Origin of the sequence: Staphylococcus sp. GDY8P198P (assembly GCF_017891615.1) — a bacterium.
Lineage (GTDB): Bacteria > Bacillota > Bacilli > Staphylococcales > Staphylococcaceae > Staphylococcus > Staphylococcus cohnii.
Map to the genome: position 1 here is coordinate 58,822 of NZ_JAESJQ010000001.1, position 230,686 is coordinate 289,507.

A 230,686-nucleotide genomic window follows, 5' to 3' on the forward strand; every position below is an offset into this window, starting at 1 on the left:
ATTTTCTCCGTTGCCTGGATTTTCTCCCGTAGTACTTACTATAACAATATTTGGTTTAGATACATTACCATTTTTATCTTTTGCTGTGACTTGTAATTCTTCGCCACCTTTTAAATCTATGCTAGATGGAATTTCAATTGTATAGTTGCCTTGGTCATCAGTTTTGCCTGTTGCTGTTGTTCCGTCTGGGAACGTTACTGTGACTGTTGATCCTGGCTCTGCCGTGCCACTAATTGTTGTATCTTCGCTTGTTACACCTTTCACCGTCGGTGCTTCTGGTGCTGTTGTGTCTACTACTGTTGTTGTTGCTTCTGACGATGTGTTGCCATCTTTATCTGTCGCTACCACTTTGATGTCTTCTCCACCGTCTAAGTCCACATCTGATGGAATTTCGATTGTATAGTTACCTTGGTCATCAGTTGTGACCGTTGCTGTTGTTCCGTCTGGGAACGTTACTGTGACTGTTGATCCTGGTTCTGCTGTTCCACCAATTGTTGTGTCGTCACTTGTTACACCGTTCACCGTTGGTGCTGATGGAGCTGTTGTATCTACTACTGTTGTCTTCGCTTCTTCTGATGTATTGCCATCTTTATCTTTAGCAGTAACTATAATATCTTCTCCGCCATCTAATTTGACATTTGATGGAATATCAATTGTGTAGTTGCCTTCACTGTCTGCAGTACCTGTTGCCGTTGTCCCATCTGGGAACGTTACTGTGACCGTTGATCCTGGCTCTGCTGTGCCACCAATTGTTGTATCTTCGCTTGTTACGCCTTTCACCGTCGGTGCTTCTGGTGCTGTTGTATCTACTACTGTTGTTGTTGCTTCTGACGATGTGTTGCCATCTTTATCTGTTGCTACAACTTTGATTGGCTCCCCATCGTCTAAGTCCACATCTGATGGGATTTCAATTGTATAGTTGCCTTCACTGTCTGCAGTACCTGTTGCCGTTGTCCCATCTGGGAACGTTACTGTGACTGTTGATCCTGGTTCTGCTGTTCCACCAATTGTTGTGTCGTCACTTGTTACACCGTTCACCGTTGGTGCTGATGGAGCTGTTGTATCTACTACTGTTGTCGTAGTTTCTTCTGATTTGTTGCCATCTTTATCTGTTGCTACAACTTTGATCTCTTCTCCACCGTCTAAGTCTACATCTGATGGAATTTCAATTGTGTAGTTGCCTTGGTCATCAGTTTTGCCTGTTGCTGTTGTTCCGTCTGGGAACGTTACTGTGACTGTTGATCCTGGCTCTGCCGTGCCACTAATTGTTGTATCTTCGCTTGTTACACCTTTCACCGTCGGTGCTTCTGGTGCTGTTGTGTCTACTACTGTTGTTGTTGCTTCTGACGATGTGTTGCCATCTTTATCTGTCGCTACAACTTTGATGTCTTCTCCACCGTCTAAGTCTACATCTGATGGAATTTCAATTGTGTAGTTTCCTTCACTGTCTGCAGTACCTGTTGCCGTTGTCCCATCTGGGAACGTTACTGTGACCGTTGATCCTGGTTCTGCTGTGCCACCAATTGTTGTGTCGTCACTTGTTACGTCTTTCACCGTTGGTGCTGATGGAGCTGTCGTGTCTACTACTGTTGTCGTTGCTTCTGACGATGTATTGCCATCTTTATCTGTTGCTGTTACGACAATGTCTTCTCCACCGTCTAAGTCTACATCTGATGGAATTTCGATTGTATAGTTACCTTGGTCATCAGCTGTGCCCGTTGCTGTTGTGCCATCTGGGAACGTTACTGTGACTGTTGATCCTGGCTCTGCCGTGCCACTAATTGTTGTATCTTCGCTTGTTACACCTTTCACCGTCGGTGCTTCTGGTGCTGTTGTATCTACTACTGTTGTTGTTGCTTCTGACGATGTGTTGCCATCTTTATCTGTTGCTACCACTTTGATGTCTTCTCCGCCATCTAATTTGACATTTGATGGAATTTCGATTGTATAGTTGCCCTTGTCATCAGCTGTTCCTGTTGCCGTTGTGCCATCTGGGAACGTTACTGTAACTGTTGATCCTGGCTCTGCTGTGCCACCAATTGTTGTATCTTCACTTGTTATGTCTTTCACCGTTGGTGCTGATGGAGCTGTCGTGTCTACTACTGTTGTCGTTGCTTCTGACGATGTATTGCCATCTTTATCTGTTGCTGTTACGACAATGTCTTCTCCACCGTCTAAGTCCACATCTGATGGAATTTCGATTGTATAGTTACCTTGGTCATCAGTTGTGCCCGTTGCCGTTGTCCCATCTGGGAACGTTACTGTGACCGTTGATCCTGGCTCTGCTGTGCCATCAATTGTTGTATCTTCACTTGTTACGTCTTTCACCGTCGGTGCTTCTGGTGCTGTTGTGTCTTTAACGGTTGTTGTTAAAGAATCTGAGATATTTCCATTACTATCCATCGCTGATATTAATAGTTCTTCGTCACCTTTTAAATCTATTTTTTCAGGTATAGTAATTGTATATTCACCTTGGTCATTTGCTTTACTTTCTGCTGTAGTACCATCTGGGAATGTCACTGTGACTGTTGATCCTGGTTCTGCTGTGCCACCAATTGTTGTATCTTCACTTGTTACATCTTTCACTGTTGGTGCGTTTGGCGCTGTTGCATCAACTACTATTGTTGAAGCTTCTATTGATTTATTATTAGATTTATCTTGTGCTATTGCTTGAATCTCTTCGCCACCAATTAAATCAACCGTATTTGGAATATCTACGATAAAGTTACCGTGTTCATCCGCTTCTACATCAACCGTGATATTACCAGGGAATGTGATTGTAACTGTTGAATTAGGTTCTGAACTTCCCGCAATTTGTACGTCTTCACTTGATACTCTATTTACTTTAGGCGCATCCGGTGCTGTCTTATCTATAACAGTCGTTGAAGTTGGTTTTGAAATATTTCCTGTTTTATCTGTTGCTGTTACTTGTAGTTCTTCACTACCTTCTAACTTAGTACCGGACGTAATATCTATTGTGTAATTACCTTGGTCATCAGCTGTGCCTATCGCTGTAGTATTGTCTGGGAATGTCACTGTGACTGTTGATCCTGGTTCAGCTTTACCGATAATTTGTGTATCTTCACTTGTTACATCGTTTATTGTTGGCGCATCTGGTGCTGTTGTATCTTTAACCGTTGTTTTAACTGGTTCTGTTTCATTACCAGTATCGTCTGTGGATATAACCTGTAATTCTTCGCCACCTTCTAAATCAACTTCATTCGGAATTGCTATTATATATTTTCCTGTTTCATCTGTTTCACCAGTAGCAACTTCACCATTTGGGAATGTTATTGTGACTGTTGACCCTGGCTCTGCTGTTCCACTAATATTTGTATCTTGACTAGTTACACTGTTAACCGTTGGTGGTGCTGGTGCTGTTGCATCTGTTACTGTTGTTGATCCAGCATGAGAAACATTACCTGCACTGTCTTTTGATGTAGCACTGATCGTTTCTTTACCTTGTAACTCTTCGTTTTCTGGGATAGATACAGTGAAATTTCCATCTTGATCAGCCTTGGTTTCCACAACTTCACCACTTGGGAAGGTCACACTAACTGTCGAATTTGCTTCTGCTGTGCCTTTAACCTCTGTACTTACACTTGTCACATGGCTTATTTGTGGTGCATCTGGCGCTGTTGCATCTATGACTTGAGTGCTACCTTTTTGAGAAATGTTACCTGCTTTGTCCTTCGACGTAGCTACTATCGTTTCTCCACCTTGTAATCCTTCGTTTTCTGGAATGTCTACTGTGAAATTTCCATCTTGATCTGCTACTGTATCTACAACTTCGCCACTTGGGAAAGTCACACTAACTGTTGAATTTGCTTCTGCTTGCCCATTCAATTGCTTACTATTACTATTGACATCATTTAATGTAGGAGCATCTGGTGCTGTTACGTCTGTTACTATACGTGTCGCAACAGATGATTCATTACCTGCTTTATCTGTTGCTATTGCTTTAAATACTTCTCCACCTTGCAGAGTAACACCACTTGGTATATCTACTGTATATCTACCTTGACTGTCAGTAGTTACTGAAACTTTACCACCACCTGAGAAAGCAACAGTTACTGTTGAATTAGGTTCTGCTGTACCAGTTACTTGTGTGGCTTTACTTGTTATTGGATTTATCACTGGTGCATCTGGTGCTGTCGCATCTGTTACTGTAATTTGATCTGAAACTTCACTTGTTTTTCCACCTTTGCTAGCTGTTGCAGTTAAAATAGTCCCAGCTTTCAATGGTTGATTCAATGTTAAAGAGGCTGCTGAACCATCATTAGGAATTTGAACTTTTCCAATCTCAACATTGTTATTATCTTTAACCGTAACAGTTGCACCTGCTGAACCATTAACTTTAATTACTGTATCATTGTCATCAACTGGATTAATTGATGGTGTTGGTACCTTGGAAATATCAATAACTTCAAATGTATTTACTTCATCATTTTCATAATTAGGTGAATCGATTGCGATAGTATAGGTACACTCAGGTGATTGCGGAATAGATACCGAAAATGTACCATCAGGATTAACTATTGATGTACCAATGACTTTTCCAGTTGCATCTAACACTTTTGCAGTTTGAGTTGCTGCACCTTCTTTTAATGGAACTGACCCAGTTACAACTCTATCCTCATTTGTAATATCGGCCGCATCAGGTTTACCTACTAATGGTGAAGTTTTATAGTTGATGACTTCATCACCATCGTTTTTACCATCTCCATCTGTATCTTCGTTTTCAGGATCTGAAAGTGATACTTGTCGTTCATATCGGTCTAGTAAACCATCTTTATCATAATCTTGTAGTGCTAAAGTTGAAGTCCCTAACGTATTATTTATTAAAAGATTATTACTATCAGTTAAATAACCTGCAAAGGTAAAATCTTCTTTTTGTTTTGTTGTTTCTCGAATAAGATTACCTTCAGAATCATATTCCGCATCTTTAGTTAATATATTATTTACACTTTGATTTAACTTAATTACAATACGAACGCCTACTGTTTCAGGTAAAGTATTGTTAAACTCGATTAATTTATTTAAGTCATTACTAGTAATTGTGCCATTACCGATACTATCAAGCTGTAAATCAGCTACTTTATCTTCAGCGTGATACGTCTTGTCAAAGCCTGAAAGGCCTTTGTAGTCATACGTATGTAATTCTACTCCTTCAATATACGGCAATAAATCTTTATCTATTTGATAATTATATGACCATTGTTTTGATTTAATTTTAGAATATGAGAAGATACCATTTTTCATTATTTGTTGATCAATCAGTAACCCTCCATGTGTTCCTACAGAACCATCATATGTTGCAGAGCCACTACTTGCTTTAAATGCATTACTATTTTCTGGAGAAAGGTTATTTTCTAATTGACTTAAATCTTTGTCAGATGTAGTTAAGAAATAACCACTACTTTCAGAAGTTTTAACTATTTTATTAGAAAGTGAATCTCTAATAAACATTTGATAATTCAACTTATTATTACTTAAATCTCCAGATGCATTCAAAATGTTACCTATCGTATCATCTAACTCTATCTTACCGTTGGCCGCTGTATACTGTGATAATATTTCAGCGCCTCCAAACAAGCCATCATTTGCTCTAATGAAATTTATTTCCCAAGTATTAGTGAAATTACCGTCTTCATCTTTTAATCTTATAAATTCAACAGGGGTATTTCTACCACTAGGATTGGCAGATATTTTTGTGACATGACTCGCTATTTTCGGATCCAATTTCAAATCAATTTTATAGCGATCACCTGAATTTGAACCTGACATGTAACTATGAATATCAAAAGGTATGATATTGCTGTCTAAAGTCTTTTGTGAATCTAACTTGCCTGGATCAAAAATCAATGATGCAAATGTATAGTTGTCCATATAGCCAAGTGATTTTTCAACTTTTTCATTTTGTTCTACTGCTGCTCGTAATGCAGTTGGCGTAGCCATAGAACGCAACAAGGTACGTTTTGGAGTGGCTAACGTTTTCGTTTTATCCTGTTCATTCGAAAGTTGAATAATTGAAGCCTTTAAAATTTCAATATTTATTGCTTCATCAGTTGTATTTTTATAATCAATATCAGCGTTTTCTAAAATTGCTTTAGTGTCTTCTGTTGAAAGCTGACTATTTAAATAGTCTTCAACAGCCTTTTGTTTATTCTCTGTTTCTGACAATTGTTTTGTTAATTTTGACTGTATATGATTATTTGTTTCAGGATTTCTCGTCACTTTCGTAGTTCTTTCTTCTTCAGAGGATGGTTCACTTAATGGTTGATTATCATTTTGTCCATCTAAATTTTCTGTTCTAGTGTCTTCTTTTGTCTTATTAGAAGTGTCAGGATTTTTTTCTAATGCTTTTTCAGTTGGCGTTTCGTTACTAGATATATCTGTATCCTTTGTTGTTTCTGTTGACGTCTCAGTTGATGTTTCATCTGTTGTATCTTCAGCTTTATTTTTATCATTTGTTTGTTCATTACTTTTAGTCGTTGTTTTTTGATCCGTATTATCTTTATTCGTACTATCTTCAGCTGAACTAGAAGTATCATTGTTTACATCTTGTTTTGTTTCAGATATATCTGATGCTTCTGTTGGTTGCTTATTCAAAACCTCATTTGTAGATTCATTAGTGTTATTATATTCTTCTGTATTACCTAATGCTGCACCATTATTATCTAACTCTTTTTGATCCGGATTAAGGTCATTATCAGTTTCTTCTGTTTGCAATTCATTATTAGAATTTTCTGTCTTTTCTTCAGTAACCGAATTTTCACTACGACTTGACGTTGTGTTATTATCTTCTACACTTTTTATATCTTGCACATCAAGTGCTTCACCTTTATCTGAATCATTAGCCTTATTATCATTAGTAATTGAGTCTAATTCATCAGCTTTTACTTCGCTACTAACACCAAATACAAGTGTTGCCCCAATTAATAATGATGCTGTTCCAACTGTAAACTTTCTAATAGAGTACTTGTTTAACCTATTAGGTAAAAATCCTTGTTTGTTTTTCATCTTTTCCCACCTCAAAATAATCTTTACCACAATTTAATTCTACTCAATTAATTTGAAAAATCAAGTTTTTTTTTAAAGGTAAGTTATTAATTAAAAACAATGTCACAAATCACAGTTGTTCGCAATTTTAAATATATAGTTTTTAGCATACCGCAATTAATAATTTTTCAATATTGTTAAATTTCTAAATTTAGAGGTTCTGTATTGCAATAAATTATTCCATTAAGCACGATAAAATAAATTACTTTGAATTGTAAAGTTGATTAAGTAATGGAAAGTTTTGAAGAACAAATACTACATAAGTACTTAATACCATACAAAAATAAGAAAATTTTTTAATCGTTCATATAGAGTTCATAATCTTACTTTATATTAAAATTAAACATTCATTACAGGAGGTCGTTAAAATGAAAAAATTAATGTTCAGTTCAGCATTTTATACTTTATTAGGCATGCTCAGTGGTCTATTTTATAGAGAGATGTCAAAAACAGAAAATTTTAGTGGTTATTCGCAATTAAATGTAACGCATACACATCTACTCGTATTAGGTACAATCATGTTTTTAATATTTATGGTGATAGAACACCAATTAAAACTTACTCAGCATCATACTTTATTTAATTATTTCTTTTATGTTTATCATATCGGGGTATTATTAACGGTTGCTATGCAATTTGTTAATGGTATAGCAACTATGAAAGGTTTTGAAGTGAGCCCTGCTATTGCTGGCATTTCGGGATTAGGTCATATTGCTATTTCCATTGCTTTCATTTTATTCTTCGTATTATTGAATAAAAGTATTAATGTCAATTCCAAATAATAGTAAATATAGTTAAAGGTCGAATCACGTTTCTAAAAATAGAACGCAATTCGACCTTTTGATTTTATATTAACAATAGTAAAAATCCTAAAATTGTAATAAATAAGTATATCCATTTTTCAAAATTATGATAAGTCGTGTGATTTATTAGATACTTTCCAATAATGACTGAAATAATCAAACAAGGTATGCTCAACAAAAATAAGGATACCGTTTGGCCAGTCCATATCCCTCCAGATGCTTGTCCAATCACTACAAATATCGCTGTAATTAAAAAATGTGCTTGTACCGTACTTCTAAAATCTTTAATATGCCAAGGTGACATTGTGCCATAAATTACAACTGGTACACCGTGTGAATTATACAAACTTCCTAATATACCTGAAATCATACCTGTTAGGCTCGCCCAAATATTAGATTTCAATATGATATTATATCTATTTTTAAAAAAGGTAATTTTTCCAAACGCATATACACCATAAAGTATTAAAAATAGTCCTAGCATCAATTGTATATAAGAGGTTGTAATATGCTGTAAAATCAATATGCCAATTGGAACACCTAATAAGCTCCCTAACAACATCAATAATAATACTTTAATTTTTATATTCCTATAATCTAAAAATATATTTAAACTTGCTACCATTAGTCCAGCTAAGCCTACCAGTGAAATAGATGTATGTAAGTTTAGCCCTATCAATGTTAAAAGTGGCATGCTCACGAGTGCTTCCCCAAAACCAAAATATGTTCTGACTAAACCACCTAAAAATATAGCAATTAAAATGTAAACTAAAAATAAATCCATACTTTAACTCCTGATTTAGTTCGTCATCAATACGTGTCATATTTCTTTCACAATATTATGTTATTTATTAATATTTTTAATTAATGCTTACTGATAATAAATTTTCAGACACTATTAAAATAATTATACCAAACTTTAATTCAGATATTTAAAAATCAGACCATTCTTCATAGTTCTATCATTCATAAACTTTCAAACTTGCTTTTTTTGTAAAAAGGAAATATATTATACAAAACTAGTATATTTTTTATACCAAAGGTGTTTAATCTATACGATAATGGTTATGAGTATTGAGAAGTTTTATTGCTATTATACTGATAACACGAGCAACTGAAAAGTTTATTACGAGGAGGTATATATATGAATATCGTTGGTCACCATCACATTTCAATGTATACAAAAAATGCTCAAAAAAATAAAGACTTTTATACTCAAGTATTAGGACTAAGGTTGGTTGAAAAATCAGTTAACCAAGATAATCCTAAAATGTATCATTTATTCTTTGGAGATGAAATTGGTTCTGCTGGCACGTTATTAAGTTTTTTTGAAATACCACTTTTAGGGAAAAATCGTCCTGGAACTGATTCTATCTATCGCTTATCATTACTTGTCCCTGATGAAAATGCTCTGAATTTTTTTAAAGAAAGACTAAATCAATTCAAAATTACATGGACATCATTAGATTATTTAAATCAGCCTGCTATTACTTTTAATGATATAGATGGTTTGGAGATTATTTTATTAGTTAATGGCAATTATCATACACCGAATGCTTGGAGAAAAAATCCGTATAGTGAGATTCCCGAGCAATACCAAATTTTAGGTATGGGCCCTGTAGAACTAAGAGTTAAAAATGCTCAAGCCACGCTCGATTTCTTAAAAAATAGCTTGTCATATACACTTAAAGAAGATGTAAACGATACTGTTATGACTTTAGATCAAAATGGATTATATACTGATTTTGTTATTGTAGAACAACAAGGTGAACGTGCTAGACCTGGTCAAGGTTATGTGCATCATATTGCTGTTAATACACCAAAAGATAGTGATTTAAATTCAATTCATAAAATAATAGAGCAACAACCTGAAAATAATTCAGGAATTATAGACAGATACTTTTTCAAATCTTTATATTATAGACAAAATCGTATTTTATACGAATTTGCTACGAATGAACCTGGATTTACGGTAGACACAAAAATAGAAGATTTGGGTAAACATTTAAATTTACCAGACTTTATGGAAGCACAACGAACAGAAATTGAAAATAATCTACATGAATTATAGAAAGGTGATTATATGGCACATTTAAAAATGAATGAAAATACTCCATTGGAATTTGGGCTCTACTCATTAGGTGATCATTTATTAAATCCGCATAATGGAGAAAAAGTGAGTTATGAGCAAAGAATTAATGAACTTATAGAAGCTAGTCAATTAGCTGAACAGGCTGGTATTGATGTATTTGGTGTCGGTGAAAGCCACCAAGAACATTTTACAACACAAGCACACACAGTAGTTTTAGGTGCCATAGCGCAAGCCACTAAAACAATAAAAATTTCCAGTTCTTCTAGTATTATAAGTGCTGCAGATCCTGTAAGAGTATTTGAAGATTTTGCTACTTTAGACTTAATTTCACATGGCCGAGCTGAAATTGTAGCAGGTCGCGCTTCACGTACAGGTATATTTGATTTATTTGGATTAGACTTGAATAATTATGACGAACTTTATGAAGAAAAACTTAATTTATTAATGGAATTAAATAAAACCGATAAAATTACTTGGTCAGGTAAATTTAGACCTGATTTAAATAACATGAAGATTTTCCCACGTCCAATTGATGACACATTACCTATTTGGCGCGCAGTTGGAGGCCCTCCCGCAAGTGCTATCAAAGCAGGTAGACAAGGTATACCAATGATGATTACAACACTCGGCGGTCCAGCAATGACCTTTAAAGAGTCCATTGAACAGTACAGACTCACTGCACAAGAAAATGGTTTTGATCATTCACCGGAATCTTTACCAGTATCAACAGCAAGTTTATTTTATACTGCTGACACAACTCAAGATGCTTTGAAAGAGTTCTACCCACATCTAAATGTTGGAATGTCATTTATTAGAGGTACAGGTTATCCAAAACAACAATTTGCAAAAGCTCCTGATTATAGAGATGCTTTAATGGTTGGTAGTCCACAACAAATCATCGAAAAAATTCTGTATCAACATGAATTATACAATCACCAACGATTTATGGCTCAAATTGATTTTGGCGGTGTTCCGTTTAATAAAATTATGAAGAATATAGAACTTATAGGTAATGAAATTATTCCAGCTGTAAAAAAACATTTAAGAAAGTAGGTCAATGATACTATGAATATTGTATTACTATCTGGCTCTAGCGTTGGTTCAAAAACACGTACTGCCATGACTTATTTGAATCAAGCACTTAATAATCAAGATGATACGCATCATGTTAATTTTATAGATTTAAAAGAGTTAGAATTGGTGTTTAGTGATGGAAGAAATTATTTAGATTACAGTGGCGATACGTTATATCTTACTCAAACTTTGATGAATGCTGATGTCATTTTCATCGGATTTCCTATCTTCCAAGCTTCCATTCCAGGTACATTGAAAAATGTATTTGACTTACTACCAGTTAATGCATTTAAAGATAAAATCGTAAGTATAGTTGCAACTGCTGGATCACCAAAACATTATCTCATCCCTGAAACACAACTAAAACCGATATTAGGTTATATGAAGGCACATATTATGCAAGCTTATGTATTTATAGAAGAACGTGACTTTTCAAATGGTGAGATTGTAAATGATGACATTTTATTTAGATTAGATGACTTAGTTTTATCTACATTACGCACTTCAAAAGCATATACACAAGTTTTGAAGGAAGAAGAAAATCAATATGACTTCTAAATCGTTACTATCAATATATTAAATTTCATTAAAAAAAGCACTTTGGATATTAGACTTTTAATCTAATCATTCCAAAGTGCTTATAAATTCAATGAAACTTTTAAAGTTTCAAACTTAATGTTCTATGTTTTTATCACTTGTTAAATATCTTCTATAAACGATCATTAATCCTAAAATTCCAAATAGAATTTCGAATGCATAAGGGTTCTTTTTGTCTAATCCAGTATACGGTAAATTCATATTGAAGTTATTTTCTTTATTTGGATTTTCAAATGATTTTTTATTTAATACTTCAAGGTTGTGACGATTATTTTGAACATTAAATTGACTTAAATCTATGCCTAGCGATTTGCTATTTATAGTCGCTTGTTCGTCATTATCAAAATGACTTGTATTATGCTTATCTTTTACTTGCTCCGTGTCCAATGCCTGTTTCTTACCTAATATACTATTATTATCTTTATCATTTACTTTTGTTACTGATGTGATGTTATCTAATTTAGTCTGTAATCCATCAATATTTGCTGTACCGCTTGGTAAGTTACTTATTTTTTCTTTTGCAATTCGTCTTATTGAATCCAATTTTTCTATGAGTTTGTCTAAATCAGCTTGCTCACTAGGAGTAATCAGACCATCTTTTCTAATCTCTTTTATCTTATTAATGATTTTTGTTTGTGCTGCTTTAGCGTCTGCAATTGCTTTTTTGGCCTCTGAAACTTGTTTTGTATCTAAGACACCATTACTATCTGCGTCGTTCACTTTTGGTGATGTTACAGATGTAATTTGTTCTAGTTTTCTTTGTAACTCTGCTTTTCCTGCTGTGCCATTCGGTACTTGGGCTAGATTACTTTTCGCTGCTTGTTTTTCTTTATCTAATTTTTGAATCAACTTATCGATTTCTGCTTTCTCTTTTGGATTTACTAAGCCATCTGATGTAATATCGGCCAGTTTATTATCTACTGCTGCTTTTGTTGATTCTACTGCTTTGATTGCTTTGCTTATTTTTGAGACTTGTTTTGTATCTTGTACACCATTACTATCTGCGTCGTTCACTTCTGGCGATGTTACAGATACGATTTCGTCTAATCTTCTTTGTAATTCTGCTTTATCTGCTGTGCCATTCGGTACTTGGGCTAGCTTATCTTTCGCTGCTTGTTTTTCATTATCTAATTTTTGAATCAACTTATCGATTTCTGCCTTTTCTTTTGGATTTACTAAGCCATCTGATGTAATATCGGCCAACTTAGTATCCACTGCTGTTTTTGCTGATTCTGCTGCTTTGATTGCTTTATTTACCTCTGAGACTTGTTTTGTATCTTGTACACCATTACTATCTGCGTCGTTCACTTTTGGTGATGTTACAGATGTAATTTGGTCTAGTTTTCTTTGTAACTCTGCTTTTCCTGCTGTGCCGTTCGGTACTTGGGCTAGCTTATCTTTCGCTGCTTGTTTTTCTTTATCTAATTTTTGAATCAACTTATCGATTTCTGCCTTTTCTTTTGGATTTACTAAGCCATCTGATGTAATATCGGCCAACTTAGTATCCACTGCTGTTTTTGTTGATTCGGCTGCTTTGATTACTTTTTCTGCCTCTGATAATTGTTGTGTATCTAACACACCGTTACTATCTACATCGTTCACTTCTGGCGATGTTACAGATGTAATTTGATTCAATCTTGCTTGTAACTCTGCTTTACCTGCTATGATATTCGGTACACTATCTAGTTTCTCTTTCGCTGTTTGTTTTGCAGTTTCTAATGATTGAACTAACGCGTCTACTTCAGCTTTTTCATGCGGTGTCACTAATCCATCAGATGTAATTTCAGTCAGTTTAGTATCTACTGCAGTTTTTGCTTGCTCGGCATTTATCACTGCTTCAGTCGCTTCGGATAATTGTTCTGTATCTAACACACCATTACTATCCGCATCATTTATCTCTGGTGACGTTACGGAAGTGATATTGTCTAATCTTCGTTGTAACGCATCTTTACCTGTTGTGCTGTCCGGTACAGTATTCAGTTTATCTTTTGCTGCTTGTTTTATTACTTTCAGTCCCAAGATTAGTCTATCGATTTCCGCTTTTTCACCCGGAGTCACTAAACCATCGGATGTGATTTCAGAAAGCTTTGTATCCAATGTTCCTTTTACTTGTTCCACATTCTCTATTATATGAGATGCTATTAATAATTGCTCAGTATCTAATACTCCATTACTATCCACATCATTTACTTCCGGTGATATTACGGATGAGATGCTATCTAGTCTTGTTTGTAAAGTAGCTTTTCCTTCAGTGCCATCCGGTACACTATCTAATTTTTCTTTCGCTGTTTGTTTTGCAGTCTCTAAAGTTTGAATTAACGCATCTACTGCGGATTTTTCATCCGGTGTTACCAAACCATCAGCTGTAACTTCAGTCAGTTTATTATCTACTGCTGTTTTCGCTTGCTCGGCATTTATCACTGCTTGAGTTGCTTCTGACAATTGTACTGTATCTAAGACTCCGTTACTATCTGCATCATTTACTTCTGGTGATACTACGGATGGTATTTGGTCTAATCTTCTTTGCAACACATCTTTATCTGCTGTTCCGTCTTGTACCTTATCTAATTTTTCTTTTGCTACTTGTTTTGCAGTATCTAATGTTTGAATTAACGCATCTACTGCGGCTTTTTCATCTGGAGTCACTAAGCCATCTGATGTTACATCCGCTAATTTATTATCAACTGTTGTTTTTGTTTGTTCCGCGTTCGACACTGCTGCAGATACTTCTGACAATTGTTCTGTATCTAAGACTCCGTTACTATCAGCATCGTTCACTTCCGGTGATGTTACGGATGTGATGTTATCCAATCTTCTTTGTAGCTCATCTTTACCTGTGGTACTAGACGGTACGCTATCTAACTTCTCTTTTGCTGTTTGTTTCGCAGCTACTAATGTTTGAATTAACGCGTCTACCGCTGCTTTTTCATCTGGAGTTACTAAACCATCCGCTGTAATTTCTGTCACTTTTGTATCCACTGCTGTTTTTGCCTGTTCCGCATTCGCTACTGCTTGTGATGCTTCAGATAACTTATCTATATCCAAGACTCCATTACTATCTGCATCATTTACTTCTGGAGATGTTACTGGTGCAATATTGTCCAATCTTGTTTGTAACGCGTCTTTTCCTACAGTGCCCCTTGGTACACTATCTAGCTTTTCTTTCGCTGCTTGTTTTGCAGTTTCTAATGCTTGAATTAATTGGTCCACTGCCGATTTTTCATCTGGAGTTACTAGACCATCGGATGTTACATCTGCTAATTTATTATCTACCGCTGTTTTCGCTTGTTCAGCATTCACTACTGCTTGACTTGCTTCGGACAATTGGTCAGTATCTAAGACCCCATTACCATCTACATCATTCACCTCTGGGGAAGTTACAGATGCAATATTATCCAATCTTGTTTTCAGCTCAGTTTTACCTACTGTGCCATTTGGTACATTATCTAACTTCTCTTTCGCTGTTTGTTTTGCAGTTTCTAATGTTTGAATTAACGCGTCTACTTCGGATTTTTCATTCGGAGTTACTAGACCATCCGCTGTGATTTCTGCCAGTTTCGTATCTACTGCGCTTTTTGTCTGTTCAGCATTTGTCACTGATTTTTCTGCTTCAGATAATTGTTCAGTATCTAACACTCCGTTACTATCTGCATCATTTACTTCTGGAGATGTTACTGGTGCGATATTATCCAGTCTTGTTTGTAACGCGTCTTTTCCTGCGGTACTAGACGGTACACTATCTAACTTCTCTTTTGCTGTTTGTTTCGCAGTTTCTAACGCTTGGATTAACGCATCTACTTCGGCTTTTTCATCTGCTGTTATTAATCCGTCAGTTGTTACATTTGCTAACTTGGTATCTACTGTTCTTTTTGCTTGTTCCGCATTTGACACTGCTTGCTCTGCCTCTGACAATTGTTCTGTATCTAAGACACCGTTACTATCTGCATCATTCACCTCTGGCGATACAACTGATGCGATGTTATTGAATCTCGTTTGTAAGTCAGTCTTACCTACGGTACTATTTGGTACACTATCTAGTTTTTCTTGCGCTGCTTGTTTCGCAGTGTCTAATGCTTGGATTAACACATCTACTTCGGATTTTTCATCAGGAGTCACTAGGCCATCTGATGTTACATCCGCTAATTTATTATCTACTGCGACTTTTGCTTGCTCAACATTTGTCACTGCTTGCTCTGCCTCTGACAATTGATCAGTATCTAACATACCATTACTATCTGCATCGTTCACTTCCGGTGATGTTACGGATGTGATGTTATCCAATCTTATTTGCAAATCACCTTTACCCGCGGTGCCGTTTGGTACACTATCTAATTTCTCTTTCGCTGTTTGTTTTGCTGTCTCTAATGCTTGTGTTAATTGATCCACTGCCACTTTTTCTTCCGGTGTTACTAATCCATCCGCTATTATTTCAGTTAATTTTGTGTCTACTGCCGTTTTCGCTTGCTCAGCGTTTGTCACTGCTTGCTCTGCCTCTGACAATTGTTCTGTATCTAATACACCATTACTATCTGCATCATTCACCTCTGGTGATACAACTGATGCGATATTACCCGATCTTGTTTGTAACTCGTCTTTTCCTGCTGTACCATTTGGTACACTATCTAATTTTTCTTTCGCTTCTTGTTTAGCAGTTACTAATGCTTGAATCAATTGGTCTACTTCAGATTTTTCATCCGGTGTCACTAAACCATCTGATGTTACATCTGCTAATTTATTATCTACCGCTGTTTTTGCTTGTTCAGCATTCACTACTGCTTGCTCTGCCTCGGACAATTGCTCGGTATCTAACACACCGTTACTATCCGCGTCGTTCACTTCTGGTGATGTTACAGATGTAATATTATCTAGTCTCGTTTGTAACTCTGTCTTGCCTGCGGTACTAGACGGTACACTATCTAACATCTCTTTTGCTGTTTGTTTCGCAGTTTCTAAAGTTTGAATTAACGCATCTACTGCTGTTTTTTCATCTGGAGTAACTAAGCCATCCGCTGTAATTTCTGTCACTTTTGTATCTACTGCTGTTTTTGCTTGTTCAGCGTTCGACACTGCTGCAGATGCTTCTGACAATTGTTCTGTATCTAACACACCGTTACTATCCACGTCGTTCACTTCTGGTGACGTTACAGATGTGATATTATTTAACCTTGTTTGTAAATCAGTCTTACCTGCTATAATATCTGCTACATTATCTAATTTTTCTTTCGCTGTTTGTTTCGCAGCTTCTAATGTTTGAATCAACTTATCTACTGCTGCTTTTTCGTTCGGTGTCACTAAACTGTCTGAATTAACCTCAGTAAGTTTTGTATCAACTGCAGCTTTGGCTTGCTCGGCATTCGCTACTGCTTGAGATGCTTCTGATAATTGTTCTGCATCTAAGACTCCGTTACTATCTGCATCGTTCACTTCTGGTGATGTTACTGGTGTAATATCATTTATTCTTTTCCGTAATACATCTTTATTTGTGATTCCGTCCGGTAGAGCGTTTAACATTTGCATTGCTGATGATTTGGCTTTTTCAATATCTACATTCATTTTATCAATCTCAGCTTTTTCAGTTGATGTCACTAATTGATCTCGAGTTACCTCGACTAGTTTTGTTTCAGCTTGTTGTTTTAATTGTGTTGCTGCTTCTATAGCATCTTCTACTTTTCTTATTTTTGCTTTTTTTAAAGCTTCATTTATTGTATCTGCTACTTCTTGAATATTAACAGCTTTGTTAGTAATATTTACGCCCCTTAACACATTTGGATCTAAAGTATCACTTAGAATATAACCAAATAATTTGTCTTTATTTACATCAATATATTGGTTGGCATCAAATGAAATGTAAAATTTAACTGTGCCTCCTGAACCGCCACCTCTATCTGGATCTCCATTTCTACCACTGTCTGGACGTGTATATGAATAATAACCTAAATGATCTTGTTGCAGAATAATTCTTTGTCTGCCTTCATAAACTGCTATAACTTTTTTTATTTTTTTATTGAGACTATCATTAGGTCTTATTGCATAATTTTCAAATCTGTATGTCCCTCTACCTTTTTCTTTTGACAATTCCATTGTTGCAATTAACGCGTCGCCATCATGTAACACTTCGTCTTTTACGATACCAAAATCATTTTTAGTTACATCATTTTGATTTGTAAACGTATAAATACCTTGATAATTCGGATTATCACGATTAACAGTTAAGTTTTTCATTTTATATAGTAGTTCGTTTATATTTTTAGCTTGGTTCGCTGTAAGTTTTCTATTTCCAGCTACAGAATAATCTCTATTAAAAATTCTGTCATAAGCAGATTTATTATTTTTTAATGAAGTTTGTCTAATAATATTTCTCAGAAATAGTTTTCTTTCTTCTTCGGTTAATTCTGTTCTATTTTTTTCTACTTCATTAAATGCTGTTGTAATATTATCTCCCGCTCTTAGAGAATTATAAGATAATCTAGGCCCAAAATAATGATAATTATTGTGTGTTCCATTATAGTATCGATTTCTATCGATACTTCTGACTACTCTAGTTTTTGGAATATATTGCTTTTCTGGTTGTCTGTCATTTTTGAGATTTTTTTCATTCGTACTCAAACTTTTTTCTGCTTCGTTTTTCTCTAAATTATTGTTTAACTCTTCAACTTTCACTTCAGTAACTCTATTTTCCATAGAAGTCAAATTTTGATTGATTTGTCTTTCGTTTTCGTTTAATTTTGATTCACTTTTTATTGCAGTATCCGTTTTTCTGAGCTTTTCGGTACCCGTTGGTATTATATCTGTATCTGTTTTTTCAGTATCTAATGATTTTATTTCTTCATCATTTTTAATAGTTTCAGGTGTTTTTTCTTGTTTATCTTTTTGTTTGTCTGATTCTTTTACATCTGAATGCTCTGGTTGTTCTTTATTTTCAACAATAGCATTGGCATTGGATTCTGATTGTTGCTGAGTTATATTAGTGCTATCCTGAATTAATTTTGTATCTTTCGAAATACTTTCTTTTTCTATTTCTTTATTTTCAATTTCAGCTTGAGTTGGTTGCTGTATCGTGTCATTATTTTTTTCTTTTTCTAGTATATTATCAAAATTTGAATCATTTTTTGTATTCTCTATATCTACTTTAGGAGGTATTTCTTTTACTTCTTGTTGTTCTTTTTGTAAAGTATCAGCTTGGGCTTCTTCGCTGTGGTTAAAAACTAAAAAACTACCTAAAAGCACTGAAGCAGTTCCAACCGTAAATTTACGTATGGAATATCGATTGTTTTTCCTAGCCATATACTCTTTAAATATCCTCATTGTTATCTAACTCTCCTTTTCGATAGTAAAATCATTTTTGATATTATTAAATTTAATGCAATTTATCCTTCTTTAATCATTATAATTTTAAATTTAATACCCAACACTACTTATAATGCGTCAGTAAAAAATTTGAATTTTTAAGTAAAATAGTGAGATTAATACGTTTTACCATCAAAAATGATTGTTAATAAACATAAAAAAGACACATAAAAACAGCAGTTTTTATGTGTCTTTTATTAGTTATTTATTATTTAAAGTTCATTCGATACATGTACTCGGTTTGAATTTAAATTCAAACGAGTTATTGCTAATCCTTCAGTTGGCTCAAAAATCGTCATTTCTTTTTTATTTAGTAAGTCTTCTGATAAATGTAATTCAGTAATTTTATTAGAATTATACCATTTAATATAAAATGTGCGTGTCGTTAAATTTAATACGGTTTGATACAACGTATAATGTAACTCATTTTCTTCATCTCTAACTGCACCTTTAGGTATACTCATGATTTCCAATAATTTAAATGCATTAAGTATGTCTTGTTCTGGACTATTTGTTGCTTCTTCTAAATAATTTTTCAAGTAAGCAATGCGAATAAATCTCTCTGCTGAAGTATATCCACCTGGTAAGCCATACGTGCCGCCTTCATTTCCCAACGATTTCAAATTAATATTAGCAAACTTTTTTTCTTTTGGCTTTTGGGGTGTAATGTTTATGTAATTCTTTAAATTTTCATAATGCCAATTTAAATCAGGGTTGTTAGTCAAAACGGCAACTGGATTGTCATTAACCACTATTTGACCTTTATTAAAAGTAAGCTCTACTGTTCTACCCGTATCATCAGAAATATGATAATGTAACGGTGGAACTTCAGAGAGGTCATTCAGAGTATGCGCCACAACATTGACAGATTGGGCATTTTTTATTAAATCAGCTATGTTTTTGTTATAACCTAGTATCCAATTTATCACTTCATTTTGAGCAATATTCATATAGCCTGCTTTAGTTTCATTTGCGTAAGAAGCGTAGCCTCTGAAATATTGTACTGAAACGCCAATGCCATGCTCATTAACACCGTCCCCAAATAAAAAACCTTCCATATCACTGCCTGAACCTACGAAACCATATAATGTTTCACCTTTATACTCTACACGTGATTCCCAGTAATAGTGACGTGGTTGAACTGCTGGGTTGCCTTTTAATTGATAAACAAAATCCATTGTTCGACCTAATATAGCTTGATGATTCTCAGACATAAATGAAAAACCTGTACACATTGCTTATACGCTCCTTTAATAGCACTTTACTAAATCTATTTTTGTCTTCATTATGATTGTAATTAACTTTATATCATAATAATAGCAATTCGCTTAAATTTCAGGAAATAGTTATGGAATCACAACATTAAATTATATATTCATGAATTCTACCGCTAGCTAGTGATTTTTGCACATCGATGACACGCTGATTTAATGAACCTTTATAAGGTAAATTGGGTTTGTATAAGTGATGAATGAAAGGACCGTCCACGAGTACATCTATATTTTTTAATAATTCATTTCTTTGATATTGATCATTCCTTAAGTATTCAAATAAAAATCCTGTCCATACCCATAAAGTTTTTTCATGACCAAAACGTTGTCTAAATGCATGAGCACATTTGAGTGTTATGTCTAAGTTGCAAAATGGCTCCCCACCTAAAATGCTTAAACCTTCTATATAATCCGGATCACAATTTTCTATTATTTCTTTCAAAATTTCATCATTAAATTTTTCACCATATTTAAAATTTTGTGCTACTTTATTATAGCAATTTAAACATGCAAATGGACATCCTGAAACATATAAACTACATCTCACACCTTCGCCATCTACGAAACTTTGTGACTCTATTTTGGCAATATAACCTTGTCCATTTATGATATTTAATATTGTCATATCGATTGATCTTTCATATGTTTTACTCTTGCACAAATTTCTTTATGTCTACCTTCGATTGTAGGACGTTGCACTGGATTTCCTAAATAACCACATGTGCGTTTTACTACATCTACGGTTTTAGGATCACTATTTCCACATTCCGGACACTGATATCCTGTTGGGGTTGTTTTAAAATCACCTTTAAAATCACATAAACGACAATGATCTATAGGGATATTTGTTCCTAGATAACTGATTTTGTCATATGAATAATCCCAAACCGCTTCTAATGCTTTAATATTATGATCTAATTTTGGATATTCACAATAATGTATGTAACCACCGCTAGCATAAAATGGATAATCTTTTTCAAAATCTATCTTTTCAAACGGTGTAATATCTTTTCGCACATCGTAGTGGAACGAATTTTGATAATATCCCTTGCTCGTAATATCTAATATATCTCCGAACTTTTCTTTATCTAATCTGCAAAAACGATCTGTTAAAGACTCACTTGGTGTACTATAGATACTAAACCAAATATCGTAGCGTTCTGTCCATTCCAATTGATAAACTTTCATAGCTTTTAATATTTGAAGCGTAAATGCTTTACCTCTTGCTGTTTTTTCCCATTCAGGGCCATAAAACACTGTAGCTGCCTCATACAAACCTATATAACCGATCGACAGCGTGGCACGTTTATTTTTAAATAGTGACATTACACTATCTTCATCACTTAAATAATGTTTAAAAGCACCATTTTTATATAAAATAGGGGCGTTATCAGGCGTAGCTTGTTCCATACGTTTAATGCGATAAACTAATGCATCGTGCATAATTTGCATTCTCTCATGAAATATTTCCCAGAACTTTTCCATATCACCATTTGATTCTATAGCTATCCTAGGTACATTAAGCGTAACTACCCCTAAATTACATCTTCCATTATTTTCTGCTTCACCTTGCTTATTTTTCCATTCTGGTAAAAAAGAACGACAACCCATTGGCGCTTTAAAATCACCTAAAATTTCTACTGTTTTATCATAATTTAATATATCTGGGTACATTCTTTTTGTAGAACACTCTAACGCTAATTTTTTAATATCATAATTAGGGTCATCTTGACTAAAATTCACCCCTTTTTTAATGGAAAAAACAAGTTTAGGAAAGATGGCTGTAATACGATCTTTTCCGAGTCCTTTTATTCGTGTTTTCAATATAGCTTGTTGAATTTTTCTACTATATTCATCTATACCTAGGCCAAAACCAAGAGTGACAAATGGCGTTTGTCCATTTGAAGTATAAAGTGTATTTATTTCATATTCTAGACTTTCAATTGCGTCATTAATGTCTTGTGTAATTTGATGATCAACATAAGCATCAATATGTGTATCTTCAACAAATTGTTGCGCTAATTTTCGATGTTTTGCTTCATTATATTTTACGTAGTCACTTAATAATTCATCTACTCTATCAATGGTACAACCCCTATACTGACTACTAGAAACGTTAGCGATAATTTGAACTAGCTGAGCTGAAGCTGTTTGAATTGATTTTGGAGATGTTACAGATGCATTGCCAATTCGAAAGCCATGTTTCAACATATTTTTAGCATCGATCAAACAACAGTTAGTGAGTGGTTGGAAAGGGTGATAATCTAAATCATGGAAATGTATATCACCACTTTTATGTGCCTCTGCTATATGTTTAGGCAATAAGTAATCTAAAGCATATGATTTAGATACAACACCTGCTGTTAAATCTCTCATCGTAGAAAAAGTGGCACTATCTTTATTCGCATTTTCGTTAATAACTGTAGGATCTTTTGTAATAAGTTTCGTCAAATCTTGTTCTAATTTATTCATTTTACCCCTTCTTTTCTATATATTGTATATAAACATAATTTATACCACAATATATAGTGTTTCAATGTTAAGAAGGGCTGTTAACAAATATGTCATAAACTTGTTACGATTTAAGAAACATTAATTTTTATTCTAAAATTTTTGCTTTTGAGAAATGTAAACGTCCTATTTTATGCTTTTAGCAAAATGCGTATATAATGCATGCGCTTGTGCTTCATCTTCTAATCCATAAACATTCATACGGCCATCTTTAAATAAAGTAATATCGGTGTCGTTATAAGAAAGTAATTTAGCAAAACTATTTGCTTTTTTAATTTTTGCAGGTAGATAATGCGCATATTCAAACATTTTTTCATCGAAACGAAGCAAAAATGTATCGCCACATTGAGACTCTACGTTTGTACGCTGAGGTTGATTAAGTAAATCATATTGCTGATGTACACAAATACTACAATTGCTATTTTTAAGTTGGTTGATATTCACTGTATGATACTGAATTGAAAAAGTATCTATCGTTATTAATTTTTGAGAGAATCCAGCTGATGTTAGCCAACGCAATAATTCTGAGACTTCCATACTAGCTACTTGGTATATGACTGTAGGCAACACACCATTAATAGAACAACTTTCTGCAGATTCAGGTATTTTATCGAGCACACATTTTAAACATGGTCCTTTATAATCAATGCCATAAATGGTGCCTTGACTTCCAATTGCAGCCCCATAAATCCAAGGTATCGAAAATTTGTGGCATGCTTCGTTAATCAAGTACCTAATTTTAAAATGATCCATTCCATCCATGACGATAGCAGGATTAGAGTTTCTTAAAATGTGTTCAATGTTGGTGCAAGTTATTTCTTGGTATAATGCGTTGATTTTAATATTAGAATTTATATCTAATAAATGCTTTTTTAATGCTTCTACTTTGGGTACCATCATTTGTGCATCATTTTCAGTATAAGTGGCTTGCCTATGTAAATTTGATATTTCTACAATATCCATATCAATTATTGTAAGTTCGCCAACTCCCATACGTGATAATATTTCTGCACAATGACTTCCTAATGCTCCGGCTCCTACGATCATCACGTGTGTTTGTTCTAGTTTACGCTGACCATTTCTTCCAAAATTTTTATAACGTATTTGACGAGAATACCTTTCCATCATAAAAATCCGATTCCTTCTGTTGGACTTGAAGCTTGAGCTGTATACTTAACTGGTATTCTTCCTGCCTGATAACTCATTCTTCCTGCTTGAATGCCCAACTTCATAGCTTCTGCCATCTTCCCTGGATCTTTCGCACTTGAAATTGCTGTGTTTAATAGAATGGCATCTGCACCTAATTCCATAGCATGGCATGCATCTTTTGGTGATCCTACACCTGCATCGACTATTACAGGTACATTGGCGCGTTCAATAATATAACGTAGATTTAAAGGATTATTTATTCCTCTTCCAGTACCAATAGGTGAAGCTAGTGGCATAATTGCATGCACACCTAATTCTTCTAGACGTTTGGCAAGTACAACATCATTTGAAATGTAAGGACACACTGTATAACCTTTTTCTAGCAAAACTTTGCATGCCTCATATGTTTCTAAAGGATCGGGTAGTAAGGTTTCCTGATCACCTATCACTTCTACTTTAATCATGTCACAAAGATGGGCGTGGTTAGCAATTTCTGCAATTCTTATCGCTTCCTCAGCTGATGTTGCACCAGCAGTATTAGGAAAAGTAACAAAGTTTGATAAGTCAACTTTTGCTAAAGGATTAGGTAATTTCTCATCATATAAGTTCATTCGACGCACTGCAAAAGTTAAAACCTCTGTTTCAGACGCGTTTATAGCTTCCTTTTGAATGGCTTCTGTTTCAAATTTACCAGTACCTAATAACAATCTTGAATTAAATTCAAATTTACCTATTTTAAACATCCTATCCGCCTCCTACAAATTCTAGTAATTCTAAACAATCTTTATCATTAACGATATAATCTTGAAATTGGTTTTGTTTAATTAATTTTTTATTATGTTCAACAATCACTCTCTTTTCTTCTAACCCGAGTGTTTGCAATATTTCTTGTATATTCAAAGGGTTTTCAAATGTGAAATTATCACCATTAATAACACAATGCATCACGATTCATTCCTTTCTCACTTATTGATAAGTAAATAATTAACCTTAGGTTACTTCATAATTTAACCATGCTCTGTGTAAGGCTTGTACTGTTTTTATCGAGTGATTAAATATTGATATACCTGCGATACCTTGAAATCCTTTAGGTAAATGAGACACCGTTTTTAAATTAATACCACCTAATGCGACTACAGGAATATCACTTTTCAATGCATCATTAACCTCAGTTAATGATTTAGGTGCTAATCCTTTTTTAGACTTTGTTTCAAATACGTGCCCATAAAGTACAAAATCCAAATTTAAATCCTCTGCACATTGGATCGCCTGGCGATTGTGTGTAGACATACTTATTTTTATGTTTGAACAATGTTGTTTTAAAGCACGAATTTGCTCATCATTTTCTCTAAAATGTATACGTGACAAGTCGCAAGATTGGAGTACATGATAATCACTGTGAATAATAATTTTATCTTTCGGAAAATGCCGTTGCTTTAGTTGGTTTATCCATTCTATTGTCTCAGAAGTACACATCGGTGATCTGACGATTAGGTAATCTATATAAGGTTCAATTTCGCAATAATTAATGCTATCTTGCTTAGTTAATTTATGATAACTGGTAATCGCAATAATCACTATAATCACTCCTAAAATAAAAAAACGTTATTTTTCCAAATAGGAAAAATAACGTTAATGTGAACGGACAAATATGGTTTATAACGCCACTTTTCCTACGCCAGTACAAACTGGATCAGGTTCAAGGAATTCTAGCGTATCACGCTAGTCTCAGCCTTTTTATCATAAAGGCACTTCCAGTGGTTAAACTTAGCTCTATTTAATTAATGTGAATTTTACAATTAATTCATGTTTAATTTAACGTAAAAACTGTATTTTTTCAACCTTATATATTTTCAGCTTATTATTTTCTAGGAAATATCATGACCAATCATGCATGATTGTTGCTATAAAATAATTTTAGTGAGAGATTTTTAATAATTCCTTTGTTATTTCTTTAGTCTCATCGTAAATTTTTTGGTATATTGCAAAATATTTCATATATTGCATATGACGTTCTACACTGGGTTCAAATACTTTATCATATTGAATAAATTGTTGAACCATCTCAGCGACATCATTAAACCACCCTACACCTTTTGCTGCTATCATCGCTGCACCCATACTTGGTCCTTCTTCATGCTTTAATTTATATACTTTAGCGTTAAAGATATCTGCTTGTAACTGAAGCCAAAAATCACTTTTAGCCCCACCACCGATAGAAATCATTTCTTTAATTTTTTTATCATTTTTACGTAAATAATAGATAGATTCATATAATGCAAAAGTGATGCCTTCAATCACAGCACGAGCCATATCTTTATTATTATGCATATGACTTAAGCCAATAAAACTTCCTCTAATTTGACTATCACCGTGGGGTGTACGTTCTCCTGATAAATATGGTGCATATATTAAACCATTACTCCCTAGAGAAGATTGTTTAGCTTCATCCAAAATTTGGCTATAAGTTAAGCTTGGCGTAATGTTTTTTTGAAACCATTTTAAACTATCACCTGCAGCTAATATGACACCCATTGCATAAGAATTTTGAGGGAGCACATGATTAAAGTGATGTATATTGTGACCATAAGTCGCTGTATTCTCAGAATCACACGCTAATATGACACCCGAAGTACCAATACTACATAGTGTGTCGCCCTCACTAATAACGCCTGCTCCTAATGCGCCACAGGCATTGTCTCCGCCCCCAGCATATACTGCGACATCTTTATCTAAACCTAATTCCTCTGCAATTGAAGTATTAAGGTACCCTACAAAATCTTGGGATTCAATTAAATTTGGACAAAGTTGGTATACACCATAATAGTCACAAATATTTTTATTCCAGCACTTATTTGCTATATCCATTAACAATGTGCTTGATCCATCAGAATATTCCATATTTATCGTATCTGTGAATTTAAATCTCACATAATCTTTAGGCAGTAAAAAGACATTTGCTTTGGACCAAATCAACGGTTCATTTTCTTTAACCCATAACAACTTCGTTAATGTAAAACCTTCTAAAACAGGATTATCCATTACATATTCACCAAATTGCTGTTTTATTTGTTCACACTGAAAAGTGGATCTTGTATCATTCCATAAAATGGCATTTCTAAGTGGTTGAAATTGATGGTCAAGTAACACTAAACTATGCATTTGACCAGAAAATGATATACCTTTAACCTTCATACCTGCTAACTTTTCCGAATTCAATAAGTACTTTATACAATCTTTAGAGGCTTCGTACCAATCTTCTGGATTTTGTTCACTAAAACCTGTTTGTTGATTAATAACATGAATTGGTTCACTAGTAACATCTAAAACGTCACCTTTTTTATTAATAGCAATGGCTTTAACAGAACTTGTACCGATATCTATGCCTAATACAATCTCTTTCACATATACCATCCTTTTATTTATAGTTATTTTTAAACTATTTATTTTCAATGTCATTCACGTTATATTTATAGCACAATATATTTGAAAATAAAAATTGTTTTTATAAAGAAAATATTTTCAATTCAATTTTTATACATCAAACAAGTAACAACAGTGAATGATATAACATTTTATGTTAAGAAATGTAATGATACTGTTTTCAATGTTTTAAAATACATTAGCTATTTTTAAGTTCATTCAAATTTATTAAAACTAAAACAAAAAAGCACTGAGATATTTTTTCTCAGTGCATAAAAGTATAAGTAATGATAATGCATGTAACTTTTTAAGTATCTAAAATAGTAATTTAGAAGCGTAAATAACAACCACCACAGTAATTGAACTTAATAAAGTAGATAAAAAGACAAGCTCTGCTGCAAGTTCTGGGTGATTGTCATACTCCTGAGCAATCACAGAACTATTTACTGACGTCGGCATTGCTGAAGCGATAAACAATGTTTGCGCAATCACGCCTTCAATACCCATGATTTTTATAATTATTAATGCGATGACTGGTCCAATCACTAAGCGTACAAATATAAAAATATATGATAATGACCACTTAAAAGTAAAGTTTATATTGGCAATTTGTGCGCCTAACATAATTAAAGCAATTGCAATCATCGCATCCGCTACATAGTTAGCTGGCGTCCAAATAAATTCCGGTATAGGGATATCAGCATAATTTAAAATAATTGCAAACAACAAAGCGTATAATACTGGCATTTTAAAATACCCTAACATCGCTTTCAATTTTCCAATTTGTGCAGACTGTATTGCGAAAATACCATATGAAAAAGTGAAAATATTTTGTAATGATAAAACGATGACTTGTACTGACATCGCTAGTGGATCACCCTTGAACACTAGGTCATTGACTGGCACACCATAGTTTCCAGAATTAAAAAATAATACACTATTGGTTAGCGTTGTAGCCTCGCCCTTATCCCTCTTGTTTATTATAGTTAAAACTTTCCCCACTATATATAAAAAAATGATGTATATTATGAAAAACAATACAATATACAATAATAAACGCAGTTCAAAATTTGTTTTATAAAATTTTACAAAAATAAATCCTGGAACAAACACATAGATGTTTAATTTAGCTAAAGTCTTTAAATCTAGAGTGAACTTTTTCTGTAAGATAAATCCCAATGCTATCATTATAAAAATAGGTAATAACACACTCTGTAATATATAAACCATTTCACTCATCCTAGAACACTCCCTCGTAAGAAACTTTAACACTAGACATATTCATTTGTATTTAAGCTAAATTTAGATATCTGATTTTTAAAACTATGTTGTTTGTATACTTTAAAAATATAAAAATTAGGAGTGAAATAAAAATTGATAAATTAGAAATCAATTTCATATTTCAACTCCTATATCGTATCAATAAAAATTCTAAACTTTACTAAGATTACACTATTTTAATTTGTACATCATTTAATGGATTTGCTTTATTATTTAAAAGGGATTTATAACAATAAGATAATATATCATTCGTCTTTTCGGTTGACTTCATCGCTATTAGTAGTATTATTAATCTGCTTTTGTTCATCGCTATTATTTTCTTGCTTTCTTTTGTTTCGTTTTTTTTCTTCCAAAATTGACATAACTATAAAACCAACAACTAATAACGGTGTAAGTATACCAATCATCATCATCATTTAGCTCACCTCATTCGTTCATTTCAATTTAATGTCTAAATTAACCTTTACTATCAATTTACATGTTTTTGTTACCTTCCTCAATAGAACAACCTATTTTATTATATTTTAATAATTATCTCTATTCATTTTTCACTTGATATTACACCAATTCGTGTTCGACATTCTACTTTTTGCTCGCTTATCTGTCAGAAATGTTACTTTAGTTGCTCACATTGCATCTTTTATAAAAGCTAATAGTCTTAGATATATTGCTAAATCATAACGATAGTTACCAAAATAATTGTCATAATGAAAAGCTGAACATATTTTCAATTATTTAACACTTCAATATTATTCACGAATTGTTCGGATTTATTACTATTTTAGTGTACCATCATAGAATATATTATAAACAGATGCAAAAATTATCCATTTTTTTAGTTTTAGAATTTTATTTTATTATAATTACGCAACATTAATTGACTTATTAAATTTAAAAAGAGTACTATTTAAATAAATGAAATTAAATTTAAGTATATCTACATTTCCTGAACGAATTTATTGTGTACGCTCTCAAAACCTTAATACTTAATCTGATTCTCATTTTACTATAAATCATTGCCAATTTTACTAGCTAACATTTAAGGAAAGGAGGGGTTTAATGAATTATAACCAAATCATTTATGATGAAGGCGATAAATTAGAACATTTAAATACACCTAACTTTTCCAATATATATTTAGTCATTTCAGGTATGATTCATTTCCAAAAAGTAAAATCAAATTTTATATTTCATCGAGGAGATGTATTTGTAGTATATGATTTTGAAGAAAACCTCATTATTCATCGAGAAGGTATGCTTGCTTGTATTTCAGTAAATAATTTAAGTTATCATCGGTTCACCTTAATAAATCAGGAAAACCTTCTAGAAAAATATAAATTAAGTAAATTGATTACTGAAACCTATATTACAACTTTAAAAAATATTTTAGAAAACAATTCATTTAATGGAGATATCGGAGTTATTAAATTAATCAATTACCTCAATTCATCTCAAGCAAATATATATGGACAGTTGACTTACTCAAATAAATTAATTAAAAATGTTGTAGAATATATTAACCAACATTACAAACAACCATTAACGCTGAATTTAATTGCCAAAAATTTTTACGTAAACAGTAGCTATTTGTCTAGAGAATTTTCAAAAAAAATGAATATTTCATTAATCAAATATATTAAAAAAGTTAAAATCTATAGTTTATCTAGAGAGTTATTAACAAATGGCAATAGTGAATCAATTTGGGTAGACTATGGGTTCCGTTCATACAATACTTATTTGAGAGATTTCAAAAATGTGATGCAAATGACACCTAAAGATTTTATAAAACAACATTATTCTAAAAGTACAAATACAAAGATAGAACCACATCAATTATATAACCAGCTCCAATTAATTTTGGATACGATTAAATCTGAATAAAATACAAAAAATCCAAGTTTACCTATCAAAGGCAAACTTGGATTACGAATTAATATTTATATTTATTATCCTCATCATCATCGGAATAATTTTCTTTGATTTTTTGTTGTTCGTTCTCTTTTTGATCTTCGGATAATACAAATGAGTTATTATGTTCATTTACTTGTGATCCATCTTTGATATAGGGATTTGCATCATCTTCTTCATCTCTACTATAAATTGCTTTTTGTGGCTTTCTCACAAGTAACATAATACCTGCTACTAACCACAATATTGCGGTAATCCAATTACCAATTAATGAAATAACACCAACAATGATTAATAGAATACCAGCAGCTTTTGCTTTTTTACCAATTAACACTGCACCGATGATTGCTACTATAAGTAGCACAATAGACAATATAAGACCTGCAGTTACCAATCCACTTAACATATTAATAACCGCTTCTCCATTTTCATATGTGATCGAACTATCGTCTTCCATCATTGCTTGTATCATTGCATTTTTATTGTCACCATTTCCAACTAATGGTAAGAATATCGCAAGTACAATTACACCTAGTAGTTGTATACCAATACCAATCCAGGCAAGTATACGTTCAGCTGTTCTTTTCATTATGTTTCACCCCTAATCAAAAATTTATGTTTTTTAGTTAATATCTGTTTAGAATTATATCATTTAGTATACGCATCCTGTTGCTACAAGTCCATGTATAACACATTTAATTTCCTAGGTAATTATTTACTTTTTCTAAAAGCTTCATCTATTCGTTCCAATTGATTTACAAAATCTTCTATTTCTTCAAGTGAAAATTGGTCACCTAAGCGATTTTTTACTGATTCTGTCATTGCAGAAGTCGCTTGCTTTAAAAATGTTTCACCTTCTAAGCTTAATTGAACTAATTTTATTCTTTTATTATTTGAGTATGCTCTTTGCACATAGCCCATTTCTTCAAGTTTACCTATTCTTTTTGAAGCAGCTGTTTTAAATATATTTTGCAGCCCAGCCAACTCATTAATCGTAACTTGACCTTTTGTTTGAATAATTCTCATCGCTTCAATTTGTTCTCTTGAAAGTAAGTTTGTGAGAGACGATTCGTTCACCATTTCAATAATTTCTTTGTTTAAATACAACATCACTATTTGAAATTTGGTTATCGCTTTTTCAATCGATGCATCTACATCATTCATAATCTTATCCCCCTTTATAAATTACTTAAATTCGATAGAAAGTGGTAACTTATCGCGCTTATTGAACCATAGTAGAACTAAATATTGTAAAATCATCATTACGACTATGATACCGATAAGTAACGCTACAACAAATCCAAAGTCAAAGTGACCTGCATTAGTAAATATCGCTTCTCTGTATCCTTGAATAGCGTAAGACATTGGTGAAAATGGATGTATCCATCTATAGAACGTTGCAGAAAGTTCTATTGGGAACATACCTTCACTTGCACTTAATTGTAAGATTAAAAGAATCATTGATATAAATAGTCCTATTCTGTCTAAGAATAATGTTAGGAACGATGTAATTGTAATTGCTGCAATAGCCCATAATAAACCTACTAATATAAATTTCCATACATTACCAACTGACATGTTAAACACAAATAATACCCAACTACTCATAAATAACGCAGACAACGCACCTTGAACAATATATAATGCAAATTTTCCTAAAGCTTGTCTCACTGAAGTTGTAGATTTATCAATAGTTTTTCTCAATGGATAAATAGCACTAAACGATAGCGCACCAACAAATAAACTAACACTTGCCATATAAGGAACAATCGTTGCACCGTATTCATCAGCATTCGTTGGATTATTTTCTTTTACTTTTGTAACATCATTGAGTGCTTTTTCATTTTCGGATTCAAATGAAACATTATTTTGTTGACTAACTGCATCATCAATTTTTGATTTTAATTCGTCATTATTTGCTTGAAGTTCTTTCAGCCCATCTGTTACCTGTTGATTTCCCGATAATAATTTTTGAGCTGGTTGACCTACCATTGGTGCCATTTGTTGAATACCATCTGTTACTTGTTGATTACCATCAATGAGTTCTGTTTCTGCATCAGACATTTGTCCTAATGCTTCTGATGTATCTTGATAACCTGATTGTGATTTTTTAGCACTAGCGAATAATTCACTCAAATAGTTAGATCTTATATTATCTTTTATAGATTCAGTCACTGTATTAATAGCTGAATTTGCAGATTGACTTCCTGTATAACTAGAACCAGGATTTACCTTAGTTTCTAGATTTATTTTTTTAGGGTTTTCATCTAAAATTGTCGTTGCATTTGATGAGGCATTTTTGGGAACAATAATAGTTCCTACACTTTCACCTCTATTCAATTGTTTATTCGCTTCTTTTTCAGAAACGACTTGAAAATCAAACTTATCATTATCTTTTAATTTATCTACTAAATCATCGCCAATAGTAATATCTTTATTATTAAGCGTTGCTTTTTCATCGTGGTTTACAACAGATATTTTTAGATTTTCTGTCTTATCGTATGGATCCCACATTGAACCAACGAACAAAGCTACGTATAGCAACGAAATAAGTGATATTGCAATTAAAGATACCACTAACATTTTATTTTTAAATATAAATTTAAATTCATTCAACATTTTTCCAACTACCTTCCTTTAATTGTACATCCCATGTACTATAAGTTAAAAAAAGACTAAAACAAAAATATTTGCCTTAGCTTAACACGCATGACCAGCTATTTATAAGGGTGAAATCACTTCAGTACACCCCGTGTACTTTTTATATATTACGCTTCTTAAATTTAAATGTCAAACCTATTTTCCAAAAAATTTCATGGTGATTTTGAACAAAAATATATTCTGAAAATTCTGTATTTACTGTTAATTTTATCCTTTATTAATGCTATGATACTTACTATCACTTTAAATTAGGGAGGGAAATTATCATGTGGAGTGAACCTATTATTTCAGCAACTGCTTTATTTGCTTTAATTGCTTTGGGGGAAGTTATTTCAACATTGACAAAAGCACGAGTACCAATGCTTTTGACTGCAATGGTCAGTTTTTTATTACTTAAATGGGCAGGTATATTTCCTGAAAATATTCTTGATTCAGCTATTTTACCTTCACTAGGTGCACTAGCTATAGCACCTGCCATTATGCATATGGGAACGATGATGCCTTTATCAACGCTAAAAACACAGTGGAAGGCAGTGATTATTTCACTTTTCGGCATTATAGGTTCAACGACTATGATTTTAATCATCGTATCTTTAGTTTATGATTTTCGTATCGCCGCTTCTGGTGTTGGTCCTATCTCAGGTGGTATTGTTGCATTACTAATTACAATTGATAAGTTAAAGGAATTAGATTTAAGTTATTTAATTGTTTTACCAGCACTTGTGCAAGGTCTACAAGGTGTTATCGGGTTACCATTAAGTTCAGTAATCATGAAACGTTACGGTAAACACTTTTTGCAACAAGAATCTAAAAATTTACAAACTGATACCCGTGAAGAAGCATCAACGACTCGAACATCAACAACACATACTTTACATGATAAATATCCTATTTTACAAAATAATACTTTAAGACTATTTATTATGTTTGTATTAGCTAGTTTAGCTTTTTTAATTGGAGAAGTGACCCCAATTCATTTTACACTTATCAGTTTATTCTTTGGGATTGTCGGGCTAAAACTAGGATTATTTGAACAAGCAGAATTAGAAAAAAACAAGTCGTTCACTTTAATTCTTGTTATTATCATGCTGATTGTCATCGGTTCTATGGGAGATATCACACCACAAGATTTATGGCATCACCTACCAGCTATCTTACTTATTTTATTAATAGGTACGATAGGTATTTTAATCGGAGGAGCAGTTGCTGCAAAATTGATTGGTTGGCGTTATACAAAGGCACTTCCAGTTGCGTTAACTGCATTGTATGGTTTCCCTGGAGATTACATGCTATGTGAAGAAGTGAGTCGTAGTTTAACCAAAAACAAAAAAGAACATGATGCACTTTTCAAAGAATTACTTAGTCCTATGTTGATAGGTGGATTTACTTCCGTTACGGTAGCTTCCGTGATTTTAACAGGTATTATTATGAATTTTATTAATTAGGAGGAATTTTAAATGCTTATAAAAAATATAAACCTTATAGATGGTACTGGTAGCGCTATACAACAAAACGTTGATGTGATTATTCAAGATCATCGCTTTAAGACTATTGGACAGAATTTAAACCATGAAAATCATGAAATCATCGATGGTACCGATAAATATTTATTACCGGGCATGATAGATAGCCATGTTCATATCATGGAAGAAATGAGACCATTGACAGATAAATTAGCTACGCCATTTTCTTATACATTCTATCGCGCTATAGATCATCTTAAACGTACAGTAAATTGCGGTATCACTACCGTGCGTGATGCACTTGGTGCTGACCAAGGGATTAAAGAAGCTGTACAAAATGGTTTGATACTCGGACCACGCATGCAAATTAGTGTCAATGCATTAACGATTACTGGTGGCCATGGTGATAAATTAACGAAATCTGGTATAACTATGCCAAGTTTTATTGAAGATTATCCAGGTTTACCTACAGGAATTTGTGATGGCGTTGAAGAAGTACGTAAAAAAGTAAGAGAGATGTTACGTGCTGGTGCAGATGTAATCAAAGTTCATGCAACTGGAGGTGTAACAAGTCCAACAGATCATCCAGACTTCACACAATTTTCTATTGAAGAACTTAAAGTTATGGTTGAAGAAGCACAATTCAGAGGTAATAGAAAAGTAATGGCACATGCACAAGGTCTACAAGGCGTTAAAAATTGTATCGCAGCAGGCATTCATTCTATAGAGCATGGCATTTACCTAGATGATGAAGCAATAGAAAAAATGAAGGCACAAGGTACCTTTCTCGTACCGACTTTACTAGCACCTGTTTCAGTTATTGAATTTGCAGATGAACTTGGTATGTCTGAAGGTTCTGTTGAAAAGTCAAAAGAAGTTTTAGAGGCACATACAACAAGTTTTACTAAAGCTGTAAACGCAGGTGTAAAAATCGCCATGGGTACAGATGCTGGTGTCTTTAAACACGGTACCAACTTACGTGAATTAGAGTTAATGGTTGAACATGGTATGACACCAATGCAAGCTATAGTAGCATCCACTAAAACTGCAGCAGAATGTCTAGGTTATGACAATGAAATAGGCACAATTGAAACAGACAAAAAAGCTGACTTTATTATCGTAGATGATAATCCATTAGATCGTATTGGGATATTAAAAAACCCTGATAATATTAAAATTGTAGGTATTGATGGTGAAATTGTGAAAAGATAATGCTATCTACTATTTATAAAAACAAAGCCTCATTGTATATCTACAGAATGATTGAAGATATACAACGAGGTTTTAATTTTGAATTCACTTTGCTTTATCATTATTTATATTTATTAACCAGTGCTTTAGGTAAATGACAGTAATCATTTGGAAATCTTGATAATCTGTCTTGATGTGTTTCTGCGCTTTTAACATAATTAGTCAATGGTAATACCTCTGTGGCAATAAGGTGATGGTCTTCAATTGCATCTATGTATGCTTGTGCTTCTTTTAAATGTTTTACGTCTTCACTATATAATCCTGTTCTATATTTCAAACCAATATCTTGGCCCTGTTGGTTTACACTATAAGGGTCAATAATTTCAAAAAGATACCCCATTAAATCAGTAACAGACACTTTTTCAGGATCAAAAGTTGTTTTAATTACTTCTACATAGCCGTCGTATTCTCCATCAAGGGTATGCGTAATACCATTTGCCCTACCACCTTCTGTTTGAATGACACCTGGTAATGTCTTAACAAATGCCTGAACACCCCAGAGACAACCTCCTGCTAAATATACAGTTTCCATTCTATCCCCTCCTGATTTAATACATTATTTAATAAAAGTATAGACACCACAACCATATGATGCAAATGCTCATATATTTATGATTTATTTTTTGTTAATAGGGAAAATTTATATTAGAGAATAAGGAGGTATTATATGCCTAAAGTTAAAGAAAGATTATTAGAAGATATTGAAGAAAAGCCTTCAAGAACCGACAGTGATTTTAATTCTGAGAAAGAAATGCAACAAAATGCTTTTGAACGATTAGGCAAAGATGTAGTGATTATAGAAACACTTTCGATCATGAATATTGTCTTTGCAATCAGTACAATTAGTTTAGTAGTTGCACTTATCTTTACAAATAAAAATAAATAAATTTATATACATGCTCTTTTCATTGATAATAACAAACTTGAAAAGAGCATGTTTTTTATTAATAACCTAATATTCTTCAAAAAAATTTTGACAATATTTAGTTTTACAAAATTTTTAAATTGAATATTGTACCTTTTTTGTTACAATATAGTGAGGAGAATTTCGTCCTTTTATAAAAGCATATAACAAATACACATTCATCATATCATTATGGATTGTAGACGCACGATACTATCAAACTATTAATTTTATATAAAACTATTATAAACAGAAAAAAATTTAGAGGAGAATTGAATTATGGATTACAGAGTACTATTGTATTATAAATATACAAATATTGAAGACCCCGAAACATTTGCTACAGAACACTTAGATTTTTGTAAAGATTTAGAGCTTAAAGGACGTATCTTAGTATCAACTGAAGGTATTAATGGTACTGTTTCCGGAACAGTTGAAGCAACAGACAAATATATGAATGCATTACAATCAGATGAAAGGTTCAAAGGAATTACTTTCAAAATTGATGAAGCAGATGGTCACGCATTTAAAAAAATGCACGTTCGTCCTAGAAAAGAAATTGTGGCATTAGATTTAGAACAAGATGTTAATCCTAAAGAACTTACTGGTAATTATTTATCACCTAAAGAGTTTAAAGAAGCATTATTTGACGACGACACAATTGTTATCGATGCGCGTAATGATTATGAATATGATTTAGGACATTTCCGTGGTGCTATACGACCTAATATTACTCGCTTTAGAGATTTACCAGACTGGATTAAAGAAAATAAAGATCAATTTATGGACAAAAAAATCGTTACTTATTGTACTGGTGGTATTCGCTGTGAGAAATTCTCCGGTTATCTATTAAGAGAAGGTTTTGAAGACGTAAGCCAGCTTGAAGGTGGTATCGCCACTTATGGAAAAGATCCAGAAACAAAAGGTCAGTATTGGGACGGTAAAATGTATGTATTTGACGAACGTATCAGTGTAGACGTCAATCAAGTTGAAAAAACAGTTGTAGGTAAAGAATGGTTTGACGGTACGCCTTGTGAACGTTACATCAACTGTTCAAACCCTGAATGTAACCGTCAAATTTTAGTATCTGAAGAAAATGAAGCACGTTATTTAGGTGCTTGTTGTCATGAATGTGCTGAACATGAAAGTAATCGTTATGTTAAAAAACATGACATTAGTGATGAAGAAAAGGCAAAACGCCTTGAAAATTTTAAACAACTTGAATAATACAAATATGCGTTGAAATTATGTGTAAATATTTTATAATTTTAATATGTATCAAGCTAACTAAAAAATGGCAATTTCTAAATAAAATTAGAAATTGCCATTTTTCTTTTATTAGGTGCACAACTTACCAGAATTACGCGCAAAAATTGTGTTATTTTCTACATTGTTCAGTGTTTTCACAGTGGCCATTGTCATCTTTTTATCCCGCATCTTATTTTAAAATTTGATAATAGAAACACATTTTCCCTATAACAAACTAGAATAAAAAAATACCAGCCTCTTATTTATAAATGAATGACTATTATTACCAAACTTTTGTAGTTAATTTGCATTTATTTTCTTATTTATGCTTATTGTAATTTCATAAATCCATTTCCCAGGACATCTCGCACATCATGGATAGCTAAAAAGGCATTTTCATCATGACGGTTTACAATCTTTTTAATCCTAGCTAACTGATTTTGAGGGACGACGACGTAAAGTACATTAGTTTCTTTTTGTTGATATCCTCCTACACCATTTAACAGTGTAGAACCACGCCCCGTTTCTTCATTAATTTGTTTACTAATGTTCGCGTTAAAATCTGAAATAATAGTAATTGCTTTTTTAGGATTAAATCCTTCTATTACAAAAGACATACTTTTTTCAACGATAAATAACATAACAATTGTATAAAGTACATTTTGAATAGGTAAGACAAGCAAGAAAGATAAAACAATCAATGAATCAAGAATAAATAATGCTTGTGACGTTTTAATTTCACTATATTTGTTTATGATTTTTGCAATAACTGAAGTACCACCCAACGTACTACGGGCAGATATAACAAAGCCTGTACCAATACCAATTAACACTCCTGAAAAAATAGTATTGATAAAATCTGACTCTAAATTCAAATTAAAAGATTCAGTAATCCCTAAGAAAAATGAACTCGCAACCACAGTAATCAACGTATAAAGTGCAGTTGTTTTACTTAAATATTTCCATCCTACACCAATTAATATGATATTAATAATAAGCGTCGTCAATGCTGGAGAAAGGCCTAAAGTATATTTCAGATTTAAGGAGACACCGACTGTGCCGCCTTCTCCTAAATTTGAAGCTAAAACGAATGAATTAACACCTATTGCAATTAAAAAAGTACCTATAAGACAAAAACAAATATTTTTTAGATGAATTTTATATTCCATTAAACTCACACCCTCTCTATAAATGATTTAAATTTTTGAACACCATTTTCTTAACTATACTTCGTTCATTTTCTTTCAACACAAAAAGAAACTTCTTAGCAATGCTAAAAAGTTTCAGAATTACAATTTTAAACTATAATTTTTTTAATACAGAAGACATAATAATAAAAATACTTAAGTTTTTCAACGTAGGCGGGTTATGATTATTTATTGATATATAATATTTACTTCAATTTATCAAAAGTTATTTTATATTATGTCCTTATTTAATCATTACACATATTTTTTAAAAAATTAAAATCCCTAGATTCTATAAAAGAACCTAGGGATTGATGATTCAATATTTTAAAATTGAATATTATCTTATTACGCAGTAACCCATTGTGAAGCACCTTCAGATTCATATAAATCCATTGCTGCTTGGTCTTGTACTGATTCTGGTGCTTCTGTTGGAGATACACCTTTATATTCAGCTGGTGCTACTGAATCCCAAGTGCTTTGTAGGAATTGGTATTTACCTGCTGCACCTGATGATGGGTTAACAGCGTTAAGGTCACCACCTGATTCACGTTGCGCGATTTGTTTCAAGTGATCATTTACATCTACAGATGAACCACTTGATGCTTCACTTGAACTATCTGTTGATTGTTGTGATGAAGCTGATTCTTGTTGTGGTTGTTGTGTTTGCTCAGTTTGTGGTGCTTGTTCTTGTGCTGGTTGTTCTGATGAAGCTTGTTGTGGTTGTGGTTGTGTTTGTTCTTGAGTTTGTGGTGCTTGTTCTTGTTGTCCTGCATCACTTGTTGATTGTGCTGATGCTTCACTTGATCCGTTTGAACCTTCACCATAGCTCCATGACCAATTTGTGCCATCAGATTCAAAATTATAATTTGTGCCATTTTGGCTGAAATTATAATTATATGAACCGTCATGTAATGCTTGTGCATTCAATTGTTGCGGATTGTTTTGTGCTTGTTGAGCTAATTGTGCTTGATCGATACCTTGTTCAGACGCATCTGCTGAATTTCCTGCTGCGATTCCTGTTACGCCAAGTCCTACTGCTAATGTTGAAGCTAATACTGTTTTTTTCATTATTAATAAATCCTCCCAAGAGATTATACTTTTAAATTTATGTTTTAATTTGTGTTTTCGTTTTTTGCAAAATTACCTTTATCAAATTTGCTAGTTCCCACTGTAACATCCAAAAAGTGCTTGTGGGTTACAGTGAAGTTAAAAAAGCAGCTAGGTTTTTTACGTCCTCATGACATAAAAGTTTATTATTACACTGTTCAAAAAACATTAGAATGCTATCACCATCGTCTTAAGGCTCATTATTTTTTATATTTTATTGTAATGATGTTGTAATATAAACACTTTTTATTCAAGTATTGTAATATTTGATTCATCATTTAATAAATTGATAATTTTTGTAAAAGTTATATTTTTAATTGCTTATTTAAATAGTTTTTCACTATCAATTCAATTCCTTCTATTCATTTTTTCTAAAATTATCTCTATTGCTTTTGAAAGTATATGCTTTTTCTCAATATAAAAAGGACTAACCCATGTTCTTCACGGATTAGTCCTTTAATTAAAGAATGAGCTTTAAATCTCACACTTTCTATGCGTATATATTAATGTTTTAAAATTAAACTTTTAATAAATTAAGCAGTAACCCACTGTGAAGCACCTTCAGATTCATATAAATCCATTGCTGCTTGGTCTTGAACTGATTCTGGTGCTTCTGTTGGTGATTGACCTTTATACTCATCTGGTGCTACTGAATCCCAAGTGCTTTGTAAGAATTGGTATTTACCTGCTGCACCTGATGATGGGTTAACAGCGTTAAGGTCGCCACCAGATTCACGTTCTGCAATTTGTTTCAAGTGATCGTTTACTTCTACTGATGAACCACTTGATGCTTCACTTGAGCTATCTGTTGATTGTTGTGATGAAGCTGATTCTTGTTGTGGTTGTTGTGTTTGCTCAGTTTGTGGTGCTTGTTCTTGTGCTGGTTGTTCTGATGAAGCTTGTTGTGGTTGTGTTTGTTCTTGAGTTTGTGGTGCTTGTTCTTGAGTTTGTGGTGCTTGTTCTTGTTGTCCTGCATCACTTGTTGATTGTGCTGATGCATCATTAGATCCGTTTGAACCTTCACCATAACTCCATGACCAATATGTGCCATCAGATTCAAAGTTATAATTTAAATTATCTTGATTAAAGTTATAGTTATAAGCGCCTTCATGTATTGGCTCAGCATTCAATTGTTGCGGATTGTTTTGTGCTTGTTGAGCTAATTGTGCTTGATCGATACCTTGTTCAGACGCATCTGCTGAATTTCCTGCTGCGATTCCTGTTACGCCAAGTCCTACTGCTAATGTTGAAGCTAATACTGTTTTTTTCATTATTAATAAATCCTCCTAAGAGATTATACTTTTAAATATTTAAATTTGTGTTTTCTGTTTTGCAAAATTACTTTTATCAAATTTGCTAATCCCTACTGTAACATCTTAAAAAAGCTTGTGGGTTACAGTGAAGTTAAAAAATATCTAGAATTTTTACGCCCTAATTACATTAAATACTTAATTCAATTCCATTCAAAAAACCATCACATCAACCATGAAATATAATATTGCTTTTACAAATATGTAATAATTATGTAATTAGTGTGAAAATAATATTCACTTATATCATTATAACTGGTTACATTTTATGACTTTTAAATATAAGAAAGATTGAATTTATATCTAACTGCTGATAATATCTTAATTTGGTTTAATTTTAATAATTTTATTTTAAAATTTATGAAAACCTATCAATATATAAAATGTTGGAGGAATTAAATGTTCGACAATATTCTTTATGAAGATAACCATTTATTAATGGTAGAGAAACCAATTAATGTTCCTGTACAAGAAGATAACTCAAGAGATCAAGATTTATTGTCCATTTTAAAAAATTACATAAAAGTCCAATACAATAAACCGGGTAATGTATACCTTGGACTCGTACATCGTCTTGATAGGCCCGTTGGAGGCACAATTGTTTTCGCTAAAACATCCAAAGCAGCCTCTAGGTTATCTAATGAACTTAGAAAACAAAAATTATATAGAACATATCTAGCAATTATCCATGGTATACCTTCAAAAAAAGAAGGTGAACTTCGCGACTATTTATGGAAAGATAGAAATAAAAATATTGTTTATGCAGTTGATTCCAAGAAAAAAGATGCTAAAGAGGCAATTTTGAATTATAAAGTTATCAAAACAATTAACAATAAAACCTTGGTTCAAATCCAATTGAAAACAGGTCGTTCACATCAAATTAGAGTACAATTCGCAAATCAAAACTTACCATTATATGGTGATCAAAAATATGGCCAGAAATTTAATAATCCCGGACAACAAATTGCACTTTGGGCATCAAAACTCAGCGTCAAACACCCCATTAAAGATGAAATCATTTCTGTAACTTCTACTCCAAATAAAGGTATTTGGAATGACTTTATATAACATACTTCTTAAATAACCGTAAATTCATCCAATATATTAATATAAAAAAGCTATGAAAGAATCTCTACTAAGAGATTCCTTCATAGCTTTTATTAGTGTTTTATACTTATATTTTTAATTAAAATTATACTTCAGATTATGCAGTAACCCATTGTGAAGCGCCAACTTCGTTATAAAGTTTTACAGCTGCAGCATCTTGTACTGATTCTGGTGCTTCTGTTGGAGATACACCTTTATATTCAGCTGGTGCTACTGAGTCCCAAGTACTTTGTAAGAATTGATATTTACCTGCTGCACCTGATGATGGGTTAACAGCTTTTAAGTCGCCGCCTGATTCACGTTGAGCGATTGCTTGTAAATGTGAATTAACATTTACTGAAGAACCACTTGAAGCTTCATTTGAGCTTGATGATTGAGTTGAAGCTTTTGTAGTTGCTTCTTGTTGTGGTTGTTGTGTTTGTTCAGTTTGTGGTGCAGTTTGTTGTGGTTGTTCAACTGTTGAAGCGTTAGCGCTTGAACCTTCACCATAACTCCAAGACCAAGTTTGTCCATTTGATTCAAAGTTATAGTTTAAACCATTATAATTAAAGTTATAACTATATGAACCTTCTTGTACTGGTGCTGCATTTAATTGTTCTGGGTTAGATTGTGCTAAATTTGCTAATTCTGCTTTATCTACACCTTGTTCTGCTGCGTCAGCTGAGTTACCTGTTGCGAATCCTGTTACACCTAATCCTACTGCTAATGTTGAAGCTAATACTGTTTTTTTCATTTTTGATTAAATCCTCCTACAAGTTTGTTTTTTATATTTTTAAGATTTATTTTTACTGTGATATTGAAACCAACTATTTTTTGTAAAATCCAATGCTGTTTCAACCAATTTCCAGTAAATACTATAACATCCATAAAAACCTTGTAGGTTACAGCGAAATTAAAAAACCCCCGTGCATTTTACATAATAATTACATAAAATTGAATGAAAATTAAAAGATATTTTGTAAAAAAACCTATTGCTAAAGTGAATAAAGTGCTTTTTAAACTTATTTTTTCTGTAACATAATTGTAATTAGTGTGACAATTATTCTAGTTAGTCAATTTGCTATTTTATATATTTAAAAAACCGTTCAATGATTAAAATTGAACGGCCTCGCCATTATATTCATTATGATAATGCTATTTTAATATGCGCTAAATGATGTTCTTCGTGCCAAGCTAATTTAGCAACTTTAGTTGCAACAGATATTTCTCCGCTTCCTCTTAATGTAAATGTACGATTCAAATCACTTTCTGTTAAATGATTGCCAATAGCTATAATACGTTCATTTATACCCTCTAACATTTTAAGGGAACTTTCTATAGGCAGTTGACTATCAGCAAGTTTTGCCCACTCATCTTGAATAAAAGGATCAACAACTGGATTCGTATCTGTTAGCGCTAATTTTAAGCGTTGAAACATATTTAATTGGGAATCTGCTATATGATGAACGAGTTGTCGCACAGTCCAACTTTTGTCTCGATATTGCTTGTTTAATGCTTCATCATTTAAATGAGCTACAGTTTGCCTCAGTCTATATGCATACGACTCAATTTCACTAAGCCATTTTTGGATATCTTCTAATGTTACTTTATTTGGCACTTCTAATTCACCAATTGGAAATCTAACATCCATATTAATCACCTTTTTTATTTATTAAATGTTTAATAGCATCTTTAATTTTTCCATTAGTAATGCTATTGCCTATTTATGACTATTTAAACTTTCATACTATTTATTGTAGAATTTAGGAATGCATCTACTCATATTCATAACAAAAGTATTCTCCCTAGTTATTAGCATAAAATTTATAAAATTAATGATATGACAAATACATAATTAGTAAATTTTTATGAACTTTCCTAAATTATAATGATACAACTTAATAAAATTTGTAATATTATTGTGAAGGATTTAACAAGGGAGTGGAAATTTATGAGTAAAGATTCATCTACCAAGTCTACATCTAATTTCAAGCCATTTTGGTTAATCACAAGTATGATTATCTTAATCACGATTTTGATATTACCTACACCAGAAAGTTTACCCCTTATGGCTAAAAGCGCATTAGCAATATTGCTATTTGCAGTCATATTATGGGTAACTGAAGCAGTGACTTATCCAGTTTCTGCGGTCATGATTGTTGGACTCATTATTCTATTAATAGGTTTCAGTCCGGTACAAAATTTATCTGAATCGCTAGGCTATCCTCAGTCAAATGGTGAAATATTGAAGGGAGATTCACTTTTCGGAACAGGTAATGCTTTAAAACTTGCTTTTAGTGGGTTTTCTACCAGTGCATTAGCTTTAGTTGCAGCTGCTCTTTTTTTAGCAACAGCTATGCAAATTACACAACTTCATAAAAGACTTGCACTAATTGTACTTTCCGTAGCAGGCAATAAGACAAATCGTATCGTTATTGGAACGATATTAGTGGCAATATTTTTAGCATTTTTCGTTCCCTCTGCTACTGCACGAGCAGGTGCTGTTATTCCTATATTATTAGGAATGATAACAGCATTCGGCGTTGCTAAACAAAGTAAATTAGCTGGACTTTTAGTTATCACAGCTGTACAAGCAGTTTCTATATGGAATATTGGTATTAAAACTGCAGCTGCACAAAACATTGTCGCAATTAACTTTATCAATGATCAGTTAAATGCTGATATATCGTGGGGACAGTGGTTCTTATATGCTGGGCCATGGTCCATGTTAATGTCAATTGCGCTTTATTTTATCATGCTTAAAGTCATGCCCCCAGAAGAAAAAGAACTTTCGGGAGGCAAATCATTAATTCAGCAACAGTTAAAAGCTATGGGACCTGTAACTTCTAAAGAATGGCGTTTAATTAGCATATCCATCATTTTATTAATACTTTGGTCTACCGAAAAGATATTACATCCTATTGATTCATCTTCAATCATTTTATTAGCATTGGCTATTATGTTAACTCCTAAAATTGGTGTTATGTCCTGGAAAGAAGCTGAAAGTCGTATACCTTGGGGAACAATTATTGTATTTGGCGTCGGCATATCTTTAGGAAATGTACTATTAAAAACTACAGCCGCCCAATGGTTGAGTGATCAAACCTTTGGTATCATGGGTTTAAATCACTATCCCCTTTTAGTAACAATTGCATTAATTGCACTATTCAATATTTTAATACATTTAGGTTTTGCAAGTGCAACAAGCTTAGCATCAGCACTAATACCTGTATTTATTTCACTAACTACTACGTTAGATTTAGGAAATCAGTCTATTGGATTTGTACTCATACAGCAATTCGTTATCAGCTTTGGTTTCTTATTACCCGTAAGCTCACCACAATCAATGTTGGCCTATGGTACAGAAACATTTACTGTTAAAGATTTTTTAAAAACAGGGATACCTATAACCGTTATTGGCTATTTACTTATTATTTTATTTAGTGCCACTTATTGGCATTGGCTCGGATTAATTTAATGTAAAAAATTATTCTCTATAATAAACTCGACATTGCTAACATTAGCGAGTGATTGAACCATTATAATGAATAACAGGCTGGGACGATTAATTTGTCACAGCCTGTTAATATTAATGAAAGCTATATAAAATGTTACAAACACTCTATTATGTTAAAACGCGTTTTGATTAAGCCATTGACCGCCGTCCATTGTCATACAAGCACCATTAATGTAATTCGCTTCTTCCGAAAATAAAAACTTAGCTAATCCTGCAATTTCTTCTGGCTGACCCATGCGGCCTAATGGTACACTATCCAATGTTTGTTGGCGTGCGTCTTCTGATAAACTAAGTTTTCCAGAGCCTCCTGTATTATCTATAGGACCTGGAGCAATAGCATTTACGGTAATGCCATACTTTGAACCCCACTCTACAGCGAGCGTTCTTGTCATAGCTAACACACCCGCTTTTGCACTAGCAGAATGTACAACACCCGGCCCTGAACGCCATGCATATGTTGCCACCATATTGATAATACGTCCATGATACCCTTGTTCAATCCATTTTTTTCCAACAGCCTGTGTGCAATGCCAAGTTCCATTTAACACAATATCTACGACAGAATTCCAACCATTCGTCGATAGTTCTTCCGCAGCACATATAAAGTTGCCAGCTGCGTTATTCACCAAACCATCTATCTTTCCAAAAGTATTAATGGCTTCATCCACTGTATACTGCACGCGTTCAACATCACGAACATCCATATCAATACATAAAATCTGTCCTTCTCGGTGTTCGATTTCTTTTTTAGTTGCTTCTAAACGTTCTAACGATCTACCTGTTATAATAACGTTCGCACCTTCTTCAGCAAAACGTTTCGCCATTGCTTTCCCCATACCACTACTTCCACCTGTCACCATTATTACTTTATCTTTCATTATAGAGTCTCCTTTATCAAACAATTTAGTAAGCGCTTACATTTTATTGATAAGTATAACAAAGTTTCACTGATTTTTCTTATAAAATGATAAAGACCTATGATTGATAAACATGATTTTATATCTATGTTTCATATGAAACATTTTACTGATTAAATAATTGAAATGTTAAAAGTAAGTGCAAAAACACAAATTAAGACCTCTAATTTTTATTTCTAATCTATTTATATTTTATTAAGGCATATTTGATTGAAATTTATAGAAATTATAATGTAATATTACTATATAACAATTATTATCACTTACTTTTAATGATTTATACTTGAAATATAGGGTAAATTATTAAAAGTATGCTCACATATTCCAAATAGGAATGTGTTATATGATTAATATGTATTTTTACATGTGAGAGTCGCGTAATATAATAGTAAATAAAGACATAAGATGAGTGACAATGTATGACAAATTGTTACTGATGTTATTAAGAATGAAAGGTGAGGAACTATGGCTAAAACTGAGTCAAAAGACGTCATTCTTATTGGCGCCGGTGTATTAAGTACTACTTTTGGTTCTATGCTTAATGAGCTTGAACCAAATTGGAACATTAAACTGTACGAACGTTTAGATCGTCCTGGTGACGAAAGTTCAAACGAACGTCATAACGCAGGTACAGGACATGCTGCACTTTGCGAATTGAACTATACAGTTCAGCAACCTGATGGTTCAATTGATATTGAAAAAGCAAAAGAGATTAATGAACAATTTGAAATCTCTAAACAATTCTGGGGCTATTTAGTTAAAAATAACTATATCGAAAACCCTAGAGAATTCATTCATCCATTACCACACATTAGTTTTGTAAGAGGTAAAAATAACGTTAAATTTTTAAAAGACCGTTATGAAGCAATGAAAAACTTCCCTATGTTTGATGATATCGAATATACCGAAGACATTGAAGAAATGAGAAAATGGATTCCATTAATGATGCAAGGTCATAGCGCAAGCGATATTATGGCTGCCAGCAAAATTAATGAAGGTACTGACGTAAACTTTGGTGAATTAACTCGTAAAATGGCGAGAAACCTTGAAAAAAATCCAAAAGTAGAAGTTCAATACCATCATGAAGTACTTGATTTCAATAGACGTAACGATGGTAAATGGGAAGTTCAAATCCGTAACGCAAATACTGGCGAAACACAAACACAGTTAGCTGATTATGTATTTATCGGTGCTGGTGGTGCTGCTATCCCATTACTACAAAAAACAGGTATCCCTGAAAGTAAAAACTTAGGCGGATTCCCTATCACAGGTCAATTCTTAACATGTACAAATCCAAATGTGATTGAAGAACATGGTGCCAAAGTGTATGGTAAAGAACCACCAGGCACACCACCAATGACTGTGCCACATTTAGACACACGTTTCATTAATGGCCAAAAAACATTATTATTTGGACCGTTCGCAAGTATTGGTCCTAAATTCTTAAAATATGGTTCAAACTTAGATTTATTTAAATCTGTTAAACCAAGTAACATCACAACATTATTAGCAGCGGCAGCGAAAAACTTACCGCTACTTAAATATTCATTTGACCAAATTTTAATGACAAAAGAAGGTTGCATGAACCACTTACGTACTTTCTATCCAGAAGCACGCGATGAAGATTGGCAATTATATACTGCTGGTAAACGTGTTCAAGTGATTAAAGATACTGAAGAATATGGTAAAGGCTTCATCCAATTCGGAACAGAAGTTGTAAACTCTGAAGATCATTCCGTAATTGCATTACTTGGTGAATCACCAGGAGCATCAACTTCTGTATCTGTTGCATTAGAAGTATTAGAGAAAAACTTCTCTGAATATAAAAATGATTGGGAACCTAAGATCAAAAAAATGATTCCTTCTTATGGTAAATCATTAATTGAAGATGTTGATTTAATGAGAAAAACACGTCAACAAACTTCAAAAGATCTTGAATTAAATTATTACGAATAAACTTTTGATTGCTTAAGTGTAAAAACTAAAATGAACTGAGATTAAGATGGTGTTAAACACCTATTTATGAACCTACAATAACAGTTTATTTTCAAAACACATCTTTCAAGATGTGTTTTGAAAAATTTTATCATCACTAAATGTTTATTGGTTCTTTAATCTTTGTTTCATTGGTATTTTTTAGAAATACTTTGTTATCATTGATTCACTTAAAGGAGCGAAATGTATGAAAAAATTATTAATTGTTGTGGCTGTAGGCGCATTAGCATTTGCAGGTCTTAAACGTTACCAACAACATGTAAACAAAGCACCAAATATTGAATATTAATAAATCATGTAAGCCATCATAGGTAAAAGTTACCTATGATGGCTTTTTTGTTATTGTTATATAAAAAAAACGGTTATAAATGTTTTTGATTATTTTCCGCGTTATATATTCCCCTTGTTAAACCCACTTCTACACATTTTCACAATCACATTACTATATTTCCCTTTTGTAATATCTAACGATCCAATTCGATTTCCACCTATTAGTTTTATCGTTAATCGATAAAAAAGTATTGATTTTCGATATGTTTTAGTTATAATGAAGTTAACAAATTAAAAGGAGCGCCAATATGTCTACAATTAAAAGCAAACATTTTAGTATTTTAGTCAAAACGTTAACTATTTTAGCAACTATCGCTTTGGTCTTAACATCTCTTAGTATGTTACCAATTATTATCGCAATTATAGCGCTATTAATCATTCCTTCCTCGTTTATTAACTCACAATTAGATAAAGCAAATAAACCTTTTTGGGTAGATTCATTAGGACTAAATTCACATGAAATTACAAAACATGACCTAAATAGTATTACTTTTCCCAAACCATCTGTTATATTAATGCTATTATTAATAATTGTATTAATTGCAATCTATATTCTGGTGATTACATATGTCAGAAAATGGCTTAAAAATGTTAGCAGAGGACAAATTTTTACAGATAAAAATGCAAACATCATTATTTTAATTTCTTATTGTTTTATTGTATTAGGTGTATTTGAGGCATTTATTGAATTGGCAAGTAATTTTATGGTTTATAATTTTTTAGGGCAAAATGCTAAATTGTATGCACTGATAGATAAAGATATCGAAACCTTTGCAGATTTCTTTTTTAATTTTAATTTCACACTTATTTTAGCGGGTATCGTTATTTGGATTATAGGAAATGTTTTTAAATATTGTGCATTCTTACAAGATGAGTTTGATTATACCGTTTAGGAGATAAGATAAATGATTGTAGTTAGATTAGATCGAATATTAGCTGATAGAAAAAAGAAACTCAGTGAATTAGCAAATGAAATTGATATTACTGTAGCAAATTTATCGAATTTGAAAACAGGCAAAGCAAAAGCAATACGTTTTTCAACATTAGATGCCATATGTAAAGCGCTCGATTGCCAGCCTGCAGACATTATAGAATACACAGAGTCTGAGGAGTAAACCAAAATTTATTTAAATTCACAAGTCATCTTATATTTATCACAGTTAAACCTTTGGCTTAATCCACATAGCAGTTAGGCTCCCGCTTGTATTAGTTCAGACTAACCGGGTGTCTAAGATTATATTGAAACAGAAAACAGGAGTGGAACATACTTATTACTTGTTCCACCCCTGTTTTTTAATGTGTTTTAATATTTAATCCTCTATAGCGATTGAGTGCACCACAGAATTCTTGTTTTCTCGGCAATGCTAAATTACCAGGATGTCCTTGATGCGGTGAAATGATATCTAACCCTTTTTCACTAATCAAATCAAAAATTTTATCAGCTGCTTGAGATATCGTATCTTGTTCATTCAACAAATTACTTTGATAATAATCTATCATGGTTGCTATGCAATTCGTTTGGCTAGCATCGATAAGTTGTTCTAATCCTGAAATATTAATTCGTTCTTTACCATATAAAATCGTATGCATACCTTTTACTTTAAAACGTCGATCTTTACCTTTATTTGAAAAACTAGATTTCAGTGGTATTCTTTGCGAAGTTTGTCCGAATTGGCATAGTGACGCTTCATCTTTTGAGTGACTATCTTCGCTAGCAATTGCTTTAGCTTTACGAGTAACGTCTTTTAATACATATTCATCCATCATTAATACTTGATCAGCCACATCGAAGTAATCGCCAGAACCTCCTACAATTAGAATTGTTGAAACATGATAATCATGGTATAGAGATTTTACTTTCATAGCGAAAGGCGTGATGGGCTCTTTTTCAGGTGCGATTAATTTTTGCATTCTGCTATCTCTAATCATAAAATTTGTTGCAGACGTATCTTCATCTATTAATAATAACGAAGTTTGAGATTCTAAGGCTTCTATAACATTTGCTGCTTGTGATGTACTACCGCTCGCATTTTCAGTAGAAAATTGAGTAGTATCTTTTTTACCTGGTAAATTATTTATAAAAGGCTCAATATTTACTTTTTCGATACTTCTTCCATCTTCAGCACGGATTTTCATCGCATCGTTACACGTAATAATGAGTTCACGTCCATCACCTGGAATATGGTGATATACACCACGCTCTAAAGCTTCTAGTAGTGTTGATTTACCATGAAATCCACCACCAACAATGAGTGTAATGCCTTTAGGTATGCCCATACCGCTAACTGTCTTTCCACTAGGTAAATTCAATTGAATTTCAAATTCTTGTGGACTTTGGAATTTTACAGCACCGGGTAAAGGTGTGTCAGACACGCCACTTTTCCTGGGTAATATAGAATCATTCGCTACAAATGCAACTAAATTCTGTCGTGACAGTGCATCGCGTATAAATACTTGATCTATCATCGTAGTCACTTGATCATTTAATGCAGCACGATTGATATGTTTATACAATAATGCTTTTTCTACTATTTCAGGTAGTAAATCTATGAAAATATGATGGGCAACTTTTCCTAAAATTTTTCTTCCTGCTGCTGGTAACCCTACTTCAAAACGAACTTCAATTTCGCTATGAGTAATGACTACAGAAGTACGTTGTAATATTTCTTGGCCACAGTGATCTATAAAAATATCCGGTCTCTTTTTAGAGACTTGATCAGATTTAAGCACTTTGCTAATACTTTTGCTAAACGCCCTTGTTAAAAAATCAGATACAGCAATTTTTTTATTTTTTGAATCTAATAATTCATCGGGGATATTGGCAATATGACGTTGCATTTTGGCACGCACTTTAGATGGCGGTGCATAAGGATCTGCTTGTATATGATCTATAATTAAATGGAATTTATCAAAAGCATATTCACCTTTAAGTCGTTTATATGCACCATATTTTTGTCCGTCTAATGATTTTAATAACTTTCCGAATTCCAATGTATTTTTCAAAAGGAACACTCCTTCAACATAGGTTAATACTCTTTTATATCATACCCAGACTACCGAAGCAGTGAAACTAACACTAGTAATAAATGTTAGTTTTCTTTTTTTAATAAAGTGAATACTTTTTAAATTAAAGACTCTCGTTTTTTCCTTTTCACCATCTTGTATATCGTCATTAATATTAAATTTCATGAAAATTGCCCACAAAAAGTTAGCTTTTAATCACTACTTTTTGTGGGCATTTTAAAATTTAGGAAGGAATTTCTGTACGTTTTGTACTGTGCTTTCTAATAATAGCTGCAATCAGTGCAGAAACAGCACCGAAAATCATAAATCCGATAAACATCCACATCGTTGTATCTAATTGAATACTTCCATGTAAATATAAAATTTCTCTTAATGAGTTTGCATAATGTGCAAATGGATTCCAATCGACAATATATTTTTGATAAAAATCAGGCAACATTTGTTTTGGCAATGTTACTAATTGCATACTGAAAAACATTAATAAGAAAAAGATTGGTACAGATTTCAAACCTAACCAAGTCATCGTACCTAGAATTAATCCGACAAATCCCATGATTGCTAATGCAATAAATGTAGCTGTTGTATTAGGCGCATTGAAATTAAAATCTAATACTATTTTCATAAAGTACACATATGTGAAAGCTCCTACAAATGCCGTAACAATGGTCATAGCAATTTGCCCTAGTGATGCAATAATGCGGTGTTGTATCGCTATGTTATTACTTGTTCTAAATGCAAAGAATAGTAATACCGAAACAATAATTGATCCCATCCAAACAGGCATAAACATTAAGAACGGACCATTTCCACCTGCTTGATGACTATTTACTTTATTTACTTTTTCATTATCTACTTTAACTGGGTGCGTTAAACTTTGAATATCTGATGGTTTCAAATCAATGTTTTGCTTTTCTAAAATATCCAAGCTTTGTTTGGTAATTTGTTGGTTCATGTTATCACCCATGCCTTTTAAAACTTGAGAAGACATTTGTGAAACTTGTGTTCCTGCACCATCATTGATAAATGTTTTAAAACTTGCTTTTTGAGGCTTTATTTGTTGATTCTCGCCAGATTGTGACATCTTTTCTTGCATCTTTTTGGCTTGTGCTGCTGGTATTTCTCCAGATTGAACTTTATCTTTCATTTCTTCTTTTTTAGCATCCATCACGACTTTTTGTGTTTTGCTTAGCGCATTTTTTGAAAAATCATTTTCTATAACAGCTGCTCCAAAATATTTTTGTTCTTTCATACCTTGTTTTAAATCTTTTTCATTATCAACTTGAATCCATTTAATCGTATTGGAATTACTATCTAGCAATTTATCTTCTAAATTTTTACCTATATTAATCTTGTTACCTTGCATATCAACACCTTTATCGTTGTTAACAATTGCAATTGGAATATCTTTGGGTTTAGGGTTAAATGCTGGATAAAAAGCGACTGAAAATATTACAAATATTAGAATAGCTGCAATCGGTGCAAGCCATAATAACTTATTTTTAAAAATATTCATTTATGATTCCCTCCTATTTAATAAACAAAGTGTTGAATATTTATCACATTGTCCATTATAATAATTACTAAATGATATACAATATGCAATGATGTTCAATACGTTCTTTAATGAACACTTTTGATATAAATGTCTATTAAATACAAAGGAGATTCAACATATGGCGGAAGACAGACGTGTTAGAAAAACACAAAATGCTATTAAACATGCTTTTATACAATTATTAAATGAAAAAGATTTAGATAAAATAACGATTAGTGATATTACACACAAAGCTGATATTAATCGCGGCACTTTTTATCTCCATTACGAAGATAAATATATGTTATTAAATAAAATGGAGAATGATTACATTGAAGAATTGTCTAAAACATTAAACACGAAAGATAAATTTTATGTAGGTATGGATGCAGAAGCGTTTGCACGTATTTTTACTGAAGAAAAGTTAAAAAGAATTATCCTTCATATCAATACAAATTTTGAATTCTATAAAACCATATTTATGTTAGAAAGAAGAAGTCAGTTAGAAACAAAAATAAGCCAGGTAATGTATGAAAATATGAAAAAACATTTAGTAACAAAAGATACAGTTGATGGCATTCCATTAGACTATTTTCATAGTTATGTAGCAGGTGCATCTATTTCTTTCATTAAATATTGGGTGAAAGATAATCGGAAAATTGATCCACAAACTTTAGTAGATAGCCTATTTAAAATTGTTTTTTATGGCCCGTTACGATTAATAGCAAAAGAACAATACAATATAAGTGAACAATAATAGATATAATCTTGCAGCGTGGATAAGAATAACATTTATCAAACGGTTTAATGACCACTACTTCAAAATGAGTTGAATGCCTATATTTCATAATATCAAACAAAACGCAGCCGCTTAAAAATAAGAAATATATTCGATTCAACTCTTTTTTTACATATTTCTTTTTTGGTCATAGTATATTAGCACATGAATATTGAACCCTCTTCAAAACATAGCTGTAATTTAATTCATTTTTATCTAACACCTACAATTATTTATACCTTTCACTTGCCCCCTCTAAAATCCAACAAATTTATATCATTTTTTTATTTTTAACGATAGTCTCTTCCATAACATATTAGGTAATGCTAATATGTTATATATTAAGTTTTACTAATATGAGGTGTTCAAAATGAATAGTAATGATTTTACATTACAGGCACGTTTTTTACATGGACTTTCTAATAAAGTGAGATTAACTATTTTAGAATTATTAAAGGTATCCGAAATGACTGTTAATGAAATTGTTTCAAGCTCAAAAATGAGCCAATCTAGCATTTCTCAACACTTAGCTTGTTTAAAAGAATGTGGTTTAGTAACCGCTAGACAAGATGGTAAATATATTTATTACCAAATTAAAAATCCATATATTTTAGAATTATTGAGCCTGGTAGATCATATCGTAGAAGAAACAAAAGATGATATTATCACTTGCAAATACCATAATAACTTAAGAATGGATGATGCTAATGAATAAATCGTCTGATGTTTGTTGCACTAACACTTGTCAAAATACGAACAATGAAAAAGTGTCGGAAAATATAACAAACGAATCCGATACATTACAGAAATTTACTTTTCAAGTTAATGGTATCGATTGTAGTTCTTGTGCCACAACGATAGAAAAAGCACTCTTACCATTAGATGATGTTTATAATCCAAAAGTTAACTTCTCTACTGGCAAATTAACAGCAGAAGTGAGTACTACAGATACGACTAACCAAATTGTAAAAACAGTCGAAAAACTAGGTTATGGGATTCAAAACACTCAATCACAATCAACACAAACCACTTTTATTATCAAAGGAATGGACTGTGGGAACTGTGCTAAAACCGTTGAAAAGCATGTGTTGAACCTCCCGTATGTTAAAGATGCACAAGTTAACTTTTCTACAGGAAAACTACAAGCCAGTATGGATGGACAAAATGAAAAAAATATAATAAAAGAAGTAGCGAAAATTGGTTATACTGCAATTTTACAAAATAATAAAAAAGATAATGATCAGAAGTTAAGATTATTTATCAAACCCATCATTTCTGCCGCATTCATTTTACTTGGACTATTAATGTCAATAACATCACTACCAATTGAAATTTCTAATATTTTATATACAGTTGCCATATTGGTTAGCGGACTTAAACCATTTAAAAGTGCATTTTATTCACTAAAATCTAAAAGTTTGGATATGAACGTTTTAATGACTGTCGCAGTTATTGGTGCTATGCTGATAGGTGAATTTTTCGAAGGTGCTATTGTTATTTTCCTATTCACAATTGGTACTTTATTACAAACAATTTCGATAGATAAAACAAGAAACTCCATTCAATCACTCATGGAATTAACACCTAATACTGCCAACTTATATACCCAAAAAGGTATTATCTCTAAAGACTTACATGAGATTCACGTTGGCGATATTATTCTTGTGAAACCTGGAGAACGCATACCATTAGACGGCACCATTACTGAAGGAACGTCTAGCTTAAATCAATCACCTATTACCGGAGAATCTATACCTGTTGATAAAACGACGAATGATGATGTTTATGCTGGTTCTATTAATGAAAATGGTACATTAAAAATTAAAGTTGCTACATTAGTAGAAGATACAACACTTTCAAAAATCATTGAGATGGTAGAAGCAGCACAAGAAAATAAAGCACCTGCACAAGCGTTTATTGACAAGTTTTCAGAAATTTACACACCTGTTGCTTTTGTATTAGCACTATTAGTAATGCTCATACCACCTATGCTTACATTAGGCTCCTGGGGTGAATGGTTCTATAAAGGACTAGAGTTACTTGTCATCGCTTGTCCATGTGCGTTAGTCATTTCAACGCCTGTTGCTATAGTGACGGCAATCGGTAACGCGGCAAAAAATGGTGTACTTATTAAAGGTGGTAATTATTTAGAAGCATTAGGTTCTTTAAATGCAATAGCATTTGATAAAACAGGAACACTCACTGAAGGAAAACCTAAGGTAACAGCTGTTAAGCATATGGAAAGTGACGAACAAACACTATTACAGCTTGCACTTAGCTTGGAAGCTTATTCAACACATCCTATCAGTAAAGCTATTGTTGACTACACCTCTAAATTAAATATTACACCAAAACATGTTAGTGATTTTGAAAATATAACTGGCAAAGGTATAAAAGGTAAAATAGATAATCAAACCGTTTACGCCGGAAATCAAAGCTTAATTGAGACTATCAATCCTAAAATCAAAACGCATGCATCAATGTTTAGTGATTATGAAAAACAAGGTTACACCATCATTATCATATCCTCTACGACGACCTTTTATGGTTTGATCACTATAGAAGATCCATTAAGAGAAAACATAAAAGCAACTATTCATCAGTTGCAAAAATACAACATTAAAAATACCGTTATGTTAACTGGTGATAATCAAGAGACCGCAAACAAAATTGCAGCTCTTGCAGGCATTCGCGAAACTTATGCAAAATTAATGCCTAAAGATAAATTATCAGCAATTGAAGATTTACAAAAACGTGGTTATCAAGTTGGTATGGTTGGCGATGGTATCAATGATGCACCTGCACTTGCTCAAAGTGATGTAGGAATTGCTATGGGAGGCGTTGGTTCTGATACCGCAATGCAAACAGCAAATATTGTTTTAATGTCAGATAACTTACAACAACTTCCAAAATCTATCTCAATTAGTAAAAAAGCTAAAACAATTATTAAGCAAAATATTTACTTTTCAGTAATTATCAAATTGATTGCTTTTATATTGGTATTTCCTGGGTTATTAACTTTATGGTTAGCTGTTCTAAGTGACACTGGAGCTGCTATCCTAGTTATTTTAAATTCATTGAGATTATTAAAATTTAAAAAAGATAAGCAAAAAGCGAGCACTTAAACTGTGCTCGCTTTTTATAATTTTTATATTAATACAAACTTTTTTCCTACTAAAATAAAATTTCATAATAAGATTAAAGAATAAATTTTGACTATTGAACACCTTCTCAACTATATTTAATATGTAAGCATTCGAAATCATATAACTAAGGGAATGTTTTATTATGAAAATTACTAAAATATTAAATAATAACGTTGTGCTATCTAAAATTAATGGGAATGAGCGCATCGTCATGGGAAACGGCTTAGCATTTGGTAAGAAAAACGGCCAACAATTAGAACGTGATAAAATTGAAAAAGTGTTTCGCTTAACAAGTCAAGATCAAGAACGCATGTTAACTTTATTAGATGAAATCAATCAAGATGTCCTTTTAGTCAGCGAACAAATCATTAAAGAAGCTAATAAACTTTATGATTCACCTATTTCAGAATCGATATATATCGCATTAACTGACCATATAAATTATGCCATCGAACGCACACATGAAGGTTTTGATATCAAAAATCCATTACTTTATGAAATACGCACGCTTTACCCCAAAGAATATGACGTAGCCCGTGATGGATTACACAAAATCAATCAATATTTCAATGTAACGTTGCCAAAAGATGAAATTGGATTTATTGCTATGCATATTGTGAATGCTAGTTTAGATGAAAATATTGCAAATATTTATGAAATTACTAAAATCACTAAAAGTATTGTTGATATTGTTCGTTATCATTTCAATCTCTCTATCAACGAAGATGAACTCAATTATTCTAGATTTATGACACACCTTAAGTTTTTTAGCCAAAGGCTAATTAATCAACAATCTTTAAGTGAAGTTACAGATGAAAACTTACTTGATGTTTTAAGACAAAAGTATGCTAAATCCGATGTTTGTGTCGATAAAATAGCAGATTTTTTATTCAAACATTATAACCACAAAATATCTAACGATGAACGTGTTTATTTAATCTTGCATATCGCAAGACTGTTAAAATAGTAAATGTAAGCGTTGACATTTATTTTTATAGAGACTATACTGTGTTTAAACTTATATATTGTTACTTTTGACGTTGCTATCAACGTTTGGGGTTGTAACTTTAAGTAGGCAAAACCCAGAGTAATGCATTACGAACCTTTTGTGTAGGGACGTATGTGTATTATTCTGGGTTTTTTTATTTTTTAGCTTATTACTTGTTTTCAAACTGCTTTAATTTCATTGAGTGGCCACTCAAAATAACATTCAAAAACATGATGTAGCTAGGAAACTAATTAAAAATTGAGGTGAATGAACCAATGAAATATGAAAATTTAGCACAAGAAATTGTTGAAAAAGTTGGTGGTGAAGAAAACATCAACTCGCTTACACATTGTATTACACGCTTACGCTTCAAACTAAAAGATGAGAGCAAAGCCGATACAGAATTTTAAAAAAATCATGATGAAATTGTAACAGTTATGCAATCTAGCGGACAATACCAGGTTGTGATTGGTAACCATGTTCCCGATGTTTACGATGCAATTACTAAAGTGACTCATCTTGATTCAGCTAGTGATGATCAATCACAAGAGAAAGGATCAGGTAACATATTAAATCGATTTATTGATTTAATTTCAGGTATCTTCCAACCGATTCTTGGTATTCTTGCAGCTGCTGGGATGATTAAAGGTTTTGCTGCATTATTCTTAGCACTTGGCTGGTTAACAGAATCATCTGGAACATATCAAATATTATTTGCATTAGGTGACGCGTTATTCTATTTCTTCCCAGTATTTTTAGGTTTTACTGCTGCCAAAAAGTTTGGTTCCAATCATTTTATTGGCATGGCTATCGGGGCAGCAATTGTGTATCCAACTTTAGTTTCTGCAATGGAGTTTGGAGCAAAAGGCGCGCATACACTTTTCGGTGGTACAATTTTTGAAGTCGAATCAAATTTATCTTTTTTAGGAATTCCAGTAATTTCTATGAATTATACATCTAGTGTTATTCCTATTATAGTAGCTATCTATTTTGCGAGTATTTGGGAAAGAAAATTAAAACGTATTATTCCTGATGTTGTCAAAACATTCTTTGTCCCATTTTTCACCTTGCTAATCATTGTTCCGATAACATTTATCGTAATCGGACCAATATCTTCATGGGTTGCTAATTGGATTGGTTCAGGAGCAATAAACATCTATGGCTTAAGTCCTATATTAGCCGGTTTGCTATTAGGTGCATTTTGGCAAGTCTTTGTCATATTTGGTATTCATTGGGGTCTAGTTGCATTTATGATCAATAATGTTTCTACGTCTGGTTACGATATCATTAACCCCTTAATATTCGCCGCTTCATTTGCTCAAACTGGAATCGTTATTGGGCTTTTCTTAAAAACTAAAAATACTAAACTAAAATCGATATCTTTACCAGCAGCTATATCTGGCATTTTTGGTGTAACAGAGCCTGCAATTTACGGTGTTACTTTACCAAGAAAAAAACTCTTTATTTATAGCTGTATCATTAGTGGATTGTTTAGTGGTTTCATAGGTTTCGCAGGTACCAAAATGTATTTTATGGGAGGCCTTGGTATCTTTGGTTATACTACGTTTATCGGAGAAAGTGGATGGAACTTTGCATTCTGGGCAACTATTATCGCTTCATTGTTAGCCGTATTAGTGGGTAGTATCGTTGGGTATCTTGTGCACTCTGATAAAAATGAACAAGAAGTCCAAGCTACTGCACCAGAATCAGAACAACAAAAGGATGATGCCAAAAATAATGCATCAAGCGCTTCAGTTGATGAAGCTATTACTGAACCAAAAGATGATTTTATTGTATCTCCTGTCTCTGGTGAAATGAAAAACCTTGAACTTGTAGATGACCCTGTATTCTCATCTCTTGCAATGGGCAAAGGGATTGCTATTAAACCATCATCTGATACGATTATTGCACCATTTGAGGCAACAGTAGAAAGTTTATTCCCTACTGGTCATGCAATCGGCTTAAAATCCAAAAATGGTACAGAATTGCTTATCCATATCGGCATCGATACCGTGAAACTAGACGGCTTAGGTTTTAAGCCACTCGTAAGCCAAGGAGATACAGTTACAGTCAACCAGCCACTTATACAGTTTGACTCACAAAAAATACAAGAAAATGCATATGATGACACTGTAATGATAGTAGTAACAAACACAAACGCAACCAAAGACGTTGTGATAGAAGAACAACAAACAGTTAAAGAAAGAGATTCATTAATTTCTGTCATTTATTAAATATAAGGAGGCAATATCATGTCAGTATTAGGCAAAGATTTTTTATGGGGTGGCGCTATCGCCGCGAACCAAGTTGAAGGTGCGTACGATAAAAATGGTAAAGGGCTTAGTTTGGTAGACCTACTACCAGCAGGAGAAGCGCGTAAAGAACCACTATTCAACCCAGCTAAAGGACTGAATAACACTTTTGATTTTTATCCTAGTCATCAATCAATCGACTTTTATCACCATTATGAAGAAGATATCAAATTATTCGCCGAAATGGGTTTTAAAGCATTACGCTTTTCAATCTCTTGGCCAAGAATTTTTCCAAATGGTGATGAAACAGAACCAAACCAAAAAGGCTTGGCTTTTTATGATAAAATCTTCGAAACTTTAGAAAAATATGGTATTGAGCCCATTGTTACAATCAATCATTTTGATACACCATATTATTTAGCTAAAAATTATGGTGGATGGTATAACCGTAAAACCGTAGATTTCTTTTTAAATTATGCAACTGTCCTATTTAAGCGATATAGTAACCAAGTTAAGTATTGGATTACGCATAATGAAATTAACATGATTTTACACATTCCTTATATTGGTGGTGGCTTAATTATTCCAGATAATGAAAATAAAAATCAGGTTATGTACCAAGCCGCACATCATCAACTTATCGCATCAAGCTTAGCCACGAAAATCGCTAAAGAAATTGACGATACAAATCAAATAGGTTGTATGTTGGCTGCTGGTGATGTATATCCAAATACGTCTCATCCAAATGATGTGATGGCTGCACTTTCTAAAAATCGAGAACAATATATCTTTATAGATGTTCAAACTCGTGGTGAATACCCTAACTATAGTAAACGTATGTTTGAAGATTTAGATGTTTCCATCGATAAACAAACTGGTGATGATGAAATTTTAAAACAATACACAGTGGACTATATTTCATTTTCTTATTATTCAAGCCGACTTGAAAGCGGTGATGATGAAATCAACCAAAACAAAGAAGCTGGTAATGCTTTTGCTTCTCTTAAAAATCCATACTTAGAAGCATCAAATTGGGGCTGGCAAATTGATCCCGTAGGATTACGCGTGACAATGAATCAAATATATGACCGCTATCAAAAACCTTTATTCATCGTAGAAAATGGCTTAGGTGAAATTGATAGACTTGAAGATGATGGCAGTATTCATGATACTTATAGAATTAAATATTTAAGTGACCACTTAAATCAAATGATCGAAGCGGTAAAAGATGGCGTCCCACTCCTTGGATATACTTCATGGGGTTGTATAGATTTAGTTTCAGCAGGTAGTGGAGAAATGAAAAAGCGTTATGGTTTTATTTATGTTGATAGAGACAATCAAGGAAATGGTTCATTAAATAGATACCGTAAAGATTCATTCTATTGGTATCAAAAGGTTATTCAAAGTAATGGCGAAAATTTATCATACTAATTCAAAAAAAGTGAGTGAGGTATTTAACATGGAAAATATTAAAGGTTTTAAAAAGAATTTTTTATGGGGTGGCGCAACCGCAGCTAACCAAATAGAAGGCGCATTTAACATTGATGGTAAAGGTTTGTCGAGTGCTGACTTTTCAGAATATGTTCCTAAAAGTCAACGCACAGGTGATAATCATATGGAAGTAACATCAGATTTCATTGATAAAGTTAAATCAGGTCAGTACCAAGGCCACTTCCCTAAACGTGTTGGTATAGATTTTTATCATAACTATAAAGAAGATATTAAGTTGTTTGCTGAAATGGGATTTAAAGCATTTAGAATGTCTATCAATTGGTCACGTATTTTTCCAAAGGGATACGAAAATGAGCCAAACGAAGCGGGGCTTGCATTTTATGATGATGTGTTTAAAACATTAAAATCATATAATATTGAACCTGTTGTAACTTTAAGCCATTATGAGACACCTTTTGGTTTAACTGAAAAATATAATGGTTGGATTAATCGTAAGGTCGTTGATCATTTTGTTCACTATGCCGAAACGGTCTTCAATCGTTATAAAAATGATGTAAAATATTGGATAACATTTAACGAAATCAATGTGATTAATATCTCACCTTTTACAGGAGCTGGTATCATTTCAGATAAATTAGATCATCCTATTGCAGCTTCGTATCAAGCACTTCATCATCAGTTTGTAGCATCAGCGTTAGCTACTCAAAAATTAAAAGAGATTGACCCAAGTGCACAAATGGGTTGTATGATCGCAAGGATGAAACATTATCCATATACTTGTAATCCACAAGATGTATTAAAAGCACAACAAGAAGACCAAATGAATTTAATGTATACTGACGTACAGGTTAGAGGGGAATATCCTAATTTTTACAAACAATTTTTAACAGATAACGGCATTGAATTAGATATTCAAGATAATGATTTAGATATCATTAAACAACATACAGTTGACTATCTATCATTTAGCTATTATATGTCGATGTTGTCATCTGTAGCTCCAGAAGGACAAACAACTCAGGGCAACTTGATGAACAGTTTAAAAAACCCTTACTTAGAAGCTTCTGATTGGGGTTGGCAAATTGATCCAATCGGCTTAAGAATTGTTTTAAATGAATTGTGGGATCGCTATAGAGTGCCATTATTTATAGTTGAAAACGGCTTAGGTGCAGTTGATGAAGTTGTTGATGGAAAAATTCACGATGACTATCGCATAGACTATCTAAGTAAACATATGGCTGAAGCAAAAAAGCTGTCGAAGATGGTGTGGACTTAATAGGCTATCTCTCTTGGGCGCCTATCGATCTGATTTCAATGTCTACAAGCGAGATGTCAAAACGTTATGGCTACATTTATGTTGATCAAGATAACTATGGTAACGGAAGTATGAAACGTATGAAAAAAGATTCTTTTGAATGGTACAAAAATATTATCTCAACGAATGGAGCGTCATTATAGTTTCATAAAATACGCATTTCAATGCAATCAATATGAATACAGATAAAAATGCTGAGACTTTCTATCGTCTCAGCATTTTATCGTATATGATGCAATTACAAGTATTGTTTTGTTTGGCGATCAATATCTAATGCAGTTGTATATTTCGGCTTTTCTTTTCTAAATAGATATGCACCATTACGTATCGAAGCAAGACAGTCAACACGTCGACGTTGCGCTTCAAATACATTTGGTGCATCCAACACGATAAAGTTTGCTGGCTTGCCTTCTGATAAACCGTAAACTTCATCTAAATGCATTAATTTTGCACCGTTATAAGTAATTAAATCGAAATTACGTGGAAAATCTTCTTCTCGCATTAATTGTGTGGCATGCAAGCCATTGTCTAAAATATTCATTAAATTACCTGATCCCGCTGGGTACCATAAATCAACAATTGAATCTTGACCAAAAGCCACATTAATAGCATTATCTACAAACTCTTTGACACGTGTTAATCCTCTTCTTTTTGGATAACTATCTTGTCTGCCTTGTAAATATAAATTTTCAGTTGGGCAAGAGACAAAGTTTAAACCTGATTGGCGAAATAGCCCCATCATTCGAAATGCATAAGCATCATCAGCTGAACCAAATGAACAAGTATGTGAAGCTGTCGTAGCATTTCCATAACCTTGTTTCATCACTTCTGCATTTAATATTTCTAAGAAACGCGCTTGTACGTCATCTGTTTCATCACAGTGTACATCAATTAATTTATCATATTGGATAGCGAGTCTAACGATTTCTTTAATTGATTTCGCTCCTGCTTCTGGACTCCATTCATTGTGTGGAATACCACCGACACAATCTGCACCTAATTTTAAGGCTTCTTCAATTAAATCACGGCCTGTTTTACCTTGCTCTTCAAAAGCATACATACCATTTTGAGGAAATGCCACAACCTGAATCGTAATATTATCTTTCAATTCATCCCTTACTTCAAGCGCTGCTTTGATACCTGTTAAATCAGGATCTGTACAATCCGTTTGAGCACGAATATATTGTGTTCCGTAGCTCGCTACGTCGTTGACTGCTTGACGCATACGCGATTTCATTTCTTCTTTTGTAGTGCCTTTTTTATAATCATTCCATAAATCAATAGCCTCAAACAATGTTCCAGATGTGTTTTTAATTTGAGGATTTTGTCCTGTAAAATAATAATCTAGATGAAGATGAGCATCAACATATGGTGGCAAAACTAAAGCACCTTCTAAATCAATCACTTCATCCGCTTCATCAAGATTCTTGCCAAATGCTTTAAACTTACCGTTTTCAACTAAAATTTCTGAAGCTTCATCATACTTATAAATTGATGCATTAATGAATTTTTTACGCATTCATAAAACCCCCTATACCCTTCTACCATAAGTCTTAATACGTTTTTAAGCAATTATTACCCAGTGAATATGGTTGAAATGAACACCAATTTATTAGATTTAGCAGACTTTATGACAAAAAATCTGCTGACACATGCCACAATTAAGTCGTGGTATCAGCAGATAAATTGAACGATTTGTTTATAATTCATAGATTATATTGGGAAATTTTATGCGCATCTTTACTGAACAAATTTTTGAAAAATGCAGTAAATTTATTGTCGTCTTTTTTAACTGTGGCATCTACTTGAGGCGCATGTGTACCTTTAATAAATTGACGCTTATAGGCTACATATACTTTGCCTTCTTTATTCACATTAAACTTTAACTGATCCATTTTTTTAGGAACTACATCATATAAATCTTGCTTAACTTGGTACGTTTTTCCGTTAATTTCGTGTTCTCCTTCACTTAACACTTTTCGATATTCATATTTGTTAAATTGTTTATTCATAATGGCATTAGCAATTTTATGGCGTGCATTTTTAGCTTTCATACTAGGAAATGGTTTCACATTGAGTATCGCTTCATTGAGACGTAAACCATTACGTTTACTTGTTAACGCTAAACTATAACCTTTATCGCTTGTTCCTGTTTTCAATCCATCTGCACCTTTTAATTCAAATCGTTGTCCCTTTAAAGAAATATTTTTTGTTTTTAATTCTGTTCCAAATTGTTTATCCGTTGTTTTAGAACTATATTTTAAAATCTTAGGATGATCTTTTAATATATTTTGCATTAGAATGGTCATATCATCTGCAGTAGTTTGTGTTTTGCGCTCTTTTTGATATTGCTTTGGAGCATATTGCTGTAAAAGATGATTATCTGCACCTGTAGGATTCACAAAATGCGTATGGTTCATACCGAGTTTTTTCGCTTTATGGTTCATTTCATCTGTGAATTTTGATGTTGAACCACTCACCTTCTCACCCAAAATAAGTGTAGCTGCATTGCTTGATTCTAAAGTGATTTGTCTAAGAAATTGATTAATAGAGTAAGACTTTCCTCTCTCTAAAGGTACACTAGCTAAATCAGGTAATACAGACATATTTGCATAATCTGAAGTGATTTTTATTTTGTCTGTACCTTTTATATCACCGTTTTCTATCGCATCTAATGTCAAATACATCGTCATCATTTTGGTCAACGAAGCTGGATCAGTTACTTTTTCCGCTTTATCTTGATATAAAATTTGACCTGTTTGAGCTGTCACGCTAACACTTTCTGGTTTGTATTTAACACTTTGCTTAGGACTCGCTGATTTTTCTGTTTCAGCAGTTATTGTAGCTATTGGTGCAATAGCAGTTAACGTAAGCAACCAACTTAGCATCACCACACTTAATTTCTTAAACAATGATGACCATTCCTCTCTAAAAATTTATATTAAATAATCAAGCACACTTCAAGTTTAATCTTATTTTTTTTGGATATAGGTTTAAGTACTCTTCTAATGTTTCATTACTTTTATATAATTTTTTAGCTGTATCTTTCCCAACATATCTGATATGCCACGGTTCATATTGGTAACCTGTAATATGCGTTTTATTCTTCGGATATCTGATGATAAAACCGTACTTGTAAGCATTATCTTTGAGCCACTGCCCTTCCTTAGTCTTACCAAAAGAAGTTTTAAAGTTGGTATCTGTGTTCTCAGAAACGATATCGTATGTCAGTCCAGTTTGATGTTCTGAATGGCCTGGCTTCGCACTGTATTTATTGGCTGCTTCTTCTCCATCTCTTTGAACATATTGATCAAATAACTGTTCTTGGCTTTGGTAACTTCTGAAACCACTGGCATTTGATAATTGAAATCCTTGATTATTACCATCATTTAAAAGTTTGTGTAATGCATCACGCGCTTCTTTATTTTCTCCAGGATTAAAATGTTCTGGTAACGAAATATCTTTGTTCACAATTAAAATATCATCAATATACGTTACACCATGCTTCACTTCTTTATGATGCTTATTTTCACTATTGTTACTTTGCTGTTTTTCATGATTTTTTACTGTCTTTATGCTCAGATTCATTGTCTTGGGCAGAACATCCAACTAAGACTAAACACAACATGATAATCAATAATTTAAATTTATTCATTGTTACTCCTTTTTAAAAAGTATAATCAAAACAAATATTGACGGACAATAAAATAGTTTTAAAAACAATTGCAATTAACATTAATATAACACGCTGTATATAAGAGACAAGTATTTTATTGAATTTATTAATATTTCAAAACACAACTATCAACCTTCAAAATGAAAAACAACATTATAAAAACAGTTACCCTGCTGTGGTTAAGCAATGACAACTGTTTTATCGTACATTCTGTATTTTATAAAATATGCTTATTACTAAATATGTTAGAGAGTCACGGGTAAAAATTATATTATTTAGTATGCCCGATGTCTTGAAATAACTTTTTATAATTTTCTACAGCTTTATCATGACTAAGCTCTGATCTCGTCTGTACGCAATTAAATGGTTCATCTATTATTTTAGCCATACAATCAGCAAATGCTTTAATATTATCCGGCTCAACGAGATATCCATTCGTACCATGATTTATAATCTCTGACGGACCATACCTAACATCATAAGCAATGACTGGACAACCGACTTCGATACTCTCCATTACTGTTAAGCCAAATCCTTCAAATTTACTTGTTAAAAGTGAAGCTTTTGATTGTTGAAATTCTTTCAAAGGATTATTCGTAAAATCATTGATGTCTACTTTATCTTGAATACCAAATTGATCAATTAAATCCAACAACACCTTTTTCTGTCCATCTTCATCCATACCAAATATGGATAATTTCGTATCATACCCATAATCTAAAAATTGTTTATACGCTTTAATTAAATGGTCTACTTGTTTTTGAAGACCTAATCTACCTATAAAAATAAATCGGTCTAATTTATTTTCGTTTGCATGTGATTTATATGTTTTAATCGAATGTGGGATTACTGATAATTGTCTTTCATCTAATGTAACTTGGCTAATAATATCTTCTTTTTGCTTTTCAGTTAATATTAAATATTTTTCTACTTTTTCAGAATGATTTAACGCAAATTTATATGAACCTTTCATTTGTTGTCCATTCAAATGACTATTATGAAAAACCAAAATATTTTTAGTTGCATGTGTTTGATTTAATAATGGTTCATCTAAAAGTCTGGCATCATTAAATATCACATCACCATCACTGAAGCGATGGTCAAAATAATATTTAAATAAGGCTTTTTCACTACTGAAGGATAAATAAGGTCTATCATTTTTATAAAGTTGTATATAATCTAAACTTTCTTGTTCTGTATTAAAAAACTTTTTACAATATATAACGCCTTGTGTATCAAAGTAGAGCTCACATAATTTTGAAAAAGGGTTATGTGTGTAAAAAATCTTTCTATGCAATTGACCAAATTTATTGTATTCCCAACGTTCTAATCGTTTTTTACTAATAGATGACATAAAATCTTCAAATTGAACTATATTACTATTGTTATAATATTTTCTGTACAATACGTAATCACCATTTTTATAATATCTCATAACATTGCCACCATTAAAACTTTTACTTTCCAATCCTTTGAGTTCACGGTTCATCGTTTGATATTTAGGTTGTTTTTTAAATTTAGTCTTCGGTATTTCTAATAGTTTGAAGCCACTTAACCAATCGTATATATTTTCAAATTCTGTATGCTCTGTCACTTTTTCCTCGTTTATAAACTTTTCATAAACAGATGGGTAATTGGCATTATAATTCGTTGTTACAATTTTACTTTTGATCCCTAATTCACTATCTATTAATTTTATTCGACTTAGCAATGCCTTAGTTCTACCTCCATGTACTGGTGGTAATGTGCTTGTTATTGTATATATCATGATTTCCCCTCATTTTCATACCTATAGTGTAGTATTTATATCGTTTGCCTTAATAAATTTAAAAACTAATCATTTATATTGTACATTTCATTTATTATTTACTAGTTATTATAAACTAATATGTATTACACACCTAATATTATTTGTAATTGTAACCTCTTTTTTCTCGTATGAAACTTTTTAATTTATTTATCTAGTATAAAAAGATGTATTAAATTACTAAATTAATTTTATTTTTCGAATACATTCGTTACTATATGATTAAATATAAAAATATTTAGACAACGGAGTTGAGTATAATTGTTAACATTAAAGCATTTAATAGATATGAAACAGCATGCTAATAAAATTTCAATGGTTACAGCTTATGATTACCCTAGTGCAAAACAAGCAGAAACTGCACAAATCGATACTCTTTTAGTTGGAGATTCTTTGGGTATGACGGTGTTAGGTTATGAAAGTACGGTTCAAGTAACGATGTCAGATATGATCCATCATGCGAAAGCAGTGCGTCGCGGTGCCCCTAATACCTTTATGATTGTTGATGTTCCTTTTGGTGCTGTTGGTATTAGTGAACACTCTGATTTAGAAAATGCTATAAATTTATACAAGCAAACAAATGCAAATGCAATTAAAGTCGAAGGCGCACATTTAATTGATTTTATAAACAATTGCCAGAACATCGGTATACCAGTCGTTTCACATTTAGGACTTACCCCACAAAGTGTTGGTATCACTGGATATAAGATGCAAGCCAATACAAAAGAAACCGCACAACAACTCATAAACGATGCTTACGCTGTACAACAAGCTGGCGCTATCATGCTCGTTTTAGAAGCTGTTCCGAGTGATTTAGCTGCACAAATCACCAAAAATTTAGACATCCCAGTGATTGGTATAGGTGCAGGTAAAGATACTGATGGACAAGTATTGGTCTATCATGATGTACTCAATTATGAAGTTCCTCATCAAGCCAAATTCGTAAAGCAATATGGAGATTTTTCCAGTGGCATAACCGCTTTAATGCAGTATCATAAAGAAGTCAAAAACGAAATATTTCCTGATGTTTCACACACTTATAAAAAACAAATTATGGATGAGGTATCAGAATGACAACATTAATTACATCTATCAAAGAAATGAGTAAAATAAGTACAAATTTAATAAAAAACAATCACTCCCTCGGCTTTGTTCCAACGATGGGGGCTTTACACGAAGGTCATTTAGAAATGATGTCACAATCAGTAAAGGAAAATGACATTACAATCATCAGTATTTTTGTAAATCCATTACAATTTGGACCAAATGAAGATTTTGATGCGTACCCTAGAAATATAGACCAAGATAAAATTAAGGCAGCGTCTGTTGGTGTAGACTATATCTTTTATCCTACAGTAGAAGAGATGTACCCAGAAAAACCCACGATAACGTTAAATGCTGGTAGACTCGCCACTGTTTTAGAAGGTGCACAACGCCCTGGCCATTTCAATGGTGTCATCACAGTTGTTAACAAATTATTTAATATTATTCGACCACATCGTGCGTATTTCGGCAAAAAAGATGCGCAGCAACTAGCTATCGTTGAAAAAATGGCCGTAGATTTTAATCACCCAATAGATATCATTGGTGTTAATACAGTACGTGAATCAGACGGTCTCGCTAAAAGTTCACGCAATGTTTATTTGGCGCCTACAGAACGACAAGAAGCGCCAGCACTATATAAAAGTTTACAGTTAGCCAATGAACAATACCTTCAAGGAGAACGTAATTGTGCCAAATTAATAGACATAGCCAAAACTTATATTAAACAGCATACATCCGGTAATATAGAAACAGTAGCTATATATAGTTATCCAGAATTAGAAGCAATCACTCACATTAATGGAAAAATTTTCATTTCCCTTGCAGTAAAATTCAACAAAGCACGTTTAATAGATAATATGATTATCGGAGATTAATTAACTGGATAATAAAACTAATACTCGTATATACACAAAAAAACCTCTTATTTGCACTATATTGTGAATTAAGAGGTTTTATATATATTATAATTTAATTAACACTTCTCCTATGTCGACTGCACCGTCATGTGTTGTTTTAATCTCGTGTTCTCCTGAATTAGTTACGATAATAGGCGTAATGTCACTTTTCGCATGCGTTTTAATATAGTCTAAATCTACAGTCATAAGTGATTGACCTTTTACAATCGTCTCTCCAGAATCTACATGTACTGTAAAACCTTCCCCTTGCAATCCAACAGTCTCTAAACCAAAGTGAATTAACACTTCTACACCTGATTCAGATTTTAAACCTATCGCATGTTTGGTAGGGAAGACTAACTCCACTGTACCATCAAATGGTGCCACAACCTCTCCATTATCCGGATAAATCGCAAGACCATCACCCATTAATTTATCACTAAATACTTGGTCTGGCACTTCATTTAACGGTACTGTACGTCCTTTAAGTGGTGCATAAATCGTTTCACTTTCGACTGTAACTGATTCATTCATAGCTTCACTTTCAGTCGTTGTCTCCTCTGGTTTTGTAATATTACCAGCGATAATTTGTGCCATATCATGTTTAATTTGATCTGATTTTGGTCCAAAAATTGCCTGCATATTATTGCCTACTTCTAGTACGCCTGAAGCACCTAGCTGTTTCAAACCTTCAACATCTACTTGAGCTTTTTCATTAACTTCTACTCTCAAACGTGTAATACATGCATCAAGGTGTTTAATATTGTCTTTCCCACCCATCGCATCTAAAACTTTAAACGGTAGCTCACTCACTGATACAGAATTATTTTGCATTTCTTTATCTTCTCTACCAGGCGTTTTATAATTTAATTTTTTGATAATAAATCTAAATATAAAGTAATAAAGCACTGCATAAACTAAGCCTACTGGAATAACAAGCCACCAAGCTGTCTTATTAGGTAAGATGTTCAACAGTAAGAAATCAATAAATCCACCTGAGAAGGTATAGCCTAAATGTACATTCAATAAGTACATAATTAAGAAGCCAAATCCATCTAGCACTGCATGAATAAAGAACAAGAGCGGCGCTACAAATAAGAATGAAAATTCCAACGGTTCTGTAATACCCGTAAGGAATGATGTTAAGGCACCTGATAACATCAGACCACCAACCACTTTACGATTTTCTTTCTTCGCTGAATGATAAATTGCTAGAGCAGCAGCAGGTAGTCCAAACATCATTACTGGGAACTCTCCACCCATGAATTTACCAGCTGTCAGTGGTACATTTTCAGTGATTTGAGCAATAAAAATTCGCTGATCTCCATGAATAATTTGTCCAGCCGCATTTTTAAAACTCCCAAACTCAAACCAAAAAGGTGCATGAAAAATATGATGTAAACCAAATGGTATTAACAAACGTTTAATAAAACCAAATAAAAATACTGCTATTCCTGTATTTGATTCTAAGAGACCTTCACTGAATGCATTTAAACCATATTGAATGGTTGGCCAAATCCATGCCATTGGAAATGCAAGAATGAAAGAACACGTTGCCATCATAATTGGCACAAAACGTTTACCAGCAAAAAAACCTAAATAACTTGGCAATGAAATATTATAGAATTTGTTATAACACCATGCAGCAAGTGCACCAATGATAATCCCACCAAACACACCTGTCTGTAAGGTAGGAATACCTAATACATTTGCATAACCACTAGCAGCATCACTGACATTATCTGCTGTAATACCTAAAAATGCTCCCATGGTTTTATTCATAATCATAAATCCTACAAATGCAGCAATCGCAGCTACACCATCTCCGCCAGCTAAACCAATAGCCACACCTAATGCAAAAATCATTGGTAAATTATCGAAAATGACAACCCCTGCACCTTCCATCATTTGTGCAACATGTTGAAATCCATCTGCTTTAATAAATGGAAGGTAAGATTGTAAAACTTCTCCTTGCAAAACTGTTCCAAAAGCCAACAATAAACCCGCCGCTGGTAAGATGGCCACAGGTAACATTAAAGCCTTACCAATACGTTGAAGCTGACCAAAAAATTTCTTCCACATCATATAGTATCCTCCATTTTCAAGAAACTATATAACGTTTATGTACAAAAACATAATACATTATAAGTTCCTATATATTGCGTCAAAACAAGGTTAAAGACACAAAAAAAGGCATGAGTAAATAAACTGAGCTTTTGCTCTGTCTAAGTACTCATGCCTGATCGAATCAGTTACACGTGCTTATTTATTGTTGTGTTAAGTGGCTGATATGTAACGTTAAATAAATAACTTCTGCTTCATATACTGTGACACCTAACTGTTTTTGCATCATTTTCATTATCTTGACAGCAACATTATAGCACAGCGGATAATGCGCTTTCAACATCTTTTCAAATTCGATTTGCGACTTAATCGTTTCGCCTATGCTCAGTCTTCTAATTAAAAATTGAATATGTCTAATAAATCTTTGATATTGTACAGATGTCGTATCAATAGGTTGATGTAAATCATGCTCCACAATTTGAATACATTTACTGATTAAATCATTAATTTTAGTCATTTCGCTCATTGTTAGTTTTTCCATATTAGATGCAATATGTAGTGCTATAAAACCAACCTCATCTTCTGGAAATTGGAGTGACAATACCGAATTGAGTTTATAGATAACCGAAGCAGCTATTTTATAAGCTTCAGGGTATAGATGTCTCGTTTCGATTGCAAAAGGGTTGTTAATGTATTGATTTTGCTTTAATCGTTTATATGCAAATATAATGTGGTCGGTTAATGCTACAATTAAACGATTATCATCAATTTCTAAATCTGTGCTAGTAATCATATTAATTACCTCAATAATCGCTTGAATGACAGAATCATCAGCTTGTTCAATAAGAGCTTTATAATGTTCTTGTTGCTTTTTCTGTTCTAACGCATAAACTTTTTCTATCATTGTCTCATCATCAACAACCATCCCTGGTTTCTTATTGAACCCAATCCCTTTGCCGATAAGGACCACTTCACGTTTTTGATGCATACAAATAATAACATTATTGTTTAATGGTTTCGTAATTTGATATTGACCCATCATATACACCTTTCTTAGTTATTGCTTAAAATTATATAGTATATTTTAACAAATTAAAACTAAGAAGATGTATGGGCCTTCAAAATAATCATATTTTATAAAAAGACTTAGTACGTTTCTATAGCGCGATACGAAAGCTTGTTTAAACGTTGTACTTTTTTCTGTCTATATAAACAAACATTCAATAAATTAAGTTTCTGCAAACACTCAATATTTATGATTTCAAATTTTCATAATACGTCTTAGAGTGATTATTGATGCTAAGGTTTTCAATTTGTAATGTTGTGTGCTTGATATTGTGTTTATTTTCCAATAATTTAGAAACATTATTTATTACTTCATACGATTCAATCTCTGATTGACTACTCAGTACAACATGTGCACTCAAGGAAAAATGTTCTGTGGTTATGCTCCACAAATGAAATTCATGAACATCATCAATCCCTTTTATACTTTTCATGTCAGCAATCACTTTATCTGTATCGAACTTTTCAGGTACAGCTTCCATTAATACAAACCAAGCATTTCTAGCAATTTTCCATCCACCGCGTAATATAATTAAGGAAATAACGATACTGATGAGTGGGTCTATCATCTGCCATCCTGTTATGTGAATTAACACAACGGCAACGATAACACCGATTGAGTTTAATAAATCTCCCATGAAATGCCATAATGCGCTTTGAACATTAATATTGTCTTCCTGTTTTAAAGAACGTACAAGAATGATTGTCAATACGATATTAACGAATAAACCAATCGTGGCTATGATAACCATAACACCACTTTCAATTGGTTGCTGATAAATCATACGTTTAACTGCTTCATACAGGATCCATAATGAAATAATCATTAACGCTAAACCATTTAAAAAAGCAGCTAATATTTCTAGCCTCAGATAGCCAAATGTAAAACGTGACGTAGGTTTTTTCGTTGCAAAATATATCGCAACCATTGACAAACTTAATGCGATAACATCACTTAACATATGAAACGAATCAGATAACAATGCTAAAGAATTTGAAAGTACGCCACCAACAAACTCTACTATGGTAAATATCAGTGTAATAAAGAAAGTTATCCACAGTGTTAATTTAGAGTTTTGTTGCTTTTTCCGATGATCAACATGATGAAAATATTCTCTTCTACTCAATAACTTTAGCCTCCCATTTACTTTAGCTACTCTAAATTATACCCTCTCCCCCAAATAATTTATACTATTATTTTTAATTAAAATATATTTATTATTGAATTGTCTTGGTTTTATATAACCAAATTTTCCATAAACAATAGCTATAGCGCAATTAAACCATTCATTTTACTTATCCATTGAACAAATGTAAGCTAATTATGATATGCAAAAGGGAGGCAAATATATGTTAAAAGACAAAATTACAATCATTTCAGGTGCAGCGAGTGGCATTGGATTGGAAATTGCTAAGGTATTTTTAAATGAAGGTGCAAAAGTTGTATTTACCGATATTAATCAAGAAGCATTAAATCATGCAGTTGAATCATTTAAAGCAAATGGCTTTGATTGTATGGGTTTTACTGCTGATGTTTCTAATGAAAAAGATGTAGAAGCATTAGTAGATGAAACCGTAAAACAGTATGGCCAGATTGATATTTTAATTAACAACGCAGGTTTGCAAAACGTGGCAAATATTGAAGATTTTCCAACTGATAAATTCAAACAAATGATAGATATTATGCTAGTTGGTACATTTATTATGACAAAGCATGTACTTCCAATAATGAAGAAACAACAATATGGACGAATTTTAAATATGTCTTCGATCAACGGGCTCGTTGGTTTTTCTGGCAAATCTGCCTATAACAGTGCCAAACATGGCATCATTGGTCTAACAAAAGTTACAGCTTTAGAGGCAGCTGAAGATGGTGTGACAGTCAATGCAATCTGTCCTGGATATATCGATACACCACTTGTTCGAGGCCAAATGAACGACCTTGCCAAAACAAGAAATGTGAGTGTTGAACAAGTATTAGAAGAAGTATTATTCCCACTCATTCCACAAAAACAACTTGTGAATATTCAAGAAGTTGCTGACTATGCTGTGTTCATCGCTAGTGATAAAGCTCAAAGTGTCACTGGACAATCAATCGTAATTGATGGCGGCTATACAGCACAATAATTTTTAACAATAACAAAGACGATGACTTTACAAATTTTAAGTAAAGTAATCGTCTTTTTATACTATAAATCCAAATCAGTTTTGCAACGGTACAACTATATATTAGAGCATGCGCGAACATTACGCGCAGACAAACCGAAGACTAACCGTATGTGTTAAAGCTTGTGTTATCTATCTCGCCACTGTCAATTTTTATATAGGTTCATGAATTGAATACTGTTTTAACTAATCTAAGGTTACTTGACTCATTTAATTGTCAAAATGAGTCCCAACCATGTCATTATTTATAACCTTGTTACCTATTATATTTGAATCATTAATTAAGACATTTTAATAATAATTCTACCGGCATCGCCATTTGCTAATTGATCAAAACCTTTATTAATCTGATCTAATGAGATGACATCACTGATTAATGGATCAATATTAAGCCTGTTTTGACGATATAAGCTCACAAATCTTGGTATATCACGATCAGGAACACAACTTCCCACATATGAACCTTTAACCGTTCTCTCTTCAGCAGCTAAAGTTACTTGTGGAAATGAAAATTCTGCTTTTGGATCAGGTAAACCTGTGGTCACTGTTGAACCACCACGTTTTGTTATCGCATATGCTACTTGCATCGCAGGTACCACACCTGCTGTTTCAAACACGTATTCAGCACCACCTGTTACATATGCTTTAACATCATCAATCACATTTTCATCACTTGAGTTAAACACTGCTGTTGCACCTAAAGTTTTAGCAATTTCAAATTTGTCCTCGTTAATGTCTAAAGCAATAATTTCATTAGCACCAGCCAGTCTTGCACCTATTATGGCATTTAGTCCAATGCCTCCAAGCCCCACTACCGCTACGTTACTACCCGGCCTAATCTGAGCTGTATTTATAACAGCACCTATACCTGTAATGACAGCACAACCAAACACTGCTGCCCGTTCATAAGGAATTTCTGGATCTATTTTCACTATTGAATTTTCTGAGACAACAGCATATTCTGAAAATCCTGAAACACCTAAATGATGGTGTATGACATCTTTTTCTTTAGATAAGCGGAACCCACCTTCTATCATTTCACCCGTCTCATTGGAAGCTGCACCATTTTCACATAATGCAGGTCTTCCTTCACGACATGGTATACATTTACCGCAGCTAGGGATAAAAGTACAAACAACGTGGTCTCCAATTTCAAAATCACTAACGCCTTCACCTAATTCTATAATTTCACCTGCTGCTTCATGGCCAAGCGCCATAGGCATTGGTCTTGGACGGCTCCCATTAATCACTGACAAATCAGAATGACATAAACCCGCGGCATGAATTTTAATGAGCACTTCATTCTGTTTTGGGGCATCGAGGTTTAAAGTTTCTATTTTTAAAGGCTCCGTTTTTTCATAAGGCCCTTCAACTCCCATTTCATATAATACTGCTGCTTTTGTTTTCATTGCTTCACACATCCTTTATTCATAATAACCATCCGTAGATTTTCTAAAAGATTCAAATTGGTTACCATCATGTCCAAACCAAATTTCTGCATTCTTTTCTTGAGCAAGGCGCTTAATATATTCCACAGAATTTGCCCATCCAACTGAATCATAAAGAATACCAGGTGGTTGTAATTTAGGTTCCATACTTTCTTGTGTGTAAATGGCATCAGAAGCTAATATGAGTGTCCCTAACTCTTCAGTTTCAATTTCCAGTCCAATCATTCCCCAGGCATGTCCACTACCAAAGTTGAGTACTTTCACACCATCTACAAGGTTTAGATGTGCTTGATCTCGCGCTATAGTTTGCCAAGTCAAATCACTTTTAATCCAAGCGTCGATATCTGTCACTTTACCTGAAATCTGAGAATGATTTTACCTAGTAAATGAGAAAATGAAGTATTTATTTAGCTATATCATTTTGATAACAATACAAGCTTTCTAGACGCTGCAAGAAGCCTTCATTTGCATCGAGTAGTATTGAATCAAGGTTATTTATACGTTAATGATATATAAAAATATTTAGTATATTTATTTTCGTAAAATTGATTAGTTATTCTACTTGTGTTTATTCTATTGTCCCTCTAATTTATTGAGATAACGATAAATTGTTGTACGTGAAACTTGCCACTGCTCTGCAATTGTTTTAATGGGTGTCCCATTATCATAAAGTGTCTTAAGTAATTTCAAATCTTTTTTGTTTAACTTTTCTGGTCTACCTCCATATCTTCCTCTCGCACGTGCTGCAATTCGACCAGCTGAAGAACGTTCTAAAATTAAGTTGCGTTCAAATTCTGCAAATGCTGCGAATAAATGAAATAATAATTGTCCTGTAGAACTAGATTTATCCATCGTTATATTTTCTTCTAAACTATGAAAACTCACACCTCGTTCGTTAAGTTCATTAACTAATGTGATTAAATCCTCCATATTACGTCCTAATCTGTCCAATCTCCAAACAACAATCGTATCTCCAGATCTCGCAAATTCAATTGCTTTATCTAAGCCGGGTCTTTTACTTTTTGAACCACTTATATGGTCGTTAAATATCTTTTCACAACCGTATGCATTTAAGTGATCTTCCTGTAAATTCAAATTTTGTAATCCGGTTGAAACTCTTGCATAACCTATTTTCAAAATACACACCTCCTATATACGTATTCAGTGTACCATAACTTAATTTGAAGGTCTTTTGTGAACATAGATTTATTGTTGGGTTTTTGAACACACAAATCTATATAATCCTTACTTATTTAGACATAAAAACAGAGTGTCCAAAAAATGGTTATTTTCTGGACACTCTGTTTCATTTTCTCATTTACTAGGTAAAATCATTCTCATATATCAAGTAAAATGACATGTAAAATAACACTTATTGAAATGTTGCTTACTGTGAGCTGAATATTTAATCATTTATTATCACCTTTCTTCTTTCAATATATCGAAAGTTCTAAGGATTCTTGCAAGTTAGATATACTCACTATCCTGAATTTGCTAAAATCAATACTTCATTTTAAAATTGATTTGAATATAATATTGGAAATTTCAAAATTTCTTTAGGTGTTAAATTTTTTAACGGAGTGATTTCATGAAACGTAACATTGAATTATTAAAAAATATCATTGATACTTCTAATAGCATTACATTTTTCACAGGAGCAGGTATATCTGTTGCAAGTGGTATTCCTGACTTTCGTTCTATTGGTGGTTTATATGAGGAAATTTCAAAAAATGGTTACTCTCCTGAGTATTTATTAAGTGAAGCGTATTTCCAAAATGATCCAGAAGGCTTTATTAATTTTTGTCATGATTATTTACTCTTTGCTGACAAAAAGCCAAATATCGTTCATCAGTGGATTGCTCAACTTGAACAGCATCAACAATCACTGGGTGTCATCACTCAAAACATTGACGGCCTACATTCAGATGCCGGGAGTTCACACACAGATGAACTACATGGTACACTAAACCGATTTTATTGTATTAACTGTGTGCAAAAATATTCTAAACAATACGTTATTCATCATAACCTACGTCATTGTGAAACTTGTGGCAGTGCAATCAGACCAGATATCGTACTTTATGGAGAAATGCTAAATCAAGACACGATATTTGATGCTCTACATAAAATCAAATCAGCTGACACCCTAGTTGTTTTAGGTTCTTCACTGGTCGTTCAGCCTGCCGCCGGTCTTATATCAAACTTTGAGGGTCAAAACTTAGTTATTATTAACAGGGACCCTACACCTTATGATAGTGATGCAAATTTAGTAATACACGATGACATGGTTTCAGTCATTAATGAACTGTATGCAACATTGTAAATTTCCAAATAAATGAGTATGCGCGTATCGTTTAAAAAATAAAAAGCGTATCTACATGCATTATGCATGTAGATACGCTTTCTCTTTTTATAATTTCAATATTATTCAATTACTGGTTCTTCAAATTTAGCCAGCGTTGGTTTTGGCATAGAAATACCTTCTTTATTAAGGTAATGTAAAACTTCTTTACGCAATAATCTCTGACCTGGAAAATGCATACCTGGCTTTACATGTACTAATAATTTAATAATCATTTGATTGCCGTCGATACTGTCTAACCCTAATAAATCAGGTGCTGCAACAAACATATCATATTTATCTTTGAGTGTTGGTAAAAAGTCTAATAATTTTTTCTCTATCATTTCATAATCTTCTGATGGTGAAACGGGTATCATCACTAGTGGTGATACATCTGTTGCAGAGTAGTTTACAATTTCACTTATTGTTCCATTGGGTAAAGTATATATTTCACCTGTATCTGATTGTATGCGTGTTGATCTTAAACCAATTGTTTTAACTGTACCCTCTGCAATCGTCACACCAGACGCATTAATTTGCACATAATCACTCACGTCAAATTGTCCTTCAAATATAATAAAGAAACCGGTTATGATATCTTTGACAATTGTTTGTGCACCGAAGCCGACCGCTAGACCGACCACACCAGCACCGGCTAAAATTGCCGATACGCTTATCCCAAAGCGTGAAAGTATAGATGTGAGTACGATAAACCATACAACATAACTAATTAGATTTTGAACAAGTGTAGATAACGTCTCACTTCGTTTAATTTTATAATGTGTTTTTTTCTTTGCATTTGCTTTGAAAAATTTAGTCACTAATTTCTTCGCAATGGTAATCACAATAATACCTATCAAAATATATGCCACAATAATTAATATATTAACTAAAAGTGATTGATAAAATTCAACCTGTGTTAGTGGTTCAATCAACTTCATAAAAAATTGCTTCAATTGATTCATATTGTATTTCCCCCATTCTTAGCTCGCTATACGATTGCGTTACAATACATCAAATAGTAGTGATTTATTAAGAAATTGCTTTTCCCATTACAAAAGTTATCATACTTTAAATGTTATCTAAACCCTTGAAGGTTTTGAACAACTCACTTTAACTTAAAGTGACACTTTTATTTCAATATGCAGTCTAAAAGCAGGATAGACATCCGCTATCCTGCTTTATTTTGTGTGTATATAAATTATAGAAAACCTTTATTTTTAACATAGTTATAATTTCCATGAAACTTTTCAAAATTTTTATTTTTCAACAAATAAGTGACGCTAAATAGCTTATTAAGAAAGTATCTATCATGTGACACAGTAATGATGGTACCTTCATAATCCAATAAAGCTTCTTCAATTGTTTCTTTTGCATCTATATCTAAATGGTTCGTTGGTTCATCTAAAACTAGTAAATTATAATCACTATTTACTAGTTGCGCCCATCTAAGCCTGATTCTTTCTCCACCACTTAAATCATTAACTTTTTTAAAAACGTCTTTGCCATAAAACATAAAGTTAGCTAACATATGTCTAGCCTGACCTTCTGTTACATCCACCTTTTCTCGAAAAATATTTAATATAGTATCATTTTCAACTTCCTCAAACTCATGCTGAGAAAGATATCCAATTTTTAAATTGTTTGCAGTTTTAATTGAACCTTCATCTACAGAAACTTGTCCTAAAATCATTTTTAAAAGGGTTGATTTACCTGTTCCATTGTCACCAATAATAGCAACATGCTCACCTCTTCTAATCAACATATCCACATTTTCAAATAATAAAGAATCATATGCTTTAGCCACATTTTCCATTTCAATGACTTTGTTTGAAACACGTTTACCTTCTTCAAGCACTATGTTCATTTTTTGTGAATCTATCGTTGGCTTTTCCAAACGCTTGATACGATTTAAGGCTTTTTCCATACTTTTAGCCCGACGGTACATTGCAGCGTTGGGTGGTTTTGCTTGGCTCGCCCATAATTTTAATTGCTTAATGGATTCTTTCATTTTTTTAATTTTCTTTTGTTGTGTTTTATAAGCTTCAAATTCAACTAGTAACCTTTTTTCTCTCTCTTCAACAAAATATGAATAATTGCCATTATAACTATAAAGTTGCTTCTGATTTATTTCTATAATTTGCTGTACTGTTTCATCTAAAAAATAGCGATCATGCGAAACAATTACTGTAGCGCCTTCGTAATTCTCAATATAGTTAGCTAACCATTCGATAGAACTAAAATCAAGGTGATTCGTCGGCTCATCTAAAAGTAATAAATCTGTGGGTTTAATCAATATTTGCGCAATACCTACTTTTGTACGTTCTCCACCAGATAAATCTCCCCATTTTGATTCGAGCAAATGTTCTATATTTAAACCATTAGCTACTCTACGTATTTTAGCATCTATTTCATAACCATCATGCGCTTCATAATATGACTGTAATTCGCCATACCGAGACATTAAATTATCTATATTTTCCGTTTCATGACTCATTTTTTCTTCAATCACTTCAAGTTGGTCTGATATACGATTTAAAGTTTGAAACACAGATTGCAAACATTGATAAATGTTTTGATGTGATTCGTATTCAGGTATTTGGTTTAAATAACCAATCTTTAAATTTTTCTTCCAACTGATTACGCCTGATGATGGTTTTTCTATACCAGATAATAAATTCAATAAGGTAGTCTTACCTTCTCCATTTCTACCTACTAAACCAATAGTATCTCCAGCGTTAAGAGTAATTTTAATATCATCGAATAAAGTTTCTTCAATAAATCTTTTAGAAATGTTAGATGCGTTTAATATATTCATTTTACTTCCTCCATATCGTCTATAAGGAAGCAAAATTCAGGTGTCAGTTCCTTATAGACTGTTGATTAATTTCAAAAAAGACAGACTTCACCAATTTTGAAGTTAATCCTGAAAATTTGTTGCGAACGATTTGTAAAAATCTGCAACTTTGCGCTATAAGAAACATTACGACACCTCCTTTTATATAATCAATAAACATTTTACAATATTTTGTTTATTTTTTAAAGATTCATTTATATCACTTATTAATATGAATGCTCAATCGTAATAGAAATATCATTAATATTAATCATTTAATATTAAATTTTCACTATTTTTACTTCTAGATTAAACAAACAGTATGCTATATAATAAATGGATGTGTGTAATTTCAATCTTTTGGGGGGAGTATTTTGAAGAAATACCTATTATTAGGTCTATTGCAACGCTATTTATTGTATGTGTTCATCTATCTGTTTCATACATAAATAACGAAAACAGTCTTAGTATGACAATTATTGCAGGGTATCTTAGCCAGATTGGTCGGCTCGGCACTCCTGTTTTTGCAGTTATTAGTGCCTTTTTATTAACACATTCTGTCTTGAAACGCGGTTTTGATTTAAACTATTTTGTAAAATCACGATTTACTAAAATATTTGTACCATACATAATTTGGACAACTGTCTATTTATACTACTTAGGCGTTGTTGAGGTAAACCTAGATAGTAATAAAAACTTTATAGGATATTATTTATTTGGAACTGGAAATTACCATTTATATTTTATATTAACCGTTCTTCAGTTTTATATTTTATTTCCAGTCTTACAAAAAATTAAAAAAGGCTTACCATTACTGCTAACATACGTTTTCTCTACAATACTCACTATATTCTGGCAATTGAACTACGAACAATTTTCAATTGATATACCGGTCATAGGTACTTTTGTTATGAGTAGAGCGTTTATTTTCAATTGGATTTCTTATTTTATTTTAGGGATTGTATTCGCAAGATATTACGAGGAGATAAACATGGGTATTAGAAAATATAAAACCTTATTATTACCTTCTATTGTAGTCGTTTTTATTTCATTTTTAATATTTATTGATTTAGATCATTTCGTAACATCATCCCATCCAATGTTTTTACTATATACACCGTTTTTCTTAGCATTTTTAATTTATTTTTACCTTCTTATCAGAAAAAGTAAATCAATCATGAAAATACTAACTTTAATCGGTAATTACTCTATGGGAATTTATTTAGTACATCCTTTAGTAAAATGGATTGTAATGAAAATAGCAATTTTTGATAATAGGGATAGCTTTTTATTATACGGTATTTTATTTATTATTATAGTTACTATATCTGTAATAATCATTAATTTGCTTATTAAAATTCCGAATGGAAACTATATCGTTCCAGTGCCTAAAAAGTCCAAAATCGTAAGTAATCAAACTAAATATTTTATTCGTGAGGCAACGCATTAACTTAACTAATTCCAATAATTTTTTATAACAAAGAGGCTACTATAAACCAATACTTTCGGTTATTTAGTAGCCTCTTAAATATATTCATTACTTCAATATTACGATATTACTTCAATAAAATCTTTGTTTGCTGTTAAGTAATTTCCTTCTTGTGTGACTAATCGTGGTGTTGATTTATTAGTATAGACAATATTAGCTATGTTAATCGTATCTCCAACTTTAAGTGTTTCTAGTGGTTCATTTTTAAATGTTCTAGAGTTATACAACTTACAAACTTTTTTAATTTTAACCTCACTAGGAACCTCTGTAATATATTTGTGATGGTCATCCATGTTAATCTGTGTTACAAAATCTTTATTAGCAGTGATCACACTACCGTCTTCAAGAATTAATCTAGGTGTACCATTCGATGTGAACTGAACGTCTGTCGGCACCACTTTCGTACCTGGATTTAAGCTCACGAGCTGTTCTTTAAATTCAATGTCACGATATACATTTGTTTTTTTAAGCGTCATCAATGGTTCTGAAGCCGTTAAGAAATATTTCCCTTTGTATTTTTCTCTCAATTTATTGACGAACTCTAACTTAAAGCTTTGTCGTTTCATTTTATAAATTTCATTATTACTTGGGTAAGAAGCGTAAACCAAGGCGATATCATTCATTTCACCAAATTCGACACCGAGGTTAACATCTATCTCTTTCGCTTGCTTAAATTGTTGCTGATGAATATAAATGTTTTTATCTTTATACACATAATCGACATGATACGCGTTCGCTGAGTTATTAATTTCAACTAATTTCACACCATTGATTTGTATATTTTCCGGTTTCAATACTTTAATCACTTCATATAATTCACCATTTAGCATTTGCGTCCCTTCATAAACTGGATAACAACGCACAGGTGTGGGTTCTAAAACATCATAATTACCATCAATTTCCATGTAAATCGCATCTTTATTTATATAATAATGCCAATAACCATAAACAAGTGCTTCTGTAAGGTTTAAAAAGGGTTCTTTATCTTCTTGATGGTATAAAGTATACATAGCTATGAATTTTTTATTGTTAATAAATTCCTTCATATGATAACCAGATTCATTTAGTATATGTTCTACTTCGTCAAAAATAGCATAGAACGTTTGCTTATCATCAGATTTTAAAAACGTTTTTGTATGCAACAACCTTCTAAAAAAGTCTACTTCCACCATTCTAGATAACATCATCTTTTTCAGAGATTCAGATATATCCATATTACAAATGCGCTTGGTTATATTCACATTCAAATAAGCTTTATCTACCACTGAAGTCTCTTTCACAAGTGATTGATTCTCATCGTATCTATTCACATGATAAGCAGGTATCGTAGACATTGTAATATTTTGAATCTTAGAAATAAGATCAATGAAAAATAATTTGTCCTCACCAAATTTCATATGTTCAAATTGAATCTGATTATTAATTACAATATCGCGTTTGAATACTTTGCCCGGTGGCCCTACTGCTCGAAAAATTTTTTCAATATCTTGTGGCATCAGATTTGATGCATCTTTATATGCTGTGAATCTAGCATGATATGTAATGCTTTTATTTGTATGTTTGAAAGTTTGTCCTAAGCCTAACTCTGCATCATCTGCATTTACTTTCTCCATAAATCTAGGAAATCCTTCTGTATCTAACCAGTCATCAGCATCCAATAAGGCGATATATTTGCCCTTCGCCTCTTTAATACCTATATTTCTTGGTTCTGAAGGACTACCTGTATTCGTTGGTAACTGAATTAATTTTATAAAATCATACTGACTAGCATAACTTTCAATCATTGCTACCGAATGATCTGTAGAACAATCATCGACAAAAATTGCCTCTAATTTTGAGTGTTCCATACTTAAATTGATTAAAGATTCAATGCATTTTTTTAAGAATGGTTCCTTATTATAGACCGATATAATAACCGAGACTAATTTATTCATTCAATTCTCCCCTTTTTTAATCCACTAGATTGTTTTTATAACTTTGATAAAACTTGTCATACTTAACATTCCCGATGCCACCCACTATATATTTACCTAGTTTGAACTGGTTAAACACATAAGCAATACACATTGAGAACGTAATTGTCAGCGTAAATGTGAATAGTATATTGAATATAGGATGATCGTGCAATGTCCCTAACCTATGAACAATAAAGTAATGAATTAAGTATATTGAAAAAGAATAATTGCTAATTAAGATGAAAAATTTCGGTACATATTTAACATAAGATGATATTAAAAAGAAGATTAAAATCATCATAGTTACATAAATCGGTGTGTCAATACGCTTAGAATCCACTAGTGTTAGCCAGCCCGATAAATAATTGATTAACGTTATAACTATCACAATTGTAGTTCCTAACACAATGTATTTCGTATATTTTTGTATATTAGACATCAGTGCTTCGTAATAATAACCCATATAAAAACCTAGCAAGAAATAACTAAGCCAACCTATGAAAATCATCCAACCTTCTCGTTGCCATAACCAATTTAAATACCAAACTTCAGGTGCATCGACAAACGTTCTCATAGCCCAAAATAAAGTCGTAACGATTAACGAATATGCGATTAATTTTAATGGGTTAAGTTTTACTAAGTGTTTCGCGAATAACATATGTAAAGCATAAAATTGGAAGATAATAATAATGAAATACGTCAGCGTGCCACCATGAAACATCATAAATTGAACAGAATCTAAGTATTCCGTTAAATTACTAGGATGCCCGTAGACATACGCTAAACCTAAGTTAATGATGATATATGGAATTCCTAATGTCAGCAACTTCTGTTTCACAAAACCTTCTTTAACCTGTGTCTTATAATGTTTGGCTAATAAAAACTCAGAAATAAAAACAAACATTGGTGTTGCGTATAATAATAGTAATTGAAAAGTTCTTAATAAATAGCCATCATTAGGCATTTCAAATTTATAAAATGTTGTAGTAATTGTATGAATCATCACAATACTTAGACAAGCAATTGCTCTCATCCAAAAAATAATTGATGTATATACTTTCATAATTGCGCTCCTCTTTAGATTATCTATGTATATGTAAATTTTCGCAAACTTAAATGCGTTATTTAACGTGAAATAACGTGAATTATATTACAATGTTTTTTTGAATTCAAACATTTCTTTGTTTTTGAAATCTATAATAACGCTACATTCTATATCCTTATACAATTTTATAAATATATATTTGATTACAATTAGTGTTTTTCTGCAGAATATCAAAAGATTTAGACTTCCCTTAGACTACTCATCAATGAATCTTACTAAATATATAAAAAACCCCAATACGTATACATACGCATTGAGGTCCTTACCTTATTAAAAGAAATATACTTATTAAAATTAAAAACTTGAAACGTGCTACTTTATCAATTTATTCACTTTCGTATACTTAATTTTCTGAATAGACTTGCTTGATTGCATCATTGAGTGCTTCGGCAAAGTCATACATTGTGGTAGTCCAATTTTCTATTTTTTTACGTGACGCTGTGCTAGCGTCTCCATCTTTGAAAAATGCTTTTCTTAAAGCAGTCGTTAACTCTAATTGAACACCTGTGCTTTCCTCTACTTTATTGATAAAATTGGCATTACTCAGTCCACCAAGGTATTCTGGCGGTATCTTCACTACAAACCCTTTATGTTCAAGTTGACTTTGAATAGCATCTCTAAGGGGTGATTGATAACCACCTAAGTATACGAGCTGTTCTTCTCCTTGAGCACCATGAATTGAAATTGTAGCCGTTCGGTCTTGAATCATGTCATGCAAAGTTGCATCATCATAATTTGTAGATGTGACATGCAATTGTGTATTATTAGATGGACGTATCGCTTCAAATGAAAAATAATCAAAATCACCATTGTTCGCCACTAATTTTGTTAATTCTGAAGTACCTTGTTCAATATTTCCGCCATGTGGTGCCACGATCAACACTGATTTCCCAACATCTCGCGTATCTTTCTTCCAGTCTATACCTTCTTTCGTATCATTATATAATTCTGTCATAGATTTATAGTAATCCTGTTTACGCGTTGCATTTTGTGTATTTGTCCCTGTTTCTGTAGTTGGTTTTACTGCTTCTTGGGACTGCAATGTCATATCTTGAGCGTTGGTATTTTCGAATTTCGGAGTTGCTATGTTTTGGAATTCTTCATTTGTTTTGACTGGTGCTTTGATTATTGTACTCGGTTGCACTGGTGCAGATGTTGTAGGCACTGTCGATGATGTGTTTGGTTTTGTAGACGGCGACATCGATGTACTTGGAGTCTTAATTGGTGTCTGGGTCATCGTTGATTTACTCGATGTCTTTACTGGAGTTGTTTGTGTCTTTGTCGATGTTTTTGTTGATATTGCCGAGGTCTTTATTGTTGAGCTTGGTTTCTTCACCATTGTTGAGGTAGGTGCTTTTGTTGTTGTGTTGGATTTCTTTATCGTTGTTGGTGTCGATACCTTTGTCACTGTGCTTGGCTTCTTCATTGTTGGCGTCGCTGGTTTGGACGCAACAGGCGCTTTAATCGTCGTTGTTGAAATAGCTTTGCTGACTGGTTTTTTTACAGGTACTGACTTCTTCGTCACTGGTGCTTTTTGAGCTGTGAGTTTTACTATTGCTTGTGGTTTTTTAGTCGTTACATTTGTAGTAGCTTTAGTCGTCGATGTTTTTACCATTACAGGTTTTACTGTTTTCACCGTTGTAGATGGTTTAGTTGTCGCAGGCACAGGTTTTGTTGTTTTCGTTACCTTTTGTGATTTTACTGTTGAAGTACTTGCATGTGCATTTTCACTCACTAAAGCAATCGTGCTAATCCCAATAGCAGTCGTTACAATCCCTAACACTAACTTCTTACTAGAAAAAGTACGTATATTCGTTTTCATTTTCATTCTTTTCCCCTTAATGTTTTCTATAATTTCAATAATACACAATATTTTTTCAAATACAATAATTAAATTAATGTTTAATCGAAGCTTAAGAACTTATAAATTTAGTAAAATCATATAGCAATAAAGTAAAAAGTTACTTAATTACAAGTATATATCAAAACATTTTACCGAGCCAACGACTATTTTAATATATTGTTCTCATTAGCAAAAATGTATTGCCATACACAAAAGAAAAAGTATATAATATTGAAGAAATAATCACACTTTTACTTTTTACACAATAGAAAACAGGGGGACAGATTAAGTGCATAAACCATATTGGGCAATAAAATATATTTCTGCTATCATTACTACAGCTCTGATAGTTTGCTTGGGGATAATATTTCATGTTGATAAAGTGGAAGCTGCTGAAAAAATTACTGATATAGATTATACAGTTAACCATAAAGTAACTAAAAAATCTCCAATAGCAACAAATGAGACAAAAAAAATCAATACAATTAATGAAGTAAAAAATACTATAATAGTAAATAACAAAAATTTAAAAGCACAACAAAATGAAGTTCAAATTCCTAAACAAGGCACTAAATTACAATACAATAATAAAGATATAAGTGTAAAAAAATCAGTTAAAAATGGTGTTTCACAAGGTACTCCGAATGTAATTTCAGGTAAAAATGTGCAACCATTATCAAAAACTATCAAAGTACAATCACCTTCACCAATTAAGCAAAAAAGAAAACTAGCAAAACAACCAATCATTCAAAATAAAAACAAGACACAAGCTATTATGCCCACTGACAAAAATCAAAAAGTAAATACAGCTATTAAACAAAAACAAAGTGGATTATCAAAAGCAAAAGTTCGAGTAGCTCAACATACTTCTTCTAAGCGTACATCAAAATCTATAAAACCACAGCTACTATCAAGCTCAACTAAGGTAGCAAAAAAAAAAACGAATAAGACTAAAGTAAATAAAAATAAGAAATCACAAACCTTATCTGCAACAGCAAAAAAACAGCAAGTGAAGCCATCAATTAAGCAAACAAAAGCATCTAAAAGTGTAAAAGTTATTCCAAAAACAACTAAGAAAACTATAAAAAACAGCAACTACTATAATCAAGCGCCTAAAGCATGGTCATCAAAGATACCAGGCAGTAATAATGTGCGAGATTTTGGTCAAACTACTAAAGCATCCGGCATCAATGATGCATTAAAAATCATGAAAAAATCTGGCAATAAAGGGGTTACTTTAGAACATACGACTGCGAAAACAGCCAATATTGCAACCGTATTTAATTGGAATCCTATTAAAAAAACACTGACTTATGGCACTGGAACTGCAATTGGTAAACATACCATATTAACAGCTAATCACGTCATCAATAATCCAGAAGCACATAAACCAATGTCACCATCTTCAATTCAAAACCTAAGAGTGAACTTGCTACAAGAAGGTTCAAGTTACACACGCTCACTCAAAGTAGTTGGTGTGAAGATGATGCAATTTGGTGATGTCGCATTATTATATACAAAAGAAGATATTTCGAAGTATATGAAAATACGTAAAATTGCTCCTGAAAAATCGATTACCAATATCAAAGCTAATACACCTATTCACATGTATCATTATGGATTACCAACTGGAAAATTCAAGAATGATCCTATGGGTACGATGTATCATTCTAAGGGTAAATATTCCCTCATGGCTCGTAACATCAATCCAATGGGCTACTATCAAATGATGGCTGAACCAGGTTCTTCAGGAGGCGCCATTTTAAATAGTAAAAATGAAATTTTAGGTATCCATGCTTTTAGAATTGATTCAGGTGATTATAAAAAATACCATCTAAATACGATGGCAGAATTAAGAAGTAAATTACGCAAAGAAGTTATTCAAAACATTATCTAAGCTATTTAATAAGCATCTTCACTTATTGTTGAGGGTGCTTTTTTTAATCCTTTTCAAATTTTAAACAGACTTATCTATTTGATAAGTTGCAGTTCATTTAGACAAAAGTTGCTTTTTATATACTTTCAGCCCACATCATTTTTCCAATTCACAGATGAAAGTAAATGATTTTTATTATAAATAGGAAAGCGGAGAACAAAAAGCTAAATATATTTTTGAAAGCCTGGCTGATGACGTTTTTGATTATATCCATACAACTGAATATAAAGCTTAAGAAGCTACTTTCAAGGATGATTCACGCTCTTAGCTGCACTCGCCAATCATACTTCACCTCAAAAATTATACGCAAATAAGAAATTAATTGAATTCGAAATAGATGAAATCTTAATACTCTAAAAGTTCCACTGTTTGATTTACTATCAATTTTGTAACGAACGTTCACCATAGGATTATTATGCTAGACAAATCAAAGAAGGATTAAGCAACTCATGATTGCTTAATCCTCAAATTTTATATTAGTTCTGATTAAAGTATTCGTAACATTTTAATCAGAACTACCGTTTTTAATTAAATGACTTTAATTTTTCTTTCTTCTAGAAACGGTAAGTATTATACCACCGATTAACGCTATTATACTCGCAAAAAATCCAGTATTATTTGTTTCACCTGTATTAGGCAATTGTTTCTCTCTCGTTGTATTAGTTGATGCTGAAACCTTTGTTGTATTTACCGTGCTTGATACATTTGATGTATTTAATGTATTAAGTTTATTAGGTGGATTCGACGCAACTGATGTACCTGGTGTATTTGGTGTATCCGGTTTATCCGGTGTATTCGGTTTATTTGGTGTATCTGGTGTATTTGGTGTATCCGGTGTATCTGGTGTATTTGGTGTATCCGGTTTATCTGGTGTATTCGGTTTATTTGGTGTATCTGGTGTATTCGGTTTATCCGGCGTATTTGGTGTATTCGGTTTATCCGGCGTATTTGGTGTATCCGGTGTATTCGGTTTATTTGGTGTATCTGGTGGTGTCGGATCTTTCTCATACGGTACTGGTGTATCCTTCGATGGATCCTTTGGATCCGTTATCGATGGTGGAATGTATCCTCTTTCTGGATGGTCTGGATCTACTGGAACCAATGGGTTCCCACTTGGATCTTTTGGTGTATAACCTGGAATATACGGTAATGGTGGATTATCTGACGGTTCTTCTGGCGTCTCATCATATCCTACCGGCGGTTGTTCTGTGCCTGGTTTACTTGGGTCATACGTGTCTCCTGCTTTTTCTGGAATATGTGGAATATATTTACCTAATTCTTTATAAATGTACGTAACAGACGTTGTTCCTTCTACAACTTTTCCTGTTTCATGATCCCCTTCTTTTACTTTTGTGAAGAAATACTTTTTACCATCTTTTTTAATGAATTTCGGCTTGTTGTCTGTTGTATCATACGCTGTATCTATGTTTGAGTTCGATGTATCCTCGACAGATTCTTTAATCGGATTTCCTGCTTCATCGACATAATTCACCACGACATTACCTTGTTTCACTTCTGGTGTCGGATCTTTCTCATACGGTACTGGTGTGTCCTTTGATGGATCCTTCGGATCCGTTATCGATGGTGGGATGTATCCTCTTTCTGGATGGTCTGGATCTACTGGAATCAATGGATTTCCACTTGGATCTTTCGGTGTATAACCCGGAATGTATGGTAATGGTGGATTATCTGACGGTTCTTCTGGTGTTTCATCATACATTACTGGTGGCCTATTTGTGCCTGGTTTATTTGGATCATAAGCGTCTCCTGGTTTTTCTGGAATATATGGAATATATTTACCTAATTCTTTATAAATGTACGTAACAGACGTTGTTCCTTCTACAACTTTTCCTGTTTCATGATCCCCTTCTTTTACTTTTGAAAATAAATATAACTTCCCATCTTTTCCAATGACTTTCGGTTTGTGGTCTGTTGTATCATATACTGTATCTACGTTTGAGTTCGATGTATCCTCAACAGATTCTTTAATCGGATTTCCTGCTTCATCGACATAATTCACCACGACATTACCTTGTTTCACTTCTGGTGTTGGGTCTTTCTCGTACGGTACTGGTGTATCCTTCGATGGATCCTTCGGATCCGTTATCGATGGCGGGATGTATCCTCTTTCTGGATGATCTGGATCTACTGGAATCAATGGATTTCCACTCGGATCTTTCGGTGTATAACCTGGAATGTATGGTAATGGTGGATTATCTGACGGTTCTTCTGGCGTCTCATCATATCCTACCGGCGGTTGTTCTGTGCCTGGTTTATTTGGGTCGTACGTGTCTCCTGGATTTTCTGGAATATGTGGAATATATTTACCTAATTCTTTATAAATATATGTGACAGATGTTGTGCCTTCTACAACTTTTCCTGTTTCATGATCTCCTTCTTTTACTTTTGAGAAGAAGTACTTTTTACCATCTTTTTCAATAAATTTCGGTTTATGGTCTGTTGTATCATACGCTGTATCTACGTTTGAGTTCGGTGTATCCTCTACAGATTCTTTAATCGGATTTCCTGCTTCATCAAGATAGTCAATAACGACATTACCTTGTTTCACTTCTTCGTAAACGTAAGTAACCGTCTTCGTTCCTACTTGTATTTTACCTATTGGTGCGTCTGATGTAGTTAAGTGACCCTGATCATCTACTTTACCTATTGTATAAGTACCTGCTGAAACAAGTTTATAAATTTTTCCATTTTTTTCAATTGTCACTGGACGATTGTCTATTACAGTATCATAATCTGTTCCTGCTAACCCATCTTTAACATCTTCAACTGAAGCTTTTAGTTCATTACCCTCTGTATCAACATAAGCAACAACTACATCTCCTTTTTTGGTGATATAATAGTATTCGACAGTATCTGGATACTCAAAGTTATTCGAAATATCAAAAGTTCTTCCATTATCATATCGAGAATTAGTTACTTCACCCTTTTTCAGTCTCACAATAGAGCTAGACGTTGCATCTCCTCCATCATAATCTGAAACAGATATAGCTACATTTGATGGTAATCCATTTTTTTGGAAACGGAATTTTTGGAATATTACTTTACCTTCCAAACCGAGTTGTTGATATCTCCCTTCAGATTCACCACCTACAATTTTTTCTCTAAATTCATAACCATTAGGATTTTTTTCAAAATCATAATTCATATCTGGAAGATTGTTAGCTGCTATTCTTCCTTTATCTACACTACTGCCATTCACTGGATCAAATGTATCTGGTGCTTTGGCATAAGTAAACCACACTTCACTTTCTACAGTACTTTTATTATCAAGGATTTTATCTTTACGATACATTGTGCCACGGCTAGTTGTCGCTTTGCTATATCGAACATTACCAACTATTTTAGAAGATTGTTTGTTAATTTTTCCATTTTGATTAAGCGGTGCTCTTGTGCTATCTAATGCGTATCCATCAATTTCTGGAGGTTCTGTTGTATAAGCACTCTTTGTCCATCCATACTGTGTGTATGGTGGCGCAATTTCTCTACCTTGTTCATCATAATAATATGTTGTCTGGCCTTTCCAATGTGGTAACACAATTGAATAACTCACAACCTCACCCGTTACCAATTGTGCAGAACTGCCGTAGATAGGAAGGAAATTGGACGGTTCATTTCCATCGATTTTATTTAACCTGTAAGAAAATCCATTCTTTTTTGCAACTATATTTAAAAAAGTCACTTCATCGAGTTGAATATCACTAGGTGTAATGGTCTTGATATCAATCTCTTTTATTAAAGTTACTTTATCTTTGTCAAATACCGTAACGAAGAACTTTGTGGGTGCACCTACGTGATCTACATCCTCTTTTCTAACAGAAAATACATATTGTTTGTCACCACTTTTACCTCTTCTAGCCACTTCGAACGTATATTGTTTGGGATCTGTTGCTTTATGAATTTTATGTGTCACCTTATTATTAGTTGGAAGATCAGAGTTAACACTATAGCCTTCTGCAGGAGGTTGAGATAAACTTTCATCGGCTCTTCTAAACATGCTATTTGAATCATATGACTCTGAGATGTCACGTTTTTTTATAGATTTAGGTTCCATATTTGACGATATACGCTCGACTGTTGATACATCTTTTTGACTTTCCGTAGTTTTTAGCACCTCTTTTGAAGGTACATTTTCTAATCTTGAAGTGTCTTTTTGGTTTTCTGATATTTCTGGTATTTCTTTTGAAGACGTGTTCTCTGATTTGGAAACGTTTACTTGATTCTCTGTTGCTTCCGTTATTCCTTTTGTATTTACATTCTCTACTTTTGGAGTGTCTATTTGATTCTCTATTGCTTCTGGTGTTTCTTTTGAAGATGTATGCTCAGGTTTTGAAGCATCTGTTTGATTTTCTGATGTTTCCAGTGCTGATTTCGAGGACACTTTTTCTGCTTTTGAAACGTCGCCTTGGTTTTCTGATGCTTCTGGTGCTGCTTTTGAATCTATGGTTGCGCTATCTACAGTCAAAGAAGGTTTTCCATCAATTTCAGCAGCGGACACATCATTTGTTGTACCAACAAATAATATAGCGCCTATTAAAACACTAACTGCACCAAAATGGTATTTTTTGATTGAAAAACGTTGTTTCTGTTCGTGTTGTTTGAAAATTTTCATTTTCTTTTCTCCTTCCTTATATAAAACTTACTTATATCTTAATATCACTCCATTCAATTGTCCACAATGATTTATATTTATTCTTTAAAAAATTCGGACATTTATTATTTATTTAAAATAAAATCAAAGAATTTAAAATTTATAGCGTGATATAGCAGTGTGAATTGCTTTTAAAGACTGATTTAATTCCAAAAAGTTACTATATTTACAAAATAACGCGCTAAAAATTTCATGAATTTGTCGGAAATAGCAATGGCTTTACTGATTGTCATCAATTCATTAGTACTGGCGATTTAATATAAAAAAAGAACTAAACCCTTATGGGCTAGCTCTTTTTTATTTAAATACTATTTATTTTTCTCTTTAATTTCTAATAAGTGCAGTAGTTGACTAGAGTGATTTAGTAAAATACGACATTGAATTATTGCCCAATAATTATTTTAATTAAATAACCATCTTCATCAAAGAATCCCTTATATGAACCGCCATTATTTGTATAAAATGGAACCATTGTCTCATCTTCTAATTCTGAAGCATCATCGTCTTTATCCATGTTAGATTCATGTGCTTTTATAAATTCTGATTTAGTTACAGATTTGGGTTTCGTTTTAAAGCTCATTTGGATAACTTCGTCTTTATCGTTAAAATCTATCGTTGTATCGTAAATTGTTTTGCTATAGGCATAATCTTTATTTGCTTTAGGGTCTACTATATATCCATTGATAGTTGCATTGTCATATTTCATAGCTCTAACGAAATTATAATCTAACGTAAATGTTGGATCGTATGTCGTATAGCCTTCATACTTATACCATGGTGTTTGTGATTGTAATTTTGAAACACTCTGATTATTCATACTTTCTCCACCACTTGAACCGCCTTCACCACTACCCCATTTTTGAACTTGTTCCGCTGCTTGCACGTCATTAGTTATCGTCGAAAAATACGTTGCTGAGGATCCTATTACAAGTGTTGATACAACGGCCGTCGTCGATAATAATCTAGTTACTTTACGCATAATCAATCACCCCTTTAGTATTGAGTACCGCTTGGCTTTAGTTATTTAAACTCCATTCAAGTGGAACAATCTCTAAATTAGTAACGATTTCTCAATTTCCCATCAAATGATTGCGATTGGCAACCACACTTATGCTTCTATTTACGATGTTTGAACTAAATAATAATGACAAGTCGCTATATCATGACAATCATTTAACAGTCGTTTGAAATTATCACTCCTACGATTTGGCATAGGTTAAATACATGGTGTAATTATTCACTTTCATCATACATTATATCTTATTAAATGCAAGTATATATAATATTTCGATGGAAGATGACTAACAATGCATATTCATTATTTGTGGGTTTTTATCTCCTTTTAATTTTCACGTAATTATCCATATATTTAAGATTTAAAAGTTATTAACGATTCAATTACCTCTTTACAACCATCACATAAACATTCAAGTAATTATAAATTGTACAATATTGTTGACGATATATGTAAATGATATAGTTAAAGTGTATTTTAATATTTTTCAAACTGAAAATAACGAAGGAGCGTATTTCGATGTATAAGATAGGCATAGCAGGAGCTGGCGCAATGGGTGGACGAATTGGTGTATCCATAAAAGAAGCTGGCTATGATGTTACACTTATTGATAATTGGGAAGCACACGTCAAACGTATTAATACAGATGGTATGGACATTAAAACAGAAACGGATAACTATTCAATCAACATCCCAGCAGTATTAACAAAAGATGTTTCAACTGAGTTTGACCTTATCATTATCTTGACCAAGGCTATGCACTCTGAAGCAATGTTACAACAATTACAAGAAGCTGGTTGCATCCATCAAAATACAGCTATAATGAGTATGATGAATGGCTTAGGTCATGAAGAACGACTATCACAAATTGTTCCTTTATCCCAAATTTATCTAGCAGTAACGATGTGGACTGCAGGTCTACGTGGACCAGGACAACTGTTACTAGAAGGTGAAGGATCTATATATTTACAAAGCGCAGACGGTGAAACCGATGACCATACGCATGCTATACTTCAAATTCTCAATGATGCAAATTTGAATGCCCAAATTAGTAGTAATGTATTCGAAGCAATATGGTCTAAAGCTACATTAAATAGTGTGTTAAATCCTTTATGCACGATATTAAACAAAACGATTTATGAATTTGGTAATTATCCGGCTTCAGCTGAAATGGTTATGCCTATCATTGAAGAAATTGTCGCAGTTGCTAAAGCAAAAGACATTCACTTAGACAGTCATGCACTATTAAAAAAAGTTGAAGCAGCTTATCCAAAAGAGGCACAGGGCCTTCATTATCCATCAATGCATCAAGATTATTCAAACGGACGTTTAACTGAAATAGATTACCTTAATGGACAAATAGCTGCTTATGGAAAAACATTCAACATACCTACACCCATTAATGCTATGCTCACCCATCTTGTACATCAATTAGAGTCAAAATTACAATAACTACAAAAGACAAATTTAATTATTATTATGCTATCGACGAAGTGTTTCTCAGCACTTCGTCTTTATTTTGTGTTCAATACTGAATCAGGTAAGTATTTAAATAAAAATAGAGTTGCAGGACGACTAAATTTTTAGTTTCTGCAACTCTGACTATTCTTCACTTATGTGGTTGTTAAATATCGTATTTCTCTAAAATTGCGATGTAAGTAAAAATGAATACTTGCGATATATAACGTGATAAAGTTCAACATAACAATTTCAATACACACTTAATATAAACGGTAGCGTATAGTGACGGCATACAACCCGATGACTTACCGCTCTATATTTCGATAAAATTATCACTTGTCATATCATAACTAAAAGCGAGTTTAATTATCATCTTTATTAATACGAACACGATCAATCGGGTCACCAAGTTTTTCATTACCTTGTGGTACATGGTATGTTAATACTTCAATATAATCCTTCGTGATATTCACTTTCGTATAAGCAGGTTGGTTATCCTGTATTGATTTAACTGCATAATCCTTTTTTCCATCTAATTCATAGAATTTGCTGCCACTAGCAGAGTTTAATGTTACATAAATTGTACCGTTGGGATTTGAATATGTTTGTGGTGCTGCGCCATTTTCATCCCATTTTACTTGAGCATCTTTACCATTCATAACATGTGAACGACTATAAGAATGGTCGTGTCCACCTAATACTAAATCAACATTGTACTTTTTCATCAACGGCGCAAATTTGTCACGTCTGATTTTTGTTGCTAATTTATCAGAATGTTTACCTGCTGAATATGGATTTCTGTGAGTGAGTGCGACAATCCACTTGGGATTTTGATCTTTAGTATCTGCAATCGCACGTTTCATCGTCTCTTCGTGCCCTTTATAATCCAAACTCTCAGAATTCAAACTGACAAAAAGTGTATCATTGTGCGTAAAATAAAAATCAGAACTCGCTAGATTTTTACCACCATTTTGCAAATTAGGAAGATTAAAATGTTCGGAATAAGCTTTATTGGCACGATCATGATTACCTAAAGTAGGTACAACTGTGAAATTTTCCATCCCTTTTGCTTCTATAAAACCACTATATGCCTTTTCATCCCAAGGCAAATTGACTTGATCTCCCAAGCTCATTAAGAAATCTGGATTTTTATTTAACTGTGCCATTTGATTCACAGTATTTTGCCATCCTGCATTATCCGCTACTAAATCTCCTGAAGCACCTAGTTGTGGATCGGCGACTGCGATAAAATTCGTTTCTCCATTATTATTCGTATCAAAACGACGTATCGGGGATTTTTCTCCATTAACACCGTTAAAAAAGCGATACATGTATGTTGTATTTTCCTCTAAATGAGGTAGCGTTGCATGGGTATAATTCATTTTTGGTATATCTTTATTTAACAAGCGTTTTGTATTGCTACCCTTATGTGTTTCTCCTTCAAGACGTCTTGCATTAGAAAAATCACCCTGCTCATTTGCTTCTGCAATTTCCACATAACCTTGCTCGTCGGATTCATGATACCAAGTTAAATTCTTTTCTGTGTTATCTTTGCCAATCGTCATGATCGCATAACGATGGTCATTAGATTGTGTTTGTTTTGTAGTTGTTTTTTTATTATTTGATTCTTGGATAGTACGCTCAGTGTTATTTTGTTGGGGTGAATGATTTTGCTGATTTGTATTCTTTATTGTAGCCGCTTCATCTGATGGTAACGATTTGTTCGACTTATGATTATCTTCTGTTGTTCCTTTATCTAATTGTTCTTCTTTGGGCTGTTGCTCTGAAGTAGCATCATCAGTTTTACCCGCTTCATTTTCCCAGTGTTGATTATTTCCTGGGTTATACTGATTGGACGTTGATTGATTTGGTAACTTTAGTTGTTCTTTCGCTGCTATATATGATTCTTTTTGTTGTTGGTTATCAGAAGATTGTATATGTTTATTACTTTCATCTTGTTGCTTATATGTAATTTGTGTATCTTGATCTACTTCCTCGTCGGCATTTTTAGAAGAAGTTAAATTTTGATTATTATTTGCTTTTGACTGTGCCTTTGTATCATTTTCTGCATCTTCCTGATCATCACCCTCTATGTTAGCTACTTTATTAGTAGGTGATTCTGTTTCCAACACTTTATCTGAAGTTTGTGGCACATTATTCTCATTTTGTTTCATTTCATGGGTTGTTGCTGCTGTTGTTTTTTGTTGATTCTCTAATTCCGATGCACTAGCATCTTGTGTCCCTACAAAAATACCTGCCGCTGACATCGTAAATATGATACTCGAGGTGCTTTTTTTCATAAAATAACGCCACTCCTATCTATTTTTTAAGTTACCAATTCATATTGATTACCACGAACGTAACAAAATAGTATTAAGTTCAAATTAAATAGAAGTAAATGTTAAATTAAAAAAGTGAACTAGAAATCTAATTAAAAAGATTTCATAGTCCACCTCATAAAGTTAACTAGTTATAAAATACGATAACATTTCACCTGCATTTATACAGTTATAGTAAAACAGTATTTTATGCACCGTCGTAATTATTTATAATTTCTATCCTCCAAAGAATAAATCGACAATATCTGTTGTTCTATTTTTATCCACTTTATAAAATTCTGTATACCCACAATTTTTACATGTTATTGTTGTAAAATTATTATGTTGCAAGTCAAATATTTTAGAAAAACCTGAGCCTGTCGCTGAAAGTGTTCCTTCTTCAATTTCTGTATGTCCACACTTAACACAACCTTTATGTGTTTCTGCTGCCATTATTTTCCACCCCTTTGTCATAAGCGTTATTATGTACATATCACTGATATGGCCACTTTAAACTTTATGGGATGTTATAGGCGTTGTGTATTCGCATGTATTTAGTTACATCATTGGTTTATCGCAAGTGAATAATTTAGGGTTCTCAATAGTTACTGTCCCTAAAGTGAGTTTGAAAAATTATACATCTTATCTATAAATACTTTACGTCTTATAAAATCAACTAGAATCACAAATTTTTATAATAGATATAAAAAACACTTTCAAGGTATTAATCTTGAAAGTGCATATAATCTGTTTCTTTATTTAATATAATTAACGTTAATTGTGTGGATTTCGGTTATTATTCCATTCCATAAGATATTCATGTTCATGAGTCTCTTTTTCAAACTCTTTAGATATTATTTCAAATTGGTGCTTTGAGTAAAAACGAATAGCCCTTTCATTTTTCTCATATACGTGTAACTTAAGCGCATTATAATCACTTTTTAATCTTTTCAAAAACAATCTTCCTATACCTTTATTACGGTAACTATCTTTAATAAAAATACCTGCAATATAGTTCGCATATAAGCCAGCGAATCCAACAATTTGATTATTAGCATAATACACGTAAATTGTTGAATCTGGAAGCATCTTTTTTACTTTTTCAAGGTTAGCAATCCAATAATCACGATTCACAAAATAATGTGTATCTAAATTAGAATTCAACCAAATATTTGAAATATCATCTATTTCTTCAGAATCAGGAGCTTCTAACTTTTTTAAAATTATAATGTTCCTCCAATTATATTATTTATTTGCTTAAATATCACAAAATTTTACAGTTCTAAATTATGTTATTAATTGATGTTTTTTTCTTTAAATATAATTTCATAAAATGGCTTCGTCTGTATTCTTCGAAGGTCACCTATAACATAGAATTCTTTTTTAGCCCTTGTAACTGCTACATTTAATAAGTTTGGTTTCTCACATGACCAATTCACAGCACCATCTTGAGTGTTGTCAGTACCTACTACAAAGTATACTTTATGTGCTTCTTTTCCTTGGAAAGTATGAACCGTACCTATAGATTTATTAACCCAGTTATTGATTCTCTCACGTTCAACATTAATTTTCGTTGGTAATTGTGATTTCACTATACGCTTAATTTGTTGTTGTACTGCTGAAAATGGAGATATTACAAAAGAGCTCGGTTCTATCTGATTAGCTTTTATCGCTTCATTCCAATCATTAACGAGTAATTCAAATACTTTTTCACCATGTTCCTTCACATATTGTTTTTGTACTGAAGTTCCACTTACATTATGACATCCTATCCTCCCAATTTGTTTAATATCATTAGGTAGTACCATTTTATTATTATAGGCAATTTGATTAGCTACTGTGAACATAGGTTTTAAACAACGTCTATGAACCCAAAGCGGAATACCTATCCAAGTTTTTTGCCCTTCTCCTGTAGAATCCTTTTTCCAAAATCCATAATAATTAGCATGGTCTGCAACAGATTGGACGGATGCTTCTTTTGATAGTAAGCGTTCTGAAATATTATAATTTTTACGGATGTTATCTATTAAATGACTTTCTAATGTAACAACAGGCTCTATTTGAATAGGATCACCTACAGCTATTACTTTTTTAGAACGATATAAAGCACCTACAGCTGCTTGAGGAACAGCTTGTCCCGCTTCGTCTATGAATAAATAATCGATAAAATCTTTGGGGATACCTTGATACATAGTTTTAAAGCTCGCAAATGTCGTACTTACAATTGGAAATATCAGATGTATGACATTCCATGCGTTATATACTAACTCAGGCTTTGTATCTATCAATTTGCGTCTATCTTTAAAATCTTTGATGGCATAATAAACTGATGTATTATTAGCAATTAATAATAGTTTATGCAATATCATTGCTCTTAAAAATAACATTGCTCGTCTATACTGCAACTCATCACTCGTCCATAAATTAGAAACTTGTCGCTCATCATAATTAGCGTTACTCCAAAAGTCTTTGGAAGGAATTGTAATATTTGATTCATTACGAAATGCTTCGAATTCCTGCACTTTAAACTCAACATTTTCTAATTCGTTTTGAATTTTTAATGATGTGTTTTTTAATAATTCTTGTTTATTAGTATTGTTAGTAATATCATCTTGTTTAGCCTTTTTAACTTTCTCTAAGTTCAACTTCTGTGCTAATAGCTGTTGTCTTTCTTGATTATATTTCTGAAATTGTTCATCTTCTTCTGTGCTAAACATAGCTTTTAATTTATTGACTAAACCTTTGTTACTATCTTTTATTGAGTGGATTAAGTCATTGATACCATCTAATTGTTTATCATAATGATTGATTTGCTTTTCTAAATCAATTAATTTTTTATTGTCTTTCTCTATTTCAATTTCTATTTTTTGTATATTATTTTTTACTGATTGTTCTTCAATTTTAAGTGAATTTTCTTTATTTATAGATTGTTCATAACCTTTATAAACTTCGAATGCTTTAATAGATTCCCTTTTCAATTTTTCTACATTTTTGAGTTCATCTGAAAATAATTGTTGCTGTGCTTTCCATTCTTTCTTTAATTCTTGAGTACTAAAATTATTATTCTCGTTTTGTAGCAATTTAGCAAAACCAATAGTGTCTTTCTCTTGCTTTAGGAGATGATTTAAAACTTCATTAATATTTTTACTGTTACCCAATACACCCGAAAACATTCCCCATGCTTTTTCACCGATTAAATCTTCAGCTATTTCAGCAAAATTGTCTAACTCTTGCGCTAACACTGCATAAGCTTTTTCATATTCCGGAAATTTACTGTTTTCAGGTTTTCTAATAATCTCTTCTAATTTTGGTAAATCTTTAGAAATATTTTCAACTGCTCCATTATTACCCGAAGCAACAACCATCTTATATTGTGAAATAGCATCTTTTAAAAGATATACATCCTTTTCATCAGTTTCATGTAGCTTTGTTTTTTTAAATGCGCTTTTAGGATTATCAAGCTTAGCTAATTCTTTACCTCTTTCAACTACAAAGTGTGCAAATACATCTTTTAATAACGTTGTCTTACCCGTACCAGGTGGTCCATTGACTGAACTAATCTTTTTATCACTACTCGTTATCTGATTTACAGCAACTTGTTGCATTAGAGATAGTCTGAATTCAGTCTTGGAAGGCCAACGTCCATCAGGTAGTTGTGACGGATGTAGAAATTGTTCGATAAGTTCTTTATTCTCGTCAACTTCTGTTCGTTGATCCTCCTCTAATCCTTCTATATAGTCTACTAATGTTTGGTTCGGACTTTTCTTAGCTATTTCAATATCACTTATAAAGAAACTATTAAATTCTGGTTGGGGTAATTCATTCTTTTTCACAAATTCTATAGCTACATAATGTGGAAACAAGCCATCTTTTTTTAAATTTAATACTGAAAAATACTTATCGTAGGCTTTATCCATTTTTTCCAATTTTTGTTCGTTGATAGGTTCATCTGCTAAAATTTCATTAACTTTCTGTAAAAATTTTTCAACTGAATCATTAAATTGTTCTTCAATATTTGCATTTCTATCTTTTTCGATTTCTTTTAATGCGCTCATAATCATTGGAATATGTATCGAATCGCTTTTAACTTTCCCATTTTCATCAATATTGAAAGTATATCCATAACAATGTGCTACATTAGGATTATGAATTTCTGAATGACTATCAAAAATATCTTGAATTTTCAGATTAATTTCATTATAACGAAAACAATGTCTATAAAACTTAAAAATTCTTTCACCTTTCACTTTCTTTTCATCTGAAATGATAAAACGATGGTCCTTCCATATATCAAAGTATTTATTAAAACTTTGAAGTTGTTTTTGCTTACATTCATTTTTAAAATGATCAGCCAACAATGTATCTTTAGATGTATAACGCACTTTTCCAGGACTTAAAGATTCTATTAATAACCATGCTGACAAAGTATCTTTTACCAAATATCCCATCATAACCCACCTTGATTATTTAAAATTTTTGACTTAGCACTATTTTAACAAACAAAACAACAAAATTAATTGGTTTTCAAAATATTTCGAAAATTGCATAAGTATTTTTATTCCATATAAATACTTTAATGTACGTTCATAATGATGAACAATGCAGGCTAAAATTCTCCGAATACACTATCTATAAATATAAAGATCCCCCATACAAGATGAAAAAGTTTGTGTCAACATCTTGCAATGGGAACATCTAAGAAATCATCACTGGCTTTAAAACCGAAAAATACATCTAGTTATAAATCTTTGTATTTAGTATTTGAATCTTTGCTTTTGTCTATTGGGTACTTTTTAGCATTTTTCACTAGTTTCTTACGGATAATTTCATTAATATCAAAATCTAAATTATCTGCTAACATGTAACTATAGATTAATACATCTGCTAATTCTTCTGCTAATCTCTCATGTTTAGTATCCACTACCTCTTCAGGGGATTTCCATTGAAATAGCTCAAGTAACTCAGCTGCTTCTAAACTAATTGACAAAGATAAGTCCTTTTCATTGTGAAATTGTCTCCAGTTACGCTCATCTCTAAATTGATTGATTTCTCTTAATACATCTTTTGTTTCATTCATTTTTATCACCTTTTGATGCTTTTTTTAGTGCTTCCCTCAACTGGTCATCTACTGCATAAATATATAATCCATTTACACCACGAGTTAATAATACGTTCAATTCATTTTTAAGCAACATTTCTGAGAAATATTGCTTTGAACCGTCCTCTAATGTTCTTCTACGAGTAGCTTTTTTATTGGCACTGCCACTTTCGTCAAAAACTATCTTTCCGTTTCTATATTTTACGGAAGGCCCGATGACTACTCCAGCAAAGTTTAAATCTAGACCTTGAATAGTATATGTTGAACCTATTTCACATATAGATTGTTCTTGTTCAACCCATGGTAATTTTGACTGCTTTCTACTTACTTTAAGTTGGTAATTCCATGGCATTGACCAATCGCCAACCTTCACTCTCCAGTAATCCTCATTTTCAGGAGATTTGTTTTTATTATATTGCCAATCAAAGGTAGCTAGCATTCTTGATATACCACTATCTGTATTTTGAGCTTTATCTCTTATGGATTTCTCTAACGCATCAGGCGTATCAAAAATTTTAATCTTATACCCTTTGTTATCATAGGGAATATTCTTAATTGTTTGATTGTCAACCAAATTTCTTATCCAATGAATTGTTGTTTCATCACTATTAATCCGCATTTGATTTTTTAAAGTAACATGGTTATTTTTATTTTTTGCACATTCAAAATATTCATTTAATTTATCTTTTTCCCAAATTTGTTCAGTTGTAAGCACTTGTTTTAAATCAAAAACAATAACTACAACTTTAGCCCTTTCTAATAAATCATTTAAATGATTCTTACCTTGGTAACTTTGCTTCCCTTGAGTTAAAAGTAAATGTGCTTCATCTACAATTACAACGTCTACTTTTTCATTTGATGAATGATTATTAATAAAGCTAGTTGGTTTACTTACAATGTTATTCATTTTAGTCGAAATACCCAATTTAGTAACTATTTGATTATAGATTGATACATGCTCATCTTGATTTACTAATAGATGAATATCTAAATTTTTATCTAAATCTAAATTATACTTCCCAATTTCATAAAGCAATGTACTCATTAAAACTGTTTTTCCTGAGCCTGCTTCACCCTCAACGATTATCAATTGTCCAACTTCATTTAAAATAACAGATTCTTTAATTTTATCTAATATTTCTTCTTTTGCGTTAATTTGCTCTTGAGTCAATTTATGAAAAGGAGAGGCTTTAAATATTGCTGAATCCTTAATAATGCTTTCAATTGGAAATAAAGATTTATTTTTTTCATTTAATGATTTCCAAATATCCGAGAATATTTCTTCTAACTTATCAGAAGTAAAGTATTCATTTTGTTGATTTGTTCTACTATTATGAACCCTAGAAATTTTATCTACACTTAATAAATATTGCATTAATCTATTTTCAATATCTAATGTTAATGACTTATTAAACAATTCATGGCCAATCACATACATTGATGAATGATTTGATTTAGAAAAGTCTTCCCAAAATGTTTTCATTTTTCTATCTATATTGAGATGTTGTCTCGTTCTATTTCTAATATCTGCTGTTTCTCCAACATAAACTTCAAAATTATTTGCACTTTTTTTATTATTTATTATGTATACAGTTGGATATCTTAATAAATATTTTCCATCTAATGAAGTTTTCCATTTTTGGACTGAATTATTAAGATTTTCTAATGAATATTTCATATTTTCTATCTTTAACAAGTTCCCCATTTGCATCACCTATTCGATTATCATCTATCAGTTTCTATTTTATCAATTTTGTGATAATTTTATATACTTTTTTAAATATTTAATATAAAAAGCTTAAATTTTCATGATTATCTAAAAGGTATTTTTTGCTCTTCTTAAAATTTTATTAATTTCTTATACAAATTCTACTGTATCTAAACATTCTTCCTCTGATATTTTCAGTTTTTGAAAAATCACACTTTATTCTATCGCAAATCTATGTTTTATTACTTTTACCACAATATTTTGTTAAAATATAAAATAAACATGCTATTTGGAGGTAATATTTTGAAAAAACAAATCGAGGTTGTTGGTGCTGTTATTTTTTCTGATAATAAAGTTCTTTGTGCACAAAGAAATGAGAATATGAGTTTGCCTCTTATGTGGGAATTCCCTGGTGGTAAAATTGAAAAAAATGAATCTGAGATTGACGCATTAAAACGTGAAATAAACGAAGAAATGTTATGTGATCTTGAGGTTGGTAATAAAATTACCTCAACTACTTATGAATATGATTTTGGAATTGTTAATCTTCATACTTATAAATGTAAATTAAAAGAAAAAATGCCTACACTAACTGAACATAAAAGTATTAAATGGTTAAATATTCAAGAATTAGAATCATTAGAATGGGCGACGGCAGACATACCGGCTGTGAAAATCATTGTAGATGGGGGACAATAGTGGATAATTTATTAGAAGACTTTAATCAGTCGCTACATAAAGGATTTATCGATCGTACAATCCCCCATAAAGGGAACTTCATGCCTAAGTTATTGATTAATAATAAAGATGAGAATGTACTTTCAACAATTATTAATGAATTATATAAATGCAAATCATTTACAATTTCAGTAGCTTTCATTACCGAAAGTGGTTTAGCTAGTTTAAAATCTCACCTTTATGATTTAAATCAAAAAGGTATTCGCGGAAAGATTATTACTTCTAATTATTTAGGTTTTAACTCACCTAAGATGTATAAAGAGTTATTAAAGCTTAAAAATGTTGATGTCAGATTAACTGATGTCAACGGATTTCATGCCAAAGGTTATGTGTTTGAACATGAACATTATGCTTCCATGATCGTAGGCAGTTCTAATCTAACTTCTAATGCATTAAAGGTAAACTATGAACACAACATTTTACTCTCCACACAAAAGAACGGTGACCTTGTTTATAATATAAAAGCTCAGTTTGATGAATTATGGAGCAAGAGCATACCTCTTTCAGATACTTGGATACAAGATTATGAACTTATATATGATGAACAATCTTTAAAAAATGCGCTACATATTGCAAGGGAAAAAAGGGTTATGCAAGATAACATTGAACAAACTATGAAAATCGAGCCAAACATTATGCAGAAAGAAGCCTTACATTCTTTAGCTGAACTTAGAAAAAGTGGAAAAAACAAGTCATTGATTATATCTGCAACTGGTACAGGTAAGACAATCTTATGTGCATTAGATGTGAGAAATTATAATCCAAATAAATTTTTATTTATCGTTCATAACGAAGAAATTTTACATAAAGCAATTGAAGAATTCAAAAAAGTATTACCTTTTTCCAAAGATGAAGACTTTGGATTATTAACAGGTAAGTATAAGGAAACTCATGCTAAATATTTATTTGCTACAATTCAAACTTTATCTAAAGATGATATTTATAATAATTTTGATCAAAATCATTTTGACTACATAGTATATGATGAAGCACATCGTTCTGCAGCAAAATCATATCAGAAAGTGTTTAATTATTTCTCACCTGACTTCACTCTTGGAATGACAGCTACACCCGAAAGAACAGATAACTTAAATATATTTGAAATGTTTGATTACAATATTGCTTATGAAATTCGATTACAAAAAGCTCTTGAAAGTGAAATACTTTGTCCTTTCCATTATTTTGGTGTTACAGACTATATTCATAAAGGAAAATCAACAGATGATTTTAGCAGATTAACTGATTTAACTTCTGATGAAAGAGTAAAACATGTATTAGAAAAAACACAATACTATGGTTATTCTGGTGAAGAATTAAAAGGACTTATATTTGTTAGCAGAAAAGACGAAGCTAAAGATTTAGCTGATAAACTAACATTACTTAATGTGCCTTCTGATGCACTGACGGGTGAAGACAGTTCAGAAAAGAGACAAAAAGTGATAGAGCAACTTAAATCTGGTGAGATAAATTACATTGTAACCGTTAATTTATTTAACGAAGGTATAGATATTGCACCTGTAAATCAAATTGTCATGTTAAGAGAAACTGAATCAAGTATAATCTTTATTCAACAGCTTGGTAGAGGGCTTAGAAAAAGCGAAAACAAAGAATATGTAACGGTTATAGACTTTATAGGTAATTACGAGAAGAACTACCTTATTCCAATAGCTTTATCAGGCGATCAGTCTCAAAATAAAGATAACTATAGAAGATTTTTAACGAGTAATACAGCATTAATGGGTGTTTCAACAATCAACTTCGAAGAAGTCGCTAAAAAGAAAATATACGACTCACTTAAGCAAGTTAAATTAAGTGCCGCTTCTCACATCAAACAAGCATATAATGAAGTTGAACAAAGAATTGGTAGATTGCCTTTACTCATGGACTTTATTAGACAGAACTCTATAGATCCAAGTGTTATATATTCAACAGACAGTTCATATAAAAACTATAATGATTTCCTCGTTAGAGCCAAGAAAATAGAAGAACAGTTAGATAAAAATGAAAATCTCAATTTAACATTTTTATCACGAGAAATTGCACCTGGTTTAAAGAATGTAGATCATACTATTTTAAACGCAATAATTAATAGACCCTATAAGATAAATGAGCTATTAACCATTGCTCAAAATGTAGATCCAAACGTTACCTTAGAAGATATTCAAACAACTTTAAAAATATTAAATTTTAGTTTTTTTAGTAAAGATATTAATAAAACCTATGGCAAACCAATCGCCAACATTTCAAATGATGAAGTAACGTTAACAGAGTCTTTTGCTGCATCACTTGAAAAATTACTTTTCAAAACATATGTCGAAGATATAATAGAATTAGCAAAATATAACAATAAAGTACATCACAAAAACCAAAATGGATTACTACTTTATAACAAATATACAAGAAAAGATTTTGTTAAATTACTAAATTGGAAATCAGATGAATCCGGAAATATCAACGGATATAAATTCGGTAATAATACTTTACCAATTTTCATAACATATCATAAACAAGAAAATATCAGTGACAATACTAAATACGAAGACGAATTCCTAAGTCCTGATGAACTTAAATGGTTTACAAGATCAAAAAGAAAATTAACCTCACCAGAAGTACAAAAAATATTAGCACATCAGAAGAACAATATAGATATGTATATCTTTGTAAAAAAAGAAGATGTTTTAGATGGAAATGAATTTTATTTCCTGGGAAAAGCACACTACTTAGATGGTACAGCTGAACAAACAACGATGCCAAACGAGAAAAAAAACAACATTGTAACGATGACATTGTCTATGGAAACACCTGTAAAAGATGAAGTTTATAGATATATATTGGAGAATTAGAAAAAATAAGAGCAGAAATTCAAGTTTAATAATGAATTTCTGCTCTTGTTGCTTTTTTTCGTAACTATTAATAGAAGTAATCTCACTTATGATGCACTTCTTTTTATCAATTTTACTAATTATTTTGGGTCTTTGGTATTAAGTCATAATCAAACATAACTTCCGATTTATTATCTAATACTAATTCTTTATTTAACTCAATGGATGTTTCTTTATCTTCTGTCACTCTATAAATTTTAGATTTTCTGTAATATATACCGTTTTCCTCAACAAACCTATGATTTTCTTCAACAATTTTATATTTATAGGGTATGGGGCTTTCACTATTTAATATCGCTACTAATTCTTGGTTTTCACAGTTTAAAGTTATTTGGAAACTTTGATCTGTTGTATTTTTGAAACGATAATCTACATAGTTATAAGCGACTGAAGTACCATTAGCTAATGGTACACGCTTTCCAATATCTGAAGCTAGTGCATCGGAATGAAAATGAACTTCTGTTATTTTTAAAGGGCTATGCAGAATTAATAAATTAATTGTATTGGCTAAATTACAAAGTCCTCCTCCCATTCCTGCTTCAACTTTATTATTAATTATAACTCGTCCTTCTTTGTATCCATTCTTTTTATTCACTTTGCCTACTAATTTCCAAAACGAAAATACTTCATTAGGTTTTATTACTAATCCATTTATTTTTGAAGAAGATAATTCAATATTAAAAGCTTTATTTTCTTGTAAAATTGGGTCAATATCTTTGCCAGTTTTAATTATTTTAGATTTATGTCTATAAATCTCATTAGGCAAACGATTACTTAAATAACTATTTGAAAAGTTATTGTTACTTACTAAATCTTTCACATGTCTCCGTATCGTTTCCTTTCTCTCAGCCACTCTATACCATATAGGAATAATTTCACTTAAACTTTTACGCTTTTTCATTATAATTCACCTTCAATTTTTCAATTTTCGAATTCTTTTTAAAAATCCACTTTGTTAAAAAGAAAATCCATAAAACAGCTTTTTCAACCCTTCTTTTTTTACCTATTTTAACTTCATTTTCATGTAATAAGTACTTTACTAATACACTATCTATTTTAGTTAAATTAGCTCCAAGTATGTCAGTAAATATCTGATCCCCAATCAATAATATTTCTGACTTTTCAACTTCTAATCTTTCAATAGCTTTAATATATCCATTTTTATTTGGTTTATTAGCTTCATCTATAAATGCTATATTTATATTCTTATTAAAACGCTCAATACGACTTGCACTATTGTTAGATAAAAATATAGTTTTAAACCCTATTCTTTGTAATTTTTCAAATAATTCATCCACTTCTTTTGTAGAATCTGAACCATGAGGAACTAAAGTACTATCAATATCAAAAATCAGTCCCCTGTAACCTAGCTTATAAACTTTATAAAAATCTATATCAAAAACTTTTCTTATGTAAATATTTGGAAATAAAATATTAATCATTTTAACATAACATCCTTTTTTCAACATTTGAATTATTAAAATTATTATTGTATTGTATAGCAACAAAGTGTAAACTAACTATTAACTTAAGTCAAATTAGGAATTTAATATAAAAGGGGCGTCTATTTTGGAAAATTCTGAACTTATTGTCATGCTCACATATAATGACTTTACAGTGAAAAATGCATTTGAAGTTTTTGAAGAATGTAAAGATACTAACGTTAAATATTGGGGATTTAAGGATAAAGGAATTTCTTTAGAAGAAATGGTATCATTATATAATTATATGAAACAGTGTGGTAAAAATACCGTTCTAGAAATAGTTGAATACGAAGAAAAACAATGTTTAGAAGGCGCATATTTAGCCAAAGTTTGCAATTGTGATATTTTGATGGGAACTATTTTCTACGAATCTGTAAATGATTATTGCAAGAAACATAATATTAAATATATGCCATTTGCTGGTAACATAAGTAATAGACCATCTGTACTTCATGGAGAAATTGAAGAAATTATAAAAGAAGCAAACAATTACTTAGATACAGGTATCCATGGATTTGATTTGCTGGGATTTCGTTACATAGGTAATGCTACAAATTTAATTTCTAAATTCGTAGCTAACATAGATATTCCTGTCTGTGTTGCTGGAAGCATTGATTCTTATGAAAGACTCGAATTCATTAAGTCTATTTCACCTTGGGGTTTCACAATAGGTAGCGCATTCTTCGATAATAAATTTGGCGACACTTTTAAAGCACAAATTGACAAAGTATATAATTATTTAAATGATTAATCTACATTTTATTAAAAATATAACTTTACTTCTTATTAACCTCATATAGTCTGGTAGGTTCACAATCTCTTTAAATAGCGTCTGAAAAACCGCATCACTTATAATCGCTTCTCTTTGTTAGTGATATAGCAAAAAATGAACTCATTATTAGAGCAAATTTAAATCACTATATCAACAAGTAGTCAAACCCTACTCATTAATTTACGTAGGGTTTGTCTACATTTATTTATGTCCTGTTAGTATATGATTTTAGTAGTAAATTGTGTCAACTCTTGCGAGAAAACTACTAGACGAAGACTATAGACTAAGAAATTAGTCGTGGAAAAGTGAGCACAAAACTGTTAGAAAGTAGAAGTCTATAGATATAGTATTAGTTATAAAATATAATTAACCCAGCAGTAAATCAAATTTTAAAATATTCAAGTACTATTTGGTTCAATTGTTCTGAAACTTGAACAAAATCGCAATTTAGATCTAATGTTTTCACACTAATATGATTTCCACTCATTTGATAATCATTGTCGGGAACTACTTTTTCATCAGTTTTAGCATAAAGTAACATTCCCGAAACTTTTGCTGACTTTTCTTTTAAATCAATATCTAGATTTTTAACATAGGTGAAAATTTGATACAGATTTCCTGAATGAATTTTATTAACACCATAATTATTTTGTAATGTTTTAGTGTAATACTTAGTATCAATTATTAAATATTTATTATTACATGAAAGGATAATATCGGTCTTCATCACAGGTAACATATCACTAACTCCATCATCCACCATCCAAGGAATATAGGACGCTGTAACTGTTAATTGCGGAAATTCTTTTTTGTAATATTCAAAGATGAATTTTTCAAATAAACGTGATAGTTGTTGCTCATCTGAGTAATCCATTAGTTGATTACTTCCATCTTTTTTTGACTGTAGCAATCCTTTAATAATTAGACAACATATAGACGTTAACATTTTATATGTTTGATTATTACGAGTAAATTGTAAATTCCAATTGATATTATGTTTTTCTAATGTATCTACTTTGTCAAAAAATAATAATAACTTTTTAATTTTTTTCTTTCTCTCATTTGAAATTTCAGTTTTAAGTAACAAAATCATAGTTGTTTTTATTATCTTATTCATATACATATTAATCGAAAACTCATCATATGAACAATTGAGCTTCTGATTCATGATATCTAGATTTTTAATAGATTCTGTGATATTAATTTTGCCTCGAACCATTTTCAAAGATTCTTTTTCTTCTACGTATTCATGATGTAAGCCACGTTTTAGTTGAATAGATACACCCTTAATTAAAATAGCTGCATACAAATCAATTGCATTCTCAAAATCTTCCGTCGCGACTTTACGGTAACCTTTTTCATTTAGTACTTTATATGCATATGACAACATATAATATACATTCTTAATAGCTATCATTGAATAGCTCCTCTTAATTTTTCAGACCATGAATCTACCTTATCTGGTTCATCAAACCAATATTCATTTATTAACGGAATAATTTCATATTCTACTATATTCTCTAATTCATAGTCAGTAACATTTGATAAGTTGCAGAAATAACTATGGCCAATAATAAATCCTTCACCAAGTGACTCATCTCTTTTAATTTCAGAGTTCAAATTTAAAATACATTGAATAAGAGAATCAAATTTAGCACTAGCTAGCTTTTCTTGATATAACCTAAATCCTGTTGTCATAAATCCTGTTGTCATATTATAAAAGGCAAATCGTCTACGCAATGCATAATCTAACATTGCTAAACTGCGATCAGCTGTATTCATCATTCCAAGAATATAAATATTTGGAGGGACAGAAAACTTTTCGTCTGCGTATAATAACTGAAGTTCTGTTCCGCGTTTATCATTCTCTATTAACATGAATAGTTCTCCTAAAATCTTACTTAGATTTCCACGGTTAATTTCATCAATAATAAAGAAATAATCATTTTCTATATCATTTTCTGCTCGTTTACAAAAATTGTAGAATGTACCTTTACGGAGTTCGAATCCTGATTCTGTTGGTCTAAACCCCATAACAAAATCTTCATAAGAATAATTTTGATGAAATTGAACCATTTGAACACGTTTTTTATCCTTTACTCCCATCATTGAATAAGCTAGTCGTTTAGCTACAAAAGTCTTACCAACACCTGGAGCGCCTTGTAAAATAACATTTTTCTTTCTTCTAACTAAATTTACTAACTTAAGATAATCCTCTTCTTCCATAAATACATCATTTAAAAAATGATTTCTATCATAATTTGGTAAGACTATTTCTGTTTCATCTTCTATATCAATTTTATCTTCTTCAAATAATTTTTTAAGATTTTCAACAAAATCATTATATGGTGTAATATTGGTTAAAGTTTTAGGGGCTGGTTTTATAGAAGTGATCCATTCTCCTTTATCTTTCCAATCGACTGTACGTATATTTTTAAATTCTTGATTTGGATGATACTCATGTTCAGAAGTAACTATTCCCCAGCCAATTATTTGTTTTTGGCCTTTTTTAACATAAACAATATCTCCAATTTTCATTTCATTAGTAAATTGCCAAATAGCATTCGTAATATTAATATAGTTGTTTGTATTTCCATTAATTTCTTGTAATTTTTCTTTCATGTCTCCTCTACTTGTATACTTTGAAAAATCTTCTAATTCTTCCCAACCTATCGCCATAAGTCCTTTTTTATAAAACGCATCCCAATTAATTGCTTGCGACCCTGGTGAAAATATCCAATAATTCATTGATTCAACATCTTTATCTGCATCTGTTGTTTCAATTTTATTCTTTTTTTGTAAATTAATTTTTTCAGAATAAAGCCAAGCATCGTAACTCAATTCAATAAAGTTATCAATTAAAATTTCTTCATTTGAAAGATAATCTTGTATATTATCAATTATTTCTATGTACTCTTCACCTGATAATTTGCCATTTATTCTGGGTAACTTATTTATTATTTCATCAGTAATTTTACCAGATTCATATATATACCATCTAGAACGAGAATCGAGATTGATAAATTTCTCTGGAGCAATCCAGTATAAACCACTTGTCAATTTACTATTATGAATTCCTTTTTTGGACATAACTTTATCAAAATATTCTATGAATTTTTCTTGAGAAGTAGATGTAGGATCCTTAGCAAATTCTAATGCTGCCTTAAATAGCATCCATAGTTCATCAATATCATTTTTATTGCGATCACCTTTAAAATAATAAAATGTAGCTCCCATATTATTAATAGTTGGAACACTATCAAAACTATTTGGTAAATCTGCCTTAATTTCGAAAAGTTCTGCTATTGCTTCCAACACTTTTATCTTATTTGATAAATTGAAACTGCTTTTATTAAATAAAGCAAACACTGTAAATGGGTCTATATCTGTTAAATCATTATTTCTCTCTAAAGTGGGTAGTTTAATTTCAGTCATTTTATATATTTTTTTAACTTTTTCAATTAATTCCTTACGATTTTCATGATATTTCAATAGTTTTATAGCAAATTCTTTATAAAAATCAACCCACGTTATATCTATTGCACTTTTCATTAAATTATCCCCCTATAAATATCATTACGCTAGTTTTCTAATTTAAATTTTCTTTTCTTAAATCAAACATAACATATGATTGGTATTGAAATTCTTTAGTTTCTATCATAAGTAAAAGTATGCTCAAAGCCACAATACTTTGTTTTTGTTCTATATTCTCAAGAGAAATTTCTTAAGATACAAATAATAAAGTTATACTATTATTATGATATGCTAAGCTTCTAACAATTGATTTAATTTTATATTCAAAAATAAATTAGAACATGAATCGATTTAATGTCTATGGTTTTCATATCTTTAAATTTCATTTTAACCTCAATAGTTTTATCATGGTCTTTACAAATCATTTTAGTTTTATTTATTATAACTCTCAAGCAAACATAAATACTCTTATTAAAACCGCAGACTATATGATGCGTTCAAAATCCATTAGCAGAGGCGCTGAAAAAACCGCATCACTTGTGATATGCTTCTGCTTATCAGGTAGTGATGCGGTTTTTATAATGAATATATTTTTAAGTAAATAATATAATCAATGTTGTACTAATTAGATTGATTTTAGTCCATACTATTTAAAGAAGCTTCATCAATTTGGTATGTGTTTTCAATTGATTGTACTTCACCATTCCCTTTATTCACAAAAATAGTAAAACCATTATCAGAGTTATCGTCATATACCAACTGCTCCTCTGTTTCTACAGTAGGATCTCCATGAAATTGTTTAAAATCAGATACTGAAATAGCTTCTGGTAAAATGTATACACTTGATACTGTACCGTCTATACCATAATATATGCCTATATTATGATATTTTTCTACATTACCAATATCCATAGAAATGGTATTATCAGGTTCTCCAAATTTTGATTTTATCTCGTGTTTGGACATTCCAATATTAAATCCTTCATAACCACCAGTATTATCAGCATTCATAAAATTTTCACTAAATTCAGAGGACAAAACATTAATAGTTGCTTGTTGATTATCGTGGGTCGTTTCACTATCACTTTGAAATATATTAATAGAACTGTTTCCTAGAAATACATTTTTATAAAAATAATATCCCGCAAACATTAACGCTACAACTAATAAAATAACAACAATTATCGAAACAATGATTGCCCATAATTTAGAGTTACCACGCTCGATTTGTCCATTTCGACTTATTTTATGTTGTAATTGTGAATTTTGATATTTATCTTTTTCACTTTTATGATCACTATTGACTAGCTTTTTACCACATTTATTACAAAAAACTTGTGTGTTTTCTATTTTATTACCACAATTGGGACAATATTTCATTTATCGACGCTCTCCTTTATACCCCTTACTTCTGTCTGTAAAATATTTACTTGTTTTAATCCCGCTTTCATTAATATAAATACAAATATCCATACTATAAATATCAATACTAAATACTTAAGAGTAATACTTCCTGCTAATGAAATTGATGTGTCCCAGATCCCATGTAAAATTACTGAAGAGAAAAAGAAAAACAGCAACCTCTTATCTAATATGTTATTGAATCCAAAATTATTTTCTTCTTTTGCAATAACAATTCCTGCTCCAATAATTGCTGACCAAACTAAGTGACCACCAATTGCAGTCCATGCTCTAGTGTATATCATGTCAATCAATGAAATATCAAAATTAGTTGAATAATTTAATATATAACCTGCAGATTCAAAAACCGCAAATCCAGCACCAATTGCCCCTCCAATAAGTAAACCGTTTAAAATTCTATTTGTTCTATTTTTATTTATAAAATACACGATTATAACTGCTTTACCCGTTTCTTCAACTAACCCTACTAGCGCCGCATCTATTACTGTCATCGTCCCACTTAAATAATATTCTTCACTAAAAGTAATGAAATTGTATAAAATCATAGTACTAATTAAAGAAAATACTCCGCCTATAAAAAACATTTTTAACACTTCAAATAAACTAATATCTTTAAACGCATTTGACTCATAAAAAAAGAATAAGCCTGTTAATGGTACTGTTAGTGCACCAATAAATATCAAACCAGGTATTGCGTTTGCGTTTTCAAATACCGTTCCTAAAACCCATAATGCTGCAAATGTAATAGCAAATGCTAGAAACACTCTAGAGAAAACCCAAGGCTTTGCCCATTCTTCTGAAACTTCATCTAAAGGTGGTGTAGTATTCTTGGTTCCAGCTATAAATACTTCATCCGATTCTTCTTTGGAATGGGGCTTAAACACTTCTGAAAACATATCTTTTAAATTCAAATCTAAACTTTCTTCGCTACCAGCAAATTTCCCTATAGATTTAGTAGTGCTACTAAATAAATTTCTTGCTTCATTCTTTAGATTAATATTTTGGGCAGCTTGTTGTTCAATTGTTTCAGTGCTTTCATTAAAGGTCTCTTTCTTCTCACTTTTTTCAGGTTCCGCGTTTATCTCTCCATCCTCTTTTTTTAAATTATGACCACATTCTATACAAAATCTATCTTCAATTTCGATCTTTGCATTACAATTTGGACAATTTTTGTCATTAGTTGTTGTCCTTTGTTCTATACTATGCCCACAATAAGTACAAAACTTGTCATTTATATCCACGTGTTTCCCACAATTTTTACAATTCATACATTCCCTACTCCCAATTATTTACTTTTGATATATATCATTTTAATGTATTACACAAGAAAATTCTATATTATTTTCATGTATATTTTTTTTATTTTCTGAGAATATCTTTCAAAAATTAAGTGTATTCTTGAAATATCGCTATTTTTATATTTTATCTAACTAAAAAGTTTCAGTATCATAAATAGTTAATGAAAATGTTTGTATTGTTCTGATAGCATCCTTTATATAGACAATCAGAAATGATTACCTAAGGCAAAAATTAGTATAAAAAGACGGTTAGAGAAATAAAAGGGACACTTATCGCCTTACATATTAACTTTAACGCCTTCAATTACATTAGAAATATAATTGTTGTTGTAACTTAGTCGATTATAAAATTAATATCTTACTATTAATTTTATGATTTTTATTGTAAAAGAGACGACATAATTTTTTCCTTGTTCACTGATATAATAAATAAAACAAATAATAAAGGATATAGCAAAATAATAGAAGAACACTTAAGTTAACCTTTCATAATTAAAATTAATATAGATATAATCATTTCCAAATACGCATTAATTAAAAAATGCGTTCTTTTTTAAATTATTTTAGAATAAATATAGAAAAGCGTAGCAAAATAGATTAATATAAAATTAAAATAAATATAGAATGGGGATAATGATGTGAAGAAAGTTTTCGCCAGTTTAGGCGTTATTTTATTAGTTGCAGTATTGGGAGTTGCAGTTGTATTTGCATATGGGAGTTATAAAGATTTAGAACTTAAAAAAGAAGAGTCTAAATTAGCTGACAAAAAGCAAAGTACTACAAATAAAAAAGAAAAGAATAAAGATAATCAAACTAATACAAATCAAGAACAAATAACATCTACAAATGAACAAAATATAGACAATTCAGATGACCCAAATAACATTATGAAAAATGATGCAAATGGTGATGGAGTTATTACTAGAGATGAAATGACACCTGAACTAGAGAAACTAGAAAAAGAAGGTAAATTCCAAGTAGCTTCCAAAGGCATTGATACGAATGATGAGAAAAACGAAGACAATCAACCTAAATATACAGCAGAAGATGCTAAAAACATGTCTGATGATGAATTCTTAGATGCATATAAAGAAGGCATGAGTGAAGAAGAAGCTGCCGCTGTTGATAGTAGAGCTGAAGGTTCTGGAGATTATATTGGTTATTTAAGAGGACAAGTTGAAGCACGCGCCAATGGTCAAGGCGGCAATTATTAAATTTAAGGATGAAGAAATCATGAAAAAATTATTAAGTACAATAACAGTAATTGCCATCATTGGCATATTAGCAGCTGTTGGATTTTTTGGATACAACAAATATCAGGAAGTAGAGTTAGAAAAAAATAAATTACAAGCTCAGCAAAAAGAATATGACGACAGTAATTCACAAAATATTAGTGAAATATCTAATAATGAGAATCAATCGAATGAAAGTCAAAATAATAGTCAAGAGCAATCTACAACAGAAGAAGATACAAGTGATGACCAACAGGTAACTAGAGATAATGTTTTTGATTATGCTATTGCAGCTGTAAATGAAGTGGGAGATGCTGATTTATTAAAGTTCCAAGAACCGGAATACAATGGTTCAGAATGGACAATTAATGCAAATAATAAATCAGGGGCTGGCGCTAATACCATAGTAGTCAAAGATGGTGGAACAGTTCAAATTTGGAATGGTCCTAAAACAGCTATGGATCACGAAACTAAAATTAATTTATAAACAAGTGGATTAATAAGGTCTACATCGTACATTAGGATGATGTAGACCTTTCTTATTATGTCATTTTACTAACTGAATAAATATTTAGTCACGATAATCAAATTCTTTACTTAAAAAGATATGGGATGAAAAGAAGCCTGTTTGTACAATAATAACGATGTATCCTCAATTAGATGGTGTATTATCACTTGATCTCACAACTGTTCTTATCCTCAACCAATTAGCTAATTCCAAGCAATATGGCGCCTATGTGAAGCGGCCTGTAGTTGTAGAACGTGTTACACAAGTAATGAAAATCTTAAAACCTCATAAAAAGAAAGTCAAAAAGCTCATTAATCCAGCAACGAATGAAATCATGCATCCTCTCAATCCTAAAGCACGTCAAAAATGGACATTAAAATAAAAAGGAGGATTATCTATGAACCGTGAAACTACACAATCAGACTGGCAAAAGATCGCTTGTTATTTAGGATAACTTGATTATGTTTAAATAGTAAAAGGCTTAGTATGTTATTTTAAAGCGGTTGGAGATGAAGAAATACTTGATAAAATTTATGATGATTTTATGAATGATGACTCTATAACAACGATATTTAATAATGATTTACAGTTAATTATTAATCATTACCTAGTAAAATGAACATTATACTACTTACAATAAAAATAGAGCATCCTTCACTTTTACGGTGAGGGATGCTCTATTATTTATTTTTTTATTTTCTTTTTGTTATCGTTGATGTATTTATTCTTAATACGAACAAATGTGAGAATTTTATAGGTTTCATAGTAAGAGTAATAAATCGAGAATAACAAGAAAATGAAAATTTTGGGAGTGGAATTATTAAACTAAGAGCATTAGAGTATAGTGATTTACTTTTTGTTCATGAATTAAATAATGAATATTCTATTATGTCTTATTGGTTTGAAGAACCTTATGAATCCTTAACGGAACTTCAATATTATTTGATAAGCATTTATTAGATGAATCGGAGAGACGTTTTATTGTTGAAGATGAAAATCAAGTCGTAGGTATTATTGAATTAGTAGAAATTAATTACATCCATTGTAATTGTGAAATACAAATAATTATTAAACCTGAGTTCAGTGGTAAAGGTTATGCAAAATTCGCATTCGAAAAAGCGATAAATTATGCATTCGATATATTAAACATGCACAAAATTTATCTATATGTTGATACAGATAACAAAAAAGCTGTGCATATATACGAGTCACAAGGATTTAAAACAGAAGGATTACTCAAAGAGCAACTCTACACTAAGGTAAATATAAAGATGCCTATTTTATGTCATTATTGAAATATGAATATATTTTTTAGTATAAAAAATCACTCATATATTCACTTATGTAGATTCAAATTACTTCTAATAAAATTAAAGTGGACTTCACTCGAATGTCCGTAAGAGGAATAAATAAAGTTAAAAGAGAATTTGGATTTGTATGAATGGCACTCAATATGAGAAAAGTAGCAGCTCAATCAGCTGAAAATAATCAAAAAATTTATAAAAAAGACAATTTCTATACTATTTCACTAGAAATTGCCTTTGTACATGTTCAAACACTTTATAACCTTTATTTATTGCAAATATTATTTATCTTCATTTTTAGAGTAAATTAATATTTAAATGGATCTTCTACATCTTCTTTTTTTAATTTATTCTCTGGATTAGAATTTGAATCTTTTTTTTCAAAGGGATCATTACTTATTACATTTTTTCCTTTACTTTCTTTCTTTCCATCTTGATATTTATTTCTATTATTGATACCATATTTATTATTTTTAGGTTTTCTAGTTAATAACATAATACCAGCAATCAACCATAAAATAGCACTAATAAAATTTGGAATTAAAACTAAGACGCCTATAACAATTAATAATATACCTGCTAGTTTATTATCATTAATTATTCTAGTAACTACTATTATTGCTATTATCAAAAATATAATAGTAAGTATATATGTTATTATTATTATCGTATTATCTGTTTTAGAGCCGTTTGGTGCAGTATACATTCCTATAATACCAATGGTCACTAATAAAAGTCCTATGATATGTATAGCTATTCCTGTCCATATCAAACTTTTTTCAATTGTTCTCTTCAATTAAATTTCCTCCTCTAATTTTTTTAATTTATTTATTATTTTTTGAATCTCTTGTTTTTTATTTTCGTACCAATCTATAGACCAAATATTTTCAATATTCCAGCCTAAGCTTTTAAGCATACTAGGTTGTATAATGTTTCTATCAATTGAAGTTTTTGAATTATAATAGTTTTCACCATCTATCAATATTCCAAGTATAAATTGATTATTATTTTTTGGATTTAAAATTCCTATATCTATTTTAAATTCAGAATTTCCTATATTAATTTGACTACTGTAACCTTTTTCTTCTAATTCATTTTGCAAAGTAGTGATAATACTATTTGATTCTCTAATTATATTTCTATTAACAGGTGGGAGTATTCTATAATTCCGTGCATATTCTAAAAAGCCTTTTAAACTTTTTACCCCTTCTGCTTTCGTTCGATTTAAATCTATATCTTCTGGTTCGAATGAAGAAATAACTAACATTTCCTTTCGTGCTCGCGTTACAGCTACATTTAACCTTCTCCATCCACCTTCATTATTAAGTGGTCCAAAATTCATAGTCATTTTTCCTTCTTCATCAGGACCAAAAGTAGTTGAAAATATTATAATATCTCTTTCATCACCTTGAACATTTTCAAGATTTTTAACAAATATACTTTCTTTACTATTAATATTTTTTTCATCTAAATCTGTATTTTTTATTAATTTTTCTTCTAATAAATTTTCAATTAAATTTTGTTGTTGGCTATTAAAAGTAACAACTCCTATACTATCCTTACTTTCACTTTTTAAGTGATTAATAAGTAAATTAACAATATAGTTTGCTTCTTCTTCATTTATTCTTCCATTACCTCTTCTATATATACCATTAATATTTTTAAAACTGACTTGTGAGTCTAATTTAGTCGCCGAAGGGTAGGTTAATAGATTACTGTTGTAATACGTTCTATTACTAAAATGAATTAAACTTTCATGATTTGATCTATAATGCCACTTCAGATGCTTTTCAGGAAAGTTAGCAGCCAAACAGTCATCTAATAAACTTTCTAAATCTTCCAGTTCAATATTATTTTCATCGATATTGTTAGAACCAAAGAAATTAGTTGGAGGCATTTGTTTAGGATCGCCTACAACAATACAATTTTTAGCTCTGGATATAGCACCTACAGATATATCCGTTGGTATTTGAGAAGCTTCATCAAAAATAATTAAATCAAATTTCGGAAAGTTAGGGTCAATATATTGTGCTGTTGATAAAGGACTCATTAACATTACAGGAAATATATCTTGAATAACATTAGCTGTCTGATTGAATATAGTTCTAATTGACTGACCTCTTCCCTTACTGCGTATAGCTTTTTGTAAGGATAAAAAATCAATTTCATATATCTCTTTTGCTCTTTTTGTTTCCAAATTCAAACTCATCTGATTTTTTGTATCTATAATACTTAAATCATTGAATTCTTTAACTTTTTCTTGTAATAGTTTGACTTTTTCTTTCAAATCAAATCCATTAAATGAATCTAAAGTTTCATTTGTTGAAAAATAATAACTAATAAATTGCTCTACTAAAGTTTTCATTAACTGTTTTTCTATGCTAAATTCACTTTGTAATTTAATAAAATTATCTTTTATATTAGTTTGTAAAATTTTTTCTAGTTTTATAAAGTTTTCATTTAATACTGCCCATGTTTTTAAATCATTTATACCTTTTTTCCAATAATTAGCTATATTGTTTAAGTCTTCTATAGATAGAGTAAGTAAATATAGTTCATCAATATTATAATCATTTTTCAATGAATCAATGTTTTTTTCAAACGAATCTAATCTTTCTTTTAAGTCTTTAAATTTATTATAATCACTAATTTTTAATTTTAATATTTCGTTTATTTGATTTTGTTTAGATTTTTCAAGATCTGTTATATTATTTTTTTCTATAAAATTAACTAGATATCTAAGATTATCTAAGTCAGTTAATCTACCTTTCCACGCTTCTCCAAATGATTCTAAGAAATTTTCATTCCTTTTTTGAAGCGTTTTACGCATTTCTTGAAATTCTTGAATTTCTTTTAAATCATTAATAAATTCTTCTTCACTCAAAGTTCTATATTCACGTAATTCATTATTTAAAAGATCTATTAAATTTTTTATTTTTTTATTCTTAAACAAACTTTTTGAATCTTTAATGTCTCTATAATCAGTTAATAAATCACTAACTTTTATATTTAAGGTTTCAGCTGAATATTTATTATTAATTTTATCTTTCAACTCAATATATTTAGTAAGAACACTAGACGCAAACTCAAAAACTGTCTTTAACGAAATACTTTTAGGTTCTATTATCATTTTATTTAGTGTCATTGAACCTTTATATTTTTCTACCATGTTTATTATTTTCTTATAAGAGACTAATGTCTCCATATTTGTACTATTTAAATTACTTTCATTAAACAATTCTGATAGTTGATCAACTATTTTATTGCTAGATTCTACAAAGTCATTAATTAAATATTCAAAATTATCACGTTTCGAAACACTATATTTATTTATTTTAAAAGGTCTTAGGGGATGATTATCTAAGCTGAAACTTAATTTATCTATACTATTGTCTATTAAAATTAATAAATCTTTAATAGTACCTATATCATTAGCAGCAAGTTTTGTCACTATGTCTTTTTTTATGGTAATTATACTTTTTACTTCCTCAAATTGTTCATATCTTTGTATTAAATCATAAACACTAAATCCACTTTTATGTTTTTGATGTAAAGCTTCTACATATTTACTAAGATTATTTTTTAATTCAAATAATTTTTTTGATTTACTTTTGATATCTGCCGAATCATTTTTCATGTTTTTCGAAAGCGTCTTTTCAATTTTATCTAAAAATTGTCTTTTTTTCGTAGTATTCGAATGTAATTCTAATACAAAATCTTCGAATCCTAATTGTGTTAATCTATCTTTTACAACTTCAAGAGCGGCTTTTTTCTCAGCTACAAATAAAACCTTTTTTCCTCTATTAACATTATGTATTATCATATTAGTAATTGTCTGAGATTTCCCTGTCCCTGGAGGACCATGTAATACAAAGCTACTTTCTTCACTTGCCTTTATTGCCTCTAATTGAGACGAATCAACTAAACTACCCACTTTTAAGTTCTTCGGTTCCACTTCTTTCTCAATCTTTTGAGCATCTATATCTTCAATATTTCTATTTGATTTATAATTTCCAGTTATTAAAGCTTCTACATTAGAATTTGAAACAATTTCATTTTTTCTTGATTTCAAATCGTTCCACATTACAAATTTTTTAAATGAAAAATTACTTACTACAGCTATTTCTTCAACGTCCCACCCTTTTTTATCCATGATGGCGTGTCTTATTGTAGCTATAAGTCTCTTTATATCAATACCTTTATCATCTCTTGGTAAATCCACTAAATGTCTTAAATCAATATTAAATTTTTGTTTTAAATATTCTACTAGTGTTACGTTTAGTTGTGGTTCGTCTTCACTTAATTCTAATTGAATATTACTGGTCGCAGTTTTTCTTTCTATAGAGAGAGGTAATAGTAAAATTGGAGCCATATAATTCATATCAATATTTTTTTGGTCATTCCACGTTAAAAATCCTATTGCTATAAATAATGAGTTTGCTCCGTTTTCTTCTAATCCTAATTTTGCTTTTCTATATAAGTCCTTTAATTGTTTATTTAACATATAATTAGTTAAAAAACTTCGAATTCTACCTTCATTGAAATCAGCATCAATTAAATTTTTATATTGGCTTTCTATTGAATTAGCTTTAAAAAATGACCCACTTGTATTAGTAGTAGATAAATTCTCTGGTTTAGCAATAATAGTGAATTTGTTTGATGTTGATAATTCATCCTCTAAGGTAGCAATGTCATAAACCATTAGTTGTAATGCACTTTTATTCATTCTAAAATTAATTAAAGAGTTTCTTAAAGTAAGATCTAATAAGTTTCTACTCCAAATATCTGTCTTTTCTCTAGGATTTATCTTATAATTAATCTCTTCTATTTTCTCAATTTTTGTAGACGGAGCATTGGTTATATAATCTTTTTCTTTATAATTCATTTTGAAATTATAATTATCTTTTGATGTAGTAACAACTGGACTAATACCTAAATGTCTACATGAGGTGATATCAATGATACATTCAAAATTATAAGGATTGTCTAGATTTTGACAAGCTATTTTAACAGCTTCCTCAAATGAATAATCTTTACCATTAACTAGTGCTGTTGTCTCGACCACTTCTATCTCTTTAGTTCCTACTGAAATTCTTTTAGAAATATCTGTGTAATCATTTGAATATGAACCTATCAAATTTTGATTTTTTAACCAAAAACCAATAAAAGCATGCCCTTTAATAAAAATTACTATAGGATTAATATTCACAGCTTCTAAACAACTTGCAAAAAGGAAACTTAAATCTAAACACGTCCCATTTTTAAATTTTATTATTTCTTGTGGGTATCTTATTTTTTGACCAAATTTCTCAAAACTTGCTGGTGGATATTTATAAGCAATATTTTCTTTTTGTAATGTTGCATATATAGCTGCTACCTGTAACCTTACGTCTTCTAAGCTATTAGCTTGGTAACTATAAAAATTAGAATCTCCTTTCCACTCTTCTAGTTTTTTCCCTGCCTCAGAGACAATTCTTTTTACTTCTACATCATTTGGAACGATATATGAAGCTGTTAATTGAGGATAAATATTAGTTCCTAACCAATGTTCGAAAGGTAATATACTAATTTTTAAATTCTTGGTAAAAAAAGTGTTACCATTCTCATCTATTAAATCTATAAAAAAATATGTTTTTATTCTTTCGTTAATTTTTCTAAAAAAATCATAATTATAATTTACATCAACTGATTCTGAAACATATGCATGCTGATTATTAATAACTGGAATTAACTCTTCATAATTATAAATAAATTCTGTATTTGAATAAACTTTCAACTTAACATTGCTAATTTCATCCTCTTCTGAGTTATTAAAAATCGCAATTTTATTTATTAATGAAAAGTCGTTTTGTGTTAGTGAATAATTCAACATATCTACATAATCTATATCAAGTTTCAAATTATAATCTTCAATGAAAACTGATTCCATGAAATTCTTCCTCCATAAATTGAAATTTTAATCTATACTTCTATTAAACTATTGTATTAAACAATTTAATAAATTACTATAATTTTTCAAACTTTAATAGATTAATATATTAACTCAAAAATTTTTACTTTTTATCTATATTTCTAAATTCATTGATCTTTCAACTATTAAAACGAAAGCGTATTTTCTCTCACTTTTATATACTTATATTCCACTACATTTTCTATTTTTTATTCTATAATTAGGACATTCGTATCAATAAAAATATTAATTAAGATAAATTACATAAAATGACAAACAAAATATTAATAGTTCTTTGAATTATCAGCTTTATATATAATTAAAATCTCAAATTCAATAATCTATAACCGAATTTGACATTTCTTAATATGAAGTAAAGTTTTTATTAAAAGAAGTTCTTCAATGCGTCTTTATAATATTGAGACTAACGCTAAATTATTTTATTTAATATTATCTATACCGTTAAGTTATTCATTTTTTCCTTTTTCTTCGAGATGGATTTCGATTCTAAAAAATCACACTACTTATGATATGTTTCACAACAATATAACAGTAATTCTCATAGACCTCATACGTTCTGGTACATTCAAAATCCCTTTTTGAAGCGACTGAAAAAACCGCATCATTTATGATATGCTTCTGCTTATCATTTAACGATGAGGTTTTTTTAAGTTTTAAATAAATCAAATAAAGCTCTTATTCGTTAATTTATCAGTTGAAAAGAAACATAATAAAAAGTATCAACCTTTTAAAGTTGATACTCTTTTAACCTCTCTTTAAATCTAAGACTTTCCACAATAATTTTTTTCTTTAACTTCATTAAATTAATTTTTAAATTCTACATCATATTCTTTTTTATATAAATGAATCATTGTAATAAAAGCAATAACACCAAATATAGCTAATAAAATAAATGCTAGGTGACTTGAACCTGTCAAAGATGAAGTATATGTAATTATTAGTGGAGGGAAAAACCCGCCCAATCCGCCCATCATCGATACGACACCATTTGCTGATCCTGCTACATTTTGAAAGTATGTTGGTACTAGTTTAAATATTAGGCCATTACCAATACCTGCGCAAAAACTAATTAACAAACATCCTATTGTAAATAATGTAATGTGACTTGAGATACCTAATATAACAGAACCAACTATTAAAAATACAAAGTCCACCATTAATGATTTTACAGCATTTATTTTATCACCAATAACACCACCTATAGGTCTTATAAATGTTGCTAATGCAATAAAAATGCCTGTGCGAATACCTGCGTCTACTTTATCTATACCAAAATGATTGACTAAGTAATTAGGTAAAAATAAACCAAATGCTACAAACGAACCAAAAGTAATAAAATACCAAAAACTTAAATAATATGTTTTATAGTTAGCGGCAAGTCCAAATATCTGCTTTATTGAAACTTTTACTCTTTTCTCTTTGCCATCTCCAAGGAAAAACATCAAAATGGCAAACAAAGCAATTATAATTAAATAAAAACGTACAGTGATTTGCCAACCAAATACACCAGCCATTGGTGGAGCCAAAAATGCAGATATAGCAGTTCCAATGTTACCTATTCCATAAATACCATTTGCTAGACCTATCTTATTTTTGTCGAAATATTTCGGCACAGAGGTAACACCAACCGAGAAAACAGCACCTCCAACACCTAAAAAAAATCCAGAGATCATTAATACACTTGACGATTGTGCTTGTCCTAATAAATAAATCGGGAAAAGTAAAATAACAAAACTCCAGAAAAATACCCATTTAGCACCAATAAGATTGGTCAGGTATCCAAACGGTACTCTTAATATTGAACCAAGTATAACAGGTATGGCTACAATTACAGATAATTGTGTTTCAGAAATTTTTATATCTTGTGATATATAAGGCATAAGTGGAGATATAATACTCCATGCCATAAATCCCACTACTAAACTTAAAGTTTGCAAACCAAGTTGAAAACTACCATTTGTCTTATACATGCTATCACCTTCACCCATTTGTATTTTGTTGATATTTCTAAAATAGATAACCTTTAATTTGAATTACACAAATGAATACTTATAACGCAATTAAGTCAAATTTTAAATGTAAAAAATATCGAATAACTTTACCTATTTTTAATATTTTATAAATTCTTTTTTCTGCTTTGGTATTGGTTTCTAGCTCTATACTGTTGAGGTACACGTTTTAAGTATTTTATAGGAAAACTGAATATGTGTATCAAATTTGTAAATGGAATAGAAGCAAACAATAAAAATGCTGAAATCACATGTAATCTAAAGATTAAAGGAGCTCCCCCCATTAAATTATATTTAGGTTGGAAAATAAATAAACTTCTAAACCATGGACCTATTGTAGCTCTATATTCATATGCAATGACAGTAGTATTATATATAATTGTCATATAAGCACCTATTGCTGCAACTACTAAAACCATTATCAATGAGAAATAATTACCAAAAGACGTATGAGCACGAATTCTTTCGTCTGTTATTTTTCTATATAATAAAATAATGTCACCTACTACAATCATCAATCCTGCGAAACCACCAGCAACAATAGCTCCAAAATGATACATATGATCTGTAATACCTATAAATTCATAAAATTCCATAGGTATTACCATTCCCATCACATGACCAACGAAGGCAAAGACAATACCCCAATGAAACAGTAAAGAGCCAAATTTTAGTTTTTTTCTCTCAAAAAATTCTGTAGAAGGTGCTGTCCAACTCAATTGTCGAAATGCATATCGGTATAAAACACCCAAAATCATTATGGTAAGCGTAATGTAGGGGAAGATTATCCACCATATAATATTTGTCATAGAATTTCCTCCATATTAATTGGGATGATAAAACAAAATTCCTTATTCATACATTATTGGATAAGGCATATTTTCAGTGTCAGGATCTTCTTTTTTGATTTCTTCCATTTCTTCAGTTGTAGGTTTATCAAACACAAAATCAGTAAGTAAATTTAAAATATTTTTATAAGGATTCTTTTTATCTAGTGATTGATTAACTTGCCATGTAGCCTTTCCTAAACGTTTCATAAGTTTGTTGTGAATCTTCTCATCAGTAGATACGGCTAAAAGTTCATATAAAGATGGTAGATAATCAGCAAGTTGTTTTTCGTCTCGTTCCAATCCAGCTTGACTAATAATAACTTGGATTTGAATTAATCCGCCACCTCTCATAGAATCATCACCATACTCATGAGCTGTTAAATAAAGCCCTGTATCTTCTTGCCAATCAAAAGTACTTACATATAATTGTTGGATGTCTTTTAAAGAATAGCTTTCTAAATCATTAAATACTAAATTTATTAAATTTTTTGCATCTTGTGAATCAACGTCATTTTTATATAAATCTTTCAATTCTCTATATTCACTCAGTCTATTTTTTTCAGGATAATCGAGAAGATATGCCGCGATAAACAAAATAACTTGCTGTTCTTCGCTTATCATTTTCTAGCCTCGCTTCCATATTTCATTCTCATCATAGCTGGATGTAATCCTTCTGGAGGCGCTAAATCTTCTAAACTACAAGCCCCTTGTTCATAATAATTTTCTTCTTTATTTTCTCGACGTCCTGTAGGAATAACAAATCGTTTTTCATATTTCGCTACCCCGAGTAAATCTGCCATATCTTCTAGTTCATCAACAGTCAATCCAGACTCTTTTAACAATTTGCTATGCTCTACTTCACTTATACCACCAACATTTTTTGAACGCATATGAACGCGCATTGCTGCTGTTTTTAGTAAAGTTTGTCGTATAACTTCTGTATCCCCCGCCGAAAGAATAGAAGCTAAATATTCAAGCGGTATACGCATATCATCAACTGCTGGAATATAACCATCTGCACTCAATTGATTTTCATTTGTAATATGACTCATAATTGGGCTTAATGGTGGAACGTACCAAACCATTGGCATCGTTCTATATTCTGGATGCAACGGTAAAGCAATTTTCCATTTTATAGCCATTTTATAAACTGGTGATTGCTGGGCAGCTTCAATCCAAGCATCAGTAATACCTTCTTCTTTTGCTTTTGCAATGACTTCTTCATCAAAGGGGTCACAAAAACAATCTAGTTGTGCTTGATATAAATCTTGTGGATCTTCAACTGAAGCTGCTTCTTTCACTTTATCTGCATCATATAGCACTACACCAATATATCTAATACGGCCTACACACGTTTCTGAACATATAGTAGGCAGCCCTGCTTCCGTTCTCGGATAACAGAAATTACATTTTTCTGCTTTATGTGAATTCCAATTGTAATAGACTTTATGATAGGGGCAACCGCTCATACAAAAACGCCATCCTCTACATTCTTCCTGATCAACTAAAACTACACCATCTTCATCACGTTTATATAATGCACCTGAAGGACATGAAGCTACGCAAGATGGATTTAAACAATGTTCGCAAATTCTTGGTAAATACATCATAAAAGTTTTCTCATATTCCATAGCAACATGCTCTTGTTTCATTTTATCTATGTTTGGATCCATAGGTACAATTTCACTTCCACCCGCTAAATCATCGTCCCAATTTGGTCCCCATTCAGGCTTATCCATAAACTTACCAGTAATTTTTGACTTTGGCCGTGCTACAGGTAAGTTTTTAGTTCTAGGCGCAAAATGAAGACGAGCAAAGTCATGCGTCCATGGTTCAAAATAATCTTCTATTGTAGCCATGTCCGGGTTATAGAATATATTAGCAAGTTTTTGAATAGGACCGCCTGCTTTTAGTTTTAATCGCCCGTTCTTCATTTCCCAACCGCCTTTAAATCGATCTCTGTCTTCCCATCGTTTAGGGTAACCAGGACCTGGACGAGTTTCTACATTATTGAAATACATATACTCTGTCCCTGGGCGATTTGTCCACGTGTTTTTACAAGTTACACTACATGTATGACAACCTATACATTTATCTAAATGCATAACCATTGCTACTTGTGATTTAATCTTCAAGCCAGTCAACCTCCTTAAGTGGTCTAACAATCGAAATTGTATCACGTTGATTCCCTGTTGGGCCGTAATAATTAAAGCCATAACTTAATTGTGCATAACCGCCTATCATATGTGTTCCTTTTGGATGTATGCGTGTAACACTATTATGTGTCCCACCACGTTTTTTATTAATTGTATTACCTGGAACGCCCATTACTCTATCCTGAGCATGATGCATATAAGCAACACCTTGAGGAATTCTATATGTTGTAACAGCTCTTGCAACAACAGCTCCATTACGATTATACAATTCAATCCAATCATTATCATATATCCCTATTGAATTCGCATCATCTTCGTTTAACCACACTGTTTGCCATCCACGGAACAATTGTGTCATTTGATCAGTATCAGTAAACATTGTATGAATACCCCATTTTTGATGTGGCGTCAAATAACGTAGCTTTATTGATTTACCTGTATCTGTTATTCCTTTTTCATTTTTTAAATAAGGACCTGAATATAGTGGCGGGATATATAACGGTAATCCTTCACCGTAATCAAGCATGACTTCATGGTCTAAATAAAAACTTTGTCTACCTGTTAGAGTATGCCATGGTAGTTTAAATTCTACATTAGATGTGAATGGTGAATAACGTCTGCCATCATTTTCTAAACCAGTCCATACAGGTGTTGAAATTGTTTGACGTGGTTGTACAGTAATATCATCTAATGTTAAATCTTCTTCTTCACGACCTTTTGAAACAAATTCAAAATCTTTGCCTGTCGTTTCTTTTAATGACTTCCAACCTTCTACAGCGCGTTTACCATTTGTAGCACCTGACATAAGTAGAATCGCATTACAAGCTTGTTTTGCTGTTCTCATATCAGGGTGGCCTTTACCTATATTTTCCCTATCCGCTTTTCCAAGTCTTTTGAGCAGTTCATCATACACCGGTTGACCCGGTATTTTTACACCTTTGGTACCGTATCCTTTTTTTAAATTTGGGCCTATTGTTGACCACATATCATAAAGGTTTGGATAATCTCTTTCTACAATCGCAAAATTTGGCATCGTTTGTCCTGGAATAGCTTCCACTTCACCTTTTCTCCAGTCTTTAACTTTTCCATATGGCTGTGCCAATTCTGACTTAGTATCATGTCCAAGTGGTTGCATAACTAAATCTTCACTCTTAGGTAAATAATCTTTAGCTAATTCTGAAAATGTTCTTGCAATCTCTCTAAAAGCATCCCAATCACTCTTCGTTTCCCAAGGTGGTGTAATAGCTTGGTTAAATGGATGAACAAATGGATGCATATCCGTTGAACTTAAGTCATTTTTCTCATACCAAGTAGCTGCAGGTAATACAATATCAGAAAATAACCCTGAGCTTGTCATACGGAAATCCATACTTATTAATAAATCAACTTTACCCTCTGCTGGGGTATCATTTAAGTTAATATTTTTTGGTTGCCACGAATTTTTTGTATCCGTTAAGATTGAATCATCTCCGCCAATCATGTGCTTCACAAAGTATTCGTGCCCTTTACCACTATCTCCAAGTAAATTTGAACGCCAATTAAAAAACACTTTAGGGAAGGTGCGTTCATCATCTGGGTTTTCTATAGCCCAATTTAATTCACCTTCTGCTAGTTGTTTAGCGATATCATTAATAGCTTCAGCATCATCAAGATTTCGTTTTCTTGCATCACTAATTACATCTAAGCTATTCTCAGTCAGTTGTGGATATCCAGGTAACCACCCTAATCTCACAGATAACGCATTAAAATCTGCAGGGTGCATATTACTAAATTTTCCACCCCAATCAAAATTATCTTGATCTTCATCAGATTCATATCTGAATTGATCTGTTGCAAAGTAAAAATACGAAGTACCATTCATATGTCTAGGTGTACCTTTCCAATCATTGGCGAAGGCGACTTGAGCAAATCCTTCCGAAGGTCTTACTTTTTCTTGACCAACATAATGAGCCCAACCACCTCCATTAACACCTTCTGTACCACACAGCATAATAATATTAAGTATTGCTCTATAAATTTGATCACTATGATACCAATGGTTTGTACCTCCACCCATCGCTATCATAGCCTTACCTTTGGTAAGTTCAGCAGTTTGTGCAAACTCACGAGCTACTTGAATCACATGTTCTTTTTTTACACCAGTAATTCCTTCTTGCCATGCTGGTGTATAAGGTACAGTAGAATCATCATAAGTAACATGTGTATTTTCATCTAAACCTCGGTCTACACTTGTATGAGCCATCATCAAATCATACACCGTAGTCACTAAAATATCATTACCATTCTTATCTTTAATTACTTTAGTTGGTACTTTATGCGTTATTGATGAATTATCTTTTGTTGCAAAATGTGGGAAATCAACTGAATCTATGTTGTCAGATATATCTATAAAACTAAGCATAGGATTAATTGCATTCCCTGATTCATCTTCTAATTCTAAATTCCAATTTTGTTTTCCATCCCAATGGTGACCTGCACTACCAATTGGAACAACAGGTTTTTGTATATTTTCATCCCACACTACTGTTTTCCAATCTCCTAAGCTATATTCATTGGATAAATCAGCAGCCCTCAAGAAATTGTCAGCTCTCAGACTACCGTTTTTATCTTTCAATTGAACAAGAAATGGCAAATCTGTGTATTGTTTTACATATTGAGTAAAATAAGGTACTTCTCTATCAACATAGAATTCTTTCAAAATAACATGTGTCATTGCCATAGCAAGCGCACCATCTGTGCCTTCTTTTGCTGGTAACCACATATCAGCAAATTTTTCATATTCAGCGTAATCAGGACTAACACCAACAACTTTAGTACCTGCATAGCGAGATTCAACCATAAAATGTGCGTCAGGCGTTCTTGTTTGTGGTAAATTTGTCCCCCATATGATGAAATATTTAGAATTATACCAATCTGCACTTTCTGGAACATCAGTTTGATCGCCCCACACTTGAGGAGAAGCAGGAGGTAAATCAGCATACCAGTCATAAAAACTAATAATTGTTCCACCAATTAAAGATAAAAATCGAGTCCCTCCTGCGTAACTTATCATTGACATAGCTGGAATAGGTGAAAATCCAGCAATACGATCTGGACCATATTTTTTTATAGTATAAATAGATGAAGCAGCTATCATTTGACAAATACTCTTCCAATTTCCTCTTATAAAACCGCCTTTTCCGCGTGCTTTAATATATTTCTGCTTTTTTTTCTTATCACTGACAATATTTTCCCAAGCTTGAACTGGGTTTTGTACTTCTTCAAGTTCGTTTTCCCATAATTCATATAAGTCTTTACGAATATATGGATATTTAACTCTAGTTGGACTATATGTATACCATGAATAGCTTGCTCCCCTAGGACAACCACGAGGTTCATATTGTGGAAAATCGTCTCCTGTAGAAGGGTAATCAATTTGTTGTGTTTCTTGAGTGACAATACCGTCTTTCACGTAAATTTTCCAACTACAAGATCCAGTACAATTAACACCGTGTGTCGAACGTACTACTTTATCATGTTGCCAACGATTTCGATAAATACTTTCCCAATCGCGAGGTCTAGGACTTTCTTCAGTCCAATTATTGTTTATTAAATTTCCACGTTTTAAATGTTTAAGTTTATGTAGTAATTTATTATGCTTTTTATCCATCAAGACATCTCCCCATCACTCTTAGAAATCGGATTAAATCTTTCACCTGTAATTTTAAATGCTCCGTTACCCTCTTTTAGTTCTTCAATAAAAATTTCAAATGTTGGTGCATTTGCAGCAACTAAGATGAGTCGTTCAATTGTATTATTGTCGTTAATATTATAGATTTTCTCTATCATTTCACCAGAAATTGAGCCAAATCTCATACGCAAAATACCTATTAAGTCTTCTCTATCCTCTATAAGCATTGCTTCATTTTCCATTGAAAACATATAATCCCCCCATATTCATTATGGCATTATCATTTTGAAATATTCTGAAATAAATATTCGATGACATGCTGCTGTTGTATATTTAAAAAAATTCAATATATCATTATATGGCGCTTCAAGCGCTTGTTTCTTAAAATAACAACTTGTACCATGTTGAAATGTTTCGCCATAACGGACAGAAATTTCTAAATTATCCCCATCTACAATTGCAGTAGCATCAACGTCAAAAAAATGTATATTATTCTTTTCTAACTCATTCACCATTAAGTTATATATATCTTCATTAACAAATCTTAATGGTTTTTCCTTTTTCTGAATCATTTTATCCCTTCTCCTTACTTGCAACCCAAGCTTCTTCATCTTCATTGTGTAAATCATCCACTTCTATCATAGTATAAAATTTTACCAATACTTCATGATTCATTTCCTCATTTTTTAATGCTAACTTAATTTGTTTTGCTAATTTTCTTAATAAGTCATGGTCTCTTTGAAGTCTGTGCATAATTTTTATTTGAGAGGGATTATCTCCTGCTAATTCAGGGTATAATCCTTCTTCTTCAACATCGGCATGAGCAAGAACTCTTGCTTCCCAATGCTCTAATAAAACATATGCAATTTCTAAAGCTTTGTTTCTTTGATTCATCGTTTTTTTTAGCACTGCTGTAATCTCTCTAGCTTCATTTAAAGAAGCTTCATGAATAGAATTATGACTTTCGGACTTTTTCAAACTAGGACCTGCCATTTAACGTTCCCCCTATCATATATGCTTATATTATCTCCTTATAATGTAATGCTACACCTTATTGTTATTGTAAGCAACTCTATTCAAAACAAAATTTTACATGTTTGTTTTAAAAGTATGAAAATTGCTAAAATTTTCACAATTTAAGACAATAGTTTATTGAATTGTATTTATTTTAGTGGTTCAATGGAATTAAAGAACAAAAGGAGGAATTTGATGCTTACGAAAGAAGAAAAAGATATTATTCAACAAACCGTACCTCTATTACAAGAAAAGGGTGTAGAAATTACTTCAATTTTTTATCCTAAAATGTTCAAAGCTCATCCTGAATTATTAAATATGTTTAATCAAACAAATCAAAAAAGAGGCATGCAATCATCGGCTTTAGCGCAAGCTGTTTTAGCTGGGGCTGCTAACATTGATAACTTAGATGCGATTAAACCTGTAATTATGCCTGTTGCTTATAAACACTGTGCTTTACAAGTTTATCCTGAACATTATCCCATTGTCGGTGAAAATTTAATCAAAGCAATACAAGATGTTACAGGATTAGAAGATAATGATCCTATCATCCAAACATGGGTTAAAGCTTATGGAGAGCTTGCAGATGCATTTATACAGATTGAAAAAAGCATATATGATCAAATGTTATGGATTGGCTTTAAACCTTTTAAAGTTTCTAAAATCAAACAAGAGTCTCAAGATGTTAAATCATTTACAATTGAATCTTCAGAGTATGATTTAAGCCAATTTAAACCTGGACAATATATTACTGTAGATCTTTCTAGTGAAAAACTACCTTATCGAGCTAAACGTCACTATTCAATTACTTCTGGTGATGAAAATCATTTAACTTTTGGTGTTAAACGGGATACAACTGACGAATACGAAGGAGAAGTTTCAACCATTTTACACGATGAAGTCAATGAAGGTGATATGATTAATTTGGCTGCACCTGTCGGTGGCTTTGTTTTAGAAGATACAAGTCATCCAAAACTATTCATAGGGTCTGGAATTGGAGTAACGCCTTTGGTAGCGATGTTTAATCAAGCCTCTTCAGAAGGCCTTGAATCACAAATGATACAGGTTGGAAGTGATGAGGCACACTTACCTTTTAAAGAAGATTTTGAAATGATTGCTCATAACAACGTTAGTGCAAAATTAGAGACACATCTAAAAAGTAAACATGGCTACTTCAATTCTGATAATCTAAAAAACTACTTAATAAATGACCCTGAAATTTATATCTGTGGTGGAACGAGCTTTTTACACTCCATTATAGATGCATTAAAAGCTCTAGATCATGATATGAACCACGTTCATTATGAAACATTTGTGCCGAGATTAAGTGTCGAAGTTTAAAGGGAGTTATCAAATATGAAAATCAATCAAAGATATATTAAAGTATTTGTGCTGTATTTAATAAGTAATTTAATTTCAAATATACTCGTTAAAAATAACAATTTAATTAAAGTAATGTCGCAAATATTTATAGGTTACACACTTTTTGCTTTAGGTTTAAAATATTTAAAAAAATTAAAAACAAACTAAATTTTTATAAATTTACCAATCAAGGTTAAGTATATTTATACTTAACCTTTTTATTATAGTTAATGATAGTTTAACATTTAAAAAATGGTAGCTTGCTTTGTTAATATTAAATTTGGATTATTTATATAAAATTACTCTGTTGTAGTTGGATATACAACTTCTCCGTCATATTCAATAATAGGTAAAGCTCCCCACTGCCCTAATTCATGCGGTATTAGCGCTACTTTATCATTATTATTTACAATAATATGAACGACTTTTTCATTATGCAACTCTAGCCAATTACTAATAATCAAACGATGACATCGTGAAGGATGACGTTCTGCACATAACAAAGCAATCATATGATTTTCTTTCTCTTTCATCAATATATTGATACCTTCTTTAAAATTTTTAGTCAAAGTATAATCTGCATAATTGTGAAATGATTGATTTTGCCACCCAGCATTCAAATTTTCTCCAACTATATTTGAACGTTTGCTTCTTCCACCTAGCAATGAAATGTGTTTGTATTTTACATTATGTTCTTTTAACCAAACAGAGAACTCATTTCGATTATACTGTGGATTGTTTTTACTATTTGGAAATGATCTCACATCAATAATTTTTGTTATCTTCGCTTGTTCTAACATCTTTAGAAATGTATCAAGCGTATAATTATAATGGCCTATCGTAAATATTGTCATTTTATTTTACCCTCCATGACTTATAAAATATAAGTATTTTTAAGAAGTATATATCATACAATATGATTTTTAGTTTTATTTGTGGTAGGGCTCCCCTTATCAGTGATTTTGCTAAAATTTTTATATCGCTTAAAAAATAGGCAAGTTAGTATTTAAATAACTCGCCTATATGTTTGCAGAAATATCATTTAATTCAAAAATTATGTTATTTAAATTCTAAACTAATATTAAATGATAGGTTTCTGTTTACAATAGATTTATCAGCACCTTGTTTGGTTCCTCTATTTTTATGGGATGCTTTATATTCCTGAGACTCTTGCCAATGTTTGTAAGCTGCTTCGTCTTGCCAAAACGTAATGATAACATGATGTTCATGTGTACTATGTGGCTTTAGAAATAATAGATTTTCAAACCCTTCAGTATTCTCTAGATGTTTATCTCTATTTAAGAACACACGCTCGAAGTCTGCCTCTAAACCAGGATTAGCATATAAATGGTTTAAAACTGCATAACCATATTGTGGCAAATCATTAATTTGTTCTAATATTGTATAGTGATATGTCACATTAAATCTATTAATAGTTACCTCATTATTATTTTTGTCTAAATAAATACGATGTATTTCATTTTTCAACAAATGAATCACTCCTTTTTATTGGATGATATGTCAAAATTGCTTAAATTTATCCATAACATAATCTCTACTATTTTTATGATTCACGATAGTCTGTGGATAATCTTTTCCAATTTCAATATGATAAATTTCTTGTAACTTGTCTTTATATTTAGTTGGATCATGAATGTATTTACTGCTCACATCATTAAATATTTCTAGCTGTGTTTTAATAAAATACCCTTGCGCATCAAAACGCTCACTTTGACGTATAGGATTAAACATTCTGAAATAAGGCACTGCATCTGTTCCAGTTGATGCTGACCACTGCCATCCATGTACATTAGATGCATTATCATAATCTATCAAATACTGTCTAAAGTACTCCTCCCCCCAAGTCCAATCAATAAATAAATTTTTCGTTAAAAATTGTGATACGACCATTCGTAAGCGATTATGCATATATCCTGTACGATTCAGCTTCTTCATTGCAGCATCAACGATTGGGTAGCCAGTTTGACCTTTTTTCCATACTTCAAAATGTGTTTTATTATAAGACCATTGCATGTTTCGATATTTTTCAGAAAAAGATTTAGTTGCCGTTTCTGGATACTGTGTCATTAACACATAATAAAATTCACGGAATAGAACCTCTCTTATAAAAGCTTCATAATTTTTTTCATCGCTCTCATAATCTTCAAGTAAATCATTTATAATTTCACGAATATCGAGTAGTCCATATGCTAAATATTTACCTAATCCACTTACAAAATCCTGCGACACATCGTCAGTCAATTTATCATAATGAGCTATGTCACTATTTAAAAAATCATCCCAAGCTTTACGCGCTAACTTTTCTATATCTTTATTATTTTCAAATTTTAAGTCACTTTGATTTGAACCCTTTTCTGCAATTTGAGACAACTGCTTAAATTGATAACTTTTTTTAGGGGTGTTTACTAAATCCTGACGATTTGCTTTATAAAAACTAGTAAATACTTTATAAGGCTGTTGCTGTTTATTAAAAGTCTTTGTTGGCTCAAAATAATGATTCACGCGCTGTCCAATTACTGTAACTTGGTGATTTTCAAAAGCCTTTTTTACATGAGGATAGTCATATATTTCTTTGTGATAACTCATAATATCTTTTGCTACTAATACGTGAGATAACGCCAATGTTTCGGCTAATTCACCTAGCTTTTCATATGTGACAATATGAGGTTGTATATCATGCTTATCTAAAGCATTTACAAATCCTTTTACAACTTTATAGTAATATTCACGTTTTACTTCTGATGCGTCAGTTAAATCTTCTAAAGGTAAGATAAAATACAATTTATTTATCTCATTTTGATGCTTCACTATATATTGAAAAAGTGGATTATCTTTCGTTCTAAAAACTCTGTTAAGTATGACTCCTAAATGCATTTTATTGCCTCCCAGCTTGTTTCATACAAATTCACTTTATAATTGTCCTTTAACTTAAGATTGTGTTTTCAATCATATACCCGTTTTAACTTTTGTATAATTCACTAAAAAATAAAATAAATTTTAATACCTTACATATTATAGGCAACTTCAGGGTATATTATTATCAGAGGTGATTAAATTATGAATAACGAACAATTACAAAATGAAATTGAAAATATATTAAATACATCAAAAATAGGTGTCCTATCTACTGCACATAACAATACACCTAATAGTAGATACATGGTATTTTATAATGATGGACACACACTTTATACTAAGACAAGCATTGAGTCTAAAAAAATTGCTGAATTTAAAGATAATCCCAAAGCTCATGTACTTATAGGTTACGATGAAACGAATAATCGTAGTTTTCTAGAAATTGATGCTAATGTTGAAATACTGAAAGATCAAGAGACTATTGATTGGATTTGGAACAAACAAGATAAGTCCTTTTTTGACTCTAAGGATGATCCAAACTTGTGTGTAATTAAAGTAATACCAAAATCCATAAAAATTATGAACGATAAAAAATTAGACACACCACAAACCATTACGTTCGATTAGTTAAAAAGGCGAGCCTGGGACATAAATAGATGTCTCAGGCTCGTTTTCAATTTGGCAGTAGGTGACTGAATTGAAAATGCTATTATATCAAGCTTTTTTCAATCCTAGTCACCCTTGCCGGGGTGGGACTACGAAATCTATATTAGAAAATTTGATTTCTGTCCCACTCCCGTTTTTTATATACCATTATTAATATCTTCTAACATAGCATCAACTGTAATTTTAGCACTCGTCAGTACAATTGGCACTCCTGCCCCTGGATGAACACTAGCTCCAGCAAAATACAAATTTTTGTAATCTCTGCTCACATTAGGCGGTCTGTAATAGTTACTTTGCGCTAAAGTAGGCATTAAACCAAAGGCTGCTCCAAATTTAGCATTATAATCTCCTTCAAAATCCTTAGGTGTATAAATAATTTCTGTCACAACTTGCTTTTTCAAATCTTCTAACGCTTTAATCGTAGAAAGCTTATTGTAAATAATATCTTTCACTTGTGTGATTGTTGACTCATCGGACCAATCCGTATCACCTGTTTTCAATTCTGAAACAGGCATCAGCACATAAATACCTGTTTGACCTTCTGGCGCTAACGACTGATCTTCCACACTAGGAGCGTATACATATATTGATGGATCTTGGGATATTTCCCCGGAAAATATTTCATTGATATTATTATCAAAATCCTTTGAAAATATAACATTATGTAACAAGATATCTTCAGATAAATCTTTATCAACCCCTATGTACATTAAAAAGGCTGAGCAAGAATAGTCCATATTATCAATTTTCTGTGTCGTATACTTCTTAGGATGATGTTCATTTTTAATTAAAGATGAAGTAGCATATGGGAAATCAGCAGTACAAATTATTTTGTCATACTTTTCTATATGTCCGTTTACTTTTAGTCCCTCCGCACACTTATACCTACCATCAATGATAATTTCTTCAACGTTTGCGTTGGTATAAATTTGAGTACCTAATTCTTCATTTAGCGTTTGAAGCGCTCTGACAAAGCTATACATACCACCTTTTATAAAGTGAACACCAAACATTAACTCTATCATGGGTATAATTGAATACAATGACGGGCTTCGTTTAGGGTCGATACCTATATATAATGTTTGAAACGCTAAAATCTTTTGGATTTTTTCATTATCAACATATTTTTCAATTAAATTATCTGCTTTATCAAATGTTTTGAGTTTCATACCTTGATATATAATAAAAGGATTATAAAAATCTGTAGGTTTCCTAAACGTACGTTCTAGAAAATATTTTCGTGCTATTTCGTATCTTTCGTATATATCTGTTAAAAAGGACATAAAACCATGTGTAGAGTTAGGTTCAATACTTTCAAGCATATCTCTTAATTGAGCAAGATCTGTAGGAACGCGAATTTGATCTGTTTCACTAAAATAAACATCATATATATGTGATAATTGTTTAATTTCCAAGTAATCATTCATATTTTTTTGAGCGTAATTAAAAACGTCTCGATAAATCTCAGGCATCATTACGATGGTTGGTCCCATATCAAATGTAAATCCATCTTGCTTGATCTGATTCATCCTGCCACCTATTTGTTGGTTCTTTTCATATAAATCTACTTGGTGACCGTTTGCTGCTAATCTTGAAGCTGCAGCTAAACCTGAAACACCGCCGCCTATAACTGCAATCTTCATAATGTTTCACTCCTATTATATTTCGCACTAAGTTCACGATAAATTTTCATTTTTTTCAATTTGCTTACATATACTTTCTTATGCAACGTATAGTTTGCCTTCCTTACTTCCACAAGTATTTCATGATAAGCTATCGCAGCTAATTCGATAATGTAACGTACCTCTTCGTCAAAATAATTAATACCGTTTAATGCAATATCATATAACCTAACTGCCTCTGTAGCGTAACTTTCCCACAGTTCTATATAATTTGGCGTAACTCCTTCATAATATATAGAATGTAGATTAACTCGATATTGAGCTAATTTTTCTACACTTAGATAAATTCTTCCATTTTGAAAATCTTCACCGACATCTCTTAAAATATTAGTTATTTGCATTGCCTTGCCTAAAGCAATCGCAGCTTCTTCAGCTTGTTCGAAATTATTTTCATTTGATGAAGTTAATATAGGAGTTAACAATTCACCGACAGTACCTGCCACACCATAGCAATACTCATATAAATCTGAATCAGTTTGCATTTCTTTTAAAACTAAATCTTCCTTCACATATTGAATTAAAGATTCGAACGGTTTTTTAGGTATTGTATATGTATTCAATGTATTACTTAAAGCATTCATAATAGCTGCGTCACTTTGATACGATTGAATATAATCACAATCGCTATAAATCACATCTAAATCTCTAGCTATGCCGTCTAATTGCTCAAGGTCTTTGTATTTATCAATACTGTCATCTATAATTCTGCAAACTGCATAAATAGACCAAATTGCTTTTTTCCTTTTTAGATCCAAAAAATCAAAGGCATATGAGAACGTTTTTGAATGTTCTTTCATTATATTGTGACAATGGTTATAATCTCTCTCTAATTGATTCATTTATTGGCCTCCTCAGTAAGCCTAGAACTTCTTGACATTTGTATAAAAAACTAAGCTATAAATTTATTCTACGGCCTTTCCAATATATACGTTTGAATACATTGATATCTAACCATGATTTAAAAAATATCACGACAAAGCATATGAAGAGCAGTGGATGACATAAACTCGCAACGATATTAAAATTTCCTGTTCTTCGAATAAATATATGAAACTGTACAGCATATATAAAATATAAAGTAATAGCTAATAATATATATATCGAGCCTAAATTAATTGAAAAAATTATCGCTAAAACTGTTGTAAGTGAACCAAATAGCCATAAAAATACAAACGTAAGCGTAGACTTTTTAGTTATTTGAGAGCCAAGTGCAAAATGTTTACTCCAACCCTCTAATAGCGCTTTATATCCTTGAGAATACATTCTAAAATTCACTACACTTTGGCCTTCATGCAAACTAATTGGCAAACCTTGCTTATTATATGCTTTACTTATTGCAAAGCCTTCAATGATTTGATTTTTAGCTTTCAAATGTCCTTGTGTCAATTTATAATCTTGCTTATTTGTCACAAGGACTGGTCCAAACGCGCCTTGCTCATTATTTGCTGATTTCGTGATTGAAAATTGATTCATACCTACGATTGTCATTAAATTAAAAATCGCCGATATATTTTCATATAGCTTTTTTATCTTGTGATAAGGTTGTATTGACAACAAACCTTTACCACCTTGTAAATCATATTGATTGGCTATACTTTGAATACTATCATCACAAGCAAACTGAACATCAGCATCAACAAACATCAATAAATCATGCATTGCATATTTGCTACCTTGCCAACAAGCATGTGACTTACCTTGCCATATAGTATCATTTTCAACAGTATATACGCTCGCACCATAATATCTAGCGACAACTTGTGTCTCATCAGTTGAACCATCATCCATAACAATTACTTCTATTTCTTGCTCTTTACTTATACTGTTAAGTAATTTAGGTAAGTTCTCCGCTTCATTTCTAGCAGGTACAATAACACTGACGGCTGTCTGACCTCTTCCTTTTCCGGAGTTATTTATAATCGCTCGACGCGCATACATACACATTCCACTTATTAGTGATAGTATCGTCGATACTATTGCTATTATATAAAGTATCATTCAGCCTCAACTACTTTCTCCATTAATAATAGCTTCTGCTACTTGCATACCACTCAAAGTAACCATAGGCATACCAGAGCCAGGATTTACAGAACCACCTACAAAGTACAAATTTTTGAAGTACTGACTTTTTTTAGGAAATTTAAAACCTTTATTTTTCTTCTTATTGGATACTACGCCATATATAGCTCCTTTATTAGAATTGTATGTATTTTCTATATCATGTGGTGTCCATACGTCTTCATATACAATGTGCTTTCTCAAATCTTTCAAGCCCATGGACTCTAATTTATCCAATATACGTTCTTGGAATTGCAGATATTCTGCTTCACTAAATGACTTACTCTGAATGTACGGTATGTGTGGCAATATTTTTATATTCTCGTGTCCCTCTGGCGCCTGTGTCTTATCTGTTTTATTTGTATTCACTACATAAATAGTCGGATCTTCAGGCAAAACATACTGGTGAAAAACTTGATCATAATTAACTTTAGAATTACTTGAAAAGAAAAAGTTATGATGTTGAAGCTCTGGATAACTTTTGTCCACACCAAGATGCATGACATAACCTGAACTAGCTGGCTCAAATTTACGTTCCAATTTGTTTATTTGGTTTGCATCAAAATTCAATAAATACTTATAAACAGGGATTACTTCCATATTAGATATAATGTAATCTGCATATATTTCCTTATTACTTTCTATTGTTATCCCTGTCACCTTATTTTGACTATTATAATTGATACGTTTTACAGGGGTGTTAAAATGTATGCCCACACCTAATTTTCTCGCTAATTGTTCCATCGCTTCCGCTAACTTATGAATGCCACCATCTACGTACCACAAACCTTCCTCATGTTGCATTTGAGGTAATAAACTCAATACAGCCGGAGCATCATAAGATGAGGAGCCGACATATTTTATGAAATAACCTAGCATTTCTCTTAAATATGGGTTATCTACCCTTTTATTAATGGCTTGTTGCATTGTATGAAAATAATCGAATTGCTTTAAAGCTGAAAACGGACCATGATAACGAATAATTGCAAACATCGTATCTAATCCCTTATCAAAGTAGCTTTTTTCAGCAACTTGATGTATCTTTTGTGCGTAACTAAAAAACGAAGAAAGTTGCTCTATATCTTTATTTGTTAACGATTCATTATTTGTTAACATATCTTCCATGGATTCATATAAATCTAAAATTTGGCCATCTGGATAAACGTTTCTAATCTGTAAACTTAACTTACGAATGCTAACATAATCTTCTAGCCTTTCATCACATCGTTGAAATAGGCGTTGAAATACTTTAGGCATGGTTAAAATTGATGGACCGAGATCAAATCCATAGTCATCTATGTCTAACCTATTTACCTTTCCACCGATATGCTTATTTTGTTCATATAAATCCACTTGATAGCCTGCTTGAGCCATACAAATTGCACTGGCAATCCCTCCCAAGCCACCTCCTATGACAACCACTTTCTTATTTCCCATTTAATCACCTTTTCTTTTTTGTAATTTATTATAAATACGTATTAACTTAGGGCGATTATAGCGCTGAACAATCATACAAGGCACATTAGCTATAATGACATATATAAAATTAATTATTTTAACACTTTTTGACGCCTTAAAAAACGCAATAACAGGAAATATGGATAGCAGATGAACCACCTCTGCACGTCTAGTTTCTAATATAAATCGCTGTATATCATTCATATTTTTAGATAAATCGAAAGTCGCTTTACTACTGATATTAGGGTTAAGATTTTGACCGTCTGGCAAATGATCTTTCCAATATTGCACTTTAACTAATTGTTGCCATAATTGACCCTCTTGTTCAAAATTCCAACTTCGAAAATACTGATTATCTTTTTCTAAGAACTTATAACTAATACGAGTACCAAGTTGAGCAATAATCATTTGAACTATAAACCAATATAGCGCAATATATATAATCTTTTTCATCAATTTAATGCTCAGATTTCGCTGTATAGCTTGGGTTATCTTTATTTAAATACCAATTACCAGCTGTTAAATAAGTAGCAAAAGCGCTCCAAAGCATATATGGAACTAGTAAAATGCCAGCAACTTTTTTTACATTGAAAAATTTTACAGTTGTTGTAACTACTGCGCCCAGTAATACAACACTCTCTATCAACGCACTAAAGCGTAATTTATATTTGAAGTATAATATCGACCATAGATAATTCAGGCTTAATTGTGAGTAATAAGCACCTTTCAAAGCCTTACTAGTAGATTTATTAGTCACTAATGCATAAGCTACGCCCATCGTTGTATAAAGTATTGGCCACACAATTGGAAAGACATAGCCGGGTGGTGAAAAAGGTGGTTTAACATTATTTTTATAATCTTTTCTCGCGTTTTTCACTGCAAATTTCCCTATAAATTTACCACCTGTAATTGGTGTTATAACTTTTATAATTGTTTTAATTATCTCGTTTGCTTTCATAGTTGATCCCCTCTTTTTTTGTAAAAGTAACTAGCCTTTATTTTAGCCGTTACAATTCGGCATTGGACATGTTATTTTTTCTAGCTAAATACTTTTTCAATCCATATACTTTCAAAACAATTGCACCTGTAATAACAATTGGCAAAATAAACTTCTTCATATTAAAGTATTCTCCTTTATTAGTTTTTTGGCTATTAATCTTGAATTTAAAAAGATTCATTACACTTTTATGAACTTTTGCTTGGGTATACTTATATACCCACCAAGGTAACGTCGGTTCATATTCTTGTAACGCTATGATACATGCGTCACTATTAGGTAATCTTCTAAACTCTAATCTCGCATTACCACCATGTGAATCTAAAGCGAAATCTCCACCAACAATTCGATATAAAATTCTCTCATTATTAGAAGCTTTAAAATCTTTACTTAATAATAGTAAGTCCTTATTTAAACACGGCACACTAATCGTAAAGTTATCTTCGTTAAAATCACTATTAACGACATTTAATGTAATTCTATTTAAAAAATTTGCATATGATTCTGCCAATTGAATCATATTTACATCTTTAGGTAAGACTACCCTTGATATTGCTCTAACATCTTTAATATCGCCCTTACGTGATGACTTCCCTTTCTTTTGTGTCTTAGTTTCTTCTTCCAAGGCATTACGCACACTTTCCTTATAATCAATCTTGCCTATAGAAATGTCTTTCACAATATTTTCATCATTTCTAATCATATCATGAATTAAGCTATCCATTAACGGATAGACCATTTCTTTTGGAACACCTGAAATAAGTTTCACCCAATATTTACTTAGCCAAATGGGAATAATAGGCAAATCTATCGTAGGTAATCGTTTATCTAGTACCTCTGCAGTTTGCTTGAATAGATCTTTATAAGTCATATGACTAGGTCCACCAATATCTATCGATTCGTTCTCATTTGGATTACGCTCTACAATTTTATATAAACCGTCAATCACGTCGTCTATTGCAACTGGCAATGTTGTATTATAAGCCCATTTTGGTAGTAACAGGCCAGGTAATCTTTCTACTAATTTTTTTAATATAGGGTAAGAACTTCCTTTAGAGCCTATAATCAAACCAGCTCTTAAAGTACTTACTGGTACACCATATGATCCTAAAATCTGTTCGCACTCTAAACGGCTTCTTAAATGTGGTGATAATTCATTTGTATTAGGTATCAAACCACTCATAAATACAATATGCTGAACTTTGTTATAACTTGCGGCTTTAGCAAAATTATCAGCTAATAATGCATCCATATCTTCAAAGCTCGCCTGCGTCAACTTAGCTGAAGGCATCATAGAATGGACAAGATATATAGCGATATCAATATCCTCCATTACCTCAGTGATTTCATTTAAATCAAACAAGTCAGCTGCCTTCCAAGTAACATTGTGTTCATTTGATTTATTTTCTATATTTCTAGAAATAGCTATAATTTCATAGTTATCTTTTAATTTATTCATTAAGTGACTACCGATATATCCCGAAGCGCCTGTTAATAATATTTTTTTCATATATTTAGCCTCCAAATAGAAAAAGATGGGCAGGTAAACTTTACCTCAGCTCATCTTTAACTTAACGAGCTCACTTGCTCATTATCTTAATTGACAAGAGCTCCAAGTCTCTTACTTAATATTGTACCCTTCTTAAATCTTTTCAATCTTTATTTATAATAATTAATCAATAAATTTATCAAACCACAAGAATTTGACTAAAAAAGGAATAATCTTACTTGCTTTAATGATGTCACTAGTATAAAAAATTCTTTATCTTTTCCTGTATAAGCTGGAATTAGTATCATATTTGCTTTGGTACTATATAATCACTTTCGATTTAATATATATCTTGATATTATTGAAAAGTATTTGAGCAATTTAAGTTTATTTTTACAATGTGTCTACTACAACTTTATATTTTAAAAGTCATCATTTTCTATTTTATACATATATTCTTTGGCTCAGGCTGATGTAGATGTATACTTTGCTTCACCGTAATGATTCAATAATTTTTTTTTGCTCACTGACTTACCGTCTAATAAGAAGAAAACACCATTCGTTTTATGATTAGAAACCCCGTAATATGTTGGATCGTGTAAATCTTTATTATTTTTAGCTAATGCATTTTTAGTAATCTTGTGATTATTAATCTTGAAGTTATCAGCTTTTTGAGATGTTTTAAAATTCTTATCTAGAATAAAATTACTTTGATTTGCTGTATAACCACTGTAACTATAATAAGGTTTCACAGATTCTTGCGCATGTGCTTGAGTGATATTAAATAATTCGGGCGTTACGAAAAAGCCCAAAACTAAACTACTAGCTAAAATAAAGTTAGAAACTTTTTTCATAAAAACCCTCCTCATATTTGTCTTACAGGTCACGTTATTACATTAATGTTACAATGTTGCGATAGCATCACATGATAAAATACATTTTTTATTTCTTCTTACACTCATACACGCAAATTAACTTATGCTTTTCTTAATTTAGAAGCTTATCACTATAGAAAAATTGAAAAGTAAATGTCTGATATGAGCTTATTTAAACAAAGAGTACATAAGCGTTGTCAAGAGAATCATTTGATATACGTCGATTTTAAGTGTAAATATTAAAAAATCGCCTGGAACAAAAGTAATGTTCCAGGCGTGGCTATGATAAGTCTTATAATAGTTTCGCAAGTGCGACCATGACAAATTGTAATGGTAAACGAATGACATGCTGCTTAACACTATCTGTTTCATCTCTTTCATCTTTGTAAGAGATGTTCTTACGTGCAGCGTAAATATTTGCAGGAAATACGAGCCAAAGGAATCCTTGTACTACTTTTCTTACGCGTGATCTATTTTTAGCACCGAGTACATAAAAAGCAATTATAAATTCTAATATGCCCGAATACTTAACTATTGCGTGTTTGAAAGGTAAATAGGACGGCACTATTTTTAAAAACATATCTTTATTTTTAAAGTGTGCAACACCACTTTTATAAAACAGTAAACTAAATATGAATCTTACGATGATATTTTTCATAGTCTTCTCCTATTCTTCAGCGACTTTGACAACTTGTTTACCAAAATTCTCTCCTGTGAATAACTTTCTAAATGCAGAAGGTAAATTGTCAAAACCTTCATCTATCGTCACTTCAAATTTAATTTTACCTTCAGACACCCATTGTGCGAGTTGTTCGCTTGCTTCTTTAAAATGATCAGCGAATTGTGCTACTACAAAACCTTGCATCAATGCTTGATTTTTAATCAACGTTCCTTGGATACGTGGTCCAATATCGTCTTTTTCATTATTATATGCTGAAATTGCACCACATACCGGAACGCGTGCAAATCGATTTAAGTGTTTAAACACTTCATCAGAAATTGCGCCGCCTACATTTTCAAAATACACATCAATACCATCTGGTACAGCCGCTTCGAGTTGCTGTGCGAAATCATCTTGTTTATAGTCAATGGCCGCATCAAATCCTAATTCATCTGTTAAATATGTTGTTTTCTGCTTACCACCAGCAATACCGACAACTTTTGCGCCTTTAATCTTAGCAATTTGTCCTACGACAGAGCCTACTGCACCTGATGCAGCTGACACGACAACCGTCTCGCCAGATTGTGGTTGACCAATTTGAAGCAATCCTGTATAGGCCGTCATTCCCGGCATGCCTAAAACACTCAAATATAAATGTAATGGTACATCTTTTGATGGCACAGGGGTCACATCGTCTCCATTCACTGTATTTATCTTTTTCCATGGTAATATGCCTGTGACATAATCGCCGACAGATATACGTTCATCGTTCGATTGTGTAACTTTTCCAACAATATGACCTTGTAATGGCTCATTCACTTGGAAAGGTTGAACATAACTTTTTGTATCATTCATTCTGCCTCTCATGTAAGGATCTACAGATACATAAATGGATTCTACTTGAACCTCACCTGCATGTGGTTCTCGAGTTTCTATTGTTTCAAATCTAAATACATCGTCTTGAGGGATACTTTGTGGTCGTTTTGCAAGTACAATTTGTTGATTATTCATTTATTATTCCTCAAGATATTTAATCGTTGCGTCTGATAATGATAAATCACCATTAATGATTTGGAATTCGTGACCTTTTAATGTTTCATCAGTTAACACAGAAACAAGCACTTCTGCTACATCTTCTCTTGTAATAGACGGATTTTGTACATTTTCAAATTGCGCACTCATATTGAATTGTTGCGTTTCATGATCGTTAGTTAATGCGCCTGGATGCACGATGGTATATTTTAAATTTGCATGTCTTAAGTAGTCATCCGCATAATGTTTAGCAATAGTGTATGGTTTCAAGTCGCCTGACGCATCAAACGCTTCTCGACGTGAGTCGTACGTTGATACCATAATAAAGTGTTGATGACCGACGTGTTCACTTGCTTTAATTGCTTTCACTGCACCGTCTAAATCTACAATGATTGTTTGATCGTCACCTGTGCTCCCACCAGAACCAACGGAAAAAAGGATTTGATCATACGATTTAAATAATTCTATTAATTCATCAATAGATTGTTTTGCGACATCAATGTATGTTGCATCGATACCATCTGCTTTTAAAGATTCAACTTGTTCTTCTTTTCTAACACCGGCAGTAAAATCAACATCTCGTGCTTTCAGTTTACGTATAAGATGTTGACCGACGCCACCATTAGCACCGATAATTATTGATTTCATGTGTATCGCTCCTTTATGAAATTATTGATTAGCTAAGATTTTTAAAGCGTGTTCAGCAACAGCATGTCCTGATTGAGGATTTTGACCAGTCACAATGCGACCATCTACGACTGCGAAATTGCTCCAGTCATCCTCTTTTTTAAAATGTGCACCGTTACTAATAAATTCGTCTTCTAATAAATATGGCATGTATTCAGTTGTACCATTTGCTTGTTCTTCACTATTTGTAAAACCAGTCACGTCTTTATGACGAACGAGGTAATCGCCATTTTCTTTAATGTCGAGTAGACCAGCCGCACCATGACATACAGAAGAGAGAACGCCTTGGTTATTGTAAATACTTAACGCAATGTCGTTAAGTTCTTTGTTATTTCTAAAATCCCAAATCGCACCATGTCCACCTGCAAAGTAAATGGCTTGATAGTCGCTAGAATTAACCTCTTTTGGAGATAACGTTTGTCCAAATTTGTTCATATAATCATGGTCCATATAGTATTCCCAGTCCTCAGCTCGCATCATTTCAGGGCTAAGACTGATAGGATCAAGAGGCACATATCCACCGTTCGGACTTACGAAATCAACATCATAACCTGCGTCATAGAAATCTTTCGCAAAGTGCGTAACCTCTGAGAACCACGCACCCGTAGGTCTGTCTATATTATCGTATTTTGCAATGTTTGTTACAACAATTAAAGCTTTTTTCATTGTATTTCCTCCTCATTCATATTTATATAGAGTACAATATCAGTTAAACCTTGGTTTAAGAGAAAGGATATGCTTACATGAAACAATATTACATTGAATATGTCTCAGATTATTGCAATATACCTAAAAGCAAACTGCGTTATTACGAGAAAAAGAATATCTTGAAATACATCGACCGAGATAGCAATAACAAGCGTTTATACACAGACGACGATATCGAAATGATTAAATTTATCCAGTGCCTAAGCAATTTGAATATGCCATTAAAAGAAATCCGAAAAAACACAGACATGCTTTATCAAAACCAAATAGATGTCCCAAGCGTGTTACGCGCACACCTAGAATTCTTGAATGAACAACGGAATTTGATCAGTACACATATTGACTTAATTGAACAAGAATTACAAACTGCCATGACCGAGTGACGAGGGAAAAGGGGTGTGAATTAGAAGAACGATGAGAAGAGTATGGAGGGATAGTGAATGAATAAGCATAAGGAAATTGTAGATTTTAAAGGTGGAGTGCGTAGATAAAGGGCGATAGGTGGATAGGCAAAGCTGGAATGAGTCAAAAAATTGCGTCGGGTGGATAAGCTAGAATAGAATGAGTGGGCGATGGATGGATAGACTAAAATGGTTATAATATACCTTATACCTAAAATTACAGAGTACTAAAACTATCTTATCTGCCATCTCTTGACGAGTTCTGCTTATCAGTTGATGATGGGGTATTCTATAATACTTATTAATTATTGGTAAAAATAAGATGCAGAGCCATTGTATAATCCAAGCACTTCACATCTATCTCTTGCTTTTCATTTATTCCTAAGAAATGATTCTAAACTTTTAGTTACTTTTTTAGTTCGCAATATATCGGCTTCTTCGAATAAGGTGCTTCTGGTACGTGAATTTCAATGTACGCTTTATTTTCAATATTAAGAATTTTAACATCTTTATCTGATAAAATACTTTGACTAACTTTATTTCTTCCATAATTTACTTATTAAAATTCCAAACGGAAACTATATAGTACCAGTACCTAAAAAATCAAAAATTGTAAGTAATATAACTAATTATTTTAGTCGTAAAGTGACACATTAACTTAATCACTTTCCTTAACCTTTTCTACAAAGAAAGAGGCTAATATAAACTAATTCTTAAAATCATTTAGTAGCCTCTTAAATATATTATTTTTATCTACAGATATATCTTTATTATTAAAGCAATTGAATATAATAATGCATTATATTTTTTCTTGCTTTTTTAAATTCAGCAGTTCTACTTCAACTAGAAATAGGTCTATAAATTATAATACAAATTGAGTTAATGCTTTCTTAAAATATCTCTTAAATACCCATCTATTTCTATGAGTCCATATCTCAATCATATTATCTTGCCTCTGGTTCGTTTTGAAAACCTACTAAATTTTTATTACTCAATCATTATACAAATCTCTAAATGCTTTAGTAAATTTACTTTGAATATCATTCCAACTATTTAACTGCAAATATAATTGATATAAACATCAACTATAATATTTAAGCTATATTGTAAAAACAGTCTAATTTTCTAATAATAACATGAAATAATAGAACTAAACTATAAACATTTATCTGCTACGCTAAAAATATATATAAATATAAAAAGAACTATATAATCTATTATAAGAGTAGTACAATAAATAAGGATACTAAAAATATTGAGTTAAATACAAAAACCCATTATTTACATAATGATAATTAGAACTAATTGAAGTATAAAAAAAATAAATCTTACAAAATGATATAGGAGTAAAAAATGAAAATTATAAAAAATGACAAAAAGAATAATAAAATTAAAGTTAGCGTACTAATAAGTACTTATAACAAAGAAAAGTTTATTAAAAAAACACTAGATAGTATATTAAATCAAACAATGGATAAAAGTGATTTTGAAATAATAGTTGTAGATGATTGTTCCACGGATAGTACATCTGATATTGTATCTAAACAAGTCGAAAGCTTTGTTAATTATCAATTTGTACAATTAGATGAAAATTCAGGAACGCCGGCAGAACCTCGTAACCTATCAATTGATTTAAGTAAAGGGAAATATATAATGTTTGTAGATGGAGATGATTGGTTACCTTCAGATGCAATTGAAAAATTATATACACTTTTAAAATCAAATAAAACAGACTATGCTACAGGTCTTACAAAGTATGTATATACTGATCATATTGCACGTAGTGGTGTTGCTTTATCTAAAATTGCACATAAAAAAGTTGATTTAAAAAATTTCAGAAAGTCATTTTATCATTTAGCACCTGCTGGTAGGATGATTAAGTCTTCGGTAATCAAAAAAAATAATATCCGTTTTCCAGAAATGATTTATGGAGAAGATTTACAATTTTTTGCCGAAGTATTTTTTAACACTAAAAATATCAGTACCACGCAAGATGTGGTCTATTGTGCTAATCGATATGATGAAAATATTTCTTTAGTAAAATCAGAAGAATCTACTGTAGTCAATCGTATGAAGTGGCAAAATGAAGCCTATATTTATTTAATAAATAAATATAAAAACAATAGAATTTTTACTAGTTTGTTATATCGAATCATAAACAAAGATATCTTAGAAGGTAAATTTTATAAGAAACAATTTATTAAAGAAATTGATATGCTACTGCCTGTTTTTCAAGATATTTTAGATATCATAGATAAAAATTTTAATTCACTAGACTACGTCGATGATGAATTAAATCAACAGGCTATAAAACTTATAAAAAATGGAAACAAACAAGAGATTATAGATTTTGTTAACTTTTATTTAAAGAAAGACGATAAACAACTACATGTTTTAAACGATAAATATTATTACTCATATAATGGAAATATCTATAAAAAGAGAATACATGTTACGTTACAAAAAATATTTCAAAAAGATGAAAATATTTTTTTAAAACTAAATTCTAAAAACTCAGAATTAAAATATCTTGAAATAAAAAGCAGAAAGGACCCAACAAACTATACAGTTTTAAAAATCAAAAAAAATCTTTTCAAACCTGGTGAATACACAGTTCAATTTCAAACAAATAAACTGCCAAAAGGAAAATTAGCTCTGACAGTTCTTGATGAAAATTTAAATGGGTCTGTTATTAAATCAGGAATGCAATTCAATTTTTATGAAACTGTTAATGGTAATCTGGGCTATGTAAAAAAAGATTAACTTTTTTGCTAATATTACTAACTATATAACAAGAAGAGAGTTTAGCAACAATTTAAGAAACTATAAATAAGAAGTATTTCGAATCAAATTTTGTATAATTCTTAAAGTTTTGAGGAGTTATTTGAATACAAACAATGTTTACACTGGCCAACCAAGCAGGGAAATTGAAATTTATTCAAATAAAAAATAAGCATACTTATTCATCAAAATACCCACCTAACATTATAGATGGGGATTTTTAAATTTTGCTATATAATTGATTTAAAGCTGTAAGTAATTCATTTTCAAATTCGCTATTTAGCTTCTCAAATTTTGTATATAGCTCTTTATTAGTCGTACTTAAGTCAATAGTAACAGATTCACTTTCATTCTTATACATGCTTTCGTAACTGTAATTTAATTCAATTGAAGAATCATAGTCTGCTGATAAAACAATACAAGTCGCAGATTGATTGGGCATATATGTCTTCTCTTTTTGAGCTTCAAAAAACTTCTTTAGATAATTTGGTATATCTTTTTCTTTTATATTTATTTCATCAATTTTTGCCGGGGAATTACCATAAATTTTAATTACAATTTTTTTGGCAAAATCCCTATATGATATCCTTCATAGTATATACCTATATATCCTTTATTTTGATTATATATGACTTTTTGTATAACTAGCAGTTACAATTGTAGCTATACAAGCAAAAATAGCAATGATTACTGAACATATTGAAACTATTAAACTAGCCACCTCAATTTCAAATCCTCCTTCTACATATAATTATTTTTCATTAAAAGTATACACAACTTATTTTTTAGTTTTATTTGTGATACGCTTCTGCTTATCGATTTATGATGCGGTTTTTGGTTAATAAATAGCCGGTTTCAATATGAAACCGGCTAAACAAATTTTATGATTTTTATATATTGGGATAGTAACTACAATAATCTTTTAGCAATATGAACAGTAATTTTAGGATGAATGAATTAACTGATAGCAATCTACATGTATAATACAAATATGTAGCGGTTGGTTTCTTATAATAAATGACTCAATGTTCTTACTAATATGATTACGATTAATAAACGTTAAATTTTTATTTTTTTAAATATCTAAGTTACAGCGGATACTTTAATTTAGTGAAATTAACTTACTCTAGTAGTACTTTTTTAAAAATGTCTTTTCAAAATTCATGAGCTGATACATAAATTTTTCAAAATCTTCTCTAACAAAACAGCTTAATAAAAGTAATTTTATTTCTTTTGTTAAGTTGTTTTTTATTTCTTTTAATAAGCGTTCTCCATTATGCGTCAAACTCACTAATTTAGTACGTTTATCATTAGAATAAACTCGTTGCACATAACCTTTGTATTCTAACTTCTTAACACGTTTTGATGCAGCTGTCTTATAAGTACGTTGCTTATTTGCTAAGTCGTTAATCGATACTTTTTCATTATGCTGAATAAAATACATTGTTTCTATTTGTTCATAAGATAAGTAACGACCTGGTTCCAATTCTTTAACCATGTTAGTAATTGCTTTATTAATATTCGCTGTAGCATCATAGAATTGGTTAATTAATATTTCTAAGTTTCCCTCTTTATCCTCCATATTAACCTTCCTTACTAAACTATCATTTTTCAACCATCATTTATTTTTTAAAAATTAAATATTACTTATTATAAGCATAATAACTTTATTCCATTACATCACTTTCTTCAGCTTTTTCAGTTGCTTTTCTCATCAGTGGATCAGTAATTGGTTTAAAGATAACACCAATTAATAAAAATCCTATACCAAATAATGAAAGTACCACTAATTTTTTAGTTAAAATTTCAGGTACAGGTCCTCCAACTGCTTCTCTTAAAGCATCTATTGAATAGGAGAAAGGTAAATAAGGGTGAATGACTTGGAAGAACTCTGGTGTAACTTGGATTGGGAAGGTTCCACCACCACCTGCTATTTGTAGTACAAGGAAGATGATTGCAATTGCTTTCCCTGGATTTCCTAACAATGACACTAAAGTATATACAATTGAAATAAATACAAGTGATGAGAATACTGATATAGCAATAAACCATACAACAGATTCAACTTGCGCTTTCAGTATCACTATATCTCCAATTGATACGATGAGTGCTTGGATAATACCCAACGTGTAGAACAACCCACTCTTTCCTAGATAAATTTCTCTTGTCGTTAGATGTGGCTCTAATGTTTTATGTTTATTATCTGTCGTTAATAAACTTACTAGTAATAAAGCTCCTACCCATATTGCTAATGCTGTGTAAAATGGTGTGCTTGCTGAACCGTAGTCTTTCACAGGAAATATATCTTTTTGATCTATATTAATTGGATTTGCGATTACATTAGCTTGTTTTTTCAAATCATTTTTCAATAGGTCTACCATTTTATCCACTGCATCGTCGTCTTCAATCTCATCAAATAGTTTGTTCGCTTTAGCCAGATCTTTTTCAACATCTGGTAATTGATTACGGGCAAAATCTGCCAAATTGTGCAAGCTTTCTTTTGCACGTGGTTGATTTGTATCTAAAATATCTACCAAATTATCATAGCGATTAAACAGTGTTGGTATTGTATTGTTCACAGTTGCTGTTGTATCAGATAACTGTTGTTCTAAACCTGGCAAGTCATTTTCAATAAATGATGCTGCGTTAGAAACACTTTGTTTAAATTGTGGATAATAATTTTGAGCAATAGACATTGCATCCATATATCTTTGCTCAATGACTGGTAGTGCACTTTGAATCGTCTCAATTCTATCCTTACCAGTAGTTAAAATACTTTCTCCTGAATTTATAACTTGATCAATTGTGTTTAATTTCGATTGAACAGTTGATAGTTTTATATCGCCGTCATCTAATAATGACATCACATCATTAGATACATCTAATAATTTTTGGTTTAGTTCTGACTTAATATAGTTTCTTAAATCATCTAAGCTACTATTCACGCGTGGAATTTCTTTAAGTAATTCTACTGCTTCTTCTTTACCAGAACTTCCATTCGAAAGTGCTTCACTAAGTTGATTTTGTGTCTTAATTAAATTATTAATTCTATTATTTGCTGATTCTAATTCCTTAATCTCATCAGAAAGATCTACCTTTTCTCTATCTTCAAGCTCTGATAATATATCTATAAACTTTTGATTGGACTTACTTGTTACTTCAAGTCTAGATTTAATATTATCTAAAGTTTCTTTGAAATCTTTTGGCTTATCTGTAGATATAATACCGTAAGTGACATTTTTTAGCGCATTAATATCTTCTTGACTACTTTCCGCTTGTTTGTCGGTATAATTGGATAAAGATAATAATGATTTTGATAGTGAAGATTCCATTGCGCTTACATCTTCACTACTTATTGCTGTTCCATTTTGATTATTCCCAGCATTGTCGCTATTACCATTACTTATTTGCGAAGTTTTAATATTTGAATAACTATCTGACCCTTTAGAACTTTGCTGCTCAGTTTCAACATTTTCTTGTAATCGATTATTAGCATTTTGATTTGCTTCTTGTGCATTATCAACGACTTCTTGATAGCCTTCGACACGCTGTTGCACTGCAGGTAAATATCCTTGCGCTTCATTCAGGCCTTGTAACCCTGCGTCAACCCCTGCGCTTGCAAGGTCTACACCACGATTAATTTTTGGAAAAGCTTCTGGTACATCATTAGATGCAACATTCAAGGCATTTTCAATATTTGGCATGTAGTCATTTAATGCCAATATCAATTTAGCTCGCTCATTTAATGTCGGAATGGCCGCATTAACTTGGTTTAATTTATCTGCAGCATCTATAACTTCACCTTTATGATTTCCTAACGCTCTAAATTCATCAGCATAATTGTCAATCTCATCCTGATTTTCATCTAAATATATTATTTTATCAGCAAAATCATTAATTTTAGGTATAGAATCATTAGCTTTAGATACTGCATCTTCAATTTTATTTATGGTTGGAATTTCTTCCTCAAGTTTCACGCCAAGTCGATTTGCTTCATCTAATAATGCTTTTGTTACTGTCTCATTAAATTGTTCATTTGCTTTTTGAACAATGGCACTCGTCCCTGCATTTGTCATTTTAGGCGCAATCGCATTAAGTTTTTGATTCACTTTGTATTCTACGTCTGCTTGCTGTGGGTTTTTTCGAAGTGTGCCGGTAATTTGGTGCGTAAACTTCTCTGGTATGTAAATGGCCGCGTAATAATCGCCCATCTTCAAATCATGATCGGCTTTTTTTCGACTTACAAATTGCCAATCAAAGTTATCGTCTTTCTTTAGTTTATTGGTAATTTTATTGCCCACGTTCACACTTTTATCTTTAACTGTATCTCCCTTATCCTCATTTACAACAGCTACTTTAATATTTTTAGTATTACCATATGGATCCCATGTCGCTTCTAAGTTAAACCAAGCATAAAAAGAAGGAAGAAGTGCTAAACCTCCTAAAATCACTAAAACAGCAGGCGTCTTAGCAATCTTTTTCAAATCCATTATAAATAATTTTATTGCGTTCTTCATTTATACACCTCTAAAACTGTATCTATTGATTTTTCTTACATAAATTTAAAATTACTATTTGTTAATTTCATATAAGTTGATATAATGAATGCATTAACGAATTTTTCCATTTTTTAGTTGATACACATCAACTATATCTAAGTCTGTTTACAGTGTACCAAGACAAACCATAGTTTGTACATAGTAAAGTAATATATTTTAGAAAAGAGGTATTTTCATGAAGCAACAAAAATTATTAGTCTGTTTGCTTTCAACTTCTTTACTTATTCCATCATTTTCTATCAACGATGTTAGTGCCGAATCTTTAGAAAAAAGTGCCACAACTTCTGAATCAAATGACGTGTATAAGGAAAAAGATGAGGAGCAAGCTAAGCAATCGCATTTATCAAAAAATGGAAATGATGAAAAGAATAAGTCTAGTGATGAAAAGGAAAATAGTACAAAAGATGAAAGGACTACAGAAGATATTAATAATAAAAGACATAAAACTTCTGATAATGAATCATCCAACGAAAAAATACCGAGTTCATTTGAAAATTCATTTAATGATTCATCGTCTTATGATAGTTTGAATGTTTTCAAGCCAGAACCTTTTAAGAGTGACAATGATGGGCTATCTGAATTATTAAATCAACTGTTCTCTAATAATAAAATGAAACAAACTTCTACTATAGAGAATAACAATGTACAAAACGAGAAGAATGAGAGTAAAAATGATGATACATCTATAGATCAAATAAATCCAAATACGACAAATTCGGATGATAGTGACGAATCAAATACTAACAATTTAGAAAAAAATAGTGATAAGGGTTCACTACAAGGTGACATTGATGATGTACAGTCATCTGAGAAGTCAAAGAATGATGATATAGATAATAAGTCTGAATCAAACAAACTTCCAATTGATAAAAATCAAAAAAAAGATGATGGTGAGTCAAAACGATCTTCCCAACAAGATCGATCTTATGAAGAAGCAAATAATGATGCTGATGATCTAGACAACAAAGATAATGACACACCTGCTACTGAAAACGATAATGCCAACAGTGATAACGAAAATGCTGATAAATCAGATACAAAATCTGACGATAAAGTATTAGATGCAATTTTAGACGAGTATAGTGAAAATGCTAAAAATAATAAAAAACAATATGATGCTAAAAAAGATGATTTATCAAATGGAAATAGTAAAAGTAAGGAAAATAATTCTGAGAAACAGGCATCTAATACAAATGCTAACCCTCAATTACCTTCTGAATCACAATTAGCTAAAAAAGAAAAGCCAGCTCAATCATTTGAAAACGACATAAACCAATCAAACATCAGATCTACTGCAATTTTCCAACAATTGCCAAATTTATCAGATGATAGTAAAAATTCTAACGATATAACAATTACTGAAAATAAAAACACACGAGGTTTTATTAAATCAATTGCACAAGACGCTCACGACATAGGTCAAGATGAAGATATTTATGCATCTGTTATGATTGCACAAGCCATATTAGAATCTGACTCAGGAACTAGCAATCTTGCTAGTTCACCACATTTCAATTTATTTGGAATAAAAGGAGCTTATGAAGGTCAGTCGGCTACATTTAATACACTTGAAGATAATGGCAGCCATACGTTTCAAATTTCAGCAAACTTCCGTAGCTATCCAAGCAAAAAAGAATCATTGGAAGATTATGCCAATTTAATCAAACACGGCATCGATGGTAATCAGGACATTTATAAACCAACATGGAAAAGTGAAGCTTATAGTTACCGTTCAGCAACAATGCATTTGGCTACCACATACGCGACTGATTCACAATACGCGGACAAATTAAATAGTATTATCAACCACTATGACTTAACACAATTTGATAATAAAAATATGCCTGATTTAGATAAATACAAAGCGAACAACGATGATTATGATTCAGCTTTCAAACCATTTTCAGAAACAACAAATGACTCTCCTTATCCTCATGGGCAATGTACATGGTATGTTTATAATCGCATGGCACAGTTCGAGAAATATGTGAGTGGTGATTTAGGCGACGCACGAAACTGGAATAATCGAGCAGAAAGAAAAGATTATGCTGTTTCTTCAACACCAAAAGCACACACTGCCGTTGTATTTGAGGCAGGTCAACAAGGGGCAGACCAGATTTACGGTCATGTAGCTTTTGTAGAAAAAGTTAACGATGATGGTTCTATCGTTATATCAGAATCAAACATTAAAGGACTTGGTATCGTTTCTTACAGAACAATTGATGCAGATGCTGCAACTGAATTGAGTTACATTACAGGTAATAACTAGTATGTTTAAATATTCCCTTTATTTTATTTATTAAAGTGTTTAATTTAGCTTTTATTCATTCAAAATACAAATGCTCCATTCAAAGTCCCACTTACTAGTGTTCACTTTGAATGGAGCATTTTAAATATACTATATGAATTAACTCATACTAAAATACAGTATGAGTTAATATTTACAATTTTTCTATTTATTTCGTTTGGTGAACCATATTAATCCACCACCTATAATGAAAAGTAGAATCCCTAATGGAATCGTTGATTTTTTTACTACTGTTCCTGTATCAGGTAAAGAAAAATCACCATTATTGTCAAATAAACCACTTAAAAAGCTACCCGAGGAATCACCTAGAGATAAAGCACGACCAGGCGAAGGATTAGATATATCCTTAATTCCATCTAATATACTGTTTCTATTGAATAAATCGTCAAATAGACTTGGTGTACCAAGTAATTTTGAATTTCCACTTAATTTTCGCATCTGTTCAGCTCTGTCTAACAAACTCCCATCAAATTTATTAGATAAACTTGGCGTATATTTTAATGGTTCAAACAAACCATGCATATCATCTTTAAATTTACTTATGTCTTTATCAGCCTTTAATAGATCATTCAACTCATTATTAATTCCCGATTTCATTAGATTTAATAAGTTATGCTTAGAATCTTCTTTTTTGGCAATAACGTCAGCAAGCGCTTTAGCTTTAGCATCATTTAATTTCGTAGCTAGCATTGTTTCTAAAGCTTTACGTTTATCATGAGATTGGTCCAATATATTTTCTAAAATATCATCACTTGTAACATTGTGCCCAAAATGATGTTTGATTAAAGCTACAATTTGTTCGTTACTAGGATTTTTATGCATTATTTCATCAACGATTTTTGATGTATCTATATGATCAAATTTAGTTAATAGAATTGTTTTAATAAGTTCTTGCTTATCAGTTGTTTTATCAAACATAGATTTTAAAATATCATCACTCGTAGTAGTAGATAAGTTATCTAACTCACTAACAACTTGACTCGCGATTTGTTGATCTGTTTTACCTTTTGTATCTATACGTTCTAAAATAGATTGTGCACTCTTTTCATCAAAAGTACCACTAACAATATCTTTTACAGCTTGTTCTTTATTATTTACAGATTGTAAATGATTTAATACAACGTCATTTTGTTTTTTTAGACTTTGTTGCGTTTTTTCTATTTCCTTTTTCAATTTTTCTTTGTTTTTAGCAGATATTGAGTCTCGTTCAGAAAGCTTTGAATCCAATATCTTTAAATTATTTTCTTTATTTTCGACATAATAATCTAAATTATCTTTTACTTTTGAATGGTTTGTCGTAACTTTATCGATGTCTTTTTTAATTTTGTCTGATTGTTGCATTTGATTACTCTTAGTATTAGATGTATCTTTAAATGCTAAACCGTCTTGGTTGTTTTCTTTAACAGCGCCTTCGTCTTTTTCTGAAGCCGTATTTTTATTTTCTTCACTATCATTCATATCTGCTATATCTTTACTTTCTTCATTTAGTTTACCCATATCAACTAAATTGGAAAAATTAACACTATCATCAAACAAATGAGCTGTATCTTGCTTTGTATCTCTTTGATTTAAATTAGCATCAAACGTATTATCTTGCAGACCTTCTTGATCGAACAATTCATTACTATCTTGTTCTTCAATATGGTTAGACTTTTCTTTGACAGAAGAGGCTATATTTTTTTGACCATCTAACTCACTTTTTACACTTTCCTTATCTTCAGATACTTCCTTTTTGTCATTTTCAATTAAATGACTCTGCACTTTATTCTGTTCAATGATTTTATTATCAACCTTTTTTGCTTTCTTCAATATTGCTTCAACTTCTTCTGTACTTTTAGCTTTTATAATTTCATTAATAGAAGCATCTTTCTGACTATCTTTAATGTTTTTTAGTTTATCAATTTTCTCTTTACCTTCTTGAATGCGTTTTTCTAGCGTATTTTCACTATTCGAATGTGTCTCAATATTTAAATCAGCCTTATCTTTTGCTTCTACTGATGGTGTTGAAGTCACACTATATCCCATTAAAGAAGTGCTAATAATGAGGGCCACACTAGAAAATTTAAATTGATGATTTAATCTAGTTTTATTATTTAAATTATTATACCTTAACTTTTTCATTAAATTCACCTTTCTTCTAATTATTCATCCTCATTATATAGGTTATATAAATTTATTCAAATAGCAATATTGAAATACTATCTCATTTAAAGTAATAAATATTGTACAACTCAACTTTTAGCTTTATTTATTATAGGGTTCACCGCGCATGATTTTAAACGCACGGTAGACTTGCTCGATTAAGACGACGCGCATCATTTGGTGTGGAAATGTCATTTTACTGAATGATAGTGCGTAGTCACTTCTGTTTAAAACGTCTTGATGCAAGCCATTGGAACCACCGATAATAAATGTGAAGTCGCTTTGGCCACGTGTCATGCGGCTTTCTAATTCTTTAGCAAGTCCTTCAGAAGTCAGCATATTGCCTTTTATTTCTAAAGTAACGACTGTGGATTGTGGCTTTACTTTTGCTAGTAAGCGTTGGCCTTCTTTTTCTTTCACTTGTTCAACTTCTTTGTCACTCATATTTTCGGGTGCTTTTTCATCTGGTACTTCAATAATTTCAATTTTGGAATACGCACCTAAACGTTTTTCGTATTCAGCTATGGCTTGTTTCCAGTATTTTTCTTTTAATTTGCCAACTGCAAGTATAGTAATTTTCATAATATGCCTCCTGTAAAAGCTTAAAAATCAATAGTTATTAGACTTATCCACAAGTTATGCACTTATTCACACAATTCCCTCTTATTATAACAGGAATGTATACGATAATTTAAAATAATTTACGTTTTTTTCACAAGTAAGAGTGGATAACCTGTTTATTTGTGGATAACTCTGTGTATAATGTGGGTATTTCTCTGTTAATTGTGCACATCTCTGGATAACTTTGGATAAATACGTGGATAAGTTGCCGATTGTCTTACATACTTATTCACAAAATTTACGTTTATTTTACAAAATCTCATGTTCGTTCAAGCTATAAGGTAAGTTATCCACTGTTTATAAATTATCAGATAAATGCATATATGTAACTACTTTAATTAGCTCGTCATTTTATAAAATTGATAGTTAAACAAACCTCTAATTTAGTTAAAATGATTTCGTCGTGTCATCACGGCAAGAGACTAAGGATCATGCATAAATCGTCTCCGATAACTCAATAATATGAAAACTGGTGCTTTAACTAGATTTACGTTTAGCCATCGTGTTAAAAAGTACTCAATTTCACTTCATATGCCAACTACGCTTCGAATCATCTTCAGCAAATCCATCAAGATCCTCTAACTTTTCAAACAAGCCGTTTAAACAATAGCTTACAGTAATCTCGGGTTAGTGCACAAAAAAGCCCTAACCGCTTCAATGAAGGGCAAGGGCTGCTTTATTATAGTGTATATATTGGTGTGGCTTGAGCTTTGTCTGTGTCGCAGAGAAGTACTTCTTTTTCTGTATCGATGTCGTGTTCGTTTAGGACTTGGCCAACGCTCATGCGTGCAAGGTCTTTCATGTTGTTGTCTTGTGATAAGTGAGATAGGTAGATGCGTTTCGTGCTGCCTGTAATGACGTCTGTCATGGCGAGCCCTGCATCTTCATTAGATACGTGTCCCATATCACTGAGGATACGTTGTTTTGTCTTCCATGGATAGCCACACATACGAAGCATGTCAACGTCGTGATTACTTTCGAATACGAAAGCATCACTGCCTTGAATCATGCCTTTCATGCGATCTGAAACGTAGCCTGTGTCTGTGAGTATCGTGAATTTTTTATAATTATTATGGAAGATATAAAACTGTGGATCTATGGCATCGTGAGACACGTTAAATGATTCAATATCAAAGCCTGCAATAGACTTAGTCTCGTATGGATTAAAAATGAATTTCTGATCCATTGGAATTTTACTATCTTTCTTTTCGATTGCCGACCATGTTTTTTCGTTTGCGTATATTGGCAATCCGTATTTACGTGCTAAGACACCAAGGCCTTTGATATGGTCGGAATGTTCATGTGTTACTAAAATGCCGTTTAAATGCTTAATTTGTTTGTCGATTTGACCAAACAGTTCTTCCATCTTCTTACCTGTCAGGCCTGCATCGACGAGAATACTACCTTTATCACTTTCTACATAAGTGGCGTTACCTGTACTACCACTCGCTAATACACTCATTCGTATCAAGCGATTCACCCTTTCTAATCGATAAACACTCGTTGCTTATAATTTGTATAGGCAGTCTACGGTTTATGTGACCTCAACATGCCCTCTGTCTAATGATTAAAGTTTTTATATCTGTTGTGTTTTTTAAATTATGTACTTTTGAACTATCCTATGTGGTACATATTTATGCTTACATGCGTTCATCTTAAATCAACGCAGTTGGTTTATAACTTTGATTTAACAATAATCTATTTTAACATACTTTGAAGCTTAAATTGAATTTAATGTTTAATGTGGTGTCTTGTTTTTTAAATACTGTGTCTCAAAGTACATAATAAAAGAGCGGTATCAAAATCAATGTTAATACTTTTGATTTCGTATATCCGCTCTCTTATTTTTATGATAAATCTTTCAATACTCACTAAACGATATGCTTGCGTGAAGTCATAAATGCTATGTCCGCACTATTCTTCAACAATTTTGGGACTGTCTGAAATAGCTTCGACGTAATATGTCTTGGATTCGTCTTTATGTTTTACTTTGATTTCCCAATTGGCTTCTAGTACTTGCACGTTAGGCTCTTTAACGACGGTATAATAGCCGAGTCGGACGTTGGTCACTTCATCGTTTCGTTTAAGATAACGATTATAATAAAGTGCTTCTATCGCGCTTTTCGCAGTGTTTACTTGTTTCTTATCGTTGTTAGCACCTTCTGATGGCTCTATGGATTTCATAGCTGTTTGTCTGTAGCTTGATGCTTTACCATCGTCATTGATATTAAATTTGAGTTGTGCTTTACTATTATTCATGATTGGAAAGTCGTTATAAGTCTGTTCAAAAGTAACATTTTTATCGTCAATTTTACTCATTTCGTAATTTTGACCTTTAAAGATTTTATCTTTAACATACGATTTTAAATCTGTGTATTGATCGTTACCTACATCAATTGGATCATTGATTTCACCTTTGATTTTTTGACCGTCTTCTTCGCTTGCAATACTTGAACGTGCTTTTGCATAAGATGAAAAATCATTAGATCTTGCAGTGAGTAGTTGCATTTCTATATTTTTAACGCTTGGCAAATTTTCAGGAATTTCTATTTTTTCTTGTTTAAAATTCACTGCATTTTCGTCGGCGCTATCGTTAATATGAGATTTGTTGACTTTATCAATATAGATGATGATAAGGCTGATGTTCACTAGAATAAATACAAAAATAAATAATGTTTTCGTGTGTTTCCAGTTCATTTATTCTAGCCCCCCATCTTTGTATGCACGCCACTTGTCATCGTACTCTACATACCAACAGGGCTTAAATTCACTGTTGCGCTGGATTTCTATATCACCGTTGTCCTGTTTATCTTCCATGCGGTAACCAATGGTCATGTTTGTTACCTTTTCGAAATCTACTTCAGGATTATTGGCTAGTTCCGAACGGACAGTTTCAGCGCCTGGCAGGTTGACTTCTTTTTCGCCACTATCAATAGTTACATTTGCTTTTAATAACGTACGCGCATAGCTATAAATACCTTTATTGCCCCAAGAAACTTTCAATGTATTTAAATCGTCGTCGTTAAACGTTGGTCGTCCATTCAAGAACAGTTGATAAGTCAGATCGCCACGTTTATCGTCTGTATGGAATAATCTGAAATCATCTGTAAAACCACCGTGATTATTGATGTATGCATAGGTGCTTGGAATGCTTTCTTGCATGTTCGTTGAACGGTTTTCATCTTCTAATAGATTTGTGTAGCGATATTTTTCGGTCTCATCATTGTAGTTGGCCACACCTGTATTATTGTTGTAAGTGACTGCACCGCTTCTTGAACTACGCACTACCACTGAATCGTTAAATAGTATTGAATTCATGGTATCTACACTAATGTGATTATAGATTGTATGGTAGGATTTTTGTCCTTTTGGTGACTTCGGCGCAAAGATATGTGTCGCTTTATCTATCGTATCTTTATTGGTAATAATTTCTGTGTATGGTTGCATATGCTTATGCTGGTTTTCCAATGCTTGTGTGAATTTATCTGTCTTCACAGTTGTGGTCATGCGTACAACATTATGTCTATCTTTACTAATCGCATAAAGTTTAATTTTGCCGTCTTGATTGTTGTCTATTAACAGGCGATCAAATTTAAAGTTGTTGGGTACTTTGGCATTGATATTTAATACTTGTCCTAAATATGTAGCAAGTGGCATATCATAGGTGAAGTCCAATACTAAAAATTCATCGCTCAAGTCTGGAATAATTAAATTATGATTGCTGTGCATTTGTTCAGCGTGTAATACACGATGATTTTTTAAGGGTTTAATGATTTCTTCGACATTGCTGCGTGTTGCTTCCATACCTTCTGTACTTTCACCTTTAGAGTGAATGACTTGGTATGGTGTGATCACTTGAGGCATCCCTTGTTTCAAAGGTTTACCGATTGTATTTGATTTCGCTTCTTTTTTACTATTGTCTTGTTTATCAACATTAGCCAAATCAGGTGAAAAGTTCCATGTCATATACGTCAAAATCGCACTCATGAGTACTAAAAGAAATAGGATAATAGATTTAATTAGTTCTTTACTCTGCATCCCAATCACCATCTTCTAGTACTTCACATGGAAGTGTAATAAAGATTGACGTACCTTGTCCTTCTACACTATTTGCCCAGATGCGACCGTTATGTGCTTCGACAATTTCTTTAGAAATGGCTAGTCCTAATCCTGTACCACCCATTTTTCGCGTCCGTGCTTTATCTACACGGTAGAAACGATCAAAGATTTTATCTACTTTATTGATAGGGATACCAATGCCGTTATCTTTGACGCGGATGGTCATACGATTATACAGTGAGTTTTGTTTCACGTGAAACTCAACACGTTTATCACCACGTGAATACTTCATTGCGTTGGTAATGACATTGTCAAACACTTGTGTCATCTTATCTGGATCAATTTCTGTAAAGATTGTTTGTTTTGGAATCTCACGTACAAATGTTGTATCCTTCGCTGACATTTCATGGCGATTAATAATTTTATTGATAAACATATTAAAGTCGACAATTTCTTTGGTAATCTGATCTGATTCGTTATCCATTTTTGATAATTGTAGTAAATCGTTTACGAGTCGAATCATACGTTCTGTTTCTTCACGTGTTACTGATAAAAATTGTGGTGCTAACGCATCATCTTTCCATGCACCACTTTCTAATGCCTCGATATAACTATTCATGGATGTTAACGGCGTACGTAATTCATGTGAAACATTCGCCACGAATTCGCGACGTTCTTGTTCAACTTGTTGTTGTTCTGTTACGTCATGAAGTACGGCAATATAACCTGTAACGAAGCCAGTCTCTTGTACGATTGTACTAAAGTTTACACGAGCGATTATACCTTCACTTTCATTGATATCTAATAAGAAACTATCATTATTTTCTTGAATTTCATCTAATGAAAAATCTTCTTCTAATTTAAGCATATTTAACATGTAATGACCGATAATTTCTTCTTTCATCATGCCTAGCATCGTTAATGCCATATCGTTGACAATACGCACACGGCCACGACGATCGGTTGCGATAATACCATCACTCATATGCGTAATGACAGAGTCTAGACGTCGTTTTTCACTTTCTGTATTTGCTTGTGCTTCTTGTACACGTTTGGATAAATTATTAAAGGCTAGTGCAAGTTCACCAATTTCATCATTACCGTAAATTTTAACACGTTGCGTATAGTTACCTTTAGACATCTCAACGGTTTGGTTACGCATATCGGTAATTGGCTTTGTGATTGTGCGCGCAATAAAGAAACCTAGTATCACTGTAATTAATAGCGAGATGCCTGTCCCAACAATAAAGATCTGGTTGATGTTACTTAATTGGTTATATACATCGTTGATATCTGCTTCTATATAAACATCACCAATTGTGCCATCATCTGATGTCTTCACTGGTAAATTGTAGACCCACACACGTTGTTTTCCATTACCATAGTCTTTTAATACTGTATGGCTATTAATTTCTCCTAGAGATAGCGCTTTTTGTATGGAGCTGTCATTAGCTTTTTGATTTATTAGACTACGCGTAGACTGCTTTGAGGTAGCCATGATAATTTGATCTTTATCAATAAAACGAATTTCTTCTATTTCTTGTCTATTGGCATACTCATTCAATAAATTTTGAACTTCTTTTTGTGCATTGACTGAGTTGTCTTCGTCATAGACTTTTTCTATATTAATTTCTATTTGTTTCGCGTATTGCGAGATATTATTTTTAAATGTTTGTGTTAATTCTTTTTCTAGACTATTGGTAAAGTATAAACCGATAATCTGCATACCGATTACGATTAACAATACATAGACAATAACAAGTTTCGTGTGTAGAGATTGAAAATGTTTAAGCCACTTCATTTAATATTGTCCCCTAATCGTGTTGTTGGAGGAAGTATCCAACACCACGGCGTGTCACTATATATTCTGGGTGTGATGGATCGTCTTCAATTTTTTCACGTAAGCGACGAATCGTTACGTCTACTGTACGTACATCACCAAAATAGTCATAGCCCCAAACAGTTTGTAATAAATGTTCACGTGTCATAACTTGACCCATGTGTTTAGATAAATAATGGAACAGTTCGAATTCACGGTGTGTTAATTCAATATCTGTACCACGTTTTTTAATAGAATATGCATCTGGATAGATAACAATATCTTTAATTGTAATTTCATTAGATGCATCGTTCACTTCTTGTGCTGGTTGTGAATAATGACGACGTAAGTTTGCTTTGACACGCGCAATTAATTCACGCGTGCTAAATGGTTTCGTCACGTAGTCATCGGCGCCAAGTTCAAGACCCAATACTTTATCGATTTCTGAGTCTTTTGCGGTTAACATAATTATTGGCATTTCATATTTTTTCCGTACTTCACGGCATACTTCCATGCCATCGCGACCAGGTAACATAATGTCTAATAAGACAATGTCTGGTTCTTCATCATATATTAAATCTACTGCGTCATTACCATCATATGCACAGAATACTTCATAACCCTCTTTTTTCAAGTTGAACTCTAAAATATCAGCAATTGGTTTTTCGTCATCTACTACCACAACTTTTCTAGCCATATTTATAAACCTCATTTCTAAATTGTAGTACGTTTACATATTTTTCTACGCATTTCTCTATAATATAATTTACCATTTATAGCGTGCTAATTCTATTTTTCTAAACAAAAAAATAAATTGGTATATTGTAAAATTATAACATTTTTTACTATTAATAGGTTAATTATAGATATATTAAGCCTACACAACATGATATCACTGTGCGACTATATTGCCCATAGTCTATAAAAAAGTGATACATATCTCAGCAAGGGTCATGTTATTTTGACTAAGGTATTTGAGATAACTTAGTCATAATTTGAACATGATGTCGCTTAAACTGGATATGCATCACTGATAATATTAAATATTTTTAGATTTTTTAACGAAGAGCGATAATATAAATCCGATAACTGTCAATATTACAATAAAGAAACAGGCATATTGGATACCATAAGACAGTACAACTTCTTGTTCTGCATTTGGATGGCTTGCGCCAAAGGTACGCATTGCTGTGGTATAAATCGTAATGGCAATTGCAGTACCAGCTGAACCTGCTACTTGTATTAACGTTGTAATTGTTGCTGAACCATCAGCATAAAGGTGGTGTGGCAATTGATTTAAGGCATTTGTCTGTGCTGGCATCATGACCATCGATATGCCAAAGAAAAGTACCATGAATGCCAAAATAATAGCCCAAACAGGTGTAGAAACTGAAATCATTAATGCAAACGTTAACGCAGCAATAAACATCAGTAAAAATCCGAAAATGCCAAAGTATCTAGCACCAAAACGATCAAATAAGGAACCAACAATCGGGGATAAGATTAAATTGATTGCATTACCTGGTAATAAAATTAAACCAGCAATAATCGAATTAAATAATAAAGCACCTTTTAAATATAGCGGCAATAATATACCCATAGATAGGATGCATAATATCGTAACGAAAACCATTGCAGCCCCTATGACAAACATTGGATATTTAAATACGTTTAAATTAAGCATCGGCGAATCAATCTTGAATTGTCGTACGATAAAGATAGCCAGTGCAACAACGCCGATTAATAACGGCAACCATACAATAGTACTTGTAAATGGTGCTTCAGCTAATGTGCTTAATGCAAAGATTAATCCCGCAAATCCTATTGTAGATAATGCAATAGAAATCATATCAATTTTAGGTTTGGTAATTTCTCCAACATTTTCTACTTTTGAAATTGCCATAAATAATACGATAATGTATAAAATCGCACTAATCCAAAAAATATAATGCCAGCTAGAAGCTGAAATAATGACACCTGACAGCGTTGGTCCAAGCGCAGGTCCAGCGGTAATCACTAGACCCATAATGCCCATCACGGCACCGCGTTTTTCTATTGGGAATATAAGCATCAACACTGTCACCATGATTGGTAGTAAAATACCTGTGCCAAGTGCTTGTACAATACGTCCTAATAATAAGAAACTAAAATTAGGCGCGAGCGCACCAATAATAACGCCTATTAATGATAATACAATTCCTGTAATAATAAGTGGTTTCGTATTAAACCACTTGATTAAATAAGAAGAAGCAGGTACTAAACAAGCCATAACGAGTAAATATCCCGTCGTCAGCCATTGCACCACTGCAGCTGAAACTTGAAAATCAGCCATAATATCTGTGAGTGCCATGTTTAACGCTGTTTCACTAAATAATCCCATAAATCCACCAATCATAAGTACAAGTGCGTACATGCTTGGGTTCTTTACTTTTACTTGCGTTGTCATTTTAAATACTCCTTTTTAATGGTTCCATGAAGTATAAGTATTATTAAGAGACCTAACATTGATATGTAATGCTGTCGTACGTGATAAACTTCGTACGCATTTACCTTTAAAATTAATCTCTTCGATCCATAACTTATCTCGATATACCATTCAAATTTGTTTTATATCATTGAGCATTTACAATATGAATTTTAAATGATAAACACATCTTTTCATTGATATGTATACGTTATTTGTTACTTCAAAGTAATGTCCTCGAACGATTAACTTCATTACTGTATCAAAATTTTCCTTTTATTGTCAACTAGGTTGACAATTTTTAGTACAAAATTAAAAGTATTGTAACCATTGCTTTTAAAATGGCACAATACTTCATGCTTGGATATTTTATTGTAAGTCTTCTAGTTGCCAGTCTTGATGTAAAATCGTTTTAAATAGCTGTAATTGCTCAGTTCCAATGACTTGTGCAATGTGTTTTTCAATGGATTGTTTATAAGTCATATACTGTTCAATGCATTCGATGCCGCTATCTGTTAATGACACACATTTCTCTTTTTTATTATGAACTAAATTTTCAACTTTAACTAATTCTTTTTCTTCTAATTGTTTAATCGCTTTATGAATGGCTTGCCTTGTTAAATTAACCGATTGTGTTACTTCAACAAACGTAAGTTTACTTACGTATAATTTTGCCATGATATACCATTCTGAACTGGAGTTGTGTATCCCGTTCTTGTCATTTGCTTTGTTTTCAACAATATTCCTCAATGCACCGTGTCGTTCGCTCAGGGCATCTAGCATATCTAAATTTTTCAATTCTGGATCTACAGTCATTATTGTTTCACCTCTTGTCTCACTCAATACATTTAGTTTAACCTTTTTTATTTTAATTGTATAAAAAAGTGTTATTGCAAAGCAGCATCGCATTTACAATGATACTTTTATGAACTGTGCTAATCTGCACTAACATGAAACATTTAAAAATTCTACGTATTTAAATTGAGCATCCGCTTGTTTCACAAACGAAGGCACACGCTTTAATGTTTATACATAAATAACTACTATCTTCAATAGAATGAAGTTTAAAATATATATCGTAGAAAATTGTACAAAAAAATGCCCATCCTATTGGATGGGCAATACGGTCTCGACGGGAATCGAACCCGCGATCTCCTGCGTGACAGGCAGGCGTGTTAACCGCTACACTACGAGACCTAAAAAATGGTGACTCCTACGGGACTCGAACCCGTGTTACCGCCGTGAAAGGGCGGTGTCTTAACCGCTTGACCAAGGAGCCTCTCTTAAGCACAAGATAAATTATATCAACTCTCATTATGGTTGACAAGCTATTTTTTAAATTAATTTAGTATAATTTTCTATCATTAATGTATAAAGTAAGAAAATAATACTCGAAGCTGTCAAAACAGTATTTTATTTGCTTATTAACTCACTTTTGAGAGACATTGATGTACACTTACTTCTATAATTATGTTCTTTTTCATTTTTATTTAAAAATGTAAATAATAAATACAAAATCTTTTTTGTTTTAAATTCATTTTGCTAAAATTATAATTAGTTTAAATAAGGAGGCGCAATATTGGCAAAAATATTATTTGTTAATCCAGGTTCTGCTGGACATGTAAACCCAACAATTGCAGTTGTTAAGGCATTAGTTGATCGTGGCGAAGAAGTTGTTTATTACGCTAGCGATATATATAAAGATAAATTGAAAGATACTGGCGCTGAAATTAGAACGCTACCTACAGAAGCGATTATGACAGCATTCACTGATCATGAAAATCATCATTTGTTCAATGTTATCAATGGCTTATTAAAAACTGTAGATATCATTGTGCCACAAGTTTTAAGAGAAACTGAAAATGAGCATTTTGATTATATGATTCATGATTCTATGTTTAGTTGTGGCTATATATTAGCGCAAAAATTGAATTTACCATCGATTTCATCTGTATCTTCATTTGCTCATACAAAGACATCTTTTGAAACATTTATTAATCATTTAACTTCTACTGTGAGCAAGCAAGAAATTCAACATGCTGATGAAACCTTTCATCATTTAAAAGCCCATGTTGAATCAACATATGATGTAACCATTCCTTCTCGTTTTGAAGTTATGAATAACCCGGGAAATATTAATATCACTTATGTAATGAAAGGTTTCCAAGTTTGTTATGACGCCTTTGATCCTGAATATTACAAGTTTGTTGGTCCTTCCATACTGAAACCTAAAGATTCTGGCTTTATGGACAACATTGATACCACACGACCAGTCGTCTATATTTCTCTTGGAACGGTATTTAATCAAAATATTGAATTTTTCAATCTCTGCTTTGAAGCATTTGCAAATATCGACGCTTCATTTGTTGTATCCATTGGTCATGATAATCAACTTGAAGATTTTAATGCGATACCATCTAATTTTACGGTTGCACATGTTGTGCCACAAACAGAATTATTGCAACATACGTCACTATTTTTAACACATGCGGGTATGAATAGTACGAATGAAGCGATGTTGATGGAAGTACCTATGTTAGCTTTTCCGCAAAGTGCAGATCAACCCGTTGTGGCTCGCCAAATCGAAAAACTACTTGTTGGTCGTCAGTTACAACTAGAAAATATAACGTCCCGAGAGTTAAAACAAATTGTCTTAGACATGCTAGATGATATACCGAACTATCAACGTAATATCAGAAAAGTTAAATCTATACAATCTAGTAATAAAACAGGTTATCAGTTAGCAGTCGATCACATTCTAAATTTTCGTGATCAATATGTAACACATTCAAATATATAAATAAAAAACACCTTGTAAAGATGGCCATATTAGGCTACATCAACAAGGTGTTTTTTCATTTCAACATTTTACTTTTTAAATTTATAAATCAGTTTTTATAGGTAAACGGCTTACCATAATGATTTTAATAAGTTTGTTTGATTACGATCTGGTCCTACAGAGAAGATTGAAATTTGAACGTCACACAATTCAGAGATACGTTCTAAATATCTACGTGCATTGTCTGGTAATTCATCTAATGAGCGACAACCTGTAACATCTTCTGTCCAACCAGGTAATGTTTCAAAGATTGGCTTACAACGTTGTAAGTCTTTTAAATTCGCTGGATATTCAGTAATTTCTTTACCGTCCAATTCATACGCCGTACAAATCTTCACTTCTTTAAGGCCTGTTAAGACATCTATAGAGTTGATTGATAAATCAGTAATACCACTCGCACGACGAGAGTGACGTAATACAACTGAATCGAACCAACCTACACGACGTGGACGTCCAGTAGTTGTACCGTACTCACGGCCAACTTCACGGATGTGGTGTCCATCATCATCAAATAGTTCTGTTGGGAATGGGCCATCACCGACACGTGATGTATAAGCTTTACATACGCCAATGACTTTAGATACGTATGTTGGACCAACACCACCACCGACAGTGACATTACCTGCAACTGGGTTACTTGACGTAACGAATGGGTATGTACCGTGGTCGATATCTAACATAACGCCTTGAGCACCTTCAAATAATACTTTTTCTTCTGCTACAAATGCATCGTCCAATACTTTTGCAGTATCCGTAACGAACTCTGCTAAACGTTGGCCTGCTGCGTAATAAGTTTCAAAGATTTCTTCAAATGAAGGACATGCTTTATCAAACATACCTTTGAAATATGCTGATTTGTATTCAATATTTTCTTTTAATAATTTTTCAAACGTTTCTTTATCTAATAAATCTGCAACACGAATACCAATACGTTGTGCTTTATCTACATAAGCTGGGCCGATACCTTTTTTCGTAGTACCGATTTTATTATCTCCACGACGTTCTTCTTCATATTCATCTTGTTTAATATGATAAGGTAAAATAACTTGCGCACGGTTTGAAATACGTAAATTATCTGTTGAAATACCTCTTTCATTTAAAGCGTCTAATTCTTTTAATAGTGCTACTGGATCGACAACGACACCGTTACCAATGACTGCTAATTTTTCTTTATAGAAAATACCAGATGGTACTAAGTGCAATTTATATGTTTCGCCACCAAATTTAATTGTGTGGCCTGCATTGTTACCGCCTGAAAAACGTGCAATAACATCTGCTTGTTCTGCTAAAAAGTCTGTGATTTTACCTTTACCTTCGTCTCCCCATTGTGTCCCAACAACTACGATTGATGACATATGAGCACCTCCAAGTTTTTCTCAATTAACCATTAAGTATTCTACCAATACCACACTAATAATGCAAACAAAAATCGAACATTGGTTTTTTACATTTTCTCGAATTTCATTAAATGTTTAAAAATGCAATTACACACCTTAAACATAGTGTCATCAAGGTTTTCAAAGCGATATCCATTTAATTACAACACATACTTCATTAAAAAAGAAAGAACCAAATGCAAACAAAAACCGTACAATAAATAAATACATTTATAAATCGTACGGAAAAAATAAATTTTATTCTTTTTTCTTAACCCATGTCTGCATGTGCATAATCGATATCAGTAAATTTATTATACTGCTTCATAAAGTGTAATTTAACAGTCCCTGTTGGACCATTACGTTGCTTCGCTATTATAATTTCAATCTCACCATTATCATCATTTGTTTGTGGTTCAAAGTTCGTATCTCCATCATCATCGTCTTCATCTTCGCCACGATTATAGTAATCATCACGATATAAGAATGCGACGATATCAGCATCTTGCTCGATTGATCCTGATTCACGAATATCACTCATCATTGGTCGTTTGTCTTGACGTTGCTCTACACCACGTGACAACTGACTTAGTGCAATGACTGGACATTCCATTTCTCTGGCAATCGCTTTTAATGTACGAGAAATCTCTGATACTTCTTGTTGTCGGTTATCTGAGAATCTTGAACCACTACCTGAGATTAATTGCAGATAATCAATCACTACCATGTCTAAACCGTGTTCTTGTTTTAAACGACGGCATTTTGAGCGAATATCTGTAATTCGAATACCTGGTGTATCATCAATAAATATCTTTGTTCTAGATAATTTACCTACTGCAATTGTAAAGCGATTCCAGTCTTCTTCTGTCATCATACCCGTTCTTAAACGGTTCGAATCTACGTTACCAGAACTACAAATCATACGTGTTGCTAATTGGTCTGCACCCATTTCTAGCGAGAATATACCGACTGAGAAATGGTCTTCATGTGTAGCAACTTTTTGTGCAATATTAAGTGCGAAGGCAGTCTTACCTACTGATGGTCTGGCAGCCAGAATGATTAGATCATTACGGTTAAAGCCCGCGGTCATCTGGTCTAAATCTCGATAACCAGTTGGGATACCAGGCGTTTGACCACTATTTTGATCAAGTAATTCTGCATTCTCATACACTTCTCCAAGCACATCTCTAATATCTTTAAATCCATCACTTTCACGTGTAGATGACAATTCTAATATTCGACGTTCTGCATCGTTCAATATTGTATCTAATTCTAATTCATCATTATAACCATCGTTAGCAATGCTATCGGCAGTTTGTATCAACTTACGTTTTGTCGCATGCTTAAATACGATATCTGTATAATATTGAATATTTCGAGTTGTCGGTACATTACTAGATAATTCTGCTAGATATTGTGGGCCACCCGCTTCATTCAGTCGTCCTTCATACGACAGTTGATCCATAATTGTAACCACGTCAATATCTTTATTATCTTCGTTGAGGTTCATCATGGCTCTAAAGATGTGTTGATGTGCGCCTCTATAAAAGGACTCAGGAAGTAAGACTTCCTGAGTTCTGTTTATCAATTCCGGATCTATGATAATGGCACCTAAGACAGATTGTTCAGCCTCATTACTGTGGGGCATTTGATTTTGTTCATACATTCCATCCATTATGATTACACCTCATATCTCAATCCGTTTTTATTGTTCAACTGTGTGTACACGAATTGTACCTTCTACTTCTTTATCTAATTTAACTGGTACATTTGTGTAACCCAATGCATGTATACCGTTTGGTAAATCCATTTTACGCTTGTCTATTTTAATATCATGTTGTTGTTGTAATGCTTGCGCGATTTGTTTTGTACTAACTGAACCGAATAATTTTCCAGCATCACCTGTTTTAGCAGATACTTCAACTTCAATATGACTTAATGTTTCTTTTAATTTTTTAGCATCTTCAATTTCTTGTTGGCGTTCCGCTTCTGCAGCTTCATTTTTCTTTTCAAGCTGTTTTAAATTACCTGGTGTAGCTTCTACTGCATAATTTTTCTTCAATAAGAAATTGTTTGCATAGCCTACAGGTACATCTTTAACTTCGCCTTTTTTACCTTTACCTTTAACATCTTGTGTGAATATTACTTTCATGAATTTTCACTCCTACTCATTTGTTCTGTTATAGCTTGTTGTAATTGTTCTATTGCTTCATCAACAGTGACATCTTTTAATTGTGTAGCTGCATTAGTTAAATGACCACCGCCACCAAGTGCTTCCATTGTCAATTGAACGTTAACTGCACCGAGTGATCGGGCAGACATACCGACTAGATTATCTTCTCTTCTAGCAACTACATACGAAGCTTCTACACCATCTAAACTTAACAGTTCATCAGCTGCTTGTGCAACTGTTACAGGATGATAGATTTTTTCGTTCGAACCATGTGCAATTGCGACACCGTTCTCTTGAAGTTTCACTGTTTGGATTAATTCAGTACGATTAATGTACGTATCTAAATCATCTTTCAAGAAATGCTGCGTTAATATTGTATCTGCACCATGTGCACGTAAATAACTTGCCGCATCAAATGTTCTTGAACCTGTACGTAATGTGAAATTACGTGTATCTACAATAATACCTGCAAACATAATTGTCGACTCTAAACGTGTTAATCGTTGTTCTGTTGGTTGGTATTCTAGCAATTCAGTCACTAGCTCTGCAGTTGAACTTGCATATGGTTCCATATAAACAAGTAATGGGCTAGAGATAAAGCTTTCACCACGTCTATGATGATCGATCACAACTTTACGATTTGCCTTGTTTAATATGTTTTCGTCGATAACCATTTCAGGTTTATGCGTATCTACAACTACTAAAGTTGTCTTAGACGTCATGACATCCCATGCTTCATCAGATGTGATAAAACGCTCTTTTAGTTCAGGCTTTTCATCGACTGCATTCATCACACGACGCAGCGTCGGATCAATATCTGAATCATTTAACACAATATAAGCATCTAAATTGTTCATCATAGCAAACCTTGAGACACCAATGGCTGCACCTATAGCATCTAAGTCTGGACGCGTATGTCCCATAATGATGACTTTGTCGCCTTCCATTAAAATATCTTTTAATGCATGAGAGATAACACGTGCTCTTACACGTGTACGTTTTTCCATGGGGTCAGTCTTACCGCCATAGAAACGCACATTTCCGTTCATATGCTTAATTGCAACTTGGTCACCACCACGGCCTAGTGCTAAATCAAGTCCAGATTGAGATAATTCACCTAAATCGATTAAGTTCTCTGAACCTTCACCTACACCAATACTTAATGTCAATTGCGCACGGTAACCCACACTTTTTTCGCGTAATTGACTCAGTATACTAAAATTAGATGCTTCAACTTCATTTAGAATGCGTTGGTTTAAATAAGCAACAAATTGATCTGAACTATAACGTTTGAAATAAATGTCATATTCTGTTGCCCATCTACTTATGACGCGCGTAACCATAGAGTTAATTTCTGAACGTTGTGTATCATTCATATTTTGCGTAATTTCATCATAGTTGTCTAAAAATAGTGTTGCAATAATTGGTTTAGATGCTTCATATAACTCTTGTGTATGTATTTCTTCAGTAATGTCGAAGAAATACAATACATGTTCTTTTTCTGAATATCTTACACGATAGTGATATTCATTTTCTTGAATTTCCACTTCTTGTGTTTTTTCTAACTGTTTTAATATATTAGGATATACTTCATTGACTGGATCAGAAATGACATTTCGATCTAGACGATCCGACATAAATTGGTTCATCCACTCTATGTTTTCATTTTCATCTAAGATAATCATCCCAATAGGTAACCTTTTAATAGCAGTATTACTGCTTGCTGAGATTTTTCCACTCAGATTATCTACATAGTTATCCAATTTTTGTAAAGCTTGTCTTACCATCAGTACTGTCCCTACGATTATGATGAGTAATACAACAGTAGCTATACCTGCAATCAATTGGTTAAAAATAAACCAAACGACGACAAGCGCTATCGCTGTAAGCACCATAATAATAAATGGTAAAATCAACGCTTTTTTAGTGGATTGACGATTCATTTTTCCACCTCAAATCATTTTTTAATGATACGTTTTAAATTGATACATAAATCTACAAATCCCAGGAGACTCACAATATGTGTTAATGGCATTAAAATTGTCCCTATTACCATTAATATCACAGTAAGTGCTGGCGGCATTGATTTCGCTTTTCCGAAAAAGTGAATCACACTTAACCCCTGAATGTACATACATAATGATAACACAATTTCAAAGTTTAAGACGATGGTTTGAAACGCACTTGGTTGCGTTGAAAACATAACACAAATTAATACAATAACATACATCCATAAGACAGAACGCTTCATTTGCCAAGTATATAATGGTTTAAATATGGGTGTAGCGATTTTGAATTTACGCAAGATTGGAAAAGTGATAATTAAATTGATTAATATAAGTAGAAATACACCAACAATCATATAACTTGGTAGTTGCACTGCTGATTGGCGGAAAGTCTCTTCAAACATTTGTTTATAATCCGCGTTGACTGAAGCGCTAGAAATTATGTTATACATCTGTTCTTTAATCGGTTTGATTAATGATGTAGCACTTGGTATTTTTTTAAATGCTTGTAACACCATAAATGCAATTAATGCAATGATACTAATAAACGTTGTTGTTATATAAAGTATACGTTCTTTTGATGTACGTTCTTTTAATAATTGACCCACTACAACACTCACTACGAACAAGAGGATCATGATACTTAACACGAATATATTACCTAATAACGTAGTTAGCACAACTGTAATGACTGCCGTTAAGCCAAAAGATTCTACAGATTTATGCCATAAAATAATACCTGGAATTGTTGCAAATAAACTCAACACGAGTCCAAGTAGCGGTAATATATGTAAAGCTAAAGCTACTATAATTAACGTGATTACACTAAGTATAGTGGCTTTAGTATGTATTTTAGAAAACAAATTCGCCACTCCTATACAATTTTTGTCTATGTTTATTATTTTAACCTCTTTAAAACTTTTATACAATTATTGACAATTCTTTTTGTCAGAAGTTCAATATCAGCGACAAAATCTGAAAATGAGCGCCTTTTTAAATTACATCTCCTCGTTAATACCAACTTCAAATTTCACATTTTACTCACCATAAAAATAAGACGTCATAGGAACACAGTTATTTCCACTTTCATTTAAGTATAAAATAACTATCCCAGACGTCTTATAATACAAAACGAACTAAAATGTAGCATATCGTCATTTTCTTTTGAACTTGGAAACTTTTAAAAAGTGATACAAATTGGGTGCCCAATCGTTAAAGTTCAGTAAGAAACCATCATGTCCTACATTATCTGGCACAAAGCAATGCTTATGATATTTAAATCGCGCACCTGTAGCATATACTAAATCGTCTGGATATAATAAATCATCCGTAAAGCCCATAGTCATAACTTTAGTATCTAGACGTCCAAACACTTCATCTACATCAGTACGATCTCTATCTATATCGTGGCTATCTAAGACGTCTAGCAGGGTTAAATAACTCAATGGATCAAAGTGCTTTTTGAACTTATTTCCCTGATGCTTCTGGTAGTTTACAACTTGGTCTGGTGTAAATCGTCTATCGTAACTTTTAGAAGAACGATACGTTAAGAAACCAAGTTGTCTTGCGATACTCATACCTTCACCATGATCTAATCGAATCGCCTGTCTCGCAATTTCATTAAATGCACGACTATATGAGGATGTCTTATCTGTTGCAGCTAAAATGACTGCTTTATCTACTTCAAATTTATGATTATACAATAATTCCAGCGCTTGCATACCTCCTAAAGACCCACCGATTAAAATACTAATTCGATCAAACCCTAATGTTTGAATACCTAATTCTATTGCATTGACAATATCACGCAATGTTAAATGCGTGGGGAAGTCAGCATCTGTAAGTGGCGAACTCGAGCCATATGGACTACCTATCACGTTGAATGTTAAAAATTGATAATCATGTATTGGCATGTACCCTCCATCTATAATCTCTCGCCACCAACCAGGATTGTCATCCGTCCCGTATGTCAAATGATTACCTGTCAGCGCATGGCATACAAGTACAAGTGGCTGCCCTTCATATCCAACATGTTCATAACGTAATTTTAAATTTAAGATCGTTTCACCTGATTCAGTTGTAAATGGTCCCAATTCTAATGTATCAGCCGTATAATTTGTCATCATTTACCTCCTACTTAGTAAAAAAACTTCCTACCTATTTATAATAAGTAAGAAGTTACAATACTTATTATTCGAGCGAATCGTTGGTATTAGCACCGTGCTTCTAAAGTCGGTTGCTGAAGCTTCATTGGGCCAAGTCCCTCTGCTTCTCGAAATAAGATTTAATTTTAATTGTAAAAAGCTGTGTATAAATCAAACATCTATTTTAACAAGTATTCCTTTAAAATTATCAAAATTTTCTAATTATTGCTATTCTAACGGATAATGTGAACCACTTCAATAATATATTTAAAATATCCATCTTAAAACTGCCATTATTAAAATACCACTGACAATCGTAATCGTTAAACTCCGTGTAATAATGGCAATGATTATTGTTGGAAGCATCGTCACTAAAAACGGTAAATTAATACTATACACCATTGAACCTTCATGTTGTTCTAGGACGCCGTCTACAATCAATGCCGTAAATAATGTAATAGGAATGAAGGAAAGCCACTTTACAACTGTCTCAGATAGTTTAATTTTTGTAATTAATATAAACGGTATAATTCGTGTTAACCAAGTGACCACACCACATAAAACAATGATTAATAGCATATGTAAGGTCGTTGTCATTTATCGATCACCACCCCTAACCCCGCAGTAATTGTCGAAGCTAAGATAATTGCTACATATGAAGGCATAAAGAAACTTAAAATGAGCATTAATATGATCACACAAACAATTAATACTAAATATGTTTTAAATTGTGATTGCTTAATAGCATCAAATTGGGAAACAGCTAAGAATATAAACATTGCAGTAATAGCAAAATCTAACCCAAATGCATCTGGGTTTGTTATGTATTTACCAAAAACAGCACCAACAACACTTGCAAATGTCCAAAATAAATAAGCTGTGATATTTAATCCATGCAGCCATCGATCATTGATTTTTTCACCTTTTAGATGTGGTGTAATAGCGACACCAAATGTTTCATCTGTAATCAAAGAAGACATACCTATACGATTCCAAAACCCATATCCTTTATAACTTGGCGCTAAGGTCATACTTAATAAAAACATCCTAGAATTTACAATAAATGTCGTTAATACAATTGCAGAAATTGGAGTTCCAGCAATGACTAACGCACAAATAATGAATTGTGCCGCGCCAGCATAGACAAGTAAGCATAATAAAATGATTTCAATCAAATTGAAACCTGAAGCAACTGCAACAATACCAAATGAAAGACCAACACCAGCATAACCTAACAAAGTCGGTACACATTCTTTTACACCTTGCTTAAAAGTTAAATGTGTTGCCATCATGCCACCTCCCACACATTTTATAAAAATAATAGAACTAGTTTAATACAAACTGAAATATACATTCAATGTTTTTAGACTGACGTATGTGTAACCTAAGACTTACGTTTGTCTAAAAATACTGTTATTATAGTAATTTAAATTCCAGAATATTGTGTTATTATTTTAGACTTACCTCTCATTTTTTGAATAAAATAAGGCCTTCAATAAATGAGATAACCTACAAAACGAGATATTTAACACCTCCCCTACCCTTTCTTTACTTTAAAAGTATTTAAGGTATTTAGAAGATCAGAAGGATCATTGTTCATATAAAATGAGAGGTTGAGACATCCATTTGTCTCAACCTCTATTTGCATTTCATCATTTTGTAGCATCTATTTTGAAAGTTCAACACTTGAGCTAACTCAAATACCGCTGATGATATTCATTACAACTAATCTTATTTTTCTTTAACTGGGTGAATCACTGTTTTACCACCCATATATGGTACTAATGCATCTGGAATAGTAACTGAACCATCTTCATTTTGATAGTTTTCTACGATTGCAGCAAACGTACGTCCTACTGCTAAACCACTACCATTCAATGTGTGCACTAATTCTGGTTTTGCTGTTTTATCACGTTTAAAACGAATGTTAGAACGGCGTGCTTGGAAATCAGTAATATTTGAGCAAGAGCTAATTTCTTTGTACTCATTATAGCTTGGTAACCAAACTTCTAAGTCATAAGTCTTGCTTGAGCCAAAGCCTATGTCACCTGTACATAAAATAACTCTACGATATGGTAAGCCTAACTCTTCTAAAATTGCTTCTGCATGTTCTGTCATTTCTTCTAATGCTTGCCAAGAGTCTTCCGGTTTTTCAAAACGCACCATCTCTACTTTATCGAATTGATGTAAACGGATTAACCCTCTTGTATCTCTACCAGCTGAACCCGCTTCACTACGATAACACGCTGATTGCGCTGTGAATTTAGCAGGTAAGACATCCGGACCAATAATTTCATTACGATAATAATTCGTTAATGGTACTTCTGCCGTTGGTATTGTATATAATCCTTCTTTTTCAATTTTGAATAAATCTTCTTCAAATTTTGGTAATTGGCCAGTACCGTACATTGAATCAGCATTTACTAATTGTGGTACCATCATTTCTGTGTAACCATGTTGCGTCGTGTGTTTCGTGACCATATAGTTCATTAATGCTCTTTCTAACTGTGCGCCTTCGCCAGTTAAGAACACAAATCTTGCACCAGAAACTTTTGCACCGCGTTCAAAATTAGCCATTTGTAGTGACTCTACTAAATCCCAATGTGCTTTTTCATCAAAATCAAATTTTCTTGGTGTACCCCAACGTTTTAATTCTACATTCTCTTCATCAGAATCACCCTCAGGCACATCATCATGAATTGTATTTGGAATACGAGATAATAAGTCTTCTAGCTCTTTATCCACATTATTTAAATCATTATCTAACAGTTTGATGTCGTCACCTAATTTTCTCATTTCTGCGATAACATCATCTGCATTTTCTTTATTGCGTTTTTTTTCCGCAATTTCACCGCTCACTTTGTTACGTTCAGCTTTCATTTCCTCAGCTTTACGAATTAATTCACGGCGTTTGTCATCAAGCGATAATACATCATCTACTACTTTTGTATCCATACCACGTTTTGCAACTTTGTCTTTTAAAAACTCTGGGTCATTACGAAATAGTTTAATGTCTAACATGTCATTTTCCATCCTTTCAATTTATTTTTTTTTAAGAATAGAACACAAAAAAGACCACATCCCTGTACAAGGGACGTGGTCTTTACGCGTTGCCACCCTATTTAACAGTCAAAAGAGACTGCGCTTTCACCAAAATAACGGTTAAACCCGATTGTTCTCATATAGTAGGTAGATTCACATTGACACTGATTACTTGTTCTCACTAACCACAAGCTCTCTGAAACCAGAAGTACAATACTACTTATCCTACGAACAATAGCTTTATTAACTTGATTTTAATATAGCAAATAACCTATCACTTTTCAAGGCCAAGGATATGCAATCGCTGAATGTTCATTAAAAATTCACCCAACCTTAATTAGCATAAGCGTGATCTAATAAATACTGTGAAACAGCTTCTATGTCTTTATGAAATTGGCGGTCTTCAGTGATAGATGGTACCACTTTTCGTAAAGCTTGATATTTTTCATAGGTTTTAGGTGATAATTTTTCAATATCTTTATATTCTACTGCTTGAAGTGCGATGATTGTTTCTATTGCTAAAACACGTCGTGCATTTTCAATCATTTGGTAACCATGGCGTGAAGCAATCGTCCCCATAGAAACGTGGTCTTCTTGATTAGCTGATGATGGAATAGAATCTACACTAGCTGGGTGTGCGAGTGTCTTATTTTCCGAAACAAGACTTGCAGCTGCATATTGCATGATCATTGCACCACTCTGTAAACCCGGTTGAGGGCTTAAAAACGCCGGTAAACCATTGTTCAATTGTGGGTTTACTAATCTCTCTAAACGTCTTTCTGAAACATTGGCTAATTCACTTACGCCTAACTTTAAGAAGTCTAACGCGAATGCAATCGGTTGACCATGGAAATTACCTCCAGAAATAACTAATGTCTCATCATCTTCATCAAATATTAATGGATTATCGTTCGCCGCATTCATTTCAAATTCAAGCTTTTCTTTTACATAATTAAAAACTTGGAAGCTTGCGCCATGTATTTGTGGAATACAGCGTAATGTATAAGCATCTTGTACGCGAATTTCTCCCTGTGTCGTTGTTAATTTAGAACCTTCAAGCCAGTCTAACATGCGCGAAGCAACATCTATCTGTTCTGGAAAATTTCGGACGCGATGCACTTTTTCATGATATGCATCAGTAATACCATTTAATGCTTGATGTGTAAGTGCAGCAATCCACTCCGCTTGGTAACCAATATCTTCCGCTTCTATATAATTAATTACACCTTGTGCAGTCATAGCTTGCGTGCCATTAATTAAAGCAAGACCTTCTTTAGCCTGTAAGCTCAAAGGTTCACGATTTAATAAATTTAAGACATACCGACTGTCTACTTCTTCACCTTTATAATAGACGCTACCTTCTCCAATCAATGCCAAAGCTAAATGTGAAAGTGGTGCTAAATCACCTGAAGCACCAAGAGACCCCTGTTGTGGAATGACTGGAATAATTCTATTGTTAATAAAATATATGATTTGATTCACTAAATCGATTGTCACACCAGAATGACCTTTTAGCAATGTGTTTAGACGTAAAATCATCATCACTAACGCGACATCCTGTGAAAAAGGTTTTCCGATACCACATGCATGTGAACGAATTAAATTTACTTGTAATTGGTTATATTCTCCCTCATCAATACGCACATCACTGAATAAACCAAATCCAGTCGTTATACCATAAATTGTTTCTTTATCATCTATAATCTTTTCTACTGTTACCCTGCTCTGTTTTACATGTTCATATGCATCCTCTGTTACTTTTACATCATCACTTTGATATAAAAAATCTTTAATTGCATTAATTGTTAATTTTTCACCATTAAGCTGTAATGTCATTTCCCCATCTCCTTACTTCTGATGATTTTCAATTAATTAGAGTATACGCTTCCATATTTTTAAGAACAATAGGTTCGTCCATATCCGTAACATGGTATTAAATTAGTATTTTAATAAGATAAAGAAGCCAAATTTATTATTTCTAAAAATAAACAAATTCTTAATGCTTTTACCTATTGACTAAAATGCAAAGCAGGTATAATATTTTCTATTGTATTTAAAAAGCAGATTAATAAAAAAGCTACAGAGAAAACCTTTCGTAAAGCTTATAAATACACAATTCTTATCAAAAAGTACAAACTTACGAATCAACAAAATAATAATCAAATATACAAATTAAAAGTTGAAATAACTAATATGATTAAAGGGGGTTTCAATGTTGGAAACAATTTCATCAGTAAGCATTCCAAAACGTAAAGATGAAACGCATAAAGGTGATTATGGCAAAATTCTTTTAATTGGGGGTAATGCGAATCTAGGTGGGGCAATCATGCTTGCTGCACGCGCTTGTGTCTATAGTGGCAGTGGTTTAATTACGGTAGCTACACATCCAACAAACCATGCTGCGCTACATTCACGCTGTCCTGAAGCAATGGTGATTGATATCAATGATACTAAAATGCTCACTAAAATGATTGAAAATACAGATTGTATCTTAATTGGTCCTGGGTTAGGCTGTGATTTCAAAGGAAATAATGCTATCACGTTCTTATTACAAAACATTCAACCGCACCAAACACTTATAGTGGATGGAGATGCTATTACTATATTTAGTAAATTAAAGCCAGATATTCCAACTTGCAATGTTATTTTCACACCACATCAAAAAGAGTGGGAACGTTTAAGTGGTATCGCAATAGAAGAACAAACCTATGAACGTAATCGCGAAGCTGCTGATAGAATTGGAGCAACGATTGTATTAAAAATGCACGGCACTGAAATCTATTTCAAAGATGGAGATTACAAACTACCAATTGGTACACCTGCGATGGCTACAGGCGGTATGGGTGATACACTTGCCGGTATGATTACAAGTTTTGTAGGTCAATTCAACGACACGAAAGAAGCGGTTACGAGTGCTACTTATACACACAGTTATATCGGGGAAGAGTTATCAAAGAAAATGTATGTCGTACCACCTTCTCATTTAATTAGCGAAATTCCATATGCTATGAAAGCATTGGAGAGCTAAATAAGCACCTGCGATATAAATATATTAAACCAAAATAAAATGAGTCTGGAACATAAAGTTCTTGGACAAGTAAAAAGGCAATTTCTATTGAAATAATATAGAAATTGCCTTTTTTATTATTGTTTTGGTTATATTTAGTTCTTTGAGCTACTACTTTTCTTATATTAAGTGCCATTAATACAAAAAGTTAAAGATGTTAATAGGGCATCTACTTTAGGATTTACTCTAAAACGATTAATTGTTTTAGAAGAAGGCTTTTGATTTTGTGATAGCCACATCATTCGGATATCATCATTAAGTAGTTTTTCTATTTTATGACTAGAGTGCTGACGCTCGGGGAAATGATATGAGCGAGAGACTACAGGCTCGAGCCATATACCCAGGCAAGCATGCACGATCAAAATCGTAAGATTTTAAATATAAAGAGGACCAATCCATATTAAGGATTGGCCCTCTTAATTTGAGAATAGGGATTTATGTCCCAGATTCATTTGTATATTTAAATTTTTCAATTTTGAATGTAGCTGTTGGTTTACTTATAGAAATTGAGATTATTCGTCATCTTCGCTTTCAGTGTCTTCATTATCACTATTATCGATGTCTTCATTGATACGATCCATAAAGTCTTTTCTCACTTCTTGACGACCATCTTCATCTGTATCTTCTTCAACTTCGGTATGAACGATACCTTCTGATAAATCATCAGTTACTACAGATTCTGATTGTTGACCGTCACTTGAAGAGCCTTCAATTTGTTCATTTTCTGTTTCTTGAAGTTCAATTTCTTCAGCTTCTTTTTCTTCTTCATCTACTTTAGCAACTGTAGAAACAAATTGATCGTCGTTTAATTTAATCAATCTTACACCTTGGGCTGCACGTCCATTTTGTGAAATATCTTCAACGCCGATACGGATAATTACACCAGCATTTGTAACAATCATCAAGTCTTCTTTACCTTCGACGGATGTGATACATACAACTTGACCGTTACGTTCTGTAATCGTAGCAGTCTTAATACCTTTACCGCCACGGTTAGATAAACGATATTCACTAACTGGTGTACGTTTACCGTAGCCATTTTCAGTCACGACTAGAATTTCATCATCTGTTTCTGCTTTAGTAACATCTAATCCAATGACGCTGTCGCCTTCTCTTAATGTAATACCTTTAACACCAGCAGCTGTACGACCTAAAGGACGTAATGCAGTTTCGTTAAAGCGGATTAAAGAACCATGAGCAGTACCGATTAATACATCATCTTCACCATCTGTTAATCTCACTGCAATCAATTCATCATCTTCTTTGAAACCAATCGCAATCTTACCGTTTTTATTAATGTGTGAGAAATTACGTAATGCTGAACGTTTAACGATACCATTTAACGTTGCAAATACTAAGTAGTCTTCTTCACTTTCTAAATCTTTGACGGCAATCATTGTACTAATCGTTTCATCATTATCCAGTTCAATCGCATTGACTACTGGGATACCTTTAGACTGACGGGAGAGTTCTGGCACTTCATAACCTTTAAGTTTATACACTCTACCTTTATTCGTGAAGAATAAGACATGATCGTGTGTACTCAATGTAACAAGTTGACTTACAAAATCTTCTTCTAATGTTTGCATACCTTGTACACCACGACCACCGCGATGTTGAGCTCTATATGTTGAAACGGGTAGACGTTTAATATAGTTATTGTGACTTAATGTGATGACGATTTGTTCTTCTGGGATTAGGTCTTCGTCTTCAATATTGTCGAGACCACCCATTTGAATTTCTGTTTTACGTTCGTCACCATAGCGTTCACGAACATCAATTAATTCATCACGAACAAGTTGTAATAGTTTTTCTTCGTCTGCAAGAATCGCTTTTAATTCTTCTATATATGCAATTAATTCATTATATTCAGATTCAATTTTATCTCTTTCTAAACCTGTTAAACGTCTTAATCGCATATCAAGGATGGCTTGCGCTTGTCGTTCAGTAAGTTTAAATTGTTCTTGCAAGCTTACCATTGCAACTTTATCTGTATCAGATTCACGGATCACACGAATAATTTCATCAATGTGATCTAAAGCAATTCTTAAGCCTTCTAAAATATGTGCACGGTCTTGTGCCTTCTTCAAGTTGTATTCTGTTCTTCTTCTTACAACTATCTTTTGATGTTCAAGATATTCAACCAATGCTTCTTTAAGGTTAATCAATCTCGGTCTGCCATCAACTAAAGCAATCATGTTAACACCAAATGACGTTTGTAATGGTGTCTGTTTATACAAGTTATTTAATACAACGCTGGCATTGGCATCTTTACGTATGTCAACTACAACACGCACACCAGTACGTAAACTTGTTTCGTCACGTAAATCTGTAATGCCATCGATTTTTTTATCACGTGCTAATTCAGCAATTTTTTCAATCATGCGGGCCTTATTTACTTGATATGGAACCTCTGTTACAACGATACGTTGACGACCGCCACCACGTTCTTCAATTTCAGCTCTTGCTCTCATTTGAACTGAACCACGTCCAGTTTCAAATGCACGGCGTATACCACTTTTACCAAGAATAATACCTGCTGTAGGGAAGTCTGGCCCTTGAACATCTTCCATTAATTCTGCAATCGTAATATCTGGATTATAGCTTAAACTTAATACGCCATTGATTACTTCAGTCAAGTTATGTGGAGGTATATTAGTAGCCATACCTACTGCGATACCTGATGCACCATTTACAAGTAAATTTGGAAATCTTGAAGGTAAGACTGCCGGCTCTCTTTCGTTACCGTCATAGTTATCAACAAAATCAATCGTATCTTTGTTAATATCTCTCAACATTTCGAGTGTGATTTTAGACATACGCGCTTCTGTATAACGCATCGCCGCTGCGCCATCACCATCCATAGAACCAAAGTTACCTTGGCCATCAATTAAAGGATATCGATAGCTGAAGTCCTGGGCCATTCTAACCATAGCTTCGTAAATTGAGGAGTCTCCGTGAGGGTGATATTTACCCATAACGTCCCCAACAATACGCGCAGATTTCTTATATGATTTATCAGGTGTCATACCTTGTTCGTGTAAGCCGTAAAGTATACGTCGATGTACTGGTTTTAAACCATCTCTAACATCTGGTAGCGCACGTGAAACGATAACGCTCATCGCATAATCTAGGAACGATTCACGCATCTCATTCGTTATATTTCGTTCATTTATTCTTGATTCAGGTAATTCAGCCATCAAGATATCCTCCTTCAAAAATTCAGTTCATTGTCTTAGAAATCTAAGTTTGCATAAACTGCATTATCTTCAATAAACTGTCTACGGTTCTCAACAACATCGCCCATTAACATTTCAAAAACTTGGTCAGCTTCAATCGCATCATCTAATGATACTTGTAACATAGCTCTGTTCTCTGGATTCATAGTTGTTTCCCATAATTGATCAGCATTCATTTCACCAAGACCTTTGTAACGTGCAATAGACCATTTTGGACTTGGATCCAATTGAGCTTTAAGTTTTTCTAATTCACGTTCGTTAAACACATAGTATTTCTGTTTACCTTGTGTCAATTTGAATAATGGTGGTTGTGCAATATAAACATATCCAGCTTCAATTAACGGTCTCATAAAGCGATAAAAGAATGTTAATAGTAAAGTTCTAATATGTGCACCATCAACATCGGCATCTGTCATAAGGATAATCTTGTGATAGCGTGCCTTACTTAAATCAAACTCTCCACCAATACCAGTACCAAAAGCAGTAATCATAGAACGTATTTCATTATTATTTAAAATTCTATCTAAACGTGCTTTTTCAACGTTCAATATCTTACCACGTAATGGTAAAATGGCTTGCGTTTCTGAGTCACGACCAGATTTTGTAGACCCTCCGGCAGAGTCACCTTCGACGATGAAAATTTCACTTCGAGAAGGGTCTTTACTAGAACAATCTGCAAGTTTCCCTGGTAAACTTGAAATTTCTAGCGCAGACTTACGACGTGTCACTTCACGCGCTTTTTTAGCTGCAAGACGTGCTTGTGATGCCATAATCCCTTTTTCTACGATTGTTCGACCTACTTGTGGATTTTCGTATAAAAAGCGTTCAAACAACTCGGAGAATATACGATCAACAACTTGACGTACTTCGGAGTTACCTAATTTAGTTTTAGTTTGTCCTTCGAATTGTGGATCACCATGTTTGATTGAAACAACAGCCGTTAAGCCTTCACGTGTATCTTCACCTGAAAGTCTTTCTTTATCTTCTTTCATGATTTTACTGTTAAGACCGTAGCTATTTAACACACGAGAGAGCGCTCGTTTAAAGCCTTCTTCATGAGTACCACCTTCATAAGTGTGAATATTATTCGCGTATGTTAAAAGATTTGTAGCATAGCCTTTATTGTATTGAAGCGCTATTTCAACTTCAATATCATCTTTTGATTGATGTACATAAATCGGTTCTTCATGAATAGGTTCTTTATTTTCATTTAACATTTCAACGTAAGATTTTATACCACCTTCATAGTGATAAGTATCTTCACGAACCTCTTCTTCTCTTTCATCTCTTAATGTAATTGAGATACCTTTATTTAAAAACGCCAGTTCTCTGATACGTTGTTGCAAGACTTCATAATTATATGTTGTTGTTTCAGTGAATATCTCAGGATCAGCTTTAAAACGAATCGCAGTACCTGTAGAACCAGTACTTTCATCAGTTTCACCAATGATTTTTAAATCAAACTGAGGTATGCCTTTTTTATATGCTTGATGATATATATTTTCATCCTTGTATACATACACTTCCAAATCTTCTGATAAAGCATTTACAACAGAAGAACCTACACCATGTAGACCGCCGGAAACTTTATAACCGCCACCGCCGAATTTACCACCAGCGTGTAGTACAGTTAGAATAACCTCAACGGCAGGTCGTCCCATTTTTTCTTGTATACCAACAGGAATACCACGACCATTGTCTGTTACTTTTATCCAATTATCTTCTTCAATAATAACGTCGATTTGGTCAGCATAACCTGCAAGTGCTTCGTCAATACTGTTATCAACAATTTCCCAAACTAAGTGATGTAGTCCTCTTTCTGAAGTTGAGCCTATATACATACCTGGTCTCTTACGAACCGCTTCTAGACCTTCTAATACCTGAATCTGACCAGCACCATAATCTTCCGTGTTGTTCACATCTGACAATGCTTCCACCTTCACTTTCCGTTACTTTATAATTTCGCCATTATTAATGCGATAAAGTTTAGCGTTTTTCATAATTTCATGATCAATGCCATCAACTGATGTTGTCGTCACAAATGTCTGCACTTTATGTTGAATTGTGCTCAATAAATGAGACTGACGTGAATCATCTAATTCACTTAACACATCATCTAGTAATAGGATGGGATACTCACCTACCTCAATATTCATCAGTTCGATTTCTGCAAGTTTGATTGATAAAGCCGTCGTTCTTTGCTGTCCTTGCGAACCGTAAGTTTGAGCATCCATACCATTTACGTTGAAACCTAAATCATCTCTGTGAGGGCCAAACAAACAGACACCTCTATCTTTTTCACGATCTTTATTATCATCTAGTAAAGTTAAGACTTCCTCTAAGCGTTCCGTCTCACTTTTTTCTTCCGCATCTAATTTGATACTAGGAAGGTACCTTAATGATAGTGTTTCATTCTCGTCTGTAATACCAGAATGAATAGGTTTGGCTAATGATTCAAGTTCTTTAATAAAATGTTCACGTCTTAATGTAACTTTGAGTGCATATGTTGCAAATTGTTGGTTTAAGACATCAAGCATAGTGCTGTCAGTCTTTTGACCATATTGCAATTGCTTCAAATAATTATTCTTTTGTTTTAAAATTCTTTGATATTGAGACAAATCATTTAAATATACAGCTGAAATTTGTCCAAGTTCCATATCTATAAATCTACGTCTTATTTGAGGTGCGCCTTTGACAATATTCAAATCTTCAGGTGCAAACAAGACAACGTTTAAGTGACCGATATATTGTGTCAGTCTACTTTGTTCTAAGTGATTGATTTTAACCTGCTTACCCTTTTTAGTTATAAACATCGTTAAAGGCATTTCTCCATATCTATAACTGAGTTCACCCTCTATTTTAGCATAGTCTCGATCAAAACGTATGAGTTCTTTATCATTTGATGTTCTGTGACTTTTGGCTAATGCTAGTGTATAAATAGATTCCAATAAATTAGTCTTCCCTTGCGCATTCTCGCCAATCAATATATTGACTTCAGGGTGACAATTTAGAGTAATTGACTCATAGTTACGATAATTGTCTAGCTGGAGTGTCTTTAGTTTCATTCTTCACCTTGATGTATAATCAAAAATGAACCGACTTCTGGTATAACGATGTTATCTTGATGGTTTAATTTTTTACCACGACGCATTTCGCGCTCACCATTGATCATTACTTCAAAATCTTGCAGGAACCATTTCGCTTGACCACCAGATTCAATAATACCTTCTGTCTTTAGAAATTGCCCTAAAGTAATGTCTCCATCAACAATTACTTCTTCAACCAAATCAATCACTCCATTCCTTTTAAACTCATCTATATATTATACCTTTTTTCGAGAAAAATTTCATGCAAAATGCAGATAGAAAGCGTTTTCTTATGTATAATTTTTACTATTATTGAAATTTATTTACAAAAGTACTTTTAACAAGGTAACACTCATATATTATAACAAACTTTTCTTCCTAATATTCTATCTTCTTAAAAAAAGATTCTACTTAAAAATTAATTATTAATGTTCTTAATTACGCAATATTTCATAAAAAATTTTAATATGCGTTCAACGACAATGTTATGATTTTGAATTTTAATGACTTTCTCAGCTTAATTATTAGTTTTAGGTATCATAAGTCTAAAAAAGTTTAAATTGCTTATATTTAAGCTCTAAATAGCATGTAAGTAGCGTTAAATGTTTATGATTAATATATCTCTATCAATATACACGTTTTATTTTATGAAATTACTTCGAAATAAAAAAGAGTGAAGCAATGGTTTATATGTGACAGAGGTTGAGACATAATAGATTCGCCTCAAACGCATTTCATATTGGCAGTAGATGACTGAATTGAAAATGGGTTTTAAATCAAGATTCTGTCCACACCTCTAAGTTATGCTTACTATGTTTTAAATATCTACAATATAAAAAACCCGAGACATAAATCTGTCTCAGGCTCTATCTCTTGAACAAAAGCTTAATATGTTCTAATTGGTAAAATTAATTGTGTAACTGAATCATCATCTTTTGGTTTTAAAATAAATGGTTTCATCGTACCAAAGAATTCAACTTCAACTTCATCGTTATCGATTGCTTTAAGTGCATCCATCATATATTTAGAGTTAAATGAAATTTTTAAATTGCCACCATCAACGTTATCCGCTTTTACTTCTTCTTTCACAGTACCAATTTCTGGTGATGTAGAAGATAGTTCGACTAATTCATTACCTGTACTTAATTTAATAACATTGTTTCCACCTTCACGTGCTAATAGAGACGCACGATCAATAGCATGATAGAATTCTCCGTTATCTATGCCTATTTTAATTTCATAGTTTTCTGGGAATAAACGTGAAGTATCTGGATAGTGACCTTCTAAGAGACGTGAAATAAAGTTTACATTTCCGACTTTAAATAATACTTGGTTTGATGCAAAGAAAATATCGATATCTTCTTCACTATCAGACATAATTTTATTTAATTCTGCTAAAGCTTTACCTGGAATAATGACATTTTTATTTTCAGATTCATCTTCTAAAGCTACTTTTCGCACAGCCAAGCGGTGTGAGTCAGTCGCTGTGCATATTAATTCATTATCTTGTATAAGCCAGTTAACACCAGTGAGTACTGGGCGTGTTTCTGAGGTGGACACTGCGAAATTCGTTTGTGCTATCACGTTTTTAAGCACTTTTACAGATAATTGAATGGCATCATCACGAGAAACTTGTGGTAATAAAGGATATTGATCTGGATCTAAACCACTTAAATTAAATTCTGAATGTCCAGAAGTTATTAAAGTTTGGAATTGTTCATTTGTTGATAATTTAACTTCTTTTCCTGGTAGTTTTTTAATAATATCTACAAAGAAACGACCAGGGAGTACAACTGAACCAGTTTCTGTAATTTCAATAATGTCTTCTCCATCTACTTGTTTAGGAATTGTAATTTCTATTGAGATTTCTGAATCTGAACCAGTAAGTATGACTTCATTGTTTTTAACTTCAATTTTTATACCCGTTAGTATAGGTAATGTAGTTCTTGGTGAGATTGCTTTTAATGTGTCATTTAATTGATTTATAAAATAATCTCTTCTAATTGTAAATTCCATTTTTAAACTCCTTCCAGTCGTTTATATAATAATTATATAGGTTTTAAACCCGTAGTAATAGTAGTAGGGCTTGTGGATTAGGGGATAACTCAAATTAATACAATCATGTCATTGTTTGACGACTGTGGATAACTTGTGCACAGTGTGTATTACTTTTGCACATTGTCCACAAAGTTAAAAAATAAGTTATTTTGTTATACCTCTAAATTGATTTATTAATCTGTTATAGTACAGATTGTTTTATTGGTTTCTAATTTCTTTTTCAAGATTTTCAACTTCTTGCTTAAATGTCGGATCATTATTGATATCTTTTACTATTTTTTCATGTGCGTGAATAACAGTAGTATGATCACGTCCACCAAACTCTTCTCCGATTTTAGGCAGCGAAAAGTCAGTTAATTCACGTGATAAATACATAGCAATTTGACGTGGATAAGCAATCGATTTTGTACGTTTCTTGGCACTAAAGTCTTCTATTCTTACACTATAGTATTCTCCAACAACTTTTTGGATATCTTGTATAGTAATTTTTTTAGATTTAGGTGCTTGGATGATATCTTTCAGTGCAGCTGCTGTTAATTCAGTTGTGATAGATTGTCCTTGTAACTTTGAAAAGGCCAATACACGATTAAGTGCGCCTTCAAGTTCACGTATATTTGATTGTATTTGATTAGCGATATACGTTAAGGCTTCAGTAGGAATATTTATATTTTCTTCACCAATTTTTTTCTGCAAAATCGCCATTCTGGTTTCGTAGTCTGGCGGTGTAATATCTACTATCAATCCCCACTCAAAGCGAGAACGTAGTCGATCTTCTAATTTAGCAATTTCTTTAGGAGGTCTATCACTAGAAATAACAATTTGCTTATTCGCTTGATGTAAATCATTAAATGTGTGGAAGAATTCTTCTTGAGTTTGTTCTTTGTTTTGAATGAATTGTATATCATCTATTAAGAGCACATCGATATTACGATATTTTTCTCTAAAACGTTCTGTTTTATTGTCTCGGATAGATTTAATGAATTCATTAGTAAATTTTTCACTAGATGTATAGATGACTTTGGCATCTGGATTATTATCTAAGACATAATGGCCAATAGCATGCATTAGATGGGTTTTACCTAATCCTACACCACCATATATAAATAATGGATTATATGCTTGGGCCGGTGCTTCGGCTACAGCTAAACTCGCAGCGTGTGGGAATCTGTTTCCGGGACCGATGACGAATGTTTCAAATGTATTGTTGATATTGAATTGTTCATCACCAACTTTTGCTACATCAACAGTATCAAGGTCTACTTCTTTTTCATTAGCACTTTGTTTAACATCTTGTTTTTTTTCAGATTTTAAACTTTCTAATTCATCTTCAGAGTAAAATACTGGCATGATTTCGTGACCAATAGCTTCATATAATGCAGATTGTACGATTTCAACATAATGTGTTTTTAACCAATTAGCTACAAAAGGATCATCAATGACTACAATAGCTTCATCATTTTGTAACGAATAAAGTTTTGTATCTTTCAAAAAAGTTTGATAGCTAGGATAGCTGACTTTTTCTTGAGCTAAGGTTAAAACTTTTTCCCAAATTTCTTGTTCTGACATAATAGCAAACTCCAACTTTCTATATTTTAAAAGTTATACACAGAAATAACATGTGTGAATAAACATAATCACAAGCTGTTAATAATTATCCACAAGTTACACACAATCAGTAGATAACTCATTGTGGATTATAAGTTATACACAACCATTTAGGATATATCTCCATAATATAATCCCTTATCTATCAATATTTACATAACTTATCCACACAATTATACTTTTTAACAAACACCTCTGTCAAATGGCTGTGAATATGTTGTTAAATCGTAAATAACCCTGTGCATAGATGAAATATTATCCACAAAATAAGCATGCGTATCTGTGAATAAGTGGATAACTTACAAGAATGAATAGTATATCAAAAATTAAACGATTTGTGGGCTTGGGAAATAATTTATAAAAAGTGTATGGAATTTGTATAATTAAAAATTCTCTAGATTTGAAATGAAAAATATTTATATGATAAGGTGAATCTTCTATATTAATAGACGTATTTATCAATACAGTTTAAAAATATCTAGTACTCATTCATATTATAATGAGATGAAAACATGCTTGAAATTGATACTTGCTTTATAAAAAAGATTTTGTTATATTGTAGTAGTTGCTTGAATTATGACTAGAAATTAATAATATTAAATCAAGACTTGAAGCAAAAAGCTTATATTAATTTATCTATTATAATATTTAGATAACCGAATACAGATGGAGGTGTTTTTGCATGGTAAAACGTACTTATCAACCAAATAAACGTAAACATAGTAAAGTTCATGGTTTCAGAAAACGCATGAGCACAAAAAACGGTCGTAAAGTTTTAGCGCGTCGTCGTCGTAAAGGCCGTAAGGTATTATCAGCATAAGATCACTGACTCATCAGTGGTCTTTTTTTTGGTTTAAAATAACGAAAATAAGTAGCAAAATTATTGTTATTATTAAAAAATACAACACATGTTAGGTATATAATAATAAATGTAATGAAAAGATAAGCGAGTGATGTTTCGTGGAGAAGGCATACCGAATTAAAAAGAACAGTGATTTCCAATTTATATATAAAAAAGGAAAATCAGTAGCAAATCGTCAATTTGTAGTCTATACGAAATCTAATAAAGAATTAGAACACTTCAGACTAGGTATTAGTGTTTCTAAAAAATTAGGTAATGCTGTTGTTAGAAATAAAATTAAGCGTGCTATTCGTGAAAGTTTCAAGGTACATAAACAAAATATATTACCAATGGAAATTATTGTGATAGCCAGGCAGCCAGCTAAAGATATGGATACACTACAAATCCAAGCAAGTTTAGAACATGTTTTAAAAATAGCTAAGGTTTTTAATAAACGAATTAAGTAGGGTAGGGGATAATTTAGACTGACGTCAGTCTAACGCCACACAACCCTAAGACTAACTTATTAGAAATTTTGAACAAGATGTTAGCTTTTTGATCCAAAACTATTTACAATATTATAATGATAAATTTTAGAATAAAGGAGGCGAGATGGATGATGGATTTAGATACGATAACGAGTATATCCACACCTATGGGTGAAGGTGCTATTGGTATTGTACGTTTGTCAGGTGTTGACGCGGTAAATATTGCAGATAAATTATATAAAGGGAAAGAACCATTAGAACATGTACCTTCTCATACAATAAATTATGGGCATATTGTTGATCCTGAGACAAATGAAGTGGTCGAAGAAGTGATGGTGTCTGTCTTACGTGCACCGAAAACATTTACTAGAGAAGATATCGTTGAAATTAATTGTCACGGTGGTATTTTAACCATCAATAGAGTGTTAGAGTTAACGATGACACACGGTGCAAGAATGGCTGATCCAGGTGAATACACAAAACGTGCGTTTTTAAATGGGCGTATTGATTTATCTCAAGCCGAAGCGGTGATGGATTTTATTCGTTCTAAAACCGATCGTGCATCTAAAGTTGCAATGAATCAAATTGAAGGTCGTTTAAGTGATATGATTAAGCGACAGCGACAATCCATTCTCGAAATCCTTGCACAAGTAGAAGTTAATATAGATTATCCAGAATATGATGATGTGGAAGATGCCACAACAGAAGTTTTATTAGAAAAATCAAATCAAATTAAGACAGAGATTAATAAGTTATTAGATACAGGCACACAAGGGAAAATAATGAGAGAAGGTTTAGCAACGGTCATAGTTGGTAAGCCGAATGTTGGTAAGTCATCCATGTTAAATAACCTGATCCAAGACAATAAGGCGATTGTTACAGAGGTGCCTGGTACGACTAGAGATACTTTAGAAGAGTACGTAAACGTTCGCGGTGTACCTTTAAGGTTAGTAGATACTGCTGGGATACGTGAAACGGAAGATATCGTTGAACGTATTGGTGTAGAACGTTCACGCAAAGCTTTAGGTGAAGCGGATTTAATCTTGTTTGTGCTAAATTATAACGAATCATTAACAGAAGAAGATCGCAAATTATATGAAGTTATTAAAAATGAAGATGCCATTGTCATAATTAACAAGATGGATTTAGACAAACAATTAGATATTTCAGAAGTAAAAGAAATGGTTGGAGATATGCCAATCATTCAAACATCAATGTTAAAACAAGAAGGTATTGATCAGTTAGAGATACAAATTAGAGATTTATTCTTTGCAGGAGATGTCCAAAATCAGGATATGACATATGTATCGAATTCAAGACATATTTCATTGTTAAAACAAGCGAGAAACTCAATTCAAGATGCTATAGATGCTGCAGAAGCTGGTGTGCCAATGGATATGGTTCAGATAGATTTAACGAGAACTTGGGAAATTTTAGGTGAAATTATCGGAGAATCCGCAAGTGAAGAATTGATAAATCAATTATTTAGTCAATTCTGTCTAGGAAAATAAAAGGGAGGAAAAAAGTATGGCTCAAGAATATGATGTAATAGTAATTGGAGCCGGACATGCTGGTATTGAAGCTGGACTTGCTTCAGCAAGACGTGGTGCCAAAACGTTAATGTTAACAATAAATTTAGATAATATTGCATTCATGCCATGTAACCCATCAGTTGGTGGCCCGGCTAAAGGAATAGTAGTTCGTGAAATAGACGCATTAGGTGGCCAAATGGCGAAAACAATCGATAAAACGCATATCCAAATGCGTATGTTAAACACTGGCAAAGGCCCGGCAGTAAGAGCACTTCGCGCACAAGCTGACAAAGTACTTTATCAACAAGAAATGAAAAAGGTAATTGAAGATGAAGCAAACCTTGATATTATGCAAGGTATGGTGGATGACTTAATTATTGAAGATGAAGTCATCAAAGGCGTACGTACGAATATCGGCACAGAATACTGGGCAGATGCGGTCATTATTACAACTGGTACATTTCTACGTGGTGAAATCATTTTAGGTAACATGAAATATTCAAGTGGTCCAAACCATCAATTACCATCTATTTCACTAGCTGACAATCTTAGAAATCTCGGATTTGAAGTAGTGAGATTCAAAACTGGTACGCCACCGCGTGTTAATGCCAAAACGATTGATTATTCTAAAACAGAAATACAACCAGGTGACGACGTTGGTAGAGCATTTAGTTTTGAAACAACGGAATATATTTTAGATCAATTACCTTGTTGGTTAACATATACCAATGGAGAAACACATCAAGTTATAGATGATAATTTACATTTATCTGCGATGTATTCAGGCATGATTAAAGGTACAGGACCTAGATATTGTCCATCAATTGAAGATAAATTTGTAAGATTCAATGATAAGCCTAGACATCAACTTTTCTTAGAACCAGAAGGTAGAAATACCAATGAAGTTTATGTCCAAGGTTTATCAACAAGCTTACCTGAACATGTTCAACGTCAGATGTTGGAAACAATTCCAGGCTTAGAAAAAGCGGATATGATGCGTGCAGGATATGCAATTGAATATGATGCACTTGTACCGACACAACTGTGGCCAACACTAGAAACTAAAAAAATTAAAAACTTATATACTGCAGGACAAATCAACGGAACTTCTGGTTATGAAGAAGCGGCAGGACAAGGTATCATGGCTGGAATTAACGCAGCGTCAAGAGTACTAGATGAGGAAGAAGTCATCTTAAGCCGTTCAGACGCCTATATTGGTGTTTTAATAGATGATCTTATAACAAAAGGTACCAATGAACCATATCGTTTATTAACATCTCGTGCAGAATATCGTTTATTATTAAGACATGACAATGCAGATTTACGATTAACAGATTTAGGTTATAAATTAGGTATGATTTCTGAAGAACGTTATGCGCGTTTCAATGAAAAACGTCAAATGATAAAAGATGAGCAAGCACGCTTAAATGAAATTAGAATAAAACCGCACGAACGTGTACAAGAAATTATTGAAGCGCAAGGCGGTTCACGCTTGAAAGACGGTATATTAGCCTTGGAGTTATTGCGTAGACCTGAAATGACGTATAACTTGATTCTAGAAATTTTAGAAGAAGAAAATCAATTACCTAGTGATGTTGAAGAGCAAGTTGAAATTCAGACAAAATATGAAGGCTATATCAATAAGTCGTTACAGCAAGTTGAAAAAGTAAAACGTATGGAAGAAAAGAAAATTCCAGAAGACTTAGATTATAGTAAAGTTGATAGTTTAGCGACTGAAGCACGCGAAAAATTAGCGGAAGTTAAACCGTTAAATATTGCGCAAGCATCTCGGATTTCAGGTGTAAATCCTGCAGATATTTCGATCTTATTAGTGTTCCTAGAACAAGGTAAAATACAAAGGGTGGAAAATTAAGATGAGTGTAAAATGGTTAACTGAGCAACTCAGCACACAAGATATCGAACTTACAGAAAAACAACAACATCAATTTCAAACGTATTTTCAAATGCTCGTTGAATGGAATGAAAAAATGAATTTAACAAGTATTACTGAAGAACATGAAGTGTATTTGAAACATTTTTATGATTCAATTGCACTAAGTTTTTATACGGATTTGACACAAGAGCTAACAATTTGTGATATTGGTGCTGGTGCTGGTTTTCCAAGTATTCCATTAAAAATTATTTATCCTAATTTAAAAATTACAATTGTAGATTCATTAAATAAACGCATCCATTTTTTAAATCAATTAGCAGAAGCATTAGATTTAGAAAATGTGAATTTTGTACATGATCGCGCAGAAATTTACGGAAAGGGAGACTACAGGGCGTCTTATGATATTGTAACTGCACGTGCAGTTGCTAGACTTTCCGTATTAAGCGAATTGTGTTTACCGTTAGTTAAAAAGGGTGGACAATTCATTGCTTTAAAATCAGCTAAAGGCGAAGAAGAATTGGAAGAAGCGCGTTTTGGTATAGGAATCCTCGGTGGTAAACTTCAGGATGTCATTTCATATGAATTACCAGAAGATGCTGGTGAAAGGCAAATGATAAAGATTGATAAGAGAAGTGAGACACCAAAGAAATATCCAAGAAAACCAGGAATGCCCAATAAGTCTCCATTACTTGAAAAAGAAAAGTGATTTAATACAACTAATTTAGAGGGAGCGCATAAAATATGAAGAAACCTTTTTCTAAATTATTTGGTTTGAAAAATAAAGATGACATTGTTGGTTATATAGAAGAGGATCATAATAGTGTTGAATCTATTCATACTGAACGTATTGTGCCAAATCGTTATCAACCAAGACAAGTATTTGAGCCAAATAAGATTAAAGAACTCGCAGAATCAATAGATGAGCATGGATTGTTACAACCGATTGTAGTACGTCCTATAGAAGAGGATATGTTTGAAATTATTGCTGGAGAGCGTAGATTTAGAGCCTTACAATCGTTGAATAAGACATACGCAGATGTCATTATCAGAGATTTAGGTGATGAAGAAACTGCAGTGGTTGCTTTAATAGAAAATATCCAACGTGAAAATTTATCTGTTGTAGAAGAGGCAGAAGCCTATAAAAAACTTTTAGAACTAGGTGATACTACACAAAGTGAATTAGCTAAAAGTGTAGGTAAAAGTCAAAGTTTTATAGCAAATAAATTGAGATTATTAAAATTAGCGCCAAAAGTGATAGAACGTTTACGTGAAGGCAAAGTTACAGAACGTCATGCACGTGCGATGCTAAGTTTATCAGATGAAGATCAAGAAACATTAGTGGAAACGATTATAAGCCAAAAGTTAAACGTGAAACAAACTGAAGCTAGAGTAAAACAAAAAGTCGGCCCTGAAAAAGTGAAAGCGCAAAGTTTTGCATTTGAAAAAGACTTAACAGATGCACGTGAAGCGGTAGGCAAAAGTTTAGAAGAAATTGAAAAAAGTGGCATCAAGTTTGAACATCAAGCTAAAGACCATGATGATTATTATGAAATAAAAATTAAGCTTTATAAAAAATAACAGTTGAGTTTAATTGAACATATCGCTTATTCAAAAAGTACAACTTCGTTTTAATTTAAATGAGGTTGTACTTTTTTTATTTATTATAAGTGTTAATGAGTCAGATATCATTTAAATGTAAAGATTATTTTAAAAGTATATTTTATTTTATATTCCCCAAAAATTAAAAATAAATAAATAAAAAACATTTACAGGATTGTCGAATAATAAAATATGTGATTAAATTAAGAAAACGCTTACATATTATTAAAGGGGGATGTTAAAATGGTAACGTTTATTGTATCTATTATTTTATTAGTTATAGGTTATTTCACTTATGGGAAGTATATCGACAAAATGTTTGGCACGAAACAAGATAGACCAACACCAGCATATAATCAACGTGATAATGTCGATTATTTACCTATGAAGACATCATCAAATTCACTCATTCAACTATTGAACATTGCAGGTGTAGGACCGATTTTCGGACCGATTATGGGGGCATTATATGGACCTGTAGCATTTATATGGATTGTTGTGGGATGTATTTTTGCAGGTGCAGTACATGATTATCTGACTGGAATGATTTCAATTAGAAATAAAGGGGCACATTTACCGGAGCTTGCTGGTAAATTTTTAGGTCAGGTCATGAAACACTTTGTAAATATCTTTTCAATCTTATTATTATTGCTAACTGGAACAGTTTTTGTAACAAGCCCGGCATTGTTACTACATAATTTATTAGATGGTCGAATCACATTAGGCATCATTATCTTTGTCATTTTTGTTTATTATATTTTGTCTACAATTTTACCTATAGACAAAATCATTGGACGCATTTATCCAATTTTCGGTGCATTGCTATTAATTAGTGCAGTAGGTATAGGTTTCCGTCTTATTCAAACAGGTGCACCGATACCTGAAATTAATTTGAAAAATATGCATCCAGATGGCGCTCCTATATTTCCACTACTATTTTTTACAATTACTTGTGGTGCTTTATCTGGTTTTCATGCTACACAAACGCCTATTATTTCGAGAACGACAAACAAAGAGAAAAATGGTCGTTTCATATTCTATGGAATGATGATTGCAGAGGGTATTATAGCAATGATTTGGGCAGCTGCAGGCATGAGTTTATTTAATGGATATAGTGGATTAAGTGATGTTTTAGCACGTGGGGAAGCGGCTCTTGTTGTAAGTGAAGCATCACATCTATTATTGGGTTCTGTGTTTGGTACGATTGCAGTACTGGGTGTTATTGTCTTACCAATTACAAGTGGTGATACATCTTTCCGTAGTGCACGTATGATTATAGCTGATTATTTAAATTATGGTCAGCGCAGTATGTTAAAACGAGTGATTGTAGCTGCACCATTATTTGTCGTAAGCTTTGGTTTGACTCAGGTAGACTTTACCATTTTATGGCGCTATTTTTCTTGGGCAAACCAAACTACAGCTGTTGTCGCTTTATGGGTAGGTGCAATGTACTTACTTATCGCGAAAAAGAATTTTTGGGTGGCAGCAATTCCAGCAGTCTTTATGACTTGGAATATTTTCACTTATATTTTAAGTCAGAAGATAGGTTTAGGTCTGGATCTTAATTTAAGTTATGGCCTCGCATTTGTATTTACAATTTTATGGATTGGCTACTTTACTTATCAATATAAAAAAATTACTGCAGGTGCTTCATTTGAATTAGATCATCCTATACCATATCAACAACAACAAACTGCGACATAAATATAAAATTATGATGGGATACTGATTTCTTAGCGCTATGATACAGGTTAATTAAATAATAATAATGATAGGAGTAAGATACGTGATTAAAAACATGATTTAGTTGCGGTCTTACTCTTATTTCTTGTAAGTCTAAGGGAGGTCTAAAAAAGACGCTATAGCTATATGACAAAAACTTTTTGCATAATTAAATGTGCGCATGTCAATACAATTTGGTAGTCTAAAATAGAATCACACTATAGTCTCAAGTTAAAGGAGCTTGGCAAATGAACATAGGTAATCAAATTAAATTTTTTAGACAGCGTGACCATTTATCACAAGAAGAATTAGCTGCAAAATTGTATGTTTCACGACAAACAATTTCAAATTGGGAAAATGATAAAAGTTATCCAGATATACATAATTTGTTAATGCTTAGTTCTTTGTTTCAAGTTTCTTTAGATAATTTAGTTAAAGGAGACATAGAGATTATGGAACAAAAGTTAAAACAGAGCAAATTTAATTTATGGAGTCATTTAATGATTTGGCCTATGTTATTATCCGCAATTTTAGCAGGTCCAACACTCTACTATTGGACGACATTATGGATTTCAGCTGAACTTATACTCTTAATAACTATGATTATTGCATCATTTAAAGTAGAAGCCTTAAAAAAATCGTATAGAATACAAACGTATGACAGGATAGTTGCTTTTATGCATGGGAAAGACCCTAATGATGTTTATAGTAGTAAATTGCGTAATACTGTAACTTTTATGTACAGTTTTATAGTTTGTGTCGGATTATTTATTATAATTGTGCTATTAAGCATGCATTTTTTTGATGTATTGTAATAGTTACTTTTCATAACACCTTGTAGTTAAAGATTTATCATAACTATGAGGTGTTTGATTTATGAAATCTTTGATTATTGCGATCGTATACCCCACGCATTAGTAAATATTATTTCTTACAATAATAATATTCAAATCTTAATAATAGTATTGCTTTACTAACTGGGAAATATTAATATTAAGTAAATAATTTGTAAATAAAATGTTAAGAAAAAATAATTGCTAATTTAGGGGTGATTGTATGTTTCGTTTTTTAAAGCCAGCAAAACATGTGGATCCTTTACCATCTGAAAAGGTAGATGATACATATAAAAAGTTACGGTTACAGGTTTTTTTAGGTATTTTTATCGGTTATGCGGGTTACTATTTGCTGAGAAAAAACTTTTCATTAGCGATGCCTTCATTAATTGAAGATGGTTTCAGTAAAGGAGAGCTTGGTATTGCGCTATCAGCCATTTCAATCGCTTATGGATTTAGTAAATTTGTAATGGGAACCGTAAGTGATCGCAGTAATGCGCGTGTATTTTTAACTTTAGGTTTGATGCTTACGGCAATTGTTAATTTACTATTAGGATTTGTACCATTTTTTACTTCTAGTATAACAATCATGTTTATTATGTTATTTCTAAATGGATGGTTTCAAGGTATGGGATGGCCGCCATCAGGACGTGTACTTGTGCACTGGTTTAGTGTTAGTGAACGTGGTAGTAAAACGTCTATTTGGAACGTGGCTCATAATGTTGGTGGAGGACTAATGGCACCGATCGCAACTTGGGGAATATCTATGACTGCTCTTTATAATTTTGGTTATTTAAGAGGATTTGAAGGCGTATTTATATATCCAGGATTACTGGCAATTGTTATCGCAATTATTGCATATTGTTTAATTAGAGATACACCTCAGTCACAAGGTTTACCTCCTATTGAACGCTTTAACAAAGATTACTCAACGACGTCACATGAAACACTTGAAACAGAGTTAACAACAAAAGAGATATTGTTTAAATATGTATTAAATAACAAATGGGTATGGGCCATTGCTTTTGCTAATATTTTTGTCTATTTTGTACGTTATGGTGTGTTAGATTGGGCACCTACTTATTTAAGTGAAGAAAAGCAATTTAATTTAAGTGAATCAGGTTGGGCTTATTTCCTTTACGAATGGGCAGGCATTCCAGGTACACTACTTTGTGGTTATATTTCCGATAAAGTATTTAAAGGGCGCCGTGGTCCTGCAGGTTTCTTCTTTATGCTTGGCGTTACAATCTTTGTATTAATTTATTGGTTAAACCCACCAGGTCATGCATGGTTGGACAATTTATCATTAATTGCAATTGGATTTTTAATCTATGGGCCAGTGATGTTGATTGGTTTACAAGCATTAGATTATGTACCTAAAAAAGCAGCCGGAACAGCTGCAGGTCTAACGGGTTTATTTGGTTACTTATTTGGTGCTGTGATGGCAAATATTGTTTTAGGTTTTGTCGTACAACATTTTGGATGGGATTTTGGTTTTGTCTTATTAACAGTTATTAGTATTTTAGCGATGTTAAGCTTTATTTTAACTTGGAATAAACGAGGCCAAGAACAATTACATTAATAAAACAAGCATTATAAGGCGTGACTATGAGATCAATGAAATGATTTTGATTTCATAGTCATGTCTATTTTTTATAAACGACATCTATTTTTGAAATCATTATTGTGAGTGTTATTTGTGTATGTAATCAACAAGCTATAAGTATTTTGAAACGCTGAATATGAAATATTTCATTAATAATGGTTATTTAATGAATAATTTATATAAAATTGTGGTAATTAAATAATAAGTAAGTACACTAAAAAATTTTTATGGTATGGGTACATCATTGATTTAATGCAAAAAGTTGCTCAATACTTCAGTTGTTTCACTAGTAAAATACGCATTAAGGCACCAAAAATATATTTAAACGAGCAAAACTACATGAGACTGTTTTGCAATAGTTTAATTAAGAAAGGTGATTTATTATGTATAAAAATATTTTACTACCATACTCTTTTGAAAATGATTTCGATAACATTCCTGAGAACTTAGCGAAATTAGTTGGAGAAGATTCCACTGTAGTTGTTCATAATGTCATGACTGAAAATGATTTATTAGCGAGTGTACGTTATGAAAATAAACATAAAGAAGATATCATTAAAGAAAAGGAAGAAGAACTTACTCCATTTCTTGAAAAATTAAAAGAGCAAGGTATTAATTATAAAGTAGCCATCGAATTTGGGCCTGTAAAAGATACCATACTTGAGAGAATTAGTTTTGGAGATATGGATGTAGGCGATTTTGATTTAGTTGTAATGAGTAACCATCGAGTAAGTATAGATATCAAACATGTACTTGGAGATGTAACACATAAAGTTGCTAAAAGAAGTCCTATACCAGTACTTATAGTGAAATAATATTGAAGTCAAAGTATTGAAATGCTTTTATTGTAGCGATGAGCGTTATGTTTCCGCGTAAAAACATCATATTTTAGACTAGAATGTAATGGTTAAAATTACTTTCTAGTCTTTTATTTTTTAGATTAAAACATGGACAAGTTTATTTTAAAGTTAATGAATTCAACTTTAATAAATATATTTATAGAAATATTGAATTTTTATGTTTAGTTTTGTAATCCTTTTATGACGGCTTTAGCCAAACGATATATATATGAAAACAAATGTTAGTGCTGTTGTTTTCATATATAAAGTCTGTTATTCTGCCTAATGTTCAATTATAAGGGAGGTTACTAATTTTGGAAAATAAACAACATAATGCTAGTGGGAAGAAACTGTCTTCTGTTTTTACTTATAGTATTATTATTACCGCAATAGTTGTATTGTTAGGTGCAATATTTCCAAATCAGTTTAATTCAATAGGGACAAATATTACTGGTTAGATTACTGAATACTTTGGTTGGTATTATATGGTTATTGTAGCTCTAATGATATTCTTCTGTGTCTTCTTGATATTTAGCCCAATCGGAAAATTGAAATTGGGTAAACCTGAAGATAAACCAGAATTTAACACAATTTCATGGTTTGCGATGCTATTTAGTGCTGGTATGGGAATTGGTTTAGTATTTTGGGGAGCAGCTGAACCAATCAGTCACTTTGTATCACCACCATCTGGAGAACCACAATCAGCACATGCTTATAAAGAAGCTTTAAGAGGTGCATTTATGCAATGGGGCTTCCACGCATGGGCAGTGTATGGTGTTGTTGCGTTAGCGTTAGCTTACTTCCAATTTAGAAAAAATGAACCTGCATTAATTTCAAAAACATTACGTCCAATTTTCGGAAATAAAGTAGACGGTCCGCTTGGTACAGTTATTGACGTAGTGTCTATTTTCGCTACTATCGGTGGTGTAGCGGTATCTTTAGGTCTAGGCGCTATGCAAATTGCAGGTGGTCTAAACTACCTATTTGATATCCCGAATAATATTGTGACTCAAGGTATTATTATTGTAATTGTTACAATCTTATTCTTAGCTAGTGCATGGTCAGGATTAAGCCGTGGTATCCAATATTTAAGTAATGCTAATATTGGTTTAGCAGGCATAATCTTATTATTTATTTTTATTGTAGGACCAACCGTTTTAATCTTAAACATGTTAACAAGTTCAACAGGTGAATATTTGAATACGTTATTATTTAACATGTTTGATACTGCACCATTAGATCCACAAAAAAATGAATGGATGAAATCATGGACTTTCTTCCAATTAGCTTGGTGGATTAGTTGGAGTCCATTTGTTGGTATATTTATTGCACGTGTATCTAAAGGACGTTCAATTAGAGAGTTCGTATCTGGAGTTATGTTAGCACCGGTACTTGTAAGTTTAGTTTGGTTTGCAGCATTCGGTGTTCTAGGTATCGAAACTGCAAAAGACAATCCAAAAATATTTGATATGCCACCAGAAACTGCATTATTTGGTGTGTTTAATGAAGTACCATTAGGCTTTGCACTGTCCATTGTGACATTGCTCTTAATAGCAACGTTCTTTATTACGTCAGCCGATTCAGCGACATTCGTATTAGGAATGCAAACAACATTTGGTTCATTAAACCCATCAGCAATGATTAAAGTGGTTTGGGGTGTTGCACAAGCATTGATCGCATTTATCTTATTATTCTCAGGTGGAGATAATGGATTAAATGCCCTTCAAAACATGGCAATCATGACCGCCTTACCATTCTCTATCATCATTCTTTGTATGATGGTCAGTTTCTATAAAGATGCCAATAAAGAGCGTAAGTTCTTAGGTTTAACACTATCACCAAACAAACATAGATTAGAAGAATATACGAGAATTGCAGAAAATAGAGGCGCCAACAAATCAGAATAATTATTAAATATAAGAAATATCTGAGACACAAACCTCAATCTCAAAATAAAGGACTAATTCGTTTTCAAACGGATTAGTCCTTTTTATATGAAAATATTACGATTTTGATCGTGCATGCTTGCCTGGGGATATGGCTCGAGCCTGTAGTCTCTCGCTCATATCATTTCCCCGGGCGTCTGCACGATGCAAAATCTCTATAAAAGATGTGTTTTAATACAATAGAAAAAAGCTTCGTATTATTACACATGATGGATGAGTTCATTTTATATAAAAACTTACGGTTTTGATCATGCATGCTTGCCTGGGGATATGGCTCGAGCCTGTAGTCTCTCACTCATGTCATTTCCACAAGTAACAGTACAATGCAAAATTGCTACAATGAAATATAGTCACGCAATGAGTACCGATGTTCTATAGCAACAAAACAAACGTCAATGCCTATCATTGTAATAGAAATTGACGTTTATGTTTGAATCAGGGATAGTAATCTCCCTATTTCTTTTTTATAGTTAAAATTATAATAAATAAAGAACTGCGTATTTAGTTGTAAAGTAGCATAAGTTTTTACAAATACTTCAAAACTTAGCGCTTTCTTATTTTATCTTTTTGATGTGAATCAAACATTATGAAAAGATTTGAGTATGCTGTCACTTTTACAAAAATTGATGAACTTATCTAACGTGACAGGTAGTTATAATGTTTTCTTTCCTGTATGACACCCATTTTTAGAGCCACAAGAGTTACATTTACCAGTTTTAGCTTTCTTGAAAAAGTTGAATAATGTAAAAACAACATAACTAATAATAGCTAAAAAGATAACTACATTGATAATAATCGTCATTAAATCACATCCTTAATAAAATAATAATCCGATTTGATAAAAGACAAACGAAAGTAAATATGCAGTGATTAATGGATATGCTACAGCCAGTACAGTCCATTTAAGAGAATATGTTTCTTTGCGAATGGTTGCGACTGTAGATAAACATGGTATATATAACAAGATGAAAATCATAAACGAATATGCCGATAATGGTGTGAAATGACTTTGTATAATGTTTACAAGACCAGCTTCGTCTGATGCATAGATAATTGCCATCGAGCTAACGATAACTTCTTTTGCTAAGAATCCAGGTATTAATGTAGCACCCGCTTGCCATGAACCAAAACCTAATGGTGCAACTAATACAGCAAAGAAACTTCCAATTGAGTGTAAAAAGCTATCATTAACGTCTACATTGAAACCGCCAGGACCTGTATAATTCAATAACCAAATAATTACCGAACCAGCAAAGATAAATGTTCCTGCTTTTTTAACAAAACCTTTAGCCTTTTCCCATGTACTTCTCCATAGTGTTTTGACTGATGGTAATCGATAAGTAGGCAATTCGACGATAAATACAGAGTCATCATTTTTTAATACCGTTTTCGTTAATAGTACACTTGTTAATAAAGCCACAACAATACCAAGTACATATAAGCTTAGGACGATGAGTGCCTGATGAGATTCAAAAAACACACCTACAAACAATGCGTAAACGGGTAATCTCGCAGAGCAAGACATAAATGGTGCAATCAAAATCGTTGTAAGTCTTTCCTTCTCACTTTCAATACTACGTGCTGCCATAATACTTGGCACGTTACATCCAAATCCTATAATCATTGGTATAAAAGATTTACCACTAAGACCAAAGTATTCCATAATTCGATCCATTAATATGGCAATACGAGACATATAACCAGAGTCTTCTAAAAGAGAAATAAAGAAGAAAAGCACCAGTATTTGTGGCACAAATACAAGTACTGCACCTACACCAGCAATAATACCGTCATTGATTAAATCTTGTAAAAATGGAACGAGACCTAATTTATCCATCAAGTTTGATACCGTATCCGTAAAGGTGCCACCTAAAAATTCATCTAATGCGTCGGATATAGGTGTACCGATCCAAGTGAAAGTAACGTGGAAAATCAACCACATAATGATTAAAAAGATTGGGATGCCTAAATATTTATTTGTTAAAATGCGATCTATCTGATGCGTGAAATATTGTCGTTCCTCATCAGGATATTCAACTGTATCTTTTAAAATATTGTCTATATATGTATTGCGTGTTGCTTGTATCTCATCACGTATAGAATTATCTAATTCTTCTGATAAATTTTGACGTAATAATGTTATTTCTTTCAAAACAGTATCATCTAGGAATTCATAAATTTTTGGGTTCTCTAATAAAAATTGTATTGATATAAAGCGTCTTAAATGTTTATCAATAGAGGTGCTTGATGTTAAATGTGCTTCAATTTGTGATATCGTATCTTCAATGTTCTTACCATAATTTAATTTCAATGGTCTGTTTTTTGATAAGCCATTGTCTTTCAAAGATTCTAATAATTGATGCGTCCCCTTGCCATTTCTTGCTATGATAGGTAGTAATGGCAATTTTAATTTTTTCATAAGTGCTTGTTGGTTGATACGAATACCACGTTTTGTAGCAACATCAACCATATTTAATCCAATAATTAAAGGTGCACCTAATTCCATGAGTTGAACGGTTAGTTGTAAGTTACGTTTTAATTGGCTTGCATCTACAATATTAATCATTCCAGAAAATGAATTATTCAATAAATAATCCGTCACAACCATTTCGTCTTTAGAAATAGGTGACAATTCATAAATGCCTGGTAAATCAACTAGGTCTCCAACATGTTGTTTGAGGCGCCCTACTTTTTTCTCTACAGTTACGCCACTCCAGTTTCCTACATATTCGTATGTGCCAGTCAATGCATTAAATAAAGATGTTTTACCGACGTTAGGGTTTCCTAAAATACAATAACTATTAGTCATTGGCTTCCTCTAATTCAATCTGACATGCATCACAACCACGAATACTTAAACATTGACCATTCACTTCTAATATACAAGGACCCTTGAACAGGCACTTTTGCTTAATTTTTAATTTAGTACCATTCACTAAACCAAGTGCATTTAATCGATGGCGCATGTGTTGATTTTTAATGTTCATTTCTTTGATTTTGTAATTCTTTTTTAAGTCTCCACTTTTTATGCTTAACATAAAACTCACTCTTTCTTATAATGAGATAATAATAATCATTATCAATTATACAATTTTATCAAAAATAATAGAAGTAAATTTAATATAATTTTGTGAATGTTTTGTTAAGCATTATTGTACGTAACATATATTGGGTTAATTTTTTGCTTTTGAAAAATAAATGACCAATAAATGAGCAAAGAAATTGATATAAATACAATGTAATATTACACTTAGGTTAAACAATAATTTCCTGAATATGAGATGACATGACCTTAGTCCAAAAGATGGTTTGATGATTGACTGTTGTTCAAAATTTTTGAGCTTCGGATATGAATCATGAATCGTTATATAAAATATGTGTTTTAAAATTGATTTACATATTGAGATAGGAGGGATTCAAATGGTTATCCGTGATAATAAACGCATAAAAGTAAAACGTTTAAATGAAACGCGCTCAAGTGGGATTTCTGTCATGATTGAAGAAGGTGGTTTGGGAGCTGACCAATATTATCAAATTGAAAAGCAAAATGCGAAAACATCTGAAGAACATTTACATCAATTTGAACATGAAGTGAGTGAAAAAAATAATGCTGAATTGATTGATCTCTTAATTATAAATGCACAGGAGAGTACGAATAAAGCCTATAATGAAGCATTAAAGACAATTCAGCAAGAAGTGTTAAACCGAATGAAATCATAAATAATGTATTTGTAACCAAAGACAATAAAGATTGAAGGTTAACCAATTAGACTATTGATAAAGCTATTTAACTGCTGTATCGATAGTCTTTTTTGTATTTAAATATAGGTAAGACTTAGGGTGCGCTATATTAAGGTATAAAACATTAGAAGTAACAAACATTAAACGAATATAGTTATAAGCTAAATAATCATAAATTTATTAAAGATCTTTTTTAAAAGGATATGTACATTATAGTTAAAAATCACTATACTGTAATACGTGTTTGTACATAATTAGCAAGGAGAAAATTAATGAATCTTTTAAAACAAATCTTCAAAAAAGAAGATATTTCTAAATTTCAAAACAAAGATGCTCATTTAGAGCGCACGTTAAGAATAAGAGACTTTTTAGCTTTAGGTGTAGGTACAATTGTTTCTACTGCTATTTTTACATTGCCTGGTGTTGTAGCTGCTGATCACACAGGTCCATCAGTCAGTTTGTCCTTTTTAGTAGCAGCTATTGTAGCAGCTTTGGTGGCATTTGTTTACGCAGAAATGGCATCTGTTATGCCTTTTGCTGGATCAGCATATACATGGATTAGCATATTGTTTGGAGAATTTTTCGGATGGATTGTAGGTTGGGCTTTAATTGCTGAATATTTAATTGCTGTAGCTTTTGTAGCATCAGGATTTTCAGCTAATTTGAGAGGTTTACTAGAACCTTTTCATATATCGTTACCTAATTCATTATCTAACTCTCTTGGTACAGACGGAGGTATCATTGATTTATTAGCAGCTGTCGTGGTGATTATAACGGCGATATTGCTATACAGAGGAACGTCAGAAGCGGCACGTGTTCAAAATGCACTCGTGATACTTAAAGTATTGGCTATTCTCTTATTTATAATCGTAGGTTTATCAGTCATTGATATTGGTCATTACATACCTTTTATTCCAGAGTACCGTGAAACTGCAGCAGGCGCGTTTGGTGGCTGGCAGGGTATATATGCAGGTAGCTCTGTCATTTTTGTTGCTTATATTGGGTTTGATTCTATTGCTTCAAACTCTGGTGAAGCGATTAATCCGCAAAAAACAATGCCACGAGGAATCTTGGGCTCTTTACTGATTGCAGTTACATTGTTTATCGTCGTTTCACTTGTATTAGTGGGGATGTTTGATTATGCGCAATATAAAAATAATGCTGAGCCAGTAGGTTGGGCTTTACGTATGAGTGGACATAGTACTGTTGCGGTCATAGTGCAGGCAGTCTCAGTAATTGGTATGTTTACTGCTTTAATTGGTATGATGATGGCAGGTTCTCGCTTGCTTTATTCGTTTGGTAGAGATGGTATCTTACCGTCTTGGTTAGGAAAATTAGATAATAAAAATTTACCAAATCGTGCATTAATCATACTATCGATTGTTGCAATTATTATTGGCTCTGTTTTTCCATTTGGCTTTTTAGCACAATTAATTTCAGCAGGTGCGCTTGTAGCGTTTATGTTTGTTACAGTAGGTATTTTTTCATTGCGTAAAAGAGAAGGCCATGACCTACCAGAACCAGCATTTAAATTGCCATTTTACCCAGTGATGCCAGTGATTATATTTATTTGTGTGTTTATTGTGTTCTGGGGATTAAGTGGTCAGGCTAAGATCTATACATTGATTTGGTTTTGTATCGGCATCATTTATTATGTACTGTATATTTTAAAAAATCTTAAAAACATCAAAAATTAATATGTTAAAGATAATAAAACGCTCTTTAAAATTTTCACTTTTTAGTGTCTATTTTAGAGAACGTTTTTTTAATGTGTGTAAAGTATTATAGATATTATTAATTGGTAGTAGGATAAAAAGTATAATGCTGGCCATCACAGCATCTTATAAGTTTATATATCATGTTTTGAGTTTAAGTTGAATTGTTTATTCTATGTTATGTTGTTTTTTTAAGGATAAAGCTAAAATGAGTACGATAATCAGTAGAATACCAATAAGTTGAAAACTACGAAATGTAACATTAAGCCAAAGCGCGCTTGCTAATATGGCCATAACAGGTTCGATTGTGCCGAAAAGTGTGGTTTCTTTTGCTGATAAGTAATTTAAACTTTCAATAAAGAAAAAGAATGCTATAGCAGTTCCGGCAATAATACCAAAAGTTAAATAAAGTGCAGTCGATCCTGTTAAATTGGACCAATCAAACTGCCATATAGGTGCTTTGAAATTCATGACAATGCCTGAAATTAACATTGCCCAACCGACAACTAAAATAGACGGAAACCGAGTTAATAATTGTGTTGCGTAAAGTGTATAGAACGCAAGTGCTAAACCAGATATAATCCCCCAAATTACACTCGGTGTAGATACCACAAGTTTACTAAAAGATCCGTTGGTTAGTAGCAAAAAGGTACCTGATAATGTAAGGACAATCGCGATCAAATCAAAAAGTTTAAAGCGCTCTTTACGTCTGATAACATACCAAATAATGATATATACTGGCGCTATATATTGGAGTAAAGTAGCGATTGCTGCATTACCGAAATTGATAGACACCATATAAGCGTATTGAACGAGCAACATACCAAAAATTGAAAAAATAAAAAGTTGGAATAGGCTATGTTTATTTTTAAATATATCGAATAATGAAGATTTTCTATTAATTATTTTGTAAATCATTAATAAGAAGAAGCCACTGATTAATAACCTCGCAGTTACATACCAATTGATATCAATGTCCCTTTGTTGAAAAAGAAAATCTGATACTGTGCCACCGAGTCCCCAAAAGGATGCTCCTACAATTGCTAATAAAATACCTACGATTCGAAATTTTGTTTCATTTACCATATCATCACCTGTTAAATATTAATATATTCATACTATAGCGTGAAAATACACGATATAATATATAAAAATGAGCTTAAAATAACAAAATATTGAGGGGTCTAATTTATGTATCAAGAAATTATCGTAGAAAATACAAGAGAAGAGTTAATACAATTTCCTGATAAACAATGGAAACATATTATTTTACATACATATTTAAATCGCACGATATTTGGCTACATTCCTATACATTGGCACCACGCATTGCAATTCATGTATGTGATTAATGGAGCACTCAATGTTTCAATTGGTGACGACACATTTAATGTTAAAAAAGGTGACGGGCTTTTTATCAATTCAAATGTTGTGCATGAGTTAACAAGTGAAGTGTCGCATACAGAGTATTTTTGTTGGAATATTGAGATACCAGAAACTACCAATTATGTAGAATTTAATTATGTGTCAGAAATTATGAATAAAGCACATCATGTGCCGTATATATACTTATCTCAAGATGAAAAACAGCAACAAGAACTTATAGAGATTATTAACTCAGCTGGGCAAATATATGAAAATCAAAATTTATATTTTGAACTAGAGATTACTGCTAAATATTATAAAGCAATAAAATGGTTATTGTTACATTCAGCAGTAGTAAATGAACAAAAACGATACTATTTTGACTACCGTATTAAAAGACTGATGACGTTTTTACAAAGTCATTTTCACATGAAAATTTCATTACAAATGTTAAGTGAAGAGATTCATATGAGTAAATCTGAAACGGTTAGATGCTTCAAATACTATGTAAACCAAACCCCTATGCAATACTTAGTGAATTTACGATTAGAGCACAGCGTAAGAATGTTGCGTAGTAAATATCCCTACACAATTACAGATATTGCAATGGCATGTGGTTTTTCAACAACGAGTTATTTTATAAAAGTTTTTAAAGAAAAATACAAGTTAACACCAAAACAGTTTCAGAAAAAGCAAACTGCCACTAAGTAATGATTCAATGTTTATTAGAAAAATTGTTAATTATAATGATAAGTAGATAAAATGAGTTTAATGCTAAATAAAGGGGGATTTTTTATGAATATTAAACTGATTGTCGTAGATATGGATGGCACATTTTTAAATGATGACAGCCAATTTAATAGTGAGACTTTTCAACTGTTAAAGGAAAATTGTGCAGATCAAGATATCCGCTTTGTTTTTTGTACTGGTAAACAATGTGAACGTGTGGAAAATATCGTAGGAGACCTCGCAACAAATACATTTATTGTAGGTGATAGTGCAACACGAATTAAATATAATGGAGATTTTATTTACAATGCAGAGATAGAAAATGAAAAAGCAAAAGAAATTATTGATACGATAAGGGAAATTGATGATACACAAACTATTCTGGCTTGTTCAAAAACTGGCGCTTATGTGTTAGACAATATTTCGGAGTCAGAGAAAAGGCACGTGCATGGTTCTTATCAACATGTGAACTATATTAAAGATTATAACGATATTGAAGAAGATTTATTAAAAATTACAGTTCATGATGCAAGTGGTCATTGTAAAGAGACTGCCGACCGTCTAAAACATTTTGAAAAAGACGTTTATATCGTAGCTTCAGATGAGGCATGGATTGATATTGCAGACTTGGGCGTGAATAAAGGAACCACAATTAATCGAATTCAGAATTTACTTCAAATTACGCCTGCAGAAACTATTGCATTTGGTGACGGATATAATGATTTAGACTTATTTAAAGCTGCCAAATATAAAGTCGCAATGGATAATGCCTATCCCGAATTAAAAAAAGAGGCTAATTTAATTGCAATTAATAATAATGAAGATGGTGTTGTACAAACTTTAAATTTACTTTTAGGATTCAAATAAAAGTAAATTTTTAATTGAATTAGAAAAATAGTAAAAAATCATAAAATAAATTGTACTTTGTATGATAATATCTATCTAGTGCGTATTTTTATATGCAATATTTAGATGAGGAGGCTCATGCATCGTGAGTACAAAGCAACAATCAAACAACAAATTGATTTTAGCTATTGTGTTAAGTGTGTTAACGTATTGGCTTTTTGCCCAATCGTTTATTAATATATCTACACAGGTTCAAAATACCTACCAAACAACACCAGGTGTTGTTAACTTATCTGTCAGTTTAGCATCATTTGCTACTGGTATTTTTATGGTAGGTGCAGGTGATGTTTCTGATAAAATAGGAAAACTAAAAATGACTTATATTGGTATCATTTTTAGTATTTTAGGCTCATTACTCATTATTGTATCTAGTGTGACAGCGTTCTTATTGGTAGGACGTATGCTGCAAGGACTTTCTGCGGCTATTTTACTTCCTTCTACTGTAGGCGTGATAAATGAGCAATTTAAAGGTAAAGAAATGCGTAGAGCATTTAGCTACTTGATGATTGGTAGTGTTGGTGGTATCGGTTTAGCATCGATGGTTGGTGGATTGATAGCTACATATGTCAATTGGCAATCTAACTTTATCATCTCTATTATTATTTCAATTATCGCATTTTGGTTATTGTGGGGAACAGAAGAAGTAGAAAAAGAAAAAATTGACACAAGACCATTTGATTATATTGGGATGTTTTTATTTGCAGTTTTAATAGGAAGTATTACTTTATTTGCTACACAAGGATTTGAACAAGGATGGTTCAGCACCTTTTCAATTACGTGTCTTGTAATTTTTGTACTTTCTACAGTTGTCTTTATATTCTTTGAAAGACAAAAACATGCACCATTCATTGATTTTTCACTATTTCGAAACCGTGGATTTGTGGGTTCTTCAATGATCAATGTTGTACTCAATTCTGGCGTAGGTACAACAACAGTATTTAATATGTATGCGCAGACAGAGTTAGGGTTAAATGCCTTTCAAGCAGGTCTTGTGACTGTACCTTATGTCATTATGGCAGTTGTGATGATCCGTTTAGGAGAAAAATTATCCTTACGCTTTGGTGGTAAGCCACTGTTATTAGTAGGACCATTATTTCCAGCAATAGGAATTATGTTTATTAGTTTAACTGTATTACCAACAGATTGGTACGTAGGCATTGTCGTGTTTGGCTTTGTCATTTGTGCTATAGGAAATGGTTTATGTGCTACACCAGGAATTACAGTTGCAATTTTAACCATACCTGATGAAAAAGTTGGTTTAGCTTCAGGTATCTACAAAATGTGTGCAACACTAGGTGGCGCGCTAGGAATTGCGCTTAACACAACTATTTTTGCAGCAGTACAAGTCAACCATAGTGCTAGTGTAGCTGCAACTACTTCATTTTTAACAGGTTTATCAATTATGATTATTGGTGTGATTCTGACTCAAATCATTATACCTAAAAATATAAAAGCTTAAGCATTTATTTATAAATGATACTGTGCTATAAATTTCATATTTAAAAGGCACCTTGTCAAATAGACAGTAAAAAATAAAATGTTTATGAGTCTGGTACATAAATCCCAGAAAAAGCACTCAGATGATTTAATTCATCTGAGTGCTTCTTTTTAATTCAATACTTCGTATTGTTGGCTCGCTTTCTTAGGGGACAGCTTCAGCCTGTAGTCTTCAGCTTGTCCTGTTCCCTCAAGAGTCTCGCCAAAATACGTCCCATTTGCCCAAGAACTTTATGTCTCTGGCTAATTTTTAATGTGCTTCGTTTTTTATTAAAAATGAAACTATGAACGATGTTAGAAAAGCGTTTGAATTTTATAGTTATGTTTCCGACCGGTTACGTTATATTGGTGACCTCTTACGATAAAAGTACTGACAAAATAGAAGGGAATTATATAGTATAAGTAAAAAGAGGGGGCGGTACTATGGAAAGTGACGTACGAGTTCATCTGAAAATAGACGAAGTTCGCACTATAACAGAAGTAAACATCAATACTTTTGATAGAAAAACAGGTGAAAGTTTATTAGAACACATTAATAATTTCACATTTTCAAATTTAGATAAACTAGGGATTAAAACATCAGAAGGTATATTCATGATCAGTAAATCAGATATTATGTTCGCTGAAATATTTGATAAAGAAATCACAATTACGACAACAGAAAAAGAACTTACAACACGCATGTCTTTAAGTACATTACAACATAAATTGGCCGGAGCTTTCTTTATACAAATATCTAAATCATCAATTATTAATGTTCATTTTATAAAGAAAGTTAACCCATCATTCTCAGGTAATCTAATAGCTACACTTACGAATGGTAAAAAAGTGTCTATATCTCGAAGATACGTCAAAAATTTAAATAAAGCATTAGGCATATAACATATAAGGAGAGGATTATAATGAAAAGAATCTTAAAAGAAATGTTACAAGGTGTTGGATTTAGCAGTAGCATTACGATTATATTTCTCGCAGCTAATCATATGAGCATTGGTTTTGGTGATGTAATAGGAATATATTTCTTTGGAGCCGTTTGTGGTTTATTATCTAGTATTTATGTAGTAGATAATATACCTTTATTACTGCAATTATTCATTCATTTAAGTGGTAGTGTTATTTCATTTATTGCTGTAGCTTATCTTAATCATTGGTTACCAATGGAGGTTTCCACAGTAGTTTCATCAATTACTATATTTGTGATTATTTTTCTAATATTATGGTTTATATTTTTTATTAATAATATAAAACACAGTAAAAAAGTTAACGCTAAACTAAAAAACTAAAATAGAATTTGGCACAAAAGCATGGGTGTAAAATTCAAAAGAAAATAGCAATATAATCATTTTCGCTTACAGTACAGCACATCCGAATGATACAAAGATACCATAAAAATAATTAGTATTTTTCAATAATCTCTTGCTTGATATCGCACTCTAAGGTTTATGGTTGGAATATATTTAAAGGAGGTTATATAATATGGGTAAATTTAATAGTCTACAGGACAAAGTTGTAGTTATTGCTGGTGGTGCTAAGAACCTTGGTGGTTTATTAAGTACTACTTACGCTAAAGAAGGAGCCAAATTAGTAATCCATCACCATGATGAAAAATCTTTAGATGATGCAAAAGCGACACTTACAAAAGTTGAAAACTTAGGCGGAGAAGGTACATTATTTTCTGGTGATTTGACAAACGTTAATAATGTCCAAGCTTTATTTCAACATGCTGAAGAGACATTTGGAAAAGTTGATATTGCAATAAATACTGTTGGTAAAGTGCTTAAAAAACCTATTTCAGAAACGACTGAAGAAGAATTTGATAGTATGGCAGACATCAACGCGAAATCAGCTTATTTCTTTATTAAATATGCTGAAAAATCTATGAATGATAATGGTAAAATCATCACTTTAGCCACTGCATTGCTTGCTGCATACACAGGCTTTTATTCAACTTATGCTGGAGGCAAATCGCCTGTTGAGCATTATACACGTGCAGCATCATCAGAGTTTATGGATAGAGGCATTTCAGTAAACGCGGTCGCTCCTGGACCAATGGATACGCCATTCTTCTACCCACAAGAAAGCGAAGATGCTGTAGCATTCCATAAATCTCAAGCGCTTCATAACCAACTTACAAAAATAGAAGACATCGCGCCAATTATTATTTTCTTAACTTTAGATGGATGGTGGATCAACGGACAAACATTATTTGCTAACGGCGGTTATACGACACGCTAGTTTACTTATTAATCATGAGGAGGTCATTTTGATATGAATTACTTTTTAGCAATATTTAAAGGGAAAGAAACAGATATCAAAATTATTACAGAAACAAAGGTAATAGATGAAAAAAGTGTATCTGTGCCAAGTCATAATTACGTTAAATCATTAGCTGAAGAGATTATTGAGCTATCGCATCAAAATAATTTATTCCATAATGATATTAAAGGCATTGGTTTAAATATAGATGATCCTGAACACATTGGTTATAATAGTGTGGAGTCATTAAAGAACGATATGACATCGACATTTGGATTTGAAGCTATCATTGATAATGACTATGAAGATTTACTGGTTCAACTTATGAAATAGACAAAAAGGTGACTTTATAAAGTCACCTTTTTTTAGGAGGTAAATTATGCAAGTAAAACAAGTTGCCGATAACTTAGGCATCAGTGAACATACCATTCGATATTATGATAAAGCAGGACTTTTTCCATTTGTTCAGAGAAATAAGAATGGTTATAGAGATTTTTCAGAAGAAGATTTATATTGGATTGAATTTATAAAATGTATGCGTCAGACACATATGCCCATATCAACGTTAAAAGAAATTGCGGAGTTATATCATCAAGGAAGTGACACAAAAACGAAGCGAAAAAATATATTTTTGGAACATCAAAAAAATTTAATTGAACAAAAAAAGATTATAGATCAAGGACTTCAAACTCTAGAAAAAAAATTTAAATTGTTGGAGAATGAATAGATAAAAGTACAGTACAAGAGAGAAAATCTATACGATAAAAAAGAATCTGGGACGAATCAATGTTGTCCCAGATTCTTTTTTATCATCTTAAGACATATTTACTTTTTTGATAAACTATTTGATTTATATACCCCTCGTTCAACTATTTTCATATTTTTCTTAACCCACTTCTAAAACTGTCACAGCGGATGTTGTGCGTATTTTCACAATTCACTATAAACGTAAAATTTAAAATTTTTGCATAAATTTCAAAAATAATGGTATATTACATGTAAGGGCTTACATACATAAAGAAAGGAGATATTTATAACTCAAAACTTTAATAGTTGGATTAAACATAGATAGGAGAAACTGTATGAAAATTATTCCATTTTCAGATTTGAAAGACATCGTAAATGAAGGTGATGTTATAGCTCTGGCAGCCTTATCTACAGCAAATTTACCAGCTGAGATACTTAAAACGTTAGTCGAACAATATGATGAAGATCAATCACTTAATAATTTAACGTTCATGCTTGCAAATGATATTAGTGATTATAGAGGAGACAGTTATGATTTAGATTCATTTGTTTCAAGGGGTATGGTCAAACGATTAATCACGAGTATTATTACTGGTTCACCATTAACGATTCAAGCAATGCAAAACAATGAAATAGAGGCTTACTTCCTGCCTCAAGGTGTAATAACCACACATTATCGTGGAAGTACGGAAGCTTTTCCAGGTCCGATTACTAAAATTGGATTAAATACAAACGTGGATCCACGTTATTCAGGTGGCAAAGTCAATTCATGTACGACTGATGATTTAGTTTCTTTAATAAATATAAATGATGACACTTATTTGAACTACCGTTTTCCAGATATTGATATAGCTTTACTAAGAGGTACATATGCTGATGAAGAGGGCAATATTTACATGCAGCATGAGACACATTTAGGAGAAGGTTTTAGTTTAGCAGCAGCTACGCATAAAAATAAGGGTAAAGTCATTGTTCAAGTTAAAGAAGTGATTCAAAGTGGTCGTTTCAATCCAAATGAAGTGTTTATACCTGGTAAATTAGTAGATTATATTGTGGTGAACCGTGATCCAAAATATCATAGACAAGTGATTCAAACGTATTATGATCCGGCACTTTCAGGACATTATCAAATTACAGAGATGCGAGAACCATATATAGCATTGAACACTCGAAAAGTAATTTTGAGACGTGCTGCTCAATTTTTACTTCAAGGTGATGTCATCAGTATTGGTTTTGGCATAAATAATGAGTTATCCAATCTTTTAACTGAAGAAGGCGTTAATAATTTAGTACAGCCCAATATAGATACAGGCGTGTTTGGTGGTTTGATTAGCAGCGGAAAATATTTTGGTATGAACTATAACTTAAGTGCACGTATGAGACACGATATGACTTGGGA

The 230,686-nt window shown here is 32.2% G+C and carries 169 protein-coding genes, 2 tRNA genes, 13 pseudogenes, 2 riboswitches and 1 other annotated feature (1 of these 187 cut by a window edge); of the genes and pseudogenes, 68 read left to right on the forward strand and 116 right to left on the reverse strand.

What is annotated here, in order from left to right; genetic code table 11:
• Positions 1–5,958, reverse strand: a 5,958-nt coding sequence (locus KA824_RS00260; RefSeq protein WP_438873445.1) for an Ig-like domain-containing protein, incomplete at its 3' end; no start/stop codon positions are given.
• 971 nt (positions 5,959–6,929) lie between these two features.
• Positions 6,930–7,023 (reverse strand): annotated as a pseudogene (locus KA824_RS12990) (YSIRK-type signal peptide-containing protein); the annotation flags it as partial.
• 407 nt (positions 7,024–7,430) lie between these two features.
• Between KA824_RS12990 and KA824_RS00265 the strand changes: the two are divergent.
• Positions 7,431–7,844, forward strand: coding sequence for a DUF2871 domain-containing protein (locus KA824_RS00265; RefSeq protein ID WP_154409649.1), 414 nt, complete (start codon positions 7,431–7,433; stop codon positions 7,842–7,844).
• A gap of 64 nt (positions 7,845–7,908) precedes the next feature.
• Here KA824_RS00265 and KA824_RS00270 read toward each other — a convergent pair whose 3' ends face one another.
• Positions 7,909–8,649, reverse strand: a complete 741-nt coding sequence (locus KA824_RS00270) for a sulfite exporter TauE/SafE family protein (RefSeq protein WP_107386620.1) — start codon at positions 8,647–8,649, stop codon at positions 7,909–7,911.
• Between the two features lie 360 nt (positions 8,650–9,009).
• Between KA824_RS00270 and KA824_RS00275 the strand changes: the two genes are divergently transcribed.
• The 3 genes from KA824_RS00275 to KA824_RS00285 are packed head-to-tail and all read left to right on the forward strand — an operon-like array spanning position 9,010 to position 11,589.
• Positions 9,010–9,936: a VOC family protein gene (locus tag KA824_RS00275; RefSeq protein WP_154409648.1), complete on the forward strand. Its 927-nt coding sequence runs from the start codon at positions 9,010–9,012 to the stop codon at positions 9,934–9,936.
• Positions 9,937–9,948: 12 nt separating this feature from the next.
• A complete protein-coding gene (locus tag KA824_RS00280) occupies positions 9,949–11,010 on the forward strand; it encodes an LLM class flavin-dependent oxidoreductase (protein WP_154409647.1) in 1,062 nt (353 codons plus the stop codon).
• 12 nt (positions 11,011–11,022) lie between these two features.
• A complete protein-coding gene (locus KA824_RS00285) occupies positions 11,023–11,589 on the forward strand; it encodes an NADPH-dependent FMN reductase (protein WP_107386617.1) in 567 nt (188 codons plus the stop codon).
• 114 nt (positions 11,590–11,703) lie between these two features.
• On the opposite strand, the gene KA824_RS00290 is transcribed toward KA824_RS00285, so the two are convergent.
• From KA824_RS00290 to KA824_RS00340, 11 genes are all read right to left on the reverse strand, one after another.
• On the reverse strand, positions 11,704–18,933 hold the full coding sequence (locus tag KA824_RS00290; protein WP_181187282.1) for a GA-like domain-containing protein: 7,230 nt from the start codon (positions 18,931–18,933) through the stop codon (positions 11,704–11,706).
• 254 nt (positions 18,934–19,187) lie between these two features.
• On the reverse strand, positions 19,188–20,210 hold the full coding sequence (locus KA824_RS00295) for a choloylglycine hydrolase family protein (RefSeq protein ID WP_181187283.1): 1,023 nt from the start codon (positions 20,208–20,210) through the stop codon (positions 19,188–19,190).
• A gap of 127 nt (positions 20,211–20,337) precedes the next feature.
• Entirely contained in the window at positions 20,338–20,871 is a 534-nt protein-coding gene (nrdG, locus tag KA824_RS00300; RefSeq protein WP_154409645.1) for an anaerobic ribonucleoside-triphosphate reductase activating protein, read from the reverse strand.
• Positions 20,868–22,718, reverse strand: coding sequence for an anaerobic ribonucleoside-triphosphate reductase (gene nrdD, locus KA824_RS00305; RefSeq protein ID WP_181187284.1), 1,851 nt, complete (start codon positions 22,716–22,718; stop codon positions 20,868–20,870). Before nrdD ends, nrdG begins: the two co-directional genes overlap by 4 nt.
• Positions 22,719–22,883: 165 nt before the next feature.
• Complete coding sequence (locus KA824_RS00310) at positions 22,884–23,882, reverse strand: ThiF family adenylyltransferase (RefSeq protein ID WP_181187285.1); 999 nt, start codon at positions 23,880–23,882, stop codon at positions 22,884–22,886.
• A complete protein-coding gene (locus tag KA824_RS00315) occupies positions 23,882–24,649 on the reverse strand; it encodes a thiazole synthase (protein WP_107386322.1) in 768 nt (255 codons plus the stop codon). Before KA824_RS00315 ends, KA824_RS00310 begins: the two co-directional genes overlap by 1 nt.
• 1 nt (position 24,650) lies before the next feature.
• Positions 24,651–24,851, reverse strand: a complete 201-nt coding sequence (gene thiS / locus KA824_RS00320; RefSeq protein WP_154409644.1) for a sulfur carrier protein ThiS — start codon at positions 24,849–24,851, stop codon at positions 24,651–24,653.
• A 45-nt stretch (positions 24,852–24,896) separates the two neighbouring features.
• Positions 24,897–25,484 (reverse strand): thiamine phosphate synthase, encoded by a 588-nt coding sequence (locus tag KA824_RS00325; RefSeq protein WP_107505251.1) that lies wholly within the window; start codon positions 25,482–25,484, stop codon positions 24,897–24,899.
• Between the two features lie 74 nt (positions 25,485–25,558).
• Positions 25,559–25,672, reverse strand: a riboswitch (TPP riboswitch).
• A 151-nt stretch (positions 25,673–25,823) separates the two neighbouring features.
• Positions 25,824–27,311 (reverse strand): xylulokinase, encoded by a 1,488-nt coding sequence (gene xylB, locus KA824_RS00330; RefSeq protein WP_181187286.1) that lies wholly within the window; start codon positions 27,309–27,311, stop codon positions 25,824–25,826.
• Between the two features lie 333 nt (positions 27,312–27,644).
• Entirely contained in the window at positions 27,645–28,568 is a 924-nt protein-coding gene (locus tag KA824_RS00335; RefSeq protein WP_107523623.1) for an AEC family transporter, read from the reverse strand.
• 287 nt (positions 28,569–28,855) lie between these two features.
• The gene (locus KA824_RS00340) at positions 28,856–29,026 is read right to left on the reverse strand and encodes a hypothetical protein (protein WP_154409643.1); all 171 of its coding nucleotides are present in this window, start codon (positions 29,024–29,026) and stop codon (positions 28,856–28,858) included.
• Between the two features lie 643 nt (positions 29,027–29,669).
• Here KA824_RS00340 and KA824_RS00345 point away from each other — a divergent pair.
• Positions 29,670–30,491 (forward strand): AraC family transcriptional regulator, encoded by an 822-nt coding sequence (locus KA824_RS00345; protein ID WP_107383472.1) that lies wholly within the window; start codon positions 29,670–29,672, stop codon positions 30,489–30,491.
• A 49-nt stretch (positions 30,492–30,540) separates the two neighbouring features.
• On the opposite strand, the gene KA824_RS00350 is transcribed toward KA824_RS00345, so the two are convergent.
• The 3 genes from KA824_RS00350 to KA824_RS00360 all read right to left on the reverse strand — a co-directional run bounded on the left by KA824_RS00350 (position 30,541) and on the right by KA824_RS00360 (position 33,137).
• Positions 30,541–31,107 (reverse strand): DUF4064 domain-containing protein, encoded by a 567-nt coding sequence (locus KA824_RS00350; RefSeq protein ID WP_019469167.1) that lies wholly within the window; start codon positions 31,105–31,107, stop codon positions 30,541–30,543.
• A gap of 122 nt (positions 31,108–31,229) precedes the next feature.
• The gene (locus KA824_RS00355; RefSeq protein ID WP_107383473.1) at positions 31,230–31,682 is read right to left on the reverse strand and encodes a MarR family winged helix-turn-helix transcriptional regulator; all 453 of its coding nucleotides are present in this window, start codon (positions 31,680–31,682) and stop codon (positions 31,230–31,232) included.
• Positions 31,683–31,703: 21 nt separating this feature from the next.
• A complete protein-coding gene (locus KA824_RS00360) occupies positions 31,704–33,137 on the reverse strand; it encodes a YhgE/Pip domain-containing protein (protein WP_019469169.1) in 1,434 nt (477 codons plus the stop codon).
• A 308-nt stretch (positions 33,138–33,445) separates the two neighbouring features.
• Between KA824_RS00360 and KA824_RS00365 the strand changes: the two genes are divergently transcribed.
• Together KA824_RS00365 and KA824_RS00370 are read left to right on the forward strand one after the other, a co-directional pair.
• Entirely contained in the window at positions 33,446–34,624 is a 1,179-nt protein-coding gene (locus tag KA824_RS00365) for a hypothetical protein (protein WP_107523659.1), read from the forward strand.
• A gap of 12 nt (positions 34,625–34,636) precedes the next feature.
• Complete coding sequence (locus tag KA824_RS00370; protein WP_019469171.1) at positions 34,637–35,854, forward strand: metal-dependent hydrolase family protein; 1,218 nt, start codon at positions 34,637–34,639, stop codon at positions 35,852–35,854.
• Positions 35,855–35,954: 100 nt separating this feature from the next.
• Here the strand turns inward: KA824_RS00370 and KA824_RS00375 are convergent, their stop codons facing one another.
• Positions 35,955–36,425 carry a peptide-methionine (S)-S-oxide reductase gene (locus KA824_RS00375; RefSeq protein WP_019469172.1) on the reverse strand — a complete coding sequence of 157 codons (471 nt, stop codon included), beginning with the start codon at positions 36,423–36,425 and terminating at the stop codon, positions 35,955–35,957.
• A gap of 135 nt (positions 36,426–36,560) precedes the next feature.
• Here KA824_RS00375 and KA824_RS00380 point away from each other — a divergent pair, with 135 nt between their 5' ends.
• Together KA824_RS00380 and trhO are read left to right on the forward strand one after the other, a co-directional pair.
• On the forward strand, positions 36,561–36,779 hold the full coding sequence (locus KA824_RS00380) for a hypothetical protein (protein ID WP_040030347.1): 219 nt from the start codon (positions 36,561–36,563) through the stop codon (positions 36,777–36,779).
• A gap of 297 nt (positions 36,780–37,076) precedes the next feature.
• Positions 37,077–38,024, forward strand: a complete 948-nt coding sequence (trhO, locus tag KA824_RS00385; RefSeq protein WP_154409641.1) for an oxygen-dependent tRNA uridine(34) hydroxylase TrhO — start codon at positions 37,077–37,079, stop codon at positions 38,022–38,024.
• Positions 38,025–38,374: 350 nt separating this feature from the next.
• Here the strand turns inward: trhO and KA824_RS00390 are convergent, their stop codons facing one another.
• The 3 genes from KA824_RS00390 to KA824_RS00400 all read right to left on the reverse strand — a co-directional run bounded on the left by KA824_RS00390 (position 38,375) and on the right by KA824_RS00400 (position 41,613).
• The gene (locus tag KA824_RS00390; RefSeq protein ID WP_210133233.1) at positions 38,375–39,214 is read right to left on the reverse strand and encodes a YitT family protein; all 840 of its coding nucleotides are present in this window, start codon (positions 39,212–39,214) and stop codon (positions 38,375–38,377) included.
• 366 nt (positions 39,215–39,580) lie between these two features.
• Positions 39,581–40,303 (reverse strand): transglycosylase family protein, encoded by a 723-nt coding sequence (locus KA824_RS00395; RefSeq protein ID WP_181187287.1) that lies wholly within the window; start codon positions 40,301–40,303, stop codon positions 39,581–39,583.
• 572 nt (positions 40,304–40,875) lie between these two features.
• Positions 40,876–41,613: a transglycosylase family protein gene (locus tag KA824_RS00400; protein ID WP_154409640.1), complete on the reverse strand. Its 738-nt coding sequence runs from the start codon at positions 41,611–41,613 to the stop codon at positions 40,876–40,878.
• Between the two features lie 438 nt (positions 41,614–42,051).
• Here KA824_RS00400 and KA824_RS00405 point away from each other — a divergent pair, with 438 nt between their 5' ends.
• Positions 42,052–42,720 carry an RluA family pseudouridine synthase gene (locus KA824_RS00405; protein ID WP_154409639.1) on the forward strand — a complete coding sequence of 223 codons (669 nt, stop codon included), beginning with the start codon at positions 42,052–42,054 and terminating at the stop codon, positions 42,718–42,720.
• 136 nt (positions 42,721–42,856) lie between these two features.
• On the opposite strand, the gene KA824_RS00410 is transcribed toward KA824_RS00405, so the two are convergent.
• Entirely contained in the window at positions 42,857–43,492 is a 636-nt protein-coding gene (locus KA824_RS00410; protein ID WP_181187288.1) for a transglycosylase family protein, read from the reverse strand.
• A 390-nt stretch (positions 43,493–43,882) separates the two neighbouring features.
• Entirely contained in the window at positions 43,883–44,389 is a 507-nt protein-coding gene (locus tag KA824_RS00415) for a YfiT family bacillithiol transferase (RefSeq protein ID WP_107383483.1), read from the reverse strand.
• A 300-nt stretch (positions 44,390–44,689) separates the two neighbouring features.
• Here KA824_RS00415 and KA824_RS00420 point away from each other — a divergent pair, with 300 nt between their 5' ends.
• On the forward strand, positions 44,690–46,216 hold the full coding sequence (locus KA824_RS00420) for an SLC13 family permease (protein ID WP_107523689.1): 1,527 nt from the start codon (positions 44,690–44,692) through the stop codon (positions 46,214–46,216).
• 152 nt (positions 46,217–46,368) lie between these two features.
• Here the strand turns inward: KA824_RS00420 and fadH are convergent, their stop codons facing one another.
• The gene (fadH, locus tag KA824_RS00425) at positions 46,369–47,133 is read right to left on the reverse strand and encodes a 2,4-dienoyl-CoA reductase (RefSeq protein WP_107383485.1); all 765 of its coding nucleotides are present in this window, start codon (positions 47,131–47,133) and stop codon (positions 46,369–46,371) included.
• Between the two features lie 504 nt (positions 47,134–47,637).
• Between fadH and lqo the strand changes: the two genes are divergently transcribed.
• The 4 genes from lqo (at position 47,638) to KA824_RS00445 (ending at position 50,612) form a co-directional block, all read left to right on the forward strand.
• Positions 47,638–49,128 (forward strand): L-lactate dehydrogenase (quinone), encoded by a 1,491-nt coding sequence (lqo, locus tag KA824_RS00430; RefSeq protein ID WP_107383486.1) that lies wholly within the window; start codon positions 47,638–47,640, stop codon positions 49,126–49,128.
• A 226-nt stretch (positions 49,129–49,354) separates the two neighbouring features.
• Positions 49,355–49,456: an SE2200 family small protein gene (locus KA824_RS00435; RefSeq protein ID WP_019469251.1), complete on the forward strand. Its 102-nt coding sequence runs from the start codon at positions 49,355–49,357 to the stop codon at positions 49,454–49,456.
• Positions 49,457–49,745: 289 nt separating this feature from the next.
• Positions 49,746–50,390, forward strand: coding sequence for a DUF2975 domain-containing protein (locus tag KA824_RS00440; protein ID WP_181187289.1), 645 nt, complete (start codon positions 49,746–49,748; stop codon positions 50,388–50,390).
• 12 nt (positions 50,391–50,402) lie between these two features.
• Positions 50,403–50,612, forward strand: a complete 210-nt coding sequence (locus KA824_RS00445; protein WP_019469249.1) for a helix-turn-helix domain-containing protein — start codon at positions 50,403–50,405, stop codon at positions 50,610–50,612.
• Positions 50,613–50,790: 178 nt separating this feature from the next.
• Here KA824_RS00445 and KA824_RS00450 read toward each other — a convergent pair whose 3' ends face one another.
• Together KA824_RS00450 and KA824_RS00455 are read right to left on the reverse strand one after the other, a co-directional pair.
• Positions 50,791–52,500 carry an ABC-ATPase domain-containing protein gene (locus KA824_RS00450; RefSeq protein WP_107523400.1) on the reverse strand — a complete coding sequence of 570 codons (1,710 nt, stop codon included), beginning with the start codon at positions 52,498–52,500 and terminating at the stop codon, positions 50,791–50,793.
• Positions 52,501–52,744: 244 nt separating this feature from the next.
• A complete protein-coding gene (locus tag KA824_RS00455; protein WP_107504717.1) occupies positions 52,745–54,034 on the reverse strand; it encodes a YhgE/Pip domain-containing protein in 1,290 nt (429 codons plus the stop codon).
• A gap of 160 nt (positions 54,035–54,194) precedes the next feature.
• Between KA824_RS00455 and KA824_RS00460 the strand changes: the two genes are divergently transcribed.
• From KA824_RS00460 to KA824_RS00490, 7 genes and pseudogenes are all read left to right on the forward strand, one after another.
• Positions 54,195–54,812: a TetR/AcrR family transcriptional regulator gene (locus tag KA824_RS00460; RefSeq protein WP_107385881.1), complete on the forward strand. Its 618-nt coding sequence runs from the start codon at positions 54,195–54,197 to the stop codon at positions 54,810–54,812.
• A 391-nt stretch (positions 54,813–55,203) separates the two neighbouring features.
• Entirely contained in the window at positions 55,204–55,548 is a 345-nt protein-coding gene (locus KA824_RS00465; protein ID WP_040030586.1) for an ArsR/SmtB family transcription factor, read from the forward strand.
• On the forward strand, positions 55,541–57,958 hold the full coding sequence (locus tag KA824_RS00470) for a heavy metal translocating P-type ATPase (protein WP_107524300.1): 2,418 nt from the start codon (positions 55,541–55,543) through the stop codon (positions 57,956–57,958). Before KA824_RS00465 ends, KA824_RS00470 begins: the two co-directional genes overlap by 8 nt.
• Before the next feature lie 163 nt (positions 57,959–58,121).
• Positions 58,122–58,946 (forward strand): BglG family transcription antiterminator LicT, encoded by an 825-nt coding sequence (gene licT / locus KA824_RS00475; RefSeq protein WP_119537791.1) that lies wholly within the window; start codon positions 58,122–58,124, stop codon positions 58,944–58,946.
• Positions 58,947–59,242: 296 nt separating this feature from the next.
• Positions 59,243–61,201 (forward strand): annotated as a pseudogene (locus KA824_RS00480) (beta-glucoside-specific PTS transporter subunit IIABC).
• 18 nt (positions 61,202–61,219) lie between these two features.
• Positions 61,220–62,650 (forward strand): 6-phospho-beta-glucosidase, encoded by a 1,431-nt coding sequence (locus KA824_RS00485; protein WP_107523404.1) that lies wholly within the window; start codon positions 61,220–61,222, stop codon positions 62,648–62,650.
• Between the two features lie 28 nt (positions 62,651–62,678).
• Positions 62,679–64,129 (forward strand): annotated as a pseudogene (locus KA824_RS00490) (glycoside hydrolase family 1 protein).
• 95 nt (positions 64,130–64,224) lie between these two features.
• On the opposite strand, the gene KA824_RS00495 reads toward KA824_RS00490, so the two are convergent.
• From KA824_RS00495 to KA824_RS00510, 4 genes and pseudogenes are all read right to left on the reverse strand, one after another.
• Entirely contained in the window at positions 64,225–65,505 is a 1,281-nt protein-coding gene (locus tag KA824_RS00495) for an amidohydrolase family protein (RefSeq protein ID WP_107523405.1), read from the reverse strand.
• A gap of 187 nt (positions 65,506–65,692) precedes the next feature.
• Positions 65,693–66,898, reverse strand: coding sequence for a penicillin-binding protein PBP4 (pbp4, locus tag KA824_RS00500; RefSeq protein WP_181187290.1), 1,206 nt, complete (start codon positions 66,896–66,898; stop codon positions 65,693–65,695).
• Between the two features lie 37 nt (positions 66,899–66,935).
• Positions 66,936–67,641 (reverse strand): annotated as a pseudogene (locus tag KA824_RS00505) (M15 family metallopeptidase).
• Between the two features lie 292 nt (positions 67,642–67,933).
• Complete coding sequence (locus tag KA824_RS00510; protein WP_107523758.1) at positions 67,934–69,430, reverse strand: glycosyltransferase; 1,497 nt, start codon at positions 69,428–69,430, stop codon at positions 67,934–67,936.
• Between the two features lie 300 nt (positions 69,431–69,730).
• Here KA824_RS00510 and panB point away from each other — a divergent pair, with 300 nt between their 5' ends.
• Both panB and panC read left to right on the forward strand, forming a co-directional pair.
• Positions 69,731–70,543: a 3-methyl-2-oxobutanoate hydroxymethyltransferase gene (gene panB / locus KA824_RS00515; RefSeq protein WP_019469232.1), complete on the forward strand. Its 813-nt coding sequence runs from the start codon at positions 69,731–69,733 to the stop codon at positions 70,541–70,543.
• Entirely contained in the window at positions 70,540–71,388 is an 849-nt protein-coding gene (gene panC, locus KA824_RS00520; protein ID WP_107523445.1) for a pantoate--beta-alanine ligase, read from the forward strand. Before panB ends, panC begins: the two co-directional genes overlap by 4 nt.
• Positions 71,389–71,475: 87 nt before the next feature.
• Here the strand turns inward: panC and ptsG are convergent, their stop codons facing one another.
• From ptsG to KA824_RS00535, 3 genes are all read right to left on the reverse strand, one after another.
• Positions 71,476–73,491 (reverse strand): glucose-specific PTS transporter subunit IIBC, encoded by a 2,016-nt coding sequence (gene ptsG / locus KA824_RS00525; protein WP_107523454.1) that lies wholly within the window; start codon positions 73,489–73,491, stop codon positions 71,476–71,478.
• A gap of 184 nt (positions 73,492–73,675) precedes the next feature.
• Positions 73,676–74,512 carry a glucose PTS transporter transcription antiterminator GlcT gene (glcT, locus tag KA824_RS00530; protein WP_107523446.1) on the reverse strand — a complete coding sequence of 279 codons (837 nt, stop codon included), beginning with the start codon at positions 74,510–74,512 and terminating at the stop codon, positions 73,676–73,678.
• A 214-nt stretch (positions 74,513–74,726) separates the two neighbouring features.
• Positions 74,727–75,665 carry a cation diffusion facilitator family transporter gene (locus KA824_RS00535; protein ID WP_181187291.1) on the reverse strand — a complete coding sequence of 313 codons (939 nt, stop codon included), beginning with the start codon at positions 75,663–75,665 and terminating at the stop codon, positions 74,727–74,729.
• 223 nt (positions 75,666–75,888) lie between these two features.
• Here KA824_RS00535 and KA824_RS00540 point away from each other — a divergent pair, with 223 nt between their 5' ends.
• Entirely contained in the window at positions 75,889–76,665 is a 777-nt protein-coding gene (locus KA824_RS00540) for a 3-hydroxybutyrate dehydrogenase (protein ID WP_107383502.1), read from the forward strand.
• A 320-nt stretch (positions 76,666–76,985) separates the two neighbouring features.
• On the opposite strand, the gene KA824_RS00545 is transcribed toward KA824_RS00540, so the two are convergent.
• From KA824_RS00545 to KA824_RS00555, 3 genes and pseudogenes are all read right to left on the reverse strand, one after another.
• On the reverse strand, positions 76,986–78,113 hold the full coding sequence (locus KA824_RS00545; RefSeq protein WP_107383503.1) for a zinc-dependent alcohol dehydrogenase family protein: 1,128 nt from the start codon (positions 78,111–78,113) through the stop codon (positions 76,986–76,988).
• A gap of 15 nt (positions 78,114–78,128) precedes the next feature.
• Positions 78,129–78,497, reverse strand: a pseudogene (locus tag KA824_RS00550) (MBL fold metallo-hydrolase); the annotation flags it as partial.
• 228 nt (positions 78,498–78,725) lie between these two features.
• Positions 78,726–79,289, reverse strand: coding sequence for a recombinase family protein (locus KA824_RS00555; RefSeq protein WP_181187292.1), 564 nt, complete (start codon positions 79,287–79,289; stop codon positions 78,726–78,728).
• 451 nt (positions 79,290–79,740) lie between these two features.
• Between KA824_RS00555 and KA824_RS00560 the strand changes: the two genes are divergently transcribed.
• Positions 79,741–80,475: an NAD-dependent protein deacylase gene (locus KA824_RS00560; protein WP_107523593.1), complete on the forward strand. Its 735-nt coding sequence runs from the start codon at positions 79,741–79,743 to the stop codon at positions 80,473–80,475.
• A gap of 101 nt (positions 80,476–80,576) precedes the next feature.
• Here the strand turns inward: KA824_RS00560 and KA824_RS00565 are convergent, their stop codons facing one another.
• Positions 80,577–81,458 carry a mechanosensitive ion channel family protein gene (locus KA824_RS00565; protein ID WP_040030475.1) on the reverse strand — a complete coding sequence of 294 codons (882 nt, stop codon included), beginning with the start codon at positions 81,456–81,458 and terminating at the stop codon, positions 80,577–80,579.
• 236 nt (positions 81,459–81,694) lie between these two features.
• Positions 81,695–83,311, reverse strand: a complete 1,617-nt coding sequence (gene abc-f / locus KA824_RS00570) for a ribosomal protection-like ABC-F family protein (RefSeq protein WP_181187293.1) — start codon at positions 83,309–83,311, stop codon at positions 81,695–81,697.
• Positions 83,312–83,669: 358 nt separating this feature from the next.
• Between abc-f and KA824_RS00575 the strand changes: the two genes are divergently transcribed.
• Entirely contained in the window at positions 83,670–84,779 is a 1,110-nt protein-coding gene (locus KA824_RS00575) for an acyltransferase (protein WP_181187312.1), read from the forward strand.
• A gap of 98 nt (positions 84,780–84,877) precedes the next feature.
• Here KA824_RS00575 and KA824_RS00580 read toward each other — a convergent pair whose 3' ends face one another.
• From KA824_RS00580 to KA824_RS00590, 3 genes are all read right to left on the reverse strand, one after another.
• Positions 84,878–86,752, reverse strand: a complete 1,875-nt coding sequence (locus KA824_RS00580) for a glycosyltransferase family 2 protein (protein ID WP_107523699.1) — start codon at positions 86,750–86,752, stop codon at positions 84,878–84,880.
• 16 nt (positions 86,753–86,768) lie between these two features.
• Positions 86,769–87,836 carry an acyltransferase family protein gene (locus KA824_RS00585; protein ID WP_107523700.1) on the reverse strand — a complete coding sequence of 356 codons (1,068 nt, stop codon included), beginning with the start codon at positions 87,834–87,836 and terminating at the stop codon, positions 86,769–86,771.
• A gap of 385 nt (positions 87,837–88,221) precedes the next feature.
• Positions 88,222–89,700, reverse strand: a complete 1,479-nt coding sequence (locus KA824_RS00590) for a poly-gamma-glutamate hydrolase family protein (protein WP_419109983.1) — start codon at positions 89,698–89,700, stop codon at positions 88,222–88,224.
• A 310-nt stretch (positions 89,701–90,010) separates the two neighbouring features.
• Between KA824_RS00590 and KA824_RS00595 the strand changes: the two genes are divergently transcribed.
• A complete protein-coding gene (locus KA824_RS00595) occupies positions 90,011–91,618 on the forward strand; it encodes a trypsin-like serine peptidase (RefSeq protein WP_107523463.1) in 1,608 nt (535 codons plus the stop codon).
• 577 nt (positions 91,619–92,195) lie between these two features.
• Here the strand turns inward: KA824_RS00595 and KA824_RS00600 are convergent.
• Both KA824_RS00600 and isaB (KA824_RS00605) read right to left on the reverse strand, forming a co-directional pair.
• Positions 92,196–96,287: a MucBP domain-containing protein gene (locus KA824_RS00600; protein WP_181187294.1), complete on the reverse strand. Its 4,092-nt coding sequence runs from the start codon at positions 96,285–96,287 to the stop codon at positions 92,196–92,198.
• 421 nt (positions 96,288–96,708) lie between these two features.
• Positions 96,709–97,305 carry an immunodominant staphylococcal antigen IsaB family protein gene (gene isaB / locus KA824_RS00605; RefSeq protein ID WP_181187295.1) on the reverse strand — a complete coding sequence of 199 codons (597 nt, stop codon included), beginning with the start codon at positions 97,303–97,305 and terminating at the stop codon, positions 96,709–96,711.
• A gap of 555 nt (positions 97,306–97,860) precedes the next feature.
• Here isaB (KA824_RS00605) and KA824_RS00610 point away from each other — a divergent pair.
• The gene (locus KA824_RS00610; RefSeq protein ID WP_181187296.1) at positions 97,861–98,793 is read left to right on the forward strand and encodes a ketopantoate reductase family protein; all 933 of its coding nucleotides are present in this window, start codon (positions 97,861–97,863) and stop codon (positions 98,791–98,793) included.
• Positions 98,794–99,164: 371 nt separating this feature from the next.
• Here the strand turns inward: KA824_RS00610 and KA824_RS00615 are convergent, their stop codons facing one another.
• From KA824_RS00615 to KA824_RS00640, 6 genes are all read right to left on the reverse strand, one after another.
• Positions 99,165–101,102: a metallophosphoesterase gene (locus KA824_RS00615; protein ID WP_181187297.1), complete on the reverse strand. Its 1,938-nt coding sequence runs from the start codon at positions 101,100–101,102 to the stop codon at positions 99,165–99,167.
• A gap of 255 nt (positions 101,103–101,357) precedes the next feature.
• Positions 101,358–101,573, reverse strand: a complete 216-nt coding sequence (locus KA824_RS00620) for a zinc ribbon domain-containing protein (RefSeq protein WP_046207202.1) — start codon at positions 101,571–101,573, stop codon at positions 101,358–101,360.
• Between the two features lie 321 nt (positions 101,574–101,894).
• Entirely contained in the window at positions 101,895–102,254 is a 360-nt protein-coding gene (locus KA824_RS00625; protein WP_233435582.1) for a GNAT family N-acetyltransferase, read from the reverse strand.
• 161 nt (positions 102,255–102,415) lie between these two features.
• Positions 102,416–105,568 (reverse strand): DEAD/DEAH box helicase, encoded by a 3,153-nt coding sequence (locus KA824_RS00630; RefSeq protein ID WP_181187298.1) that lies wholly within the window; start codon positions 105,566–105,568, stop codon positions 102,416–102,418.
• Positions 105,569–105,858: 290 nt separating this feature from the next.
• On the reverse strand, positions 105,859–106,197 hold the full coding sequence (locus KA824_RS00635; protein WP_107523750.1) for a nucleotide pyrophosphohydrolase: 339 nt from the start codon (positions 106,195–106,197) through the stop codon (positions 105,859–105,861).
• Positions 106,190–107,923: a DNA/RNA helicase domain-containing protein gene (locus tag KA824_RS00640; RefSeq protein ID WP_119536001.1), complete on the reverse strand. Its 1,734-nt coding sequence runs from the start codon at positions 107,921–107,923 to the stop codon at positions 106,190–106,192. Before KA824_RS00640 ends, KA824_RS00635 begins: the two co-directional genes overlap by 8 nt.
• A 306-nt stretch (positions 107,924–108,229) precedes the next feature.
• Between KA824_RS00640 and KA824_RS00645 the strand changes: the two genes are divergently transcribed.
• A complete protein-coding gene (locus tag KA824_RS00645; RefSeq protein WP_181187299.1) occupies positions 108,230–108,625 on the forward strand; it encodes a (deoxy)nucleoside triphosphate pyrophosphohydrolase in 396 nt (131 codons plus the stop codon).
• On the forward strand, positions 108,625–111,507 hold the full coding sequence (locus KA824_RS00650) for a DEAD/DEAH box helicase (protein ID WP_119517907.1): 2,883 nt from the start codon (positions 108,625–108,627) through the stop codon (positions 111,505–111,507). Before KA824_RS00645 ends, KA824_RS00650 begins: the two co-directional genes overlap by 1 nt.
• A 115-nt stretch (positions 111,508–111,622) precedes the next feature.
• On the opposite strand, the gene KA824_RS12820 is transcribed toward KA824_RS00650, so the two are convergent.
• The gene (locus KA824_RS12820) at positions 111,623–112,447 is read right to left on the reverse strand and encodes a VanW family protein (RefSeq protein ID WP_119535999.1); all 825 of its coding nucleotides are present in this window, start codon (positions 112,445–112,447) and stop codon (positions 111,623–111,625) included.
• Positions 112,434–112,988, reverse strand: a complete 555-nt coding sequence (locus tag KA824_RS12825) for a YqeG family HAD IIIA-type phosphatase (RefSeq protein WP_107523670.1) — start codon at positions 112,986–112,988, stop codon at positions 112,434–112,436. Before KA824_RS12825 ends, KA824_RS12820 begins: the two co-directional genes overlap by 14 nt.
• Before the next feature lie 127 nt (positions 112,989–113,115).
• On the opposite strand from KA824_RS12825, the gene KA824_RS00660 reads away from it, so the two are divergent.
• A complete protein-coding gene (locus KA824_RS00660; protein ID WP_107523671.1) occupies positions 113,116–113,781 on the forward strand; it encodes a beta/alpha barrel domain-containing protein in 666 nt (221 codons plus the stop codon).
• Between the two features lie 403 nt (positions 113,782–114,184).
• On the opposite strand, the gene mcrC is transcribed toward KA824_RS00660, so the two are convergent.
• The 4 genes from mcrC to KA824_RS00680 form a co-directional block, all read right to left on the reverse strand.
• The gene (gene mcrC, locus KA824_RS00665) at positions 114,185–115,219 is read right to left on the reverse strand and encodes a 5-methylcytosine-specific restriction endonuclease system specificity protein McrC (protein ID WP_181187300.1); all 1,035 of its coding nucleotides are present in this window, start codon (positions 115,217–115,219) and stop codon (positions 114,185–114,187) included.
• Complete coding sequence (locus tag KA824_RS00670) at positions 115,216–117,354, reverse strand: AAA family ATPase (RefSeq protein WP_181187301.1); 2,139 nt, start codon at positions 117,352–117,354, stop codon at positions 115,216–115,218. Before KA824_RS00670 ends, mcrC begins: the two co-directional genes overlap by 4 nt.
• Positions 117,355–117,912: 558 nt before the next feature.
• Positions 117,913–118,656, reverse strand: coding sequence for a zinc-ribbon domain-containing protein (locus KA824_RS00675; RefSeq protein ID WP_070044777.1), 744 nt, complete (start codon positions 118,654–118,656; stop codon positions 117,913–117,915).
• Positions 118,653–119,966: a PrsW family glutamic-type intramembrane protease gene (locus KA824_RS00680; RefSeq protein WP_070044778.1), complete on the reverse strand. Its 1,314-nt coding sequence runs from the start codon at positions 119,964–119,966 to the stop codon at positions 118,653–118,655. The genes KA824_RS00675 and KA824_RS00680 overlap by 4 nt, the downstream gene beginning before the upstream one ends.
• 668 nt (positions 119,967–120,634) lie before the next feature.
• Here KA824_RS00680 and KA824_RS00685 point away from each other — a divergent pair.
• The 6 genes and pseudogenes from KA824_RS00685 to KA824_RS00705 form a co-directional block, all read left to right on the forward strand.
• On the forward strand, positions 120,635–121,210 hold the full coding sequence (locus KA824_RS00685) for a hypothetical protein (protein ID WP_070044779.1): 576 nt from the start codon (positions 120,635–120,637) through the stop codon (positions 121,208–121,210).
• Complete coding sequence (locus KA824_RS12830) at positions 121,188–121,715, forward strand: hypothetical protein (protein WP_245335982.1); 528 nt, start codon at positions 121,188–121,190, stop codon at positions 121,713–121,715. The genes KA824_RS00685 and KA824_RS12830 overlap by 23 nt, the downstream gene beginning before the upstream one ends.
• A gap of 106 nt (positions 121,716–121,821) precedes the next feature.
• Positions 121,822–122,118: pseudogene (locus tag KA824_RS00695) on the forward strand (DUF1643 domain-containing protein); the annotation flags it as partial.
• A 15-nt stretch (positions 122,119–122,133) separates the two neighbouring features.
• Positions 122,134–122,355: pseudogene (locus KA824_RS12835) on the forward strand (hypothetical protein).
• Positions 122,356–122,555: 200 nt separating this feature from the next.
• A pseudogene (locus KA824_RS00700) lies at positions 122,556–123,051 on the forward strand (GNAT family N-acetyltransferase).
• A gap of 51 nt (positions 123,052–123,102) precedes the next feature.
• Positions 123,103–123,351, forward strand: a pseudogene (locus KA824_RS00705) (IS5/IS1182 family transposase); the annotation flags it as partial.
• Here the strand turns inward: KA824_RS00705 and KA824_RS00710 are convergent.
• The 10 genes from KA824_RS00710 to KA824_RS00755 all read right to left on the reverse strand — a co-directional run bounded on the left by KA824_RS00710 (position 123,348) and on the right by KA824_RS00755 (position 138,669).
• Positions 123,348–123,836: a hypothetical protein gene (locus KA824_RS00710; RefSeq protein WP_070044781.1), complete on the reverse strand. Its 489-nt coding sequence runs from the start codon at positions 123,834–123,836 to the stop codon at positions 123,348–123,350. The pseudogene KA824_RS00705 and the gene KA824_RS00710 sit on opposite strands and share 4 nt — an antisense overlap.
• Positions 123,837–128,969, reverse strand: coding sequence for a DUF4011 domain-containing protein (locus KA824_RS00715; RefSeq protein WP_181187302.1), 5,133 nt, complete (start codon positions 128,967–128,969; stop codon positions 123,837–123,839).
• Between the two features lie 845 nt (positions 128,970–129,814).
• Positions 129,815–130,981, reverse strand: a complete 1,167-nt coding sequence (locus KA824_RS00720; RefSeq protein ID WP_181187303.1) for a nitrate/nitrite transporter — start codon at positions 130,979–130,981, stop codon at positions 129,815–129,817.
• 146 nt (positions 130,982–131,127) lie between these two features.
• Positions 131,128–131,829 (reverse strand): respiratory nitrate reductase subunit gamma, encoded by a 702-nt coding sequence (narI, locus tag KA824_RS00725; protein WP_181187304.1) that lies wholly within the window; start codon positions 131,827–131,829, stop codon positions 131,128–131,130.
• 42 nt (positions 131,830–131,871) lie between these two features.
• On the reverse strand, positions 131,872–132,471 hold the full coding sequence (gene narJ / locus KA824_RS00730; RefSeq protein ID WP_096808010.1) for a nitrate reductase molybdenum cofactor assembly chaperone: 600 nt from the start codon (positions 132,469–132,471) through the stop codon (positions 131,872–131,874).
• A complete protein-coding gene (gene narH, locus KA824_RS00735; protein ID WP_181187305.1) occupies positions 132,468–133,985 on the reverse strand; it encodes a nitrate reductase subunit beta in 1,518 nt (505 codons plus the stop codon). Before narH ends, narJ begins: the two co-directional genes overlap by 4 nt.
• Positions 133,975–137,655, reverse strand: a complete 3,681-nt coding sequence (locus KA824_RS00740) for a nitrate reductase subunit alpha (protein WP_181187306.1) — start codon at positions 137,653–137,655, stop codon at positions 133,975–133,977. The genes narH and KA824_RS00740 overlap by 11 nt, the downstream gene beginning before the upstream one ends.
• Positions 137,655–137,927: a hypothetical protein gene (locus tag KA824_RS00745; RefSeq protein ID WP_096808007.1), complete on the reverse strand. Its 273-nt coding sequence runs from the start codon at positions 137,925–137,927 to the stop codon at positions 137,655–137,657. Before KA824_RS00745 ends, KA824_RS00740 begins: the two co-directional genes overlap by 1 nt.
• Before the next feature lie 18 nt (positions 137,928–137,945).
• Complete coding sequence (locus KA824_RS00750; RefSeq protein ID WP_181187307.1) at positions 137,946–138,248, reverse strand: hypothetical protein; 303 nt, start codon at positions 138,246–138,248, stop codon at positions 137,946–137,948.
• Between the two features lies 1 nt (position 138,249).
• Positions 138,250–138,669, reverse strand: coding sequence for a hemerythrin domain-containing protein (locus tag KA824_RS00755; protein ID WP_096808005.1), 420 nt, complete (start codon positions 138,667–138,669; stop codon positions 138,250–138,252).
• A 216-nt stretch (positions 138,670–138,885) separates the two neighbouring features.
• On the opposite strand from KA824_RS00755, the gene KA824_RS00760 reads away from it, so the two are divergent.
• Positions 138,886–140,031 carry a globin domain-containing protein gene (locus KA824_RS00760; RefSeq protein ID WP_096808004.1) on the forward strand — a complete coding sequence of 382 codons (1,146 nt, stop codon included), beginning with the start codon at positions 138,886–138,888 and terminating at the stop codon, positions 140,029–140,031.
• A gap of 15 nt (positions 140,032–140,046) precedes the next feature.
• Positions 140,047–140,220, forward strand: coding sequence for a hypothetical protein (locus KA824_RS00765; protein ID WP_096808003.1), 174 nt, complete (start codon positions 140,047–140,049; stop codon positions 140,218–140,220).
• Positions 140,221–140,351: 131 nt separating this feature from the next.
• On the opposite strand, the gene KA824_RS00770 is transcribed toward KA824_RS00765, so the two are convergent.
• From KA824_RS00770 to KA824_RS00780, 3 genes are all read right to left on the reverse strand, one after another.
• Positions 140,352–140,906, reverse strand: coding sequence for a DUF488 domain-containing protein (locus KA824_RS00770; RefSeq protein ID WP_181187308.1), 555 nt, complete (start codon positions 140,904–140,906; stop codon positions 140,352–140,354).
• 205 nt (positions 140,907–141,111) lie between these two features.
• Positions 141,112–141,543, reverse strand: coding sequence for an antibiotic biosynthesis monooxygenase family protein (locus KA824_RS00775; protein WP_016911012.1), 432 nt, complete (start codon positions 141,541–141,543; stop codon positions 141,112–141,114).
• A 30-nt stretch (positions 141,544–141,573) separates the two neighbouring features.
• Positions 141,574–142,947, reverse strand: coding sequence for a cryptochrome/photolyase family protein (locus KA824_RS00780; protein WP_107523729.1), 1,374 nt, complete (start codon positions 142,945–142,947; stop codon positions 141,574–141,576).
• 183 nt (positions 142,948–143,130) lie between these two features.
• Here KA824_RS00780 and KA824_RS00785 point away from each other — a divergent pair, with 183 nt between their 5' ends.
• Positions 143,131–143,556: a pyridoxamine 5'-phosphate oxidase family protein gene (locus KA824_RS00785; RefSeq protein WP_016911010.1), complete on the forward strand. Its 426-nt coding sequence runs from the start codon at positions 143,131–143,133 to the stop codon at positions 143,554–143,556.
• Between the two features lie 176 nt (positions 143,557–143,732).
• Here the strand turns inward: KA824_RS00785 and KA824_RS00790 are convergent, their stop codons facing one another.
• The 13 genes and pseudogenes from KA824_RS00790 to KA824_RS00845 all read right to left on the reverse strand — a co-directional run bounded on the left by KA824_RS00790 (position 143,733) and on the right by KA824_RS00845 (position 155,200).
• The gene (locus KA824_RS00790; protein WP_154409632.1) at positions 143,733–145,238 is read right to left on the reverse strand and encodes a phytoene desaturase family protein; all 1,506 of its coding nucleotides are present in this window, start codon (positions 145,236–145,238) and stop codon (positions 143,733–143,735) included.
• Entirely contained in the window at positions 145,235–146,116 is an 882-nt protein-coding gene (locus KA824_RS00795; RefSeq protein ID WP_154409631.1) for a phytoene/squalene synthase family protein, read from the reverse strand. Before KA824_RS00795 ends, KA824_RS00790 begins: the two co-directional genes overlap by 4 nt.
• 55 nt (positions 146,117–146,171) lie before the next feature.
• Positions 146,172–147,215 carry a glycosyltransferase family 2 protein gene (locus KA824_RS00800; protein ID WP_107523488.1) on the reverse strand — a complete coding sequence of 348 codons (1,044 nt, stop codon included), beginning with the start codon at positions 147,213–147,215 and terminating at the stop codon, positions 146,172–146,174.
• A 66-nt stretch (positions 147,216–147,281) separates the two neighbouring features.
• Entirely contained in the window at positions 147,282–148,772 is a 1,491-nt protein-coding gene (locus tag KA824_RS00805) for a phytoene desaturase family protein (protein WP_056936130.1), read from the reverse strand.
• Entirely contained in the window at positions 148,773–149,246 is a 474-nt protein-coding gene (locus KA824_RS00810; RefSeq protein WP_107523489.1) for a glycosyl-4,4'-diaponeurosporenoate acyltransferase CrtO family protein, read from the reverse strand.
• 4 nt (positions 149,247–149,250) lie between these two features.
• Positions 149,251–149,751 (reverse strand): TspO/MBR family protein, encoded by a 501-nt coding sequence (locus KA824_RS00815; protein ID WP_002467556.1) that lies wholly within the window; start codon positions 149,749–149,751, stop codon positions 149,251–149,253.
• A 49-nt stretch (positions 149,752–149,800) separates the two neighbouring features.
• A complete protein-coding gene (locus KA824_RS00820; protein ID WP_107523490.1) occupies positions 149,801–151,300 on the reverse strand; it encodes an NAD-dependent epimerase/dehydratase family protein in 1,500 nt (499 codons plus the stop codon).
• Positions 151,301–151,462: 162 nt separating this feature from the next.
• Positions 151,463–151,608, reverse strand: a pseudogene (locus tag KA824_RS12840) (hypothetical protein); the annotation flags it as partial.
• A gap of 138 nt (positions 151,609–151,746) precedes the next feature.
• A pseudogene (isaB, locus tag KA824_RS00825) lies at positions 151,747–152,133 on the reverse strand (immunodominant staphylococcal antigen IsaB family protein); the annotation flags it as partial.
• Positions 152,134–152,446: 313 nt separating this feature from the next.
• A complete protein-coding gene (locus KA824_RS00830; RefSeq protein ID WP_069821800.1) occupies positions 152,447–152,812 on the reverse strand; it encodes a DoxX family protein in 366 nt (121 codons plus the stop codon).
• A 9-nt stretch (positions 152,813–152,821) separates the two neighbouring features.
• The gene (locus tag KA824_RS00835; protein ID WP_107523492.1) at positions 152,822–153,826 is read right to left on the reverse strand and encodes an NADP-dependent oxidoreductase; all 1,005 of its coding nucleotides are present in this window, start codon (positions 153,824–153,826) and stop codon (positions 152,822–152,824) included.
• Positions 153,827–153,829: 3 nt separating this feature from the next.
• Positions 153,830–154,495, reverse strand: coding sequence for an SDR family oxidoreductase (locus KA824_RS00840; RefSeq protein ID WP_002506276.1), 666 nt, complete (start codon positions 154,493–154,495; stop codon positions 153,830–153,832).
• 21 nt (positions 154,496–154,516) lie between these two features.
• Positions 154,517–155,200, reverse strand: a complete 684-nt coding sequence (locus tag KA824_RS00845; protein WP_002506275.1) for a type 1 glutamine amidotransferase domain-containing protein — start codon at positions 155,198–155,200, stop codon at positions 154,517–154,519.
• Positions 155,201–155,277: 77 nt separating this feature from the next.
• On the opposite strand from KA824_RS00845, the gene KA824_RS00850 reads away from it, so the two are divergent.
• The gene (locus tag KA824_RS00850) at positions 155,278–155,625 is read left to right on the forward strand and encodes a MerR family transcriptional regulator (protein WP_107523493.1); all 348 of its coding nucleotides are present in this window, start codon (positions 155,278–155,280) and stop codon (positions 155,623–155,625) included.
• Positions 155,626–156,996: 1,371 nt separating this feature from the next.
• Positions 156,997–158,406 (forward strand): glycosyltransferase family 2 protein, encoded by a 1,410-nt coding sequence (locus tag KA824_RS00855; protein ID WP_154409630.1) that lies wholly within the window; start codon positions 156,997–156,999, stop codon positions 158,404–158,406.
• A gap of 238 nt (positions 158,407–158,644) precedes the next feature.
• On the opposite strand, the gene KA824_RS00860 is transcribed toward KA824_RS00855, so the two are convergent.
• The 3 genes from KA824_RS00860 to KA824_RS00870 form a co-directional block, all read right to left on the reverse strand.
• Positions 158,645–158,866 carry a hypothetical protein gene (locus tag KA824_RS00860; protein ID WP_107523783.1) on the reverse strand — a complete coding sequence of 74 codons (222 nt, stop codon included), beginning with the start codon at positions 158,864–158,866 and terminating at the stop codon, positions 158,645–158,647.
• Between the two features lie 684 nt (positions 158,867–159,550).
• Complete coding sequence (locus tag KA824_RS00865) at positions 159,551–160,006, reverse strand: MarR family winged helix-turn-helix transcriptional regulator (protein ID WP_107383505.1); 456 nt, start codon at positions 160,004–160,006, stop codon at positions 159,551–159,553.
• An 85-nt stretch (positions 160,007–160,091) separates the two neighbouring features.
• Positions 160,092–162,941 carry a YhgE/Pip domain-containing protein gene (locus KA824_RS00870; protein ID WP_107386111.1) on the reverse strand — a complete coding sequence of 950 codons (2,850 nt, stop codon included), beginning with the start codon at positions 162,939–162,941 and terminating at the stop codon, positions 160,092–160,094.
• Positions 162,942–163,158: 217 nt separating this feature from the next.
• Here KA824_RS00870 and KA824_RS00875 point away from each other — a divergent pair, with 217 nt between their 5' ends.
• Positions 163,159–165,252 (forward strand): amidase domain-containing protein, encoded by a 2,094-nt coding sequence (locus KA824_RS00875; protein WP_119537747.1) that lies wholly within the window; start codon positions 163,159–163,161, stop codon positions 165,250–165,252.
• 183 nt (positions 165,253–165,435) lie between these two features.
• Here the strand turns inward: KA824_RS00875 and KA824_RS00880 are convergent, their stop codons facing one another.
• The 11 genes from KA824_RS00880 to KA824_RS00930 all read right to left on the reverse strand — a co-directional run bounded on the left by KA824_RS00880 (position 165,436) and on the right by KA824_RS00930 (position 177,675).
• Positions 165,436–167,412: a GA module-containing protein gene (locus KA824_RS00880; RefSeq protein ID WP_107386113.1), complete on the reverse strand. Its 1,977-nt coding sequence runs from the start codon at positions 167,410–167,412 to the stop codon at positions 165,436–165,438.
• 123 nt (positions 167,413–167,535) lie between these two features.
• Positions 167,536–168,015 carry a 23S rRNA (pseudouridine(1915)-N(3))-methyltransferase RlmH gene (gene rlmH, locus KA824_RS00885; protein ID WP_119517556.1) on the reverse strand — a complete coding sequence of 160 codons (480 nt, stop codon included), beginning with the start codon at positions 168,013–168,015 and terminating at the stop codon, positions 167,536–167,538.
• A gap of 718 nt (positions 168,016–168,733) precedes the next feature.
• Positions 168,734–169,534 (reverse strand): MBL fold metallo-hydrolase, encoded by an 801-nt coding sequence (locus tag KA824_RS00890; RefSeq protein ID WP_103211427.1) that lies wholly within the window; start codon positions 169,532–169,534, stop codon positions 168,734–168,736.
• 434 nt (positions 169,535–169,968) lie between these two features.
• Positions 169,969–170,751 (reverse strand): two-component system regulatory protein YycI, encoded by a 783-nt coding sequence (locus KA824_RS00895; protein WP_107523312.1) that lies wholly within the window; start codon positions 170,749–170,751, stop codon positions 169,969–169,971.
• Positions 170,752–172,092: a YycH family regulatory protein gene (locus tag KA824_RS00900; protein WP_040030064.1), complete on the reverse strand. Its 1,341-nt coding sequence runs from the start codon at positions 172,090–172,092 to the stop codon at positions 170,752–170,754. It lies immediately after the preceding gene.
• Positions 172,082–173,914, reverse strand: a complete 1,833-nt coding sequence (walK, locus tag KA824_RS00905) for a cell wall metabolism sensor histidine kinase WalK (RefSeq protein WP_046207189.1) — start codon at positions 173,912–173,914, stop codon at positions 172,082–172,084. Before walK ends, KA824_RS00900 begins: the two co-directional genes overlap by 11 nt.
• 13 nt (positions 173,915–173,927) lie before the next feature.
• Positions 173,928–174,629, reverse strand: a complete 702-nt coding sequence (gene yycF / locus KA824_RS00910) for a response regulator YycF (RefSeq protein ID WP_019468531.1) — start codon at positions 174,627–174,629, stop codon at positions 173,928–173,930.
• 342 nt (positions 174,630–174,971) lie between these two features.
• The gene (locus KA824_RS00915) at positions 174,972–176,378 is read right to left on the reverse strand and encodes a DHA2 family efflux MFS transporter permease subunit (RefSeq protein WP_107523311.1); all 1,407 of its coding nucleotides are present in this window, start codon (positions 176,376–176,378) and stop codon (positions 174,972–174,974) included.
• Positions 176,379–176,765: 387 nt separating this feature from the next.
• Positions 176,766–177,212 carry a MarR family winged helix-turn-helix transcriptional regulator gene (locus KA824_RS00920; RefSeq protein ID WP_154409592.1) on the reverse strand — a complete coding sequence of 149 codons (447 nt, stop codon included), beginning with the start codon at positions 177,210–177,212 and terminating at the stop codon, positions 176,766–176,768.
• Positions 177,213–177,520: 308 nt separating this feature from the next.
• Positions 177,521–177,593: transfer RNA gene (locus KA824_RS00925), tRNA-Asp, on the reverse strand.
• Between the two features lie 7 nt (positions 177,594–177,600).
• Positions 177,601–177,675 (reverse strand) — tRNA-Glu (locus KA824_RS00930).
• A 300-nt stretch (positions 177,676–177,975) separates the two neighbouring features.
• Here KA824_RS00930 and KA824_RS00935 point away from each other — a divergent pair.
• Positions 177,976–179,196: a macrolide family glycosyltransferase gene (locus KA824_RS00935; RefSeq protein WP_181187415.1), complete on the forward strand. Its 1,221-nt coding sequence runs from the start codon at positions 177,976–177,978 to the stop codon at positions 179,194–179,196.
• 110 nt (positions 179,197–179,306) lie between these two features.
• Here KA824_RS00935 and KA824_RS00940 read toward each other — a convergent pair whose 3' ends face one another.
• The 10 genes from KA824_RS00940 to hutH all read right to left on the reverse strand — a co-directional run bounded on the left by KA824_RS00940 (position 179,307) and on the right by hutH (position 191,812).
• Positions 179,307–180,590: an adenylosuccinate synthase gene (locus KA824_RS00940; RefSeq protein ID WP_064264657.1), complete on the reverse strand. Its 1,284-nt coding sequence runs from the start codon at positions 180,588–180,590 to the stop codon at positions 179,307–179,309.
• Positions 180,591–180,882: 292 nt separating this feature from the next.
• A complete protein-coding gene (gene dnaB / locus KA824_RS00945) occupies positions 180,883–182,286 on the reverse strand; it encodes a replicative DNA helicase (protein ID WP_019468526.1) in 1,404 nt (467 codons plus the stop codon).
• A gap of 30 nt (positions 182,287–182,316) precedes the next feature.
• Complete coding sequence (rplI, locus tag KA824_RS00950; RefSeq protein WP_019468525.1) at positions 182,317–182,763, reverse strand: 50S ribosomal protein L9; 447 nt, start codon at positions 182,761–182,763, stop codon at positions 182,317–182,319.
• Entirely contained in the window at positions 182,760–184,727 is a 1,968-nt protein-coding gene (locus tag KA824_RS00955; protein ID WP_107523309.1) for a DHH family phosphoesterase, read from the reverse strand. The genes rplI and KA824_RS00955 overlap by 4 nt, the downstream gene beginning before the upstream one ends.
• Before the next feature lie 14 nt (positions 184,728–184,741).
• Positions 184,742–185,668: a DUF2232 domain-containing protein gene (locus tag KA824_RS00960; RefSeq protein ID WP_181187422.1), complete on the reverse strand. Its 927-nt coding sequence runs from the start codon at positions 185,666–185,668 to the stop codon at positions 184,742–184,744.
• Between the two features lie 276 nt (positions 185,669–185,944).
• A complete protein-coding gene (gene metX / locus KA824_RS00965) occupies positions 185,945–186,913 on the reverse strand; it encodes a homoserine O-acetyltransferase MetX (RefSeq protein ID WP_107523307.1) in 969 nt (322 codons plus the stop codon).
• Between the two features lie 61 nt (positions 186,914–186,974).
• Positions 186,975–187,074, reverse strand: a riboswitch (SAM riboswitch).
• Positions 187,075–187,201: 127 nt separating this feature from the next.
• Positions 187,202–187,531, reverse strand: coding sequence for an AzlD domain-containing protein (locus KA824_RS00970; protein WP_019468521.1), 330 nt, complete (start codon positions 187,529–187,531; stop codon positions 187,202–187,204).
• On the reverse strand, positions 187,528–188,223 hold the full coding sequence (locus KA824_RS00975; RefSeq protein ID WP_019468520.1) for an AzlC family ABC transporter permease: 696 nt from the start codon (positions 188,221–188,223) through the stop codon (positions 187,528–187,530). The genes KA824_RS00970 and KA824_RS00975 overlap by 4 nt, the downstream gene beginning before the upstream one ends.
• Before the next feature lie 442 nt (positions 188,224–188,665).
• A complete protein-coding gene (gene serS, locus KA824_RS00980) occupies positions 188,666–189,955 on the reverse strand; it encodes a serine--tRNA ligase (RefSeq protein WP_019468519.1) in 1,290 nt (429 codons plus the stop codon).
• A 66-nt stretch (positions 189,956–190,021) separates the two neighbouring features.
• Positions 190,022–190,212 (reverse strand) — a binding site (T-box leader).
• Between the two features lie 97 nt (positions 190,213–190,309).
• Positions 190,310–191,812 (reverse strand): histidine ammonia-lyase, encoded by a 1,503-nt coding sequence (gene hutH / locus KA824_RS00985; RefSeq protein ID WP_107523306.1) that lies wholly within the window; start codon positions 191,810–191,812, stop codon positions 190,310–190,312.
• Positions 191,813–192,191: 379 nt separating this feature from the next.
• Between hutH and KA824_RS00990 the strand changes: the two genes are divergently transcribed.
• Positions 192,192–193,004, forward strand: coding sequence for an NAD(P)H-hydrate dehydratase (locus tag KA824_RS00990; RefSeq protein WP_026034765.1), 813 nt, complete (start codon positions 192,192–192,194; stop codon positions 193,002–193,004).
• 188 nt (positions 193,005–193,192) lie between these two features.
• Here KA824_RS00990 and KA824_RS00995 read toward each other — a convergent pair.
• From KA824_RS00995 to dnaA, 7 genes and pseudogenes are all read right to left on the reverse strand, one after another.
• Positions 193,193–193,327, reverse strand: a pseudogene (locus tag KA824_RS00995) (transposase); the annotation flags it as partial.
• Between the two features lie 228 nt (positions 193,328–193,555).
• Entirely contained in the window at positions 193,556–196,243 is a 2,688-nt protein-coding gene (gyrA, locus tag KA824_RS01000; protein ID WP_107523305.1) for a DNA gyrase subunit A, read from the reverse strand.
• 35 nt (positions 196,244–196,278) lie between these two features.
• Complete coding sequence (gene gyrB, locus KA824_RS01005; RefSeq protein ID WP_181187414.1) at positions 196,279–198,219, reverse strand: DNA topoisomerase (ATP-hydrolyzing) subunit B; 1,941 nt, start codon at positions 198,217–198,219, stop codon at positions 196,279–196,281.
• A 12-nt stretch (positions 198,220–198,231) separates the two neighbouring features.
• Positions 198,232–199,347, reverse strand: coding sequence for a DNA replication/repair protein RecF (gene recF, locus KA824_RS01010; protein ID WP_019467931.1), 1,116 nt, complete (start codon positions 199,345–199,347; stop codon positions 198,232–198,234).
• Positions 199,344–199,577, reverse strand: coding sequence for a S4 domain-containing protein YaaA (gene yaaA, locus KA824_RS01015; protein WP_171027031.1), 234 nt, complete (start codon positions 199,575–199,577; stop codon positions 199,344–199,346). The genes recF and yaaA overlap by 4 nt, the downstream gene beginning before the upstream one ends.
• Positions 199,578–200,253: 676 nt before the next feature.
• Positions 200,254–201,384, reverse strand: coding sequence for a DNA polymerase III subunit beta (dnaN, locus tag KA824_RS01020; RefSeq protein WP_019467929.1), 1,131 nt, complete (start codon positions 201,382–201,384; stop codon positions 200,254–200,256).
• A gap of 240 nt (positions 201,385–201,624) precedes the next feature.
• The gene (gene dnaA / locus KA824_RS01025; protein WP_181187413.1) at positions 201,625–202,992 is read right to left on the reverse strand and encodes a chromosomal replication initiator protein DnaA; all 1,368 of its coding nucleotides are present in this window, start codon (positions 202,990–202,992) and stop codon (positions 201,625–201,627) included.
• Positions 202,993–203,713: 721 nt separating this feature from the next.
• Here dnaA and rpmH point away from each other — a divergent pair.
• The 11 genes and pseudogenes from rpmH (at position 203,714) to KA824_RS01080 (ending at position 216,292) form a co-directional block, all read left to right on the forward strand.
• Positions 203,714–203,851 carry a 50S ribosomal protein L34 gene (gene rpmH / locus KA824_RS01030; protein WP_000240855.1) on the forward strand — a complete coding sequence of 46 codons (138 nt, stop codon included), beginning with the start codon at positions 203,714–203,716 and terminating at the stop codon, positions 203,849–203,851.
• A 140-nt stretch (positions 203,852–203,991) separates the two neighbouring features.
• On the forward strand, positions 203,992–204,339 hold the full coding sequence (gene rnpA / locus KA824_RS01035) for a ribonuclease P protein component (protein ID WP_107386350.1): 348 nt from the start codon (positions 203,992–203,994) through the stop codon (positions 204,337–204,339).
• A 152-nt stretch (positions 204,340–204,491) separates the two neighbouring features.
• Positions 204,492–205,871 carry a tRNA uridine-5-carboxymethylaminomethyl(34) synthesis GTPase MnmE gene (gene mnmE, locus KA824_RS01040; protein WP_181187421.1) on the forward strand — a complete coding sequence of 460 codons (1,380 nt, stop codon included), beginning with the start codon at positions 204,492–204,494 and terminating at the stop codon, positions 205,869–205,871.
• A gap of 16 nt (positions 205,872–205,887) precedes the next feature.
• A complete protein-coding gene (mnmG, locus tag KA824_RS01045; protein WP_107384809.1) occupies positions 205,888–207,765 on the forward strand; it encodes a tRNA uridine-5-carboxymethylaminomethyl(34) synthesis enzyme MnmG in 1,878 nt (625 codons plus the stop codon).
• 1 nt (position 207,766) lies between these two features.
• The gene (gene rsmG / locus KA824_RS01050) at positions 207,767–208,492 is read left to right on the forward strand and encodes a 16S rRNA (guanine(527)-N(7))-methyltransferase RsmG (RefSeq protein WP_107384810.1); all 726 of its coding nucleotides are present in this window, start codon (positions 207,767–207,769) and stop codon (positions 208,490–208,492) included.
• Between the two features lie 35 nt (positions 208,493–208,527).
• Positions 208,528–209,364, forward strand: coding sequence for a ParB/RepB/Spo0J family partition protein (locus KA824_RS01055; RefSeq protein ID WP_040030046.1), 837 nt, complete (start codon positions 208,528–208,530; stop codon positions 209,362–209,364).
• A gap of 264 nt (positions 209,365–209,628) precedes the next feature.
• Positions 209,629–211,089: a carbon starvation CstA family protein gene (locus tag KA824_RS01060; RefSeq protein ID WP_107505404.1), complete on the forward strand. Its 1,461-nt coding sequence runs from the start codon at positions 209,629–209,631 to the stop codon at positions 211,087–211,089.
• 266 nt (positions 211,090–211,355) lie between these two features.
• Positions 211,356–211,922, forward strand: a complete 567-nt coding sequence (locus KA824_RS01065; protein WP_107385339.1) for a helix-turn-helix transcriptional regulator — start codon at positions 211,356–211,358, stop codon at positions 211,920–211,922.
• Positions 211,923–212,163: 241 nt separating this feature from the next.
• Positions 212,164–213,522 carry a glycerol-3-phosphate transporter gene (gene glpT / locus KA824_RS01070; RefSeq protein ID WP_107386058.1) on the forward strand — a complete coding sequence of 453 codons (1,359 nt, stop codon included), beginning with the start codon at positions 212,164–212,166 and terminating at the stop codon, positions 213,520–213,522.
• Positions 213,523–213,929: 407 nt separating this feature from the next.
• On the forward strand, positions 213,930–214,361 hold the full coding sequence (locus tag KA824_RS01075) for a universal stress protein (RefSeq protein ID WP_107385344.1): 432 nt from the start codon (positions 213,930–213,932) through the stop codon (positions 214,359–214,361).
• Between the two features lie 338 nt (positions 214,362–214,699).
• Positions 214,700–216,292: pseudogene (locus tag KA824_RS01080) on the forward strand (BCCT family transporter).
• A 691-nt stretch (positions 216,293–216,983) separates the two neighbouring features.
• On the opposite strand, the gene KA824_RS01085 reads toward KA824_RS01080, so the two are convergent.
• From KA824_RS01085 to KA824_RS01095, 3 genes are read right to left on the reverse strand one after another with little or no spacing between them, the layout of a single operon-like run.
• Positions 216,984–217,133, reverse strand: coding sequence for a FeoB-associated Cys-rich membrane protein (locus tag KA824_RS01085; protein WP_107384178.1), 150 nt, complete (start codon positions 217,131–217,133; stop codon positions 216,984–216,986).
• Positions 217,134–217,145: 12 nt separating this feature from the next.
• Complete coding sequence (gene feoB, locus KA824_RS01090; RefSeq protein WP_107384177.1) at positions 217,146–219,140, reverse strand: ferrous iron transport protein B; 1,995 nt, start codon at positions 219,138–219,140, stop codon at positions 217,146–217,148.
• On the reverse strand, positions 219,133–219,369 hold the full coding sequence (locus KA824_RS01095) for a FeoA family protein (protein ID WP_040030384.1): 237 nt from the start codon (positions 219,367–219,369) through the stop codon (positions 219,133–219,135). The genes feoB and KA824_RS01095 overlap by 8 nt, the downstream gene beginning before the upstream one ends.
• Before the next feature lie 382 nt (positions 219,370–219,751).
• Here KA824_RS01095 and KA824_RS01100 point away from each other — a divergent pair, with 382 nt between their 5' ends.
• Together KA824_RS01100 and KA824_RS01105 are read left to right on the forward strand one after the other, a co-directional pair.
• A complete protein-coding gene (locus KA824_RS01100) occupies positions 219,752–220,051 on the forward strand; it encodes a hypothetical protein (RefSeq protein ID WP_107384176.1) in 300 nt (99 codons plus the stop codon).
• A 293-nt stretch (positions 220,052–220,344) separates the two neighbouring features.
• Positions 220,345–221,769 (forward strand): APC family permease, encoded by a 1,425-nt coding sequence (locus KA824_RS01105; protein WP_107386055.1) that lies wholly within the window; start codon positions 220,345–220,347, stop codon positions 221,767–221,769.
• A gap of 186 nt (positions 221,770–221,955) precedes the next feature.
• Here KA824_RS01105 and KA824_RS01110 read toward each other — a convergent pair whose 3' ends face one another.
• Positions 221,956–222,873: a DMT family transporter gene (locus KA824_RS01110; RefSeq protein ID WP_107523300.1), complete on the reverse strand. Its 918-nt coding sequence runs from the start codon at positions 222,871–222,873 to the stop codon at positions 221,956–221,958.
• A gap of 105 nt (positions 222,874–222,978) precedes the next feature.
• Here KA824_RS01110 and KA824_RS01115 point away from each other — a divergent pair, with 105 nt between their 5' ends.
• From KA824_RS01115 to fadX, 9 genes are all read left to right on the forward strand, one after another.
• Positions 222,979–223,863 carry an AraC family transcriptional regulator gene (locus KA824_RS01115; RefSeq protein ID WP_107523299.1) on the forward strand — a complete coding sequence of 295 codons (885 nt, stop codon included), beginning with the start codon at positions 222,979–222,981 and terminating at the stop codon, positions 223,861–223,863.
• A gap of 84 nt (positions 223,864–223,947) precedes the next feature.
• Entirely contained in the window at positions 223,948–224,748 is an 801-nt protein-coding gene (locus KA824_RS01120; RefSeq protein ID WP_107386052.1) for an HAD family hydrolase, read from the forward strand.
• Between the two features lie 121 nt (positions 224,749–224,869).
• Positions 224,870–226,246 carry an MFS transporter gene (locus KA824_RS01125; protein WP_394858324.1) on the forward strand — a complete coding sequence of 459 codons (1,377 nt, stop codon included), beginning with the start codon at positions 224,870–224,872 and terminating at the stop codon, positions 226,244–226,246.
• A 461-nt stretch (positions 226,247–226,707) separates the two neighbouring features.
• The gene (locus KA824_RS01130) at positions 226,708–227,166 is read left to right on the forward strand and encodes a LytTR family DNA-binding domain-containing protein (protein ID WP_107523298.1); all 459 of its coding nucleotides are present in this window, start codon (positions 226,708–226,710) and stop codon (positions 227,164–227,166) included.
• A gap of 20 nt (positions 227,167–227,186) precedes the next feature.
• Positions 227,187–227,567, forward strand: coding sequence for a DUF3021 domain-containing protein (locus KA824_RS01135; protein ID WP_107523297.1), 381 nt, complete (start codon positions 227,187–227,189; stop codon positions 227,565–227,567).
• Positions 227,568–227,760: 193 nt separating this feature from the next.
• Positions 227,761–228,519 (forward strand): SDR family oxidoreductase, encoded by a 759-nt coding sequence (locus tag KA824_RS01140; protein WP_107386049.1) that lies wholly within the window; start codon positions 227,761–227,763, stop codon positions 228,517–228,519.
• A 33-nt stretch (positions 228,520–228,552) separates the two neighbouring features.
• Positions 228,553–228,873, forward strand: coding sequence for a hypothetical protein (locus KA824_RS01145; RefSeq protein ID WP_107384172.1), 321 nt, complete (start codon positions 228,553–228,555; stop codon positions 228,871–228,873).
• A gap of 46 nt (positions 228,874–228,919) precedes the next feature.
• Positions 228,920–229,267 carry a MerR family transcriptional regulator gene (locus KA824_RS01150; protein ID WP_107386048.1) on the forward strand — a complete coding sequence of 116 codons (348 nt, stop codon included), beginning with the start codon at positions 228,920–228,922 and terminating at the stop codon, positions 229,265–229,267.
• A gap of 355 nt (positions 229,268–229,622) precedes the next feature.
• Positions 229,623–230,686, forward strand: partial view of a fatty acid degradation protein FadX gene (gene fadX, locus KA824_RS01155; RefSeq protein WP_107523296.1) — the 5' portion only. Its footprint extends 511 nt past the window's final position; the window shows 1,064 of its 1,575 coding nt (coding positions 1–1,064); the start codon lies at positions 229,623–229,625; its stop codon lies off the right edge, out of view.

Excerpts from the sequence above, each read along its gene's own strand:
- KA824_RS00265 (WP_154409649.1), top strand. The coding sequence starts at position 7,431 with ATGAAAAAATTAATGTTCAGTTCAGCATTTTATACTTTATTAGGCATG.
- KA824_RS00270 (WP_107386620.1), bottom strand. The coding sequence starts at position 8,649 with ATGGATTTATTTTTAGTTTACATTTTAATTGCTATATTTTTAGGTGGT.
- KA824_RS00275 (WP_154409648.1), top strand. The coding sequence starts at position 9,010 with ATGAATATCGTTGGTCACCATCACATTTCAATGTATACAAAAAATGCT.
- KA824_RS00280 (WP_154409647.1), top strand. The coding sequence starts at position 9,949 with ATGGCACATTTAAAAATGAATGAAAATACTCCATTGGAATTTGGGCTC.
- KA824_RS00285 (WP_107386617.1), top strand. The coding sequence starts at position 11,023 with ATGAATATTGTATTACTATCTGGCTCTAGCGTTGGTTCAAAAACACGT.
- KA824_RS00290 (WP_181187282.1), bottom strand. The coding sequence starts at position 18,933 with ATGAGGATATTTAAAGAGTATATGGCTAGGAAAAACAATCGATATTCC.
- KA824_RS00295 (WP_181187283.1), bottom strand. The coding sequence starts at position 20,210 with ATGTGTACAGGTTTTTCATTTATGTCTGAGAATCATCAAGCTATATTA.
- nrdG (WP_154409645.1), bottom strand. The coding sequence starts at position 20,871 with ATGACAATATTAAATATCATAAATGGACAAGGTTATATTGCCAAAATA.
- nrdD (WP_181187284.1), bottom strand. The coding sequence starts at position 22,718 with ATGAATAAATTAGAACAAGATTTGACGAAACTTATTACAAAAGATCCT.
- KA824_RS00310 (WP_181187285.1), bottom strand. The coding sequence starts at position 23,882 with ATGGAAAGGTATTCTCGTCAAATACGTTATAAAAATTTTGGAAGAAAT.
- KA824_RS00315 (WP_107386322.1), bottom strand. The coding sequence starts at position 24,649 with ATGTTTAAAATAGGTAAATTTGAATTTAATTCAAGATTGTTATTAGGT.
- thiS (WP_154409644.1), bottom strand. The coding sequence starts at position 24,851 with ATGCATTGTGTTATTAATGGTGATAATTTCACATTTGAAAACCCTTTG.
- KA824_RS00335 (WP_107523623.1), bottom strand. The coding sequence starts at position 28,568 with ATGAGTGAAATGGTTTATATATTACAGAGTGTGTTATTACCTATTTTT.
- KA824_RS00340 (WP_154409643.1), bottom strand. The coding sequence starts at position 29,026 with ATGATGATGATGATTGGTATACTTACACCGTTATTAGTTGTTGGTTTT.
- KA824_RS00345 (WP_107383472.1), top strand. The coding sequence starts at position 29,670 with ATGAATTATAACCAAATCATTTATGATGAAGGCGATAAATTAGAACAT.
- KA824_RS00350 (WP_019469167.1), bottom strand. The coding sequence starts at position 31,107 with ATGAAAAGAACAGCTGAACGTATACTTGCCTGGATTGGTATTGGTATA.
- KA824_RS00355 (WP_107383473.1), bottom strand. The coding sequence starts at position 31,682 with ATGAATGATGTAGATGCATCGATTGAAAAAGCGATAACCAAATTTCAA.
- KA824_RS00360 (WP_019469169.1), bottom strand. The coding sequence starts at position 33,137 with ATGTTGAATGAATTTAAATTTATATTTAAAAATAAAATGTTAGTGGTA.
- KA824_RS00365 (WP_107523659.1), top strand. The coding sequence starts at position 33,446 with ATGTGGAGTGAACCTATTATTTCAGCAACTGCTTTATTTGCTTTAATT.
- KA824_RS00370 (WP_019469171.1), top strand. The coding sequence starts at position 34,637 with ATGCTTATAAAAAATATAAACCTTATAGATGGTACTGGTAGCGCTATA.
- KA824_RS00375 (WP_019469172.1), bottom strand. The coding sequence starts at position 36,425 with ATGGAAACTGTATATTTAGCAGGAGGTTGTCTCTGGGGTGTTCAGGCA.
- KA824_RS00380 (WP_040030347.1), top strand. The coding sequence starts at position 36,561 with ATGCCTAAAGTTAAAGAAAGATTATTAGAAGATATTGAAGAAAAGCCT.
- trhO (WP_154409641.1), top strand. The coding sequence starts at position 37,077 with ATGGATTACAGAGTACTATTGTATTATAAATATACAAATATTGAAGAC.
- KA824_RS00390 (WP_210133233.1), bottom strand. The coding sequence starts at position 39,214 with ATGGAATATAAAATTCATCTAAAAAATATTTGTTTTTGTCTTATAGGT.
- KA824_RS00395 (WP_181187287.1), bottom strand. The coding sequence starts at position 40,303 with ATGAAAAAAACAGTATTAGCTTCAACATTAGCAGTAGGACTTGGCGTA.
- KA824_RS00400 (WP_154409640.1), bottom strand. The coding sequence starts at position 41,613 with ATGAAAAAAACAGTATTAGCTTCAACATTAGCAGTAGGACTTGGCGTA.
- KA824_RS00405 (WP_154409639.1), top strand. The coding sequence starts at position 42,052 with ATGTTCGACAATATTCTTTATGAAGATAACCATTTATTAATGGTAGAG.
- KA824_RS00410 (WP_181187288.1), bottom strand. The coding sequence starts at position 43,492 with ATGAAAAAAACAGTATTAGCTTCAACATTAGCAGTAGGATTAGGTGTA.
- KA824_RS00415 (WP_107383483.1), bottom strand. The coding sequence starts at position 44,389 with ATGGATGTTAGATTTCCAATTGGTGAATTAGAAGTGCCAAATAAAGTA.
- KA824_RS00420 (WP_107523689.1), top strand. The coding sequence starts at position 44,690 with ATGAGTAAAGATTCATCTACCAAGTCTACATCTAATTTCAAGCCATTT.
- fadH (WP_107383485.1), bottom strand. The coding sequence starts at position 47,133 with ATGAAAGATAAAGTAATAATGGTGACAGGTGGAAGTAGTGGTATGGGG.
- lqo (WP_107383486.1), top strand. The coding sequence starts at position 47,638 with ATGGCTAAAACTGAGTCAAAAGACGTCATTCTTATTGGCGCCGGTGTA.
- KA824_RS00435 (WP_019469251.1), top strand. The coding sequence starts at position 49,355 with ATGAAAAAATTATTAATTGTTGTGGCTGTAGGCGCATTAGCATTTGCA.
- KA824_RS00440 (WP_181187289.1), top strand. The coding sequence starts at position 49,746 with ATGTCTACAATTAAAAGCAAACATTTTAGTATTTTAGTCAAAACGTTA.
- KA824_RS00445 (WP_019469249.1), top strand. The coding sequence starts at position 50,403 with ATGATTGTAGTTAGATTAGATCGAATATTAGCTGATAGAAAAAAGAAA.
- KA824_RS00455 (WP_107504717.1), bottom strand. The coding sequence starts at position 54,034 with ATGAATATTTTTAAAAATAAGTTATTATGGCTTGCACCGATTGCAGCT.
- KA824_RS00460 (WP_107385881.1), top strand. The coding sequence starts at position 54,195 with ATGGCGGAAGACAGACGTGTTAGAAAAACACAAAATGCTATTAAACAT.
- KA824_RS00465 (WP_040030586.1), top strand. The coding sequence starts at position 55,204 with ATGAATAGTAATGATTTTACATTACAGGCACGTTTTTTACATGGACTT.
- KA824_RS00470 (WP_107524300.1), top strand. The coding sequence starts at position 55,541 with ATGAATAAATCGTCTGATGTTTGTTGCACTAACACTTGTCAAAATACG.
- licT (WP_119537791.1), top strand. The coding sequence starts at position 58,122 with ATGAAAATTACTAAAATATTAAATAATAACGTTGTGCTATCTAAAATT.
- KA824_RS00485 (WP_107523404.1), top strand. The coding sequence starts at position 61,220 with ATGTCAGTATTAGGCAAAGATTTTTTATGGGGTGGCGCTATCGCCGCG.
- KA824_RS00495 (WP_107523405.1), bottom strand. The coding sequence starts at position 65,505 with ATGCGTAAAAAATTCATTAATGCATCAATTTATAAGTATGATGAAGCT.
- KA824_RS00510 (WP_107523758.1), bottom strand. The coding sequence starts at position 69,430 with ATGATATATACAATAACAAGCACATTACCACCAGTACATGGAGGTAGA.
- panC (WP_107523445.1), top strand. The coding sequence starts at position 70,540 with ATGACAACATTAATTACATCTATCAAAGAAATGAGTAAAATAAGTACA.
- ptsG (WP_107523454.1), bottom strand. The coding sequence starts at position 73,491 with ATGTGGAAGAAATTTTTTGGTCAGCTTCAACGTATTGGTAAGGCTTTA.
- glcT (WP_107523446.1), bottom strand. The coding sequence starts at position 74,512 with ATGGGTCAATATCAAATTACGAAACCATTAAACAATAATGTTATTATT.
- KA824_RS00540 (WP_107383502.1), top strand. The coding sequence starts at position 75,889 with ATGTTAAAAGACAAAATTACAATCATTTCAGGTGCAGCGAGTGGCATT.
- KA824_RS00545 (WP_107383503.1), bottom strand. The coding sequence starts at position 78,113 with ATGAAAACAAAAGCAGCAGTATTATATGAAATGGGAGTTGAAGGGCCT.
- KA824_RS00560 (WP_107523593.1), top strand. The coding sequence starts at position 79,741 with ATGAAACGTAACATTGAATTATTAAAAAATATCATTGATACTTCTAAT.
- KA824_RS00565 (WP_040030475.1), bottom strand. The coding sequence starts at position 81,458 with ATGAATCAATTGAAGCAATTTTTTATGAAGTTGATTGAACCACTAACA.
- abc-f (WP_181187293.1), bottom strand. The coding sequence starts at position 83,311 with ATGAATATATTAAACGCATCTAACATTTCTAAAAGATTTATTGAAGAA.
- KA824_RS00575 (WP_181187312.1), top strand. The coding sequence starts at position 83,670 with ATGTGTGTAATTTCAATCTTTTGGGGGGAGTATTTTGAAGAAATACCT.
- KA824_RS00580 (WP_107523699.1), bottom strand. The coding sequence starts at position 86,752 with ATGAATAAATTAGTCTCGGTTATTATATCGGTCTATAATAAGGAACCA.
- KA824_RS00585 (WP_107523700.1), bottom strand. The coding sequence starts at position 87,836 with ATGAAAGTATATACATCAATTATTTTTTGGATGAGAGCAATTGCTTGT.
- KA824_RS00590 (WP_419109983.1), bottom strand. The coding sequence starts at position 89,700 with ATGAAAACGAATATACGTACTTTTTCTAGTAAGAAGTTAGTGTTAGGG.
- KA824_RS00600 (WP_181187294.1), bottom strand. The coding sequence starts at position 96,287 with ATGAAAATTTTCAAACAACACGAACAGAAACAACGTTTTTCAATCAAA.
- isaB (WP_181187295.1), bottom strand. The coding sequence starts at position 97,305 with ATGCGTAAAGTAACTAGATTATTATCGACGACGGCCGTTGTATCAACA.
- KA824_RS00610 (WP_181187296.1), top strand. The coding sequence starts at position 97,861 with ATGTATAAGATAGGCATAGCAGGAGCTGGCGCAATGGGTGGACGAATT.
- KA824_RS00615 (WP_181187297.1), bottom strand. The coding sequence starts at position 101,102 with ATGAAAAAAAGCACCTCGAGTATCATATTTACGATGTCAGCGGCAGGT.
- KA824_RS00620 (WP_046207202.1), bottom strand. The coding sequence starts at position 101,573 with ATGGCAGCAGAAACACATAAAGGTTGTGTTAAGTGTGGACATACAGAA.
- KA824_RS00630 (WP_181187298.1), bottom strand. The coding sequence starts at position 105,568 with ATGGGATATTTGGTAAAAGATACTTTGTCAGCATGGTTATTAATAGAA.
- KA824_RS00635 (WP_107523750.1), bottom strand. The coding sequence starts at position 106,197 with ATGAATGAAACAAAAGATGTATTAAGAGAAATCAATCAATTTAGAGAT.
- KA824_RS00640 (WP_119536001.1), bottom strand. The coding sequence starts at position 107,923 with ATGGGGAACTTGTTAAAGATAGAAAATATGAAATATTCATTAGAAAAT.
- KA824_RS12820 (WP_119535999.1), bottom strand. The coding sequence starts at position 112,447 with ATGAAAAAGCGTAAAAGTTTAAGTGAAATTATTCCTATATGGTATAGA.
- KA824_RS12825 (WP_107523670.1), bottom strand. The coding sequence starts at position 112,988 with ATGATTAATATTTTATTTCCAAATATTTACATAAGAAAAGTTTTTGAT.
- mcrC (WP_181187300.1), bottom strand. The coding sequence starts at position 115,219 with ATGATAGCTATTAAGAATGTATATTATATGTTGTCATATGCATATAAA.
- KA824_RS00670 (WP_181187301.1), bottom strand. The coding sequence starts at position 117,354 with ATGAAAAGTGCAATAGATATAACGTGGGTTGATTTTTATAAAGAATTT.
- KA824_RS00675 (WP_070044777.1), bottom strand. The coding sequence starts at position 118,656 with ATGAAATATTGTCCCAATTGTGGTAATAAAATAGAAAACACACAAGTT.
- KA824_RS00680 (WP_070044778.1), bottom strand. The coding sequence starts at position 119,966 with ATGAATTGTAAAAATTGTGGGAAACACGTGGATATAAATGACAAGTTT.
- KA824_RS12830 (WP_245335982.1), top strand. The coding sequence starts at position 121,188 with ATGGTCAAGGCGGCAATTATTAAATTTAAGGATGAAGAAATCATGAAA.
- KA824_RS00715 (WP_181187302.1), bottom strand. The coding sequence starts at position 128,969 with ATGGAATCAGTTTTCATTGAAGATTATAATTTGAAACTTGATATAGAT.
- KA824_RS00720 (WP_181187303.1), bottom strand. The coding sequence starts at position 130,981 with ATGTATAAGACAAATGGTAGTTTTCAACTTGGTTTGCAAACTTTAAGT.
- narI (WP_181187304.1), bottom strand. The coding sequence starts at position 131,829 with ATGACAAATATTATATGGTGGATAATCTTCCCCTACATTACGCTTACC.
- narJ (WP_096808010.1), bottom strand. The coding sequence starts at position 132,471 with ATGATAAGCGAAGAACAGCAAGTTATTTTGTTTATCGCGGCATATCTT.
- KA824_RS00740 (WP_181187306.1), bottom strand. The coding sequence starts at position 137,655 with ATGGATAAAAAGCATAATAAATTACTACATAAACTTAAACATTTAAAA.
- KA824_RS00745 (WP_096808007.1), bottom strand. The coding sequence starts at position 137,927 with ATGTTTTCAATGGAAAATGAAGCAATGCTTATAGAGGATAGAGAAGAC.
- KA824_RS00750 (WP_181187307.1), bottom strand. The coding sequence starts at position 138,248 with ATGATTCAGAAAAAGGAAAAACCATTAAGATTTGTTAATGAAGATATA.
- KA824_RS00755 (WP_096808005.1), bottom strand. The coding sequence starts at position 138,669 with ATGGCAGGTCCTAGTTTGAAAAAGTCCGAAAGTCATAATTCTATTCAT.
- KA824_RS00760 (WP_096808004.1), top strand. The coding sequence starts at position 138,886 with ATGCTTACGAAAGAAGAAAAAGATATTATTCAACAAACCGTACCTCTA.
- KA824_RS00765 (WP_096808003.1), top strand. The coding sequence starts at position 140,047 with ATGAAAATCAATCAAAGATATATTAAAGTATTTGTGCTGTATTTAATA.
- KA824_RS00770 (WP_181187308.1), bottom strand. The coding sequence starts at position 140,906 with ATGACAATATTTACGATAGGCCATTATAATTATACGCTTGATACATTT.
- KA824_RS00780 (WP_107523729.1), bottom strand. The coding sequence starts at position 142,947 with ATGCATTTAGGAGTCATACTTAACAGAGTTTTTAGAACGAAAGATAAT.
- KA824_RS00785 (WP_016911010.1), top strand. The coding sequence starts at position 143,131 with ATGAATAACGAACAATTACAAAATGAAATTGAAAATATATTAAATACA.
- KA824_RS00790 (WP_154409632.1), bottom strand. The coding sequence starts at position 145,238 with ATGAAGATTGCAGTTATAGGCGGCGGTGTTTCAGGTTTAGCTGCAGCT.
- KA824_RS00795 (WP_154409631.1), bottom strand. The coding sequence starts at position 146,116 with ATGAATCAATTAGAGAGAGATTATAACCATTGTCACAATATAATGAAA.
- KA824_RS00800 (WP_107523488.1), bottom strand. The coding sequence starts at position 147,215 with ATGTATGCGCGTCGAGCGATTATAAATAACTCCGGAAAAGGAAGAGGT.
- KA824_RS00805 (WP_056936130.1), bottom strand. The coding sequence starts at position 148,772 with ATGGGAAATAAGAAAGTGGTTGTCATAGGAGGTGGCTTGGGAGGGATT.
- KA824_RS00810 (WP_107523489.1), bottom strand. The coding sequence starts at position 149,246 with ATGAAAAAGATTATATATATTGCGCTATATTGGTTTATAGTTCAAATG.
- KA824_RS00815 (WP_002467556.1), bottom strand. The coding sequence starts at position 149,751 with ATGAAAGCAAACGAGATAATTAAAACAATTATAAAAGTTATAACACCA.
- KA824_RS00820 (WP_107523490.1), bottom strand. The coding sequence starts at position 151,300 with ATGAAAAAAATATTATTAACAGGCGCTTCGGGATATATCGGTAGTCAC.
- KA824_RS00830 (WP_069821800.1), bottom strand. The coding sequence starts at position 152,812 with ATGAAAAATATCATCGTAAGATTCATATTTAGTTTACTGTTTTATAAA.
- KA824_RS00835 (WP_107523492.1), bottom strand. The coding sequence starts at position 153,826 with ATGAATAATCAACAAATTGTACTTGCAAAACGACCACAAAGTATCCCT.
- KA824_RS00840 (WP_002506276.1), bottom strand. The coding sequence starts at position 154,495 with ATGAAATCAATAATTATCGGTGCTAATGGTGGCGTCGGTCAACATCTT.
- KA824_RS00845 (WP_002506275.1), bottom strand. The coding sequence starts at position 155,200 with ATGAAAAAAGCTTTAATTGTTGTAACAAACATTGCAAAATACGATAAT.
- KA824_RS00850 (WP_107523493.1), top strand. The coding sequence starts at position 155,278 with ATGAAACAATATTACATTGAATATGTCTCAGATTATTGCAATATACCT.
- KA824_RS00855 (WP_154409630.1), top strand. The coding sequence starts at position 156,997 with ATGAAAATTATAAAAAATGACAAAAAGAATAATAAAATTAAAGTTAGC.
- KA824_RS00860 (WP_107523783.1), bottom strand. The coding sequence starts at position 158,866 with ATGCCCAATCAATCTGCGACTTGTATTGTTTTATCAGCAGACTATGAT.
- KA824_RS00865 (WP_107383505.1), bottom strand. The coding sequence starts at position 160,006 with ATGGAGGATAAAGAGGGAAACTTAGAAATATTAATTAACCAATTCTAT.
- KA824_RS00870 (WP_107386111.1), bottom strand. The coding sequence starts at position 162,941 with ATGAAGAACGCAATAAAATTATTTATAATGGATTTGAAAAAGATTGCT.
- KA824_RS00875 (WP_119537747.1), top strand. The coding sequence starts at position 163,159 with ATGAAGCAACAAAAATTATTAGTCTGTTTGCTTTCAACTTCTTTACTT.
- KA824_RS00880 (WP_107386113.1), bottom strand. The coding sequence starts at position 167,412 with ATGAAAAAGTTAAGGTATAATAATTTAAATAATAAAACTAGATTAAAT.
- rlmH (WP_119517556.1), bottom strand. The coding sequence starts at position 168,015 with ATGAAAATTACTATACTTGCAGTTGGCAAATTAAAAGAAAAATACTGG.
- KA824_RS00895 (WP_107523312.1), bottom strand. The coding sequence starts at position 170,751 with ATGAACTGGAAACACACGAAAACATTATTTATTTTTGTATTTATTCTA.
- KA824_RS00900 (WP_040030064.1), bottom strand. The coding sequence starts at position 172,092 with ATGCAGAGTAAAGAACTAATTAAATCTATTATCCTATTTCTTTTAGTA.
- walK (WP_046207189.1), bottom strand. The coding sequence starts at position 173,914 with ATGAAGTGGCTTAAACATTTTCAATCTCTACACACGAAACTTGTTATT.
- yycF (WP_019468531.1), bottom strand. The coding sequence starts at position 174,629 with ATGGCTAGAAAAGTTGTGGTAGTAGATGACGAAAAACCAATTGCTGAT.
- KA824_RS00915 (WP_107523311.1), bottom strand. The coding sequence starts at position 176,378 with ATGACAACGCAAGTAAAAGTAAAGAACCCAAGCATGTACGCACTTGTA.
- KA824_RS00920 (WP_154409592.1), bottom strand. The coding sequence starts at position 177,212 with ATGACTGTAGATCCAGAATTGAAAAATTTAGATATGCTAGATGCCCTG.
- KA824_RS00940 (WP_064264657.1), bottom strand. The coding sequence starts at position 180,590 with ATGTCATCAATCGTAGTTGTTGGGACACAATGGGGAGACGAAGGTAAA.
- dnaB (WP_019468526.1), bottom strand. The coding sequence starts at position 182,286 with ATGGATGGAATGTATGAACAAAATCAAATGCCCCACAGTAATGAGGCT.
- rplI (WP_019468525.1), bottom strand. The coding sequence starts at position 182,763 with ATGAAAGTAATATTCACACAAGATGTTAAAGGTAAAGGTAAAAAAGGC.
- KA824_RS00955 (WP_107523309.1), bottom strand. The coding sequence starts at position 184,727 with ATGAATCGTCAATCCACTAAAAAAGCGTTGATTTTACCATTTATTATT.
- metX (WP_107523307.1), bottom strand. The coding sequence starts at position 186,913 with ATGACAAATTATACGGCTGATACATTAGAATTGGGACCATTTACAACT.
- KA824_RS00970 (WP_019468521.1), bottom strand. The coding sequence starts at position 187,531 with ATGACAACGACCTTACATATGCTATTAATCATTGTTTTATGTGGTGTG.
- KA824_RS00975 (WP_019468520.1), bottom strand. The coding sequence starts at position 188,223 with ATGGCAACACATTTAACTTTTAAGCAAGGTGTAAAAGAATGTGTACCG.
- serS (WP_019468519.1), bottom strand. The coding sequence starts at position 189,955 with ATGTTAGACATTAAACTATTTCGTAATGACCCAGAGTTTTTAAAAGAC.
- hutH (WP_107523306.1), bottom strand. The coding sequence starts at position 191,812 with ATGACATTACAGCTTAATGGTGAAAAATTAACAATTAATGCAATTAAA.
- gyrA (WP_107523305.1), bottom strand. The coding sequence starts at position 196,243 with ATGGCTGAATTACCTGAATCAAGAATAAATGAACGAAATATAACGAAT.
- recF (WP_019467931.1), bottom strand. The coding sequence starts at position 199,347 with ATGAAACTAAAGACACTCCAGCTAGACAATTATCGTAACTATGAGTCA.
- dnaN (WP_019467929.1), bottom strand. The coding sequence starts at position 201,384 with ATGGAATTTACAATTAGAAGAGATTATTTTATAAATCAATTAAATGAC.
- dnaA (WP_181187413.1), bottom strand. The coding sequence starts at position 202,992 with ATGTCAGAACAAGAAATTTGGGAAAAAGTTTTAACCTTAGCTCAAGAA.
- rpmH (WP_000240855.1), top strand. The coding sequence starts at position 203,714 with ATGGTAAAACGTACTTATCAACCAAATAAACGTAAACATAGTAAAGTT.
- mnmE (WP_181187421.1), top strand. The coding sequence starts at position 204,492 with ATGGATTTAGATACGATAACGAGTATATCCACACCTATGGGTGAAGGT.
- mnmG (WP_107384809.1), top strand. The coding sequence starts at position 205,888 with ATGGCTCAAGAATATGATGTAATAGTAATTGGAGCCGGACATGCTGGT.
- rsmG (WP_107384810.1), top strand. The coding sequence starts at position 207,767 with ATGAGTGTAAAATGGTTAACTGAGCAACTCAGCACACAAGATATCGAA.
- KA824_RS01055 (WP_040030046.1), top strand. The coding sequence starts at position 208,528 with ATGAAGAAACCTTTTTCTAAATTATTTGGTTTGAAAAATAAAGATGAC.
- KA824_RS01060 (WP_107505404.1), top strand. The coding sequence starts at position 209,629 with ATGGTAACGTTTATTGTATCTATTATTTTATTAGTTATAGGTTATTTC.
- KA824_RS01065 (WP_107385339.1), top strand. The coding sequence starts at position 211,356 with ATGAACATAGGTAATCAAATTAAATTTTTTAGACAGCGTGACCATTTA.
- glpT (WP_107386058.1), top strand. The coding sequence starts at position 212,164 with ATGTTTCGTTTTTTAAAGCCAGCAAAACATGTGGATCCTTTACCATCT.
- KA824_RS01075 (WP_107385344.1), top strand. The coding sequence starts at position 213,930 with ATGTATAAAAATATTTTACTACCATACTCTTTTGAAAATGATTTCGAT.
- KA824_RS01085 (WP_107384178.1), bottom strand. The coding sequence starts at position 217,133 with ATGACGATTATTATCAATGTAGTTATCTTTTTAGCTATTATTAGTTAT.
- feoB (WP_107384177.1), bottom strand. The coding sequence starts at position 219,140 with ATGACTAATAGTTATTGTATTTTAGGAAACCCTAACGTCGGTAAAACA.
- KA824_RS01095 (WP_040030384.1), bottom strand. The coding sequence starts at position 219,369 with ATGTTAAGCATAAAAAGTGGAGACTTAAAAAAGAATTACAAAATCAAA.
- KA824_RS01100 (WP_107384176.1), top strand. The coding sequence starts at position 219,752 with ATGGTTATCCGTGATAATAAACGCATAAAAGTAAAACGTTTAAATGAA.
- KA824_RS01105 (WP_107386055.1), top strand. The coding sequence starts at position 220,345 with ATGAATCTTTTAAAACAAATCTTCAAAAAAGAAGATATTTCTAAATTT.
- KA824_RS01110 (WP_107523300.1), bottom strand. The coding sequence starts at position 222,873 with ATGGTAAATGAAACAAAATTTCGAATCGTAGGTATTTTATTAGCAATT.
- KA824_RS01115 (WP_107523299.1), top strand. The coding sequence starts at position 222,979 with ATGTATCAAGAAATTATCGTAGAAAATACAAGAGAAGAGTTAATACAA.
- KA824_RS01120 (WP_107386052.1), top strand. The coding sequence starts at position 223,948 with ATGAATATTAAACTGATTGTCGTAGATATGGATGGCACATTTTTAAAT.
- KA824_RS01130 (WP_107523298.1), top strand. The coding sequence starts at position 226,708 with ATGGAAAGTGACGTACGAGTTCATCTGAAAATAGACGAAGTTCGCACT.
- KA824_RS01135 (WP_107523297.1), top strand. The coding sequence starts at position 227,187 with ATGAAAAGAATCTTAAAAGAAATGTTACAAGGTGTTGGATTTAGCAGT.
- KA824_RS01140 (WP_107386049.1), top strand. The coding sequence starts at position 227,761 with ATGGGTAAATTTAATAGTCTACAGGACAAAGTTGTAGTTATTGCTGGT.
- KA824_RS01145 (WP_107384172.1), top strand. The coding sequence starts at position 228,553 with ATGAATTACTTTTTAGCAATATTTAAAGGGAAAGAAACAGATATCAAA.
- KA824_RS01150 (WP_107386048.1), top strand. The coding sequence starts at position 228,920 with ATGCAAGTAAAACAAGTTGCCGATAACTTAGGCATCAGTGAACATACC.